Here is a 223,843-nt window from a genome sequence, read left to right as displayed (position 1 = left end):
CGGCCGCGCGGCGAGGAAGCCGTCGAGGACGAGGAGACCGGCAAGACCTCGATCGCGCCGATGTTCACCATCAACCGGCAGAGCCCGGTCGCCAAGGCGGCGCTGATCATCGTCGACGAATGCTCGATGGTGGACGAGGCGCTCGGCAGGGACCTGATGAGCTTCGGCACGCCGATCCTCGTGCTCGGCGATCCCGGCCAGCTGCCGCCGGTTTCGGGTGGCGGCTATTTCACCAATCAGGATCCCGACTACCTGCTGACGGATATCCACCGTCAGGCCCGCGACAATCCGATCATCAAGCTCGCCATGCAGGTGCGTGAAGGCAACGAGATCATGTATGGCGACTATGGCGCCGCGCAGGTGATCTCCAAGAACGAGGTCAATCAGGCGCTGGTCATGGATGCCGACCAGGTGCTCGTCGGCACCAACCGGACGCGGCGGCGCTATAACCAGCGGCTGCGCGAGCTGAAGGGCTTTTCGGCCGATTATCCGCAGACCGGCGACAAGCTCGTCTGCCTGCGCAACGACCCGGCCAAGGGGCTGCTCAACGGCTCGCTCTGGCAGGTGATGACGTCGTCGAAGGAGACGACGAAGCCGGGGATCAACCTGCTGATCCGCCCCGAAGACGACGACATGGATCGGGGTGCGGCGAAGATCAAGCTGTTGAAGCAAGCCTTCGAGGATGTCGAAGGTGAGATCCCCTGGAACACCCGCAAGCGCTATGACGAGTTCGACTACGGCTATGCGCTGACCGTCCACAAGGCGCAGGGTTCGCAGTGGAACAATGTCGTCCTGTTCGACGAAAGCTGGGCTTTCCGGGATACGCGCGAGCGCTGGCTCTACACGGCGATTACGCGCGCGGCGGAGACGCTGACGATCGTGCGGTGATGGGACAGGCGTGGCGGCGCCGTTCCTGTTGGGATTTCTCCGTCAGACCTGGACGATACCGAGCAGGACGGCCTTGGCGATCGCCTGGAAGCGGTTGTTTGCCCTGAACTTCAGGATGATCGCGGATTCGAGCGCCTTTGCCTCGTCATGGGTTAGATCCAATGCCCTGGCGATGCGTTGCGTCGAATAGCCCTCGGCCATCAGCGACAGGCAGCGGCGTTCCTTGTCCGAGAGACCGGCCGGATCGTCATTGTCGTTCAGCGGCGGCATGTCGCCCTGGGCGTCGAGATCGAGCAGGTCCCCAACCTGCTGGAGCTGGCGGTGCAGGGTGGACATCTCGGCCGTCAGCTCTCGCTTACGGACGCCGAGCGCCTCGCGGAACATCGCTTCGGCCTCGTCCTGCGAGCGGGCGCGGCGCAGTTCGTCCATCAGGTCCTGAATGACGGCGATCGGCATGCCGGTTTCGCGGCAGACGTTGATGACGGCCATGCGCATCACGTCGTCCTGGCCGTAGACGCGCATCAGGCCGATGCGGTTGGCCGAGAGCAGGCCCTTTTCCTCGTAGAAATGTAAGGTCCTGTGGGTGACACCGAATGCATTCGCCATGTCGGCGATCGGCACCGGTCCATCAGGGAGATCCGGCGGCAGCGCGGCAGAAGGCAGGAACCGGTACTTGGACCGGGCCTCCGAAGCGTTGCCGGCGGCAGCAAACATGCGTTTGGAACCGTCTGGCATGAACCCTCCTAGGGCATACTGTTGCACCTCATGCGGTTGCCAGTTGCTTCGACGGCGCTGTGGAGTGGGGTTTTCCTCGAGGCGTTCTTGTCGTTGGGTAAGGAAGCAGTACGCGGCGTACTAAACTCGAACCATATTCTTCACGTTATGCGTGAACGGTCTTTTTTGTAAGTGCTAAAAATAATCGTTTTTAAATAGGATAGCAATGAGGGCCGGAATGCCCGGAATGCCGAGAAAAGATAGCCGGATGCCGTTTGCGGGAGCGAAAAGATTTCTTCCAGCTGAACGGGAAATACTCAAAGCGGTACTGAAGACATCACGCAGCGTGAAGCATCACAGATTTGCATGCGGTCATCTGCGAATCTCGTTGGCCTTGAGGGCGCCATTGGCATAAAAGCGGAGCACGCCCCGACACCGAATGGATCATCGCCATGCCGACAACGCTTTCCGTGAACCTCAACGCCATCGCCATGCTGCGCAATCGCCGCGATTTGCCGTGGCCGAGCGTCGAAGCGCTGGGGCGGATCGCGCTGAAGGCGGGAGCGAGCGGGCTGACGGTGCATCCGCGCCCGGACCAGCGCCATATTCGCTTTTCCGACCTGCCGGTGATCCGCAACCTGATCGATGACGAGTTTCCGGAAGCCGAGTTCAATATCGAGGGCTATCCGACCGAAGATTTCCTGGAGCTCTGCCGCAGCGCGGCGCCGGAGCAGGTGACGCTGGTTCCCGATGATCCGACGCAGGCGACATCCGACCATGGCTGGAATTTCCGCAAGGACGAGGCCCTGCTCACGGACGTGATTGCCAAGCTGAAGAAGATGGGCACGCGCGTTTCGCTGTTTGCCGATGGCGACGGCGATGTCGAGGCGGTGAAGATCGCCAAGGCGGTCGGAGCCGATCGCATCGAGCTTTATACCGGCCCATACGGCGGCTGCTACGATGCGCCGGAGCGTGTCGGGCCGATCCTCGAGGGGCTTGGAAAGACGGCGGATGCGGCGCTGGCGATCGGTCTCGGCGTCAATGCCGGCCACGACCTGACGGTCGCCAATCTGCCGCCGCTGGTGAAGCGCATTCCGAAGCTCGCCGAAGTCTCGATCGGCCATGGGCTGACAGCGGATGCGCTGGAATATGGCATGGCGGAAACCGTCCGCCGCTTCTGCCGCGCCTGCGGCCAGAAGATTTAATTTGAAAAGCCCGCCGCGGTGGTGCGCGACGGGCTCTCCTGCAGCACTCTTTTCACCTGCACTCAGGCGGTGAGCGCTGCCTTGCGGTCTTCGATGAACTTGCGGAGCGTCTGCGGCTCCTTGCCGGTTAGCGTCGTGAAATCGCCGCTGAGGCTGTCGAAATTGCCGGCGCGGATATTGGCGTCTGCCGATACCAGCATGTCGACGACGAAGGACGGCAGACCGGCGCCGGTCATGCCGGCGGAAAGCTGCTCGTCGGTGACATCGATCACTTCAAGCGGGCGGCCGGTGATGGCGGTGACGGCAGAGGCGACATCGGCGATCGAGTAGGACGTCGATCCCGTCAGCGTGTAGGTCTTGTTCTCGGGCTTGCCGACGAGAGCAGCGGCGATGGCGAGGGCGCAGTCTTCACGGGTGATGTAGGGCACCTTGCCCCCCTTGGTCGCCGTGTACCACTTGCCGCCTTCGAGATTATGCGGCAGCGACATCATGAAATTGTCGAAGTACCAGGCGTCACGCAGGATGGTGTAGGGCAGGCCACTTGCCTTGATGGCATTCTCGGTGCCGAGATGGTCTGGCGCGAAGGTGACCAGCGATTTGTCTGGCGAGGGCATCGAGGTATAGGCAACGTGCTTGACGCCGGCCTTTGCAGCGGCATTGACGGCGGCGGTGTGCTGCTTCAGGCGCTGGCCGGGAACGGCGAGCGCATCGGTGCTGATGATGAGAACGGTACCGGCGCCCTCGAAGGCGGAGACGAGACCGGCGGCATCGTCGAAATCGGCCTTGCGGGTGGCGACGCCCCTGGCGGCGAGCTCAGCGAGCTTCGACGGATCACGGGTTGCGGCGATGATCCTGCTGGCCGGAACCTTGTAGGTTTCGAGCAGGTGGTGGACAACGCGCTGGCCGAGCTGGCCGGCCGCGCCGGTGACGAGAATGGTATCGCTCATGGTCTTCTTCTTGGTGGTCTCGAAAAGAGAGTAACTCTAAAATAGGAATTGACCGCGTTCTGTAAAGAAGGCAGTTTTGGCGCCATACGTTACCAAAAGGGAACCACCCCATGAGCGGCGCGGTCGTCAACCTGAAGAGCAAAGCGGCATCCGGCATTCGCCGCGAGATCGATTTCGGCGAGCTGAATTTCGATAACTGTCCGGTCAGGGACATGATGCAGCAGATCGGCGGGAAGTGGTCGACGCTGATGATCGAGGCTTTGTCGGCGCGGCCTTATCGCTTCGGCGAGCTGCGGCGGAAGATCCCGGATATCTCGCAGCGCATGCTGACGCAGACGCTGCGCGACCTGCAGCGGGACGGCTATATCGAGCGCGAGGTTTTCCCGACCAAGCCGCCGAGCGTCGAGTACCGCATCACCGATCTCGGGCGCTCGCTCTATGCAACGATGGCGCCGCTGTTGAACTGGGCGGAAGCGAACCATGATGCGGTTCGTGCCGCCCGTCTCCGCTTCGATGCCGCGGAAGGCTGAGACGCGGCTTACTTGCCGCGTCCCTCGGTGAGGAAGAGCAGGAAGGCGAAAGCCGGGAAGCAGAAGCCGATCCAGGCCGTCATCGTCCAGCCGCCCGTTGCATAGGCCCAGCCGCCGAGGGCCGAACCGATCGCGCCACCCGCAAAGAAAGTTGCCATGAACAGGCCGTTGAGGCGGCTGCGGTGCTCGGCGCTGATCGCATAGATCGCACGCTGGCTGCAGACGAGATTGGTGGTGACACCGAAATCGAGCAGGATTGCCGAGGCCGTCAGCAGGCCGATCGCCAGCGTCGAACCATCCGTTGCGAAATGGCTGACCAGGAACGAGCCCATGCCGAGCAGCATGGCGAGCGTCGAGGCAGCCTTGGTCATGCCGCGGTCGGCGAGACGGCCGGCAATCGGCGAGGCGATCGCACCGGCGGCACCGGCGAGCGCAAAGACGGCGATGCCATTCTGCGTGAAGCCGAAGGCGGGGCTGGCAAGCAGCAGCGGCGTCGTCGTCCAGAACAGGCTGAAGGCGCCGAACATGCCGGCCTGGTAGAGGGCGCGGCGCTGCAGGACCCGCGAGGTGAGCGCGAGGTGACCCATCGAGGCGAGCAGGGCGCCGTAGCTGAGCTTCGTATGCGGCTTGCGGACCGGCAGGGTGGCGCGCAGGACGAGGACGAGCAGCACCATGATGACGGCGGTGACGTAATAGACCATGTGCCAGGACGAGGCCTCGGCGACGAAGCTGGCGAAGGGCCGTGCCAGCATGATGCCGCAGAGCAGGCCGCTCATGACATTTCCGACGACGCGGCCGCGGCTTTCATCCGGCGCCATGTGGGCGGCGAAGGGCACGACGACCTGAACGGCGACCGAGGAAAGCCCGATACAGAGCGAGGCGAGCAGGAAGAGCGAGGGCGTGGAGGCGAATGAGGCGCCGACGAGGGCGACGGCGGAGGCGGCGATCAGCACCAATACGAGGCGGCGGTTTTCCAGGAGGTCGCCGAGCGGAACGAGCAGCAGAAGGCCGAGACCGTAGCCGATCTGGGTGAGCGTGACGATCAGGCCGGTGGCGGCCGGGGTGAAGCCGAGATCGGCGCTGATCGGGCCGGCCAGCGGCTGGCCATAATAGAGGTTGGCGGCGACGAGGCCGCAGGTGGCTGCGAACAGAAATGTCATCAGCGACGAGATTGCCGGGGAGGCGGCCGTCTCGTCCGTTGCCGAGGAAATGCTCATAAGAACTCCAATATGCGGATCTGGGGGAGGATCGGTATAAAAGTCGGTTCAGGCCACCCGTTTCGGGAGGGTGGCGTCAGGTCAGTAATTTCATCGCGGTTTCGGCCACGGCATTCATTTCGGCGGCGGTGCTGCCGGTCTTGCCGACGATGCGCATGCCGTTCATCACACAGAGCAGGCTGATCGCCGCTGCGGCCGGATCGACGGACGGCGAAACGGAGCCGTCGGCCTGTCCGATGATGATGAGATCAAGGATGAATTCCTCGTTCGACGTATAGGCATCCTCGATGCGCTTGGCAGCTTCGGCGTCGAAGGTCGAGATTTCGTTGGCGCTGCCGACGACGAGACAGCCGCGGCGGCCGGATTCGCCATGCGAGGAGACGGCGTAGAGGCCGAGCAGGGCCCTGAGCTTGTCGCGTCCGGTCTCGGCGCCCACCATGCTTTCGCTTATCTTGCCGCGGCGGATGGCGCGGTAGCGGTCGAAGGCAGCGAGAAAGACGCCGCGCTTGTCCTTGAAGGCTTTGTAGACGCTGCCGGAGGTCAGCCCCATGGCCTCGGTCAGTTCGCTGATCGAGGTGGCATGGTAGCCGCGTTCGGAAAACACCAGAAGCGCCTTGTCGAGGGCGGCATCCATATCGAATTCGCGCGGGCGGCCGCGGCTGCGGCTTACGTCTTCGGGGGCGAGCGTCGTCATGGCTCACTCAATTAGGAAATGATCGTTTCCAAATCAAGCGAAATTTTTGCGACGCACAGGCGTCAGAGGACCAATCGATTGGCCCTAGAGGTCGAGGACCCAGGTCTGGCCGTTCTCCTCCGGGCCGAACATGCGATGTCTTTCCTCGGAGACAAGCCTGAAGCCGGCCTTCACATAGATGGCGCGAGCCGGGTGGAGGACATCGTTGGTCCAGAGCGAAATCTGCCGGTAATCCTTTGCTTTCGCGAAGCGGATGCATTCGTTGACCAGCGTCTTGCCGAGCCCGAGGCCGCGGGCGGCCTTGTCGACATAGAGCAGCCGCAGCTTGGCGATGCCATCGCCGCCATTGGTGATCAGGATCGAGCCGATGTTGATGCCGTTGCGCTCGGCGATCCAGCAATATTCCATGGCCGGATCGAAATGCGCCAGGAACTTGCCGGCGACCTCGGCGACGAGGCCTTCGAAGCGCATGTCCCAGCCATATTCCTCGGTATAGGCCTTGGCCTGGCTCTGGACGATCCAGCCGATATCGCCGGGGCGGTGAGCGCGGATGATCGGGGCGGGAGACTTGGCCTTGGGGTCGAGCAGCGAGCGGATCGTCTGCATCGCGCTAACGACGCTCTGCGGCTCGCCATCTGCCAGTGTCTCGAAACGCTCGGCGAGCTGAGCGTTGGAGCGGCGGCCGAACTCTTCGAACTGCTGCTGTCCCTTGCCGGTGACGTGGATGATCTGGCTGCGCTTGTCGTTGTCGTCGGCCTTGGTCTCGACCAGGTCTTCGGCGCGGAAGCGCTTGAGGATGCGGCTGAGATAGGCGGGGTCGAGCTGCAGATCAGAGGCGAGTGTGGTGGCGCTGATGCCCTTGTGCGAGCCGATCTCGAACAGTACCCGCGCATCGGTCAGCGTGAAGGGCGTATCGAGATAGGCCTTGTTCAGGACGCCGAGGAAGTTGGTGTAGAAGCGGTTGAAGTCGCGGGCGGCTTCGATGAGGGCGGAATCGGTCATGGGCAAAATCTCCTGTCGAAGATTTTGTCCATTATTTGTTTGACTGAGTCAACTAAATGCTCAGGCGGCTTTCTGCTTGCGCTCGTCGCCGATGGAAAAGCCAACGGCGGCCTCAGCGTGGATCGCCGTGGTATCGAAGCCGGGCAGGGGCAGATTGTCGGGATCGAGGATCAGGCAGATCTCGGTGCAGCCGAGAATGATGCTGTCGGCGCCCTTGGCCTTCTCGCGCTCGATGATCTGCATCAGCTTCTGGCGCGAGCTGTCCAGCACCTTGCCGGCACAGAGCTCGTTGAAGATGATGTCGTGAACGACGGTACGGTCTTCGGCTTCGGGAACGACGATATCGACGCCGAGGTTCTTCATGCGGTCGGCATAGAAGCCATGCTCCATCGTGTAACGCGTGGCGAGCAGCAGCGGGCGCTTGCGGCCGGCTGCCTTCAGCGAGGCTGCCGTTTCGTCGATGATGTGGATCAGCGGTACGGAGATGCGGGCTGCGACCTTCTCGGCAATCAGATGCATGGTGTTGGTGCAGATGAGGATGCACTCGGCGCCGGCGATCTGCAGTTTCAGGGCCACGTCGCCGAGGCGGCGGGCGGCGCCATCCCAGTCGCCGGCCTTCTGCATGGCGACGATGTCTTCGAAGTTGACGGAATGCATCAGCAGTTCGGCCGAGGACAGGCCGCCGCAGCGCTCGCGCACCATCTCGTTGATCATCCGGTAATAGACTGCAGAGCTCTCGAAGCTCATGCCGCCGATCAGGCCGATTGTGCGCATTTCCGTTCTCCCATGTCATGTATTCGATGTGCAAATCATGCCGCACACCGCGCGCCGAATGTTTGCATTGTTTTAGCGGCAATGCGACATGGCGCTTCCATTTTGTGGAGAAATGACAGATCGTGCAAAAATTGAGCGCATGATGGAGGTGAGGCAATGCTTGATGATCGCGACCGCAGGATTCTCGACCTGCTGCAGGCGGATGCCGGGATATCCGTGAGCGAGCTCGCCGAGCGGGTCTCGCTTTCGGTGTCGGCCTGTTCGCGGCGCATCCAGCGGCTGGAGGAGAGCGGCTATATTGCGCGGCGGATCGTCGTGCTCGACCGGGAGAAGATGGGGGTTCCGACCACTGTCTTCGCGCTGATCAAGACCGCGCATCATTCCGACGAATGGATCGAGAGCTTTCGCAAGGCGATCAGCAGCGTGCCGGAGATCGTCGAGGCGCACCGTCTGACGGGCAATCACGATTATATCCTGAAGATCGTGCTGCCGCGGGTCGAGCATTACGACGTGATCTACAAGCAGATCGTCCGCAAGATCGAGCTCTTCGATGTTTCGGCCTCGATCTCGATGGAGATCCTGAAGAGTGGCACGGCGATCCCTGTCGGATATGCCGGATAGCTGCAGGGGAGCTATTCGCAAACGTTCATTGAAACTGCCCTGGAAGTGACGACATTAGCGTCGGCTGAATGACGCTAAAGGGGGTTGTCATGAGCGAACATCGCGTCGTCGTTGTCGGCGGCGGTTTCGGCGGGCTGCAGCTCGTCAATGATCTCAAGGGTGCCGGCGCGGCAATCACGCTCGTCGACCGGCGCAACCATCATCTTTTCCAGCCTCTGCTTTATCAGGTCGCCACGACCATCCTGTCGACCTCCGAGATCGCCTGGCCGATCCGTCATCTCTACGGCAATCGTCCGGATGTGACGACGCTGCTCGGCGAAGTCACCGGCGTCGACAGCGCGGCCAAGACCGTCAGCTTACGCAACGGAATGACCTTGCCTTACGATACGCTGGTGCTGGCGACGGGGGCGACGCATGCCTATTTCGGTCGCGACGAGTGGGAGCCCGTGGCGCCGGGCCTGAAGACGCTCGAGGATGCGACGACGATCCGCCGGCGCCTGCTGCTGGCCTTCGAGCGCGCCGAGACCGAGACCGATCCCGCCATCCGCGAGGCGCTGCTGACCTTTGCGATCGTCGGTGCCGGACCGACAGGCGTCGAGCTTGCCGGCATCATCGCCGAGCTGGCGCACAAGACGCTGCCGGGCGAATTCCGCAATATCGATACGCGCAAGACCCGCGTCGTGCTGATCGAGGCCGGGCCGCGCGTGCTGCCGGCCTTTGCCGAGGAGCTCTCGGCCTATGCGCAGCGCGAGCTCGAGAAGCTCGGCGTCGAGGTGCACCTGCGCGAGCCGGTGACCAATTGCAGCGCCGACGGCGTGTCGATCGGCGAGAAGTTCATCGCGAGCCGGACGATCGTCTGGGCTGCCGGTGTCGAAGCCTCCGCGGCCGCGAAGTGGCTGGGCGTTGCCGCCGACCGAGCAGGGCGCGCGGTGGTCGAGAAGGATTTGACGGCGCCGGGTCTGCCTGACGCCTTCGTCATCGGCGATACCGCGCAGGTAATCCAGGCGGATGGCAAGCCGGTTCCCGGCATCGCGCCGGCGGCTAAGCAGCAGGGTTCCTATGTGGCGAAGGTCATTCGCGCCAGGATCGCCGGGAGGCAGGCGCCCGCAGCCTTCCGCTACCGGCATCAGGGCAGCCTTGCGACGATCGGCCAGAGTGCGGCGATCATGGATTTCGGCAGGATCAAGCTGAAGGGCTGGCTCGCCTGGTGGGTCTGGGGCATCGCCCACATCTATTTCCTGATCGGCACCCGCTCACGCTTCGCCGTCGCCTGGAGCTGGCTGTGGATCTATCTGAGCGGCCAGCACAGCGCGCGGCTGATCACGCAGAAGGAGACGATGCGGGAGGAGAATTAACGGCGCTCTATAAAGGAAAACTGGTGCCCGGGGCCCCCTCATCCGGCCCTTCAGGCCACCTTCTCCCCGATGGGGAGAAGGGAAGCAGCGGCAGCCCCTTGCGCCAACTCTCCCTCTCCCCAGCGGGGAGAGGGCAGGGTCAGGGGGCTCCGGGCGCGACGGGTTGGTGGCGCACGGACTTGGTGGGGCGGCGCTGAGCGCCACCCCTTATTCAATGCATCAGGCTGCCAGCGAGGCGATGTCGATGACGAAGCGGTAGCGGACGTCGCTCTTGAGGACGCGTTCGTAGGCTTCGTTGACCTGCTGGATGTTGATCTTCTCGATCTCGGAGACGATGTTGTGCTCGCCGCAGAAATCCAGCATTTCCTGGGTTTCCTTGATCGAGCCGATCATCGAGCCGGAGATGCTCTTGCGGCCGGGGATCAGCGAGAAAGCGTGAACCGGGATCGGGTTCTCGGGAGCGCCGACGACGACCATAGAGCCGTTGACCTTGAGCAGGCCGAGATAGGCGTTCCAGTCGATTTCGGCGCTGACCGTGCAGATGATCAGGTCGAAGGTACCGGCGAGCTTGGTGAAGGTCTCGGCATCGTTCGTCGCGTAGTATTCCTTGGCGCCGAGCTTCAGGCCGTCTTCCTTCTTCGACAGCGACTGCGAGAGGACGGTGATGTCAGCGCCCATGGCGGCGCCGATCTTCACGCCCATATGGCCGAGGCCACCCATGCCGACGATCGCTACCTTCTTGCCGGGGCCGGCATTCCAGTGCTTGAGCGGCGAGTAGAGGGTGATGCCGGCGCAGAGCAGCGGCGCGGAGGCGTCGAGCGGCAGGTTTTCCGGGATCGACAGGACATAGCCTTCCTTGACGACGATCGAGTCGGAATAGCCACCCTGGGTCGCCGTCTTGCCGTCGGCTTCGACGCTGTTGTAGGTGCCGACGAGGCCGGGCATATACTGCTCGTTGTCGACATCGCGGCTGGCGCAGCCGACGCAGCTGTCGACGAAGCAGCCGACGCCGACGTGGTCGCCGACCTTGAACTTGGTGACGTTGGCGCCGACGGCGGTGACGATACCGGCGATCTCATGGCCAGGCACGATCGGATAGACGGCGTTCTTCCACTCGTTGCGGACGGTATGAATGTCCGAATGGCAGATGCCGGCATACTTGATGTCGATGACGACGTCGTCGGCATTCGGTTCACGGCGTTCGAAGGTGAACGGCGTCAACGGCTTGGATGCGTCGGTAGCGGCATAGCCTCTTGCGATTGGCATGGGGTAGTTCCTTCTTTTCAGGAGGGTGGAAGGGATGGCGGACTATGCCCCGGCTCTCGTCACAAGCGGTATAGCGATCCTGCAAGCTTCTTGTACGATCCTGCAAATCTCCTTGCGCCCAAACGCCATCCGATCCATGATCTGGCCAAGCGCCTGTGGCGTAACATCAAGAAAACAAATGGTAATGTTATGACGTTACATATTGGCCCCTTCGATGAAATGACATCGATCATTGCCCGTTACGCCAGGAAAGACGGGGATTCCGAGACGGCGATCGAGAACCTGCATGTGTTCAAGGGCAGCTGTCCGACGCGGCTGCAGCACATGGCCTACAAGCCCGGATTCTCCCTGGTCCTGCAGGGAAGCAAGCGGCTGATGGTCGGTTCCGACGTGCATGTCTATGGCGCCGGGCAATATGTGCTGACCTCGCTCGACCTGCCGGTTGCCTCGCATGTGACGCAGGCGACAGCCGATATTCCCTATCTCTGCTTCACGCTGTTCATCGACAGCGAAAAGCTCAGCGATCTCCTGTCGAAGACAAGGATCCAGCGCGTGCCGCCATCGCCTGACGATGCCCGCGGTCTGGTGGTCAAGACGGCGCCGCCGGAGCTGCTCGATGCCTCGGCCCGGCTGCTGCGCTTGCTCGATAATCCGCAGGACATTCCGGCGATGGCGCCGCTGATCGAGCAGGAGATCTCCTATCGCCTGCTGAGCGGCCCCGATGGTCCGCGGCTGCTCGACATGACGCTTGCCGAAAGCCAGAGCCACAAGGTTGCCCGGGCCGTCGCCTGGCTGCGCACCAATTTCGTCCAGCCGCTGCGCATCGAGGACCTGGCCGACCACGTCAGCATGAGCGCGTCGTCGCTGCATCACCACTTCAAGGCGGTCACGGCGATGACGCCGATGCAATATCAGAAGCAGTTGCGTCTGCATGAGGCGCGCCGGCTGCTGCTGACTGAGCATGTCGATGTCGCGACGGCGGGATATCGCGTCGGCTATCAGAGCCCGTCGCAATTCAGCCGCGAATATAGCCGTCTCTACGGTCTGCCGCCGCTGAAGGACATCGAGGCGATGCGCGGGCAGATGGCCGCCGAGTAGCGCTTTTCTTTTGATGCGTCGCAGCAACGAATTTCGCTTGACGGCGAAAAGCACCTCGTTCATAACACGCCGCGAACCGTACCGTACGGTACGTATTGGGGAGTGCTTATCGTGTCTGCCGAAACCTTGGAGCCCAGCGAATTTTCGCCGCGTCAGAACGCCGTTCTGGAGCAGGCGTTGCAGCTTCTCGTCGATGGCGGAGAAAAAGCGCTTACCACCTCGGGCGTGGCGCGCGCCGCCAATTGCTCTAAGGAAAGCCTCTACAAATGGTTTGGCGATCGCGACGGCCTGCTGTCGGCGATGATCGCCTATCAGGCCAGCAAGGTGCGCACCTTCGAGCGCAACGGCGAGCGCCTGACCTCGGCCAGCCTGCACGACCACGTCGTCATCTTTGCCCGCGATCTCCTGGAAGTTCTCGCCGGCGACGTGTCGCTGGCGCTGAACCGGCTGGCGATCGGCCAGTCCCATCGCGACGGCTCCAAGCTCGGCAAGCTGCTGCTCGAACGCGGCCGCCGCCAGATCGACCGCCGCGCCATGGCGCTGATCGATGCCGGCAAGCGGGCAGGGCTATTACGCTTTCATGATGCCGACGAGGCATATCACACGCTTTACGGCCTTGTTGTCTCCGACCTGCATGTGCGCATGCTGCTCGGCGAACCGGGCCTCAAGGATACGGGCCGTCAGGCGGAGAAGGCGGTCACCGCTTTCCTGCGCCTTTACGGCACGGAGAAGGTTCTTGCGGAGATGCCGGCACTCGCCTGATCTCCGCGTCTATCAAACGATGCGACAAGCAAAAGGGAAGGAACTCTACAATGCGCGTCTATTACGATCGTGATGCCGATCTCAACCTGATCAAGTCCAAGAAGGTCGCCATCATCGGCTACGGTTCGCAGGGCCGCGCCCACGCGCTGAACCTGAAGGACAGCGGTGCACAGAACGTCGTCATCGGCCTCAAGGCCGGTTCGCCGACGATCAAGAAGGCCGAAGCCGATGGCTTCAAGGTCATGACCGTTGCCGAAGCTGCCGGCTGGGCCGACCTGATGATGATGGCCACCCCGGACGAACTGCAGGCCGACATCTACAAGGCCGACATCGCCGCCAACATCCGTGACGGCGCTGCGATCGCTTTCGCACACGGCCTCAACATCCACTTCGGCCTCATCGAGCCGAAGGCTTCCGTCGATATCGTCATGATCGCGCCGAAGGGCCCGGGCCACACGGTTCGCGGCGAATACCAGAAGGGCGGCGGCGTTCCCTGCCTCGTTGCCGTTCACCAGAACGCTTCGGGCAACGCTCTTGAACTCGCTCTCTCCTACGCCTGCGGCGTCGGCGGCGGCCGTTCGGGTATCATCGAAACCAATTTCCGCGAAGAGTGCGAAACCGACCTCTTCGGCGAACAGGTCGTTCTCTGCGGCGGTCTCGTCGAGCTCATCCGCGCTGGTTTCGAAACCCTGACCGAAGCCGGCTACGCTCCGGAGATGGCCTATTTCGAGTGCCTGCACGAAGTGAAGCTGATCGTCGACCTGATCTATGAAGGCGGTATCGCCAACATGAACTACTCGATCTCGAACACGGCTGAGTGGGGCGAATACGTCACCGGCCCGCGCATCATCACGGCTGAAACCAAGGCTGAAATGAAGCGCGTCCTGCACGACATCCAGACCGGCAAGTTCACGTCCGACTGGATGCAGGAATACCGTGCCGGCGGCTCGCGCTTCAAGGGCATCCGCCGCATGAACGACAGCCACCAGATCGAAGAAGTCGGCGCCAAGCTTCGCGGCATGATGCCGTGGATCGGCAAGAACAAGCTGGTCGACAAGTCGGTCAACTAATCGCTTCTGCGACTGATATTGCGAGAGGCCGGGGCGAAAGCTCCGGCCTTTTTCATTTCCGGACGGTGAGGAAGAGCCAGCGGGTCGGCTTGCCGTCGTAGCCGCCGCCATCGGCTTCCGATAGTGCGATGTCGCGCCAGCCGCCTGCGGTCAGGCACTGCGAGAGCCAATCGGGCGAGGGGTAGTTGTAATAGCGGCCGAAGCCGTCATGTCCCTCGGCTTCTCCGGCCTTGAAGCTGGCATGCAAGGGAGCGCCCGGTTTGAGGGCGCCGTGGATGCGGGAGAAAACGTCGAAAAGTTCCCCGCGGGGAACATGCAGCAGGCTGGCTTCCGCCCAGACGCCGTCGAATTCGCCGATGGCCTGCAGATCCTGAAACCGCATGACGGTCACCGGCCGGCCGATCAGTTTTTCCGCCTGCCTGGCGAGCTCTGCCGATCCATCCGTCGGCGTCACGTCGAAACCCTTTCCCAGCATATAGGCGCTGTCCTGCCCGCCGCCGCAGCCGAGTTCGAGGATTTTTGCGCCCGCCGGGAGTGCGGCGAGGAAGGCATCGAGGCGCTTGGTTGGCAGGCGTCGCTCGCGGGAGGCGTAGGTTTCGGCATTGCCGTCGTAGAAGGCTGAGGTTTCGTCGTTGGACATGCTTGGGGACCTCTCCAATAGCAAGAAACCGGGCGAGGAGCCCGGTTTCGAAGGTGGTTTCGTCCGTTGCGGCTAACGCAAGGTCAGGCCGGAATGAGGCGGGTCCAGCCGCGCTCGTCGTTGGTGGTGCCCTTCTGCAGGCCGACGAGCTGCTGGCGCAGTTCTGATGTCAGCTTGCCGGTCTGGCCGTCGCCGACCAGGAACTCGCCGCCGGCATGGCGCACGAGGCCAATGCCTGCGAGAACGGCGGCCGTGCCGCAGGCGAAGGCTTCCACGAGCTTGCCGCTCTTGGCATCAGCCTGCCATTCGTCGAAGGAATAGGGACGCTGTTCGACGCGCAGGCCCTTTTCCTCGGCAAGCACGATGACCGAAGCGCGGGTGATGCCCGGCAGGATCGTGCCACCGAGCGGCGGGGTGACGACCGTACCATCGTTCATCACGAAGAAGACGTTCATGCCGCCGAGTTCTTCGACCCAGCGGTGTTCGGCTGCATCGAGGAAGACGACCTGGTCGCATTCCTTCTTTGCGGCTTCGGCCTGGGCCACGAGGCTGGCCGCATAGTTGCCGCCGCACTTCGCTGCACCGGTGCCGCCGGCGGCCGCGCGGGTATATTCCGTCTCGACCCAGAGCGACACAGCCTTGGCGCCGCCCTTGAAGTAGGCGCCAACAGGCGAGGCGATGATGCAGAAGATATATTCCTGCGCCGGACGAACGCCGAGGAAAGCTTCGTTGGCGAACATGAACGGGCGGAGGTAGAGGCTGGCATCGCCCGAGGGGATCCAGTTCTTGTCGACGCGGACGAGCTCTTCGACGGCCTTCAGGAAAAGATCTTCAGGCACGGCGGGCATTGCCATGCGGGCCGCCGACTGGGCGAAGCGGCGGGCGTTTTCTTCCGGACGGAAGAGAAGGACGCGGCCGTCATCAGCCTTGTAGGCCTTCATGCCCTCGAAGATTTCCTGGGCGTAGTGCAGGACGGCGCTGGCGGGGTCGAGTTCCAGCGGGCGGCGCGGCGTCACCTTCGCGTCGTGCCAGCCCTTGTCGGCGGTCCATTTCGCCAGGACCATGTGATCCGTAAAGACCTTGCCGAAGCCGGGGGTCTCAAGCGCCTTGACGCGGTCGGCGTCGGAGACGGGAGACTTGTGGAATTCGATTGTGATTTCAGGAGAGGGCGACGTCGCGGTCATTGCTGGCACCTTGGTAGTCCATTGAATAATGCGCGGCACACTACTGCTGCCGTACCCGCTTTGGAAAGGTCTGTTTCAGCGAGTTTCGGCATTTCGTCAGCGAATGATGACTGGGTGCGGCGAATGTTCGAGGCAATTCGGTCCGGTTTTCTCATCAGTGCCGCTTTCCGCGACCAATTCGCCCAAACTTGTCACCGCGACAAGAAAATAGGTCAGCATTGTTGACATAATTTCTGTGCCGTGGTGATCTGCCAGCATCATAAAAAGAGACTGAGGAAACCCCGATGCTGAACTGGGATGAAATGTTTGCGACGCGCTCGTCACGCATGCGCGCCTCCGAAATCAGAGAACTGCTGAAACTGCTCGATCAGCCCGATATCATCTCCTTTGCCGGCGGCATTCCGGATCCGGCGCTGTTTCCGGACAAGGAGTTCAAGGCAGCCTATGCCGGGATTTTCGATGGCGGCGCGGTCAACTCGGCGCTGCAATATTCGGTCAGCGAAGGCTACAAGCCGCTGCGCGAATGGCTGGTGAAGCAGATGGCCGGTCTCGGTATTGCCTGCGAGGCCGAAAACGTCTTCATCGTCTCCGGTTCGCAGCAGGGCCTCGATTATCTCGGCAAGCTCTTCCTGTCGCCGAAGGATACGGCACTGGTGACGTGGCCGACCTATCTCGGCGCGCTGCAGGCCTTCAACGCCTATGAGCCTTCCTACGACCAGCTGACGCCAAACGGCAACCGCACGCCCGAGAGCTACAAGGCGGCAGCCGCGCAGAACGGCGGCAAGGTGAAGTTCGCCTATCTCTCCGCCGACTTCTCCAACCCGACCGGCGAGACTGTCGACCGCGAAGGCCGCGAGAAGGTTCTGGCGCTGGCCGAAGATCTCGATATTGCCGTCATCGAGGACGCGGCCTATCAGAATCTCCGCTACGACGGAGAGGCGATTCCGCCGATCCTGTCGCTCGAGATCGCCAAAAAGGGCCATATCAACGATACTCGCACGATCTATTGCGGCAGCTTCTCGAAGACGCTGGCGCCGGGCCTTCGCGTCGGCTTCATCGTCGCCAACGCGCCCGTTATCCGCAAGCTGGTGCTGATGAAACAGGCGGCCGACCTGCATTCCTCGACGATCAACCAGATCGCCATCGCCGAGGTGGCCGAGCGCGGTTTCGATGCGCAGGTCGCCAAGATCAAGGCCGCCTACGGCCATCGCCGCGATGCGATGCTGGCAGCACTCGCCAGGCACATGCCTGATGGTGTCAGCTGGACGAAACCGGAAGGCGGCATGTTCATCTGGATCACGCTGCCGGAGGGCATGGATGGCGCGGCGCTGCTCGCCAAGTCAATCGAGACCACGCGGGTCGCCTTCGTTCCCGGCAAGGCCTTCTTCGCCGACGGCTCGGGCGCCAACACCATCCGCCTCAGCTTCTCCTGCGCCAACGATCAGATGATCGAGGAGGGCATTGGCCGTCTCGGCAAGCTGGTCGCCGGTGAGATCGGCGCGCTTTAGGGCGGATAGTCGGCGTGATTGGTGCGACGCGAGCTCCTGTCGGATACCCGGTTGCATCGACTCGCCTCGCGTTGCATCTTCCCGCCGCTTCGGAAGGTTGAGGAACGACGATGAGCGGGATCAAGGTCAGGATGGCAACTCTGTCTGATGCCGAGGAGCTGGCGAGGCTGATGGCCGAACTGGGTTATCCGACAACCTCCGACAGAATGACCGCCCGACTTGAGCGGCTGAGTGGCCGTGAGGACCACGCTATATTTGTCGCCGATGAAGACGGTGCGGTTGCCGGAATGATTGGCTTGTCCGTCTCTCCGACGCTCTACCGAGACGATCTTGATGGTGCCATCGTCGCGCTGGTCGTTTCCTCGAACTTCAGGGGAAGAGGCATTGCCGGATTGTTGGTCGCTCATGGCGAGCGCTGGCTCTATGACCGCGGCGCCCGCCTCGCGACGGTGAAACCCAACTCCCGCCGAGAAGACGCGCACCGCCTCTACAAGCGTTGCGGGTATGAACATACCGGGTTGAGATTTACGAAGGTTCTTGAAAGGCTCGGCGGATAGCGGTTCTCCGATGCCAAATCGGCGCCTGAAAGGCGCCGATCATTCTCTGATTTTTACTGGTTCAGGTGCGGGGCGATCAGTTCGAGATCGGCCTCGCTCAGCCGGTCGCTCGCCGTGTTGCGCTGGTGCCAGTAGGGATAGAGCAGCGGCGGGACGCTGACGTCGTCGAGGCGCTTGCGCTCTTCGGCTGTCAGCTTCAGGTCGGCTGCTGCAAGATTGTCCTTGAACTGCGCTTCCGTGCGGCCGCCGATGATGACCGAGGTCACCGTCCTGCGGCCGATCAGCCAGGCGAGCGCCACCTGGGCGGCCGAGACGCCGCGGCTTTCGGCGATCGAGACCAGCGTATCGACGATATTCCACAGACGGTTCTCGTCGCGGATCGGCGGCTCGGGCCAGCCGGCGAACTGGCGGGTGCCCTCAGGCGTCGCCTGGTTGCGGCGGTGCTTGCCGGAGAGCAGGCCGGCGGCCAGCGGGCTCCAGACGAGGACGCCGAGGCCCTGGTCGATCGACACCGGCAGCAGTTCGTATTCGGCATCGCGGGCTTCCAGCGTGTAGTGGATCTGCTGGCTGACGAAGCGCTGGTAGTTATGCTCTCTGGAGACGCCGAGCGCCTTCATGATGTGCCAGCCGGAGAAGTTGGAGCAGCCGATATAGCGGACCTTGCCCTGGCGCACGAGCGTATCGAGTGCCTCCATGGTTTCCTCGACCGGTGTCTGCCCGTCCCATTCATGCAGCTGGTAGAGGTCGATGACATCGGTCTTCATGCGGCGAAGGCTGGCTTCGCAGGCTTCGATCAGGTGCTGGCGTGAGGAGCCGACATCGTTCGGGCCGTCACCCATGCGGAAGCGGGCCTTGGTGGCGAGCATGACGCCGTTCTTGCGCTTGCCACCGAGCACTTCGCCGATGATCTCCTCGGAGGCGCCGGCCGAATAGACGTCGGCGGTATCGATCAGGTTGACGCCGGCATCGAGGCAGAGATCGACGAGGCGGCTGGCTTCGGCCACATCCTGGCTGCCGGTCGCCTTCGCCCAGCCGACGCCGCCGAAGGTCATGGTGCCCATGGTCACGGTTGAAATCTTCAGGCCGGAACGGCCAAGCAGACGATATTCCATTATCCTCTCTCCCAAATTTGAACGGAAACGCGCAATCTGCCGCAAACAAATAGCGGCTCGGCGTCATGGTCAAGCGCAGATGGCCATCTTCGACGCGGCATCTTTAGCCGACTGTCACAATCATGTTATTCGGCCTGTCTATGGAACGGCTAACTTTCACGCTCAGGGATATCACCATGAAGAAGAAGCTCTCCGCTCTCGCTGCGCTGATCGCGGCCGGTCTCGTCTCCGTTTCCGCCCATGCCGGCAATCTGGTGCTCTATACGAGCCAGCCGAACGAAGACGCACAGGCGACCGTCGACGGCTTCATGGCCGCCAACCCCGATATCAAGGTCGACTGGGTGCGCGACGGCACGCCGAAGATCATGGCCAAGCTGCAGGCCGAGATCGAGGCCGGCAATCCGGTTGCCGACGTTCTGCTGATCGCTGATACCGTGACGCTCGAGCGTCTGAAGGAAGCCGGCAAGCTGATGGCCTACAAGTCGCCGGAAGCCGCCAACTACGATGCGGCGCTCTATGACGCCGACGGCTACTACTATTCGACCAAGCTGATCACCACCGGCATCATGTACAACACCTCGGCCTCGATGAAGCCGACGAGCTGGAAGGACCTGACGAAGCCGGAAGCCAAGGGCCTCGTCACGATGCCGAGCCCGCTGACCTCGGGTGCGGCGCTGATCCATGCGCAGACGCTGGCCGGCGTTTCCGGTCTCGGCTGGGATTACTACAAGGCGCTTGCCGATAACGGAGCGACCGCCGCCGGCGGCAATGGCGCCATCCTGAAGGCCGTCGCCTCGGGCGAAAAGGCTTACGGCATGGTCGTCGACTACATGCCGATCCGCGAGAAGGCCAAGGGCGCGCCGGTCGAGTTCGTCTTCCCGGAAGAAGGCGTTTCGGCCGTGACCGAGCCGGTCGGCATCCTCGCCAGCGCCAAGAATGCCGATGCGGCGAAGAAGTTCGTCGACTACGTTCTCTCGGAAAAAGGCCAGGAAGGCTTCCTGAAACTCGGCTATATTCCGGCCCGCAACGGCATGAAGCTGCCGGAAGGCTTTCCGGCGCGCGACAGCATCAAGGTGCTGCCGATCAATGCCGCCGAGGCGCTGAAGAATACGGATCAGGATCTGAAGACCTTCTCGGGTATCTACGGGTCGAATTGATCGAAACCGGATAGTCGATGCAGGGTTACGTTCGTCCGGGAAACAGCCAGCCAGCCTGGCTGTTTCCCTTTATCATTCTGGTGGTGCTTGTTCTGAGCGTCCTGCCGCTGGCGCGGCTGGCGGTGGCGGGGATCGCTGCGCTGTCGAATGGCGGGGCAGGGGCGGTGCTCGGCGACCCGGCGCTCTGGTCGGCGACCTATTATACGCTGCTGACGGCGGTGTTCGGCACCATCATCTCGCTCGTCATCGGCTGCGCTTTCGCCTTTCTGCTGACGCTGACGGATATTCGCGGCAAGGGGCTGATCAGCTTCCTGTTCGTGCTGCCGATGATGATCCCGCCGCAGGTCACGGCGCTTGCCTGGGTGCAGATGTCCGGGCCATCGAGCCCGCTTCTGAAGGCGCTGCATATCGCCCCGCCGCTCGGCACGCCGCAGCCGCTCTATTCGGTCGGCGGCATCGCGCTGCTCTACGGCGTCCAGCATGCGCCGCTCGTCTATCTCGCGCTGCGGGCCGGGTTGATGAGCCTGCCGCGCGACGGCGTCGAGGCGGCCCGGCTTTCCGGCGCCTCCAGCCTGCGGGTGTTTCGCGATATCATCCTGCCGCTGTCACTGCCCGGTGTCATCGCGGGTGCGGCGATCTCCTTCGTCTCCTGCACCGGCAATTTCGGCATTCCTGCGATCCTCGGCATTCCGGCTTCGATCTATACGCTGCCGACGCTGATCTTCTCGAAATTCTCGGCCTTCACCAGCCGCACCTTCGGGGACGTGGCGCTGCTCTCGGCGATCATCGCGCTGATCTCGGTCGCGGGTCTCGCCATCCAGGAGCGGGCGCTTCGCGGGCGGGATTACCGGGTGCTGGGTCTCTCCGGGGCGACCGCCGCATTCGAGCTCGGCGGCTGGCGTCATGTCTTCACGCCGCTGCTTTGGATCGTGCTGTTCTTCATGCTGGCGGCGCCGTTCTTCGCGCTGGTCGCGGGCGCGCTGGTTCCGGCTTACGGCGTGCCGCTGACCTTCAAGACCATGTCCTTTCACGCCTTCTCGGAAATCCTGTTCCGCCAGGCGATCACCCGCACTGCGTTCGTCAATTCGCTGTCGCTGGCGGCGGGTGCTGCTCTGTGTCTCCTGGTGGTGACCGTGCTTGCCGCCTATGCGCTCAGCAGGCGGCGGGATCTTCTGGCGCGGCTGGTTTCGAGTGCGATCGAGATACCCTATTCGCTGCCGGGCATCGTCATTGCCGTGTCCTTCATTCTGGTCTTTGCGGCGCCGCTGCCGGTTGTCAACGTCACGCTTTACGGCACGGTCTGGATCATTCTCGTTGCCTATCTCTCGAGCTTCTTCGCCGTCAGCCTGAAGCCCGTCGTCAGCGCCTTTCATCAGCTCGATCCGGCGCTGGAAGAGGCCGCGCGTCTTGCCGGAGCCGGCTTCTTTCGGCGGCTTGCCGATATCATCGTGCCGCTGATTGCGCCTGCTGCCGGCGCCTCCGTCATCCTCGTCTTCCTCATTGCCTGCAACGAGCTGACGATCTCTGCGCTGCTCTGGTCGGCGGGAACGCAGACGCTGGGTGTCGCGATCTATAATCTCGACGACAGCGGCAGTTCGGATCTTGCTTCGGCGCTCTCCGTGCTGGTCGTGCTGATGGTCGTTTTCATGATGCTACTTCTGGAACTGATGGCAAAGCGGCTGCCCAAGGGAGTGGTGCCGTGGCGAAACTGACGCTCAATCAGGTCAGCAAGGACTTCGGCACCGGGCGTGCGGCCGTCAGTGGCCTTTCGCTCGATGTTCGGGACGGCGGCTTTCTGGCGCTGCTCGGTCCCTCCGGCTGCGGCAAGACGACGGTTCTCAGGATGATCGCCGGGTTCGAAACGCCGACGGATGGTTCGATCCATCTCGGCGAGCGGCTGCTTGCCGATGCCTCGCAATCGCTGCCGCCGGAGCGGCGCAACATGGCGATGGTCTTCCAGTCCTATGCGCTCTGGCCGCATATGAGCGTTGCCGACAATGCCGGATATCCGCTGAAGGTGCGCGGCGTGAAGGGCGAGGCCTATCGCAGCAAGGTGCGCGAGGCGCTGGCGACGGTGCGGCTCAGCGACTATGCGGACCGGCGCCCCGCCGATCTTTCCGGCGGCCAGAGGCAGCGCGTGGCGCTGGCCCGCTGCCTGGTGACATCGCCCGATGTCGTGCTGCTCGACGAGCCGCTCGCCAATCTCGACCGGCACCTGAAGCAGGAGATGGAAGAGACGTTCCGCGAGTTCCACCAGCGCTCCGGCGCGACGATGATCTATGTGACGCACGACCAGAGCGAGGCGATGGCGCTGGCGACCGACGTTGCCGTGATGTCGGAAGGGCGACTGCTGCAGGTGGCGGCGCCTGCCGAGATCTATGCGCGGCCGGAGGGACGGATGGTCGGTGGGTTGATCGGCCGTGGTGCTATCTTGCGTCTTGCGTCACCGCTTGGTGATAAGCGTGTGCTTGATTGGGACGTGATGCGTACGGCGCTGGAGGCTACCGGTACGGGCGGTGACATGAGCGATATCCTCGTGCGGCCCGAGGATGTGGTGATCGGCGGCGAGGGCATCCCCGCTCTCGTCGACAGCGTGCTCTATGAGGGCGAGCGCTATGCGGTGAAGCTGTTGCTTGCCGATGGCCAAGTTCTCCGCGCCTTCAGCCGCGAGCGGGTTTCGGCGGGCGATAACGTGATGGCGGCGGTGCGTTCGGCCTGGCGGCTCTGATCGGGCTTCGGCCTTCACGAATGCAATTTTCGTCTGTACCAATGGCGAAGCAGCATGCAAACGGGAATGCCTGATGTCGCTTCGCCTCGCTACCTTCAATGTCGAAAATCTGATGACGCGTTTCGACTTTACCGGCTTTCGCAACCAGCTGCGCCAGGACCGGGTCATCCAGCTCTTCGAGGTGCGCAACGAGGGCGTCTACCAGCAGCTGGAGCAGGCGCGCGTGATCGCGGCGACCGACGATACCCGCCAGATGACGGCCTTGGCGATCGCTGATGCCGATGCGGATATCCTCTGCCTGCAGGAAATCGACAACATGGCGGCGCTGCAGGCCTTCGAATACGGCTATCTGTTCCGCATGGTCGGCAATGGCTACCGGCAGAAATATCTGGTCGAGGGCAATGACAGCCGCGGCATCGACGTTGCCGTGCTGATGCGCGAGGAGACGCGCGACGGACGCAAGATCGAGCTTCGCGACATCAAGAGCCATGCGATGCTGACCTATCGCGATCTCGACCTGTTCGACGAGACGCTGGGCCAGAATGCCCATATCGACGACAAGATCTTCAAGCGCGACTGCCTAGAGCTCGATCTCCTGATCGGCGGCGTGCCCTTCACGCTCTATGTCGTGCATTTCAAATCGATGGGCAGTCCGCGCGACGGGCTGGACGGGCGGCAGGCGACCATGCCGGTGCGCCGCGCCGAGGCGCGCGCCGTGCGCCGGATCATCGAGAACCGCTTCGGCGCCGGGCAGACGGCCACGAAGAATTTCGCCATCTGCGGCGACATGAACGACTACCAGGAACGCGTCGATGTGATCGGCACGCGCCGCACCGGCTATCGGTTCGAGCACAAGAACGAGGCCGAGAGCGCACTCGACGTTTTCAGCCATGACGGTTTTGCCGAGAATGTCATGCGCCGCCGCGACGAAATGGATCGCTGGACGCTCTACCACGCCCGCGGGCCTCAGGAGCAGTGGCTCTGCCAGCTCGATTATATCTGGCTGTCTCCGGCGCTAGCCAGCGTCAATGCCGGGCGCCAGCCCGAAATCATCCGCCACGGCCAGCCTTTCCGCACCGTCTTTCCGCCGGGCCAGGAAGTCGAGCGCTATCCGCGCACCGGCTGGGACAGGCCAAAGGCGTCCGACCATTGCCCTGTAGTCATGACACTGGATTTGAAATGAACTCGATATTTTCAGAGGAATTTGCCGGCTGGCCGCCGGAGCAGACCGTATTTCCCGTTGCCAAGATCGACCTTCGCGTTCTCGACGGCGAGCATCCCTACCGGATATCCAGGCGCGACGAGATCGCCGCCAACTGGGAGGCCGAGGTGAAGGCCAATCCGGCGCTTTTCGACGGGCGCATGGTGTTTCAGCACCGGCTGGCATTCGGCGAGGATGGGATCAGGGGGCAGGGATACGTGATCCCGTTCTCGACCTTCATGTACTGGCGGCGCCAACAGGACCGGACGGGCGGCATGCACCTGTTCGCCTATCCTGTCATCGAAACCTCCGACAACGCGCTGGTGGCGATCCGCATGGGCGCGCATACCGCCAATCCCGGCCAGGTCTATTTCGCTGCCGGTTCGCTGGAGCCCGAGGATATCGCATCCGGCGTCTGTGACCTCGAATTCAACATGCGCCGCGAGGTGCTGGAGGAGACCGGTCTCGATCTCGCCCATTCGACGCCGGGCGACAGCTACTATGCCAGCCGCTTCCGCCGCACCGTCACCGTCATGCGGCTGTATCGTTTCGATCTGACTGCGGACGAGATCGTCGAGCGGATCGCGGCGCATATGTTGGTGGCCGAAGACAAGGAAATCGCCGGTGCGGTGGCGATCCGATCCGCCGATCATTCCGCCTATCCGTATAACGTCGCCATGCTGCCGGTCATCGATTGGTATTTTGGTAATCCAGACAAAACCTAAAACCTTGCACTCGTTTCGCCGGTCGGGCAGGTTGGCGGTTCGATGACCGATTCAAGGAGGCCGATGTGGCGCGCAGCTACAGCGTCTACGATGTGTTCACCGACCGCAAGCTCGCCGGCAATCCGCTGGCCGTCATCTTCGACGGCGAGGACCTGAGCGACGAGGCGATGCAATCGATCGCCCGCGAAACCAATCTGTCCGAGACCGTCTTCGTCCAGAAGTCGGCCAATCCCGCCTATAGCGCCAGGATCCGCATCTTCACGCCGGGCCGTGAACTGCCTTTTGCCGGTCATCCGACCGTGGGTACCGCGATCGCGCTCGCCGAGCGCACGCATGGCAGCGATGCGACGCTCGATCTCGTCTGCGTGCTGGAAGAAAATGTCGGGCCGGTGCGCTGTGCGGTGCGGCTGCGCGAGGGCGTCGCGAGTTTTGCCGAATTCGATCTGCCGCGCAAATCGCAGCAGATCGCCATGCCGCTCGAAAAGCTCGGTATCGCCAACGCGCTGTCGCTGAAGGTGACGGAGGTGGGATTCGAGAATCACGTTCCGTCGATCTGGAGCGCCGGCGTGCCGTTCCTGCTGGTGCCGATCCATGACGTCGGTGCGGCCCAGCGCATGGAGTTCGATCCGCAGCTTTGGGAAAAGACGGTGCCCTTCGTCGATGGCGCGCTGGCTTCGGCCTATATCTACTGCCGCGGCGGGGTGAACCATTCGGCGAAGTTCCACGCGCGGATGTTTGCGAGCGGAATGGGGATCGTCGAGGACCCGGCGACCGGTTCTGCGGCGGCTGCACTCTCCGGAGCGATTCACCATTTCGACCGTCTGCCTGATGGTCATCACCCGATCACCATCGAACAGGGTGTGGAAATGGGCCGGCCCTCGATTATCCACCTTCACATGGATGTCGAGGCTGGAGCGATCTCAAACGCCCGGATTGGCGGCCAGGCAGTGCGTTTGGCCACGGGTTCGCTCGACCTTTGATTTCATTGCATTTCAGCCATGCAGAAAAAAATCGAAGAATTTTTCGAGGGGCGCTAGACAAGGTCGAATATCCTGTTTATACGCCCCCTCACACCGCGCCGAGAGGCACGGGACACCGAGCGGAAACGCAAGGGAATGGGTGATTAGCTCAGTTGGTAGAGCAGCTGACTCTTAATCAGCGGGTCGTAGGTTCGAGCCCTACATCACCCACCATCTTCTCCTTGAAAAGATTGAAGATAAAGCACCGCAGCGCCCCACCAGGGGCGCTGCGCTTTTGCGTTTTGGAAAGCCGCTAACGCGGGAATTTGTTGTAGAAAGATTCCGGATCGTAGACGCAGGCGTAGTCGAGAACGCACTGCTTTCCGGTGGCGTCCCTGAGGCTCGTGGTCGCCCATTTGTCGCCCAGCCGGCACTGCGATGGCGGGTGGCGGAAACTGCGGCCGCCGATGCCGATCCGGACGAAGACGGCCGGGTTCTGGCGGATGATTTTCGCGAGTTCGCTGCAGGTGTGATCGCGAGCCTTGACCTCGATGGCATCCAGGGCGAAGGCGGCCGACGGCAAAAGCACTGCGGCGGCGAGTGCGGCGATGACGATCTTCATATGCGGATTCCCTCTCATGCGCGGCGGCAGGAATTGTCTCTGGCCTCCATCATCAGATGGTTGCGTTTTCCGGCCAGACAAGCCCGTCAGCGCGCGATCGCGGTGCGTCTGATGTAGCGGGCGCAGAGAGCCAGCAGGATGACGCTGAAGGCGCAGAATACGCTTCCGCCCGCCGCCTTGTATCCGAGCACGCCAGCGACGCCGCCAAGCAGGAAAAACAGCACTGTCGCAGCATGCAATGTCAGGCGGCGGACGATCTGCGGGCGTTCCGGTGCGGCCTTGCCGCCGATCAGCAGCGCGAGACCGACGCCGATATCGGTGGCGATGCCGGAAACATGGGTGGTGCGCACGCGGCTGCCGGAGATGCGCGTCGAGGCGGCGTTCTGGATGCCCATGGTGAAGCTGAGGAGCCCGGCGATGGTGATGCCGTTCGCGGCCGGTCCGGCGCTGCCGGCATAAAGCCCGACGGCGAGCAATAGCGCTGCTTCGGAGAGCAGTGTCAGGGCGTAGATGTTGGCAAGCCGCCGCTGCTTGCCGATCTCGATGAACAGCGAGGCGCTGAAAGCGCCGAGCACGAACATCACGACAATCATCAGGAAGGCGAGGGCAGCGCTGAATTCGCGGATCGACATGTGATCGGAGATCATCGAGACATTACCGGTCATGTTGGCGGAGAAATAGCCGAAGGCGAGGAAGCCCGCGCTGTTGACGCCGCCCGCCACAAAGGCGAGCACGGCCGCGAGAAGGAGATCGATCTTAGATGTGCGGCTATCGCCTTCGTGGACCAGCATATCGGGGAAGCTCGCTGAAACGCCTTGAGAGCCCTCAGTCAGCCGTGAGTCTGCGATCGGCGCAAGCCGTGAAAATCATGGGTGTTATGCGAACATCCGCGGATCGGCGCGGGCGGCGTCTTCCTGGCGATATTCCCAGCCATCAGGGGTGATGCGGCGCCAGGTGGGCCGTCCATCGCTCGTATAGCTGCCGTCGATCGACTTGCGGGGCGGGAAGGGCGCGGCACACTGGTGCCAGATATAGCTGTTCGGCGGTGGTGGATTCAAAAACCTGGTCAATCGCTTCAACATGGCGAACCCCGAGGGTGGTGAGGCCCGCCGCGTTAGGGGTGAGGCGGGCCTTTGAACAGGAGGACATACGCAAAACTGACGCCTCGTCATGGTTGTAGCATTGATGCCGGAAAATCCAGCGTGACACGGGCGTGACATTGGCATTTGCGCGGTTACGTTGAATAAATCGTAGCGAAGCTGCGGCCGCTATTGATTTCGGCACAGTTGGTAACATCTTCATCCCATTGCCAGTTTCGACACAGGGGATATCAATGCCGAAGTCCGCCCTCGCTTTTGTCTGCCTTTCCGCTCTTCTTTTGTCTTCCTGCGGGAATACCGCCTGGGGCCTGAAGAAGGACGGCCAGGACGCGAGCCATGCCATGGACAATGCCACGCATCGTGTTCTCTCGGCCGGTGCCAAGAAGTAGCGCCGCCCGGCCTGCAGGCGGCGCCCTTCGGGCTGCCGCCTAGCGCATCGGCTGCGGCGTCGGCGCGCTGATCGTGCTCTTTGAAGAGAACAGCACGAAGGCAAACAGCAGCACGCCCACAAAGACGATCAGCGAGGAGACGGCGACGAGCGGTTCCATCGCCATATTGCCTTCGAGCATCATGTAGAGCGACGGCACCATGATCACGACGCCGGCCGTATATATGTAATATTGGATCATCGCGATCCGGCGCTCGGCCTTGGCCGGGTTCAGCGCGTAATAGACGCCGAACAGCGCCATGCTGACCCATCCCAAGAGATTACAGTGCGCATGTGCACCGATCACCGTATGATCTTCCGATATCGCCATCTTCAGCCCGATGCCGATGCCGATGATGAAGAAGATGACCGCGGTTTTGAAGTAAAGTTCAGCTAGACGTGGCATGATATTTCCCCTCCGTTCGTCTGCAATCAAGACTAGCACTTGTTGCGATCCGGGAAAATGCATGCTTTTCTATGAGGAGCTGCTGACGTTTCTTTCGATAGAAAGAAACCCCGCCGGGGGCGGGGCAGCTGGGGAAGTGAGAGTAAAGCGATCTCCATCGCACGATATGAACTAGGGCGGCACGCTTTGCCGGCTACCCCTCATGAGCAGAAATTCCGTGTCCGGGTATGGTTAATTTTTTAACTATATCGGCAGTAGGGTGGAACGGAAGCGAGCTGCTTGCCGTTGTGGCAGCGAACTGGAGGAAACGATGATCTTCAAAATCTTTGCTGCCAAACCCGAAGTCGAAACCGCCGACACCGGCACCTTTGCGGATGGGCATTTCGAAACCCAGCGCATCGACGTCAGCAGCCGGCGTGATGGCCGTTACCGTTCCTCGCATGAGCGTGACTATGGTCCGGGACGCAAGATTGCCGAGGTTCCGCTCGGTCTCGCCTGATCGTCAGGCGGTCTTTTCCGTCAGTGCCCGGAAGGCGAATTTCCGGTTGCACTCACATCTGATGATATAGGTCTCCTGAAAATTGGAGGCCTTTTCCTCGAAGAAGCCGCGCGGCATCTCGTCTATTAGAAATGCCGGATGCTTGCGCGTCGGGTGATCGTCTTCCGAGACTTCTGCGATACCGGTATTGCCGCATTGCGGGCAGGTGAGCTTCTTCGAAAAGCGGTCGCGTGCGGCCATTTCATTTCCTTCCAGATTCACCCGGTCATACAGGCGAACGGCTTTCCAGGAAAGCCGCTCAGGGTGCTGGCGTCTCGATATGCTGTGGTTTCGGCGTCGATCCCGTCGTTGCGGGATCGGGTCCGGGCGATATGGCGACCGTGCCTGCAATGATGACCGCGACGATGGCGCCGGCGATCCCGAAGGTCCAGATCAGCCAGCTGCGGCGCTCCTGCTCGTAGATACGCTGTTCCTCCTCGGCGGGAGAAATATAGGGTTGCCGGCCCTCGGCCCTGTTTTTATCAGCCATGAAAACTCCGTGCTTTTAGGGGGAACAGGCCGATGCCCGGATTGTTCCCGCCACGGAGCTTCAAAACCGGCTCAGTCGGTGGCGACCGTCGTGACCGCAGGCGCCTGGTTGTCGGAGGAGACGACGGCCGTCGGCAGCGGCGTCCCGCGCTTGCGCTCGCGCACCAGAGTCAGCAGGCCGGAGCAGATGATCAGCGCGATGCCGCCTGCCATCGGCAGGTCGATCGTGTCGTCGAAGATCAGGTAGCCGAAGGCGATCGCCCAGATCATCTGGCTATATTGCGGCGGGGCCACGAGATTGGCCGGAGCGAGGCGGGCGGCGGTCATCAGCAGCACGTTGCCGATCGCGCCGAGAATGCCGTAGCTCGCAATGAAGAACCATTCGCGTGCCGTCGGGATGGCGATGTTGGAGACCATCAGCAGGCCGCTGACGATCAGCGTGCCCAGGAGGCCGGCGCCATAGAGCGACAGGCGCTTTTCCGCCGGACCCATGGCGCGCAGGATGACGATCGAAATCGCGGCGCTGATGCCGCCGATCGCGGCTGCCAGATGGCCGACGGAGAGTTCGCGAAAGCCCGGGCGCAGCACGATCAGCACGCCGATGAAGCCGACGATGACGGCCGTCCAGCGCTGCCAGCGGACATCCTCCTTCAGGAAGATCACCGAGAGGATAGTGACGAAAGAGGGGAGCAGGAACAGCAGGCAGAAGGCTTCCGCCATCGGCAGCTTGGTGAAGGTGATGATCGAGGCGATGGCGCCGATCGCGCCGCAGGCAAAGCGCAGCATCCATAGAGTGCGGTTCGAGGTCTTCACCAGATCCGTCCAGCTGTCGTCCTTGCCCTTGATGAAGGGGAGGACGACGATGCCGAAAGCGCAGCCGAGAAAGGCAATCTGATAGGCGGGGATCGCACCGTGGAGGATCTTGATCGACGCGTCGCTGAAGGCAAAGACGGCATAGGCCGCAAACGCGACGAGGACGCCGCGAAGCGGCGAGGCAGAGGAGGGCATGACATAGAATCGCGTGAGAGGGATCGCAGCCTTCCATACGCGGGAAATACCGCCCCAGGCAGGGGCGGCGGCGAATAGCTGCCATGCCGTTTCGGCGGTGCTGTCTTGCCGTCAGCGTGCCTCGCTGCGCAGCTGGGCGCCATATTCGCGGTAGATGCTCAGGCAGTCGGTGTAGCTCAGCGTGCCATTGTCGCCATAGACGATATGGACGCTCGAGGCGTCGGTTGCGGCTTGCTCGACGACGAAGAGAATGGCGTCGCCGAGCGATTTGCCCGTGATCGGCAGGTCGCTGCCATCTTCCTTGGTCATTCCTTCGACGGTGGCTGCAATCTTGCGATGGCTGAAAACGGCGCGTCGGTCTTCCGGCGTCATGAAAATGTCCTCAATCGAAAAGGGGGCGATTTGCCCTTACGATCGATGAAACGCCCGGCGGGGCATTTTGTGCCAAAGAGAGTGAACCGATCACGCAAGATTTGACCTTTCCGAAGCCGGATAAGGGGCGTATGCACGGTCATCCCCTTTTTGCCGGCCGGTCCGCCCCGGGCCATCCGCCGCCGGCGCCACGGAATCGCAATCGCATTGGCTTCTCGATGACCCCGGCTGACATGACAGACAAGATCGACGACGCGGCAAGCGCCCGCCAGGCGAAGATCGTCGCGCTGGTGGTTGCCGTTTCCTTCTTCATGCAGATCCTCGACGGCACGATCGTCGCCACGTCGCTGCCGCAGATGGCGGCAAGCTTCGGGGTGCAGCCGGTGTCTATGAGCATCGGCATCACCGTCTACATGCTGACCGGCTCCGCCTTCATTCCGCTGTCTGGATGGCTCGGCGACCGCTTCGGCGCCCGGCGTATCTTCCTGATTTCGATCGCCGTCTTTACCGGCGCCTCGCTGCTTTGCGGCCTTTCCGGCAGCCTGACGCAGTTCATCATCGCCCGCGCCATCCAGGGCGCAGGCAGCGCGCTGATGACGCCGGTCGGGCGGATCATCGTGCTGAAGAACGCGCGGAAATCCGAACTGGTCCAGGCGATCGCGCTGATCACCTGGCCGGCGCTGACGGCACCCGTCGTCGGCCCTGTGCTCGGCGGGTTCATCACCACCTATGCGAGCTGGCACTGGAACTTCCTGATCAACATTCCGATCGGCCTGATTGGTCTGTTCCTGGTGATGCGCTTCGTGCCGGAGCAGAAGGAAGAGGAAACAGGCAGGCTCGATATCCTCGGCTTCATCCTCAGCGCGCTCGGGTTGACGCTGCTGCTGACGGCGCTGGAGATTTCGGTCAAATGGCATGGCGGGATGCTGCCCGTCGCCGCGATGTTCGCCGGCGGCGTGCTGTTTTCCTACCTCGCGACGCGCCACTTCTTCGTTGCGCAAAACCCGCTGCTCGATCTCTCGGCCTTCAAGGTGCAGACCTTCGCGCTCTCGACGCTCTATGCCGGAACAGCCTGCCGCGTGGCGATCAATGCGACGCCGTTTCTGCTGCCGCTGCTCTTCCAGCTCGGGTTCGGGATGAGCTCGATTGCGGCGGGCGCCTACCTGCTCGTCTACTTCCTCGGCAATCTCGGGATGAAGACGGTGACGACGCCGCTGCTGGCGATCTTCGGCTTCCGCAACGTGCTGGTGTTCAACGGCCTGATCGCGGCGGGCTCGATCATCGTCTGCGGCTTTTTCACCGAGAGCACGCCGCAGGTGCTGATCTATGCCATGCTGTTCATCGCCGGTCTGTCGCGCTCGATGGAATTCACGGCGCTCAATACGCTGGCCTTTGCCGATATCAATTCGGCGCAGCGCAGCTCCGCCTCGACGCTGTCGAGCATGCTGCAGCAGGTATCGCTGCTGCTGGGTGTTGCTGTCGCAGCGGCTGCGCTCAACATTTCGGCTGCCTTCCGCGCAGCGCCCCAGCCGGAGCTTTCGGATTTTCGCTGGGCGTTTCTGACCGTCGGGCTGATCGGCATCGTGTCCTGCCTGCGGTTTGCCAAGCTTCCGCCGGAGGCGGGTGCCGAGGTTTCGAAGCACCGGCGATACTCAAAAAAAGTCTGATTGCGATGGAACCATTTGGACTTACCGGCGTTTATCGCGCGGGTTAGTGCGTCCTCTTGTGTCTTTTCATTCTTAATCGCGCCTTGGCGGATACTACCGCAAGGTGAAGGTACATTGCAGATGGTGTCGTTTGAAATTCGACGGTCGATATATTTCCGGGGACGGGGCGGATTTGCTGCTGTTTACGCACGATGACCGATACAATACGACAATCCAGAGCAGACGATTCGGCCGCCAGGCAGCCACGTTGCTGCGAGGCAGAGTCCGGAGGCGGAATGGGTGACGACACGGTCGATGCGGGCAAGACGATCCGCATCCTCTACATCGATGACGACGATGCGCTCGCAATGCTGATGCGTCGCAATCTGTCCCGGCGGGGTTTTACCGTCGAATGGGCGGAAGACGGCGCGACGGGGCTGAAGCGTGTTGCCGAAGGCGGCATCGATGCGGTCATCCTCGATCACTTCCTCAAGGCCGAAACCGGGCTCGACATCCTGCCGAAGCTGATGGAACTGCCGGATCATCCGCCCGTCATCTACGCCACCGCGTCCGGTGATACGAGCGTTGCCGTCGCCGCCCTGAAGGCGGGGGCTGACGATTACGTTTTGAAGGGCATCTCGCACGACTATTTCGATCTTCTGGCCGCCGCCCTCGAACAGGGGCTGGAGCGGGCACGCTTCCGCCGCGAGACAGCGCAGGCGCAGGAAGTGATCCGCCAGCAGCGTGACCATGCCGAAATGCTGCTCGCCGAAGTCAATCATCGCATTGCCAACAGCCTCGGCCTCGTCGGCGCGCTGATCCGCATGCAGTCGTCGATGACGACGGACCAGGTGGCGATCGACGCATTGCAGGAAACGCAGATGCGCATCAATGCGATCGCCAGCGTGCACCGCCGCCTCTATACCAATCGCCAGGTCGGCACCGTGCAGATCGACGAATATCTCGGCAGCCTGCTGACCGAGCTCGAGGCGTCGATGCGCGACGACAAGCGGCCGCACCGGGTGGTGCTGGCGGCAAAGCCGGTCAATCTGGCGACCGACAAGGTCATCACGCTCGGCCTTATCGTCAGCGAGCTCGTCACCAATGCCTTCAAATACGCCTATGGCGACGGCATCGAGGGCGAGGTTCGCGTCATCATCGACCAGACCGACGATCTCCTGCGCGTCATTGTCGAGGATGATGGTGCCGGTTTCGATCATGCCGGTCCGGCAAAGGGCACGGGCCTCGGCACGAAAATCCTGACCGCGATGGCCGCTAGCCTGAAATCCGAGCTCGGCTACGACAGGGAACATCGCGGCACGCGGGCAACGCTTGTCTTCTCGATCGGCTGAGCGGCTGACGAAGCGCCGGGGAGGGACGCTTGGCTAAAATCTGTACGCCTGACGAGGTGCTGCGCTTCTGGCTGGAAGAATGTGGCCGTGACATGTGGTTCCGGTCGTCGCTGGCGCTGGACGAGCAGATCATGGCGCGGTTTCGCGACACGCATCTGACGCTTGCCGGCGGCGGCGTCGAGACGTGGCGGGCGACGCCCGAGCAGCGTCTGGCCGCGATCATCGTCCTCGACCAGTTTCCCCGCAATATCTACCGCGCCACGCCGCTTGCCTTCGCGACCGATCCGCTGGCGCTGCGGGAGGCGAAGCTCGCGATCGAGGCGGGGGCGGACAAGGCGATTGCGGCGGCGCATCGCTGCTTTTTCTACATGCCATTCGAGCATTCAGAAGTGCTCGCCGAGCAGGATCGCTCGGTGGCGCTGTTCGAAGAGCTGGGTGATGCCGAATATGCCGATTACGCGCGGCGTCACCGCGAGGTGATCGTCAAATACGGACGCTTTCCGCATCGCAATGCGATCGTCGGGCGCAGTTCGAGCGAGGCGGAGCTCGCCTATCTCGCGCAGCCCGGCTCCGGCTTCTGACCGGGCATTTTCACATCCGCCTTTCTGTCGCCTTTCTTTGCGATAAGAAGCGGCCTCATTGATTGATAGAATCCTGCGGGGATATTTTGCGGCCCATTCATTTCCTGCTCCGAAGCCTCGTTCTGGTGATGCTGACGATTGCGACGCTGGCACAATCCGCCGGTGTGCCGATGGCGCAGGTCGCCCAGCCGGCCGCACCGGCACCCGCCGCGCAACCGGCGCCAGCACCGGCAGCCCCGCCTGCAGCCGCTCCTGCCCCAGCCGCCGCGGCTCCCGCAGCCGCTGCGCCGCAGGCTGACGCTCCGCTTGCCAATAGCGGGCTCGAACAGGCTCTGAAGGATATCGAGGGCGCCAAGAAGAAGCTTGCCGCCTATCAGGAAAGCGCCAAGACCAATGCCGGCGATGACGACGCGCTGGTGACGCTTGCCGGTCAGGTGGACGAACTCGGCCGCGGTGTGATCGCGACATCCGTCGGTCTTCGCCCGCGTTTCGATCAGATCAAGAACCGCCTGGCCGAGATCGGCGAGCCGCCGAAGGACGGGCAGCCGCCGGAAGCCGAGATCGTGACCAACGAGCGCAATGCGCTGACGGCCGAGCGGTCACAGATCAACGCGGTGACCGGCGATGCCGAGAACCTCTCGATGGCGATCAACAAGCTGACCAATCAGGTCGCCGAGACCCGCCGCCGGCTGTTTGCCGCAACGCTGCTGCGCCGGACCGACGTTTCGATGTCGGTGCTCGACGATGCCGGGAGTTCGTTCCTGGTCGAAGTCGGGAAGTTCAATGACGCGCTGACAAGCTGGCTGGTCTTCGTCTGGAAGTTCAAGAGCCTGCCGATGTTTACGGCGCTGTTCCTGTCGCTGGCGACCGCGCTCATCCTGCTTTCCGGCGGCTACCGGATTTTCGGCCGGTATCTGAGGCGCGACGACAGCATCGAGCAGCCGAGCTATATCAGCCGCCTGTCGATCGCCTTCTGGGCGACCGTCATCCGCACCTCGTCGCTCGTCGTGCTGCTCGTCACCTCCTATTTCTTCCTCGATAGTTTCAATGTGCTGCGGCCCGACATCGCGCCTGTCGTTGCCGCGCTGTTTGCGGCGATCGGGCTTATCTATTTCGTGCGGCGCTTCACCAATGCCGTCTTTGCGCCGGGTGAGCCGCACTGGCGCCTGGTGCGCCTCTCCAATCGCGGGGCGCAGTCGATCGGCGCCTGCCTGCTGGCAATGGCGATCGTCAATGCGCTCGATTATTTCTTCGGCAGCATCGGCGAGGCGATGGGATCGCCGCTGGTTCTGACGGTAGTCCGCAGCCTGATTGCGTCGATGATTATCGGCCTGATCCTGATTGCCGCCTCCTTCGGCCGCCCGATGCTGGCCCGCAGCGGCGATCCGGATGCGCCCGGCCGCCGCTGGCCGCGCGGCATGGCGATCATCCTTAGGGTGCTCGGTGCCGGCCTGATCATCACGGCGCTGACGGGCTATGTCGGTCTGGCGCGTTTCGTCGCCACGCAGCTGATCATCACCGGCGCCATCGTCGTCACCACCTATATCGGTCTCTTGTCTGGCAAGGCGATCTCGAAGACCGAGACCTTTGGTGAGACTTTCATCGGCCGCTTCCTGATGCAGCGTTTCAAGCTTGGTCCTGTTGCAGTCGACCAGGCGGGGCTTGCCGTTGGTCTGGCGATCTATGCCGTGGCGCTTATGACCGGCATTCCGCTGGTGCTGCTGCTCTGGGGCTTCCACATCCAGGATCTGCAGCAGATCGCCTACCGGCTGTTCACCGAGGTTCGTCTCGGCGGCATCAGCATCTCGCTGGTCGGCATCTTCACCGGCATTCTGCTCTTTGCCGGCGGCTATCTCGTCACGCGCTGGATCCAGCGCTGGCTCGACGGCAATGTCATGGCGCGCAGCCATGTCGATCTCGGCGTGCGCAACTCGGTCAAGACAGGTATCGGCTATCTCGGCGTCGGCGTTGCCGCCATCATCGGTGTTTCGGCAGCTGGTATCGACCTGTCGAGCTTCGCGCTCGTCGCCTCGGCCCTGTCGGTCGGTATCGGTTTTGGCCTGCAGAATATCGTTTCGAATTTCGTCTCCGGTCTGATCCTGCTGGTCGAGCGTCCCTTCAAGGTCGGCGACCACGTTGTATCGGGAACGGCCGAAGGTATCGTCACCCGCATCTCGGTGCGCGCGACCGAGATCGAGACCTTCCGCAAGCAGTCGATCATCGTGCCGAACTCGGAGCTGATCAACGCTGCCGTCGGCAACTGGACGCATCGCAACAAGGTCGGCCGTTCGGAAATTCCGGTCTCCGTCAGCTACGATGCCGATCCGCAGAAGGTGATGGATATCCTGCTCGAGCTCGTAAACGCCGTGCCGCAGGTGCTGCGCAATCCCGAGCCGCATGTCGAGTTCCTGCGCTTCGGCACCTATTCGCTGGATTTCGAACTGCGCTTCATGCTGGCCGATATGGGCGACGGCTTGAAGGTACGCAACGGGCTGCGCATAGCCATCCTTCGCCGCTTCCGCGAGGAGGGGATCGAGATCCCGCTGCCGCAGAGCGACATCACCTATCATCGCGACAATGCGACGCCGCCGCTCATCCAGGCGAAGGACGAGCCGGAAGAAAATCCTAAGGATAACGAGACAAAGGAAGAAGGCGGCCAGGTACGCCAGTTGCGCGGCAAGACAGCCGATGGCAAGCTCAAGGGCTAGGGGTCTTATTCAGCGGCCGTTCACGGGCGGCCGGCTATAAGGTTCGGGTAATCGGGTTTTCGCTGCTGGGGGCAGCAGCGCCGATATGCTCCTGGGGAGGGCGCGTCAACGCGCCGTTACGAATGGCAAGACTTGCCGCCGGACTGCTTCTTTCCCTCTTCGCCGCCTGGGGCGCATCAGCGGCGACCATCACCAATACGGACCCAGCCGCGGTCGTCCTCGTCATCACCGAGGGCGGCAACAAGGTGGAGATCGTCGTCGATAGCGGCGCTTCCGAAAACCTCTGCGCATCCGGCTGTTTCATGACGACGCCTGACGGCGATCGCATCGGCCTCGATGGCGGCGAGACGATCGAGATCGTCAAGGGTTCGGCAGTCATCAAGTAAAGCGCTTGCGCCCGGAACGGGGTTGTAGCCGCTGACGGCCTGCTCAGCTCTTGCGGGCGCTTGCGCATAATCTTTTAAGCATAAGCAAAAGAAGGTATCGGGCGGGCGCTGCAAGAACTTCCGGGCGGTTTTCCGGGGCGTTCGATTAATAATTATTCAAATGAATTGATATATCTGTCCCATCGAGGGGCACATTTTCATTCAAAGGTTTGCTATGTCGTTTTTAGGTATTTCGGGAATGCAATATTCCGGCGAAATGTTTGCGGGTGCGCGTATTATTCTTGCCGAGGATTCCAACGTCTTCACGTCGATGGTCAGCAAGCGGCTGAAGGAGCTGTTCGACATCACGGTCGAAGTATGCCGTGACTTCGAGGAGCTGCAGCTCGCCTACGACAAGTCGTCCGATCCGATCACGCTGGCGATCTCCAACATCAACCTGCCGGGCGCCGAAAAGGGCGAGGCACTGGAATATCTGGTCGATCTCAGCATTCCGACCATCGTCTTCACCGGCACGTTCAACGAGACCCTGCGTGACGAGCTGATGGCCAAGGACATCGTCGACTATATCCTCAAGGACAATGTCTTCGCCGTCGATCTCCTGTCGGAATCGATCTGCCGTTTCCTCACCAACAAGCGCCATCACGTGCTGATCGTCGACGACAGCGCGACGGCCCGTGCACTGCTCTCCAGCCGTCTGAAGCGCTATAATTTCCGCGTCAGCGTGGCCGAAAGCGGCGCCAAGGCGCTCGAGATCCTCAAGGCCAATCGTGACATCGGCCTGATGGTCACCGATTACAACATGCCCGATATCGACGGCTTCGAGCTGACACGCCGGATCCGCGCCAATATCGGCTCGCATGAACTGCGCATCATCGGCGTTTCCTCGTCTTCGAACCGGCTGCTTTCTGCCCGCTTCCTGAAGGCCGGCGGGAACGATTTCATGCTGCGCCCGTTCATCGACGAGGAGTTCTATTGCCGCGTCAATCAGAACCTCGATACTTTGCTGCAGATCAAGACGATGAAGCGAGAGCGAGCGGTTGCATAGTTCGACGATCTTCCATGACGGATTGTGGAGGGCCCCCGGATGAACGAGGGCCCTGCTTCCGTTGTTAAGAGAAGTCGAATTTTTGCAATTTCAGGTTATTTTAGAGCCCGCTTGGCTCTTCACCCAATTGGGTGTGTCCGCTATCGTCCGAGCCGTTGTGGAAAGAGTCGATTCGACTCTCTCTTGCAGCACGGGGAGTAGGGGACTGAATGGCTTTCCAGGCGGATTTCAATCGGGACAGTTCCGCGCCGCGTTTCGGCGGCCATAAGATACTGCTGGTTGAAGATTCCCGCATGTTTTCCGCGGTTTTGTGCCATCGCTTCCAGACGGAGCTCGGCCTGAACGTCAAAGCCTGTCCTTCGCTCAAGGCGCTGCAGGAGGCGCTGGCCCAGGATTCTCACGGCTACACAATGGCCGTTGTCGATCTCAATCTGCCGGATGCGCCCTATGGCGAGGCGCTGGACTGCGCGATCGAGCGCAAGATTCCGGCAATCGTCTTTACCGCGACATTCGACCTCGAGACGCGCAACCGGATCATGGAGCGCAATGTCATCGACTATGTGCTCAAGGACAATGAATTCGCGCTCGACAATCTGGTATCGACCGTCCGCCGGGCGATCACCAATCGCAAGACGCGGGTGCTTGTCGTCGATGACGTCGCATCGGCGCGTCAAGTGCTGGTCGATCTCCTGACGGCGCAGCAATATATGGTGGTCGAAGCCAATTCCGGCCTCGAAGCGTTGGCAGCGCTGGAGGCATACAGCGATATCGAGCTGGTGGTGACTGATCATCACATGCCCGACATGAGTGGCTATGAGCTGACGCGGCGCATCCGTCACCGTTTCGGCTCCGACAAGATCCGGGTGATCGGTGTGTCCTCGTCCAACGACAGGATGCTCTCGGCGAGCTTCCTGAAGGCCGGGGCGAGCGATTTCGTCTACCGACCCTTCGTGGCCGAGGAGCTGCAGTGCCGTATCGCGAACAATGTCGAGACGCTGACGCAGATGAAGCAGCTGCGCGCTGCTGCCGCCTGCGATTATCTGACAGGTCTCTATAACCGGCGCTATTTCTACGATTACGGCCCGAAGGTCGTGAACGAATGTCTGCGCCAGAAGTCGGCGAGCTCGGTCGCCATTCTCGACATCGACCATTTCAAGCGGCTGAACGACACCTATGGTCACGAGATCGGCGACAAGGTGCTGATCGCGGTGGCCGCGCGGCTGGCGACGATCTTCGAGGGCAGCGACAATCTTCTGTCGCGCCTCGGCGGCGAGGAATTCGCCATCCTCTTCCCGATGATGGATTCGCAGGCTGCGACGAAGCTCTGCGACGAGGTGCGCTCGGATCTGTCGCGTCTGAAGGTTTCGGCCGACGACGAGGAGCTGTCGGTGACGGTCTCCATCGGCGTTGCCGAAATTGCCGGCTATGAGACCTTCGAAAACTATCTGAATGCTGCCGACCAGTTCCTCTACATGGCCAAGCACAAGGGCCGGAACATGGTCTATTCGGACGCCCGCATGACGGAAGAAGCGGCGCAATAGGCGCCGCTCCGAATGTCCAATCCCGCTATTTTCAGGCTGCCAGCGCCTGGCGCGCCGTTGCCATGGTCATCTTGCGTTCGGCACGCTCCTGCTGGGGCGAGCGGTTGTAGAGTTCGCGATAACACTTGGAGAAGTGCGAGGCGGAGACGAAGCCACAGGCGACGGCCACTTCGACGACAGGCATCGACGACTGCACCAGGAGATGGCGGGCGCGGTCGAGGCGGATTTCGAGATAGTAGCGGGCAGGCGAACGGCCCATTTCCTGGCGGAACAGGCGCTCTATCTGGCGGCGCGACAGGCCGGCGCCATCGGCGATCTCCAGCAGCGACAGCGGCTCGGCGAGATTGCCTTCCATCAACTCGATGATGGAGAGAACCTTGGCGTTCTGGACGCCGAGGCGGGCGCGCAACGGCAGGCGCTGGCGGTCATGCGGGCTGCGGACGCGGTCGGTCAGGTGCTGCTCGCAGATGCGGTTGACGAGACTCTCGCCGAAATCCTGGCCGACGAGGTTCAGCATCATGTCGAGCGAGGCGGTGCCGCCGGCGCAGGTATAGAGATTGCTGTCCACTTCATAGAGGTCGGCATAGACCTCGGCCTGCGGGAAGGCTTCGGAGAAGCCCGGCAGGTTTTCCCAGTGGATCGCGCAACGCTTGCCATTCAGGAGCCCTGCCTGAGCAAGCAGATGCGCGCCCGTACAGAGACTGCCGACGGCGACGCCGCGGTTATAGCTTTCGCGCAGCCAGGCGTTGACGGACTTGTTGTTGAAGTCCTCGACATCGATGCCGGAACAGACGAGCACCATGCTCGGGCGGTTCTCGCCGCCGAGATGACGGCGCTCTTCGGCGAGCGAGGAGTTCGCCTCAACGCCGATGCCGCAGGAAGAATAGACCTTGTTGCCGTCAACCGAGGTGAGGCGCCAGGTGTAAGCCTGATAGCCGAGCATACGGTTGGCGATGCGCAGCGTGTCGATCGCCGCCGAGAACGGCAGCATGGTGAACTGGGGAACCATGAAGAAGACGAGAGAGCGCTTCTTGGTCAGCATCTTGTTCATTGAGCAAAATCCATGCTGGAGGGCGATGCATATTGGTTGCCTGAAATGCGTCGCCTAGATGTTCCAAAAGCGACATTCGCATGGAAATATGCGGCTAGTAAGAGCAATTTTGCGACATTGTCGGAAAGGGCTTCCGTCAATTGCCCAAAGCGAGGGTCAAAAGTCGCTCGGTGAAACTGCTTTCAAATATATGCTTCTGAAATTCAAGATTAAATTTTGCCGCCCGGAAACGATGAGGGCGGCGCTGCCAGTGGCAGGACGCCGCCCTCACGCTGGGAGGTATGTCGCATTCATTACATAACCTTGCGTTCGTCCGCGGCTTCTGCCGACGGGTAACCCACGTCCTTGCGGATGTCGAACGGCATGGATTCGATTTCACGCGCTGCCTGCCACTGCTGCCAGGAGTGCGAAACCTTCTGAAGAAGGCTGCCTACGTCGAAATGCAGGCCGGATGAGCTCTTGGTCTCGCGATAGGTGATGGTGGTCATTGTCCTCGTCCTTTGTTCGTCAGGCGTGTTGCGCCTGTTCCACATATTAGATCTTGCTATCCATCAATCAAACGAATTGATTTTATGGATACCATCAGTTTTGTTGAAGCTCTTCGTCATCAGCTCACGCTCGGCTGCGGCGGCTGCGTAAGGATCGACATCGGCGATCAGGTGATGGGGCAGGGCCGTCATCTGGCGCATCGTGTTGTTCCAGGCGGTGCGCTGGATCTGCCGCGAGCGGAGCGCGAAGAAGGCGTCAATTGCGGTCTGTACAGTGTCAGTCATCATGGCCTCCTGTGTTCGTGTTTCAGCCATGAGTAAAATATAAGGTTCGATTGACTTTCAAACAAACGAAATGATATGGTGTTTAAATTCAGAAAAATTGAAAGATGCGCCGATGACGATGCCCTTTCGCAGGCCTATCCCGCTTCTCGATAACGACGTTCTGCGCACCTTCGTGGCAATCGCGGAAACCGGCAATTTTTCGACTGCGGCCGAAGCGGTGTTCAGGACGCCGTCGGCCGTTTCCATGCAGATCAAGAAGCTCGAGGAACAGCTCGGCGCGACACTGTTCATGCGCGACGCGCGCTCGGTGACGCTGACGCAGCATGGCGAGCTGCTCTTGACCTACGCGCGCAACATCCTGGCGCTCTCCAATGAAGCCGTGTCGCGATTCATCATGCCGGAGCTCAGCGGCGTCGTCCGTCTCGGCGCACCTGAAGATATCGGCGAGCGGCTGCTGCCGAGCATTCTGAAGAGTTTTGCGGAGAGCTATCCCGGCATCATGGTCGATGTGACGATCGACATGAGCATCGGCTTGAAGAAGCGGATGGAAGAGCAGCGCCTCGATCTGGCGCTCGTCAATTTCGCGACCAGGCCTTTCCCGACCGGCGGTGAGATCGTCTATCGCGAAAAGCTCGTCTGGGCCGGCGCCAAGTGCGGCACGGCGCATCGCAAGGAGCCGCTGCCGATCTCGATATGGGAAGAGGGCTGCATCTGGCGCCAGGAAGCGTTGGCGCAGCTCGAGCGCAACAAGCGGCCCTATCGCGTCGCCTATCTCAGCGGTCACACGATGGCGCAGCGCGCTGCCGTGGTGTCCGATCTGGCGATCGCGCCGCTGCCGCGCTCCTATGTCAGCGAAGACATGGTGATCCTCGGCGCTCAGGAAGGTTTGCCGGAACTCGGCTCCTTCGAAATCCGGCTGCTGACGGCATCGCAGCTTTCCGGTCCGATGCAGGCGGTTGCCGACAGCATCCGTCATGCCTTTGCAGAAAAAGCCAAGGCTGCTGCCGCCTAAGCCATTATTGGCGTGAACCTTTTTGGCCTTGGCGCGTTAATCGCCCGGAGCGGCGCCCGCCGCTTCGGAGAGGTCATATTTGCAAAGGATTTCCAAAATGACGACGACAGCCAAAATCGGTGCTGCCTTCCTGCTTCTGCTCGCCCTGTCTTCCTGCGGCAACACGATCCGCGGCATGGGCCGCGATACGGCCAACGCCGTCAACGCCACGCAGGATGCCGGCCGCTCGGTTGACCGCGCGGCGCGCCATTAACGATCAGATCTTGGCTGCCGGATAAGCCTTTTCGAGGCCGCCGGAGCGGGAGAGACCATTGCGGAAGGCCTGATAGGCCGGATGCTGGCTCGACTTGGCGGCCTCCATCAGCCGGATCTGAAGACGGGCAGGTGCAGCCGTGCCGATCCATGTGCCCGTCGTCTCAAGCTTCAGCGAATTCAGGAAGCGGCTCTCTGCGGAGAGATCGAGATAGCGGTGCAGGCCGTCGACCAGATTGTCGTCCTGCGCGACGTTTTCCATCAGCAGTTCGATATAGGACTTGTCGGCGTCACTGGCGCCGGCAAACTTCTGGGCAACGGTTTCGCGATCGGGGAAGGAAGCGGCTGGGGTCATCGGGTACCTCAAGAAAATCGTTTTGGCGCGCAACAGAGGCGCGGTCGTTATCGGTTCTTCCTTTTGCCCGCTCTGGCCTTCGCGAAGCTTGCAGCGATTTAGAGCGCGCGCTTGACCCGTGCGGCGATCTCTTCGGGAACCCAGGTGGTCCAGAGTTCCGGATAGTTCTCCAGGAAGTAGACGGCGGCGTTCCGGCTGCTTTCGCTGTTCTCGTCCTGCCAGGCGAGGACGTCGTTGATCGTGCCGTTATCCCAGCTGCGCTTGCGCAGGTAGTCCATTGCCGGGCCGGCGCGATCGGCAAAGGCCTTCGTGGTGACGGTGACGCCCTGCGAGGTCGGGTATGCATTGCGTCGCGGGCGGGCGCAGCCGGAGACCGCCGTGCAGGTGTTCCACTCCATCTCGCTATAGGGAACGCCCATGCCGAGGCGGATCATGTCGTATTTTCCGATGAGAGCGGTCGGTGCCCAGTAGTAGCCGAGCCAGCCGCGCTTGCGCTCGAAGGCATCGGCGATCGAGGCGTCCAGGTCTTTCGGCGTATCGGCGCTGATCAGGTTGAAGCCCTTGGCTTCGGCATAGTAGGCCTTGAACAGGTTCTGCGTGGTGATCTTGCAGCTCCAACCCGTCGGGCAGTTGAAGACCGCGCCTTTTGCGGGGTCGTTCTCATCGGGGAACAGATCGGGCCTTGCCAGCGCATCCTCGATCGTCCTGATCGAGGGATTGGCATCGGCAACGAATTTCGGGATCCACCAGCCCTCGACCGCGCCATCGGCGAGGATTTCGGCGCCCTCGACCAGCCGCCCGGCGGCGATCGCCTTGGAGAGCTCGATCTCGACGCCCTTGACCCAAAGCTCGGGCGCGACGTCGGGCGTGCCCTTGCCATCCATGGATGCGAAAGTCGGCATGGTAGCGCCGGGGACGATCTCGACGCTGCAGCCGTAGCCGGCCTCCAGGATGATCTTGTCGAAATTGGCAGCGATCGCAGCCGACCCCCACTTCATCTCGGCGATCGTCACCGCGCCGCAACCTGCCGCTACGGCAGCTGAAGCGCAGGCCCAGGCCATGGCTGACAGGAACAGCATTCTCAATGCGGCCTTCATCTGCGCTTCCTTTGTTCCACTTGTGATTTTTTATTTTGCCGATGGTAATGCCGAAAAGGTTGAGATCAACTTTCTCAGGTTGAATTTTTCTGGGCTAAATCTTTGATTTGTATCGGCTAATATTACGGGTTCGGGCGGCTTTCCGTTAGGTGAGTGCAGGAGTGCGTTTCGCGTCGCGGCCAATAAAAGTTCAAAAAAGGTCGAAATTCATCTTTGCTTAAGAGCTCAATAACTCTCCGGTAAGAATGTCGCGCTATCAGTGTAACCACGGCGGGGGACAAACCGCCGGTTCTCCGGATCAGGTTCTGCGTCCCGGAGAGCACGAGTTTCGCCGTGTATGGGCGATACGCCAGAGTTTTACGGCAAACCGCGCGGCTCCCGGCTGGCGCGGTTTTCGCGTTTTGGGACCTGCCGTTGACCGCGCGCGGCAACGCGTTGTAGGCGTCATCCATGACCAGAGCCATCATGCTTCAGGGAACAGGATCGGATGTCGGCAAGACGGTGCTCGTCGCCGGGCTCTGCCGGCTGGCGGCCAATCGCGGGCTGGCCGTTCGCCCCTTCAAGCCGCAGAACATGTCGAACAATGCTGCCGTCGCCGATGACGGCGGCGAGATCGGCCGGGCGCAGTGGCTGCAGTCGCTCGCCGCACGCACGCCGTCCTCCGTTCACATGAACCCGATCCTGCTGAAGCCGCAATCGGAGAATGGCAGCCAGATCGTCGTGCAGGGCAAGGTCTGGGGGCAGGCGAAAGGGCGCGACTACCAGCGTTTGAAACCGCAACTGCTCGAGTATGTTCTCTCCAGCTTCGCGACGGTTTCCGGGGGCGCCGATCTCGTCATCGTCGAGGGCGCGGGATCTCCGGCAGAGATCAATCTGCGGCCGGGCGATATCGCCAATATGGGCTTTGCCACGCGGGCGGGCGTGCCGGTCGTGCTGGTCGGCGATATCGACCGCGGCGGCGTCATCGCCTCGCTGGTCGGAACGCATGCGATCCTCGATGAGCGGGATCGCGGCATGATCTCCGGCTATATCATCAACAAGTTCCGCGGCGACGTCTCGCTCTTCGATGACGGCATTGCTGCGATAGGGCGCTATACGGGCTGGCCGTGCTTCGGCGTGGTACCTTGGCTGAAGGCGGCTGGTGGCCTTCCGGCCGAAGATTCCGTCGTTCTCGAAAAGCTGGCGCGCGGGAAGTCGGCGGCGCTGAAGGTCGCCGTACCCGTGCTGCCGCGGATTGCCAATTTCGATGATCTCGATCCGCTCCGCGCGGAAGAGGATGTCGAGCTTGTCTTCGTCAAGGCCGGCGACCGTCTTCCTGATGATGCCGCTCTCGTCGTTCTGCCGGGCTCGAAGTCGACGATCAGCGATCTCGCGGATTTCCGCGCAGCCGGCTGGGACCGCGATCTCGCGGCCCATATGCGGCGTGGCGGGCGGGTGATCGGCATTTGCGGCGGCTACCAGATGCTTGGGCGGAAGGTTCACGATCCGCTCGGCATCGAAGGCAGTGCAGCCGAAACGGAAGGCCTTGACCTTCTCGACGTCGAGACGGTAATGGCGCCGGAAAAGGTCGTGCGCAACAGCCGTGCTGTCTCCGCCGAATATGGCACGCCGCTTTCCGGCTATCAGATCCATCTGGGCGTGACGGAAGGCGCGGATTGCGACCGCCCGTCCGCCCAAATCGACGGCTTGCCTGACGGTGCGATCTCCACCGATGGCCGGGTGATGGGCACCTATCTGCACGGGCTGTTTTCGAGCGACTCCTACCGCGCGCGACTGCTCGAAAGCTTCGGTCTCGCAGGCGAACGGAAGAGCTATGCCGAAAGCGTCGACAGGGCGCTGGATGACGTGGCGGACGAGCTGGAGCGCCATCTCGACCGCGACTGGCTGCAGCGGCTGCTGGGCTAGATTTCGCCAGAAACCTCGCGGCGGCGGCGGTCCAGTTCTTCCGTATAACGGCGCAGCGTATGGCTTTCGCTGAGCTGGCCGACGACCTTTCGCTCGATCAGATTGTTGAGCACGGCAAGCGCTTCGCTCTCGGTCTTGTCGAAGATCGCCGCGGCCTGCTTGGCGTTCATCTGCGGCTGCAGGAAGTCGTTCTTGTAGCGGATGAAGCTCTCCAGGCCCTTGCCCTCGTCATCCGTATCGATCGGATTGGAATGGATTTCGGGGACGAGCACGAGGCCGGCATATTTGCCGGTATCATCAACGAGGATGACGCGCTGCGTCGAACCGGCCGGGAAGGTCTTCTTGAACTCCTCGACGGAGGTTGCGACATTGGCGGTCTTGACGTCGGCGCGCATCAGCTTGCCGACCGTCAGGTTGCGGATCCAGCCGACATCATGGGCGCTGCGGATGCTTTCACCACGCAGATGGAAGCGCCATGTGGCGAAGGAGTAGCCGAAGGTGGTGCGCACGACGAGCGAGGAGGTGATGACGGCGGCGAGCACCAGGGCGGTGATCGGGAAGTCGCCGGTGATCTCGAGCGCCAGAAAGGTCATCGTCAACGGTCCGCCGATGATGGCGACAGCGAGCGAACTCATGCCGACGACGGCATAGACCTCCGGTGTCAGTGACGCGTGTGCGAAGAACGGCGCCGAATAGGCGAAGAGCTTGCCGAGCAGGGCGCCCATGAACAGCGAGGCAAAGAACAGGCCGCCTCTGAAGCCGGAGCCGATCGATACGGCGGAGGCGAAGGATTTCAACAGCAGAATGCCGATCAGCGCCGGGATCGCAACCTGGTGCGACAGGTTGAGATGCAGGGCGCCATGGCCTGCCGAGAGCACTTGCGGCGAAATCATCGCCAGCAGGCCGACGACGATGCCGCCGAGCGCCGGGCGGGCATAGGTCGGCACCGAGCTCTTTCGCGCCAGTTCCTCGATGAAGGAGACGCCCTGCATGATCAGGATGCCGGCCCCCGCGCAGCAGCCGCCGAGCAGGATCGCCGGAACATAGTCGGCCGGAACGACGCTGCCAAATTGGCCGACATCGATGGTAAAGTCGCTGCCGGCAAGCAGGCGGGCGATCAGTGTCGAGAGCAGGGCGGAAACGACGACGGGGGTCAGCGAGACGATCGTATAGGTGCCGATGATCAGCTCGAAAGCGTAGAAGGCGCCCGTCAGCGGCGCGTTGAAGGCGGCGGCGATGGCGCCGGCCGCGCCGCAGCCGACCAGCACGCGCAGATCGGCGCGGCGCAGCTGCAGCTTCAGGCCGAGCTTGGAGGCAAGACCGGCCGCAAGCTGCGTATAGCCGGCCTCGAGGCCGACCGAGGCGCCGAAGCCGTTGGAGATCAGGTTCTGGATCGCGACGATCACGCTATCGGTCAGCGACAGGCGGCCGCCATGCAGCGCATTGGCCTCGATCGGGTCGACCATCGGCTTCTTGCGCGTTCTGCTGAGGATGAACAGCAGCAGGCCGAGAAGCAGGCCGCCGCAGATCGGCGCCAAGAGCAGGAGCAGCTTGTTGTCGATTTCCGACGAGCTCAGGCGGTCGACATCGCTGATGCCAAAGATCAGGCTGTGCATTTCGCGCGAGATCAGGCTCATGCCGGTCACCGCGCAACCGGCGATGATGCCGACAGCGCCGCCCGCGAAAACCATGCCCATTTCATTCTGGCGCGCCAGCGCGCGCAGCCGCGCCATATCGAATTTGAGATGGCGCCGCGCCAGGCGGCCGATGTCGGTTTTCGTGAGCATGGTGAGAGAACTAGGCGATGGAATGCAGGATCAAGGAAGCACGCTTTTTGCGCCGCATGATTTCGCGAGCAATTGCAGCAAAAGAGAGGCGGCCGCAAGCGAAATTTCGACTTAAGTCAATGAATTTAATAGACTATCTGTTTGGTAGACTCAGTCGGGTTAAGCGCGGGCTGTTTGGATCGTCCTGGCATCGATTGACTTCGTATGGCCGCACGCCTAACGATGCTTTCAATTACGGATGGTTCCGGGGCGGCGGTTGCTGCCCGGGATGAAAAGGGAATGTGACGGGGCGGACCCAAACCGGGCGCCTTCATCACAGCCGACCCCGCGACTGTAGAGCGGTCAGGGTCTTCCATCCGGTGCACCGGCACCACTGCCTGATCGCTGCATTCCGCAGCAGGGCAATGGCTGACGGACACCGGAAAAGCCACTGGAAATGCATCGTGATCAGCCGGGGCAGGACGCCTCTAACTCTACGAATCGTCCGCCTTTTCACGAGAATGCAGCCGGGAAGGCGAGGAAGATCCGCTGGCACGATCAGGGATGGCCTTTCGGCCGTCCCTGTCGGGGCCGACAACCGCGAGCCAGGAGACCTGCCATCTGTGCCGGGCGAAGAGCCCTTGGGCATTCCCGCCCGCTGCCAGCACGGAGGTTGTCATGGCTGAAACGAGAATTTTTATGCCGCGACGTGCGGTGCCTCAGAGGGTTTCCCTCAATCCTGTGGCCCTAGGGCCGCGCCCACGGGGTGTCACAGGAATCCAGCCACGGCGCGTCTGCGCGGTAAATAAAACAAGCCACGGAAAAGAGTCTTCTGTGCCCAAGGACTTGGGTACGCTGGATTCCTGTGACAAGCACAGGAATGAGGGAGGCGTATGGGATAGCCGCGCAGAGACGGCGGCCTTCGCATGAGCAATGTGACTTTCATCCTCGGCGGCGCCCGGTCCGGCAAATCCCGCTTCGCTGAAAATCTCATCACCGATACTGGTCTCGAACGTCACTATGTGGCGACGGGGCGGGCATGGGACGAGGAGATGCGGGCGCGGATCGACCAGCATCGGGCCGATCGCGGGCCGTTGTGGCAGACGCATGAGGAGCCGCTGCAGCTTGCCGAACGCCTTGCGGCAGTCGACGGCGAGGGGCGGGCGATCCTGGTCGATTGCCTGACGCTGTGGGTCACCAATCTGATGATGGACGAGCGCGATATCGCCGCCGAGAGTGCCGCGCTCGCGGCCTGGCTGCCGAAGGCGAAGGCGCGGCTTGTTCTTGTTTCCAATGAAGTCGGCCTCGGGATCGTTCCCGAAAACCGGATGGCGCGGGATTTTCGCGACCATGCCGGGCGGCTGCACCAGATGATCGCGGCCTCGTCCGCGGACGTGTATTTTATCGCGGCAGGTCTGCCGCTGAGGATGAAGGGTTGAACGAATGAACCAGCAGAAGATCCCCGCAACCGTGATCACCGGCTTCCTCGGGGCCGGCAAGACGACGATGATCCGCAACCTGCTTTCCAATACCGGGGGCAAGAAGATCGCGCTAATCATCAACGAATTCGGCGATCTCGGCGTCGATGGCGATGTGCTGAAGGGCTGCGGCGCTGAAAACTGCACCGAGGACGACATCATCGAGCTTACCAACGGCTGCATCTGCTGCACCGTCGCCGACGATTTCATTCCGACGATGACCAAGCTCCTGGAGCGCGACCAGCGCCCCGACCATATCGTCATCGAGACCTCGGGTCTGGCGCTGCCGCAGCCGCTGGTCGCCGCCTTCAACTGGCCGGATATCCGCAGCGAAGTCACCGTCGATGGCGTCATCACCGTTGTCGATAGCGCCGCCGTCGCTGCCGGGCGTTTTGCCGATGACCACGATGCCGTCGAGGCGCGCCGCGTCGAAGACGAATCCCTCGATCACGAAAGCCCGATCGAGGAACTGTTCGAGGATCAGCTGACCTGCGCCGATCTGATCGTTCTCAACAAGACCGATCTGCTCGATGCCGCTGGTATTATCCGCGTCCGCGACGAAGTGGCGTCGCGTATTTCACGCAAACCTGCGCTGATCGAGGCAAAGAACGGCGATGTCCCGGCAAGCGTTCTGCTCGGCCTCGGCATCGGCACGGAAGAGGATGTCGCCAACCGCAAGTCCCATCACGAGCTGGAGCACGAAGACGGCACGCCGCATGACCACGACGAGTTCGACAGCTTCGTCGTCGAGCTCGGCACGCTTGCCGATGCCGCCGGTTTCATCGAGAAGCTGAAGGGCGTGATCGCACAGCATGACGTGCTGCGCCTGAAGGGCTTTGCCGATGTCGCCGGCAAGCCGATGCGCCTGCAGATCCAGGCTGTCGGCAGCCGCATCGACCAGTATTTCGACCGTGCCTGGGCACCGGGCGAAACCCGCGGCACGCGCCTCGTCGTCATCGGCCTGCACGATATGGACGAAGCTGCCGTGCGCAAGGCGATCGAGGCGCTGGTCTGATCCATGCATCTACTCCTCGCCCAGAAAGGAACGATCAGCGACGGTGACGAGGCGATCGATCTCGGCCAGTCACCCGGCGACATCCTGTTCCTTTCTGCGGCGGACACGGAGCTTGCGGCAATCGCCGCCGCTCACGGGCAGGGTGGCGGCAATCCGCTGACGCTGCGCGTCGCCAGCCTGATGAGCCTGAAACACCCGATGTCCGTCGATGCCTATGTCGAGCGGACGGCGCGGCATGCGAAACTGATCGTCGTCAGGGCGCTCGGGGGAGCGAGCTATTTTCACTATGCTCTGGAGGCACTGCATGCCTGCGCGGCCCGCAATGGCGCGCGGATTGCGGTGCTGCCCGGGGATTCCAAGCCGGATGCCGGGCTGACGCCATTTTCCAATGTCGATCTCGATGATCTCAATGCGCTCTGGTCCTATCTGATCGAGGGTGGCGACGAGAATTCGCGACGGTTTCTGGATTATGCGGCGGCGATGGTTGCCGGCGGCGAGAAGCCGGGTGCGGCTGCTCCGTTGATGAAGGCGGGGATCTGGTGGCCGGGGCGGGGTGTTGTCGGGGTTGAGGAGTGGCGGGCATTGTCGGCGGAGACGCTGGGGGTCGCGATACCCCCCTCTGCCTTGCCAGGCATCTCCCCCACAAGGGGGGAGATTGGCTGGGCGGACCCGCTCGTCTCAACCTCGCTTGTCTGGGAGGAAGCGTCCCGCGAGTCGATCTCCCCCCTTGTGGGGGAGATGTCCGGCAGGACAGAGGGGGGCAACCCACTCTCGACCGATGCCCCCATCGCCGCCATCAGCTTCTATCGAGCGCTCGTCCAGAGCGGCGAAACCAAGCCGATCGAAGCGATGATCGAGGCGCTGGCAGCGGAAGGCCTGCGGCCGCTGCCGGTCTTCGCCTATAGCCTCAAAGACCCTGTTTCCACCGGCATCCTCGAAAGCGTCTTTGCAGCCGCCGCACCCGATATCGTCGTAAACACGACAGGCTTTGCCGTCTCCGCCCCCGGCGCCGACCGCCAACCCACCATCCTCGAAGCCAGCGGCGCCGTCGTGCTGCAGGCGATCTTTTCGGCCTCCTCGAAGGAGGCATGGAGTGGCTCCTCGCAGGGACTTTCCGCGCGCGATCTCGGCATGAATGTCGCGTTGCCCGAAGTCGATGGCCGGGTGCTGTCGCGTGCCGTCTCGTTCAAGGCGGCGGCGCGATACGATGCCAATGTCGAGGCCAATATCGTCGGCAGCGAGCCGGATGCAGGGCGGATGCGCTATACGGCCAGACTTGCTGTCCATTGGGCGAGGCTGCGGCGGAAGACCGTGGCGGAGCGGCGGGTGGCGCTTGTGATGGCCAACTATCCGAACCGCGACGGGCGGCTCGGCAATGGGGTCGGGCTCGACACGCCAGCCGGGACCGTCGAGGTCCTGAAGGCGTTGCGCCAGGCGGGTTATGGCGTCGGTGCCTACCCGGCCGATGGCGATGCGCTGATGCGGCATCTGATGGACGGGCCGACCAATTCCGGGCGCGATGGGCGCGTGATCCGCGAGCGGCTTTCATCGAGTCGATACAATGCTTTCTTCGAGAGTCTTCCGAAAAAGATTCAAGATGAGGTGACGGCGCGATGGGGCGGTCCGGAGGCCGATCCCTATTTCGTCGATGGCGGTTTTGCCCTGCCATTTTCGCGGCTTGGCAATGTGCTCATCGGTATCCAGCCGGCGCGCGGCTATAATATCGATCCGAAGGAAAGCTACCATTCTCCGGATCTAGTGCCGCCGCATGGCTATCTCGCCTTCTACGCTTTCCTGCGCCAGGAATTCGGCGCCGATGCCGTCATCCATATGGGCAAGCACGGCAATCTCGAATGGCTGCCGGGCAAGGCGCTGGCGCTGTCGGAGGAATGCTATCCCGAAGCGATCCTCGGGCCGCTGCCGCATCTCTATCCGTTCATCGTCAACGACCCCGGCGAGGGCACGCAGGCCAAGCGCCGCACCGCCGCCGTCATCATCGACCATCTGACGCCGCCGCTGACGCGGGCCGAGAGCTATGGTCCGCTGAAGGATCTGGAGGCGCTGGTCGATGAATATTACGAGGCCTCCGGCGGCGATCCGCGCCGTATCCGGCTGCTGTCGAAGCAGATCCTCGACCTCGTCGCCGATATCGGTCTCGACAGCGATGCCGGGATTGCCAAGGGTGAGGCGGAGGACGAGGCGCTGAAGAAGCTCGACGCCTATCTCTGTGATCTCAAGGAAATGCAGATCCGTGATGGGCTGCATGTTTTCGGCGTGTCGCCTGAGGGGCGGTTGCTGACCGACCTGACGGTGGCGCTGGCGCGGGTGCCGCGCGGGCTGGGTGAGGGTGGCGATCAGAGTTTGCAGCGGGCGATTGCGGGGGATTTGGGGTTGGGTGTTGTGGAGGCGGCGGTACCCCCCTCTGTCCTGCCGGACATCTCCCCCACAAGGGGGGAGATCGACTCGTGGCATGCATCTCCCCAAGCAATGAAGGTTGAGGCGAGCGGGTCCGCCCAGCCAATCTCCCCCCTTGTGGGGGAGATGCCTGGCAAGGCAGAGGGGGGTATCACGCCCGCAACGCCATTCGATCCCCTCGACTGCAACATGGCCGCCCCCTGGACCGGCCCCAGACCCGCGATCCTCGCCGACATCCTCGACACCCCTTGGCGCAGCAATGGCGACACCGTCGAGCGCATCGAGCTGCTCGCCGCTAAACTCGTCTCCGGCGAAACACAATGCCCACCGTCCTGGCCGCAAACCCGGCAGGTGCTCACCACCATCGAATCCCACCTTAAACCTTCGATTCTCGCCTGCGGCCACGCCGAAATCTCGGCGCTTCTCACCGGTCTCGACGGCCGCTTCGTCCCTCCCGGCCCCTCCGGCGCCCCGACACGCGGGCGTCCCGACGTTCTCCCGACGGGGCGGAATTTCTATTCGGTGGATAGCCGTGCCGTCCCAACGCCGGCCGCCTATGAGCTCGGCAAGAAATCCGCCGAGCTTCTGGTGCGCCGCTATGTACAGGATCATGGCGAGTGGCCGGTGTCCTTCGGGCTGACGGCCTGGGGCACGTCGAATATGCGCACCGGCGGGGACGATATCGCCCAGGCGCTGGCGCTGATCGGCGTCAAGCCGGTCTGGGATATGACCTCACGCCGGGTCACCGGCTACGAGATTATCCAGCCCGCCATGCTGCGCCGTCCGCGGGTGGATGTGACGCTGCGCATATCGGGTTTCTTCCGCGATGCGTTTCCGGAGCAGATTGCGCTGTTCGACAAGGCTGTCCGGGCGGTCGGCGCTCTCGATGAGGACGCTGATGACAATCCGATCGCGGCGCGCATGCGCGGCGAAGCCATGCGGCTTGCGGCGTCCGGCCTGGACCAAGTGTCGGCGATGAAGCGGGCCGGCTATCGCGTCTTCGGTTCGAAACCTGGCGCTTACGGAGCCGGGCTGCAGGCGCTGATCGACGAGAAGGGCTGGGAGCGGCGCGCTGATCTGGCCGAGGCCTATCTGGTCTGGGGCAGCTATGCCTATGGCGCGGCCGAGGAAGGCCGGGCCGAGCGCGGCATCTTCGAGGAGCGGCTGCGGTCGATCCAGGCCGTGGTGCAGAACCAGGACAACCGCGAGCACGACCTGCTCGACAGCGACGATTACTACCAGTTCGAAGGCGGGATGGCCGCGGCGGCCGAGCATGTCGGCGGCGTCAGGCCGTCGATCTATCACAACGATCATTCGCGGCCGGAAAAGCCGGTCATCCGCTCGCTCGAGGAGGAGATCGGCCGCGTCGTGCGCGGGCGTGTCGTCAATCCGAAATGGATCGATGGCGTCATGCGCCACGGCTACAAGGGCGCCTTCGAGATCGCGGCGACTGTCGATTATCTCTTTGCCTTTGCGGCCACGACCGGTGCCGTCGGCAATCATCATTTCGAGGCGGTCTATCAGGCCTTCGTCGCCGATCCCAAGGTGCGCGATTTCATGGCCGAGAAGAACCCGGCCGCGCTTGAAGAGATGAAGGAACGGCTGATGGAGGCGATCGACAGGCGCCTCTGGACGCCGCGCAGCAATTCGGCGCGCTTTGATCTGGCGCCCCATATCCATACTGAAACAGCATAAGACTGGACATGACGATGAGCGAAGAGACTGTAGAAACCGGTGAGAAGGACGATGCCCGCCATAACGAAAAGATGGCGAAGAAGAAGGCGGCCCGTGACAAGATCATGGCCACCAAGACCGATGAGAAGGGCCTGATCATCGTCCACACCGGCAAGGGCAAGGGCAAGTCGTCCTCGGCCTTCGGCATGATCTTCCGCCATATCGCCCACGGCAAGCCGTCGGCCGTCGTGCAGTTCATCAAGGGGGCGATGTGGACCGGCGAGCGCGATCTGATCGAGAAGCATTTCTCCGATATCTGCCAGTTCCACACGATGGGCGAGGGCTTTACCTGGGAGACGCAGGACCGCGCCCGTGATGTCGCGGCCGCAACGGCTGCCTGGGAGAAGGCGAAGGAGCTGATCCGGGACGAGCGCAATTCGATGGTGCTGCTCGACGAGATTAATATCGCGCTGCGCTACGACTATCTCGACGTGAACGAAGTGGTCGCATTCCTGCGGGATGAAAAGCCCTATATGACTCACGTCGTGCTGACCGGCCGAAATGCCAAGGACGAGCTGATCGAGCTTGCCGATCTCGTGACCGAGATGGAGCTGATCAAGCATCCGTTCCGCTCCGGCATCAGGGGGCAGCCCGGCGTGGAGTTCTGATGACGCAAAGCTGGCTATTCTGGGCGGTGCTTTCGGCGGCTTTTGCGGCGCTGACGGCGATTTTCGCGAAGATCGGGGTGGCCGGCGTCAATTCGGATCTGGCGACGCTGATCCGCACCGTCGTCATCATCCTGATCATCACGGCGATCGTCGCCGCCACCGGCCAGTGGCAGCCGATCTCCAGCATTTCGGGCAAGACGTGGCTGTTCCTGGCGCTTTCGGGCGCGGCAACAGGCGCGTCGTGGCTCGCCTATTTCCGGGCGCTGAAGCTTGGCGATGCGGCCCGCGTCGCGCCGATCGACAAGCTCTCCATCGTTCTCGTCGCCGTGTTCGGCGTCGTCTTTCTCGGCGAGAAGCTCGGGCTGGTGAACTGGCTGGGCGTGGCGATGATTGCCGGTGGCGCGCTGCTGCTGGCGCTGTTCTAATCTTTGATTCCTCTGAGAAGCGCGGCTGTTTCCTCGTCGGCGGGGAAGAAGGATTCTATCGCCAGTTCCGAGAGCGTGACGTCGACGGGCGTGCCGAACACCGTCGTCGTCGAGATCAGCGACAGCGTTCCCGCGGCGGTGCGCAGTTTCAGCGGAACGGCAATTCCCGCATAGTCGTGTTTGACCTCATCGGCGGGATCGCCGCCGGGCGAGAGCTGTTGCAACTCCTTGAGCAATCCGGCGAGAATTGGGTCGGCAGTCATGTCGATCTGCTGGCGAAGCCGCTCCAGCAGATGGGCGCGCCATTCCGCGAGATTGACGATATCGGGCGCCAGTCCCTCCGGATGCAGGCTGAGACGGAGCACGTTGACCGGGCCTTCGAGCAGGCTTTTGTCCCTGATATTGCGCAGAAGGGGGGTGGTCGGGGCGTTGGCTGATATCAGCGTCCAGTGCCGGTCGATGGCGAGCGCCGGGAATGGCTCATGGGCCTTCAGCACCATGTCGATGGCCTGCCGGGCAGGCTTGAGGGCCGGATCGTCGAGGGAGCGTTCGGCAAAGAGCGGGGCGTATCCGGCTGAGAGCAGCATCGGGTTGCGGTCGCGAAGCGGCACGCCGAGCCGTTCTGCCAGATGCAGCAGCATGTCGCGGCTCGGCGTCGAGCGCCCGCTCTCGATGAAACTCAGGTGTCTCTGCGAAATCTCGGCTTCGAGCGCGAGATCGAGCTGGCTCATGCGGCGAAGCTTGCGCCATTCGCGGAGGTGGTCACCAAGAGAGCGGGCTGACGGGATCATTATGCGGCTTCCGGAACGAGATCGAGGAACCCGTGTACGGCCTTCATGCGCCCGCCTTCAAGCAGGGCAAAGTCGGTTCCCTTGATAACGGCCTCGCCTCCATCGGGACCGAGACCCCAGGAGAAGCGCAGGTTGTCGCCATGGCCGTCGGCGGCGCCAATCAGATTGAAGCGGAAACCCGGAAAGCGGGTCTGGACGGCTTCGACCAGCGCGTTGATCTGCTCATGGCCTTCGCCGCGCATCAGCGGGTCGATATAGACGGCGTTCTCGGTCCAGTTTTCGGCGATCAGCGCCTTGCGGCGGCCGGCATCTTCCTCGTTCCAGATGGCGATGTAGCGTTCGGCCTTGTTGGTCGCGTCGGTCATTCTCTGTCTCCTTGTGATCGCCCGGTTCGTTCAGGCAGGGCGATCATTGGCAAAGGGTGGCCGCTCATCAATTACGCGAGAGGTAATCATGCTCGCGGCTTGGTGATTTGACAGTGCGGGTCGCGGCCAGAAGATTTCCCTCAGGATTTCGAGAAGGAGGATGTCATGGGTTTTCCATCAGTGATGCGTAGCGCCGGTATCGCGATCATCGTTTCCGTTGCTGGCCTCTCTGCGGCGCATGCGGCGACCATTGTCGACGAGTGGAAGAAGATCAAGGCGCCGGCGGCACCCAAGCTCGGCGAGGTGACGGTCGATCCCTCGACGACGGCGCTGCTGCTTCTCGATTTCAACGGGGCGCAGAACCCGGAGAAGGGGCCGTGCAACACCAAGGTCAAGCCGCGCTGCATCGCTGAGCTGCCGCATGTGGCGAAGCTGATGAAAGAAGCGCGCGATAGCGGGACGCCCGTGGTCTACAGCATCACCTCCAACGCGGCGCCGGAAGATATCGCGACGGTGCTGGCGCCCAAGGATGGCGATCCGATCGTGAAGTCCGGCGCCAACAAGTTCATCAATACCGACTTGGAGAAGATCCTCGCCGACCGGCATATCAAGACGGTGATCGTCACGGGGACGGCCTCGGAGGGCGCTGTGCTGAACACGGCTGCCTATGCGGCGCTGAAGGGCATGGATGTGGTGCTGCCCGTCGATGGCATGTCGTCCACCGATCCCTATGCCGAGCAGTATGTCACCTGGCATTTCGCCAATGCGCCCGGTGTTTCCGCCAAGACGAAGCTGACGAAGATCGATGCGATCAAGTTCGGCAAGGCGGGCTAGGAAAAGACCCTAGACGCCGAGCCAGACGCGGAGCGGATTGGCCGGATCGGCGATCAGCTTGACCGCGAAGGCGATGCAGACGACGACGAGCAGCGGTTTGATCAGCCTGGCGCCGGTGCGCATCGCAAGCCGCGAGCCGACCTGCGCGCCGATGAATTGGCAGACGCCCATCATCAGGCCGACGGTCCAGAGCGTCGCGCCGAAAGAGGCGAAGACGATCAGCGCGCCGACATTCGAGCCGAGGTTCAGAAGCTTCGTATGGGCCGTCGCCTTCAGCATGCCGAAACCGGCAAGCGTGACGAAGGAGAGCATCAGGAAGGATCCGGTGCCGGGGCCGAAGACGCCATCGTAAAAGCCGATCAGCGGCACGAAGGTCATGCCGAAGAGATAGGGCGTGATGCGGCGGTGGGTGTCGAGGTCGTTCAGGTTCGGCTTGAAGGCGAAGTAGAGCGCGATCGCCACCAGCAGTACCGGCATGATGGCGCGCAGGACGTCGCCTGGGACGATCGTTGCCAGCGCGGCGCCGAGTGCGCCGCCCATCAGCGCCATCATCGCCATCGGCAGCTGTTCGCGCAGGTTGACGTGGCCCTTGCGCGAATAGGCGAGCGTCGCGGACGCGGCGCCGAACATCGACTGCACCTTGTTGGTCCCGAGCGTTTGCAGCGGCGGAATGCCGGCGATCAGCATGGCGGGAACGGTGATCAGGCCGCCGCCGCCGGCGATGGAATCGACGAAACCGGCACAGAAGGCAGCGAGGCAGAGAAGGGCGAGAAGATGGGGGGCAATATCGGACAAGGAAGGACTCTGAATGCAGGCGTGATGGAAATCGGCGCCATGTTGCATTTCCGGCCCCGGGCTGCAATGGCTGCTGGGACACAGTTTTCTCCTTTCGGATTCCGCAGATGACCGGCTCCAGCACAGACAGGGCAAGGCTCTACGTTCTCGGCCTCGGCTGCGAGCGGGGAGCGGATGCTGCCGAGATTTCGGCGCTGGCGCGGCAGGCGCTGGAGGCTGCGGCGATCGGTGCGGATGATGTCGCGGCCATCGCTTCGATCGACAGCCGCAGGGAGGAGCGGGCGATCCGCGCTGTGGCCGAAGAGCTCGGCGTTGCCGTCTCCTTCTTCACCGCTGCGCGGCTGGAAGAAGAGACGCCGCGGATCAAGAATCCCTCAGCCATCGTCTTTGCCCGTGTCGGCTGCCATGGCGTCGCGGAATCGGCTGCGCTTGCTGCGGCGGGGGCGGAAGCGGAGCTCGTGGTGCCCAAGATCAAATCGGCGCATGCGACGGCGGCTGTCGCGCGCATGCTGTTGCAGAAAGAATAGCGGGCGTTATGGTGGCGGCCACCTCGCGGAGCGCCCCAGGGGATCCGCGACGAGAATGAGAAGGAATATTTCATGCATAAGGTCATTTATGACACGGACCCGGGCGTCGATGATGCCATGGCGCTCCTCTTCCTGCACCGCCATCCGGAAATTGATCTGATCGGCATCACCACGATCTTCGGCAATGCCTCGATCGAGACGACGACGCGCAATGCGCTGTTCCTGAAGCGCGAATGGAATATCGCGGCTCCGGTGGCCAAGGGCGCCAACGTCACCTTCGATCCGTCGCGCAAGGAAATCGGCTGGCCGACCTTCGTGCATGGCGATGACGGTCTCGGCAATATCGGTGTCCCCGCCACCATCGACCTTCCCACCGATCCGCGCCCGGCGCACCGCTTCATCATCGAGACCGTGCGCGCCAATCCGGGCGAGGTGACGCTGGTTGCCGTCGGCCGCATGACCAACCTGGCGCTGGCGCTGAAGGAAGATCCTGAGATCGCCAAGCTGGTGAAGCAGGTCGTCATCATGGGCGGCAATTTCTATGTGCCGGGCAACGTCTCGCCGGTCGCCGAAGCTAATATTCATGGCGACCCCGAAGCTGCCGATGCCGTGATGACGGCGCCGTGGAAGGTTGCGATCATCGGTCTCGACGTCACCGCGATCACGACGATGAGCCGCAGCTATCTGAAGGCGGCTGCCGACAAGGGCGATGCGGCGGTGAAGCTGCTGAACGACCTGTCGCAGTTCTATATCGACTTCTACAAGCACGCCGTCGAAGACGGCATGATGGTCCATGACAGCTGCGCGGCTGTTTATGTCGTGGCGCCGGAGCTGTTCACCACTGTTACGGGCGCCGTGCGCGTCGTCTGCGGCGGCATTGCCGATGGCCAGACGATCGTCAAGCCGGACGGGCGCCGCTTCCCGCCGGGCGATTGGGACAACCTGCCGAGCCAGACCGTCTGCACCGGCATCAAGTCGGAAGAGGTCATCGATCTCATCCGCGACACGCTTCTCCGGGCCTGACGCGCCAAGAGGGCCGGGCGTTTTGCGTCCGGCCCCGTTTTGTCGAGTCCAATCAAAATCATCCGGCCGTCTGCTCAGATTTTGAGTCGGCTTCTTCGTAAATTGAGTCGGCTGCCGGACGGCAATCGGCGATTGCCATGACGCCGTTGCCGTTGACCTCGCGGAATGGCGGGCATAGACCACCTCTATGATCGAGAATGCGTTCGCCCATCTGCCGGCACTGGAGCCGGGAACCGTCTGGCTCGTCGGTGCGGGGCCTGGCGATCCCGGGCTGTTGACGCTGCTGGCCGCCAAGGGGCTTGCTGAGGCCGATGTCGTCGTTCACGACGCGCTGGTCAACGAGGAATGCCTGAAACTGGCAAGGCCGGATGCTGTCCTCGAATATGCCGGAAAGCGCGGCGGCAAGCCGTCGGCCAAGCAGCGCGATATTTCGCTGCGGCTGGTCGAACTGGCGCGCTCCGGCAAGCGGGTGTTGCGTCTGAAGGGGGGCGACCCCTTCGTCTTCGGTCGCGGCGGCGAGGAGGCGCTGACGCTCGTCGAGCACAATGTTCCGTTCCGCATCGTTCCCGGTATTACCGCGGGGATCGGCGGGCTTGCCTATGCCGGCATTCCGGTGACGCACCGGGATATCAATCATGCCGTGACGTTCCTCACAGGACATGATTCTTCGGGGATCGTGCCGGATGCTATCAATTGGGATGCTATCGGGCGGGGCTCGCCTGTGATCGTCATGTATATGGCGATGAAGCATATCGCGCAGATCAGTTCGTCGCTGATGGCGGCCGGGCGCAAGGCCGACGAACCCGTCGCCTTCGTCTGCAATGCCGCCACCAGCGGGCAGCAGGTGCTGGAAACCACGCTTGGCGAAGCCACCGCCGCCGTCGAGGCCTCGGGACTGGAGCCGCCGGCGATCGTCGTCGTCGGTGAGGTGGTGCGGTTGCGTTCTTCGCTCGACTGGCTCGGCGCGCTCGGCGGACGCCGTCTTAAGCCCGATCCCTTCCGGCAGAGTGGAAAGGAGACGGCATGAGCGGCCTCCTGATCGCGGCACCGTCCTCCGGCTCGGGCAAAACGACGATCACGCTCGGGCTTCTGCGCGCGCTGCGCAACCGCGGCGTGGCGGTGGCGCCCGGCAAGGCGGGGCCCGATTATATCGATCCGGCCTTTCATGCGGCCGCGAGCGGGGCGCCCTGTCTCAACTTCGATCCCTGGGCGATGCGCCGTGAGCTGATTTCGGCCAATGCGGCGATCCACCGCCAGGGTGACCGCATTCTCGTCATTGAGGCGATGATGGGGCTCTTCGATGGGGCCGCCGACGGCAAGGGTACCGCGGCCGATCTTGCGGCGATGCTCGGGCTCTCCGTCGTACTCGTCGTCGATGCCTCGCGCATGTCCCAGTCGGTCGCGCCGCTGGTCAGCGGCTTTGCGAGCTTCCGCGCCGATGTGCGGATCGCCGGCGTGATCCTCAACAAGGTCGGCAGCGAGCGTCATGAGATGATGCTGCGCACGGCGCTCGACGCGATCCGCATGCCTGTGGTCGCCGTCATCCGCAGCGACAAGACGCTGGCGCTGCCGGAGCGGCATCTCGGGCTGGTGCAGGCCGGTGAGCATGCCAGCCTCGAAGCCTTTATCGATCATGCCGCCCAAGCCGTCTCGGACGAGTGCAATTTCGAATTCCTGCTGCGCATCGCCCGTCAGGGGCTGAACATCGCCTCGACCGCCAACATCAGGCGTCTGCCGCCCCTCGGCAAGAAGATAGCGGTGGCCCGCGATATCGCCTTTGCGTTTTGCTACGAGCATATGCTGCTCGGCTGGCGCCGCCGCGGGGCGGAGATCTCCTTCTTCTCGCCGCTCGCCGACGAGGCGCCCGCTGTTGATGCCGATGCGATCTATCTGCCGGGCGGTTATCCCGAACTGCATGCCGGAGAGATCGCGTCTGCCGCGAATTTCCGGCGCGGGATGCTGGATGCCGCGAAGAGCGGGACACGGATTTACGGCGAGTGCGGTGGATACATGACGCTGGGCGAGGGGCTTGTCGATGCTGAAGGTGTCAGGCACGAAATGCTCGGCCTGCTGCCGCTGGTGACGAGCTATGAAAAGCGCAGCCGCCATCTCGGCTATCGCCGCGTCCGGCCTGTCGATAGCGCCTTCTTCGAAGCGTCGATGACCGGGCATGAGTTTCACTATTCGACCGTCGTCTCGGAAGGCGATGCCGACCGGCTGTTTTCGGTGACCGACGCGCTCGGGACCGATCTCGGTCAGGCCGGGTTGCGGCGCGGGCAGGTGGCCGGGTCCTACATGCATATGATCGATCTCTCCGGGGAAACGGCATGAGCGGTCCGATCGTGCATGGCGGCGGGATCACCGCTGCCGCTGCCGAATTCGGCGGCAGGCCGGAGGACTGGCTCGACTTGTCTACGGGTATCAATCCCTGTCCGGTGAAGTTGCCCGAAATACCGCAGTCCGCATGGCACCGGCTGCCCGACCGGCATTTGCTGAATTCCGCCGTCGAAGCGGCGCGCGACTATTATCGCAGCGGGCCGCTCTCGCCGTTGCCGGTGCCCGGCACGCAGTCGGTCATCCAACTGCTGCCGCGCCTCGTTGTGCCGGGAAGCCGCGTGGCGGTGGTATCGCCCACCTACGGTGAATACGAGAAGGCCTTTCGCAGCGCCGGATGCGAGGTGTATACCGTTTCCAGCCTTGATGAGATTGGTGACGGCACGATGCTGGCGGTCGCGGTCAATCCGAACAATCCGACCGCCAGGCTGCATGATCGCGAAAGCCTGATCCGGCTGCATGAGACGCTGAAGGCGAGGGGTGGTTACCTGGTTGTCGATGAGGCCTTCGGCGACATCGCGCGCGGCGAAAGTCTTGTGCCATCGGCGGCCGAGCTCTCCAACCTGATCATCTTCCGGTCTTTCGGGAAGTTCTTCGGCCTTGCCGGTCTGAGGCTCGGCTTCGTCATCGCTCAAGACAGCCTGCGGGCGAAGTTCGAGGATTGGCTTGGTCCTTGGGCGGTCTCCGGTCCGGCTCTGTCGATCGCTAGTGCATTGCTGCGGAGCGACCCCGCGCCGATCGCGGCCGGGATTGCCGAGCGGAATGCGGGGCTTGTCGTGGTGCTCGAGGCTGCAGGTTTGGCGGTCACCGGTAACGCAGCCTTGTTCACGCTTGTCGAAGACAAACGCGCCGGCGATCTCTATAGGCATCTTTGCCGGCATCACATTCTGGTTCGCAGGTTCGACTACGCGCCTCATTGGCTGCGCTTCGGCCTCGGGCCAGACCGATCTGCGGACCGCAGGCTGGCGGCCGCACTGGAAAGCTTTGACGCATGACGATCGACGAACATCTGCTCGTACTTCTCCTGGCCCTGCTTCTCGATCGGATCGCCGGCGATCCCGAGTGGCTCTGGTCGCGGGTGCCGCATCCGGTCGTGTTGTTCGGCAAGGCGATTTCCTATTTCGACCGCACCTATAATGGCGAGACGCTGACGCGGCCGGAGCGGCGGCTGAACGGAACGGCGTCGATTGCCGGCCTGCTGTTCGGCAGTGCGATCGCCGGATTGGTGCTGCACTGGTTCTTCAATCTCTTCGGCGTCATCGGCATCGTTCTGGAAGTGATCTGCGTCGCGGTCTTCCTGGCGCAGAAGAGCCTTGCCGATCACGTCTCCGATGTTGCGGACGCGCTTCGCTCGGAAGGGATTGCCGGTGGGCGCCGCGCCGTGTCGCGCATCGTTGGCCGCGACCCGGAGACGCTGGACGAGCCGGGTGTCTGCCGTGCGGCGATCGAGAGCTTAGCCGAAAATTTCTCCGACGGCGTCGTTGCGCCGGCGCTCTGGTATGCCGTTCTCGGCCTGCCGGGCCTCTTCATCTACAAGATGCTGAATACGGCGGACTCGATGATCGGTCACAAATCCGACCGCTATATCGACTTCGGCTGGGCTTCGGCGCGGCTCGACGATATCGCCAACTGGCCGGCCGCGCGGCTTTCGATCCTGCTGATCGCTGCCGGTGCCTGGCTGCGCCGCGGCGCCCATGCCTGCAAGGAAGCCGTCCAAGTGGCGATCCGCGATGGCGGGCTGCACCGTTCGCCGAATTCCGGGCGGCCGGAGGCGGCGATGGCAGGCGCGCTCGATGTGCAGCTCGCCGGCCCGCGCGTCTATTCCGGCATCGTCGTCAGCGAGCCGATGATCAACGGCGCCGGACGCGACACGGCGACGATCCGCGACGTCGAGGATGGCGTTCTGGTGTTCAACGGCAGCTGCATGATCCTGGCGATCACTGTCTTCCTGGCCTTCCTGTTCTTCCTCTGACGGCGTTACCTGCCGTCTCAAAGTACAGTTTCTTGTAATGCTGCGTTATCTTTCCGATTACCAAGCGCCTTAAATCAAAATAATCAGTATCTTTATAAGCTTCTTCTCACCGGCCCGGATCGACAGCGTCCTGCCGAAGAGGGGAAGTCATGAAGACGTTTATGGCGGCTGCTGCCGCGTGCCTTTTACTGCAGTTTACTCCTGCAACCGCGAGTGCCGCCAATCTCGTTGCCAAGGTCAGCCTGGGATCGCAGACGATGACGGTGACGGAGAACGGTTTCGTCAAATATCGCTGGAAAGTATCGACTGCGCGGCGCGGCTATGTGACGCCCACGGGGTCGTGGAGCGCCAAGTGGCTGTCGCTCAATCACCGCTCGCGCAAATACGACAATGCGCCGATGCCCTATGCCGTGTTCTTCAACGGCGGCTATGCCGTTCATGCGACATTTGACCTCAAGCGGCTGGGCCGCCCGGCCTCGCATGGCTGCGTGCGGCTGCATCCTGACAATGCGGCGCAGTTCTTCTCCATGGCAAAGCAGGCGGGGCTTTCCAATACCCGCGTCGTCATCACGCAATAGCTGTTGCAGCGATCATCTGCTATCGAGGCCCGGGAAGGTGTTTCCGGGCCTTGCGCGCATTGCTGTTTCGGCAACAGTTGCCATGCAAATTTGAAACGTGCTTGAGCGAAAGCATTGGCTTTTGAAATGGATTTGCCTATGAGGGGGATAAATTCGTTGTTCAAAGAGGTAAGCGCGTGACCGCTACATTCGATAAAGTTGCCGACATCATTGCAGAAACCAGCGAGATCGACCGCGAGACGATTACGCCGGAGAGCCATACGATCGACGACCTCGGTATCGACAGCCTCGATTTCCTCGACATCGTCTTCGCGATCGACAAGGAATTCGGCATCAAGATTCCGCTCGAAAAGTGGACCCAGGAAGTGAACGAAGGCAAGGTTTCCACCGAAGAATACTTCGTGCTGAAGAACCTCTGTGCAAAGATCGACGAGCTGCGCGCCGCCAAGGCTTGAAGCAACACCGCCGTCTTTTTTATCCGCCCTGCCTCTGCAAACCGTAGCGGCCGGGCGGTTTTGTTCCTAACTAGGCGTAACCGGCGCGGCTTTTCGCGACGGGCCGGAGGATCCGATGCTGCTGGAATATTTCCAGATGATTGACCGCATCGAAGCGGTCGACCTTCAGAAGGGCGTGCTCAAGGCGCGTTCCGTGGTGCCTGCAAAGAGCCCCGTCTTCGAAGGTCATTTTCCTGGTATGCCGCTCGTTCCGGGCGTGCTTCTCATCGAAACCATGGCGCAGGCCTCGGGCATGCTGGTGCTGGCCGCGACCGATTTCGCCGCCATGCCGTTCCTGATGTCCGTCGACGGCGCCAAGATGCGCACCTTTGTCGAGCCCGAAGCGGTGCTCGACATCGAGGCGTTCCTGGAGCATGACGGGTCCGGATTTGCCGTCACCAAGGCAAAGATTACCAGCGGCGGCAAGAAGGTCTGCGATGCGCAATTGAAGTTGCGCACCATGCCTTTCAGCGAAGTTCCGCTCGGCGATATCGTGAAGAAACGTGCTGGCGAAGTCGGCCTGATGGACGCGATCGCAGCGCAGGGAGTGAAGGAATGAGCAAGGCTCAGAATGATGTCGTCATCACCGGCGTCGGTATCCTGACCTGTCAGGGCGTCGGCAAGGACGCGCATGTCGCGTTGCTGACCGGCAATGGCGCGCCGCCCGTCATCGTCGAGACGGAAAAGTTCAAGCCCTATCCGGTGCATCCGCTGCCGGAGATCGACTGGTCGCAACAGATCGCCAAGCGTGGCGACCAGCGCCAGATGGAAAACTGGCAGCGCATCGGCGTTTTCACCGCGGGCCTGGCGCTCGACGATGCCGGTTTCAAGGATGATGCGGAAGCTTGCGGCACGATGGACATGATCGTCGCGGCCGGCGGCGGCGAGCGCGACATCAATGTCGATACGCTGATCGTCGACGAGGGCATGAAGCGCAACGACCGCGAGCTGCTGTTGAACGAGAAGCTGACGACCGAACTGCGCCCGACGCTGTTCCTGGCGCAGCTGTCGAACCTGATGGCCGGCAATATCTCGATCGTCCACAAGGTCACCGGTTCGTCGCGTACCTTCATGGGCGAGGAGGCCTCCGGCATTTCCGCCGTCGAGACGGCCTTCTGGCGTATCAAGTCCGGCGAATCCACGCATGCGCTCGTCGGCGGCGGCTTTGCTGCCGAGCGCGAGGACATGCTGCTTTTGACCGAAGCGATCGGCGCCAATGCGCAGGGCGAATGGGCACCGCTCTGGTCGCGTGAAGACGGCGCCGGCGGTGGTCTGATCTTCGGATCGGGCGGCGCTTTCCTGGTGCTCGAATCCCGCAAGCATGCGGAAGCGCGCGGCGCGCATATCTATGCGACCATCGATTCCATCGAAGGCGACCGCGGCAATCGCGCTGCCGGCAATTTCGAGAAGCGTCTCGAGCGTCTGCTGGAGCCGGCCTCGAAGCTTCCTGCCGAGGGCACCGTGGTGTTCTCCGGCGCGACCGGCATGCATGAGATCACGGCCCGCGAAAAGGCCGTTCTCGAGAACAAGCTGCCCAGTGCTGCCATTCGCGGCTATTCCGGTGTTTCCGGTGTCACGCTCGAAGCCCAGTTCGGTCTCGGTCTGGCTTTCGCGGCTCTGGCCATCGGCGCCAAGGCCAAGGTGCCGGCATTCGATGCGGCGCATGAAAAGCCGATGAATGCGGCCGCGAAGGCTGCCGTTGTCACCACGGTCGGTCATCAGCGCGGCGAGGGCGTCGCCGTTCTTTCCGCGGAAGCGTGAGGAGTTTTCACATGACAGAAGCTGCTTACAAGGATCACCTCGGCCGCCCGATCGTTGCCGTCACCGGCATGGGCATCATCACCTCGCTGGGGCAGGGCCTGAAGGATAACTGGTCGGCGCTGACTTCAGGCACGTCTGGTATCCACAACATCACCCGTTTCCCGACCGAGGGGCTTTCGACCCGGATCGCCGGCACCGTTGATTTCATCGATATCCCGGTGCCGAACGCCGTCGAGCGCTCTTTTGCTTTCGCGCGTGAGACGACGATCGAGGCTCTGGCCGACGCCGACATTTCCGGCGATTTCAACGGCCCGCTGTTCCTCGCTGCGCCGCCGATCGAGCCGGAATGGAGCGCCCGCTTCGAGCTTGCCGACCGTGCCCCGCCGTCCGATCATCCGGGCGACGCCTACGAGCGCTTCCTGGCGGCGATGCGCCAGCGCACCGATGCGTCCTTCCATGAGGCGGCCCTTTTCGGCGCGATCTCCGAGCGCCTTGCCGACCGTTTCGGCACGCGCGGCCTGCCGGTGACGCTGTCGACGGCCTGTGCCTCTGGCGCCACCGCGATCCAGCTCGGCATCGAAGCGATCCGCCAGGGCCGCACCGACCGCGCGCTTGCTGTCGCGACCGACGGCTCGCTCAGCGCCGAAGCGCTGATCCGTTTCTCGCTGCTTTCGGCTCTCTCGACCCAGAACGATCCGCCGACCAAGGCTTCCAAGCCGTTCAGCAAGGACCGCGACGGCTTCGTCATCGCCGAAGGTGCCGCGACGCTCGTGCTGGAATCGCTGGAATCGGCGATCGCCCGCGGCGCCAAGATTCTCGGCATCATGAAGGGTGCCGGCGAGAAGGCTGACAGCTTCCATCGCACCCGTTCGTCGCCTGACGGCGGCCCGGCGATCGCAACGATCCGCGCGGCTCTCGCCGATGCCGGTCTCGACGAAAGCGCGATCGGCTACATCAACGCCCATGGCACGTCGACGCCCGAGAACGACAAGATGGAATACGGCTCGATGCTTGCCGTCTTCGGCGAACGCATGGCCTCGATCCCGCTGTCGTCCAACAAGTCGATGATCGGCCATACGCTGACGGCTGCCGGCGCAGTCGAGGCCGTCTTCTCGTTCCAGACGATGCTGACGGGCACGCTGCCGCCGACCATCAACTACAACAACCCGGATCCGGCGATCGTTCTCGATGTCGTGCCGAACAAGAAGCGCGATCAGCAGGTTTCGGCCGTGCTGTCGAACTCCTTCGGTTTCGGCGGACAGAACGCCAGCCTTGTCATGGCGCTCGAACCGGCTTAATCGGTTCCGACAAAATTCAGAGATAAGAACGCCTGAAAGGCGAGAGGTTTTGCCATGCGCGCATTGCAATTGATCGACGACCGCAAACTGGAAACCGTGGACCTTCCGGAACCGGAGGCTCCCGGTGCCGGTGAGGTAACGCTGCGCGTGAAAGCCGTGGCTCTCAACCATATCGACGTCTGGGGCTGGCGCGGCATGGCCTTCGCCAAGCGCAAGATGCCGCTGGTCATCGGTGCGGAAGCGTCTGGTGTGGTCGAAACGATCGGCCCAGGTGTTGCCAATGTGCTGCCGGGTCAGCTGGTATCGATCTATGGCGCGCGCACCTGCGGCCTCTGCCGCCCGTGCCGCGAAGGCCGTGACAACCTCTGCGAACATGTCTCCGGCGTTCATGGCTTCCATCTCGATGGCTTCGCTCAGGAGAAGGTCAACCTTCCGGCCCGTCTGCTGGTCCCGGCTCCTCCCGGTGTCGATGCTGTCGGTGCTGCGCTGGCGCCTGTGACCTTCGGTACCGTCGAGCACATGCTGTTCGACAATGCCAAGCTTGAACCGGGCGAGACGATCCTCGTCCATGCCGGCGGTTCCGGCATTGGTACGGCGGCCATCCAGCTTGCCAAGAAGATCGGCTGCACCGTGATCACCACCGTCGGTTCCGACGACAAGATCGAGAAGGCCAAGGCGCTCGGCGCCGATCACGTCATCAACTACCGCACCGACCGCTTCGAAGGCGTCGTGCGCAAGCTCACCAAGAAGAAGGGCGTCGACGTCGTCTTCGAACATGTCGGCAAGGACACCTGGGCTGGCTCGATGCTCTGCATGAAGCGCGGCGGCCGTCTCGTCACCTGCGGCTCGACCTCCGGCGTCTCCACTGACATGAACCTGATGATGCTGTTCCAGCAACAGCTGAAGCTGCTCGGCTCCTTTGGCTGCCGCATGGAGAACATGGCCGACGCCATGCAGAAGATGGGTCGCGGTCTCGTCCATCCCGTCATCGATACGGAAGTCGGTTTCGACGATATCGACCGGGCGCTGGAGCGCATGGAATCGCGCCAGATCTTCGGCAAGATCATCCTGAAGATGGACTGATCTTGTGAAGCTTTTCATCACCCGGATCGTTCTGAAGCTCGAGCATTTCCGCCAGTGGCTGATCGCCCAGCTAATGTTCGGGTTTCTGAACTTCCTGAAGATATTTCCGGCTGACGGCGCGATCCGCTTCGCCGACTGGCTGGTGCGCAAGATCGGCCCGCGCATGCCGCGCCACAAGCTGATGCTCGTCAATCTGCGCAACGCCTTTCCGGAAAAGAGCGATGCCGAGATCGAAGAGATTGCGCTCGGCAGTTGGGGCAATATGGGTCGGCTGGCGGCCGAGTACGTCTTCCTCGACCGGCTGTTCGACTTCGATCCGGAGCGCAGCGAGCCGGTCCGCATCGAGGTGTCGGGGATCCCGCTGTTCCTCGATCTACGCGACAATCCGCGCCCGTTCATCGTCTTTACCGGTCATACAGGCAATTTCGAGCTGCTGCCGGTCGCAGGGGCGGCCTTCGGTCTGCACGTGACCGTGCTGTTCCGTCCGCCGAACAACCCCTACGTGGCGCAGAAGGTCTTCGATTTCCGCAGCGCGCGCATGGGCAAGCTGGTGCCGTCGCATGCCGGCTCCTCCTTCACGCTGGCGCGCCAGCTTGAGGCAGGGCAGGGCGTTGGCGTCCTCGTCGACCAGAAGTTCCGGAAGGGCTTGAAGACCAAGTTTTTCAACCTCGACGTCACCACCAATCCGCTGGTGCCGAAGCTCGTGCGCCAGTTCGATTGCGAGGTCTATCCGGCCCGCTGCATCCGCTTGCCAGGTAATCGCTACCGTCTGGAGATCGAGCCGAAGTTCGAAATCCCGCGCGACTCAAAGGGCAATCTCGACCTGACGGCCATGGCGCAGATGCTGAACGACAAGGTCGAATCCTGGGTCCGGCAGTATCCGGAGCAGTGGCTCTGGTACCACGACAGGTGGAAAATCAAAGGAAAAGTGCTCAACTAGCGCTTTTTACCCCTAAAATTCATATGTAAAAATATGACTGCCGTTTTCGTTGAACGTGAACGGTGTTCATGTTAATGCTCGCTACCAAGGCGAGTAACCGGTAGGCACAGATCGAGAATCGACGGGCTGGCGGCGAAAACTGACATATGCTGGTTTCCCCTATGTATCAGGGGATTGGGGGGCATATTGCTGGAACTGCTGCAGGCATTCTCATCCCGTTGTGCGCAGATCGATGCCGCGATCCGCGCTGGCGACGATCGTCGAGTCTCAACTCTTGATAGCAGCGTCGACGATCTCATCGACGCGATAGTTAAGTATCAAGCTACGAATGTACTCCAGATCTACATGCAACTTCAGTTCGTGGTCTATCTGCTGGAGCAGAATGCCGACGACTGCGCAACGGTGACCAATCACGCGGCGACACTGTCGCATCTTCTTGATCGCTATTTCGGCAATCCGGTGAAACGCCGCCTGCCGCAGGCGGCCGAGCGCATGCCGGAGCCGGAGGGCTACCTGCCCAATATGGACAACGGCAATTTCCTGAATTCGGCGATCCTCGAGACGCTGCCGGATCGTGTCGCGGTGCTGACGCGCGACTACCGCTATCTCTATTCGAACCCGGCGAACTGCGCCTATCTCGGCCGTAAGCCGATCGACATGATCGGCCGCCATGTCGCCGAGTTCATCGGGCCGGACCGATTTGCCGAGACCAAGGCGAATTTCGACGCCTGCTTTGCCGGCGAGCGGCGCGAGTATAACTACCAGCGCGCTTCGGCCGAAGGCATGAAGCTGATCCGCTGCCGGATGTCGCCGCTGCGGGACAGTGGCGGGCGGGTGATCGGCGCGCTGGTGATGATGGAGAATGTCAGCGCGCCTGAGGCGGTGAAGGCTTGAAGCCTCGCGTCAATCGTTGAGGCCCTTGCCGGCGAGGATCTGCGGCATCGCCTTCTCGATCCTGGATTCCCGGGTCTTGGCCTGTTTCGGCTGGGCGAAGTGCAGGAGATAGGCGCGCTGCCGGCCGGGTGTCAGCGCTTCGAACGCCGTCTTCAGCGAAGGCGTGCTGTCGATTTTTGCCTGAAACTCCTCCGGTACGGCAAATTCATCCGTGCCCTTGAAATCTATCTTGGCGCCGGAGCGTTCGATCTCGGCGGCCTCGGCGACATAGGCTTTCAGCACATTCTCCATGCCTGAAATCTCGTCGGCATTGGTGAAGCGGATCTGCCGGGCGGCCTGGACGTTCTTGGTCTGCTGGATCAGCACGCGAGCCGTATCGGTCATAAGTGCGCCCTTGAAGAACAGCAGGGCGCAATAGTCCTTGAAGCCGTGAATCAGTACGATATTGGCGCCATTGAGCGTATAGCAGGGCTCGCCCCATTTCAGGTCTTCGCTCAGCCCGGTATCGAGGAGGATGCGGCGCAGGCGCGTGAATTCCTCCTGCCAGCTGTCCCGGCGGCTGAAATAGGCGTCGACCTTGGGGTTCGTCACTGTTTGAGGCATGCTTAATCCTTGCTCCAGACCGCAAGCTCGTAGCCGTCGGGGTCGCCGAAATGAAAGCGGCGGCCGCCGGGGAAGGCGGTGATCGGCTTGACGATCTTGCCGCCGGCGCGCTCGACAGCTGTGAGCGATGCTTCGAGATCGTCCGCATAGAGAATGACCAACGGGCCACCCGGCTGCGGCTTGCCCATCGTCGTGAAGCCGCCGGTCAGGCGGCCATCGCCGAATTCGCAATATTCCGTCCCGTAGTCGGTGAAGCTCCAGCCGAAAGCGGCGCCGTAGAATGCCTTGGAGGCGGCGATATCGGCAACGTTGAACTCGATATAGTCGATACGCAGGGTCGTCGGATTTCCAGCCATCTATTTCTCCATCAATGCCTTGAGCGCGTGCAGGTCTTTCTCGACATGGGCAGCGTCGGCGGCAAATTGCGCGTCGGTCATGCCGGGCTGCTTCAATAGCGTGAACATGACCTCGCAGCCATCGCCGTTCGGGACGATGCGCAGCGCATTGTAGACGCGAAGGCCGCTCTCGATGGTCATGGTATGATCAATGATGCCGAAGGGATTTTCCGGCACGAAACTGACCCTGACAGTGCCGAGGACGCCGCGGGCGACCCAATCGTCGCCATCCCGGTCGAGGCCGGTTGCCAGGCCAGATGCCCAAAGCGGCATGTTCTCGGGCTTTCCGGCAAAGTGGTAGACGTCCTGCCAGTCGCGGTCGATCGAGCAATGGACGATCTTCGCGGTCATCGTCGTCATCATGTCCTCCCATGGGCGCAAGGCGCGGCCCCGCATCTCCTCAGATGGGGCCGTCGCGCCATCGATCAATATCGCGCCAGCGCTCTCACGTCGATTCCGGAGAACCATTTAGGCCGCTTCCCGTCTTGCCGTTTCGGGCTGGGAGTGCCACAACACCGGTCGAATTTGACTCATCGGAGGATTGTCGTGGAAAAGGCAGAAATCGGACTGATCGGCCTTGCCGTCATGGGTTCCAACCTGGCGCTGAACATTGCCGAAAAGGGCAACAAGATTGCGGTTTTCAACCGCACGCCGGAGAAAACGGATGAATTCTACGAGAGCGCCGGTGATCTGAAGAAGCAGATCATTCCGTGCAAGACGATCGAGGAATTCGTCGAGGCGATCCGCCCGCCGCGCCCGATCATCATCATGATCAAGGCCGGCGAGCCGGTCGATCAGCAGATGGAACTTCTGCGTCCGTACCTCTCCAAGGGCGACATCATGATCGACGCGGGCAATGCCAATTTCCGCGACACGATCGCCCGTTTCGACCGCCTCAAGGATACCGACCTGACCTTCATCGGCATGGGCGTTTCCGGCGGTGAAGAAGGTGCGCGTCACGGCCCGTCGATCATGGTCGGCGGCACGGAAGACAGCTGGAAGCGCGTCGAGAAGGTGCTGACCTCGATTGCTGCCAAGTACAAGGGCGACCCCTGCGTGGCCTGGCTCGGCAATGACGGCGCCGGCCACTTCGTCAAGACGATCCACAACGGCATCGAATATGCCGACATGCAGATGATCGCTGAAATCTACGGCATCTTCCGCGATGGTCTCGGCAAGAACTCGCAGGAGATCAGCAAGATCTTCGGTCAGTGGAACAAGGGCCGCCTGAACTCCTACCTGATCGAGATCTCCGAGAAGGTGCTTGCCGCCACCGACCCGATCTCCAAGGGCTCGATGGTCGACATGATCCTCGACAAGGCCGGCCAGAAGGGCACCGGCAAGTGGTCGGCGATCGAAGCGCAGAACATGGGCATCCCGGCGACCGCCATCGAAGCCGCCGTTGCTGCCCGCTCGATCTCCTCGATGAAGGATCAGCGCGAAGCTGCCGAGAAGATCTTCGGCAAGCCGGACTACAAGTTCCCGATCGCCTACGGTCCCGAGCTCGATAAGGATCTGGAACTGGCGCTGTTCGCCGCCAAGATCGGCGCCTATGCGCAGGGCTTCGCCGTCATGGCGGAAGCATCCCGCGAGTTCAAATGGTCGCTGCCGATGCCGACGATCGCCAAGATCTGGCGCGACGGCTGCATCATCCGCTCGCAGTTCCTCGATGAGATCACCTCGGCCTTCACCAAGGCGCCCGACGCGGCCAATCTGATTGTCACGCCCGCGTTCTCGGAAATGGTCAAGGAATCGATCCCGGCGCTCCGCCGCGTCGTCACCGCCGCCCTGCAGGCCGGCCTGCCGGTTCCGGCGCTGACCTCGGCGCTGACTTACTTCGACGCCTACCGCCAGGGCCGCGGCACTGCCAACCTGATCCAGGCGCAGCGCGACTTCTTCGGCGCCCACGGCTTCGATCGCCTGGATGGCAAGGACTTCCACCACGGCCCATGGGGCAGCGGTGCTGCGACCTTCTGAGGTCTGTCTATCTGGAGTGAGAAAAGCCCGGTTTTGACCGGGCTTTTTTATTGTCCGGAACACCGATTTTCTTGGCAATCTTCGAATGAAAGTACGTTTGCCGATGCAACTTTGCGTCTTTATTGCAACGCTAAATTCAAATATTGATATTTACGACCGTAAGGTGAATTTTTATAAAATTCTGCTCGCAGGATATGTATAGATACCCGTCACAATCTATCGATTCGTATAAACTTTCAGCATTGACGACACTTACTTTATTTCAGGCGATTGCGGCATGAGTTCCCTCAGAGGATCCAGATGCCATGCGGGGGAAAATGCATTTACGTGCAGAGTGCGTCGCGGACGCCAGAGAAGCAATCTCCGATATGCTTCAAACCAATCGCGCATATGCTTCACCGCCGCATAATCCTCCGGTTTCCTCCTCTGCTTCAATCGTGTCACAGGCCGTTCTTACCGTTTTCATGGCGCTGCTTGGCGTGTTGAAGCGCGATGCCGGCAGAGCCATGCGGCTTTTCAGTTCCGAGGCCTTGCGTTCGGCGGGGCCAGGAAACGCGCCACTGCTCGCCCGCAACCGGCTGTTGCTCGTTCCAGCGCTTCTGCTTGCGTTCCTATCCGTGACATCGACGCAGGCGCTTGCCGAGTCAAATGCATGTCAGGCGATCAATGCCGACTGGACCAACGTACATCTTCCTTGGATCGAAGAGACAGACTGGGGTGTTCAGGACAAAAGCTATCCGGCGTCCGATTTTCTGCCTACAGATCAGGTGTCATTCTCAATCTCAGATGGCGCACCTGGCGCGGACAGTTATTTTTTTGCATACGACAGCGATGTTGTGAATGGGTACCTTGAGTATTTTTCCGGCGCGTTCAGCATTGGAGGGACTTCCACAACTGTCTCCGGTACGGATTTGGCGAGTGGCGGCCTACGTATGGTTTATGCCAATGGCCAGAATGCCGATCTTACGGTTTCCGTACATTGCGTCTCCGCACCCGTAGCTCCCACAATCACCACGGCGCCTGTAGCGGCCATTGTCAACGCCGGAGGGACTGCGACCTTCAGCGTCGTCGCGTCCGATGCGACAAGCTACCAATGGCAAGTGAATACCGGTGGTGGTGGCTACGCCAATATCATCAACGGCGCGCCATATTCCGGCGCCACCACGGCGACGCTGACCATTACCGGCGCGACGGCTGGCATGGACGGGTATCAGTATAGGGTCATTGCATCGGGTGGTGCGTTGCCGGACGCCACCTCGGCCGGAGTTTCCCTGACGATCAATTCGCCGCCGGTGGCGACCTCCTTTGCGGTGGCGATCGTTCCCTACGGCTCCAGTGCTGCCAATATCGCCCTCAACACTCACGTTACCAACAGTCCGACCAGCTATGCCGTAGGCTCGGCCACGACTGCTCAAGGCGGCAGCGTAAGCGTTGACCCCGGCACGGGTGCAGTAACCTATACGGCGCCGACCGGCTTCAGTGGCACAGACAGTTTCACCTTCACCGCAAGCAACAGTGCTGGCCCGTCCTCTCCGGCTACGGTCACAGTTCCCGTGGGCAATCCGACCATCACCGTGACGCCGACGACTTTGACTGCCGGTACCGGCAGCGCCGCCTATAGCCAGACGCTGACGGCAAGCGCCGGGCGGGCGCCCTATACTTTCTCGACCACGCTTGCGAGCGGCGCACTGCCCGCGGGCATCTCACTTGGCAGCAATGGCACAATATCCGGTACGCCGACGGCAAGCGGGAACTTTACCTTTACGGTGACAGGCACCGACAGCAGTTTAGGCACCGGTCCTTTCACCTTCACCAGCTCGACGATCTCGCTGAACATCGCGGCGCCGACGATCTCGATCGGGCCGACGACCTTACCGGCGCCGGCCTTCGGCACGGCCTATGCTCAGACCCTTACCGCGAGCGGTGGAAATGGCTCCTATACGTTCGGTATAAGCGCCGGCAGCTTACCGGCCGGGATGATTTTGTCCGCCAGTGGAGCCCTGTCGGGCACCCCGACAGCCGCCGGCGGCTTCAGTTTCACGGCCGAGGCGACTGACGGCAACGGTTTCACAGGCAGCCAGACATACAGCGGGACTGTGAATGCGGTCGTTCCCGGCATTCCAACGATCGGTTCGGCCACTGCGGCCGACGGCGAGGCAACGGTGTCATTCAGCGCTCCGGCAAGCAATGGCGGCGCGGTGATCACCAACTACACGGTGACGTCGAGCCCCGGCGGCTTGACGGCGACGGGATCGGCAAGCCCGATCACCGTCAGTGGTCTGATCAACGGAACGGCCTACACCTTCACGGTGACGGCAAACAACAGCACCGGCGCCGGCACGGCGTCTGCAGCCTCCAACTCCGTCACCCCGGCGCCATCCTTGGCTGCCCCGATTGCCAACGCAGTTTCAGCGACGGTCGCGGCGAATTCATCGGCCAATCCAGTCACATTAAATATCACGGGCGGCACGGCAGCAACCGTTGCGATTGCAGTTGTTCCATCGCACGGCACGGCGACGGCTTCAGGTGCGGCCATCACCTACATACCGACTGCCGGCTATTCGGGCACCGACAGCTTCACCTACACGGCGACCAATGCCACCGGCACATCGTCACCGGCGACGGTGATCATCACGGTTACTGCGCCGACTTTCACTTTCGCGCCGGCTCCCGGTGCGTTGATAGCAGGCACAGCCGGAACCGCTTATAGCGAGACAATCGCTGCTTCGGGTGGCGGCGTTCCCTATACCTATGCGGTTACCACCGGCTCGTTACCTTCGGGTCTGTCGCTTGCCACCGATGGCACGATCTCCGGCACGCCGATTGCAGACGGAAATTTCAGTTTCACCATTACCGCAACCGATACAAACGGCGCGACGGGCACGGCATCCTACTCACTTGTCATCGGCGCCCAGGCTCCCTTCGCCAATGGGGTTTCGGCGACGGTAGCAGCGAATTCATCGGCCAATCCGATTACGCTCGATGTCACCGGCGGCGCGCCTGCATCGGTTGCGGTCGCCTCGGCGGCTGGCCACGGCACAGCGACGGCGTCCGGCACGGCGATCACCTATACGCCTGTTGCGGGCTATTCGGGCGCCGACAGCTTTACCTATACGGCGACCAATCCCGCAGGCACATCATCACCGGCGACCGTGACCATCACGGTCACTGCGCCGACTTTCACTTTCGCGCCGGCTGCCGGTGCGTTGGCAACAGGCACAGCTGGAACCGCTTATAGCGAGACAATCGCTGCCTCGGGTGGCGGTGTTCCCTATACCTATGCGGTCACCACCGGATCGTTACCTTCGGGTCTGTCGCTTGCAACCGATGGCACGATCTCCGGCACGCCGACGGCAGACGGAAATTTCAGCTTTACCATCACTGCAACGGATACAAACGGCGCAACGGGTACGGCATCCTATTCGCTGCAGGTGGACGTAGCCGGTAGCGCGACCTTCGTCTTCACACCCGCCGCCGGAGCGCTGAGCGAGGCGATGGCCGGTGAGGACTACAGTCAGGCGATCAGTGCCGCAGGCGGGACCGCGCCGCTGATCTACAGCGTTTCGTCAGGAACCCTTCCGCAAGGAATGGTGCTGAATATCTCGACGGGCGAGCTTTCCGGTCCCTTGGACGCGAGTACTGAAGGAGACTATGGCTTCAGCATTCAAGTGCGGGACAACAACGGCGCGACCGGCACTGCAGCCTACACCCTGAAGGTTAAGGCGCAGGATATTACAGTGACCGACAAGGTTGTAAACGTGCCGGCTGGTTCGTCGCCGTCTGACGTTTATCTCAACCGCGGGGCAACGGGGGGGCCGTTCACGTCCGCTGCCGTTACCTTTGTCGAACCCGCCAATGCCGGCAGCTCGGCGATCATTCAGGGGCAGCTGGCGCAATCGGGACCGGTTATGCCCGTCGGGTGGTACCTTCAGTTCACACCAAACCCTGCATATTCGGGCCAGGTTCGAGTGGGCTTCCGGCTTACCAGCGCGCTCGGTGTTTCGAATACCGGCACCGTGACGTATAATCTGAACGTCGCTGCGGGCCAGGTCGCGGAGGATATCGACCATCTAGTTCACGACTTTGTGCGAAGCCGCCAGAACATGATTTCCTCGACCGTCAAGGTGCCGGGCCTTCTTGAGCGCCGCCAGATGCAGCAGGAAAGCAATCCTGTGACCGCGCGCCTGATGCCGTCCGAGAACGGACTGACCGTCGGCTTTTCCACCAGCCTCGCGCAGATGGAAGCGGCAGGCCACACGCCGGTGGGTGGGAAGAGTGCCGATCTTTCGCCTTTCAACATCTGGATCGACGGCGCATTTCTGGCGCACAGGGATGGCGACACCGATGACGGAAAGTGGGGCAGCTTCGCGATGATCAACTTGGGAGCGGATTACCTGCTCTCCGACAAGGCACTGCTCGGCTTCTCCCTGCATTACGACCGTATGACCGATCCGACGGATGCCGATGCGGAACTGAGTGGAAACGGCTGGCTGGCGGGTCCTTACGCCTCCTTTGAAATCGGCAAGGACGTGTTCTGGAATGCCAGCCTGCTCTACGGCGGATCGTCCAACGACATCGATACGTATTTTTGGGACGGCACGTTCGATACGACCCGCTGGATGGCCGATACCTCGATCGAGGGGCAGTGGGCAATCGATGGCGACACCATCCTGACGCCAAAGCTGCGGGCAGTCTACTTCTCCGAAAGGGTCGAGGATTACGCCGTCAGCAACGGGGCCGGCGATACCATCGTGATCGATGGCTTTGACGCAGAACAATTCCGTCTCAGCCTCGGAGCGGAGATTGCCCGGTCGTTTACAGTAGAAAGCGGTTCGGTGCTGACGCCGAAGCTCGGCCTGACGACCGGATTCTCCGGTCTGGATGGATCGGGCGCATTCGGATCGCTCACCGCAGGGCTGTCCATCCAGACGGTCGATCAGTGGATGATCGATGTCAGCCTGCTCCTGAATGTGGAGGGAGACGGTGAGGCGTCGGCCGGTACCAGGGTGGGGGCGGCAAAACGGTTCTAGAACCGGGTCTTGCCGTTCAGTCTGGCGGCCATGCCGCCAGGCTGCCGATCTGTTCAGCTTCGCCCATCCGCCCAGACCGGCTTGCTGACGCTCTGCAGCAGCTCCGGTTCGATGCCGTCGATGCGGGCGATGACGGCTTTGGCCATTTCGCGGCCGGCGTGGCGGACGTCTTCGTAGGCGGTGATGATTTCCGGGCGAATCCAGTTGAGGATCGGGGCGGATTCCTTCGAGACCATATCGACATCTTTGCCGAGGCGCTTGCCGGCAGCCTCGATGCCGGCGTTGACGGCAATGGCGGCGCTGCCAGCGGAACAGACGATGCCATCGGGAGCATTCGGCGAGCGCATCATCGCCTCAATGGTATTCCTGATCTCGTCGAGCGGGGCATCGATGTTGACGCGCAGCGGCACTTCCTCGGCGCCGTAGTCATGCAGGCCGGTCTGGAAGCCGATGCGGGTATGGGCGTAGTAGGTGAGCTTGCTCGGTGGCTGGAGCAGGGCGATATGCCTGCGTCCGCGATCGACGAGGCGCTGCACCGCCTGGTGGGCGAACGCCTCGTTGTCGAAGTCGTGATAGGGATGCACCAGCCCGGCATCGGTACGGCCGTGGGTGGCGAAGGGGATGTTCTGCTCGGCAAGCAGCCGCACGCGCGGATCGTCAGGCTCGATGCGCGAGATGATGACGCCGTCGGCCGATCCCGTGTCGAGGATATAGCGGACCGGCATCATCGGGTCCTTGCTGTGCGAATGCGGGGTGACGACGATATGGTAGGGCGTACCCGTCAGTACTTCGGAAATGCCGAACACCATCTGGCTCGAAAAGCCCATGATCTCTTCGTCGATCGACAGGACGAGGGCGATGACATTGGTCTTGCCGGTGCGCAGGCGCACGCCGGCACGGTTCGGCTGGTAGCCCAGCTGGCGCGCCACCATGCGCACCCGCTCCTTGGTTTCGGCGCCGATATCCGGCGCGTCCTTCAAGGCGCGTGAAACGGTGGTAATGCCGAGACCGGTCATGAAAGCGATCGTCTTGAGCGTCGGACGCTCACGTTGGACGGCCGCCGCCGTTCCCCCGAAATTTCCCTTGCTTTCCATAGGCCTAAGGTACCCTCACGCGAATTGCGTCTGCTTATAGATGCTTTTTCGAGACGCCGTAAGCGCCGCGGCATCCAAAAGCGTCTCCTCCCTGAGAAATAAAATCTGTAACGATACAGTAGAAAAGTCGAGCACTTTTTGATGTTTGCGCCGCAGCAATAGACGCATAGGTTGAATCGTCTAAAATCGCACAGTTTTTTTGCGCCTGCGAAGCGTGTTTCGTTGGAATTTTCGACATTTTGTGAGAATTGCGTTGTTAAAACAGTGTTTTATCTGGTGAAGTGCGTTGCGGCATTGACCGCGCAGAATTGCGCCATACCTGTCCGATTTGTGAATTATGGACAGGCATTGGTAGCAAAGGAGCGGCTGAAAGAAAATTTTACGAGCAGGCTGTTGCGCCAAAAAATCGATTGCACTAAGTTTTTCCGGCAACGTTTCAGTGAGGGAGGAGAACTCATGAATATCCGTTCGTTCGCGGCAATGCTCGCCGCTTCCGTCATCATTCCGCTTGGCGCAGCCCAGGCAACCGATCTCGAAGTCACCCATTGGTGGACCTCGGGCGGTGAAGCTGCTGCCGTCGCCGAGCTCGCCAAGGCATTCGACGCCACCGGCAACAAGTGGGTCGACGGCGCTATTGCCGGTTCCGGCGGTACCGCGCGTCCGATCATGATCAGCCGCATCACCGGCGGCGACCCGATGGGCGCCACGCAGTTCAACCATGGACGCCAGGCTGAAGAACTCGTCCAGGCAGGCCTGATGCGCGACCTGACCGATGTCGCCACCGCAGAGCACTGGAAGGACATCATCCGTCCGTCGAGCCTGCTCGATTCCTGCACGATCGACGGCAAGATCTACTGCGCTCCCGTCAACATCCACTCCTGGCAGTGGCTGTGGCTCTCCAACGCTGCCTTCAAGAAGGCTGGCGTCGAAGTGCCGAAGAACTGGGATGAATTCGTCGCTGCCGCTCCGGCTCTCGAAAAGGCCGGCATCGTGCCGCTCGCCGTCGGCGGTCAGCCGTGGCAGGCTACCGGCGCGTTCGACGTGCTGATGGTCGCAATCGCCGGCAAGGATACCTTCTACAAGGTGTTCAAGGACAAGGACGCAGAAGCTGCTGCCGGTCCCGAAGTCGCGAAGGTCTTCAAGGCTGCCGACGATGCCCGCCGTATGTCGAAGGGCACGAACGTTCAGGATTGGAACCAGGCAACCAACATGGTCATCACCGGCAAGGCCGGCGGTCAGATCATGGGTGACTGGGCGCAGGGCGAGTTCGCGCTTGCCGGCCAGAAGGCCGGAACCGACTACACCTGCCTTCCGGGCCTCGGCGTCAACGAAATCATCTCCACCGGTGGCGATGCTTTCTACTTCCCGCTACTGAAGGACGCAGAAAAGTCGAAGGCGCAGGACGTTCTCGCCAAGACGCTTCTCGACCCCAAGACCCAGGTTGCCTTCAACCTGAAGAAGGGCTCGCTGCCGGTTCGTGGCGACGTCGACCTGGCCGCTGCCAACGACTGCATGAAGAAGGGTCTGGAAATCCTCAAGAAGGGTAACGTGATCGAAGGTACCGACCAGCTGCTCTCGGCCGACAGCCAGAAGCAGAAGGAAGACCTGTTCTCGGAATTCTTCGCGAACCCGTCGATGACGCCGGAAGACGCCCAGAAGCGCTTCGCTGAAATCATCTCTTCCGCCGACTGATCGTTTTCCGATCGCTGAGGCGATCCGGCTCCCGCGTGGGGCCGGATCGTTCCGGAATGCGGGGTCCGATCCCGCGTCCGGCTCCATCCCGGCAGCGCCATGCGTCTGTGCGGAATGGTGAGGGGAGGCGACGAAAACAAGGAGGGCAGCCGCGCAAGCGGTGCCGCTCTGGATCACAAGACGCAATTGCGATTCAGGAGGAGTCACAATGACGGGTCAAGCGCAAGCAGGCCGGCCAAACCAACTATTGCGCAATCTCAATTCGAAGATTGCTTCCATCCCGATGATCCTTACCGCCCTGGTCATCTTTCTCGGCGGTACGCTCTGGACGGTGTTCTATTCCTTTACCAATTCGAAGCTCCTGCCTCGGTTGAGCTTCGTCGGTTTCGACCAGTACAAGCGCCTCTGGGCTGCACCGCGCTGGATCGTTTCGATCGAAAACCTTGCCCTCTACGGCATCCTGTCGCTGATCTTCAGCCTGGTGATCGGCTTCGTGCTGGCCGCGCTGATGGATCAGAAGATCCGGTTCGAGAACACGTTCCGTACGATCTTCCTTTATCCTTTCGCTCTGTCCTTCATCGTCACCGGTCTCGTGTGGCAATGGGTGCTCAATCCGGAATTCGGCGTTCAGTCGGTGATCCGGTCGCTCGGATGGACGAGCTTCACTTTCGACCCGCTCTATACGCCGAGCATCGTCATTTACGGCGTCCTGATCGCCGCTCTCTGGCAGGGGACCGGGCTCGTCATGTGCCTGATGCTTGCCGGTCTGCGCGGCATCGATGAGGACATCTGGAAGGCGGCGCGTGTCGACGGCATTCCGATGTGGAAGACCTATCTCTTCATCGTCATCCCGATGATGCGCCCGGTTTTCATCACCACGCTGGTCATCATCGCCAGCGGTATCGTCAAGGTCTACGACCTCGTCGTGGCGCAGACTTCAGGCGGTCCGGGCATCTCGTCCGAAGTGCCTGCCAAGTATGTCTATGACTACATGTTCCAGGCGCAGAACCTCGGACAGGGCTTCGCGGCCTCGACGATGATGCTGATCACCGTCGCCATCATCATCATTCCCTGGGCTTATCTGGAATTCGGCGGAGGGCGCAAGCGTGGCTAATACCGGAACCCTCAACACCACCGCGGCCGGCATCGACGCCGTCGCCTCCAAGCTTGGTTCAGGCCCGAGCGGCCCGCGGCCGAAGCCTGTTCTTTCGGCGCGCAACATCATGCTCTACGGCACGCTGTTCGTCGCCGCCGCCTATTACCTGCTGCCGCTCTACGTGATGGTCGTGACCTCGCTGAAGGGCATGCCTGAAATCCGTATGGGCAATATCTTCTCGCCGCCGATGGAAATCACCTTCGAGCCGTGGGTGAAGGCCTGGGCGACGGCCTGCACCGGCCTCAATTGCGATGGCCTGTCGCGCGGCTTCTGGAACTCGGTGCGCATCACCGTGCCCTCGGTCGTCGTGTCGATCGCGATCGCTTCGGTGAATGGCTATGCGCTTGCCAACTGGCGCTTCAAGGGCTCGGAGTTCTTCTTCGCGGTCCTCGTCGTCGGCGCGTTCATTCCCTACCAGGTGATGATCTATCCGATCGTTATCGTGCTGCGTGAAATCGGCATTTACGGGACGTTGACCGGCCTGATCATCGTGCATTCGATCTTCGGCATGCCGATCCTGACGCTGTTGTTCCGTAACTACTTCGCCTCGCTTCCCGAAGAACTCTTCAAGGCGGCGCGTATCGACGGTGCAGGATTCTGGCAGATCTTCTTCCGGATCATGCTGCCGATGTCGCTGCCGATCTTCGTTGTCGCAATGATCCTGCAGGTCACGGGTATCTGGAACGACTTCCTGTTCGGCGTCGTCTTCACCCGCCCGGATACCTATCCGATGACCGTGCAGCTCAACAACATCGTCAATTCGGTGCAGGGCGTGAAGGAATATAACGTCAACATGGCCGCGACGATCCTCACCGGTCTCGTGCCGCTTATCGTCTACTTCGTGTCCGGACGTCTCTTCGTCCGCGGTATCGCCGCTGGCGCAGTGAAAGGTTGATCATGAACACAAGCGTTTCCATCAAAGATCTGTCGCTGAATTTCGGTGCGGTCAGCGTTCTCAAGGACCTGAACCTCGAAATCAACGACGGCGAGTTCCTGGTCCTGCTCGGTTCGTCCGGCTGCGGCAAGTCCACGCTCCTGAACTGCATTGCTGGTCTTCTCGATGCATCGGCGGGGCAGATCTTCATCAAGGGCAAGAACGTCACCTGGGAAGAGCCCAAGGACCGCGGCATCGGCATGGTGTTCCAGTCCTACGCGCTTTATCCGCAGATGACGGTCGAGAAGAACCTGTCCTTCGGCCTGCAGGTCGCCAAGGTTCCTCAGGCGGAGATCGACAAGCGCGTCGCCCGGGCTGCCGAGATCCTGCAAATCCAGCCGCTCCTGAAGCGCAAGCCGGCCGAGCTTTCGGGCGGTCAGCGCCAGCGTGTCGCCATCGGCCGCGCCCTGGTGCGCGATGTCGACGTCTTCCTCTTCGACGAGCCGCTGTCAAACCTCGACGCCAAGCTGCGCTCGGAGCTGCGCGTCGAGATCAAGCGCCTGCACCAGTCGCTGAAGAACACGATGATCTACGTCACCCATGACCAGATCGAGGCGCTGACACTGGCCGATCGTATCGCCATCATGAAGAGCGGCATCATCCAGCAGCTGGCCGATCCGACGACGATCTACAACAAGCCGCGCAATCTCTTCGTCGCCGGCTTCATCGGCTCGCCGTCGATGAATTTCCTGCGCGGCGAACTGGCAACTGCGAACGGCAAGCCTGCCTTTGTGGCAAACGGCGTGACCTTCTCGCTGGAGGGATACCAGGCTTCCGAGCCGCTGCAGCCCGGCCGAAAGGTGGTGCTCGGCGTCCGTCCCGAGCATATCAAGGTCAACGAGGAGCTCGGTGCCGAAGTTCATGAAGCGACGGTCGACGTCGAGGAGCCGATGGGCGCCGACAATCTGCTCTGGCTGAAACATGCCGGACATACGATGTCGGTACGCATCAACGGCGCGCGCCGCTTCAGCCCCGGCACGCCGGTCAAGCTCGGCTTCGACACCTCGCTCGCGTCGGTCTTCGATGCCGAGACCGAGGACCGGATCTGACAAACGCAATAGGGGCGGGGCGTAAGCTCCGCCTTATCCTCAATAGCGGCCGAAAGGCCGTCCAAGTTTGGCCGCGGACCGGTATCGGTCTTCCCAGGGCGGCCTGATCGGAAACATACCATGACGTCCTTGCCGAAGAACGGTTCCCCCATCGACCTCTCGGGCAGCTGGCACCTTGCCTCCGCCGATGGCGAGGTCAAAACCACGATCGATATTCCAGGCGACGTGCACACCGCGCTGCATGCCGCCAATCTCATTCCGGACCCGTATTTCGGCCGGAACGAAGAGAAGATCCAGTGGGTCGCCGAGCAGGAATGGACGATCGAGCGCAGCTTCAAGCTCAAGGAAGCCGAGGGCGACTGGTATCTCGATATCGACTATCTCGACACGGTTGCCTCGGTCTATGTGAACGGCTTCCTGGCGCTTTCGGCCGATAATGCCTTCCGCCGTTACCGTCCTGACGTGACGTCGATGCTGAAGGCCGGCGACAACACGGTGCGCATCGTCTTCAAGTCGAGCATCGCTGAAGGTGCCGACCGGCAGGGTAGGCAGCCTTTCTACATTCCTTATTCGACCGGCAACTCGCCGATCCCGAACGGTAATATGCTGCGCAAGCCGCAGTGCCATTTCGGCTGGGACTGGAATATCGCGCTGGCGCCGCTCGGTCTCTACGGCACGGTCGCGCTGAAGAAGCTGGAAACGGCCCGCATCGAACATGTGACCACGCGCCAGACGCATAATCTCGACGGCAGCGTCGAGCTGCAGGTGACCGCTACGCTCTATTCGAAGGACCCGGGCATCGTGCCTGTGCATTTCGAGCTCGACGGCGAGCGGGTGCGCCTCGATGTCGGCGTCAATGGCGGCGAGACCGTCATCAATCAGTTCTTCCAGATCGACAAGCCGAAGCTCTGGTGGCCGTCGGGCAGCGGCGAGCAGGCGCTCTACACGCTGAAGGTCGAGCTTCCCGCCGATAGCGTCACCAAGCAGATCGGTCTCAGGACCGTCGAGCTGATCACCACGCCGGATGCCGCCGGCAGCCGGTTTGCGTTCAAGGTCAACGGCCGTGAGATCTTCTGCCGCGGCGCCAACTGGATCCCGGCCGACGCGCTCTATTCGCTCTCGTCGCCGGAGAAGACCGAGGACCTGCTGCAGTCGGCGAAGGCCGCCAACATGAACATGATCCGCGTCTGGGGCGGCGGGTTCTACGAGCAGGATTATTTCTACGATCTCTGCGACCGGCTGGGCCTGATGGTCTGGCAGGACTTTATGTTCGCCTGCAACCTCTATCCCTCGACCGATGACTTCCTCGATAGCGTTGCGCTCGAGGTGGACTATCAGGTCAAGCGGCTCTCCTCGCATCCGTCGATCGCCATCTGGTGCGGCGACAACGAGCTGGTCGGGGCGCTCACCTGGTTCGAGGAGTCGCGCAAGGACCGCGACCGCTATCTCGTCTCCTACGACCGCCTGAACCGGGTGATCGAACTGGCGATGAAGAAGGCGGCGCCCGGCGCCATCTGGTGGCCGTCGAGCCCGGCTTCCGGCTATCTCGATTTCGGCGATGCCTGGCATGCCGATGGTTCCGGCGACATGCATTACTGGTCGGTCTGGCACGAGAACAAGTCGTTCGACAATTACCGCACGGTGCGGCCGCGCTTCTGCTCGGAGTTCGGGTTCCAGTCCTATACATCGTTGCCCGTCATCAAGACCTATGCCGATGCCAAGGACATGAACGTCGCGTCGCCGGTGATGGAGCTGCACCAGAAGAATGCCGGCGGCAACGAGCGGATTGCCGGCACGATGTTCCGCTATTTCCGCTTCCCGAAGGATTTCCCGAATTTCGTCTATCTCAGCCAGATCCAGCAGGGCCTGGCGATCAAGACGGCGGTGGAATACTGGCGGTCGCTGAAGCCGCATTGCATGGGCACGATCTACTGGCAGCTCAACGACACCTGGCCGGTGGCCTCGTGGTCGAGCCTCGATTACGGCGGCCGCTGGAAGGCGATGCATTATCTCGTCAAGCGCTTCTTCCAGCCGGTCGCGGTCGCCGCAATCCCCAATGACGACGGCAAGGCGATCCGTTTCTCGCTGGTCAACGATACGCTGGACGAGGTGAGTGTCGATCTCTTGATCTCGATCCTGACGATGAAGGGCGAGCGCAAGCATCTCAGGGATGTGCAGGCGATCTGCACGCCGGATGCGGCGGTCACGGCTGCCTCGATCGACCTGTCCGACGTTCCAGACGGGACGCTGCTTGCCTGGCGCTTCACCGCGTCGAACGGCATGGGCGGCGAGGGGCATTATGTCCACGGCACCTACAAGGCGCTGGAGCTCGAACCCGCCGGCTTGCAGGTCACGCACGAATATATCGAGGAGGACGGTTCGGTCTGCCTCAATGTCACCGCGAAGGGACTGGCGCTCTTCGTGATGATCGAGACGGACGAGGACGGAAAATATTCCGACAACGCCTTCGATCTGGCGGCCGGCGAGACCCGCCGCATCACCTTCACCCCGGCAAATCCGCTCGAGAAGGGCAAGCTGCCGGACTTCCGTTTCTATGATCTGCATTCCTGCCAATCGGCAGAATGATTTGAAAGATGGGCACGAGGCCCGAGGAGGATACTATGACGAAACTCAGCTTCCAGCTTTACAGCGCGCGCAACTTCCAGCCCTATTCGGCGATCTTCGAAAAGCTCGGCAAGGCCGGCTACCAGGAAGTCGAAGGCTTCGGCGGCATCTATGCCGATCTCGACGATGCGGGCCTGAAGAGCCTGCGTGCCGAACTCGACAAGAACGGTCTGACGATGGCGACCGGCCATTTCAGCCCCGATTTTCTCGACGGCGAAGTCAAGAAGTCGCTCAACATCGCAAAGACGCTCGGCATGGATTCGATCTATGCGCCGCATCTGGCGGCTGAACAGCGCCCGACAGATGGTGCCGGCTGGCTGGCATTCGGCAAGCGCCTGCATGAGATGGCCAAGCCCTTCAAGGATGCAGGTTACGAGTTCGGCTGGCATAACCACGACTTCGAATTCGTCAAGCTTGCCGACGGCTCGCTGCCGATCGAACGCATCTTCGAAGGCGCGCCGGACATTTCCTGGGAAGCCGATATCGCCTGGGTCGTCCGTGGCGGTGCTGATCCCTTCGCCTGGATCGAAAAGCTCGGCTCGCGGATCACGGCGGTTCACGTCAAGGACATCGCGCCTGCAGGCGAGAGCAAGAACGAAGACGGCTGGGCCGATGTCGGTCACGGCACGCTGCCCTGGGCAAAGCTGATCGCGGCGCTGAAGGGCACCAAGGCCAAGCATTTCGTCGTCGAGCATGACAATCCGGCTGATATCGACCGCCTGATCACCCGTTCGATCGCATCCTACAAGACCTATTGAGGCTTATCATGACCAAGGAACTTGGCGTTGGCATCATCGGATGCGGCAACATCTCCACCACCTATTTCTCGCTGTCGCCGCTGTTCAAGGGCCTGAAGGTCCTTGCCTGCGCCGACATCAACATGCAGGCCGCCGAAGCCCGCGCCGCCGAATACGGCGTCAAGGCCCAGACGATCGAGGAGCTGCTTAAGAACGACGAGATCGACGTCGTCGTCAACCTGACGATCCCCGACGCGCATTTCCCGGTCTCGAAGTCGATCCTCGAGGCCGGCAAGCATGTGTATTCGGAAAAGCCGCTGGTCCTGACGCTTGAGCAGGGCGAAGAGCTTCGCCGCATCGCCAAGGCGAAGAACCTGTCGGTCGGTTGCGCACCGGATACCTTCCTCGGCGGCGCGCATCAGCTTGCCCGCAAATATATCGATGAAGGTGGCGTCGGCCGCATCACGTCGGGTGCCTGCTATGTCATGAGCCCAGGTATGGAGATGTGGCATCCGAACCCGGACTTCTTCTTCCTGCCCGGCGGCGGCCCGATCCTCGATCTCGGCCCTTACTACATCGCCAACCTGATCAACCTGATCGGCCCGGTGAAGCGCGTCGGCGCCATGACCTCGATGGCATCGGAAACCCGCACGATCACCAGCGCGCCGCGCAACGGCGAAGTGATCCCGGTGAAGACGCCGACGACGATCCAGGCAATCCTCGAGTTCGTCAGCGGCGCAACGGTGACGCTGACGGCAAGCTGGGACGTCTGGTCTCACCGCCATGCCAATATGGAGCTCTACGGCACCGAAGGCTCGATCTATGTGCCGGATCCGAACTTCTTTGGCGGCGTCGTCGAGGCGAGCGGCAAGGACAAGGACATCAAGCCGGTCGAGGGCTGGGATCATCCCTTCGGCATCTTCAACCAGGAGAGCCCACAGGGACCGCGCGCCAACTACCGCACGGCCGGTCTCGCCGACATGGCGATGGCGATCATTGAGGGGCGTGATGCGCGCTGCTCGCTCGACCGCACGCTGCACGGTGTCGACGTCATGACCTCGATCCTGAAGTCGGGCGAAGAGGGACGCTTCATCGAGCTGACGACGACCTGCACGCAGCCGGCCGCTCTCGGCATCGAAGAGGCGCAGGCGCTGCTTCGGTAATCGCCCGCTCTTGAAGTGAGGCTTCAAACGACTATTGTCCCGCGCGGGCAAACTGCCCGCGCGATTTTCTTAAAGGAATAGAACCATGAGCTGGCAACCGGCTTCCGACCGTTATTCGAAGATGAAATACAACCGCACGGGCCGTTCCGGCCTGAAGCTGCCTGCCGTCTCTCTCGGCCTTTGGCACAATTTCGGCGGCGACACGCCGCATGACCGCAAGGTCGACATGTGCCGCACGGCCTTCGATCTCGGTATCACTCATTTCGACCTCGCCAACAATTACGGCCCGCCTCCCGGCAGCGCCGAGACCGCTTTCGGCGAGATCCTGCGCACCGATTTCGCAGGTCTGCGCGATGAGCTGATCATTTCGTCCAAGGCCGGTTACGACATGTGGCCGGGTCCTTACGGCGAGTGGGGCAGCCGCAAATATCTGATCGCGTCCTGCGACCAGAGCCTGAAGCGTATGGGGCTCGACTATGTCGATATCTTCTACTCGCACCGTTTCGATCCGGAGACTCCGCTGGAAGAGACCTGCGGCGCGCTCGATCATATCGTCCGTTCCGGCCGCGCGCTCTATGTCGGCATCTCGTCCTATAATTCGCAGCGCACCCGCGAAGCGGCCGCGATCCTGAAAGATCTCGGCACGCCATGCCTCATCCATCAGCCGAGCTATTCGATGCTCAACCGCTGGGTCGAGGACGACAAGCTGCTCGATACGCTCGATGAAACGGGCATGGGCTCGATCGTCTTCTCGCCGCTGGCGCAGGGCATGCTGACGACCAAGTATCTCGGTGGCATCCCGCAGGACAGCCGCGCGGCGCAGAACCACTTCCTGAAGAAGGACTTCATCCGTCCTTCGATCATCGACAACATCAAGAAGCTCAACGAGATCGCCGAGAAGCGCGGCCAGACGCTGGCGCAGATGGCGATCGCCTGGGTGCTGCGCGGCGGCCGCGTGACCTCGGCGCTGATCGGCGCCAGCCGCTCCTCGCAGATCGTCGATTGCGTCAAGGCGCTCGACAATCTCGAGTTCACCGCAGACGAGCTGAAGCAGATCGATGTCTATGCCAAGGAAGCGGATATCAATCTGTGGGCTAAGTCGGCTGAGCTGGAATAGGCTGGGTGATTGATGACGCCCGGGGGAGTTTGGCGGACAACGTTTCACCATGCTCCCTCATTCCTGTGCCCTTAGGGCTGCGCCCACGGGATGTCACAGGAATCCAGCCGGCCCAAGTCCTTGGGCCGGTAAGACTCTTCTCGCCGCGCGGACGCGCGGCGGCTGGATCTCTGTGACATCCCGTGGGCGTAGCCCTAAGAGCACAGAGATGAGGGGGAGACGGGTATTAATGCTCACAGCCCCGGCGAAATTGACGTACGTACCGCAAATTCTGGAGGAGCCGCCATGATCCGCAATCCCATTCTGCCCGGTTTCAATCCGGACCCGTCGATCTGCCGTGTCGGCGAGGACTATTACATCGCGACGTCGACCTTCGAGTGGTACCCGGGCGTGCAGATCCACCATTCGCGCGACCTGGTGAACTGGACGCTTGTGAAGCGTCCGCTGGAGCGCAAGTCGCAGCTCGACATGCGCGGCAATCCTGACAGCTGCGGCGTCTGGGCGCCCTGTCTTTCCTATGCGGATGGTTTGTTCTGGCTTGTCTATACCGACGTCAAGCGCTTCGACGGCAATTTCAAGGATGCGCATAATTACATCGTCACGTCGCCGACGATCGACGGCGAATGGTCCGAGCCCATCTATGTCAATTCGTCGGGCTTCGATCCGTCGCTGTTTCATGACGAGGACGGGCGCAAGTGGTTCGTCAACATGCAGTGGAACCACCGTACCGAGAGCTATGGCGGGGCGCCGAAATCACCGGCCTTCGACGGCATCCTGCTGCAGGAGTGGGACGCCGAGACGCGTTCGCTCGTCGGGCCGATCAAGAACATCTTTGCCGGCAGCCCACTGGGGCTCGTCGAGGGACCGCATATCTTCAGGAAGAACGGCTACTATTATCTGACGACAGCCGAAGGCGGCACCGGATACGACCATGCGGTGACCATGGCGCGTTCGCGCAGCATCGATGGTCCTTATGAGATGCATCCGAACATGCATCTGATCACCTCCAAGGACCAGCCGGGTGCGGTGCTGCAGCGGGCAGGGCATGGGCAATATGTCGAGACGCCGGATGGGCAGGTCTATCACACCCATCTCTGCGGCCGGCCGATGCCGCCGAAGCGGCGCTGCACGCTGGGGCGCGAGACGGCGCTGCAGAAATGCGTGTGGAAGGAAGACGGCTGGCTCTATCTCGAAAATGGCACCGTCGTGCCCGATGTCGAGGTGCCCGGCCTGAATGGTGCGACGCTTGCCGAAAAGCCGGTTCGCACCGAGTACAGTTTCGACGGTGGCAAGCTGCCCGCCGATTTCCAGTGGCTGCGCACGCCGGAGCCGCAGCGCATCTTCAATCTGACGGAGCGGCCCGGTCATCTCCGGCTGATTGCCCGCGAAAGCATCGGTTCCTGGTTCGAGCAGTCGCTGGTGGCGCGCCGCCAGGAACATCACAGCTTCCGCGCCGAGACGGCCGTCGAGTTCCAGCCGGATACCTACCAGCAGGTGGCGGGCCTGACGCATTACTATAACCGCCACAAGTTCCATGCCGTCGCAGTGACGCTGCATGAGAAGCTCGGGCGCTGCGTGACGGTGCTCTCCTGCGATGGCGATTATCCGAATGGGCGGCTGAGCTTCCCCGCAGGCAGCGGTGTGGCAGTGCCCGCAGAAGGCCGCGTCCAGCTGTCGATGGAAATCCGCGAGAACGGGCTGCAGTTCTTCTGGCAGACCGAGGGTATGGGCGCCTGGCAACCTGTAGGCCCCGAGCTCGATGCCGGCGTCGTTTCCGATGAGGGTGGGCGCGGCGAGCATGGCTCGTTTACCGGCGCCTTTGCCGGCGTCTTTGCCTTCGATACGTCGGGCAGGGCGAAGACGGCCGATTTCGACTGGTTCAATTACGAGGAGCTGTGAGGGAACAATGAACGATATCGACATCGTCCCGATCGCCGAGCAGCATATCGACGGCTTTCATCAAGCGCTCGATACCGTCGCCCGCGAGCGGCGCTACTTGACCTTCCTGGAGGCGCCGCCGCTCGAGAGCACGCGGGCCTTCGTACGGGATATGATTGCCAACGGCCATTCGCAATTCGTGGCGATCGCCGACGGCGCGGTGGCCGGCTGGTGCGATATCCGCCGCCACGCGCAGCCTATCCATGCCCATGGCGGTGCGCTCGGCATGGGCATCCTGCCGGCGTTTCGCGGCAGAGGGCTTGGCGAGCGGCTGATCAGGACGACGATTGAGGATGCCCAGTCGAAGGGGCTGGTACGCATCGAGCTCAACGTCCACGCCGATAACGCCCGCGCCATCCGGCTTTACGAGCGCGTCGGCTTCGTTCGGGAGGGGATCGGCAAGGACTTCGTCTGCATCGACGGGCGCTATCTCGACGTCATCTCAATGGCAATCGTGCGCCGCTGACGCTGCGAACGCTACATTAGATATCCGGCATAAGCCTTTGTCTGGATTACAGAAGTTTAATTAAAATTTCAGATTCGGTTCATCTTTATGGACGTAATTTCGGGGCGTGTTCAACACGAGGAAACCCCAATGAAAAAGTTCTTCGCCGCTCTTCTCTCCGCCTCCTTCCTGCTGTCGCCGATCGTTGCTTCGGAAGCTAGCGCCAACGATTATCGCCGCCCTGTGGTCGTCGAGAAGAACGTTCACAAGCAGGTCATCGTCAAGAAGTACCGCTGGACCAAGGGCCATCGCGTCACCGCCGCCGAGCGCCGCCGCATGGCTGACGTTCGCGATTACCGCCGCTACCGCCTGTCGGCTCCGCCGCGCGGCTATCACTGGGTAAAGGTCGACAACGACTTCCTGCTGGTCGGCGTCGCCACCGGCATCATCACCAGCATCATCGCCGGCCGCTAAGCGGTTGCGGGAATGAAACAGAAAGGGCGGCAGCGATGCCGCCCTTTTTCATTTGTCCTGACCGGCAGCCGGCTTGCGCGCGATGGCTGCCTTCAGAAATGCCGCCGCCAGCGCCTTGGCATTGGTTGGCTGCGGCTCGGGAATGCTGAGGCCGGGGATCGGCGGCAGCGGTTCGCATTCCTCGCAGATGCAACGGAAGGCCTTTGCTCTTTCGCTCATGCGGCGCGCAATGCCCAGCTGGCGAAGGGATCGGGAAGATCGCGCCATTTCTCGGGCGTGAAGTCCGCGGCATCGACGAGACATGCGTCCAGCCCGGCGCGAATCTCGGCCTCGTCCATCGGATCGGCGCCGATGAAGACGATTTCCTGGCGGCGATCGCCCCAGACAGGATCGAGATAGGGCGCAATGTTCTTTTCGAAACCGGGATCGCGCGGCCACTGCTCCTTCGGCACCGCCGTCCACCACAGACCCATCTTGCCGGTGCGGACGATGGCGCCGGCCTGGCTGATCTCGCCGACATAATGTGGGCGGGTTGCCAGCCAGAAGAAGCCTTTCGAGCGCACGACGCCCGGCCAGGGGCGATCGAGGAAGGCCTGCAGTTTTCCGGGATGAAAGGGACGCTTCTCGCGATAGACAAAGGAGCGGATGCCATACTCCTCGGTCTCCGGCACATGATCCCGGAAGCCGTGCAGCTCCTTGTACCAGAGCGGATGGGTCTCGGCCTTGTCGATATCGAAGCGGCCGGTGCCCAGGACGTCTGCGAGTTCGACGCGGCCGAAATCCGTCTCGATCAGCTTTGCATCCGGGTTCAGCCCGGCGATGATGATGCGGGCGGCATCGCGCTGCTCCGGCGTCGCCGTGCCGGTCTTGTTGAGGATGACGACATCGGCGAATTCGATCTGCTCGACCAGGAGATCGACGATCGTCCTGTTGTCGCCATCGCCGGCGGTCTCGCCGCGATCGGCGAGGAAATCGGTGGAAGCGTAGTCGGCCAGCAGATTGGCGGCATCGACGACCGTGACCATGGTGTCGAGCCGGGCGAGATCGGAAAGGCTCTCGCCGGCCTCATCGCGAAACTCGAATGTCGTCGCGACGGGCAGAGGCTCGGCAATACCTGTCGATTCGATCAGCAGGTAATCGAACCGGCCCTGTTCGGCGAGCTGGCGGACCTCGGTCAGCAGGTCGTCGCGAAGCGTGCAGCAGATGCAGCCGTTGGTCATCTCGACCAGCTGTTCCTCGGTGCGCGACAGGTTGGCGCCGCCGTCCCGCACCAGCGCAGCATCGATATTCACCTCGCTCATGTCGTTGACGATGACGGCGACGCGCATGCCCTGTCGATTGGAAAGGACGTGATTGAGCAGCGTCGTCTTGCCCGCGCCGAGGAAGCCGGACAGGACGGTGACCGGGAGCCTGTTATTCATGGATGTCTCCATATTAATGTTATACCATTACATATGTTGATCTGAAAAAAGGCGAGCGGAAGGGCTCGCCTCTCTCATCGGTGTTCGAAAGCTCAGCTCTCGCGGCTGAGGCAATCCTTCATGCTGGCCGCGATACCGCGCATCAGGGTGAAGTAGAGATCGGGACCGGCTTCAAGCGTGGCGGCCTCCGGATCGAGGACGCCCGACTTCGCCTTGGTGCCTTCGATGACGACATCGACGAGGCGCGGCTCGAATTGCGGCTCGGCGAAGACGCAGGTGGCGCCAAGTTCGGCGACCTTCTTGTGGATCTCCGAAACGCGCTCGGCGCCAGGGATGGTTTCCGGGCTGACGGTGATCGAGCCGGCGACCTTGATGCCGTAGCGGTGCTCGAAATACTGGTAGGCATCGTGGAAGACGATGAAGGGCTTGTCCTTCACCGGCGCGACGGTGGCGGCCAGTTCCTTGTCGAGGGCATCCAGCCTGTCATCAAGCGTCTTGGCATTGGCCTGGTAGGTCAGCGCGTTGGCCGGATCGGCGGCAACCAGCGTCGTGGTGATTTCGGCGGCCATCGCCTTGGCATTGGCAGGGTCGAGCCAGAGATGGGTATCGAATTCGCCGTGGTCATGATCATGCCCGTGATCGTCGTGACCGGCGGCTTCCGCATGGTCGTGGTCGTGCGCTTCGGCCTCGTCGCCATCGTCATGCGGCTCGAAGGCGCCGCCTTCGCGGAATTTCAGCTTGGTGAGGCCCGGCGCATCGTCGAGCTCGGCAATGCTGGCATCGGAGCCCAGCGATTCCAGCGGTTTCTGCAGAAAGGCCTCGAGGCCGGGACCGACCCAGAACACCACCTTGGCGTCCTGCAGCGTGCGCGCATTCGAGGGCTTCATGCTGTAAGTATGCGGGGAGGCCGCGCCATCGACGATCAGCTCCGGCGTGCCGACACCCTGCATGATCGAGGCGACCAGCGAATGGACAGGCTTGATCGAGGTGACGACGACAGGCGCATCGGCGGCCTGGGTTGCGCCCGCCAGAAGCAGGGCCGGAAGGGCGAGGGAGAGGCCGGCGGCCAGTTTCATGTGCACGCTCCGCTTGAATAGCGTTTGTTATGTTATTACATCAATTGCGTAATGCTATAACGTGTGCGATAGCATGACGCAACAGCACATCAGGAAAATTATGTTATCTCCCGCCAATACAGGGGCGAAGCCGCTGGTTTCCCTCAACAATGTCGGCATCAGGCGCAACGGTCGCTGGCTGGTCCGTGGCGTCGATTTTTCCGTGTCGCCGGGCGAGATCGTGACGCTGATCGGCCCGAACGGTTCCGGCAAATCGACGAGCGCCAAGGCGGCCATCGGCGTGTTGAAGCCGGATGAGGGGATGGTCGAGCGTCTGTCCGGCCTCAAGGTCGGCTATGTGCCGCAGAAGCTGGCCGTCGACTGGACGCTGCCGCTCACCGTGCGCCGGCTGATGACGCTGACGGGGCCGCTCGCCGACAAGGAAATGATGGCGGCGCTCGAGGCGGCCGGTATGGCGCATATGCTCAATGCCGAGGTGCAGCACCTCTCGGGCGGCGAATTCCAGCGCGCCTTGATGGCCCGCGCCATCGCCCGCAAGCCCGATCTGCTGGTGCTCGACGAGCCGGTGCAGGGCGTCGATTTCTCCGGCGAGATTGCCCTCTACGATCTGATCAAGCAGATCCGAAACAATACCGGCTGCGGCATCCTGCTGATCTCGCACGACCTGCATGTCGTCATGGCCGAGACCGATACCGTCATCTGCCTCAACGGCCATGTCTGCTGCCGCGGCACGCCGCAGGCCGTCAGCCAGAGCCCGGAATATGTGCGCCTGTTCGGCAGCCGCGCGGCGCAGACGCTCGCCGTCTACAGCCACCATCACGACCACACGCATTTGCCCGACGGCCGCGTCCAGCATGCCGATGGAACGGTGACCGATCACTGCCATCCCGAGGATGGTCATCACCACGACCATGATCACGCGCACGGTCATGACCATGACCACGACGGGCACGATCACCATCATCACCATGCGGGAGAGCGCCATGCTTGACGATTTCTTCGTCCGCGCGATCCTCGCCGGCGTCGGTCTGGCGCTGACCACCGGGCCGCTCGGCTGCTTCATCATCTGGCGGCGGATGGCCTATTTCGGCGATACGATCGCCCATTCGGCGCTGCTCGGCGTGGCGTTGTCGCTGCTCTTCCAGTTCAACCTGACGCTCGCCGTCTTCGGCGTCGCCGCGACTGTATCGATCCTGCTGCTTCTCCTGCAGAAGCGTCAGGCACTGTCGGCCGATGCGCTGCTCGGCATTCTCTCGCATGCGACGCTGGCGATCGGCCTCGTCATGGTCGCCTTCATGACCTGGGTGCGCATCGATCTCATCGCATTCCTGTTCGGCGATATTCTGGCGGTGTCGAAGAGCGATATCGCGGTCATCTGGGGCGGCGGCATCTTCGTCGTCGCGGCGATCGCCTGGCTCTGGCGGCCGCTGCTTGCCTCCACCGTCAATCCCGAGCTTGCCGAGGCCGAGGGCATGCAGCCCGAGAGGGCGCGGCTGTTTTTCATGCTGCTGATGGCGGTCGTTATCGCCATCGCCATGAAGATCGTCGGGATCATGCTGATCACCTCGCTGCTGATCATTCCGGCCGCGGCCGCCCGCCGCTTTTCGCCGACACCGGAGGTCATGGCCGTTCTGGCATCGCTGATCGGCGCCGTTGCCGTGGTCGGCGGGCTGTTCGGCTCGCTGACCTATGACACGCCCTCCGGCCCGTCGATCGTGGTGGCCGCACTCATCCTCTTCATTCTCAGCCTGCTGCCACGGCTGGGACGCAGACAAGCGCAAGGACAAGGCACATGAACACGCCGCAGCTGACCAAGAACCAGGCTCTTGTTTATGACGTCCTGGAAAAATCCGAAGGGCCGCTCAGCGCCTACACGATCCTCGACAAGCTCAGGGATCACGGCTTTCGGGCGCCGTTGCAGGTCTACCGGGCGCTCGACAAGCTGCTCGAATATGGCGTCGTCCACCGGCTCGAAAGCATCAACTCTTTCGTCGTCTGCGCCCATCCGGACGAGAACTGCCACAACCACGGCACCGTCGCCTTCGCCATCTGCGAAAGCTGCGGCCAGGTCATCGAGTTCCACGACCACGAGGTCGATCACCGTCTGATGGACCGGATGCGCGCCAAGAAGTTCAAGGCCGAGAAGACGACGATCGAGATCCGCGGCGTTTGCGAGAGCTGCGCCGCTTAGGCTTCGTCAAATGCAGGCCAGCAGCGATTACTGCTGCTTGGTCTTGCCGTCCTTGGCCTGCCGCCGGGCGAAGACGCGCATGATCAGCTGGAAGGCCACGACGATGGCAAACATGTAGAGCCAATGGCTCCAGTTGCTGTCCGCCGAGAAGGCGAAGTTCAGGCCTATGATGACGGCAAAGCTCAAAGCGAATGAAATGATGTAAACGGCCATCCGATCCTCCCCCAGACGATCCTAGTGTAGATATCGATGGGGTGCCTTTCAACCTGGAGGGGATTTCTGGCCGTAATCCCTTAGTCTAGTCGCCTGAGATCCCGCGCGAACCTTTGCCAGTTCGACACGTATTTCTCCGCCGAGCGCTTCAGCCCCTCGATCGCCTTTTCATCCAGCGTGCGGATGGCGCGGGCGGGGGAGCCTACGATCAGCGAGCCGTCCGGAAATTCCTTGCCCTCGGTGACCAGTGCGTTGGCGCCGACCAGGCAGTTGTTGCCGATCTTCGCGCCGTTCAGCACCGTCGCGCCCATGCCGATGAGTGAATTGTCGCCGATGGTGCAGCCGTGGACGATGGCGTGGTGGCCGATGGTGCAACCCTGGCCGATCGTCACGGGCGCGCCGGGATCGGTATGCAGCATCGCGCCTTCCTGGATATTGGTGTTGCGGCCGACGACGATCGGCTCGTTGTCGCCGCGCAGCACCGCGCCGAACCAGATACCGACGCCTTCACCGAGTTCGACATCGCCGATCACATGCGCATCCGGAGCGATCCAGTAAAGACCGCTTGCGGGAAGGCGTGGCGTCAATCCTCCGAGCGCATAGACCGGCATGGCAATTCCTCAGCTGACGGTGACGGTAAGGGTGGCGATGCCATCGATACCGCATGCGACGGTATCGCCCTTGATGACGGCGCCGACACCGGCGGGCGTGCCGGTCATGATCACATCACCGGGGGCCAGGATGAAGAGTTTCGAGAGCTCGGCGATGATCTCCGGTACCTTCCAGATCATCTGGTTGAGATCGCCCTCCTGGACGCGCTTGCCATTGTGATCGAGCCAGATGCGGCCGTTTGCGGGGTGGCCGAGCTCATCCGCGGGGACGATCGGCGAGACCGGTGCGGAGAATTCGAAGGCCTTCGCGACTTCCCACGGGCGGCCCATCTTCTTGGCGACGGCCTGCAGGTCGCGGCGGGTGAAATCGATGCCGATCGCGTAGCCATAGATGCAATCAAGCGCCTTCTCGACCGGAATGTTCTCGCCGCCTTCCTTCAGGAAGATCACGCATTCGGCTTCGTAATGCACATCTTCGGAGAGCGGCGGATAGGGAAAGGGCTTTCCGGCGGGCAGCAGATTGTCCGGGTTCTTCTGGAAGAAGAACGGCGGCTCGCGGCTCGGGTCATGCCCCATCTCGATCGCATGGTCGGCATAGTTGCGGCCAACGCAATAGACGCGGCGCACGGGGAAGAAATCGGCGCTGCCTTCGACGGGAAGCAGAACGGGCTGTGGGACGGGGATGACGGTCTGGAGATCGGCGGACATGGCATGCTCTTGCTGTTATCGGTGCGGCGATCTTAGACGGAAAAGGTGACGCAGGGAAAGGACGCTGGCGCGATTATCGGTCCTGTGCCGCGTCGTGGCGCATGACGGCGTAATAGCCCGAAAGTTCCGGGATCATCGCCGCCATCACGTCGAAGCGGGGATCGTCCTCGACCAGTTCGCCGGCATATTTCGCCTGCAGGAACAGCGCGTGGGCGGCGAGCGCATCGTCATTGGCCCGGTGCAGAATGGTGAAGACAGGGGCAGGGACCGTCTTGCCCTTGACGATGACGCGGTCGAGCTCGGCGATCGTGTATCTGCCGCTGACCAGGAATGCCGTGGTCTCGCCGAGCAGAAGCGCGACGCCATAATTCTTCGAGGCGCCCTCCAGCCGTGAGGCGAGGTTGACGCTGTCGCCGAGGCAGGAATAGTCGAAGCGGCGGGTGGAGCCCATATTGCCGACGACGCATTCGCCGGTATTGATGCCGACGCCCATCTTCAGCACATACAGCGGCGTACCAAAGGCCTTGGCTTCGGCTTCCAGCTCGCGATTGAGCTTGGTGATCTCCTCCTGCATCGCCAGCGATGCGGTGACGGCATGCATGGCATGATCGGGATCGTCGAGTGGGGCGTTCCAGAAGGCCATGATGCAGTCGCCCATATATTTGTCGATCGTGCCGCCATGGTTCATCACCACTTCGGACAGCGGCGTCAGCAGCCGGTTGATCAGCGTCGTCAGCTGCTCCGGATCGTCCTTCATCGTCTCGGCGATGGTCGTGAAGCCGCGCACATCCGAAAACAGCACCGAGAGCGTGCGCCGCTCGCCACCGAGCTTCAGCTGCGAGGGGTCTTCCGTCAGCCGCTTGACGAGTTCCGGCGAGATATATTGCGAGAAGGCGCGGGTGATCTGCTGCTTGTTGCGACGCTCCTCGGCGAAGTCGAAGGCGGCCTGGCCGAAGGCGACGGCGATATAGGCGATCGAGGGCCCAAGCGGCGAGACGAAGACATGGCCGAAGCGGATGCCGGCGAAGCTCGAAACAGCGAAGACACCGATCGCGGCAATCGCGGCTGCGAGTGTCAGCCAGCTGGTGGAGCGCCAGACCGTTGCCGCCGCGAGGATCGCCGCGACGAGGATCGCCAGTGCCACCAGCGGCAGCGCGCCCTTGGCGATATAGAAGCGATGGACGATATTGTCGTAGATCGTTGCCTGGATCTCGACGCCAGCCACCAGCTTGCCGGTGTGGACGGTATAGGGTGTCGCAAAGGTATCGGCGCCGCCCTTGTCGATCTCGGGCGCGTTCTGCAGGCTGAGGCCGACGAGCACAACGCGATTCCTGAAGAAATCAGGGGGCAGGAAAGTCGGCGGATCGAGCGCCTGATAATAGGAGACCGTCGGATAGCTGCGGGCCGGGCCGAAGGACTGGATCATTGCGCCCGCGGGCGGCATCGCGGCCGCCTTTCCCGCGGCGGCTGCCAGCATCACGGCAAAGCCGTCGCGATAGGCGGGAATGGTGCGGAAGGTGCCGTCGCCGCTAAGCTCGATCGAGGCGATGCCGGTTCTGGCACCGGCGGCCGTGAACTGCGGCATCGGCGTGGTGCGGATCAGCTGATCGGCCTGCGGCGCCTGGATCAGCGTTTCATCACCGGCGAGCACCAAATCGGGTGCGGAGGCTGCGGTGATTGCCGCGTCATTCTCGGGAGACGAGGGCTCGGCCATGATGATGTCGAGACCGATCGCCTTGGCGCCGGCGGCCCGCAGCGCCTTGATCAGGTCGGCATGCAGGCGGCGCGGCCAGGGCCATTGGGCGTTGATCTGCGCCAGCGCCGGTTCGTCGATCGCGACGATGACGGGCGCGTCCTCGGGCGGAAGGGGATCATCGACCGTCGAGAGATAGTCGAAGCTCCGGAGTTCGAGCAGCGACCAGGCCGGCAGCCGCGACAGAAACGAAATCGCCACCAGCGTCGCCAGCACCAGCACGGCAAGCCTGACCGGCCGGCTGCTGAACGGCCAGCCGGGAGCGCGGATGGACTGGCGGGGATTGGAGCGCATCAGAAGCGGATCTTCAGGCTGCCCTTGACCGCACGCCCCCAGCCCGGCACGCCGGGCGCAACCTCGAAATCCTCGTCGAGAAGGTTAAAGGCAGATGCTTCGAGGGCAAAACGCTTGTCGAGCGGCTCCCAGATCAGGTTGGCGTCGAGGGTCCAGTAGTCGTCAAGGCGATCTGTGCCGCCGAGGCCGCCGTCGCCCTGGCGTTCACCGATGTAGTTTGCCGCGACCGTCGCCTTGACGTTCGCTTCGTTGACCCAGGTGAGGGCGAGCTGACCGCTCTTCTCGGGAATGTAGGGCAGGGCATCACCGAAGCCGGCGCTGCTCGTATCTTCATTCTTGGAGTGGGAATAGGCGACAGTTGCGGAAACGCCGAAGCCGTAGGCGAGCGCAACGTTGGCTGTTGCGCTGACACGATCGATATTCGCCTTGCTGATGCTGAGCCCGCCGGGCAGATAGGGAATAAAGGGACCCGCTACCGGATAGGCCAGATCGAGGTCGCGAATTTCCTGATGTTGGTATTCAATGCTGGTGAACAGCCGATCGGTCCACTGCGCATCCCATTGGAGCGCGATCGTGTCCGTATAGCCGTCAATGCCGGAATAGGGTTGATTGGACTGAATACCGACGACACCGATCGGTGACAAGGTCGGCGAGCCCATGTCGTAGCTCTGGCGCATGAAGGCCGCTCGCAGCCATTGACCGTCGAGCGGCGCCCAGGCGACGCCGAAACGCGGCTCCAGTCTCGCGACATCCGTCGAGCCGCCGTCCATGACTGTGCCGAAAAGCGCGTATTCCGCCTTGAGGCTTGGGGTAATCTCGTGAAGCAGATCGACATAGACCCGACCGATGCCGATCCGCTCATCGACCGAAGTGAAAAATGGGTCGGTAGCTCTTACGTCGGCAAAGCCGCCCTCGATGCCGTAGCGCCAGGTCAGATCTTCGACGCCATACAGATGATTGATCGCTGCCACATAGTTGCGCTGCACGCTGTCGGCGATGCGCACTAACGGCGGAGCGACGAGCTCCTGTTCAACGTTTTGTTCGGCACTCGTGTAGAAGAATGCGGCATTGACAACATTGCGATAGCCGAATGTGTGGCTCCAGCCCAGACCGGCCGCCGTTGACTTCGTATCGATGTCGTCGCTCTCGGTGTAGCCCGCAGTGGGGAAGTCGATTGACTGATCCAGCCGGCTGTCGGAGTGATTGGCGTAAAGCACAAAGCGGTCGTCCGGATTGGGCGTGGCCGTCAGATATCCGTTGCCGGACAAATTACGAATGTTTCCGTCAAAGCTGCCTGGGCCGCCGAAAATTGCAGGACTGGTCAGGAACGGTGCATAATCGCCGCCATACGGCGTCTGCACCCACGTCAAATTCAGATACCCGCTCACCGGGAACGGCGCGTTGGCAAAACCCTGCAGTTCCGCTTCACCCGTCGGTTTCGTCTCGCCAGCCGAATTGATAAAGCCCGCGCCAAGCGAACCCTCCAGAAACGGGCGGCGCAGAAGATTTGCGGAGCGCGAGCGCCCCGACAGCATGTGCGGATCGAGCAGCAGACCCTGCAAGAGCGCCGAGAAGCTGTTCGAGTTCAGCTTGTAGAGATCGATCTCGTCGTCGAAGATTTCGGTATTGGCGAATGGACGGATATTGCCGCGGATCGACTGGTCGACATAGCCGCTGCCGGCGAAGGGGTCGAAGACCGCGTCGCCATAGTAGCGGCCCCAGGCGTTGAGGCCGCGCAGGCGGAAGGCGTTGTTCAGCGTCGAGCCGGCATCCTGATTGGCGCCGAGCGAGCCGTAGTGGCCGCCGCGGGCCTTGGAGCGGCGCAGGAATTCCTGGGCATTCTCAAGCGCGCCATCCGGATCGTAATCGTCGATCGCGACGGCGGTGCGGAATGACGAGATCACCGGATCATTCTTGTCCAGCCGGTCGGCATTATCCAGCGCCTGTTCCGAGAGGACGCGGTCGCCCTTTTCGTAGTGGCCGGCGGCGAGCATCAGCTGTGCCTGCGAATGTGCCGGATTGGCTGTCGAGGATGCCAGGAGATCGTCGATCGCCTTATCCATCTCGCCCATCTGCAGATAGTAGCGGCCGCGGGCGAGCAGTGCGATGTCGAAGGCCGGGTCGGCGGCGAGCGCGAGGTCGATTTCGCGCTTGGCTTCCTTCATCCGTGACTGATCGAGATAGAGAATTGCCAGATTGGCGTGGCCGATCGGATCGTCGGGATCGAGCTCGATCGCTTTCTTCAGCGCGGCTTCGGCTTCGCGCGAGGCGCCGCGGGCATCCTGCAGCAGACCGAGGTCGTTCCAGGCCATCGATGAACCGGGCGCCACTCCGATCGCCGCGTTCAAGTCGGCGAGGGCGCCTTCGAGATCGCCCTGATAATCTGCGCGCATGCGGGCGCGGGCCTGCAGGGCGTTCGGGTCCTGCGGGTCGATCGCCAGCGAGCGGGCGATTGCATCCTGCATCTGGACGCGGTCGTTGATCAGAAGCGCGAGCTGGGCGCGCAGCGCCGGAAGCGTCGAGTCATCAGGGTAGCGCGCTTCGGCTTGCTTCATCGTGGCGATCGCTGCCGGGATGTCTTCGAGGAAGCCGGCCGTATAGGCCTTCATCACCGCGGCGTAGGGGCCGGTGACGCTCGCCGGCGGCTTCTCGTTGCGGGAGGGATCGCGCAGCGACCGGGCGTAATAGCCGCCATAGGCTGCGATGCCGCGGCGTAGCGGATCGAGGGAGCGTTCGGCGCTGGCAAAGAGTTTGGCCGCATCGTCATAGCGCTTCTCGGCGCCAGCGATCAGCGCCTTGATGAGATCGGCGCGGGCGCGCTGGGAGGCGGAGAGGCGGGAGGCGCGGGCCTGCGCCAGGGATTCCAGCGCTTTACTGCGGCCATCGAGCGAGAGCTGCACTTCGGCAAGCGTCAGCCAGTCCTCGGCGTTGCGGGCGCGGGGCGCCTTGGCCTCGATGCGGCTGCGCTCGCTGCGCATCTTCTGCACCGGCAGCGGCGAGGCGGGCATGAAGGTGAAGCCGCTGCGCAGCGTCAGGTAGAAGAGCATCTGCTCGCGATCATCCGGCGTGACGATGACGAGCTTGCGCGGCGCCTGGCCGATTGTGGCGACGGCGCCTTCGCCCTCCGCCACCTGGACGCTGCCATAGTCGTTCTTCAGCTCGACCTGTCCCTCGAGCACGATCAGCGAGGTCTGGTCGCCCTTGACGGTCAGCGTCCAGTCCGTGCCGCGGATAGCGGCGGCCGCAGCCGGGGTCTCGACCGTCAGCCCCGTTCCGCCGCGCTGGGCGCGGGCCCACATGGTGCCGGATTGCAGGTTGAGGATCGTGTCGCCGTCGCGCGCCATCTTCTTGACCTGCAGCGCCGAATTGCGGCCGAGGCGAACCTGGGTGCGGTCGGCAAAGAGGATGGCGAGCTGGCCGGATGCATTGGTGCGCAGCACGTCGCCGCCGAGCAGATCCTGGTGCAGGTCGACATTCTGCCAGTTCGACAGATCGACGAAGCGGACTTCCTCGCCCATCTTGCGGTCGATGACGGAACCGGCTGCCGGTTCGGCGCGCAAAACAGGGTCGGCCGCTGCCGGCCGCGCAACAAAAGACGCCGCCACAGTCAACGCCATCACGGCGGACATGGAACTCGTAAATCTACCCCTCATAGAAAAGCGTTTGTCTTTGGTGCCGCCAAAAGTCAAGCAGAGTTCTACTTATGCTCTTGCTTTGGTTGTGAAGTGTAATATCAGGGAAACACTTTGCGGCGGAGGTAAGTGCGTGGCGGATTTCGAAAGTGCGACTGAACTGATGATGAGCGATCCTTCGACAGAGGATATCGGATCGGAATATTTCGACCATATCAAGAAGATAAACGACATCTTCTACGATCAGATCAAGATATCCGATCAGAAGGCGGCTTACATCTTCACCTTCATGCTTGCCTTTCTCGTCAGCTCCAGCGAGGTACGCGCGGTCTTTACATGGACGCGCTATGCGGACGGAAACCCGCAGCACATTCTGTTCTCCGGTTTGCTTGCAGCGGCGTCCGTCTTCTCGATCCTGTCGGCGATCCTGGTGGTGCTGCCGCGCCATCTCACCAAGTCCACCTCGCTGTTCTGGGGCACCTGGGGCGAGCACCGGCAGCTCTTCTGGGATGCGGCGGCGCGGCGCGACGAGCGCTATCTCTTCGCAGAATATCTCGACAATGCCGATATTCTCTCCACCATTGCGCGCGGCAAGTATCGCTGCGTCACACTCGCGTTTCGCGGATTGATGGTAACCGTCATCGCCTACGTGCTGCTTCTGATCGCCGGGTAACGACGGGTCCTTTTCCGGCACGGAATCCCGTTTTGAAACAGCAGTGGCTGTGGAGCGTTACCATTGGTCAAGTATCTGAATCTTTGGCATTTCCGGCCTTGCTCATGAGCATGCCACAATATTGCCGCTTGCTTTTTTTCCCGAATGCTGTCACGTCATGCAGTACTCGGGCATTAGCATGCCGGTGACTGGACAGATGTGGTAGCCCTCCCGCAAGGGTGGCAGAGCGGCTAGAAACCGCTTCGTAGACGTTCTTTCCCCGTACGTGACTTCTCCGACTGACCCTTCGCGCCCGGTTTCGGGACGAAAGCTAAAGCCGTCCGCTTCCTCTCGAGGGGGCGGATACTAAGACAAGACTAAGGGAAAAGGACTATCCCACATGGCCACCAAGGGCACCGTAAAATTCTTCAACCAGGACAAGGGTTTTGGTTTCATCACTCCGGAAGGCGGCGCTAAGGACGTATTCGTCCACATCTCCGCTCTCCAGGCTTCCGGCATCCAGTCGCTGCGCGAAGGCCAGCAGGTCACGTTCGACACCGAGCCGGATCGCATGGGCAAGGGCCCGAAGGCCGTCAACATCTCGGCTAACTAATTCGATTTCTGCCTTCCGGCAGGAATGAGAACGGCGCCCTCAGGGGCGCCGTTTTTCGTTTGGGCTGTTGGAAATCAGGCGCTGAGGGCTTCGGCCGGCGATGCCGAAAGATCGACAGCGGCGAAGGCGGCGGCGATGACGTCAGGGCCGGCGCCGGGCTTCGTCGCATCGGTCGAAAGGATCTGGCGGTAGCGGCGCGCGCCGGGCAGGCCGGTGAACAGGCCGACCATGTGGCGGGCGATATGCTGCAGGCGGCCGCCATTGTCGATATGGGCGGCGGCATAGGCCATCATCCGGTCGCGCAATGCGTCCCAATCCATCTCGCGCGCAGGGGTGCCATAGAAGCGCTGGTCGACATCGGCCAGGATCGCCGCATTCTGATAGGCGGCGCGGCCGAGCATGACGCCATCGACATGCTGCAGATGGCTTTCCGCCTCGTCCAGCGTCTGGATGCCGCCATTGATGCCGATGAAGACACCGGGCCAGCGTTCCTTCATGCGATAGACCATCGAATAGTCGAGCGGCGGGATCTCGCGGTTTTCCTTCGGGCTCAGGCCCTTCAGCCAGGCCTTGCGGGCGTGGATCCAGATCGCGTCGGCGCCGGCATCGAGCACGCGGGTGACGAGATCGGGCAGGGCGGCCTCCGGATCCTGCTCGTCGACGCCGATGCGGCACTTGACGGTGACAGGCACCGACGACACCGCCTTCATGGCGCGCACGCAGTCCGCCACCACCTCCGGCGTCAGCATCAGGCAGGCGCCGAACGTGCCGGATTGCACGCGGTCGGAGGGACAGCCGACATTGAGATTGATCTCGTCATAGCCATAGGGCGCGGCGATCCTGACGGCCTCGGCGAGCTTTGCCGGATCGGAGCCGCCAAGCTGCAGCGCGATCGGATGCTCGGCGGCATCGAAGGAGAGCAGGCGTTCGCGCGGCCCGTGAATGATCGCATCGGCGACGACCATCTCGGTATAGAGCAGGGCGTTGTGGCTGATCTGGCGGTGAAAATAGCGGCAATGACGGTCGGTCCAGTCGATCATCGGCGCGACGGCAAAGACCGGCTCATTTGAATAATGCGCCTTGCCTTCAGCCAAAGATGTCCCGCCGCCTTGCGCCGTCATGCCGTCTCGATCCTGTTTCGCTGCCGTCCCGCCACAATCTGGCCCATCAGAGATGGGAAGGCGGGGCGCGAAGCGCAACCGCCGGGAACGAGGGTGCTATACAGAACAAACGCCCCGAAAGCGAGCGGCAAAATCCGGGTGCGTCAGCTGCCTGCCGCCGCGCTTTCCCCATGAAAATGGCGGCGAGTTCACAATTTCGTCCCGACCGGCGGAATAATGTGGGCCGGCGCGGCCGGGGCTTGATGCATCCGGGGCAAGCGCGTAGGTCTTGAAGCAAGGATGCTGCAGGGCGTCACCGGCCGGAGACATGGCCGGGAATGGACGCGCTGCGGGAATGCGAAATGCGGAAGAGGTGGGCGGTTTGATCGATCCCTATGTGATGCTCGGAATTGACCGCGATGCCGGGGAGCAGGCGATCCGCAGCGCCTGGCGCAAGGCCGCCAAGACCTCGCATCCCGACGCCGGCGGCGATGCCGAGCATTTCGGCAAGCTGCAGGCCGCCTATGATCTCCTGAAAGACCCGGTGCGCCGCCGCGTCTATGACGATACCGGCTATGATCCGCAACTCGCCGACCCCAAGGATATCGAGGGCGTGCTGATGCTGGAAAAGCTCGTCAACGACATCATTCTCGACGAGCGCGAGCCCGGTAGTTTCGACCCCATCGCCGCCATCCGCCGCAAGCTCTCCGACGACATCGTCAAGAACCGCTTCCATATCCTGGAACTGGAGCGCCACCGCAACCGAGTGCGCCAGCATATCGACCGCCTGGGCCGCCGCCCCGAAACCGACGTCCTCGGCTCCATGCTGCGGGCGCGTAGCCAGTCGATCACCGACGCGATCAAGAAGGCGCAGGGGCAGATCGAGGCGATCGAGCATGCGTATCAGATGCTCGAAGGGTATAGTTATGAGCTGGAGGCGCTGGTGATGGTGGCGGAGCGGGAGAGCGAGGTTGAGGTGGTGAGGAGGGGGGAGGCTGCGGAGTGAGGGAGACGAAGTTAGTCTTTTGAGATTTCCACTATAGCAAAGTCGATACCGCTAGCGATACTGGCGACGGCTTTTAAACTGTCTGGGGCGTCAAAGGAAAACTTCAGTTGATTTCCTCCCATAATGGTTCCAGTCCCCCTCTCGTCTATCCGCGCAAAACTCTCAGCTTTGCCTCGCGCTTTAAAAAGCGCGTCGGCCAGATCTCGGCCGCGTGTGACTCTATTGGCGCCCTCACGCATCATTCTTTTGATTGAGCATGTGATTTCCGTGCCATTTGTCAAAATCTCAAGCTGTGCACCCGCTCCGGAGGTGTAGTGGCCAACTCTCTTCTTAGGGTCAAAGTTGATGTCAGCGCCTCCCGGCGATATTCTGGCCAATATCTCAATGATGCATGAGTCTAAATCTAGCGGATATCGCGCTTCAAAGATTCCAATAATTTTCGACAGATTTTCAATAAAGTCAGGCAGTTGTGGCCGTAATTCTTGAGATTCGCTGGTCGATTTTAATATTAGGTTCTCGAACAGGAATTTTGTTGACTTCCAATCTTTGTTAAAAACAGCGGCGCTAGCAGCCGTTACCCGATTTTTCCAATCGGTTCGCGATGAGGCATTTGCAAGCGGGATTTCACTAGATATCATGAAATATAGCAGCATTCCTACACCGTATACATCGACTAAAGCCGACCTATTACTATACCTTGATCTAGCATCAATCTGCTCTGGCGCTAGGAAGCCAAGCGCTTGCGATGCGTTCATGTAGAACTCTGAACCGGACGCACCTTTAAACCAAGACAGATCAAAATCAAGGATACGAAGATCCTCTTTCGTAATGCGCTCCCAATAGTCCCCTGTGAGCATTATGTTGCTCGGCCTAAGGTCTCTATGTAGTATTATGTGCTCATGGGAGTGGCATTCAAATATTATTTCGGAAATCCATAGGCATATATACAGTTTTTGTATGGCTGTTGATGCGTAATTGTCATTTATATATTTTTGAAGGTCAACGCCCTGGATGTATTCCGTGATAATGCTTGGCGGGAGCTCTGAGGCGTCTATCAAATGGACGATGCCTGAAATGTTGCTATTGCTAAGGAATCGCATTGAGTCGACGCCTCTGCGGAAGCTATTTAGCATAGCCTCATCGTCGCGAACTTCCATATGTGCGACTTTTATAGCTATGGACTCTTCATTTTGATTGAACGCTTGGTAGACTCTACCAAAATTGCCCCTGCCAAGCTCAGCTGTGATACGATTTCCAAGCCATCGATGGCCATCCTCATTGGGATTTACCCGTGTTGAAATGTGGATTGCGGTATCGTATTTGCGGCAGAAGTTGCGATATGCTTCGTAGTCGAAATTATCGCCTTTATAGAATTTTCGTGTTGCGGAAGCGAGATGTTGCCGAATGGTATCGTGATCGAGACTGACCATCTGATCAGGGGTTGGGATATCTTCTTGAGTTACAATGCGCGACACGACCGGCGGCAAAATATCTTCGTCTGATTTGTTTTTCTTTAAGGTTTTTACGAAATCAGAGAAGCCTGATTCCCAGCTTTTGTCTTTTCCGGTATAAATTATATTCAAAGGCAGTCTATGTGATAGGTTTTTGTCTTCTTCAGAGGGCTCTCTTTTAACGATAAAGTAGTCGCCGGTTATGAAGTCTATGTTTCGAAGATAGCTTAGTTGTCCGCTAACCGTGAAATCTTCTACTCCTACGCCATAAAATACGACGACGTTGTGAGTAAACATGCTTTTGAGAAATTCGATGTAACCTGGAAGACTTAGCAATTTATCGCGGTCTTCACGCGTCAGAATCCACGAGTGTGGCGTGTCAACATTCCCATGGAGGTCGACAATAAGTGGACGTCCATCTCCAAGTCCGACACGACTGTTGGGGGCATCAAGGCCAGACAAGTGATTTTGAAGTATTCCGGTCTTCTTCTTAACGTACGAAATATTTGCAAAATTATCGAGATTGAATGTCAGCAGCGCGTGCGGCTCAAGTTCCCAAATGTCGCGATAGAAGGTTGGGATGATGTCCGTGCTTGGTGTCAGAATGTTTCGGACTACCTGCTCATACTGCGCACCCATTAATTCCTTCAGACGGGACATTCGCTGCCAGTTATCCGGCATATACTTGATCTGAAGCGATATCTCGTCCGCAAGCTTTTGACCGATTGAGGTTGTTGCAACTTTGAGGTAATTTTCTTTTATTCTTTCAATCAGGTCGTCCCAAGTGGGCATTGCTGCTTCTTTGGACGCGCCTGCACCGCAGATTACGACAAGGCGCTTTGTCTTCTCACCATAAATCTTTGCAAGCTTTTGAAAACTCTGCTGCTCTAATATTTCGCTTGTCAATGGTCGCGGCCTTTCGAAGTGCAAGTTCTCGACCATGACGTATCTAATCACTGGTTGCAAGGATTCTTCGTGGGGTGCATCGGCGCACAGCTTATGCGATCACCGCCCCGGTCGCCCCGTCTTACCCTTCGTCCGGCTTTTCCGCTTCTGCTCGCCCGGATCTTCATAACTCCCGACGCCCGTCTTGCCGCGCACTAGCGGGCGCGGGTCGTGGTTCGAGACGGCCCGTTGGGCCTCCTCACCATGAGGAGTGCGCTCCGGCTGGCCCTCCATCAGCGGAGAGAAGCGTTTCGTGCTCTTCGAGGCATCCGGCTTTTCCGGGAGTTTGCCTGAGACGGGCTTTTCGGTGCGGCCGACGGTCATTTCGTCGAGGTCGTTGCGGCGGAAGAGGGACTTGCCTGCCGGTTCCTGGATGTCGCGGCCCATCTCGTCGAGATTGGGGCGGGAGAAGTAGGAGGGCTGAGCAAGATCGCCCCCCTCTGGCCTGCCGGCCATCTCCCCCACAGGTGGGGAGATCGACTCGCTGCGCCCGCTCGCTCCCTCGCCGCCACCCTCATGCTGAGGTGCGGAGGGCGAAGCCCGGAGCCTCGAAGCATCCTTCTTGCCGCCCTCAGACTGAGCGGCTGGCGCAGTAGACCGCAGCCTCGAAGCATCCCGCTTGCCGGCTTCCATCGACTTGGCTTCCTCGCGGGCCATCGGGTCGTCCATGACGGCGAGTTCGGCGGCCTTGAGGCGTTTGATTTCGTCGCGCAGTCGGGCGGCCTTTTCGAAGTCGAGGTCGGCAGCGGCGTCGCGCATGCTCTTTTCGAGCGCGTTGAGATGGGTCTGCAGGTTGTTGCCGACGAGGTTGCCGCCATCGGCGAAGCCCTTGCCGTTGACGCCTGAAATGTCGGCGCGGACGTGGTCGCGCTCGTAGACCGAGTCGAGGATGTCGGAGATGCGGGCCTTGACGCTTTCGGGCGTGATGCCGTGTTCGGTATTATAGGCCATCTGCTTTTCGCGGCGCCGCGCGGTCTCGTCCATGGCGCGCTGCATCGAGCCGGTGATGTTGTCGGCATAGAGGATGACCTTGCCGTCGACGTTACGCGCGGCGCGGCCGATGGTCTGCACCAGCGAGGTCTCGGAGCGCAGGAAACCTTCCTTGTCGGCATCGAGAATGGCGACGAAGCCGCATTCGGGAATGTCGAGGCCTTCGCGCAGCAGGTTGATGCCGACGAGGACGTCGAAGGCGCCGAGACGCAGATCGCGGATGATCTCGATGCGCTCCAGCGTGTCGATATCCGAGTGCATGTAGCGGACGCGCACGCCCTGTTCATGCAGGTATTCGGTCAGGTCCTCGGCCATGCGCTTGGTCAGCACGGTGCAGAGGGTGCGGTAGCCCCTGGCGGCGGTCTCGCGGATTTCGCCGAGCACGTCGTCCACCTGGCTGCGGGCGGAGCGGACTTCGACGGGCGGATCGATGAGGCCGGTCGGGCGGATGACCTGTTCGGCGAAGACCCCGCCGGATTGCTCCATTTCCCAACCGCCGGGGGTCGCCGACACGGCGATCGTATCCGGGCGCATCGCATCCCATTCCTCGAAGCGGAGCGGGCGGTTGTCCATGCAGGAGGGAAGGCGGAAGCCGTATTCGGCCAGCGTCGCCTTGCGCCTGAAGTCGCCCCGGTACATGCCGCCGATCTGCGGCACGGTGACATGGCTTTCGTCGATGAAGACGATGGCGTTGTCAGGGACATATTCGAACAGCGTCGGCGGCGGATCGCCGGGGTCGCGGCCGGTCAGATAGCGCGAATAGTTCTCGATGCCCTGGCAGGAGCCGGTGGCTTCCAGCATCTCGACATCGTAGCGGGTGCGCTGCTCCAGGCGCTGGGCCTCCAGCAGGCGGCCGGCCTTTTCGAGCTCGACGAGGCGCAGCTTCAGCTCTTCCTTGATCGACTTGATGGCGCCGTTGAGCGTCGGGCGCGGCGTCACATAGTGCGAGTTGGCGTAGATCTTCACCGATTTCAGGTCGCCGGTCTTGGCGCCCGTCAGCGGGTCGAATTCGGTGATGGCGTCGATCTCGTCGCCGAACATGCTTATGCGCCAGGCGGCATCTTCCAGGTGGGCGGGGAAGATTTCGATCGTGTCGCCGCGGACACGGAAGGAGCCGCGGGTGAAATCCATGTCGCGGCGCTTGTATTGCTGGGCGACGAGGTCGGCCAAGAGCTGACGTTGGTCCAGGCGATCGCCGACATTCATCTGGAAGGTCATCGCCGTATAGGTCTCGACTGAGCCGATACCGTAGATGCAGGAGACCGAGGCGACGATGATGCAGTCGTCGCGCTCCAGCAGCGAGCGTGTCGCCGAGTGGCGCATGCGGTCGATCTGCTCGTTGATCGAGCTTTCCTTCTCGATATAGGTGTCGGAACGCGGCACGTAGGCTTCCGGCTGGTAATAGTCGTAATAGGAAACGAAATATTCGACGGCGTTATCGGGGAAGAAGTTCTTGAATTCCGAATAGAGCTGGGCGGCCAGCGTCTTGTTCGGCGCCAGGATCAGCGCCGGGCGCTGGGTTTCCTCGATGACCTTCGCCATGGTGAAGGTCTTGCCGGAGCCGGTGACGCCGAGCAGCACCTGGCTGCGGTCGCCATTCTCCAGTCCTTCCACGAGATCGCGGATCGCCGTCGGCTGGTCGCCGGCCGGCTGGTATTCAGAATCCATTCGGATGGTGATGCCGCCCTCGGACTTGTCCGGGCGGGCCGGGCGGTGCGGCGTCCAGATCTTGCCGTTCTTGTGCAGCGGGTTGCCGCTCTCGATCAGCTTGGCGAGCGCATCGACCGTGGCGGTGACGGCGGTGCCGGCCGAGAGCGACGACGCTTCCTCGAGGCCGACATCGAGGCCGGAGACCGGATTGAGGCCGGCGGCGGCACGGGTCTTCGGATCGGTGGAGCCGCCGATCGAGACGCCACGCGCGGTCTTCGACACCGTCGCCTTCTTGTTGACGCTGACGGCCTCGCTGTGCTTGCGCGCCTCGTTCTCGACCTTCTTACGGTGCTTGCCCGCCTTGGAGGCGATTTCGCGTTGGCTTTCGACGCCCGCGGCCTCGGCATCACGCTCCAGCTGCTTCACCCAATCGGCGACGGACCCTTCGAGCGGGGCGCCTTCGAAAGACGACTGGGGAGCTTCCTCGAAGCCATTCGGGGCGGGAGATTTCTTCGGAGTTTTGGCCATGGCCGGAATATGGAGAGAGTCAGCGCGAAAGTGAAGAGGCAAAGAGTACAAAAGGGAAACGAATGAATCGTTCGGATTTCGCCAACAGTCGGGCCGAAACAGAAAACCGGCCGGGTTGCCCCGGCCGGTTCATCAGGCGCTGAGTAGGTCTCAGCCGTTCTTCTTGATGACGCCGTAGACGATGTTGCGGTTCTTGCCGAAGAAGACCTTGGATTCGTAATTCTGGCCGGCCGTCGCCTCGTGGATGATCTTCCACATGTCGGCTTCCGAGCGGAGCAGCAGCGCCCAGTTCATGAAGGTCTCAATGTAGCCATCGACGAGGATCGGGTAGGAGTAGTTGGCGAACAGGAATGTGCCGCCCGGCTTGACCATTTCCAGGCAACGCTGGGTCAGCTTGATGGCGACGCGATCGACAAGATAGTCGTAGAGGCCGGAGGCATAGACGAGGTCGAAGGTGCCGGGGTTGGAGCGGCGCATCAGCAGTTCGCGCACCGAGCCGTCGATCGCCTCGACCGCCGTGCCCTGGAAATCGCGGGCGATGGTGCCGATGCTCATCGGATCCTGGTCGAGAGCGACCCAGCGCTTCAGCGCCTTCTGCTTCATCGCTTCGGAATAGGCGGCTTCGCGCAGGTGGCCGGCGGCGACGCTGAGGACTTCCGTGCCCGGACCACGCTCGGCGGCGACTTCGTCGACCTGGCGGGCGAGGATGTCGCGGCGGTCCCAGTTGGCCTGCGAGGAGGGGGCGGTGCTGGTATATTCGAACAGCGCCTTGCCGAGCTCGGAGGATGCCGCGACCTTGTCCATCACGCTTTCATGGCGATAGATGAAGTCGAGCAGGGTGGCATCGCCGGAATAGCCGCGCGGCTTGTCCCACGACCACTTGGTCAAGGGATCCTCAAGGAAATAGCTGGTGACGGCGTGGTTCTGGATCAGCGGAACCAGTTCCTGCCAGACGCGCGGGTGAATGCGGGCGCGCATTTCATGCAGCGAGATCGTGACGCGATCGATGATCTTGGTCGGATCCTCGGATTTCACAAATCCCTGGCGGGCGAGTTCGAGCAGGAGGGCGACTTCACCCTTGCTGATCGCCAGATGTTCTTCGAAACGGTCGGTCTTCGGAGCTTCGAGCTCGTTGGCTATGGCTTTGGGCGTAATAAGGCTGTGGCCGTCGAAATCCATCTTGGGCTGGGTCACGCGAGACGTCCTCTAATCACTTCGGGTTAAATTGCCGGGTCACACCTGTATCATTCCGGGCGTTACCTTGAATTGTATATTAGCGAGAAACTTTTCATTAACCATTGAAATCCATAAACATGATTAACGGCGCCGGTTTGGCTGGAATTTAGCAAGCTTTAATGGAGCCCCTCTATTTTGGTGGGGTCGGATTGCCGGTATTGCCGTGTCTCGTCACCTGAAGGGGCTAAGCGAACCGCACGAATGCGTCGGTCAATTTCGTCTGGATCAACAGCGGAAATCTCCGGCGGAGATAGTACGGAGCGGTGGAAGAGTGCATGAAGCACGCGATTGCTTATGCGGCAGAGATTGATCTTGAACCCAAGTTGCTGCGGCCAACGCCGGGCGAACTGCGGGATCTCTATCGCATGGAAGGGGAGACTGAGCGAAAGACGGCGACACGGCAGGGGCTGTGGATCGCGGTTATCGTCTATATCCTGTTTTCCGCTACCGACCTGCTGCTGATCCCCGACGTCGCCACCTATACAATTCTCGCCCGCGTCACCGTCGGTACGCTGGCGCTGCTGATGCTGGAGGCCGAGGTCTATTTCGGCAAGAGCATCCAGTGGCTCGACCGGACCAGTGCCACGGCGCTGGTGCTCGGCTTTGCCGTCTGGTGCTTTCCGGCGGTGCGCACGGTGCATGCCGACAGCCTGTCCTATTACATGATCTTCGGCGCCATCTTCATGATGGGTGCCAACCAGTTCTTCAATTTCCGCTTCGGCCTGTCGGTGCTGGCCTCCAGCGCCGTGCTGACGACCTTCCTCGGCTCGCTGTTCTTCTTCTGGCCGACCAGCATCTACGCGATGGCCTTCGGCATGTTCTACGTGTCGTGCTTCGTCTTCACTTCCTATGTGAACTGGAAGCTCAATCACGAGCGCTACCACGTGTTTCTCAACGCGCTGGAAGCCCGGATGCAGCAGAAGGAAGCGACGGAGCGCGGCGAAGCGCTGCTGCGCATGTCGAACACCGACTACCTGACCGGCCTCGAAAACCGCCGCGCCGTCGACCAGCGTCTGCGTGATCACTGGAAGGAATGGCAGCGCAAGGGCGTCGGCTTTACCGCCATCCTCGTCGATGTCGACTTCTTCAAGAAATATAACGACGGCTATGGCCATCAGGAAGGCGACCGCTGCCTGATCCATGTTGCGCGCACCATCAAGGACGCGATCGAGGTCTATGGCGCATCGATCGGCCGTTACGGCGGCGAAGAATTCATCGTGCTGGCGCAATTTGCCGAGCGCGAGCGTGTTGCCGAGCTCGCCGAATGCATCCGGGCGACCGTCGAGCAGATGGGGCTGATCCACGAGGAGCGCCGCGACGGCACCTCGATCGTCACGGTTAGCATCGGCGCGGCCTATACGCGCGACCAGAGCGGCAAGCTTGAAAAGATCATCCATGAGGCCGACCGGGCGCTCTACAGTGCCAAGGCAAGCGGCCGCAACTGCGCGCGCCTGTTCGATCCGAACGATCCGTTCAGCAGCGACGAGAGCGAGAATATCGCCGCACTGCTGCGCATCGCGGTGGCGCAGGATCTGCTGTCGCTGGTCTATCAGCCGATCGAGGATATCCGCACCGGCGGCCGCGACGCTGTCGAGGCGCTGATGCGCCTGAAGACGCTGGACGGCAGCTCGATCCCGCCGAGCCTGTTCATTCCGATCGCCGAGCGCACCGGGATGATCCTCGAGCTCGGCCGCTGGGTCATTCAGACCGCTTGCCGCGACGTGCTGCTGCCGAACCTGGCGCAGATCGCCAGCGTCAACGTTTCGCCGATCCAGCTGCGCATGCCCGGCTTCGCCGCCAGCGTCGCCGCGATCCTCTACGAGACCGGCGTCTCCGGCAATCGCCTGGCCTTCGAGATCACCGAAGGGCAGGAGATGGAGATGCATGCCGACGTGCTGAAGTGCATCAGCGACCTGAAGACGCTCGGCATCCGCATCTGGCTCGACGATTTCGGCACCGGCTTTGCCGGCCTGTCCTGGCTGCGTCTGATCGACTTCGATACGGTCAAGATCGACCGCTCCTTCCTGCATGGCAGCGCCACGCCGCGCGGCAAGGCGATGCTCGAGGATATCGTCGGGCTGATCCGCAACCGGGGCCCGAAGATCCTCGTCGAGGGTATCGAGACCGCCGAGCAGCTGACCCTGCTGCGGCAACTGCGTATCGACTATGCCCAGGGCTATCATCTCGGCCGGCCGGCGCCGGTTCAGGCAATCGACTCCACCCCTTCCAAGCCGCCGCGGCCGACGCTTGTCGCCTCGCGTCCGGCAGGCCGCTGACGCCGCCTGCCAAAATGCCGCAGTCTGGCAGCGGAACAATGTCAGGATCGCTGACGTTCTGAAGTGTCACCTCCCGGTGGCACTTCCGCCCTTTTCAGGGCGCTCTCTCCGACGGCATCCGGAATTGCCCCGCCTCGCCGCCGCTTTCGGACGGAGGAACAGACATGTCCGCATTGGCAAGCCTGCGTGCGCTCTCCCCGCAGCAGCGTAATACCCTTGTTGCCAGCTATCTCGGCTGGACCCTTGATGCCTTCGATTTCTTCATTCTCGTCTTCGTTCTCAAACATATCGCCGAAGAATTTCACACGGATGTTCCGGCCGTCTCGGCAGCGATCTTCCTGACGCTTGCGATGCGCGCCGTCGGCGCGCTGATCTTCGGCCTTGCCGCCGACCGCTTCGGGCGGCGCGTGACGCTGATGGCCGACGTGCTGCTCTATTCGATCTTCGAGTTCCTGACGGGATTTTCGACCGGGTTGACGATGTTCCTGATCCTCCGGGCGCTCTATGGGATTGCCATGGGCGGTGAGTGGGGCGTTGGCGCCTCACTAGTCATGGAGACCGTGCCGGAGGAATCCCGCGGCATCGTCTCAGGCATCCTGCAGGCCGGTTATCCCTCCGGCTATCTGCTGGCCTCGATCGTCTTCTTCCTGCTGTTCCCGGTCATCGGCTGGCGTGGCATGTTCTTCGTCGGCGCGCTGCCGGCGCTACTGGTGCTCTATATCCGCCGCAATGTGGAGGAGAGCCCGGCGTTCATCGAGAGGCAGCGGAAGGGGCGCAGGCCGTTCCTGACGATCCTGCGCGAAAACATCCCGTTGTTCATCTGGTCGGTGCTCTTGATGACGGCTTTCAATTTCCTCAGTCACGGCACGCAGGATATCTATCCGACCTTCATGGAAACTCAGCGCGGCTACGACAGCTACACGACCGGCGCGATCGCCATCGTCTATAATATCGGCGCGATGTGTGGCGGGCTGTTTTTCGGGGCGCTGTCGCAGCGCATCGGCCGTAAGAAAGCGATCGTCATTGCCTCGCTGCTCGCGATCCCGGTGGCGCCGCTCTGGGTCTATGCGCCCGGTCCCGTGCTGCTCGCCATCGGCGCCTTCCTGATGCAGTTCTTCGTCCAGGGTGCCTGGGGCATTGTTCCCGTGCATCTCAACGAGCTGTCGCCGGACGAGGTGCGCGGCACATTCCCGGGCTTTGCCTATCAGCTCGGCAATCTGCTGGCCTCGGGCAATGCAACGATGCAGGCCGGTCTCGCCGCCCACTGGAACGGCGACTATGCGACGGCGCTGCTCGTCGTCGCGGCCGTGGTTGCGGCGGTCGTCGCCCTGTTGGCCGGCTTCGGCTACGAGAAGAAGAATGTGCGCTTCGGCACGGAGGAGGCCGAGGCGCCAAGCGGCGCGTATCGCGCCTGAGCGCGAGGGGCGGGTCACTCCGCCCGCCCTTCGCCCGTTTCCGGCTGTAGCTATTTCTTAACCAGAGTCTTCTAATGTTTGCTTTGCGGTGGTCAGGTATTGCGTTCCACTGCAGCTTGATCTGGCTGGCTCACATGATGGCCGGCATCATGAAGGCGATGAATTTCGCCGTTACGGCTCCCGACGCATCCTTGCTCACCAGCGGAAAAACAGATTCCCTCACCGTGCCGGATTGATTGCCGCCGAGCAGCGTAACCGTCGTCTCGCTCGCGGCGATGACGAAGCCGACATGACCGGGACCGCTTTCCCATTTGGGATCACTGAAGGGGGCATAGCGGCGGACTGCGATCGAGCCGGGTATGGGCTTGGGCAGGGAGATGAACTGCCCCTTCTTGTTCCAGAAGAAGGAGCGGGCGCCCGGATGATCCGTGCCCATGTGACCGCTGGTCACCAGGCAATAGTTGACGAAGGCGGCGCACCAGTCGACTTCATCGCCGCCATCAGCTTCGAACCACGCCGAACACACCTTGAAATAGTTGAGGATGCGCGGGTTTTCGCCGGGATCTGGCCATTGGCTGCGTTCGTGTGCGGGCAGGGCGGCCTCGCGGCGAGCGATGTCCATCCAGTCCTGCGTTGCCGATGCCGCCGATGATATGATGGCGCTGGTGGTGGTGGATCGCAGTGCTGCCGGCGCATTGGCACGGATCAGTCCTGGTTTCCATCCCTCGATCTCCTGGATCCTCCTGGCGACCTTGCGAAACTCGTCGACCTTGAGTGTTGAGAGCGGCGTATCAAGCGGGATGCCGGTGCGTTCTGCGAGCGCCGCGGCGTAGGCGGCCGAGTTGTTTTCGCTCGGCGGAGCATAACGAAACACGGCATCGCGGAGTGTCAGGTTGATGTATTTCGAGGTCTTTAGCAGCGCGATGATCGCCGCCGTGCCTGTCTGTTCGTCCGGGAATATGGCGAAGCTGCCGTCGTCGCCGATTGCTCCGGCATTCAGGGAGAAATCGCCTTTGCGGATATTGCCGGGATTGCAGTTGCGCCAGGAGCGCGAGCCACCCTCGCGGATTTCGTCGCGGCCTTCGGCGTCAGTATAGAGAACGGTTTTGTAGGCGATCGAGCGGGCGTGGACGAATGGCCCAGCCGCCCCTGGGGGAGGAAGGTCCGGAAGGTCCATATTGGCGACGGGAGCACTGACCGGGAGCGATGCGCTGATCTGTGCAAAGGTTGTCGCCTTCGCAGGCGTCGCAGCGGTGCTATAGCTAACGGAATATGTCCCGTCTTGTGCCTTGTCGATGGAGACGACTTTCAGCTTCGTCATCGATAGTACACTCAAGACTTCGTTGAGTTTGTCTTTGGGTATTCCGGTCATCGTTTCCATGCGCGACATCCTCCATTGGTTCGTGACTGCGCGTGTGAGCACGTGAATTGAGGGTATTTCGCACCCGCTAGGCAGGCTTTGCAGGTAATGCCTTTAGCGTTGTGAGCAGCTTGCGCCGGTTGGCCGCCTGACCGGCGTCGTAGATCAGAAAGGGAGCCGTAACGCGGGCGTTTGCGGCCGCTGCATTTACGGCGGCTAGGACGGCGGGATTCCCGGTATTCATGAATTCAATGATCGCTGCGGTCGTCTCGTCGGCGGCGTAGGCGTAGATTCGCTCCACCTTCTCATCTTCGCTAACGGCGAGGTTCTGCGCAGCCTGTTCATCGATCGTCGCCATGCCGGCAGTGATGGTGCCGGCGGCGGCATATTCGTTGACGTCGATCATCGCGAGCTCAAGCGGATAGCTCAGCGTGCTCTCGCTGAGTTTTGCGATGATTGCAGACCGCACGCGGTTGCGGTTTGCCTGCATCTGCTTCTGCAGAGCCTGGATCGTGCGATCGGCAAGGATGCTCTTGTCGTAGGCGGCCACGCCGCCCTTGATCGCAGTATCGACTGCGGCGAGCGTCGTTTTGGCAGCCTCGGAACCGGTGAGTGCGCCCGCCGTACTGAGCGAGATGCTGGTGACGGTCGCGCCGAAGGGCACGATCTGGCTCTCTTGCGTCAACCGGTTGACGAATTTTGCATATCTCAGGTCGATCGTGCCGATAGCGCCAAGGACGATCGAGTTGCGGAGCGACTGGCGCCGCCCGGGATCGGTGACGGTCTCGTATGTAGCAAGTCTCTGAGTGCTGAATGCGCTGGCGAAATAGCGGTCGCTGACAGCTTGGTACTCTGTCAAGTTCGGTGTACCGGCGACCGACGGCGTGCAGCCGGCAAGCGCCGGCAGCAGCGCAAGCGCCACCACAATCTTAAAAATTCTGCTCATGCCCCATCCCCTAAAACCGGGGATATCAAGTCACATCGCAGAGTGATTTGAAACGAATTGCATGCAACCTGTGATGGCGGAACTGGAGGCCGCGGTAGTGTTCACCGAGGTGCGTATCCGGATGCCCGCCGCTCCGGCACAATCTCCCGCCGCCCGTAGACAAACACCGCAATCGCGGCAAGCGCGGCAAGGCCATGCACCCAATAGGCAAGCCCGTATCCGCCTTCCTTGGTCAGCCATCCCGCAACGATATTGCTCAGCGAGGCGCCGATGCCCTGGACGGTCATGACGGCGGCGAGGCCGGCGTTGAAGCGGCCGGTGCCGGAGAGGATGCGTTCGGCGGCGAGCGGTGTCGCGATGCCGATCAGGCCGGCGCCGGCGCCATCGAGGAACTGGACCGGATAGATCGCCGCGAAGCTTTCGAAGCTGCCGGCGATGGCGCCGCGCAGCGGCAGGGCGCAGAGCGCGATGACGAAGATCGAGGCGAGGCCGAAGCGGCGGATCAGATAGGGAGCGGCGAGGGCCATGCCAATCATCGACAGCTGCGAGACGCCGGTGACGATCGCCGTCGTGCGGAAGGGCGTGCCGAGCTGGATCGAGAAATCCTGGGCGATCAGCCGGCTCATCGGCGCATTGCCGAAATGGAAGATCAGCAGCGTCACGGCAAGCAGGATGAGGCCGCGGGAGCCGGCGATGACGGAGTGGCCCGATGGACCCGGGCTGCCGTCGTCATGGGCAAGGCCACGGGCGACCTTGTTGTCGATGCGATGGGGATCGATCGCCAGCGTTGCGGCGATCGTGGCGAGCGCGGTGAGGATCATCAGGCCGATGATACCGTTAAGGCCGAAGAACGAGGAGGCGAGATAGACGCCTGCCAGCGAGACCACATTGCCGGCATGGTTCCAGAATTCGTTGCGCGCCACCTGATCCGGAAAGGCCGCTTCGCCGACGAGGCCGAGTGTCAGGCCCATCAGCGCCGGACCGATCACGGCGCCGACGATCGCCGTCATCGATTGACCGCCGAAGACCGAGGCGTTGCCGGGGCTGGCGAGCGTCCAGAGTGCGGCTGCCGTCACCAGGACCACCGGCACGATGATCAGCAGCCGCTTGTGCGGCGACGCATCGACGAGCGCGCCGAACAGCGGCGTGGCGATCAGCCCCAGAATGCCGCCGAGCGTGGCGACCACGCCGAGCGTCATCGGCGTCCATCCATGCGTCGCGAGGAAGCCGTCGAGAAACGGGCCTAATCCGTCGCGGGCGTCGGCGAGGAAGAAATTCAGGGTTGCGAGGGCTGCGAGCGAGCGGCAGGAGAGGCGGGATGGGTGCGAGGCGGTCACGGGGTTTCCTTCGGGACGATGCTTTGTCCTGAAGGTAGATCCGCTTTTGTGCGGGCCGCTTCCGGCGCTCGCCATGAACGGCGGACCCGATCGAAAGTTCCGCGGTTTTGCGGCGTGAGCGGCTATTGCGGTGAAAATCCGTTGTGCCGCCGGAGAGGCCTTGAAGAGCGTGGATTTCGGGATACATGGTGGCGCCAGCAGTCACGCCTTCCAAGGATTCTCCCATGCCGTTTTCGTTGAGCCCCGCCGCCGTCTGGCCGGTCATCATGCTCTTTGCCTCGAACATCTTCATGACCTTCGCCTGGTACGGGCATCTGAAGCACAAGAGCAGCGCCATCTTCCTGGCCATCATCGCCAGCTGGGGCATCGCCTTCTTCGAATATTGCCTGGCGGTTCCGGCCAACCGTATCGGCTCGGCGGTCTATACGACGGCGCAGCTGAAGACGATGCAGGAAGTGATCACGCTGATCGTCTTCGCAGGCTTCTCGATCTTCTGGCTCGGTGAGAACCTCACCTGGAACCACGCCATCGGCTTTGCGCTGATCGCGATTGGCGCATCTTTCATCTTCCGCGGCTGAGGAGTGGCCGCCTGCCTTAGGGCAAAAGCGACAGGCGGCCGGCCCTGCGATAGGGGTGGCTGATCCCAGGGCAGGCGGGTCCGTAGCGGATCGACCGGCGGCGCTCCATCAAATCGGCGCCGTCTTTTCAACGGTGCGTGGCCACTTGCCATTCTCCCTGCCTGCATGGAAACTGCACGGATAGGGGGAGTGGACCATGGCAGAGCGCGGCCGCGAGTTTGCAGATATCGCCTATACTGTCCTCGTCGTCGAAAAGAAGCCCGGGGTCGAGACCGTGGCCGCTGCCCTCGGCATGACCTATGCGGTGCTGCATTCGCGGCTGATAAACCGCACCTGCTTTTCCGCCGACGAGATCAATGCCCTGGTGCGGGCGGTGCCGGATGTGCGGCTCGTCAACTACCTACTGAAGGAGACGAGTTTCATTGCCGCCGACCGGCCGTCTCCCGAGACGGCTGATATAGACGGCGCGCCTGTCGACCTGCAGCGCAGCGCGACGCGCGTGGTGGTCAACGCGACGGGCATATTGGAGGTCGTCGATGCGGTGCTTGCCGGCGGCGGGATCGACCACCGGCGCGAGGCGCTGGTGCACCGGGAGATCGACGCAACCGAGCGGGCGCTCGCCACGTTGCGGCTCCGGCTCACCGGCGAGTGATCAGAGCGCCGTACTGGCGCGGCGCAGCTTGCAGAGCCATCCGTCGCCTTCGGCCTTGAGCGCCTCCATCTCCGCAGCAATATCTTCATGGCGCTGCTCCAAGAGCTGCTTGCGCGCAGCGGTGCTGCTTTTGCGGAGCTTGGATTCGATGGCGAGCAGCTGGAGCTTGTAGAGATTGAGGGTGCGCACGATGCGCATATATTCACGGAGCGGATCAGGATCAGGCATGGCAGGCTTTTGGGCACGTGGTTTCACATGCCAGCCCATATCGCGGCTCTGCCGCCCGCGACATCAAAACGGCCCCAGTTTTTCAACGGCTGATAGCATTGCTCTTAACGCGCGGTAACATGGAGTGACCGGCGGATGGGGAACGGGTGAGGGCGGCGCGCGTTGGATTTCCATGAACTGGAGATCAAAGATGCAGAAGAACAAGCCGCTCGTCGAAGTCGTCGTATCCACCAGCAAAGGCAAGGTGCCGCTCGGGATCATGAATACCGAACAGGCGCTGGCGCTGCCCGATGAGATCGACGCCAAGGTTTCGCATCCGGATCACAAGCCGGGCGAGACCGATGTCTATATCCCGCTCGAGGAGCTGGAGCGCCATCCGGTGGTGACCGCGACGGAGCGAAAATCCCAATAATTACAAATAGTCCATGTCCGTCCGCCGCCCGATTGCGGTCGCATTTGGCTGAGACCCTGTCACTATCCGGTGATGACGAGGTGATCGGTCATGAGCGTCTCCTTCCAGACAATCGCGGCAATCCGTTTCGGCTATGGCTTCAGGCCGGGCGAGGCGCAGCCCGAGGACAAGCAGGCCCTTCTGGCGCAACTCAAATCGGGGGTGGAGGCTACGCCGTCCTTTCCCGATGGTGGCGCAGAGGCCTGTCGCAAGCGTATTGGCGACCTGCAGGATCAGCTGAAGGAAATCCGCCAGGAGGCGGGGGATGACGACGAGCAGCGGCGCAACCGGCGCCGCCAGCTGCAGCGGCAGGTTCAGCGTGGATTTCAGCGCGATGCCAATCAGCGGCTGATGCAAGCGGTTCTGTCGCCCAACGGCTTTTACGAGCGCCTCGCGACCTTCTGGACCAACCATTTCTCGACCAGCGCCAACAAGAGCCTGCCGATGCGGCTGATCGTGCCGCTCTACGAGGCAGAGGCGATCCGCCCGAATATCGGCGGCCCGTTCCGCGATCTGCTGCGGGCGGCGACCGAGCATCCGGCAATGCTGATTTATCTCGACCAGGCGCAGTCGCAAGGGCCGGATTCGCCGGGCGGCATGCGCCAGAAGAAGGGGCTGAACGAGAATCTGGGCCGCGAGCTTCTGGAGTTGCACACGCTCGGCGCCGGCAGCGGTTATACGCAGGCCGATGTCCGCTCGGCGGCCATGGTTCTCACCGGGCTGACGATCGATCGCGACGATATGGATGTTGCGTTCCGTCCGCGGATTTCCGAGCCCGGCCAGCATACCGTCCTCGGCGTCAGCTATGGCGGCGACCGGCGCACTCGCAAGGACTATCTCGCGATGCTCGACGATCTCGCCGCGCATCCGAAGACGGCCGAGCATATCTGCCGCAAGCTCTGTATTCATTTCATCGCCGACCAGCCGGCGCCCGAGATGATCTCGGCGATGACCGATGTCTGGAAACGGACGGATGGGGATCTGACTGCCGTCTATGGCGCCATGCTCGATCATCCCGCCGCCTGGCGCGACGAGGGTGCCAAGGCGCGGCAGCCCTTCGATTTCGTGGTGGCGGGGCTGAGGGCGCTGAATGCCGGAAGCTTCATGGAGGCCAATCAGGACAATGACGATGATGCCGATGCGATGATGGCGGCACCCGCCAAGGATGCGGATAACGCCAACGGCATGAATGCCATGGCGCCGCCCGGTTCTGCCGATGAGGACAAGGTCAAGCGGCGCAAGGCGTTTCAGACGGCGCGGGCGCTCGGGCAGGGTGCGTTGCGGCGCATGGGCCAGCCAATTTGGCTGCCGCCGAGCCCGGCCGGTTTCGAGGAGACATTCGGCGCCTGGATCACTGCCAGCCAATTGGCCGAGCGGCTTGCCTGGGCGCGGCGCGCCTCGGCGCGGTTCGGAAAGGATCAGGATCCACGCGAGTTTCTGAAAGCCACGCTTGGCGATGCGGCGCGTGACCAGACGATCCGTGTCGTGTCGCAGGCGCCCAACAAGATCAGCGGCCTGACGCTGGTTCTCGCATCCCCCGAATTCAACCGCCGATAAGGAGCCTCGCGATGACAGAGATTGTGCTTTCGCGCCGCGGTTTTCTTGCCTCTGCCTGCTGCATTGCAGCAGCCCCCATCTTCACTCCCGTGGCCTTCGCGGCCATGCCCGGCGACAACAGATTCGTCACCATTGTCCTGCGTGGCGCCATGGACGGGCTTGATCTCGTGCAGCCCTATGGTGACGCCGGCTTTGCGGTGCTGCGCCCGACACTGGCGCTGACGCCGGACAAGGGGCTTCTCGATCTCGATGGTCACTTTGGCCTCAATCCGGCAGCGGCGGATCTGCTGCCGCTCTGGAAGTCGAAAGAGCTGGCCTTCGTTCATGCGGTGTCGACGCCCTACCGCGATCAGCGCAGCCATTTCGATGGCCAGGACATGCTGGAATCCGGCGGTGAGCATGTGGCCGAAGAAAAGACCGGCTGGCTCAACCGGGCGCTCGCTGTCATCCCGCGCTCGGATGCGCGCAAGGCGATCGACGTCAATACGTCGACGGAGCTCATCCTCTCCGGCCCAAACAATGTCGATGTCTGGGCGTCCGATTCCAATCTCGGCACCGCGAAGGACGAAATGCAGTTCCTGATGCGGCTCTATGCCGACGATCCGGCTTTCGCCAAGGCGATGGAGGAGGCGACCAGGGCAAACGGTGCGGCGATGATTGCCGAGCCGGAGGGAAAGCGTGGCGAAAAGATCACCGATGTCGCGGCACTCGCCGCAAATATGCTGAAAGGCGAATACCGGATCGCCAGTTTCTCTATCAACGGCTGGGACACGCATGGCGGCCAGATGGCGCAGTTCAAGCGGCCGGCGCAGGACCTGGCGCAGGCGATCAATACGCTGAAAGTGACGCTAGGCCCTGACGTCTGGTCGAAGACCGTCGTGCTGGCAATGACCGAATTCGGCCGTACCGTCCGCCAGAATGGCTCTGGAGGAACGGACCATGGCACCGGCGGCTGCGCGCTGCTTGCAGGCGGGGCGATCAACGGCGGACGCATCCTCGGCAAATGGCCGGGTATCGGCGATGCCCAGCTGCTCGAGGACCGCGACCTGATGCCGACGGCCGATGTTCGCGAGATCGCCGCTGCGATGCTCTACCGGCAGTTCGACGTCAGCCCTGACGACCTGACCGCGAAGATTTTCCCGGGACTGAGCTTCGACAAGTCATCGCAATTCTTGCGCGCCTGACTTCGATCCCGGATCTCACTCGGCGGGGACAGGCTTGGGTGCGCCGTTCTCGTCGAGCGCCACCATGATGAAGGTACCGGCGGTAACTTTTTCCATCTTGTTGTAGCGGGAGCGGTGGGCCCAGGCCTCGACGATCAAGGTGATCGAGGTGCGGCCGACGCGGTCGATGTCGGTGTAGACCGAGAGCGTGTCGCCGATCTTGACCGGCAGTTCGAAGGCCATTTCCTTGACGGCGGCGGTGACGACGCGGCCGCGGGCGCGTTCGGCGGCGCGGATGCCGCTTGCCAAGTCCATCTGCGCCATGACCCAGCCGCCGAAAATATCCCCCGCCGGATTGGCATCGCCGGGCATGGCGAGCGTGCGGAGGGTCAGTTCACCTTTCGGCTTCGGGCTGTCGTTCATTGTCAAGTCCTTGTCATTTCACGAAGCGTGAAGATGGCAGGCTTGACGGCTGGATGGCAAGGGCAATGACGCGGTTATGCAGGGATGGGCGGCGGCGATCTCTCAGAGACGGCCGAGCGTGAAGAACAGAGCTGCCCAGAAGAGAGCCGACAACTCGGCTGCCACCAGAAAACCGATCGCGCGTTCCGTCATGGAGCTTCTCCTCGTGGGTTAAAAAGGGGGCTCGCGACCCCAGACGCGAGCCCCAATCCTTTCGTGTCCGCCAAGACGCGTTAGGATGGCCAGCGAAATACTCAAAATGGGGGAGGCGCGGTATCATAAGATCTTGGGATAGGGATGCTGGAGCAGGGCTCGACGTGCCTCTCGTGCCTGGTCACAGATTATTATGCTTACCAGACCGCAAAAAAATCGCTGAGCTTAAATATAATAGAATTCATATGCTTGGCCGATGAGGTGCCGTTGCAAGAGGTTCCTTTCGTTACGTTATGTGACGCCGAACTAATAATGCTTCACCGGCCAGTAAGACATGCGCTGCAGAATTTGCGCCGATCATGACTGCGTGAATGCGAGGGGACTTCGTGCGCAATACAAAGATTTCGACCCGTCTCTACGGGCTTGTCGGGCTGACGTTGGCGATTTTCGTCGGCGTGATGGCTTTCTTCCTGAACTATTCCTACTCGGAGCTTGAGGCGGAGCGGAAAGCCGGGCTGGCGCAGATGGATGCGACGGCCATCAACATCATGAAGAAATACTACAAGATGGAGCAGGACGGTACGCTGACGCGCGAACAGGCGCAGACGGCGGTCAAGGACGTCATCGCCTCCATGCGCTATGGCGACAGCGGCTATTTCTGGATCAACGACATGCATCCCAACATGGTGATGCACCCGATCAAGCCGGAGCTCAACGGTACCGACCTCACGCAGAACAAGGATCCGAACGGCAAGTTCCTGTTCGTCGAGTTCGTCAATATGGTGAAGGCGCATGGCCAGGGCTTCGTCGATTACTACTGGCCGAAGCCGGGTGCCGAGCAGCCGGTTCTGAAATACTCGCATGTTGCAGGCTTCGAGCCTTGGGGCTGGGTTGTCGGTACCGGCGTCTATGGTGACGACCTTGCCGCACTTTACCGGCAGAACGCGCTGTGGGCGGCGCTGCTCTGCGGTCTGGGCGCGATCGTCACCCTGCTCATCGCCTATGCGATCGTCCGCAGCGTCACCGGTCCGGTGGCGCGGATCGGTGCTGCCATGCATGCGATTGCTACCGACGACTCCGCTGCCGCCGTGGTCGACAGCGAGCGCCGCGACGAAATTGGTCACATGGCGAAGGCTCTGCTTGTCCTGCGTGACTCGATGATCGAACGCAGTGAGATGCGTTCGCGCGAAGATTCCCGCCAGCGCGAGCTGGATGGCGAGCGCCGCAGCAGTGAGCAGCGGATGCGCAGCTCTGCCGAACGCCAGAACCACGCGATGATGACGCTCGGCCAGGGGCTGGAACGGCTTGCTGCCGGTGATCTCACCGTCACGGTCGGCGATCTCGGCGAGGAATATTCCAAGCTGCGCTCCGACTTCAACGCTGCTGCCGGTGCGCTTGCCAGCGTTATCCAGGCGATCTCGGAATCGAGCCATGTCGTCAATGACAGCGCCTCCGATATCAGCGAAGCGACCAGCAACCTGTCGAAGCGGACGGAGCAGCAGGCTGCTGCCCTGGAAGAGACGGCGGCGGCTCTCGATGAGATCACCGCAACCGTTCGCACCGCCTCCGAGCGGGCAACGGAAGCGCGTGAGATGGTGTCCGAGACGAAGACCAGTGCCGGCAAGTCCGGCGAAATCGTCCGCAACGCCGTGGCGGCAATGAGCCGGATCGAGGATTCCTCGAGCCGGATCGGTCAGATCATCGGCGTCATCGACGAAATCGCCTTCCAGACCAATCTTCTGGCGCTGAACGCCGGTGTCGAAGCGGCGCGTGCGGGTGAGGCGGGACGTGGTTTCGCCGTCGTTGCGCAGGAAGTGCGCGAGTTGGCGCAGCGCTCGGCGAATGCCGCGAAGGAAATCAAGACGCTGATCAGCAATTCGGCGGCCGAAGTCGAAACCGGCGTGTCGCTGGTTCGCTCGACCGGCGATGCGCTGGTCGAGATCGAGGCTCTGGTCAACAAGGTCAACGACCACGTGAATTCCATCGCGACGGCTGCCCGCGAACAAGCGACCGGGCTGCAGGAGATCAACACATCGGTCAACCACATGGACCAGATGACGCAGCAGAATGCCGCGATGGTGGAAGAGACCACGGCCGCCAGCCAGACGCTCGCCACCGAGAGCAACCAGCTGCGCACGCTGCTCTCCAACTTCCGCCTCGGCCAGGGCCAGGCGACGGCTCAGCGCTCCTATAACCGGGCGGCTTGAGAATATCAGGAGAAGGCGGGAAACCGCCTTCTCCGTCACGGGTAAGCTTTCCTTCACCAGTTTTATTTAAATTTGAGCGGAATTCTTCAGGTTGCAAGCAGGGCTGCGGGGCGATGGAGGGTATTGTGTCTGTCTCTCTTTTGCGGCGTATCGTGCTGACCACGCTGGTTTCCACGGCGCTCACGACCTGTTCCGTCAGTGACGGCCTCGTGCCGCCTGCAAGTGTCGATACCGGCACGAAAGTCAGCTCCATTTCTCCCCCCAGGCAGTCGGCCATGCGCATGGCGCCGATGGAAACGGCGCAGTCCTATCCGGCATCCGCGCCAGTCTCGCGCGCCGGCGGATCGGTCGATTATCTCGATACGCCGAACCTTGCAGGCGAGGGCCATGCTGCAGGCGATGCCACTCCGGCGTCCGGCCGCAGGCTGCCGATGATCGATAGTGACGAGGCGCTCGCCCAGCAGCAGGTGCCGCGCTCACAGAACGCAGCCGGCAACTGGGGCGGCACACAGCAGCTTTCGGTGCCCGACGGCGGCGTCAACATGGATTCGGAACTCGGCGCCGAACCGGTGGTCGGGCTGGCGCAGGAGCAGCAACAGCAGATCGCCGAGGGCGAGACCGCCGAGCCCGTCGTCGATGGCATCGGCACGGATGCGCCGACGCAGCGCAACGCCATGCCGCGACCCGCCGCACAGGCGCAGATGAGCCAGGCCCGCGTCTGGAACGACGGCAGCGCCGTTGTCGCGCCGCAGCGCGTTCCCGAAGAGGACGAGAGCCAGGAAGTGGCGATGCTGCGGCCCTCAAACCCGATGGTGAGCACGCCGGCAATGCCCGCCGATCCCGGCATGATGCCTGCCTCCGAGCGCGCCTGCCGCCAGGAGCTGAAGCGTCTCGGCGTGATCTATTCGGACAAGCCGGCGATCTCCAACGGTCCGGCCTGCCAGGTGCCGTATCCGATTTCGCTGCAGGGCCTTTCCGGCAATATCGGCGTGAAGCCGGCGGTGACGCTGAACTGCCAGGTGACGCTTGCCTTTGCCAAGTGGGTGAAGAACGAGCTCGCGCCCTCGGCGCGCTTCCGCTACTGGTCGGGCATCCAGACCATCGAGCCGCTCGGTGGCTATTCCTGCCGGCGCATGAACAACAGCCGCCAGAAATACAATCCGATGTCCGAGCATGCACATGGCAACGCGATCGATGTCGGCAAGTTCGTGCTGAAGAACGGCCACGAGATCGATATCCGCAAGAAGGGTCTTTTCTCCTTCCGGGAGGGGCGCCTGCTGAAGGCGGTGCGCAGCGACAGCTGCCGTTATTTCAATACCGTGCTTGGCCCGGGCAGCAATCCGGAGCACTGGAACCATTTCCATTTCGATCTCAGAGAGCGCAAGGGCGGCCGGGTCTATTGCAGCTAGGCTGACGGGTCTATTGCAGCTAGGCTGACGGCTTGGCCTCGACAGGGGAATCTGATCTGACGGGCTCTTCCTGAGAGGAGAGTCCGGATGGCCGAACGCAAGCGCCCGAATTTCATCATGCTCATTCTTGTCGTTGTCATTGCTGCCGCCGCCGTGTTCGGCGGGCGTTGGTATGCCTATGTCGCCTATGCGAGCGACCCGTTCGACGAAGTCGGCATCAGCCTCAACACGATGATGCCGGCGCCGATCCGCGACATCGGCTGCGGCATGCTGAAGAGCCGTTTCGAGGGCAAGACGCTGCCGCCCTTCGGCTGCGGCGTCAACGGACAGTGGTGAGCGGACAAAAAGAAAGCCGGCGAAACGCCGGCTCAGACTGACCGGCCTTCAGGGGAGATCGACCGGATATTCAAAGTGTTCGTGCTTACAGCGGCATTTCGATACAAATAGAGACAGCGGAAATAAGGGGCGTAACGAGCGCCCGATGACGGTTCCGCAAAGGGATGGGCGGCGGCGCGGGAACCGTTGCTTGCCTCTGAGGCGGTTATCCCCCGCAAAGATCACCGGTTGATGACAAAGGCGGTGGAAAGACGATTTCGATGAGCCGCTTTGCTTGGCGCCACTATGGGCTGCCCTTTGAATAGTGTGTTCACGGGCTGCGGGATGTCAAAGTGTCATAAAGGGACTATATAGCGGCACAATAAGAGGAAACGTCCAAAAAATCGCATGGCTCCCATCATTTCCATCCGCAATCTCACCAAGCACTACGCCAACGGCTTCGAGGCCCTGAAGGGCATCGATCTCGATGTGGAGAAGGGCGAGATCCTGGCACTACTCGGCCCGAACGGCGCCGGCAAGACGACGATGATCTCGATCGTCTGCGGCATCGTCAATCCGAGCGGCGGCGAAGTGCTCGTCGGCGGTCATGACGTCGTGAAGGATTTCCGCGCGACCCGCACCATGATCGGCCTGGTGCCGCAGGAGCTGACGACGGACCAGTTCGAAACGGTCTGGAACACCGTCAGCTTCTCGCGCGGGCTGCACGGCAAGAAGCCGAACCCGGCGCATATCGAGAAAGTGCTGCGCGACCTGTCTCTCTGGGACAAGAAGGACAACACGCTGCGCCAGCTTTCGGGCGGCATGAAGCGGCGCGTGCTGATCGCCAAGGCGCTGAGTCACGAGCCGGAAATCCTGTTCCTCGACGAGCCGACCGCCGGTGTCGACGTGACGCTGCGCAAGGACATGTGGCGCGTCGTCGAGCAGCTGCGCGAATCCGGCGTCACGATCATCCTGACGACCCATTATATCGAAGAGGCCGAGGAAATCGCTGATCGCGTCGGCGTCATCAATGGCGGCAAGCTGCTATTGGTCGAAGAGAAGGCGGCGCTGATGGCCAAGCTCGGCCGCAAGCAGCTGATCCTTGAGCTTGCCGAGCCGCTCGAAACATTGCCGCAGCATTTTGCCGGAAACGGCCTGTCGCTGGAGCAGGGCGGCACGCGGCTCGTCTATAATTTCGACCCGCATAACGAGCAGGAAAGCATCGCGGCACTCCTGACCCGGCTTTCGGCCGACAACATCCATTTCAAGGATCTCTCGACGCGGCAGAGCTCGCTCGAGGATATCTTCGTGGCACTCGTGGGAGGCGCCAAGTGAATATCGAAGCCATCAAGTCCATCTATTTCTTCGAGATGGCCCGCACGCGCCGCACGCTGCTGCAGAGCGTCGTCTCGCCGGTGATCTCTACCTCGCTCTATTTCATCGTCTTCGGCGCAGCCGTCGGGTCGCGGATCCAGACGGTGGAGGGCGTCTCCTACGGCGCTTTCATCACGCCCGGCCTGATCATGCTGACGCTGCTCGGCCAGTGCATCAGCAACGGCTCCTTCGGCATCTACTTTCCGAAATTCACCGGGACGATCTACGAAGTGCTGTCGGCGCCCGTGGCGATGACCGAGATCCTGCTCGGCTATGTCGGGGCTGCCGCCACCAAGGGATTGCTGATCGGGCTGATCATTCTGCTGACGGCCAACGCCTTCGTGGAGGTGCGCATCGAGCATCCCTTCATGATGATCCTGTTCTTCCTGCTGACTGCCATCACCTTCAGCTTGTTCGGCTTCATGATCGGCATCTGGGCCGGTAATTTCGAGCAGCTGAACCTGATCCCGATGCTGGTCGTGCCGCCGCTCACCTTCCTCGGCGGCAGCTTCTACTCGATCAACATGCTGCCGCCCTTCTGGCAGGCGGTCAGCCATTTCAATCCGGTGCTCTATCTCGTCAGCGGCTTTCGCTGGAGTTTCTACGGGATCGCCGACGTCAATCCGCTGATCAGCCTGTCGATGATCACGCTGTTCCTGGCGATCTGCCTTGGCACGCTTGGGTGGATGTTCAAGACTGGTTACCGGCTTCGCAACTGAGGTGCAATTGCACGCAGGTGTTGAATTCGTACATTGACACGTATCGCCGTGATGCAAATGTGCAATGCATGGCTGTGCAATAGCTGAAATCTCAAGGAAGATTTTACCTATGGTGGCGTGATTTCGCGTTTACGTGTGGAAATCTTGCCTTGTCACGCTTCCGTCACGCGACAACCTTATCGTTAGTGTGCTTAATTAGCTTTGCGAAGCGAGGGGATCGCTAGCGTCTCCTTCACTTCTGTCTTCGGACGGCGGTGAAGATTCTACCGCCACTAGAATACGGACGCCGAGAATGATCAGACTGCAAATTTTGTTCGCTGTCGCGTTCATGGTCGCGATGTGCTCGCTGGCCTTTGCCGTCAGCTACAACCATTCGAAGGTGAGCGACAGCCACACGGGAAGCACCGGCTTCCTCTGGCTTTCGGCCTCGAGCTGATGCTTGCCGCCTGCTAACGTGCATATCTCTCGAGGATCGCGCCACCGAAGGCCGGCAGCAATCCGAAGATCAGAAGCTGCAGCGTGCCTTCGATCACGACAAGCCAGTTCAGCAGGAAGGCTGCCGCAAGACCCGCGGCGCAGCCGATGATGAACCTGCCATATCCCCGCATGTCGCTGTCCTCACCGGCTGCCTGATATAGCCAACAAAACTCAGTTCTGCGTCGGGCGGATATTGCCGACGCCGATTTCGCCTTCGAGAACGCCACGCTGCAGATCGCTGCGGCCATGCTCGATCTCGATGACGCTGTAGAGCTTGTCGTTGCGGAAGGCGCTGGCATTGATCGTCGTGACATCCTCGGCGGGCGCGGAATCGATCTCCATGAAATCGAGCTCCCGGCTTGCCGCCACGATCCGCGCATCGCCTGCCGTGCGGGCCGCGACCATCACTTCGCCCTGTGACGGCGCGTTCTGCCAGTTGGTGTCGGTGGGGGCTGCTATCGGCACCAGCCGATAGACGTTCAGCTCCTCGTCGCCTGTTGCATGCCCGTGCTCTCGGGCGGCATCTTCCATCTGCGCCTGGCTTTCGACGGATTGTCCGAAATGGGTGCGGCTGACGCCATTGAAGGCATCCTTGCCGCCGGTTCTGACGGTATTCGACATGGTGATCTCCTATTCTTCGCGCTGGCAGCCGCTCACTTGGCGTTGATGGTCGGCAGAAAGAGCTCGACCTGCCTCCGGCTATCCGTGTCGAGCGTTTCGACGCGCGCGTTCCAGAAAGCAGCCGCCTCCGGGGTGTCGGCTTCCCAGCTGCGGGTGGACACGATGTTATCGTCCACCACCGCCCGGCGATGCCCGCCGAGACGCATATATTCGTCGGCAATGTCCTTGGTCCGGTTGTCCATGACGGCCTCCTTTCAAGGTTTGAACCCCGTTGGAGCGTGCAAGTTCCATGGATGTGCCGATAAAGGCGGGGCTCAATCCCGCAGGCGCAACTCGTCGGTCTGCATCTGCATCGAGCCCAGCGTCTCCAGGAAGCTCATGCCGAGGAGGCTCTGGTCGAGTTTGCCGTCTTCGGCGACGCTGGCGGCGACGCCGGTGCGGGTGATCGGGCCGATGGAGACGCGGTCGAGGGTGACGGGTGCGGCGCGGGTGCGGCCGTTAGCGGTCATCACGGTCATCGAGTATTCGAGGTTCTCGGGAATGATGCCGATGCGTTCGGCGTCGGCATGTGAGAGTGCCACCATGCTGGCGCCGGTATCGACCAGCATCTGGATGGTCTGGCCGTTGACGGCGACATCGGCTTCGAAATGGCCGTTCAGGAGCTTGTGGAGGATGACCTCGCTGCCGCCCTCGCTGGTGGTGACGACAACGGCGCGGCCGGGCACGAGGCCGGCGAGCAACCGGTTGCCGACGCCCTGCAGATCCTGCCGGTAGAGATAGACAGTGGCGAGCGCCAGGATGATGACCAGCCAGATCATCAGGTTGCGCATCGTTTCACCGATATTGCGCCGGCTTGCCCAGACGCCGGCGGACAGCATCAGCGCGATCGGCAGCAGATAGATCATGCGGCCGAAATCATCGGCTTCCATGCCCATGATCCGGTCATTGCCGTTGTTGAAGAGAAGGATTGCAAGACCGATGCCGATGATCAGCAGGAAGACCGTCAGCCGGGTCATGCAGAGTGCCTCGCGTTGGTATTTTGCCGGCTATCGTTCTGCGTGGCGCCATCGAAGATGCGGGCGGGGAGAACAGCCATCAGCCGGGCGCGCTCCGCATCGGAATAGCTCATCCAGCCGCCGATTTCCTGGATCGTGCGGCCGCAGCCCATGCAAAAGCCGGTTGCGGGGTCCATCGAGCATACGTTGATGCAGGGTGTTTGCATGAGCGATATATCGTTGTTTCACAAGGCCATGGCAAGGGCGCAGAAGGCGGCGATCTCGGAAATCTGTTCGGCGGCGCCGAGCGTATCGCCGGTGTGGCCATTCAGCTTGCGGCGGATGTAGAGGGTGAAGACGAGAACCGAAATGCCGGCCGCCAGCAGGCTGCAGACGAGCGGCAGCAGGCCCATGACCGGCCAGACGATCAGCGCTGCGAACAGGCAGCCTGAGACGACGGCGATATGCATGGCGCTTTCGCCGGGTTTGCCTGAAGATGCGGCGAGCCCGTCCGCCTTCGCCGGCGGCAGGCGGTGCCAATGCCAGACGAGGGCGGATCGCCCAAGGCAGGCGGCGACGGGGATCGCGAGTGCGGCTTCCATAGACGGGACTTCGCGGGCGATGGCGGCGAGTGCGGCGGCGCGGAGTGCCATGGAGAGGATGAGGGCGAGGGCACCGTAGCTGCCGATCCGGCTGTCCTTCATGATCAGAAGGGCGTGATCCCGATCGCGCCCGCCGCCGAGGCCGTCGGCGGTGTCCGCCAGTCCATCCTCGTGGAGCGCGCCGCTGATGATGGCGAGCACGGCGATTGCCACGAGCGCTGCCATCAGGCGGTCGGCGCGCAGGCCGAGCAGCAGCAGAAAGATTGCGGCGGGGACGACGCCGATCAGTAGGCCGGCCAGCGGGAAAGCGCGTGCGGTACGGCTGAGCTTGCCGTCATCGCCGGCGAAGACGAAGGCGGGCATGGGAATGCGGCTCAGGAACGCGACGGCGCGGGCGGTGTCGAGCGCATAGGCCTTGATGATCATGTCCCCCACTTCATGCATGGAAGCTGCGGCGCTTTTGGAGTTGTTCGCCTCTGCCGCTGGCTTTAAGAGAGTCGCGACGAAAGAAGCCGATTTGCTGCGAAAAGACAAGTTGGCCCCGGCAAGCCGGGAGAAAACAGAATACAAGGAAGTCCCTTCATGAGCGTTTCAGGTCTGCCGTTCGACGATTTCCGCGCGCTGCTGCGCGAGCTGCCGGGTCCGGATGCCCGGGCGCTGGTTGCGGCGCGCGAGCGCGACGCGCAACTGACAAAGCCGCCGGGGGCGCTTGGCCGCCTCGAGGAAATCGCCTTCTGGCTGGCCGCATGGACGGGCAGGGCGCCCGCCGTCAACCGGCCGCTGGTGGCGATCTTTGCCGGCAATCACGGCGTTGCGCGCCAGGGCGTCACCCCCTTCCCGCCGTCGGTGACGCAGCAGATGGTCGAGAATTTCGCGGCCGGTGGTGCGGCGATCAACCAGATCTGCGTGGCCTACGATCTCGGCCTCAAGGTCTTCGATCTGGCGCTCGATTACCCGACCGGTGACATCACCCAGGAAGCGGCGCTTTCCGAGCGTGACTGCGCCGCCACCATGGCCTTCGGCATGGAAGCGATTGCCGGTGGTACGGATCTGCTCTGCATCGGCGAGATGGGCATCGGCAACACGACGATCGCAGCGGCGATCAACTACGCGCTTTACGGCGGTTCGGCACGCGATTGGGTCGGCCCCGGCACTGGGTCGGAAGGCGAGATGTTGGAGCGCAAGGTGGCCGCCGTCGAGCGCGCCGTCGAGCTGCACCGCGACCACCTCAACGATCCGCTCGAGATCATGCGCCGCCTTGGCGGTCGTGAGATCGCCGCGATGGCCGGCGCGATCCTGGCCGCCCGCGTCGAGAAGATCCCCGTTCTGATCGATGGCTATGTGGCGACCGCCGCGGGTGCTATCCTGCAGGCCGCCAATCCGTCGGCGCTCGATCACTGCCTGATCGGCCATGTCTCCGGCGAGCCTGGCCATCTGCGCGCCATCGAGATGCTCGGCAAGACGCCGCTTCTGGCGCTCGGCATGCGTCTTGGCGAGGGTACGGGTGCGGCATTGGCCGCCGGTATCGTCAAGGCCGCGGCCGCCTGCCATTCCGGCATGGCGACCTTCGCGCAGGCCGGCGTCACCAACAAGCATTGAGCGGACGCGTCGCGTTCAGCTTTGTGACAGGTTAATGACAGACGCTTGCGGCGCGGACCGGGAAACGGTATTCGCATTTTCACTGATGGACGGCGGCAAGACGCCGTCCGCGACCGCAAGACGAGGACGCCTTGGAGAAACCTGCCGTTCGTAAGCTGACAGGCGTCAGCCATTTCTTCGCCGCTGCGAGCTATTCCTGGGCGGGATTCCAGCGCCTGATCAAGGAATCGGCTTTCCGGCAGGAGCTGCTGTTTGCCGCCGTGTCGCTGATCCTGCTGATATCGGTGGGAGCGACGCTTTCCGAGCTGGTCATCGCCGTCATCCTGTTTCTGGCGCTGTTTGCGGTCGAAGCGCTGAACACGGCGATCGAGGAAGTCATCGACCGCATCTCCCCCGAAATTTCGATGGTCGGCAAGCATGCCAAGGATCTCGGCTCCTTTGCCGTTCTCTGCATGCTCGGTGCCTGCGGGCTTTTCCTGCTGTTCACGATCGGCAAACACCTGATCGCGATCGTTTTCGCCTGACCTTAGGCGAAGCTCTTCCGCTTGCGTGAGACGGCATGTGCTTCCTCGACTGCGGGGAGGCTCTGCAAAACGCGCTTGCCCGGCAGGATGGCGATGACTTCGGTGCCTTCGCGCAGCTTGGATTTCAGCACGAACTGGCCGTCATGCTTGGCAAGGATCGCCTGGACGATCGGCAGGCCGAGGCCGGTGCCCTGTTCGGCGCTCTTGATGGCGATGGAGCCCTGGCCGAAGGCGGAAAGCACGATCGGGATTTCCTCTTCGGGAATGCCGGGGCCGTTGTCCTTGATCGAGATGTATTGGCCGCCGCCCGCCGTCCAGCCGACCTTGACGTGGATCTCGCCGCCCTGCGGCGTGAATTTCACGGCGTTGGAGAGCAGGTTCAGGACGACCTGGCGCATCGACTTCTCGTCTGCCCAGACCGAGGGAAGCTCGGGCTCGAACTGCTGGCTGATGGTGATGTTCTTGCCGCTGGCGCGCAGCTGCACCATGCCGATGCAGTCCTCGGAAATATCCAGCAGCGAAATCGCCTCTTCGGCGAGCTCATACTTGCCGGCCTCAATGCGCGAGAGGTCGAGGATCTCGTTGATGAGGTTCAGAAGATGCTGGCCGGAGCGATGGATGTCGCCGGTATATTCCTTGTAGGTCGGGTTGTTCAGCGGCCCCATGACCTCGGCCGACATCACTTCGGAGAAGCCGAGGATGGCATTCAGCGGCGTGCGCAGCTCATGCGACATGGAGGCGAGGAAGCGCGACTTGGCAAGGTTTGCCTCCTCGGCGCGGCGGCGCGCCTCGTCGGACATCGATTTTGCCACTTCCAGCTCGGCGATCAGGTCATCCTTCTCCGACTGGAAGGAGAGGATGCGCAGGTTCTGGCGGAATAGGCGGTCGCTGATATAGCCGAAGAAGATGACGGTCGTGGTGAAGAGCGCCGTGAGGCTGACTTCGAGCACGTCGCGGGAAATGCCGGCCTTGACGGCCAGCGCCAGCACGGCGGGGCTGAAGGTGATGAGCACCGACGGCGTCAGCATGAAATTCGACATTGCCGTGACCGACAGGGCAATGAGCAGCGTCGCACCCTTATAGAGGATGAAGCGGGAGGGCTCGCAGGTGGCGCAGCCCTGAAGCGCGAAGAAGGCCCAGCTGAGGCCGATCAGCAGTTGGCCGATCAACAGGGCGCGGCGCCACTTGCGGGCGGATTCCGCCGTCATTTCCTGCTTGCGGGCGCGGCGTACGAGATAGACGTTGGCGGCATAGGCGACCAGTGTCGCGACCGCCCAGAAGAAAATCTCGGTGTCGCCGGTGAAATAGATGCCGAGGGCGGAAATGATGATGACGAACAGCGGCATCAGGGCTGCGCCCTGGGTGAATGCCGTCATATACATGCGAAGGACGTCGCGATCGAAAGCGGCCGTCGAGGAATGGCCCGACTGCAAGCGCTCGCGTGTCTGCCGAACAGCCTTGGAGACAGGCTTGTTGCGGTGACTGCGGGACTTGTCGACGATAATCTTATCTGTCGATGTGCTTACGCCGTTACTCATCTGCACTTGATACTTGATCCGCGGGTGGTTCCACCGTAACCGGCAAATCTTAAGAAGGTGTTTGCCATTTCTCTCAACGGTTTGTTTTTGAAGGAGGCGGAAGCGTGACGCGCGGTTTGAGGACGATTCGCGACGGCGTGACCGCCTTTGCGATGCTGGCGCTGATCTGGCTGATCGCCGCCAAGCTCAACAGCGATGCGGAGACCGTGCATAGCGGCGCCTTCCATGCGGCCGATGGCGACAGCCTGGCGGTCGGCGGCGAACGGATGCGGCTGAAGGGCATCGATGCGCCGGAGTTGGTGCAGAACTGCGAGCGTGGCGGGAAGTCATGGGCCTGCGGGCGGGAGGCGCGCGATGCGCTGCAGCGGCTGGTCTCAAATGCCGGAACGCAATGCAGCGGCACCGAGCGCGATCAATATCAGCGGCTGCTGGTGATCTGCCGGAGCGGCACGCTTGATATCAATGGCGAGATGGTGAGAACGGGCTATGCCGTGTCCTATGGCGACTACCGCCGCGAGGAGGATGAGGCGAGGGGTTCGCGCTCGGGTCTGTGGGCCGGGACATTCGAGCGGCCGCGGGATTTTCGCGATGACGAGCGGCTGCATTCCGGCGGTGGCATCGTCAGGATGATCGGGCAGGCGGTCGGATGGAACTGACGCTCGAAGCCTTGCAGGAAGCGATTGCCGCCTGCCGCATCTGTCGGGATGCGCCACTCAATCCGGCAAAGCCCTTGCCACATGAGCCGCGTCCTGTCTTCATCCTGTCGCGCACGGCGCGGGTGCTGATTGCCGGGCAGGCGCCGGGTCTTCGCGTGCATGAGAGCGGCATTCCGTTCAACGACGCTTCGGGAGACCGACTGCGCGACTGGCTGCAGGTCGACCGCGAGACCTTCTACGATGCAAGCCGTCTGGCGATCGTGCCGATAGGCTTCTGTTTTCCGGGATATGACGAGAAGGGCAGCGATCTGCCGCCGCGCCGCGAATGCGCGCCGATCTGGCGGGAGAGGGCGATGGCGGTGATGCCGCAGATCGAACTGATCCTGACCGTCGGCCAATATGCGCAGAGCTGGCATATGGGCGCGGCGGCGAAGGGCAATATGACCGACACGGTCAAGGCATGGCGCGAGACGCTGTTTGCAAACCGCTCGCCCGCTGTCCTGCCGCTGCCGCATCCGAGCTGGCGCAACAGCGGCTGGCTGAAACGCAATCCGTGGTTCGAGGAAGAGCTGCTGCCGGTGCTCAGAAGCAGAATAAAACTGCTTATAAACTGAAACAAAATTCTTTTCGCGCGCCGGAATCGCGGTATACAGAGAATATAATTCGAAAGGGCTTTCGCATATGGACCGTCTCGACCGCAAGATACTGCGCCTGCTGCAAGAAGATTCGACCCTTGCGGTCGCCGATCTCGCCAAGAAGGTCGGCCTTTCGACAACTCCTTGCTGGCGCCGTATCCAGAAGATGGAAGAAGACGGTGTCATCAAGCGCCGCGTCGCCATTCTCGACCCCGAGAAGGTCAACACCAAGGTCACGGTTTTCGTCTCGATCCGCACGGCGACCCATTCGATCGAGTGGCTGAAGCGCTTCTCGGAAGTCGTCGTCGAATTCCCCGAAGTGGTCGAGTTCTACCGCATGAGCGGCGATGTCGATTATCTGCTGCGCGTCGTCGTTCCCGACATTGCCGCTTACGACGCCTTCTACAAGCGGATGATCGCCAAGATCGAAATCCGCGACGTCTCCTCGGCCTTCGCTATGGAGCAGATCAAGTATTCGACGCAGCTGCCGCTCGACTACATGCTGCTCGACAGCGCGAAGTCCAACGAAGACTGAGCTATTTCAGCCGGGCGATGATCGCATCGCCGGTCAGCTCGCGCACCGCATCCTTGCCGATCCATCTCGCCGTCTTGCCGGAACTCTCCGCAAGGCGGCGAGCGAGTTTCAGGGCAGGCGCATGGCACGCCTTGTTGCGCTTGCCGATGTTGCGCAGCGCCCAGTTGACGGCCTTGCGGACGAAGTTCCTCTCGTCGCCAGCGTGAGCCTCGATCAGCGTCAGCCAGACGAGAATTGTCTCGTCGGGATCCTTTTTGCGATGCACAGCCATAGCGGCGATCATTGCGAAGGCAGTGCGGCGCACGAATTCCCGCTCATCGGCGACAAAGCTTTCAATGAGAGCGTCCAGCCGTGCCTCGACGAAGAGGTCGGCGGCGGTATCGACGATTTCCCAGGAATGGAAGTCTTCGGCGAAGGCCTTGGCTTCATCCGCCGTCAGCCGTTTCGGCTCAGACGTCATCAAGGCCAGCAGCCGCGCTTCCCTGATGCCGCTTTGCCAGAGCGCCAGGGCGCGCGGATGATCCTTCCTGGCGAGCCTCGCGATGCTCCGCAGTTGCGGATTGGAAATGCCGAGTGCCTGGCCGGTGACGATCCCGAAGCGGGCCATGCCGGCAATGCCGCCTTCGGAGCGCAGCGTCTGCAGATGCGCGATTAGGTCTGCTGCGCTCGAGGACGGACCGATCATTTTTCCAGGCGGGCAAGGAGCGAGGACGTATCCCAGCGATTGCCGCCCATGGCCTGGACGTCGCCATAGAACTGGTCGACGAGGGCGGTGACGGGGAGCTTGGCGCCGTTGCGGCGGGCTTCGGTCAGGACGATGTCGAGGTCCTTGCGCATCCAGTCGATGGCGAAGCCGAAATCGTACTTGCCCTGGTTCATCGTCTTGTGGCGGTTCTCCATCTGCCAGGAACCGGCGGCGCCCTTGGAGATGACGTCGACGACCTTCTCGATGTCGAGGCCCGCGCGCTTGCCAAAGTGGATGCCTTCGGCGAGGCCCTGGACGAGACCGGCGATGCAGATCTGGTTGATCATCTTGGTGAGCTGGCCGGCACCGGCCGATCCCATCAGGCCGACCATGCGCGCATAGGCGTCGATCACCGGCTTTGCCTTTTCGAACACGGCTTCGTCGCCGCCGCACATGACGGTCAGCACGCCGTTTTCGGCACCCGCCTGACCGCCGGAAACCGGTGCGTCGATGAAGTCGCAGCCCTTGGCCTTGGCGGCTTCGTAGAGCTCGCGGGCGACTTCGGCGCTGGCCGTGGTGTTATCGATCAGGACGGCGCCCTTCTTCATGCCTTCGAGAACGCCGCCTTTGCCTGTTGTCACCGAGCGGAGATCGTCATCGTTGCCGACGCAGGTGAAGACGAAATCGGCGTCTGCGGCAGCCTCTGCCGGGGTCGGGGCGGATTTGCCGCCGAATTTCGCGACCCAATCGGCAGCCTTGGCGGCGGTGCGGTTGTAGACCGTGACCTCATGGCCGCCCTTCGTCTTCAAGTGGCCCGCCATCGGGAAACCCATGACGCCGAGACCGATAAAAGCGACTTTTGCCATATGCCAGATCCTTCTCCTGATGCTGCGGCATGATTAGCGGAAAGTGCGAAGGCTGGAAAGGCACCGCCGGCGGGCGGCGGTACGCCAACAAGGCAGCCTGAGAATAAAATTCTGCGGGAGCCCGGCAATCCGGTCAGGAAAATTTCCGCCGCGCCAAAACTCACAAATATAATTGTCGATCTAATTTATAGAGTTTCTCATTATCAGATCATCGCAACGCAACGGTGATGCGCTTCGTATCGCCGATAAAGGGGAAAGCCATGATCTCACGCCGTCAGACCCTTGGTCTCTTCGGGGCCGCAGTAGCTGCCGCCGTCCTGCCGTCCATCAAGCCCGCGCGGGCGGCTGCAGCCACCGAGTTCCGTATCGGATGGCAGAAGAACGGCGTGCTGGCGCTTGCCAAGCGGCGCGGCGCGCTGGAGGCGCGGCTTGCGGACAAGGGCATTTCCGTCAGCTGGTCGGAATTCACCTCCGGGCCGCCGCTGCTCGAAGCGCTCGGGGCAGGCGCTCTCGATTTCGGCGCGACCGGTGACGTGCCGCCACTCTTCGCGCAGGCTGCGGGTGGCCATCTCTATTATGTCGGAACCTATCGCGGCAGCCCGGCGGCGTCGGCGATCCTGGTGCACAAGGATTCGCCGATCCAGAAGCTTGAGGATCTGAAGGGCGTCAAGCTAGCCTTCAAGCGCGGCTCCAGTGCCCATAACGTTGCCGTCAAGGCGCTGCGCAAGGGCGGCTTGACTATCGATGACGTACAGGCGCTCGATCTGGCGCCGCCGGATGCTGCTGCCGCCTTCAAGACCGGCAGCATCGATGCCTGGTCGATCTGGGACCCCTATTTGGCGATCGCCCAAGCCGATCCGGATACCCGGGTGCTGACGACCGCCGAGGGCCTCGTCGATTCCTACAGCTTCTTCTTGGCCAATCAGGACTTCACCGACAACAACGGCCAGGTGGTCGTCGATGTGATCGACGAGCTCGCCAAGGTGGGCAAGTCGGCGCAGGGCAAGCTTGACGAGACGGTCAAGGAGCTTTCCGAGATCACCGGTGTTCCCGCCGATGTGACGCGCATCACCCTCAGCCGCCCGGGCGCCGATCTCGGTGCCGTGACGACGATCACCGACGATGCTGCCGCCTACCAGCAGGCTTTGGCCGACGAGTTCTACGCGCTTGGTATCGTGCCGAAGAAACTGACGACCGGCGATATCGTCTGGCGCCCGAAGGCCAGCTGAGCCGTATTTCACGAAAGGACAATTTGATGAGTTCCAAACCAATCGATTTTCTCTGGTTCATCCCGACCTCCGGCGACGGCGCCTATCTCGGCTCCTCCGACCAGACGCGCGCGCCTGAAATCGGCTACATGACGCAGATCGCCCAGGCAGCCGATCGCCTCGGCTTTTCCGGCGTGCTGCTGCCAACGGGCGTTGCCTGCGAAGAATCCTTCGTCACTGCGGCGGCACTTTCGCAACATACGGAGAAGCTGAAGTTCCTGGTGGCGATCCGTCCCGGCACGGCGTCTCCGGCCTATTATGCGCGTCTGGCGACAACTCTCGACCGCGTCTCGAACGGCCGCGTTCTCCTGAACATCGTCGTCGGCGGCAGCCCCGCCGAACTTGCAGGCGACGGCATCTTCCTGCCGCACGACGAGCGCTACGACCATGCCAACGAGTTCTTCGATGTCTGGGAAGAGCTGCTGGAGAAGGGCGTTGCCAGCATCGACGGCAAGCACATCAAGGCGACCAATGCACGCCTCGGCTTCCCGTCCTACCAGAACCCGCGCCCGCCGCTCTATTTCGGCGGCTCCTCCGATGCCGGCATCGACTTCGCCGTCGGCCGCGTTGACAAGTATCTGACCTGGGGTGAGCCTCCGGCACAGGTCGGGGAGAAGATCGAGCGCGTGCGCGCGGCTGCTGCCAAGAAGGGTCGCGAAGTCAGCTTCGGCATCCGCCTGCATTTCATCGTCCGCGAGACGGACGAGGAAGCATGGGCGGCCGCCGACCGGCTGATCTCGAAGCTCGACGATGCGACGATCGAGGAAGCGCAGCTTCGCTTTGCCAAGGAATCCGACTCCGTCGGCCAGGCGCGCATGGCCGCGCTTCATGGTGGCCGCCGCGACAAGCTGGAAGTGTCTCCGAACCTCTGGGCCGGTGTCGGCCTGGTACGCGCCGGCGCCGGTACGGCGCTGGTCGGTTCGCCGAAAACGGTCGCGGCGCGGCTGCGCGAATATCAGGAACTCGGCATCGAGACGGTGATCGGCTCCGGCTATCCGCATCTGGAAGAGGCCTATCGCGTTGCCGAATTGCTGTTTCCCGAGCTTGGTCTCGGCCAGCCGGAGCAGCGTCATGGTCTGCGCAACGATTTCGGAAACAAGCAGGTGTTCGGTGGCGGTAGCCATGGCGGCAACTTGAAAGTCGTTTCAGGGTCCTGATCCGCGGAAGCGAGGAGATGAGCATGTCGGTATTCGAAACGCCATTCACACGCGTTGCCTCGGGGCAAGCAAAGCGCAAGCGCCGGGCGTTGCCCCGGCTGCCTGACGGCTCTGCCCTGTTGCCTTATCTCCTGCCGGTGACAATCGTCATCTGCTGGCAGATCGCTTCGTCGGCCGGGTTCATTTCCTCGCGCATCATGCCGTCGCCGGCCGATGTCGCCGTCGCTTTCTGGTCGACGACGATCTCTGGCCAGCTGCCACATGACGTCTTGGTCAGTGCGGGGCGCGCCTTTGCGGGCCTGCTGGTCGGCGGCGCGATCGGCTTCCTGCTCGGCATTGCCAACGGCGTTTCGAAGGTCTCGGAGCAGCTGACCGATACGACACTGCAGATGCTGCGCACCATTCCGCATCTGGCGATGATCCCGCTGGTCATCCTGTGGTTCGGGATCGGCGAGGAATCGAAGCTGTTCCTCACCGCGCTCGGCGTGCTCTTTCCCGTCTATCTCAATACCTATCACGGCGTGCGCAACGTCGATCGCGATCTGATCGAGATGGGCCGCGTCTATGGCATGGGCAGCTGGACGCTGTTTCGCAAGGTGATCTTTCCGGGCGCGCTGCCGTCGATCTTCGTCGGGCTGCGTTATGCGCTGGGGATCATGTGGCTGACGCTGATCGTCTCGGAATCGATCGCCGCGTCCTCCGGCATCGGTCACATGGCTAACAATGCGCGAGAATTCATGATGACCGATGTCGTGGTGCTCGCACTGGTGATCTATGCCGTGCTCGGCAAGCTTGCCGATGTCGTCGCCCGGGCGCTGGAGCGGCGGGCGCTCACCTGGAACCCGATCTATCAGAAGTAGGAGCTGGCGATGAGCGTGATCACCCATGAACGTTTCCACGGCTCAATCGAGCCGGATTATGCGGCGCACGGCGAAAAGCCTGCGACACCGCCGGCCGGTGCGGCATCCATCACCCTGACCGGACTGGAGAAGAGCTTTGGCGGCAACCGTGTGCTGCGCGGTATCAATCTGCATATTCCGGCCGGTCAGTTCGTCGCCGTCATCGGCAAGAGCGGCTGCGGCAAGAGCACGCTGCTGCGGGTACTAATGGGTCTCGATCAGCCGACGGCGGGCAGCATCCGCTTCGAGACCGCGGATGGCACTGGCGAGCGGCCGAATGCGCGCATCGTCTTTCAGGAGCCGCGGCTCTTGCCCTGGCTCAGCGTGGCGGAGAATGTCGCCGTCGGTCTCGGAGACGGGATCGACAGGCGTCTGGCGCTTGCAGAGGCAGCGGCCGTGCTTTCCGAAGTGCAGCTGGCGGAGAAGGCGAGGGAGTGGCCGTCACGGCTCTCAGGCGGTCAGCGGCAGCGCGTGGCGCTGGCTCGTGCACTCGTCAGCAAGCCCGGCGTTCTCGCGCTTGACGAGCCGCTCGGCGCGCTCGATGCGCTGACGCGGATCAGCATGCAGGAATTGATCAACCGCGTCTGGCGCGAGCTGGGTTTCACGACGGTTCTCGTCACCCACGATGTCAGCGAAGCCGTGCATCTGGCGGACCGGGTGATCGTGCTGGAAGAAGGACGGATCGCGCTCGATCTCGACATTCCCCAGCCGCATCCGCGCCGGCATGGCAATCCGGAACTTGCCGAGCTCGAAGGCAGGCTGCTCGGCGCCATTCTCGGCACCGGGCGCTGAGCGTCTCAGTGGACGCCGCCGGCGTCTCGCTCGAGGAATGCCTCGAAACTGTCGAGGCCGAGCTCGGTGCCCTGGCGGCGCATCCCGTCGTCAGGATAGCCATCGAGGAAGACGACCTGCTCGGTGAAGAGCATGCGGGTGCCTGCCGCTGACGGCTCGAAGGTGACGGTGGCCAGCGACACGGAAATCCTGGTTTCGCCAAGCCGCATCTCATAGGCGTAGACGATCCTGATGTCCTCGACGACATCGAGATAGTGGGCGTCATAGGCATGCAGCAGGCCGTCGCCATCGGCGGTGTAATTGCGCTCGCTGCCGCCGGCGCGGAAGTCCAACCGGTATTCCAGCGTCGTCCAGTCGCCGTGGCAGGCAAACCATTTCTGCTTCGAGGCCGGATCGGCCCAGGCGCGGAAGGCGCGCTTCGGGTCGGCCTTAAGCTGCCTTTCGATGGTGAAGGTCGTGTGGGCGGCGGAGCCGGGGCTTGCTGGTGTCATGGTCAAGGTTTGGGTTCCTCTTCGGCAAGAAGCTGGTCGAGACGGTCGAAGGCGGAGTTCCAGACGGCCTTGCGCTCGCCGATCCATCGCTCGAGCTCGGCGAGCCGCTCCTGGCGCAGCTGATAGGTGCGCACACGGCCGGTCTTGGCGGATTGCACGAGGCCGCTCGTCTCAAGCACATTGAGATGTTTCATCACCGTCGGCAGCGCCATCGGGAAGGGGGCGGCAAGCTCCATCACCGAGGCGGGGCCAAGCCCGAGACGGTCGATCATACCGCGGCGGCTGCTATCCGACAGCGCGTGGAACATCCGGTCGAGTGAGATGGCATCGATCGTCATTCGGCAGGCATCGCCTTGCGGATCGCCTCAGGCAGCTGGTGCTTAAAGGGATAGAACTTGAAATAGGGCAGCGCTTCCCTGAGCACGCGGGCGAAGGAAGGGCGGTGCACGAGCCGCTCGTAATAGGCGGAAAGCTTCGGCCGTTCCGCGCCGAAGGGGACAAGCGTTTCGCTGTAGAACAAGGCGGGAGCCGCGGCGCAATCCGCCATGGTGAAGCTGTCGCCGGTGATCCAGAGGCTGTTTGCCAGCTGCCGCTCGATCATGTCGTAGGCCATGGCAAGCGTGGCGCGCGCCTCGCTCTCGCCCTGCGGATCCTTGACGCCGGCGGGACGCATCTTGTCGGCAACGATCCTCTGCATGGGCGTCTGGATATAGAGATCGAAGAAGCGGTCCCACAGGCGCACCTGCAGGGCGCGGTCCGCATCGAGCGGCAGCAGATGGGCTTCACCCGGATAATGCCGGTCGAGATATTCGATGATGATGCTGGTTTCCGGAATGGTGCTGTCACGCGCCTCATCCCGCAGGATCGGCATCTTGCCGACCGGCCAGTAGCGGAAGAGTTCGGCCCGCGAACCTTCATCCGAGAGATCGACCAGCCGGTCCTCGAACGGCGTGCCGTTCTCATAAAGCGCGATCAGAACCTTGTGGCAGAAGGAGGCGAGCGGATGTCCGTAAAGCACGAGCGGCATGGGGCATGGCCTTTCAGCTGTTGGAAACTTTGCTGAAAGGCTAAGTATCAGGGTGTGGCAGTTGTGGCAAGGGATAGTTTGCTGAATGGGTAACTATTGGGCTGGTTCGGGCTCGGGAGTTGGCGGACGTCGCGTCACGAACGATATGTCCATGCGTTTCGAGCGGTCGCCGAGATCATCGGACATTTCCTGCCAGATCCGGCGTAATCGCCTTACATGCAGATCATCTGTAATCCAACCCAGGAGGTGCTCCATGCAGCGCTTGGTCGTCAACGGATCGGCGGCAATCGTTTCGCACGCCCATGTGCAATATGCGTCGACTCCGACCGCCTCGATCTTGGGAGGCTCGGTCGCCGTCGGATAGCGGATGATAAGCGGTTGGACGCCACTGATCTCCCCGATCTTCCGCATCGTGCTCGTGGCTGCGAAAAGGATCCCGGCGTAAATTCTGTCAAACTCGTCCGGTCCTTCGACCATGATCGGCCTCCACCCATTGGAGGACCAAAAGTCGAGAGACCGCTCGAGGTCAAACACGGTTCGGACGTTCATCTGCTTCAGCAACAGGAATTTATCGAGACCAAGAATATTGCAAAGCTGCGCCTGACCCACCCAATCGATCGTCTGGTAAATGCCGTACGGAGATTCAACGTGCAGCATTATAGGATTGTAGGTAGCGAGATTCTGGACGTCGTAAATCCCGCATTCCTCCAAGCGGAATCTGGTGGGATAGTCGATGCCGTCTATCACATCGAGCGGCGTCATCCGCGTGACAGCGTTAAACCGGTCGTCGTCGATTTTAACCCAGGCGACCAGCGACTGGAGTTTCAGAAGAAGAAACTTCGTCGAACTCTGTGGCAACAGCCCCAGTAACGGTGCAAGCGCCATCCAAATCCACGGCACGTCGGTGCACTGACGAGTGTCGGGATCCGAGCCCTTGATCAGAGACTCCAGTGCGATGGTCGGATTTTCGAAGGCCTCGTATAGAAAAATGACGATAATGACCGAGGCGAATATCTCGACGGTCTGCCAGATGAACGTATGGGCAGACAGGTCGAACACTGCGAGGCTTCTGACAAACTGGCGCGTGGCGGCAATAAAGGCGCCTGCGAAAGCGAGCGAGCCTACGCTTTGCAACTGGCTGCGAACGCTTCCTTCAGGGCAGCAAGCTCCGCTGTCAAGGCCCGTAATGTTACACATGCGGTCGCCGGTGGCGCCAAGCACCTCGAAGCCGTTTAAGACAACATTGAACAGATTGACAAAGCCGAAATAGCACAAGACGACGAAGCCCGTCGATGCAATGAGAAGGCGATAGTCCCCCATGTTGCCGAAGAGCCGCGATCCCCGAATTCTTCTCTCGATCTCTTGGATCAATTCTGCGGAATTGGCACGCGACGTATTGGTGTACTCTGGATCGCCAAGATCGGAGAGGTATTTTGCGGTTACGAGTTCAAGTGACGGATTACTCGCCGCTTCCGGCTCGGACGACGAGGTCGATCGTTTGTTTCGCGTCGTAGGATAAGAAAGAATGAAATCGGCGATGAGACGCAGTCTGCGGACCCGAACTTCGTTCCGGCAGTAGATAAGCAGGATAGGAATGAACAAGGCAACGAGGAGTGCTGCCCAGCTGATCGGAACTACATGCGTCCAAAGCGCATCGAGGACGCCTAGAACCCCACTTTTCTCCCAGATCGCGTAGAGTTCGAGAAACATCGATTATCCCCCAATTCACGGGAGGATAATCAGCGTTTCAGTTTCCTGTCCACCAACGACCTGATCTCATAGGTTGTTTGATCGAACGTCAATCAACCCGCCAGCTTCGCGATCACCAGATGGCCGGGGCTCGGTTCGCCTTCCTGCATACGCACGTTGATGCCGGTCATTTCTACGAGCTCGAAGCCGGTCGCGGTCAGGCGTTCGCGGATGTAGCTTTCTGCGTGGAGGAAACGCTGGTGGGGGCCAACGGCGTAGGGGCGGGTGTCGGCCTGCGGCAGGGTTTCGGAGGAGAAGATGAACAGGCCGCCGGGCGTCAGGTTTTCGGCGGCGCCGAAGAACAGCGGCTCGAGGGCGCCGAGATAGGGCAGGACGTCGGTGGCGGTGATCAGGTCGAAGGCGTCTTCGTCGTTGTCGTCGAGGAAGTCCTCGACTTCGGCGACGAACAGCGTCTCGTAAACGTCCTTCTCATGGGCGATCTCGACCATGTTTTCGGAGATGTCGATGCCGGTCATGTCCTCGCAGAGATCGCGCAGCGTGCCGCCGGTGAGGCCGGTGCCGCAGCCGAGGTCGAGCATGCGCTTGAACGGCCCGAGCTTCAGCTCCTGCAGGCGCTGGCGCACCATCATCGGCACGTGATAGCCGAGCTGCTCGACGAGCACGTCCTCGAAGACCTCTGCATGCTGATCGAAGAGGGTTTCGACATAGGCGTCGGGGGCGCGCACCGGCGTCTCGCCGCGGCCCATCGAGGCGATGCGGACGGCGGCGCCGCCGTGATCCTCGGGGTCGATTGCCAGCACTTCCTCATAGGCCTTCACGGCCGCATCGACGTCGCCAGCCTTTTCCAGCGCAAGCGCGCGGTTATAGGCCTCGGCCAATGCCTCTTCGTCGATCTTCTTTGCCATGCCGGTCCACCTTTTCGTTGTCACGCAAGCCTCTAAGGCGGTGAGGCCGCTTTGGCAATGGCGGGCGTTGCCGACCGGCCTTTCAGTGGATGACGAATTCGCCGCGCAGCGCGCGCCATTCCGTTGCCGAGATCAGCTTGCGGTGGATGTAGCGGACGGAGTGCAGCGGGCCGTCGAGCTTTTCCTGCCAGAATTTCAGGAAGCCGCGCATTTCGGGGAAATCGGGAGCGAGGTCGTATTCCTGCCAGATGTAGGTCTGCAGGATCGCGGGATGATCCGGCATGCGATAGAGGATCTGCGCCGTCGTCAGTCCATAGCCCTGCAGCTGCTTTTCCATGTCCTTGTTCATGTGCATCTCGCTTTCGTTCCCATTGCCGCTTATTAGCGGCAGATAAAATGGAAACACGGCGCGGTTAACCGAAGCTTGACATGCAGCGGGCAAAAGAACCATTCATTTTTGTTTGATTTCAATAGCTTGGCAGCATCCCGCAGGGAGTGCTGCCAAACCGGTCAGCGCTGCAGGTGGCGCGTCAGACGGCGCTCGATCCAGTTCCAGAAATGGCGGAGCGCTTCAACCATCGTCAGGTAGAAGATCGCGGCCCAGAGATAGGTCTGGTAGTCGAAAGTGCGCGAGAAGGCGTAGCGGGTTTCGCCCATCAGGTCGAAGACGGTGATGATGGCGACGACGGCCGAGCCCTTGATCAGCAGGATGATCTCGTTGCCGTAGGGACGCAGCGCCACGATCAACGCCTGCGGCAGGATGATCTTGCGGAAGGCGACGGTCTTGGAAACGCCGAGCGAGTCCGCGGCCTCATGCTGTCCCTTCGGCACGCTCTCGATGGCGCCGCGCAGGATTTCGGCCTGATAGGCGGCGGTGTTGATGGTCATCGAGAACAGGCCGCAATACCAGGCGTCACGGAAGAACCACCAGAGGCCGACGGATTCCAGCTGCGGACGGAAACCGCCGAGGCCGTAATAGACGAGGAAGAGCTGCGCCAGAAGCGGCGTGCCGCGGAAGACGTAGACGTAGCAATAGGCAAAGCCGCTGAGGAACCTGTTCGTCGACATTCTGGCGAATGCCAGCGGCAGGGACAGGACGGCGCCGCAGATGACCGAGATCGTCACCAGGATGATCGTCGTCATCAGGCCGTGCAGATAGCGCGGTCCGTAACGCGTGAACTTTTCGGGATCCCAGCCGGCGACGACCATGTAGATCAGCGTTGCGGCAAGAGCGAGCCAGATCAGCACGAGAACCGAGCCGGTGACGCGCGCCGCCGAGAGAGGCTTGGCGATATGCTTCGGCGCCGGCTGCGGCGGGATAAGGGTTTCTGCAACGCTCACCGGCGGACCTCCGAGCGCTTGGCCCAGCGTTCGATATAGCTGAGGCCGTAGGAAGAAATGACAGCGAGCACCAGATAGATGATGCAGGCGAGCAGATAGAAGAAGAAGGCCTGCTTGGTGACGCGCACGGCGACGGCGGTCTGGCGCAGGATGTCGGCGAGGCCGATGATCGAGACGTAGGACGTATCCTTCAGGAGAATCATCCAGAGATTGGTGAGGCCGGGCAGGGCAATGCGCACCAGCTGCGGCAGGATGATGAGGCGGAGCGTGCGGCCGCGGTGAAAGCCGAGCGCGTCTCCGGCTTCGTACTGGCCCTTCGGAATGGCGCGAAATGCCGAGAGCAGCACTTCCGAACAATAGGCGGAGAAGACGACGGCAAGGGCGATCATGCCGGCCACGAAGGCGTTGATCTCGATCCGCTCGTCATAGCCAAAGGAGGCGAGCGCCGACTGGATGAGGATCTGCATGCCGTAATAGATGATAAACAGCGTCAGAAGCTCGGGCAGGCCGCGGAAGATCGTGGTGTAGATGCCGGCGGCGAGCCGCACCGACTTTTCTTCGGATTGCTGGCCGAGCGCCACGAGGAAGCCGATGATCAGGCCGACCGGCAAGGTCAGCAGCGCGACGGCGACGGTGGTTTTCAGGCCGACGGCGATTTCATCGCCCCAGCCGGTATCGCCGCAGGCGAGGATCGTCGACTGGCCGAACCAGGTGAAAAGACCGGCAGGTCCGCATAGCGGATCGAAAACATACCCTATCCAGGCCCAGAGCGAGCCCAGCGCGGAAAATAATCCGCCCATCCAACTTTCCCCTCACGGCTTATGCCGTTTTGATCTTTAGCATGTTGTCAGACAAAAATGGCGGAAGAGCAAGCCTTCCGCCATCATCTTTACAGGTCAGTTACAGTTTTTCTCAATCGCCGTAAACGTTGAAATCGAAGTACTTGTCCTGAATTTCCTTGTACTTGCCGTTGGCGCGGATCGCTGCGATCGCGGTGTTCAGCTTGTCCTTCAGCGGGTCGCCCTGGCGGACGGCGATACCGGCGCCAACGCCGTTGATTTCCTTATCGACCGGCAGGGTCGTGAGGATCTTGCAGCAAGCGCCGGCGTCCGACTTGACCCACTGCGAGAGAACGACGACGTCGTCGATAACGGCGTCGATACGGCCGTTCGAAACGTCGAGCTTGTACTCGTCGGCAGTCGGGTAGAGCTTCAGCTCGGTGTCGGCCAGGTGCTTTTCAGCGTAGTTGGCGTGGGTGGTCGACGTCTGGGCGCCGATCGTCTTGCCCTTCAGGCCGGCGACGTCGGTGATCGTCGAGTCCTTCGGCACGGCGATTGCCGGCGGCGTGTTGTAGTACTTGTTGGTGAAGTCGACGAGCTTCGAGCGCTCCGGCGTGATCGACATGGACGAAACGATCATGTCGAACTTCTTGGCCTGGAGAGCCGGAATGATGCCATCCCAGTCGTTGCTGACGAAGGAGCATTCAGCCTTCATCTCGGCGCAGAGTGCCTTGGCGATGTCGATGTCGAAGCCCTTGATTTCGCCGCTGGCATCGACGAATTCGAAGGGCGGGTAGGTCGAGTCGGTGCCGATCACATACTTTTCGCCATCGGCCATTGCCGAACCGGCGAAGAGGGACAACGCTGCAAGCGAAGCTGCGGCGAGGAGGTTGGAGATACGCATGAGGATCCTCTCTGTTGGTGACCGCTGCGTCTTTTTCTTATTCGGCAGCGGCCATAATGCGGCGGGCATCAGCACCGCCTTGGCGCGATAATCAAACCTTTTTTTTGCAAATTGCAACTGGAATCGCGCGCCATTGTTGCGTCGCAAACTATGACCAAGATGAACGGAGGCGGACCGGGACGTTCATAGCGGGTTAATCCCGGCGTTTCTAAAAAATGCATGGAACAAATCCGGGCCTCGGAAATTTCGGTCCCGACCCAACATGCGGGGTGTCAAAACTGAACACCCCCAATAGCCAATAGGAACGAGGAAACCCAATGGGCATGAAATCAAGATTGTTTGCCAGCGCTGCTTTTCCGCTGCTGTCGCTGACACTGGCCGTTACGCCGGTGCATGCGTCTGCACTCGGAGGAACGAGCGCGGCATCGTCGCCCCAGGTGGTCAGCGGTTCGTATGAGGTCGCGCAGGATGCACCGTCGGATGAAGAGATCCTGAAGAAGCGCCACAAGCAGCCGCAGGCCGAAGAGCAACAGCAGCAGGAAGCGCAGCCGCAGGCCGAGCAGCAGCAGGAACAGCCGCGCCGCAAGCAGCGCGAAGCTCAGCCGCAGGCAGAAGAGGCGGCTCCGCAGGCCGAGCAGGCTCAGCCTTCCGAAGAACAGCAGCCGCGCCGCAAGAAGCGCGAGGCAGCCCCCGAGCCGGAACAGGCCGCTCCGCAGGCGGAGCAGGCACAGCCGGCCGAAAACCAGGAACAGCCGCGCCGCAAGAAGCGCGAAGCCGCTCCTGAGCCGCAGCAGCAGGAGCAGCAGCAGGCAGCCCCGCAGGCCGAACCCGCCGAGCAGCCGGCCGAAAGGCCGCGCCGCAAGCGCGACCAGCAGCCTGCCCAGCAGGAAGCCGCTCCGGCGCAGAACGAGGCTCAGCCGCAGGGCGAGCAGGCCGCTCCTCAAGTGGAGCAGGCCAAGCCCCAGACCGAAGAGGCTCAGCCCGAGCAGCAGCGTCCGCGCAAGGGCGACAAAAAGCAGCAGCAGGCAACCGAAGGCGAACAACAGCAGGAACCTGCCGCCAAGCCCGGCCGCAAGAATGCCCAGCAGCAGGGTGAGCAGCCCACCGAAGGCAAGACGCCGGTTCCGTCGGAATCGCCGGCTCCCGATCAGGCGCCTGTCCCGGCCGAATCTCCGGCGCCGGCAAAGCCGCCGGTTCCGGCAGAGCCTGACCAGGCACAGAAGCCTGCGCCTGAAGGTCAGCAGCAGGGCGAGCAGCAGCTCAAGCCCGGCCTGCAGCCTGGCGCCAACACTGCCGAGCAGCCTGCAGCCAACGGCCAGCAGCCTGTTGTCGAGCAGGCGATCCCGGCACCTGAGAAGGTAACGCCGCAGGAGCTGGAGCGCCGCAAACAGATTGCCGCGGATCCGAGCAAGAGCACGGAAACCGTCGTCCTGCCGGTCGAAAACGGTGCAGCCGTGCTCGACAGCGACAAGGACGCAGACCGCTCCGGTGGCCGCGATGGCCGGCGCCAGCGCGACCGCCAGCGTGCAGCCGAGACGCAGCAGGAGATCTTCGTACCGAAGTCGGACGCCGATGCGCAGCGCGCAGCCGGTGGCGAAGCACGTCCGCCGGTCAAGATCGAGGCTGTCACGGCCGAGGAAGGCCGCCGGCTCGACCGCCGTCCGCAGTTCCAGCGTCCTGACGGTGCGCAGGTCGAAGGACGCGTCGGAGACGACAACCGCGTGCTGCTGCAGATCAACAACAATATCGTGGTGCGCAGCGACGACGATCGCCGCTTCATCCGCGACGGCGAACGGCCGATCTATGAGCAACTGCCGCGCGACCGTTATCGCGAAACGATCGACCGTCCGGATGGCTATCGCATCGTGACGATCCGCAACCGCTATGGCGACATCATCCAGCGTTCGCGTGTCGACAGCCGCGGCCGTGAGTATGTGCTCTACTACTCGCCGGAGCTCTACGATAATCCGGACCAGGATTACTTCGAGGATCCGGGTGCCGATCTGCCGCCGATGCGTCTGCAGATCCCGGTTCGCGACTACATCATCGACACCAGCAGCGATCCGGATCGTGACTATTACGACTTCCTGCGCGAGCCGCCGGTCGAGCCTGTCGAGCGCGTCTACTCGCTGAACGAGGTGAAGTATTCGGCCCGTATCCGCGACAAGGTACGCCGTATCGACCTCGATACGATCACCTTCGCTACCGGCAGTGCCGAGATCCCGATGAGCCAGGCGCGCAGCCTGCGCAAGGTCGCGGATGCCTTGAACGAGGTGCTGCAGAGGGATCCGAGCGAAACCTTCCTGATCGAAGGACATACCGATGCCGTCGGTTCCGACCAGAGCAACCTGGTTCTCTCCGACCAGCGCGCGGAATCGGTCGCCAACGTGCTCTCCGATGTCTACGGCATTCCGCCGGAAAACATGGCGACGCAGGGCTATGGCGAGCGCTACCTGAAGGTCAACACGGCTGGTCCGAACCAGGAAAACCGCCGCGTTACCATCCGCCGCGTCACGCCGCTCGTGCGTCCGGTCGCCTCCAACAACTGAGGCAGGCCGATCTGAGAACAAGAAAGCCGCCGGGCGACCGGCGGCTTTTCTATGCCGTGATGGCGGGAAGACCGAGTTTCGCCGCGATGAAATCGGCGATCGCCATCGTGTCGTCGAGATCGAAGACGGGCAGGGTACCCTCCGTGACCGGATGGTCGGCGGCGATGGCGCAGATATGCGGGTCGGTGGGCGCCAGCGGCTCGCGCTTGGCTGCCTCCAGGCGGCGGGCCTCGATCTTCGGGATCGGCTCGCGCTTGTAGCCCTCGATCAGCACGAGATCGCAGGGAGCGAGGCGGGAGAGGATGTCCTCGAAGGCAGGTTCGGGTTCGCCGCGCAGTTCGTGCATGATAGCAAAGCGGGTGCCGGAGACGATGGTCACCTCATGGGCGCCGGCCTGCCGGTGGCGGTAGCTGTCGGCGCCGACCTTGTCGATGTCGAAATCATGGTGCGCGTGCTTGATCGTCGAGATGCGATAGCCGCGGCGGGTGAATTCCTCGACGAGCCGGACGGCAAGGCCTGTCTTGCCCGAATTCTTCCAGCCGGCAATGCCGAAGAGGCGCGGCGTGCTCATGGCGAGAGCGCCCGCAGCCAGCGCTCGGCTTCGACGAGGTCGTCGGGCGTGTTGATGTTGAAGAAGGGGTCGAGAAGGGCGGCGCGTGTCGGATGCAGCGGAAACTGAACTTCCGCAACGTCATGCCGTAACAGGAAGTCGCGGACGCGGCGCTTTTCGTCGGTGGCGATCCAGGCTTCGAGGTCTGCCGCGAGCGCCACGGGCCAGAGGCCGAAGACCGGGTGGCTGCGGCCCTCGGAAGCAGCGATCGCGATCTTTTCCGGATGGTCGGCGGCGGCGATGAAGTCGGATACGAGCTCGGCCGGGAAGAAGGGGCTGTCGATCGAGACCGTCACGACATGGCTGACACCATCGAGCCTGGCGGCATAGGCCATCGCGGCGTGGATGCCCGCCATTGGCCCGGCCTTGCCGGGAATGATATCCGGGATGAAGGCGAGGCCGCATTGCGGCTCGCTGCCGGCATTGACGGCGACGGTGGAGACCTGCGGGGAAAGCCTTGCGATCGCGTGGTCGAGAAGCGGGCGGCCGCCGAGCATTGCCGCAGCCTTGTCCGTCCCCATGCGCGAGGAGCGGCCACCGGCCAGGATGACACCCGGGATTGCGGTATTTGCGAGTGAAAAATCTGCCATTGCTTATCTCAGACGGGGCTTCTCGGCTCGGATTCCTGGGCCAGGGGAGCGACGCGGCGCTTGGCCTCACGATAGAAGGTATAGAGGCCGGAAGCTATGACGATCGCCGCACCCGCCAGCGTCCAGGCGTCGGGGACTTCGGCGAAGAAGATGAAGCCGAGCAGGCCCGAGAAGATCAGGCTCGTATAGCGGAAGGGCGCGACGAAGGAGACTTCGCCGGTGCGCATGGCGGTGATGACGGACTGGTAGCCGATCAGCACGAGGACCGATGCCATCAGCAGGTGCGACAGCGCCGTCAGCGACGGCGTATGCCATCCGCCAAGCGCCGGCATCAGCAGGGCGCCGAAGAAGGCGACGGTGATGGCAGTGACCACGGTCACCATCAGCGAGGGGATTTCAGGATCGATCGAGCGGGTCGCGAGGTCGCGGCCGGCCGTCGTCAAGACGCTGGCGACGCAGAGGAGGGCGGCCGGGGTGAAGCCTTCCGGGCCGGGGCGGATGATGATCATCACGCCGATCAGGCCGACAAGGATCGCCGACCAGCGGCGCCAGCCGACCGGCTCGCGGAAGAACAGGGCCGCACCGAAGGTGACCACCAGCGGCAGCGACTGCAGGATCGCCGAGGCATTGGCGATCGGCATCATGCCGAGCGCGGTGATGTAGGTGACGGCAGCCAGCATCTCGCAGAGGACGCGCAGGATGATGATCGGCTTCAGGATGATCGTCCAGGAGCGGAGCGCGCCCATCTTGCGGGCAATCAGGTAGATCAGGATGCTGGTGAACAGGCCGCGGATGAACATGATCTCGCCAGCGTTCATATCGCCGATGACGGATTTCGAGAGCGCGTCGCTGGCCGAAAAACCGGCCATGGCCATGCTCATGTAGATTGCGCCCTGGGTATTGCGAGACCGCGGCATGCGAAGAGATTCCCGATAGTTCTGAGGCCCTTGTAGAAGGGAACCGGCGGGAATGAAATCGATTGCAAGCCACAGTCTGCATAAATCGATTGCGCAGCGCACAAATTAGCGGCAGCCATTTCAAACTGTTCGAGAACGAACAGATGGGCGTTGCCGGACGGATCTTTTGAACAAACGCGATCGCGTGGCGTTCACCACAGTAAGGAAGCTGCGCCGTGCGCGGCTGGTGAACCCGAAGGGAAATCCCTATGCCGACAGAAATTCCCAATCCCGCCGAAACGCCCCGCGGCCCGACACCGGCACCTGGTGTTCCCGATCGCGTGCAGGAAAAGCCGCCGCTGACGCCGGCTCAGGACCCTGCAGACAACAAGAACCCCAACGACCCGACACCGCCCGATCCGGCGCTATTGCCGATCGGCGATCCGGCCGGTGCGGCCTGACAGTTGATCTAATCGGAAACGAAAGTCACCCGCCGGTGACGCTCATATGCCGAGCCACGGCGGGTTTCTTGTGCGTGCGGTCGATGATGAAGTCGTGGCCCTTGGGCTTGCGGGTGATGGCTTCGTCGATTGCCGCATAGAGGAGGCCGTCGTCTTCGGTGGCACGCAAGGCCGAGCGGAGGTCTGCGGCGTCATTCTGGCCGAGGCACATGTAGAGCGTGCCGGTGCAGGTGAGGCGGACGCGGTTGCAGCTCTCGCAGAAATTATGCGTCATCGGGGTGATGAAGCCGAGGCGGCCGCCGGTCTCGGCGACTTCGACATAGCGCGCCGGGCCGCCGGTCTTGTAGCCGATATCCTCAAGCGTGAACTGCTTTTCGAGCGAGGCGCGAAGCTCCGAAAGGGGCAGATACTGATCGGTGCGGTCTTCATCGATCTCGCCCATCGGCATCGTCTCGATGACGGTCAGGTCCATGCCGCGGCCGTGGGCGAAGCGCAGCATGCCGGGAATCTCGTCCTCGTTGAAGCCTTTCAGTGCCACCGCATTCAGCTTGATATCCAGCCCCGCCTTCTGCGCGGCATCGATGCCTTCCATGACCTTTGAAAGCTCACCCCAGCGCGTCACCTTGCGGAACTTGTCGGGGTCGAGCGTATCAAGCGAGACGTTGATGCGGCGTACGCCGCAGTCATAGAGTTCTTCGGCATGGCGGGCGAGCTGCGAGCCGTTGGTGGTCAGCGTCAGCTCCTCAAGACCGGTGCCAACCTGGCGACCAAGCTCGCGGATCAGGAACATGATGTTCTTGCGCACCAGGGGTTCGCCGCCGGTCAGGCGGATCTTGCGCACGCCCTTGGCGATGAAGGCGGAACAGAGCCGGTTCAGCTCTTCCAGCGTCAACAGGTCCTTCTTCGGCAGGAAGGTCATGTTTTCGGCCATGCAATAGGTACAGCGGAAATCGCAGCGGTCAGTCACGGAGACGCGCAGATAGGAGACGGCCCGTCCGAACGGGTCGATCATCGGGCTTGCATCCGCCACGAGCGGTGCAGCGCTTCCTATCGTACCGACATTGCTGTTCACGAATACCTCCGCAGTCATGCTAATGTGGTCATATGTGACTGTGCCGTCAAGGTAAACGGCACAGATGCACGGCAAATTGAGCTTGCCAGAAAATGCGGCTTTGCCTACTCAACAAAGGCGAACGGAGAGCATCAATGAGCGACATCTGGCCCACCGAACTCAGGGTTTCCAAAGACCGGCAGCGGCTTGCCGTGACTTTCAACGACGGTCAGAGCTTCGATCTGTCTGCAGAAATGCTGCGCGTGCTCTCGCCTTCAGCAGAAGTGCAGGGGCATGGGCCGGGGCAGAAGGTTACCGTGCCAGGCAAGCGCAACGTCGCGATCATCTCGATGACGCCGACCGGAAACTATGCCGTGCGCATCGGCTTCGACGACATGCACGATACCGGCATCTTCACCTGGACCTATCTGCGGGAACTCGGCGAGCGGGGTGTTGAGCTGTTTGCCGATTACGAAAAGGAACTGGCCGAGAAGGGCATGAGCAGGGACGTCTCGGCGCAGCCGCGCTGATTGAACAACAGCCATAGGGGGCATTGATGGCAGGGACGGCAGTGAGAAACTGGCTGCGAGCAAAAGGCAGCCCGGGCGGCAGCAAGGTAACCTTCCTCGAGCTGTTCTTCGACCTTGTCTTCGTCTTCTCGATCTCGCAGCTTTCCCATGCGCTCGCCGCTCACTATTCGCTGCTCGGCGCGGCGGAAGCTGCGCTGATGACCTTCGCCGTCTGGTGGGTGTGGATATTTACCGCCTGGGTGACCAACTGGCTCGATCCCGAGAAGATGCCGGTTCGCGCCATGCTGATCGTACTGATGCTGCTCGGCCTGGTCCTGTCGTCCTCGATCCCCGAAGCCTTCGGCGGTAAGGGGCTGCTGTTTGCCGGCGCTTATGTTCTGATGCAGGTAGGCCGGTCGGTCTTCACCGCCTATGCCGTCCGCCATTCGAGCCATTCCAACTATCTCAACTTCACCCGCATCAGCATATGGCTCGCCGTAGCCGGTGTCTTCTGGATCGCCGGTGGTCTGCTGGAGCATGAGGCGCGGCTGATTGCCTGGGTGATTGCGCTGGCGATCGAATATGCCGGTCCGGCCTCGGGATTCTTTGTGCCGGGGCTCGGCAAGTCGTCGACCGCCGACTGGGACGTCTCGGGTGCCCATATGGCCGAGCGTTGTGCGCTGTTCATCATCATCTGCCTCGGGGAGGCGGTGCTGGTGTCCGGCCGGACCTTCTCGGAAATGCCGTTCTCGCCGATGACCGGGCTGGTGCTCGTCACCAGCTTCGCGTCGACGGTGGCGATGTGGTGGCTCTATTTCCGCTTTGGCCATGAGCGGGCCGCTCACCGCATCGAGCACGAGGCGAAGCCGGGCAGTATGGCGCGGCAGGCCTTCACCTACGCGCATATCCCGATCCTGGCCGGTATCATCGTCGATGCCGTTGCCGTCGAGTTCATCTTCTCGCATCCGCATGAGGTCGGCGATCTCGGCATTGCCGCTGTCATCCTCGGCGGATCCGGTCTGTTTCTGGCGGGCAATCTCTGGTTCAAGGGCGCCACCAGCGGCAAGGCGCCGCTCTCGCATCTCGCAGGCATCGTGCTTCTGATCCTGCTGACTTTCCTGGTGCCGGCTGTGGAGATCTATGTCTTGGGTATCCTGGCGGCGCTGGTTCTCGTCATCGTCGCGGCCTGGGAATACCGGTCGCTCGGTTCGGCGGCACCGGCACCGACGCTGCATTAGCGCCGGTCAGTCCTCGTCCTTCAGGTCATTCTGCAGGAGCGCGATGATGCGCTCCATCGAATCGGCCATCGCCATGCATTGCTCCAACGGCTCGTCCGTCAGCATGCGGTCGATGAGGCCGGTCTGGATCACCATGGCCTTTTCGGTCAGCACGCGGCCCTCGGCGGTCAGATAGAGCCGCAGTACGCGCTTGTCGCGCTCGTCGCCGCGGCGCTCGATCAGGCCGCGCTTTTCCATCTGCGGCAGCAGCATGCTCATGTTCGAGCGGCCGACCAGCAGCTTACGCGCCAGATCCTGCTGCGTCAGGCCTTCGAAACGGTAGAGATTGATCAGGATATCGAGATGCGGCGTCTTGATATCGAGTTCTGCAAGCGAGCGGCCGAGTGATTGCTGCATCAGCTGACAGGCGCGGGCGACGGCGATCCAGCTGCGAAAACGCGGATGATCCCAGGGTAGGGATTGATTTTTGTTCATCGTTGTACTTTATTGTTCAGTGTTGAACATTATCGGATTCCCACTATGGCAAAGTTTGCGCTTGGCGTCACCCGCCTCGGATTTACCGCGCTGCAGGCAATTTCATCCCGTCTTGCAGGCGAGGCGGCATTCCGCCTTTTCTGCAGGACGCCGCCTCAGCGCCCGCAGGGCGCCAAGGCGAAGGCGGCGCATGCGGCGGGTATGGACTGGCTGAAGGATGCCGAACGGATCGAACTGCCGCTTGCTGGCGGTAAGCGTGCGGCGGCCTTCCGGATCAACGGCGGCGCTCTCGGCAAGCGCAAGCGTTACCTCGTGACCCATGGCTGGGGATCCGGCATGGCCTACATGACCGATCTGATTGCGCATCTCGCGAAGGATGGGGCCGAGGTCATCGGCCTCGACTTCCCGGGACACGGTCTCTCCAGGGGGCGCTTCCTGCATATGGGGCTCGCCGTCGAGGCGATCGCGACTGCGCAGGAGCGCTTTGGCGCCTTCGACGCGGCGATCGGCCATTCCTTCGGCGGCGCGGCACTGATGGTCTCGGCAACCGGGATCCTGCCGCATGTGCGGCCGATCGAGGTCGAGAAGATCGTCACGATCGGTTCGCCGAGCGAGATGGCGTGGCTCTTCACCGATTTCGGCAGGATGATCGGGCTCGGCAAGGCGGCTCAGGCGGCGCTGGAAGGCAAGGTCGGCAGGATCACCGGGCGGCAGCTTGCGGATTTCGATGTCGCGAAACCGGCGGGACGGTTGAGAGCGCAGGTGCTGACGATCCATGCGGAAGATGACAAGGAAGTTGGAGCGCATCATGCACGGCGCTATCAGGCGGCCGGGGACGCGGTCCGGGTCTTCTGGGCCAACGGTTTCGGCCACCGGCGCATCATCGGCGCCAAGCCGGTGCTTGACGAGATCGAGGCTTTCCTCGGCGATCGGCAGAGCGAGGGCGTCGAGATTGTTTCCTTTGTCGAGCTTCCTGTCCGGCGCGCGTCATTGTAGCGTCATCTTAGGCGGCTAATTGCCGTCCGGTAGAGATGGCGGGACGATCATGAAAATCATCAGCACGGTGGAAGAGCTCAGCGAAATCTACGCCGGTGGCCTGTCGCAGGCTTCCGTCACGAAGGTGACCAAGGCGCTGACGCCGCTTTATCGCCAGATGATCGAGGCCTCGCCGTTCATGGCGCTCGCGACCGTCGGCCCCGAAGGGCTCGATTGCTCTCCGCGCGGTGACATCGGCGGCGTTGTCCGGATCATCGACGACAAGACGATCCATCTGCCCGACTGGCGCGGCAACAACCGCGTCGATTCCCTCTTGAATATCGTGCGCGATCCGCGGCTGGCGCTGATGTTCCTGGTGCCGGGATCGAATACGACGATGCGCATCAACGGGCATGGCGTGGTGTCCAACGACGAGAGCCTGCTTTCGAGCTTCGAGATGGACGGCAAGCATCCGCGCACCGTCGTCGTCATCACCATCGATGAGGTCTATTTCCAGTGTGCGCGGGCGCTGATGCGCTCGCAGCTGTGGAACCCGGAGAATTTCGTCGATCCGGCGAGCCTGCCGACGCCCGGCATGATGCTGAAGGTGGCGACGGAAGATTTCGACCACGAGACATACGACCGCGAATGGGCGGGACGTGCGGCGAAGACGATGTGGTAATGAGCGTCACCAGATGGTGACGCGTCAGGCCTTGTAGATCAGCCAGCTCTTGGTGAAGTCCTTCTGCATGCCATCCTCATAGACGACGCTGCAGTTGCGGCCGGCATGCTTGGCGCCGTAGAGGGCGATGTCGGTCTTGTAATAGAGCTCGCCCGCGTCCTCGGCGTGAGACGCCATGCAGACGCCCATCGACACCGTGACCGGGCCATAATTAACCCGCGTGCGGGAGTTCTTGAAGGGGGTTGCTTCCAGCGTCCGGCGGATGCGCTCGGACATGGCGACGACCTCTTCCTGGGTATTGCCGTCGATGATCAGCGCGAATTCTTCGCCGCCGGTGCGCGCGACGAAGACATCGCGGCGGACATTGGCGCGGATGACCGATGCAACGGTCGCCAGGATCTTATCGCCGACCGGATGGCCGTAGGTGTCGTTGATCTTCTTGAAGTTATCGATGTCGGCAAGCACCAGGGCAGTCACCGGCTTCAGCGCTGCATTGTCGAAAACGGCGGCGAGGCGGTCGTCGAAGGCGCGGCGGTTGGAAAGGCGGGTCAGCGAGTCGGTGTTGGCGATGCGCTTGTACTCGTCGAGCTCCTTGCGGACCTGGTCCATTTCCTGCGAGCGCTGGGCGACATTCTCGACGGTGCGTTCGCCGTGGGCCATCGTGTCGCCGGTTGCCTGGGTCAAGAGGTTGATGGCGTTTTCGAGGAGGTCGACGCTGGTCGTGTTCTTGGTGTTGATGCGGCGGTAGGTTTCGCCGAGCAGCTTGTTGTAGCTTTCGAGAGAGGTCTGCTCCTGGCGCAGAACCCTCAGCAGGCCCTCGAGTTCGGCGGCGATACGACTGTGGACATCATCGAAGACGCGCGCCGGGGAGTGGCAGAAATATTGTGCGCCGAGCTCATCCAGTTCTTCCTGCGTCGCCTGATTGCCGAGCGCTGCGAGGTCGCGGGTGAGGGCGGGATTGGAGCCGATATAGGCTTCGTAGAAGAGTTCGTAATTGCGCGGGATTGGCGCGACGCCCATCGAACGCATGGCAAAAGTAATCTGGCCTGCGACATCCGGGATCTGCGCTTTCTGCGCTGCAGCCGTATTCATCCGGCATACTCCTCAAGGAATTAGAAAAGCAATCTTCTATTGGCTAGCTTAAATTCGTTGGGAAACAATTAAGACGATATATACCAACGATTACATGTGATTATTCTGGTTGTATATTCCGGAAATACTATGGCATTGAAAATGCTGGAAAATCTGAGGAATATTCACACCCATGGGTGTCTTTCGCGTGACGGCGGTTGAAATTTTCCCGGAAAATCTCTGAAAAAATTTGCATAACCGTGTTCTTATTTCATTGACGGCGGCCATCGAAATGGCCGCGCTTCTGTGAACACGGTTCTGCCCAAAGCGTCAGCGATCAGCAGCCATCGGCTTCCGAAGGCGCTTCGGAAGCCGATGGCTGGCATTGTCTTAACCCAGATTGAGTTCCTGGAAGAAGTCGTTGCCCTTGTCGTCGATGACGATGAAGGCGGGGAAGTCTTCGACCTCGATCTTCCAGACGGCTTCCATGCCGAGCTCCGGATATTCGAGAACCTCGACCTTCTTGATGCAATCCTGCGCCAGGCGGGCGGCCGGGCCGCCGATCGAGCCGAGATAGAAGCCGTTGTGCTTCTTGCAGGCTTCGCGGACGGCGCGCGAGCGGTTGCCCTTGGCGAGCATCACCATCGAGCCGCCGAAGGACTGGAACTGATCGACGTAGGAGTCCATGCGGCCGGCGGTGGTCGGGCCGAAGGAGCCGGAGGCATAGCCTGCCGGGGTCTTTGCCGGGCCGGCATAATAGACAGGGTGGTTTTTCATGTAATCCGGCATGCCTTCGCCATTTTCCAGACGCTCGCGGATCTTCGAATGCGCGAGGTCGCGGGCAACGATGATCGTGCCGGTCAGCGACAGCCGGGTCTTGACCGGGTGCTTGGAAAGCTCGGCGAGGATATCGGCCATCGGCTGGTTCAGGTCGATGCGGACCATCGATTCCGACAGCTTGGATTCGTCGATCTCAGGCATGTATTTCGACGGATCGGTTTCGAGCTGCTCAACAAAGATGCCGTCGCGGGTGATCTTGCCCTTCGCCTGGCGGTCGGCGGAACAGGAGACCCCGAGGCCGATCGGCAGCGAGGCGCCGTGGCGGGGCAGGCGGATGACGCGAACGTCGTGGCAGAAATACTTGCCGCCGAACTGGGCGCCGACGCCCATCTGCTGCGTCAGTTTGTGGATTTCCTTTTCCATCTCGATGTCGCGGAAGGCATGGCCGCTTTCGGAGCCTTCGGTCGGCAGGTCGTCGAGATAGCGGGTGGAAGCAAGCTTCACCGTCTTGAGATTCATCTCGGCGGAAGTGCCGCCGATGACGATCGCAAGATGATAGGGGGGACAGGCTGCCGTACCGAGCGTGAGGATCTTCTCCTTAAGGAAGTCGATCATCCGGTCATGCGTCAGGAGCGACGGCGTGCCCTGGTAAAGGAAGGTCTTGTTGGCCGAGCCGCCGCCCTTGGCGACGAACAAGAAGTCGTAGCTGTCAGTGCCTTCCTCGTAGATGTCGATCTGGGCCGGGAGGTTGTTCTTGGTGTTCTTTTCCTCGAACATCTTGATCGGCGCCAGCTGCGAATAGCGCAGGTTCTTCTTCTCATAGGCATCAAGAACGCCCCTCGAGAGTGCGGCAGTGTCACCGCCTTCGGTCCAGACTCGGCGGCCCTTCTTGCCCATGATGATCGCCGTGCCGGTATCCTGGCACATCGGCAGCACTCCGCCGGCGGCGATATTGGCGTTCTTCAGGAGATCGTAGGCGACGAAGCGGTCGTTGTCGGTCGCCTCAGGGTCGTCGAGGATGGAAGCCAGCTGCTTCAGGTGGCCCGGGCGCAGCAGATGGTTGATATCGGCAAAGGCAGTCTCCGCCAGCAGCCGGATGCCCTCCGGCTCGACCGTCAGGATTTCCTGACCCTTGAAGCTGTCGACAGAGACATGGTCGCTGCTGATCTTGCGGTATTGCGTGGTGTCTTTGCCGAGCGGAAAGAGATCGTCAGCCATCGGAGACCTTTCAAATGGGCTAGTTTGGAAGCGATCTAAATCCGGGCGCATGGAAATGCAATGCGGTCCGGGCGCCCATCGGTTCGGCCGCGGCAAAAAGCCCGCCCGGCAGAGCCGGACGGGCCTCGATCCGAAGGAGTCAGATCAGATTAGAATGCACGCTGCAGCCGGAAGAAGCCCTGGACGTAGTCGACATCCTTGGCCGCTTCGTGCTCGCGGCTGATGTAGTTGACTGCGAACTTGGTGGAGAGGTTTTCAACGATCTGGTAGTCGAGAGTGACGCCAGCGCGCCATTCGTGACCGGAGTCGTAGTCGCCGGCAGAGTTCAGGTCGATATTGCCGATGTACTGAACACCGGGCGTGATCGTGAACTTGTCAGTTGCCTTGACGGCGTACTGCGTGGCGACAGACCATTCACCCTTTGTGAAGTAGGCGCTTCTGCCAGTAGAGTATATTGCGGCGAGGCCGAGCGTGCCCGGTCCGATCGCTGCCCCGATCTTGGCGCGAACAGCACCTTCTTCGGCGTCGACGTCATAACCAGCGAGCAGTTCGTAAGTGAAGCTGCCGGCCTTTCCGCCGATTGCGGCGTCGATGCCGATGTTGTTGCTACCCTTCTGCCATGCGAAACCTGTGATTTCTTCAGCGGCGATGCCGGCGTAGAAGTCGCTGGTTTCGTACTGGTAGCGGATCGTGTTGAAGCGGGTCGTGCCGGAGTTCGTCACGTCGAACTCGCTCGAGAAGTCGTTATCCCACCAGTTCAGCATCGTGCCGACGCGCAGGCCAGCGATGTCGATATAGGCCTGATCGATGATCATCGCGTTCTGTGCGCCGCCGAGGCTGGCGTCGTTATTGCCGCCAACGCCCGCGGGGCGGTAGTTGTACTGGTAAACGATAACGCCGGTGAGCGGACCGTATTCCGTGTCGCTCTTGGACGTAAACTGGAGCTGTGCGCGGGTGCGAACGTTCCAGTCTTCGCCGCCGTTGTTGTCAAAACCTTCGCCGAAGCCGTAGTTGACGTCGAAACGGACGTAACCGTTGATCTTGAGGCAGGTTTCGGTGCCCGGGATGTAGAAGTAGCCGGTGCCGTAAGCGTCGCAGACGCGAACGTATTCGACGGCTTCCGGTTCAGCGGCGACGATGGCGTCTGCGGCGTGAGCGCCGGAAACTGCTGCGAGAGCCGCAGCGGAGCCAAGGAGAAGGCTCTTGATGTTCATGGATAACCTCCAATTCAAAGTTTCGATTGGACCGGGATTTTTTGCCAACGGCATTCCCTCTCCCGGACCTTGTTTTTGAGAAGAAGGTGGCATGCCCCCGACTTCGAGGCGGTGGGTACAGGGCAAACCAAACGTCAAAATTACAAGTTTGTCACAAGGCGTTGTAAAGTATCGATGTTGCGTATTTATCACGCGTTCATATATATAAACGTCAACGTACAGTAATATACTTAACTATAGGTGATATATTATAAGTTTATAATGAATCCTTATGTTGAGTTTGTATTTCGTTATATATTGTTATACTGCACGAATATGCGAATCTTAATCTTATTTTTAAAGTTGGCGCGGTTTTATACATACGTCATGGTGTCGCGTTAGACACGCCGCCGGGCAAACCCAAGGCCCGTTTATGCCGGGAAAAACGGCGAAAGGCTCGCGAAGTGACCTCCGCGAGCCTTTCTTGTCTGGGCGTTCAGCCGTGTTGCTGCGTCAGCGAATCGCGCCTGCGCTTATTTCGGGCCGATCATCTGTTCGGGGCGGACGACGGCATCGTATTGCTCGGCGGTGACCAGGCCGCTGGCGAGAGCCTCTTCCTTTAGCGTCGTGCCGTTCTTGTGGGCGGTCTTGGCGATCTTGGCGGCGTTGTCGTAGCCGATGGTCGGGGCGAGTGCGGTCACCAGCATCAGCGAGCGTTCCAGTCCGGCCTTGATATTGTCTTCGCGGGCTTCGATGCCGACGACACAATTGTCGGTGAAGGAGACCGCGGCGTCACCGAGCAGCTGAACCGACTGCAGGAAATTATAGGCCATCATCGGATTGTAGACGTTGAGCTCAAAATGGCCCTGGCTGTCGGCGAAGGTCAGTGCCGCGTGATTGCCGAAGACGTGGATGCAGACCTGGGTCAGCGCTTCGCACTGGGTAGGATTGACCTTGCCCGGCATGATCGACGAACCCGGTTCGTTTTCCGGCAGCGCCAGTTCGCCGAGACCGGCGCGCGGGCCGGAACCGAGCAGGCGGATGTCGTTGGCGATCTTGAAGAGTGCGGCGGCAGCGGCGTTGATGGCGCCATGGCTGAAGACCATGCTGTCATGCGAGGCCAGCGCTTCGAACTTGTTCGGGGCGGTCACGAAGGGCAGGTGGGTGATTCCTGCAATCTCCTCGGCCACCTTTTCAGCGAAGCCAACCGGCGCATTGAGGCCGGTGCCGACGGCGGTGCCGCCCTGGGCGAGCTCGCAGAGGCCGGGAAGGGTCATCTCGATACGCTTGATCGCCGATCCTACCTGCGCCGCATAACCCGAAAATTCCTGGCCGAGCGTCAGCGGTGTGGCGTCCTGCGTATGAGTGCGGCCGATCTTGATGATATGATTGAACTCGACGACCTTCATGTCGAGCGCCGCATGAAGGTGCTTCAGCGAGGGCAGCAGATGGTGGGCGATCTGCTCGGCGCAGGCGATGTGCATTGCCGTAGGATAGGTATCGTTCGACGACTGACTCATATTGACGTGATCGTTCGGATGGACGGGCTTCTTCGAGCCCATCTCGCCGCCGAGCATTTCGATTGCCCGGTTGGAGATCACTTCATTGGCATTCATATTGGATTGCGTGCCCGAACCGGTCTGCCAGACGACGAGCGGAAAGTGGTCGTTGAGCTTGCCGTCGATAACTTCCTGCGCCGCATCGGTGATCGCCTTGCCGATCGCGGGGTCTAGCGGGCCGAGCTCGACATTGACGCGGGCGGCCGCCTGCTTGACGATGCCGAGCGCCCGGATGATCGACAGCGGCTGCTTTTCCCAGCCGATCTTGAAGTTTCCGAGCGAGCGCTGCGCCTGCGCGCCCCAGTAACGGTCGCTCGCCACTTCGATCGGGCCAAAGGTGTCTGTTTCGGTACGGGTCGCGCTCATGGCTGTCGCCTTCCTCTCGCTGACTTAAGGATGCGCGTCTTATATGCCTGCCAACGGCGCAAGAAAACTGGTTGCGGCGCTAAAACATGAAAGTGTTTTTCATGTTTTAGACCCTTCGTGACGTGGCATTTGGGACACGGCCGGAATTTTATACCAAACGGCGGCAAAAACGGCCTTTGGCGCCGGTGCGAAATTGAGTAAAAAATTAACTAATAATTTCATAATTTTGTGTGAACTGCCTGGCGTCGCTGCTTCGGGTTACGTCACGCAAAGTTGAGTCGTCCGGCGCTGGCGGCGCAGGCCGGATTCTGCCAATGAGCAGATAGCCAGGCGGTACGAATTTGAATGGGCTTTGCCCCGCCAAGACAGCATGACACTGGGACTGGAAAAAGCATGACATCGTTTTTCAAGGGTGCGGTCTCCGCACTGGCACTTTCCTGCGGCTTTGCGGCTCTCGCTGCACCCGCGCATGCCTATACGCTGATGGACATGATCCGTGGCGACCGGCAGCGCACCCAGAGCACGATCATCGATCCTTCCAATCCGGCGCAGATGCCGACGATGCAGCCGCCGGTCAACGCGCCGCTGCCGAAGGTGACCGCACCGACCTATTATACCTATAAGCCGGACCCGATGCGTCTGGTGAACACGGCGAAGTTTGCAGATCCGGTCGTAACCGGTGCCGTCGTCGATGCGTCCGCGACGTCGGGCGACCAGTCGGGCGTTCAGCGGCGCTATCTCGCCGATGCCAAGGTTCGCGCTGACGCCAATGTCGCGAAGTCGCTGGAAACCTATTACGGCGATACCAAGAACCCGCTTGTCTGGGTGACCGGCACCGAAGTCAACGATCGCGCCAAGGCAGCCATGGGCTTCCTGGCAAACGCCGGCACCGTCGGCCTCGACCCGGCCGATTATGCCGTCAATCTTCCGGTTGCCGATCCGGCCAATCCGGACCCGACGGTTCGCGATCACGCGCTGACGCAGTTCGAGCTCGAGCTCTCGTCGAAGGTTCTGGCCTATGTCCAGGACACGGTGCGCGGCCGCATCGATCCGAACAAGCTGTCCGGCTATCACGATTTCAAGCGCAAGGTCGTCAATCTCGATCCGGTGCTGAAGCTTGCCCGGATGAGCCCGGATGTCGGCGCCTATCTCGCCAGCCGCAGCCCGGATGGACGCGAGTTCGATATCCTGAAGAAGGAACTTGCCAAGCTGAAGGCTGAAGGCGGCGATCAGGAGCAGATCACTATCTCGCTCAGCGGTCTGCTGCGCCCGGGCGACAGCTCGCCTGAAGTTGCCAACATCGTCAAGGCCGTCGGAAAGCATGGTTCGGAAGCGCTGAAGACCCAGCATGCGGCGATGCTTGCCGCTTACACCGGTGCTCCCGAATATTCGCCCGACGTTGTGTCGCTGGTCGAGGACTTCCAGAAGGAGCATGGCCTGAAGCCTGACGGCGTCATCGGCCAGGCGACCGTCCGCGTCATGACCGGCGGCGACAGCAATACGGCAAAGATCAACAAGCTCGTCGTGGCCATGGAGCAGGCCCGCTGGCTGCCGGAAGATCTCGGCCCGCGCTACGTGATGATCAACCAGCCGGCCTTCATGGTCTATTACCACAACGACAACAAGGAACAGCTGTCGATGCGGGTGGTGGTCGGCCAGCCGTCGCACCAGACGTTCTTCTTCGAAGACCAGATCCAGACGGTCGAGTTCAACCCGTTCTGGGGCGTTCCGCAGTCGATCATCATCAACGAGATGCTGCCGAAGCTGCGCGCCGACCCGAACTATCTCGACCGCATGGGCTATGAAGTCGCCGTCAACGGCCGCGCCGTTCCGTCGTCCAGCGTCGACTGGTACCGCTCGACGTCCAATGTTTCGGTGCGCCAGCCACCGAGCGGTGACAATGCTCTCGGCGAACTGAAGATCCTGTTCCCGAACGTCCATGCGATCTACATGCACGACACGCCGCAGCGCAGCTTTTTCAAGCGTGACATGCGCGCGCTCAGCCACGGCTGCGTCCGTCTTGCCGATCCGCGTGCCATGGCTGCCGCCGTGCTGAACACGACGGTCGACGATGTCGCCAAGCAGATCGCCGGCGGCCAGAACAAGGCCGTGTCCGTGCCGCAGCGGATCCCGATCTACATCGCCTACTTCACGGCCTGGCCCAACAAGGACGGCAATGTTGAATATTTCAACGACGTCTACGATCGCGATACCTACACGATGAAGGCCTTCGACATCACCAGCAAGGCGCGCGGCGCTCAGATCTGAGCAGTCAGGCAATTATGAAAAAGGCGGCCGATGGCCGCCTTTTTTGTTTGCTGTGATTGCCGGCTCAGACAGCTTGCGCAGCCTTGTTGCTTGCCGCGTAATCGCGGATCAACGCGTTGGCGAAGTCGGGCGTCAGCTCATCGAAATGCTGGATGATCCGGGTGGGCTCCAGGCTTTCGATCGGCACATCCGAATAACCGAAGGGGACGCCGATCGAGGCGACAGCGGCGTTCTTGGCAACGGCGATGTCGTTGAAGCTGTCGCCGACCATGATGCTGCGCTCGGGCGTGCCGCCGGCCTTTTCGATCGTCCCGAGCAGGTGGCGGGCGTCGGGCTTGCGGACCGGGAAGGTATCGCCGCCGGTGATCGCTGCGAAATAATGCGTGAGGCCGAGCGCGTCGATCAGCGTGCGCGCCAGTGATTCCAGCTTGTTGGTGCAGACGGCGAGCGTGAAGCCGTTTGCCTTAAGATTGTCCATCGCGGCGATCAGGCCCGGATAGGGTTGGGTGTGGCCGGGCATGGTCGAGCTGTAATGCGCGATGAAGCGCTGCAGCAGCGGCCCGGACTCGTCTTCGGTCAGCGGATGGCCGTGCAGCTTGCAGGCGCGCTCGATCATCACCTTGGCGCCGTGGCCGACGAGATGGGTCAGGTCGTCGTAGCTGACCGGCGCAAGGCCGATCGAGGCAATCGTGTGGTTCAGGCTGTCAATGAGATCGGCATGCGTGTCGAGCAGCGTGCCGTCGAGATCGAATACGACAAGGGCGGGGATCAAAGTCTATTGCCTCTTCATGAAATGCTGATGGTCCGGAGTAGGGTAAGGAGGCCGGAAAAGCAACGCCAAGACTAGCTTTTGGCGGGTGGGCGCGGATGCTTCCGCTTTTCAGTTTGCTACGGTTATTTTGGCTTTCGTTTGGCAAACGAGCCGTGTAAACAGCACATCCAACGAAACAATCGGAGTAAGCGGCGCATGGATGCCCGCGAAATGAAGATCAAGGCCGCCGAGGTGGCGCTGACCCATGTGGAAAGCGGCATGCGCCTCGGAATCGGTACGGGGAGCACTGCGGAGGAATTCGTCCGGCTGCTGGCGGAAAAGGTCGCCGGCGGCTTCAAGGTCGAAGGCGTTCCGACATCCGAACGCACGGCGCGGCTCTGCGTCGAACTCGGCGTTCCCCTGAAATCGCTCGACGAACTGCCGGAGCTCGATCTGACGATCGATGGCGCCGATGAAGTCGATGGCGCGCTGCGGCTGATCAAGGGTGGCGGTGGTGCGCTGCTGCGCGAAAAGATCGTCGCTGCCGCGTCCGGGCGTATGGTCGTCATTGCTGACGAGAGCAAGCTGGTCGAGACGCTCGGCCGCTTCCCGCTGCCGATCGAAGTCAATCCTTTCGGCCTCGTTTCGACGCGCATGGCGATCGAAAAAGTGGCAAGCAAGCTCGGTCTGACGGGTGGTCTGTCGCTGCGCCGTTCCGGCGACGGCGATTTCATGACGGATGGCGGCCATCACATCATCGATGCATCATTTGGCCGTATTCCTGATGCAGAGGCGCTCTCGAGCGAGCTGAACTCGATACCCGGTGTCGTTGAGCACGGGCTTTTTCTCAATATGGCGGCACTTGCGATCATTGCTGGTCCTTCCGGTGCACGCACGCTGCAGGCGAACAGATAACAGGAGCACTGAAACTCATGAAGAAATTTGCAGGTCTTGGCCGTATCGCCGCTGCGACCGTTATTCTCTCCAGCTTCGCTTTCGGTACCGCCGTCAAGGCTCAGGAAGTTACGGACGAGCAGCTGAAGGCAGCGCGCGCGGCAATCGCTGCGATCGGCGCCACCGCTCAGTTCGACAACATCCTGCCGGGCCTCGCCGAACGCCTGAAGGCCGGTCTGATCCAGGATTCGCCGAACTACGAAGACCAGATCTCGCAGACGGTCGATGCGACGGCGCTTGCTCTGGCGCCGCGCCGCGCCGATCTCGAAAAGGAAGCCGCAACCAACTACGCCAAGGCCTTCACGGTTGAAGAGCTGAAGGCAATTGCCGATTTCTACAGCTCCGACGTCGGCAAGAAGCTGCTCAAGGACGGCCCGATCGCTTCGCGCGAAACCAACCGCGCCGCAGACATCTGGGCACAGGGCATTGCCCGCGACCTGCAGAAGAATGCCAGCGACGAGCTGAGCAAGGTCATCAAGGTCGAGCCGGTACAGCTCGATACGCCGGCTGCAGCACCGGCCGATGCCCCGGCCGCCCAGGCGCCTGCAAAGGCTCCGGCCAAGGCCCCTGCAAAGGCTCCGGCACCGGCCCTGAACCTGCAGACCCCGCAATAAGCATCTTCACAATCCGCATGATGAAAGCCCGGCTCGCGCCGGGCTTTTGTTTTGGCGGCGACCGATACTATATGCAGGGTCATTGTCCCTCCCGATTCCCAAACGGAGCATTCCCCCATGTCCTCATATGATTACGACCTCTTCGTCATTGGTGGCGGTTCGGGAGGCGTAAGAGGCGCGCGCGTCGCCGCCTCGCTCGGCAAGAAGGTGGCGATCGCCGAGGAATATCGCTACGGCGGCACCTGCGTCATCCGCGGCTGCGTGCCGAAGAAGCTGTTCGTCTATGCCTCGCAGTATCATGAGCATTTCGAGGACGCGGCCGGTTTTGGCTGGACCGTCGGCGAGAGCAGCTTCGACTGGAAGAAGCTGATCGCCGCCAAGGACGTCGAGATCGCCCGGCTTGAAGGTCTCTACAAGAAGGGCCTCTCGAATGCGAATGCCGAGATCCTCGAAACGCGCGCCGAACTGATCGATCGCCATACGGTGCGCCTGGTCAAGACCGGGCAGATGGTGACGGCGAAGACGATCGTGATTGCGACCGGTGGCCGCCCGAATGAACACAGGGCGCTTCCCGGGTACGAACTTTGCATCTCCTCCAACGAGGCCTTCCATCTCGACGAGCTGCCGAAGTCGATCGTCATTGCCGGCGGCGGCTATATCGCCGTCGAATTCGCCAATGTCTTCCATGGCCTCGGCGTCGAGACGACGCTGATCTATCGCGGCGCTGAAATCCTGTCGCGCTTCGACCACGACCTGCGCCGTGGTCTTCATGAGGCGATGGTGGCGAAGGGGATCCGCATTCTCTGCCATGACGTGATCGAGAAGGTCTCGAAGGGCGCCGATGGCCTTGTCGTCGAGACGAAGAACAACGGCACGCTGAATGCCGGCGTGGTGATGCTGGCGCTCGGCCGTGACCCGAATACCGAAGGTCTTGGCCTTGAGGCGGCCGGCGTGAAGACCGATGCGCGGGGCGCTGTTGTCGTCGACGAATATTCGCGCACCAGCGTCGATAACATCTACGCGCTCGGCGATGTCACCGACCGGGTACAGCTGACGCCGGTGGCGATCCACGAGGCGATGTGCTTCATCGAGACCGAATACAAGAACAACCCGACCAAGCCGGATCACGAGACGATCGCGACCGCCGTCTTCTCGCAGCCCGAAATCGGCACCGTCGGCCTGACGGAAGAGGCGGCGGCCAAGGCCTACAAGGAAATCGAAGTCTACCGCGCGCAGTTCCGGCCGCTGAAGGCGACGCTGTCAGGCCGCGGCGAGAAGATGCTGATGAAGCTGATCGTCGATGCAGCCAGCCGCAAGGTGATCGGGGCGCACATCCTCGGTCACGACGCCGGCGAGATGGCGCAGATCCTCGGTATCACGTTGAAGGCTGGATGCACCAAGGACGATTTCGACCGCACCATGGCGGTTCATCCGACTGCGGCGGAAGAGCTCGTCACCATGTATGCGCCGAGCTACCGCATCGTCGACGGCCAGAAGGTCTGACGGTCAGCTGGTGATCCGCGGCATGCGGATCACCTTCAGGAAGAGCGCGTTCATCGCCTGGGCGATACCATCGGTTGGCGTCACCTCGAAATAGAGGCCGGGCGAGGCGCATTCTGCCATCTTGGTCGGGATCTGGCTCTGGAAGGGCTTGATCCAGCTGTTGTACCAGCTGTTGTTCGGCAGCGGCAGGTAGGTGGTGTAGAGCACGGCGATCTTGATGCCCTTGTCCTTCAGCGGCTTGCAGAAGGAGGTGTCGATCGGCTCCTGGCAGCGGCCGCCCGTCGTCGCCTTTGTGCAGGTGCTTGGCTTGTAGCTGTCGCCGACGCCATCGGAGACGAAGAACAGGATCTTCTGCGGCTGGGTCTGCGTGTTGCCATCGCCCTGATCGCCGATGATCGTCTTCATCTGCGTCAGCGCATTGTCGAAGCTGGTCTGCTGGTCGTTGTTGTAGCCCTGGTAGGGGATCGACATCAGGTCGACCGCATTGGTGTAGTTCGCCACCTTGTCGAGATCGGTGATCGGGCTGGAGATCGTCGTCAGATTGGCGTCCTGGGCGCGCTGGCCGAACGTATAGACACCCATGGAAAACTGATTGTCGCTGACGCGCTGGGTCTTGGCGGTCTGGGTGAGCTGCTGCGTTGCCTGGCGCACGACGTCGATGCGCAGCGTCACGTTGTTCTTCTTGGCGAGATTGTAATAGCTGTTGGGGTCCTCGACGCCGGCATCGGAGACGACATGGCAGGCGAAGGCGCAGGTATCGGGCGTCTTCTTTTCCATCGTCGCGACGTCGGTCGGCGTGGCGCCGACGCCCATCGAGGGGGTGTTGTCGAGCAGGATGTAGAAATTCATGAAGGCGGCGGTCTGGAAGACCGCATTCGCCGTGCCGCTGATGTCGATGGTGTTGCGGCCAAAAATCTGCATGAAGGTCGTCGGGACTGAGGCGCTGAAGGTCACCTGCGAGTTCAGCTGGTTGGAGACCTTGTTGACCTGGATGTCGACATTGACATTGCTGGCCGTCAGTTCGCCCTGCATCTGCGACATGAAGATGCTGCGGGCATCCGTCTGGCCGACTGTGAGCGTGCCGTCGCCGCTCATGGTCATCGCCTGGGTTACGGCATTGGATTTCTGCGAGATGGCGCCGACGGCGGCGGCGTCTGCAGCGGCGTAGAGCTGCGTGCGCAGGCTCATCGCGTGGCCGTAGTCGATCGCCATGCCCGCCGAGCCAATCAGCGGCACCATGAGCAGCGCCGTCAACATCCCGAAATTGCCAGAGCGATCAGCGAGCAAACGGCGGGTAAACATGGGGCGCAGCATCCCTCTATAGGCGCGTTGAGGGCCGGCACCGCGCCGGGCCCTGGATATTGAGGGGCGTTGTAACAGGGAAAGCTAAATTGCTCGCAAAATGATGTGGTATAGTTTGTCTTAACGGCCGGGATTGAAGAGTGGCTGCGGCATTCCTTTATATGCTGCAAAACGTCGTTCTTTGCGCCTGAAACTGTCTGAAACGCCGCTAGGCAAGTCGGACCTAAAGGTTTATAAGCCGCCGTTATTCTCTAGGGACAAAGACGCCGGATGGTGTCCGGCGCAATAAAGGTGAGTAAGATGGCACAGACTTGGACCCCGAGCAGTTGGCGGCAAAAACCGATCCAGCAGGTTCCGGAATATCCGGACGCAGCCGCGTTGGCGGCAACGGAAGCCCAGCTTGCCACCTATCCGCCGCTGGTTTTTGCCGGTGAGGCCCGCCGCCTCAAGAAGCAGCTCGCAAGCGTTGCCAATGGCGATGCGTTCCTGCTGCAGGGCGGCGATTGCGCCGAGAGCTTCGCCGAACACGGCGCCGACAACATCCGCGACTTCTTCCGCGCCTTCCTGCAGATGGCCGTCGTGCTGACCTATGGCGCGCAGCTGCCTGTCGTTAAGGTAGGCCGTATCGCCGGTCAGTTCGCCAAGCCGCGTTCGTCGAACATCGAAACGATGAACGGCGTGTCGCTGCCGAGCTACCGCGGCGACGTCATCAACGGCATCGAATTCACCGAGGAAGCCCGCATTCCGAACCCGGAACGGCAGCTCGACGCCTACCGCCAGTCGGCGGCGACGCTGAACCTGCTGCGCGCCTTCGCGATGGGCGGTTACGCCAATCTCGAAAACGTTCACCAGTGGATGCTCGGCTTCATCAAGGATAGCCCTCAGGCAGACCGCTACCGCAAGCTCGCTGACCGCATTTCCGAAACCATGGACTTCATGAAGGCCATCGGTATCACCGCGGAAAACCAGCCGAGCCTGCGCGAAACGGATTTCTTCACCAGCCACGAAGCGCTGCTGCTTGGCTATGAAGAAGCGCTGACCCGCGTCGACTCCACCTCGGGCGACTGGTACGCGACCTCCGGCCACATGATCTGGATCGGCGACCGTACGCGTCAGCTTGACCATGCGCATGTCGAGTATTTCCGCGGCATCAAGAACCCGATCGGTCTGAAGTGCGGCCCGTCGCTGACGCCTGACAACCTGATCGAGCTGATCGATGCGCTGAACCCGGCCAACGAAGCCGGCCGTCTGACGCTGATCTGCCGTTTTGGCCACGACAAGGTTGCCGACAACCTGCCGAAGCTGATCCGCGCCGTCGAGAAGGAAGGCCGCAAGGTTGTCTGGTCCTGCGACCCGATGCACGGCAACACGATCACGCTCAACCACTACAAGACGCGTCCGTTCGAGCGGATCCTGTCGGAAGTCGAAAGCTTCTTCCAGATCCACCGCGCCGAAGGCACGCATCCGGGTGGCATCCATATCGAGATGACCGGCAAGGACGTCACCGAATGCACCGGCGGCGCCCGCGCCGTGACGGCAGATTCGCTGTCCGACCGCTACCACACGCATTGCGACCCGCGCCTCAATGCCGACCAGGCTCTCGAGCTGGCATTCCTGCTGGCAGAGCGCATGAAGGGCGGCCGCGACGAGAAGCGCATGGCAGCCAGCGCCTGATCTGCTGATATCGTGAATGATGAAAAGCCCGGCCTCGCGCCGGGCTTTTTTATTGCACCAGCACCGATTGCTGGCAGCGGGCGTCGGTGACGCGAATGTCGGCTTCGCCGATCTTGATGCCGAGCATCGACAGCGTGTTGTAGAGGAGCTCGTCGAGCGGCTTGGTCAGCCCGGTCAGCGTCTGCGATACCGCCGCTGTCACCGCCTTCGGCGTGCCGAGCGTCAGGGTCAGCAGCTGGACGTCGACTTCGGTATTGCCGAGCAGGCTCTGGACCGTCGAGGTCAGCGTATCCTTGGTCGAGATGTTCTTGATCGCCTTGGCAGCGATATCGGAGGGCTGGAAGGTCAGTTTGCTCTTGTCGAGATTGGTGACGTTGACGTCGGCGATGGCGCTCGCCTTCAGGAGACCGAGGACATCGAGAAGCGTTGCCTTGTTGACGCGCGGCTTGCTGCCGAAATTGGCGAAGGCGCTGGTATCGACATCGCCGAGGGCGATCTCGGCAACGCCCGGCACCGCCTCGACGCCGACATTGACGTTCTTCGCTCCGCCACCCAGGCATGAGATGCTCGAGAGCCTGGCTTCCGCATAGGCGACCTCGACATAGAGCGGGACGCGCAGTTTCATGCCGCCGATGATGCCGATACCGGGGACGCTGGTTTCGATCGCCAGGCGGATCTGCGGGGTGCGCACGGCCGATCCCGATGTGCCCACCGCATTTGCGGCATAGCCGACGGGCTTTTCGCCGACCGCAAGTGTGAGCTTGACGTTCAGCAGGCCGGGAATGGCGCTGTTGACGTTGGCGGCGACCTGCTTTTTCTGATTGGCCGCGAGCGCCGTTGCGGAGAGGAGCTCCATGACTGTTGCATCGACCTGCAGGTTCGATCCGCTGCCGATTGCCCGCTCGCCGGTACTGCCGAGATTGAGGATATCCTCGAGCTTCACCTTGATCTGCGACGTCCCGAGTGTCTTTTCCAGCGAGCTCAGCGTTTTGTCGACAGTAGCAGGCAGGCCCGGCGTCTTGCCGAGCGTGTTCAGTAGGCGCGGATAGGAGATGTCGGTGGCCAGGAGCTCGTCATAGGTGGCGGCGCTGGCATTGATGTTGGTCGCCAACAGATCGAGGAAGGAGAGCAGGTTGATATCCGTCGATGCGAGGCTCTCATAGTCGACGGCCTTCAGGCTGATGCTCGTACCGAGCAGGGCGCCGAGCAGCGCATTGAGAACGCCGTCGTTGATGCTGGCAAGGCGCGAGCCGACGGAAAAGGCGGCGACCTTGGCCGCCGATGCGGTGCCGGCGGCGCTGAGGGTCGGGGCGCTGGCGAAGATATTGGCGAAGGCGAGCTCGCCCTTCTGCGACACTGCAACTTTGACGGCATCGTATGGCTGCTTGCCGGCGACGAAGCGCTGATCGGGCGCAATGGCGAGATCGGCGAGGTAGGCGCCGGGCGCATAGCTGACGACAGCCTGGAATTGTGACAGGTCGGCGCCCTTCGGAAGCGTTCCTTTGCCGGTCAGGTAGCCGTTCTCGATCGTGACGGCGGCGTCGATGCCGTTGTGCTTGAAATTGGCGAGCAGTTGTTCTGGCGCATGGTTGATGTCGGAGGCCGCGGCAATGGCGCCGATATCGCTCAACTGCTGCAGGCGGCGCTGCTGCAGCGTCAGCATGCCGTAGTCGATACCCATGCCGAGGGAGTAGACGATCAGGGGCGCGCAGATGGCAGCGCTGATGGCGATGTTGCCGCGGGTATCACGGCAAAAGCGCAGGGCATTGAACGGCATTCAGATGCCTCCCATCCGGATGGTCGCGAAGCGCCGGATCATGTGTTCGGGGAGAGGGAAAGTGTAAAGATTCCAGATCGGTAGGTTGTTGGCATCATATTCCGTCGTCACCGTGAACTGGTTGACGTTGCTGGGATCGGTGGTGACGGTGATGTGGATCTTGTCTTTCTGGAGCAAGGGATGATTGAGCGTCGACGAGGTGATGAAATTATCGACAAGCGTTTCGCGCTCCTTCGCCGATAGGCCGGCGACAGCGGTGCGGGCCGCGTCTGCGGTGATCTGCTGAACGGAATGGGCGGCGGTCAAATAGATGGCGTAGGCGATGAGCGTCAGGATGACGAGGAGGAAGATGGGCGCGACAATCGCAAATTCGATGGCGGCGGCGCCTCTTTCATTCGACCGGAAACGGTTGAATACGATCATGTTGGACCTCATGTCAGCTCGGTTGAGCTTCGTCTTATATAAGGCCGCATCTCTTAATTTTAGATTAGCTAATGAACGTGATGCGTGTGTTTGAGCTTTGCGAGCCTGTCCCATTTCGGGAAACTCGCGACCGGCGGTCAGTATTCACCTGCAACTTTTGCTGGTTTGTGCGCGACGCTGTCCCGGCGTGGAGCGGGCGCAAGTCATCAATAATGCTGACCTTTTCCATCAAGAGATTGGATTTGACCGGGCGCGCGGCTGCAGCCAATTTCCCCTGCAGATGACGGCGGAGGATCGGATGATGGACAGGGAATATACGGGAGGCTGCGCCTGCGGTGCCGTCCGGTTTCGGAGCAGGAACAAGCCGGGCGCGGTCGTTGCCTGCCATTGCTCGCAGTGCCGGCGCCAGACTGGCCTCTACTTCACCTCAGCTGATGTGCCGCTCGACGGCCTGGTGATCGATGGCCGCGAGACCTTGCACTGGTATCAGTCGAGCGAGGCGGCCGAGCGCGGCTTCTGCCGCAATTGCGGTTCGGCGCTGTTCTGGCAGCGGATCGGCTCGGATGCCGTCTCGATTCTCGCCGGCGCCTTCGACAAGCCGAGCGATCTTGCCATCGGCTATCACATCTATTGCGCCGACAAGGGGGATTTCTACGAGATCAACGACGGCCTGCCGCAATATCCGGGCGCTGGCTAGATTTTCTTGGCTTCCAGGGCGGCGCTGAGGCGGGCGACATCCTCGCGAAGCGCCGTCAGTTCGGTCAGCACCCGCATATCGATCTTCTGGTGCAGCGACAGGACCTCAAGCTCCGACTTCAGATTGACCTCATAGTCCTTGGCGGCCTCGAAGCGGTCGCGTTCGGCCTGGCGGTTCTGCGACATCATGATGATCGGCGCCTGGATGGCGGCCAGCATCGAGAGGATCAGGTTGAGGAAGACAAAGGGGTAGGGGTCGAAGGCACCGGTGGCGAGGATGATGGTGTTGACGACCGTCCAGATGGCCAGGAAGGCGAGGAAAGCGATGATGAAGGACCAGGAGCCGCCGACGCGTGCAATGCCGTCGGCAACCCGCTGGCCGAAGGAGGATTCCGCCGAGAGTGCAGCGTTGACGTCGGTCGAGATGATTCTGCGCTCGTGAGCCTTCGCGAGGACGCGCTTCTCGATATCGCCGAGTTCGTCGGCGCTCTTGCCGAAATGCGTGTGGATGAAATTGGGAAGATTATACATGCCTGGCTCCGAAGCGTTATCGCGTCGGAGCCAGTATTCCCGCCGACCGGCGGAATGCAATGCAAATTAAAGTCTTAGGCTCAGTAGCTGGCTTCGTTGACCATCACGTGCTGCGGGAAGAAGCGGTCGAGCGTCTGCGCCTTGCCGAACATCACGTCATGCTGGAGATAGCGGTAGTCGCGCACCAGCGGGTCGAGCTTCTTGGGGTCGAGAACCCAATCCGGCGTGACTTCGTTCTTGCGCGTCGCCAGCTGGTAGCGATCGATAATGTCGTATTTCTTCTGAACTCGGCCGAGGAAGCCCGTGTAATAGGGATGCTCGAAGCCGGCGAATTTCAGCAGGTTATAGGAGATCAGCGACGGGCTGATGGTGCCGACATCCTGCTTCACACCCTTCTTGCTCGACCAGATGACCAGCGGTGTCTCGTGCTGCTGCTTCATGACGTCGAGCGGCGCCTTGCGGGTGGCCACCTGGTCCGGCATGTAGCCGGCGCTCATGTAGACATTGCCGAGCGGCGGCAGGTGGTCGCCCCAGAGCACGATGATCGTCTCGCGGTCGCGGTGCGAAGCCCAGTCCATCAGCATCTTCAGGCTGTCGTCGGCTTCCTTGACTCCCTGCGTATAGGTGGCGAGCGTGGCGCGGTCGGCTTCCGGGATATTGCCCTGGATGTCGATCGAGTTATGCGCGTAGCGATTGGCCTCGTAGGGGCCATGTCCCTGCAGGGTGACAGCGAAGAAGAAGAAGGGTTTGTCGAGGCCATCGCCCTCGCGCATGATCTCCTTCATCAGCGAGTCATCGGAGGCGAAGATGCCGCGCTTTTCCATCGGCGGAAGGGTTTCCTCGGTGCGGAATTCCTCGAAGCCGAAATCCTTGTAGACCTCGTTGCGGTTCCAGAACCAGCCGCTGAACGGATGCAGCGCGCGTGCCGCATAGCCTTCGCCGCGGAAGAAGGTGGCGAGCGAGGGAATGTCGCGGCGGATATACTGCTGATAGGGAATGCTGCCATAGGGCAGGAAGGCATTCGAGAAGCCAGTCAGCGCCTCGAACTCGACATTCGCGGTCATGCCGCCGAATTCCGGCGAGAAGACGTAGCCGGATTGCGAAGCGCGGATCGTCGGCATCGGGTCGGCGCTGAAATTGAGGTTCTTCAGCCGCGTCGGATCCCAGAAGGATTCGCTCATCAGCATGATGACATCGGGCTTCTCGCGCGGGCCGGCGAGATAGCCGTAATTGCGGGCGGGGATCGCATCCAGCGCTTCGGTATTCAGCCCGGCCGGAGCCGCGACGTCGGCCATCGGCACGTTGAAGATGAAGGCCAGGATGAAGCCGTTGCTGCGGTAGTTTTCCTTCTGGTCCCACATCATCGGCACGACCTGCAGGCGGTCGCGGATATAGGAATATTGCGAATAATCCATCAGCGATCCGAAGGCGGCGATAACGGGCAGGCCGAGGCAAAGGCGGCGCAGGCGCGCCTGGCCCGAGAGCTTCGGGAAGGTGCGCCAGGCATAGCGCCAGCCGAAGACGATGCCGGCACCGAGAAGCGCGATACCGATGACCAGGGCGACCGCCGTGAAGGGCCGGTCGCGGACCATCACCGGCAGAAGTTCCATGATCTGCCGGGCAAACAGGATATCCGACGGATAGAACGGGTCGGAGAGATAGTGCTGCTTCTGGTTCGAGATGAAAGCGGGGATCAACACCAGCGGCACGACGATCAACGCCGACTGGTGGCGGCGTCCGAAGGCAGCGTCGAGCGTCAGCATCAGGATGGTCAGCATAGCCACGGTGGTCATGCCCGGGCGGGCCGTCGAGGTCAGGAAATCGCCGACATCGGCAAGCGTGCTGCGGGCGATCCATTCGACGGCGATGACGCTGAGCAGCGCGATAGACAAGGTCAGCGCGACGCTGAGGACACCGCGGGCAGCCGGAGAGCGGACATTGGAGCCGAGACCAGTGGAAAGCAGCGCCATTCTTCTGGCCTGCGCGGACTTCATGACCGATGCGATCAAGGGCGGACTCCAATGTCATTCCCGCCGATTTCGCGGCGTCATAAAAACTTCATCGAACTGTCACATGCCCGCCATGAACGCTAGATGAACCACTAATGTTTCCTCGCTTTTCCCTGGGATTTGAATTTTCCGCGTATCAGACACCGCCGCTTTTCATGGCGGAGCACGTTGCGGGGCGAGGACGCGCGCGCTAAATAAATGACATGACACAGGAAAACGCTCCCTTGAACACGCTCCGTATCGCCGTCGCGCAGCTGAACCCTACTGTGGGCGATGTTGCAGGAAATCTTGCGAAAGCCCGCGAGGCACGCGCCGATGCCGCGCGCCAGGGTGCGGACCTTTTGCTGCTGACGGAGCTCTTCATTTCCGGCTATCCACCTGAAGATCTGGTGCTGAAACCGGCCTTCCTGAAGGCCTGCCAGAAGGCGGTCGATGATCTCGCTGCCGATACGGCCGATGGCGGCCCGGGCGTCATCGTCGGCTTCCCGCGACAGGGCGAGACCGGTCGGCACAATTCGGTTGCGGTCATCGATGGCGGCAAGATCCTGGTGCTGCGCGACAAGATCGACCTGCCGAATTACGGCGAGTTCGACGAGAAGCGCGTTTTCGACGAAGGCTCGATGCCGGGGCCGGTGAATTTCCGTGGCGTCAGGATCGGCGTGCCGATCTGCGAGGAGATCTGGAACGATCTCGGCGTCTGCGAGACGCTGGCCGAGAGCGGCGCCGAAATCCTGCTGGTGCCGAACGGCTCTCCCTATTATCGGGGCAAGGTGGACGTGCGCCATCAGGTGGCGCTGCGCCAGGTCATCGAGACCGGCCTGCCGCTGATCTTCGCAAACCAGCTCGGCGGCCAGGACGAACTGGTCTTCGATGGCGCCAGCTTCGCCTTCAACGGCGACAAGTCGCTGGCCTTCCAGATGAGCCAGTTCGAGCCGGCGCTTGCGGTCACGACCTGGAAGCGCGGCGAGAACGGCTGGCGCTGCAGCGAAGGGCCGATGTCGCATGTGCCGGAGAAGGAAGAGGCCGACTACCGCGCCTGCCTGCTCGGCTTCCGCGACTACGTCAACAAGAACGGCTTCAAGAATGTGGTGCTCGGCCTTTCGGGCGGTATCGACTCGGCGATCTGCGCGGCGATTGCCGTCGATGCGCTCGGCGAGGAGCGGGTGCGCACCGTCATGCTGCCCTACCGCTACACATCGGAGGATTCGCTGAAGGACGCCGCCGATTGCGCCAGGGCGCTCGGCTGCCGCTACGATATCGTCCCGATCGAGGAGCCGGTGAAGGGCTTCACCTCGGCGCTGTCGGATCTCTTCGAGGGCACCGACAGCGGCATCACCGAGGAGAACCTGCAGAGCCGCGCCCGCGGCGTGATCCTGATGGCGATCTCCAACAAGTTCGGCTCGATGGTCGTCACGACGGGCAACAAGTCGGAAATGTCGGTCGGCTACGCCACGCTCTACGGCGACATGAACGGCGGCTTCAATCCGATCAAGGACCTCTACAAGATGCAGGTCTATGCGATTTCGCGCTGGCGCAACGAACACGTGCCGCCGGATGCGCTGGGTCCGTCGGGCGTCGTCATCCCGCAGAATATCATCGACAAGGCACCGTCCGCCGAGCTTCGCCCGGACCAGAAGGACCAGGATTCGCTGCCGCCTTATCCAGTGCTCGACGACATTCTCGAATGCCTCGTCGAGAAGGAAATGGGCGTCGACGAGATCGTGGCGCGCGGTCATGACGTCGCGACCGTCCACCGCGTCGAGCATCTGCTCTACCTCGCCGAATACAAGCGCCGCCAGTCGGCGCCGGGCGTGAAGATCACCAAGAAGAATTTTGGGCGTGATCGCCGCTACCCGATTACCAACCGGTTTAGGGATCGCAGTTAGCGATCGTTAACCCGATCAACCGAAAGCTGCTGACTTCCGCATCTTCCCGCGTTTCTATCGTCAGAAATGCGGGAGGTCCTGATCGTGCGTGATACGAAAGTCGCCGTCTTCATCGATACCGAAAACCTGCCGGCGCGCTCGGCGGGCGAGATCATCGACATCGCCTCCGGCTACGGACGTCTGATCGAGCGGCGTGCCTATGGCGACTTCACGCGCGAGGCTGCGCAGCCGTGGATCGCTGCTGCCGGAAAGCATGCGCTCAGCCTGCAGACGGCGGTCAGCTCCCAGTCGGGGAAGAATGGCGCGGATATCCTGCTTGCCGTCGATGCGATGGAATATCTCGGAGCTTCGGCAATCGATCTTTTCTGCATCGCCAGCAGTGATCGTGACCTCGGCCATCTGGCGGCGCGTATCCGGATGCGCGGCAAGCAGGCGATCGGGCTTGGTGCGCCGAATGCTTCCAGGCTGCTGCGCGAGTCGTTCGACGATTTCTTCGAGCTGCGTCTCCTGGAGGCGCCCGCAAGTCTTCCGGCGCTGGCGAAGGTCGTGGCGCTGCAGCCATCGCCCAGCATCCGGCCCTATATCGCGCAGGCGCTGCAGACGGCGAAGCTGAGGGAGGAAGGCTGGCTCGATATCGCCGAGCTCGGCACCCTGCTGCGGCAGGTCTATCCGGACTTCAAAGCACAGCATTTCGGTGCTCCGAACCTCAGTTCGCTTTTGAAGCGATGCGACTTTATCGAGACACAGATGCATGGCACAAACCGCATGCAAATCAGGATGAAGCGGAACGGCGGATAGCCGGACCGCCGCACAATGTGGGAGGCATGCATGCGCAGTTCGGTCGAGATCTACAATATCCGTACGGCCAAGAGCCGGGTGGTTTTCCAGACGGAGCAGCTGATCGAGGCGCCGAACTTTTCGCCTGACGGGCGCTATCTGCTTCTGAACGGCGACGGTCTGCTCTACCGCTTGTCGCCGGATGGTGAGGGCGGGCTGAGGCAGGTCGACACCGGCTTTGCCGCGGCCTGCAACAACGATCACGGCATTTCGCCCGATGGCAGGCACTATGTGATTTCCGACAAGACGGAATATGGCAAATCCTGCATCTACACGCTTTCAGCAGAAGGCGGGGCGCCGAAGCAGGTGACGACCAATCTTCCGTCCTACTGGCACGGCTGGTCGCCCGACGGCAAGGAATTGGCCTATTGCGGTATCCGCGACGACGTCTTCGACATCTACACAATAGCGGTCGATGGCGGCGCAGAGCGGCGGCTGACGCATGGGGAGGGGCGCAATGACGGGCCGGACTATTCCTTCGACGGGCAGTGGATCTATTTCAATTCCAGCCGCACCGGGCTGATGCAGATCTGGCGCGTTCACCCCGATGGAACCGGGCTGGAGCAGGTGACCCACGACAATTACGGCAACTGGTTTGCGCATCCGGCACCTGCCAACGACAAGGTGCTGATCCTCTCCTACGATCCTGACGTCTTCGATCACCCGCGCGACCTGCATGTCAGGCTGCGGCTGATGGATATGGACGGCGGCAATTTGACCACGCTGTTCGAGCTTTTCGGCGGGCAGGGCACGATCAATGTTCCCTGCTGGTCACCGGATGGTGATGAGTTTGCCTATGTGCGCTATTTCCCGGCCACTTGAAGCGCGCCGGTAAAACGGGCAAGAGGTTCCCGTCAGGTGCCCGCCATCGACGGGAGAATCGGGAATCCGGTGAAAGACCGGAACGTGCCCAACGCTGTAAGGCTGACGCCTGCCGCATCATGCCACTGGTTAAAACCGGGAAGGCTGCGGCGGGCGGATGATGCCAAGTCAGAAGACCGGCCTGGCATCATAGACTGATCCCGCGCGGACGGCGGGTCGGTTGCGTTGTTGGGGATTTGACGATGCGACCCTTGAGCGGGGATGCGCTGCAGCGCGCATCCGCTTTTTCCGGTGACGAGCGCGATGCCGTCTACCGGGCGATCATGACCAGGCGCGATGTGCGCGACCAGTTCCTGCCGGATCCGGTACCCGAGGATGTGCAGATGCGGCTGCTTGCGGCCGCGCATCATGCGCCCTCTGTCGGCTTCATGCAGCCGTGGAATTTTATCGTCGTCGATGATGCGGCCGTGCGCCGGCGGGTATGGGAGGCGTTCGATCGCGCCAACCATGAGGCGGCCGGGATGTTCGATGGCGAGCGGCAGGCGACCTACCGGTCGCTGAAGCTCGAAGGCATCCTCAAGGCACCGCTCGGCCTCTGCATCACCTGCGATCCCTCGCGCAGCGGCGAGGTGGTGCTGGGGCGTACGCATAATCCGCGGATGGACAGCTATTCGACCGTTTGTGCCGTGCAGAACCTGTGGCTTGCTGCGCGGGCCGAAGGCGTCGGCGTCGGTTGGGTCAGCATCTTCCATGAAAGTGAGCTCAAGGAGATCCTCGGCGTGCCCGCGCATATCGAGATCGTGGCCTGGCTCTGCGTCGGCTATGTCGACGAGCTCTACCGGGAGCCGGAACTCGCCGTCAAAGGCTGGCGGCAGCGGCTGCCACTCGAGGAGCTGGTCTTCCGCGACGGCTGGGGCCGCCGCTAGGGCCGGTCGACGTTCAGTCTATGCCGGTTAGTTCTGCTGTTGCTGCTGCGGCTGCGGGCCTGATGTTGCCGGGTTCTTCAGATCGATGCTGCCCTGGTCGCCTGCGAGGAATTGCGGGCCGACCTGGCGGACCTTGCTATTTTGCGGCTCATAGGGCCGGTCCGGGATCTGTGGCTGCGGTGCAGCCGGCGTTTGAGATGCCGTGGCTGCAGGCTTGGTGGTGATCGTGGTGATCGAGCCCTTCGGCGGCGGTTCGCTTACGGTCTGGTTCTTTCGCATTTGCTCGTAATAGGCGGTCAGATTGCAGGTGCAGGACGACTTTTCGCCGGGAGCGCGGTTCTTGTAGGCGAAGGCGTTCGGCATCGCGCTGTAACGGGCGCCCGTTGCGGCCGAGATCATGTTGGCGGCGTCGGTGTTCGAAACATCCTGATAGAAGAGCTCGGTCTCGATGCCGGGGCACATTTTCGAGCAGGTCGAGGCATCGCGGCCGAAATCGATCGAGGTGGCGTTGGTGCTGATCGGGAAGAAGCCGCCGTCGCAGGTGCGCACGCACATGGTGCTGACATGCGACATCATCTCGCCGCGCGGCACGCCATATTGCGTGTTGCCTTCCTCGCCGTTGCCGAGCGGGATGAAGGTATCGCCGCGCATCGCCTGTTCTTCAGTGCTTGGTGCTGGCTCGTAGGCGCGTTGGTCAGGCTGATAGCCGGAATCGTCGTTGCAGCCGTTGTCGTCGAGGGCGGCCATCAGCTGGCGGCGTTCGTTGATATCGCTGCCGCCGGATTCGCGCAGCTGGTTGCGGCGGTCCTGGAGGTAGTGGATGTTGTCGATCATCCGCGCTTCGGATTCCTGCAGGTCGCTGCAGTAGCCGGCATTCTCGCCGCCGATGACGACCATGCTGTCGACGCTGCAGCCGTTGCTGCGCAGGTCGTTGCGCAGCTTGCGGAGCTCTAGGTTCTGCTCGGCTATCGCGCTCGCATATTGGCGGATTTCCGGGCCGTTGCCGATCACCTGCGGCAGGTCGGCAAGGCGGCCGCGCAGATCCTCGCAGATCGCACTCGTCTGCGCCGCCGCGGGCGCGGCAGCTGCAAGGAAAAGGGCAAGGGTCAGGCTTCGGCGTTTCACGGTATCATCCCGCAGCATAGTCAAACCGGAAGCGGCAGGGCATTTGCCGCATCCATTCTGTCTAGCTGCCTTCCGTTAACAAGCTAACGAAGGAATTCTAACGCATTTTTCCGATCGACCGCAAATTCACGCCGGCTGCTGTGCCTCGACGACGGCGAGAGCCGCCATGTTGACGACGCCGCGCGATGTGACCGACGGTGCCAGGATATGAGCCGGGAGCGCCGTGCCGAGCAGGATCGGGCCGACATGCAGGCCGTCGGTCATCGACTTAACGACGCCGAGCGTGATGTTGGCCGCATCGAGGTTCGGGAAGACCAGAAGATTGGCTTCGCCGTGCAGCGTCGTGGAGGGCATGACGCGCTTGCGGATCTCGTCGGCAATCGCGCTTTCGCCATGCATTTCGCCATCGACTTCGAGATCGGGCGCTGCATCGCGGATCAGCTGCAGGGCGCCGCGCATCTTCGTGGCGCTCTCGCTTTCGCGCGAGCCGAAGTTGGAATGCGAGACGAGGGCGGCGCGCGGCGTGATGCCGAAGCGCTTGATTTCCTCGGCGGCGAGAACCGCCGATTCCGCCACTTCTTCGGCGCTCGGATTGAACGTCACGTAGGTATCGGTGAAGAACGTCGCGCCGCGCTGCGAGATCAGCAGGCTGAGCGCCGAGAAGTCACGGACATCCTTGCGCTTGCCGATGATCTGGCGAACGTCGCGCAGATGCTTTTCGTAGCGTCCTTCAAGGCCGCAGATCAGCGCATCGGCTTCGCCGCGGCGAAGCGCCAGCGCACCGATGACGGTGGTGTTGGTACGCACGATGGTGCGCGCCGCTTCCGGAATGACGCCGCGGCGGCCGACCAGCGACAGATAGAGATCGACATATTCGCGGAAGCGCGGATCGTCTTCCGGGTTGATGACGGCGAAATCGGCGAGCGGACGGATACGCAGGCCGTAGCGCTGCAGGCGGGTCTCGATGACCTGCGGACGGCCGATCAGGATCGGTTCGGCAATGCCTTCTTCGATCAGCACCTGGGCGGCGCGCAGCACGCGCTCGTCTTCACCTTCAGAGAAGATGACCCGCTTTTTCTCGGCAGCCTTGGCGGCCGTGAAGATCGGCTTCATGACGAAGCCGGAGCGGAAGACGAAGCGGTTCAGCTGGTCGAGATAGGCGTCGAAATCGGTGATCGGACGGCGCGCCACGCCGCTTTCTGCCGCGGCCTTCGCGACTGCGGGCGCGATGCGCAGAATGAGGCGCGGGTCGAAGGGCGACGGGATCAGGTAGTTCGGCCCAAAGACCGGCGTCTCGCCGGAATAGGCGCGGGCGGCGACATCCGACGGCTCCTCGCGGGCGAGGCCGGCGATGGCGCGGACGGCTGCCATCTTCATGGCTTCGTTGATCTCCTCGGCGCCGCAATCCAGCGCGCCGCGGAAGATGAAGGGGAAGCAGAGAACGTTGTTGACCTGGTTCGGGAAGTCCGAACGTCCGGTGCAGATCATCGCATCCGGGCGGGCGGCGCGGGCGAGTTCCGGCATGATCTCCGGCGTCGGGTTGGCGAGCGCCATGATCAGCGGCTTTTCGGCCATCTGCTCAAGCAGTTCCGGCTTCAGGACGCCGGCAGCGGAGAGGCCGAGGAAGACATCGGCACCGCCGATGTTTTCGGCGAGCGTGCGGGTGTCGCTCTTCTGCGCATAGACGGCCTTCCACTGGTCCATCAAGACGTTGCGGTCCTGATAGACGAGGCCTTCGATGTCGTGGACCCAGATGTTCTCGCGCTTGGCGCCGAGCTCGACGAGCAGGTTGAGACAGGCGAGGGCGGCGGCACCTGCGCCTGACGTGACGATTTTGACGTTGCTGATCGACTTGCCGGCCAGTTCCAGGCCGTTCAGGATCGCGGCGGCGACAATGATCGCGGTGCCGTGCTGGTCGTCATGAAAGACAGGGATGCGCATCTTCGCGCGCAGCTGCTGCTCGATCTCGAAACATTCGGGCGCCTTGATGTCTTCGAGGTTAATGCCGCCGAAGGTCGGCTCCAACGAGGCGACGGTCGAGACCATCTGCTCGACGGTCGAGGCATCGACCTCGATATCGAAGACGTCGATATTGGCGAATTTCTTGAAGAGGACGGCCTTGCCTTCCATGACCGGCTTGGACGCCAGCGGGCCGATATTGCCGAGGCCGAGAACGGCGGTGCCGTTGGAGATGACGGCGACCAGGTTGGCGCGCGAGGTATAGTCGGCAGCGGTTTCCGGATCATCGCGGATTGCCAGGCAGGGGGCGGCGACGCCCGGCGAATAGGCGAGCGCCAGGTCGCGCTGGTTGCCGAGCGGCTTGGTTGCCTGAATTTCGAGCTTTCCGGGGCGGGGATAGCGGTGGAAGAACAGCGCCTGTTCGTCGAGAGTTCCGCCTGTCAGGTTCTTCTCCGTCTTGGATTTGTCCTGATTATCCATTGCCTTCTCCAATGCCGCAGTCATGTCGTTTGAAGACTTCTCCATACAACAATCGGCGTGGCTGGACAGTGAGAATTTGAGCTCAAAAGCGGAAAACTCTTATGCCCGCGCCATGCGTCAAACAACCGCGCTGTCATCTTCCTGAAACACGAGTCTGGTTTTGGAAGGCCAGATGAACGATGGGGCATGGGCAGGAAGCCTGTGAAGGATATTATGGATACGCGCCACTTCCGTACGCTCTTCATTTCCGATGTGCATCTTGGTTCGAAGGCTGCCAAGGCCGATTTTCTGATCGATTTTCTGCGTTACCACGAGGCCGATACGATCGTGCTCGTCGGCGATATCGTTGATGGCTGGCGGCTGAAGCGCAGCTGGTACTGGCCGCAGGTCTGCAACGACGTGGTCCAGAAGCTGCTGCGCCAGGCGCGCAAGGGCACCCGCGTCGTCTACATCCCCGGCAATCACGACGAGTTTCTGCGCGACTTCCCCGGCATGCATTTCGGCGGCATCGAAGTTGCCGAGCGGATGATGCATGAAGGCGCGGACGGCAAGAAATACCTGGTGCTGCACGGCGACGAATTCGACGTCGTCGTTCGCAACGCCCGCCTGCTCGCCTATCTCGGCGACTGGGCCTACGACATGGCGATCCGCATCAACATCGTGCTGGCCGCCATCCGCCGCCGCATGGGCATGCCCTACTGGTCGTTCTCGGCCTGGGCGAAGCTGCAGGTCAAGCATGCCGTCAACTTCATCGGCGAGTTCCAGCGCGTCGTCGCCGACGAGGCCCGCAAGTGCGGCGCCGATGGCGTCATCTGCGGCCACATCCACCATGCCGTCATCGAGGAGATGGACGGCGTGCGCTACATCAATACCGGCGACTGGGTCGAGAGCTGCACGGCGATTGCCGAGCATGAGGACGGCACGTTCGAGCTGATCACCTGGAATGCCATTGCCAGCACCGAGCCTGTCACGCTGAAGCTGACGCACCAGCCCGAGCGCGCTCCGCAAGCTGCCTGATTTTCAACCCGCCATATTGCAAGACCTTTAGCCGTTGCCTCCGGGCAACGGCCCTATTTATTTTTTAAAACGTTTCAAATGGGCTATTTCTCGCCATAGTCGCCCCTAGGTTGATGTGTTAGGCAACGCACAGTTTCCTGCAGGTCCACCATGATTCCCGCCCAGAATGCCTCTGTCGATGAGGGGGCTCCGCCGCGTTTCCGGCTGCTCAGCGCCCTGTCTTACTGCGCCCCGCTGATCGTCAACGGTGTCGCTCTTCCGTTCTTCCCCGTCTGGCTTGCGGTTCACAAATTCACCGATCACGAAATCGGCGTCATCCTTGCCGTGCCGATGGTGGTGCGCGTGCTCGTGGCGCCCATCGTTGCCATGTACGCCGACCGCATGGAGGAGCGCGCCGACGTTCTCCTGTGGTCGGGCGGGCTGTCGCTGCTGACGGCGATTGCGCTCTACTGGACGACGACATTCTGGCCGGTCCTGATCGTCTACAGCATCCAGGGCGCCACCTTCGCGCCCTATGTGCCGATCGTCGAATCGATCGTTATTTCCGGCGTGCGCCGCTGGGGCCTGGATTACGGCTCGATGCGCGTCTGGGGCTCGATCGCCTTCATCGTCTCGACGATGATCGGCGGCGAAATGATCGGTGTCTGGGGCGGCAACATGGTGCTGCCCGTGATGATTTTCGGCTTTGCGACGACGATGGCGATGGCGATCTATTGTCCGCGCATCGGCCCGACGCGGCGGCGCAACGTACCCGTCGATCTGCAGCAGGCGACCGGGAGTTCGCTCCGCCAGCCGCATCTTCTCGTGCTGCTCTGGGGTGTGGCGATCCAGCAGTCCAGCCACGCGCTGCTCTATGCCTTCGCCTCGATCTACTGGCACCAGCTCGGCTTTTCGGGGACGCAGGTCGGCATTCTCTGGAGTGCCGGCGTGGCATCCGAGGTGATGGTGTTCTTCATCTCCAAACACCTGAACCGCCGCTTCAATGCCTGGACGCTGATCCGCATCGGCTGCGCCATGTGCATCTGCCGCTGGGTGCTGTTTCCGATGCATTGGAGTTTCGCAGGCTTTTTCTTCCTGCAGTGCTTCCATTCCTGCACCTATGCCTTCGTCCATACCGGCGTGCAGCGGCGGATCGTTGCCTCGGTGCAGGCAACGCAGGAATCCTCGGCGCAGGGCGCCTATTTCTTCTATAACGGCATGTTCATGGGCCTGATGACGCTGGCGTCAGGCTATCTCTATGCCTGGCTCGGCCTTGCCAGCTACTACGTGATGGCGCTGGTCGCCGCGATCGGCATGACGCTGGTCTTCGTTGCCTATTACCTTCAGCCCCAGAGCTCTCCTTCCGGCGGGAAGACCAGGGAAGCTTCGTAACGCAGGCCGGGTTCCCGGTCTCTGGCGAGCAGGAGCGGGCCGTCGAGATCAACGAATTCGGCATCCTGCGCCAACAGCACGGCGGGCGCCATCGCCAGCGAGGTGCCGACCATGCAGCCGAGCATGATCTGGAAGCCCAGCCGTTGCGCCTCGCGCTTCATCGCCAGCGCCTCCGTCAGGCCACCGGTCTTGTCGAGCTTGATGTTGATCGCGTCGTAGCGGTCGCGCAGGCTGGCGAGATCGCCGGTGTGGTGAACGCTTTCGTCGGCGCAGACGATGACGGGGCGGTTGATCACGGCCAGCATCTCGTCCTTGCCTGCCGGCAGCGGCTGCTCGACGAGGGCGATGTTCATTTCGGCTGAGATTTTCAGGTGATGCTCGAGTGCCGCTTCCGGCCAGCCTTCGTTGGCGTCGAGGATGATCGCCGCATTGGGGGCTGCTGCACGCACGGCGCGGATGCGGCTTTCGTCATCGCCGGTGCCGACCTTGACCTTCAGCAGTGCGCGTCCGGCATGTTCGCCGGCCTGCGCCGCCATCACGTCGGGCTCGCCGAGCGATATCGTGTAGGCGGTGGTGAGCGCTTTTGGCGCCGTCACGTCGATGCGGGTTGCGACGCTGGTGCCCGAGAGTTTCGATTCGAGATCCCAAAGCGCACAATCCACGGCGTTGCGGGCGGCACCCGGGGCCATCGCCGAGAGCAGGTCTTCGCGCGAAATTCCTGATTCGATCAGCGGCCGGGCGGCTTCGATCTGTGCCTGGACACTTTCCATCGTCTCGCCGTAGCGGCGGTAGGGCACGCATTCGCCCCATCCTTGCCCGCCATTTTGGCGCAATGTCACCGAGATCACCTCGGCGGAGGTTTTTGCGCCCCGCGAGATGGTGAAGGTGCCCGCGATCGGGAATGAATTCATTTGGATTTCGAGGGACCGTGGCATATTTGCAATCCTGCAAGCATGGAAATTCTGTGGGTCTTGGGTATATTAACCCGCCGGGCGTGAGCGATGCTTCGCGAGTCGGCAATGTCGCCGCAAGCCCTGAAAGACACAAGCATTTTGAAGCCCGAGCCCAGCAAAGCCGCCTCACTCCACGTGGACGACCAAGCCAATGGCAACGGGCGGATGGTCCGTCTGGAAGGCAATTGGCGCAGCGCCAATATTCATACCGTCATCAAGGATTTCGACAAGCTGCCGCAGAACGACGGCGACCTGACGCTCGACCTTTCCGATGTCACCGATATCGATACGGCGGGTGTCTGGCTGCTGGTGCGCCTGAAGATGCAGGAGGAAGCGGCCGGGCGGCAGGTGCATTTCGAGGGCACCAATCAGCATATCGACGAGATGATCGAAGAATTCTCCCGCAAGCCGGAGAAGCAGGAGACCGAGACGCCGAAGCAGAAGCCGTTGCTGGAGCGTGTCTTCGCGCCCGTTGGCAAGATGACCTTCGATCTCTGGGATAATTTCTCCGCCGCCATGTACATCCTGGGCTCTGCCGTGCGCGGTGCGCAGATGAAGTTCGGCCGCGGTTCCGGTGTGTCGCCGGCGTCTATCGTCAACCAGATCGATCACATGGGCGTCCGCGCGACGCCGATCATCCTGCTGATGTCCTTCCTGATTGGCGCGATCATCGCGCAGCAGGGCGCGTTCCAGCTTCGCTATTTCGGCGCGGAAGTCTTCGTCGTCGACCTCGTCGGCATTCTGCAGCTTCGTGAAATCGGCGTGCTGCTGACCGCGATCATGATCGCCGGCCGTTCGGGCAGCGCGATCACCGCCGAAATCGGCTCGATGAAGATGCGCGAGGAAGTGGACGCGCTGAAGGTCATGGGTCTGAACCCGGTCGGCGTGCTGATCTTTCCGCGGCTGGTGGCGTTGACAGTGGCGCTGCCGCTTCTGACCGTGCTTGCCAATTTCGCTTCGCTGCTGGGCGCCGCAACCGTTGCCTGGGCCTATTCCGGCATCACCTTCGCGACCTTCCTGTCGCGCCTGCATGAGGCAGTGACGCTGTCGACCGTGCTTGCCGGCATGATCAAGGCACCGTTCATGGCTCTCGTCATCGGGATTGTCGCGGCCGTGGAAGGGCTTAAGGTCGGCGGTAGTGCCGAATCGCTCGGCCAGCACGTGACGGCCGCAGTCGTGAAGGCGATCTTCGTTGTCATCCTCATGGACGGCATGTTTGCCATCTTCTATGCGGCCATCAATTTCTAGGGTTTGAGCGTGAACGGTCAGGAAAACGAAACGAGTAGTGAGAAGGAGCGGGACATCGTGCTTTCGGCGCGCGACGTCACCGTCGGCTTCGGCTCGAAGATCGTGCTCGACAATCTCAATCTCGATATCTACCGCGGCGAGATCCTCGGTTTCGTCGGCGCGTCCGGTACCGGCAAATCGGTGCTGATGCGCACGATCCTGCGCCTGTTGCCGCGCCAGTCGGGCACCATCGAGATCCTCGGCCAGAATTTCGACGAGCTGAATGAGAGCGAGCGCAACTCGCTCGACATGCGCCTCGGCGTTCTGTTCCAGCAGGGTGCACTGTTTTCGTCGCTGACGGTGAAGGAAAACATCCAGGTGCCGATGCGCGAATATCTGGATCTGCCGAAATCGCTGATGGACGAGCTCGCACATCTGAAGATCAAGCTCGTCGGCCTCGCGGCCGATGCGGCCGACAAATATCCCTCGGAGCTTTCGGGCGGCATGATCAAGCGCGCCGCACTTGCTCGCGCTCTGGCGCTCGACCCGGATCTCGTCTTTCTGGACGAGCCGACATCGGGCCTCGACCCGATCGGCGCTGCCGAATTCGACGACCTCATTGCCAGGCTGCGCGATACGCTGGGCCTCACCGTCTACATGGTGACCCACGATCTCGACAGCCTGTTTTCCGTCTGTGACCGTATTGCCGTGCTCGGAAAGAAGCGGGTAATGGTGGAAGGGACGATCGACGACATGCTGGCCTACGACGATCCGTGGGTTCAGTCCTATTTCAAGGGCAAGCGCGCACGCTCGATCGTGCCGCAGGAAGAGACTGCCGGCGCCGGGCGCGCGGGCAGTCACGACAGCCGCGGGAAGTGACCGGAGACGATGGAAACCAAAGCGAACTACACGATTGTCGGCATCTTCACCGTTCTGGTGATCGCAGCGGCGTTCGGCTTCGTCTACTGGATGGCGGAATACGGCCGCAGCGGCCCGATGGCCGAGCTCGTCGTGCGCATTCCGGGATCGGCAAACGGCCTCAGCGTCGGTTCGCCGGTGCGCTTCAACGGTATCCAGGTCGGCTCGGTCAAGTCGCTGTCGATCGATGCCGACGATCCGCAATATTCGCTGGCCTTCACCGAAGTGCGCGTCGATGCGCCGATCTATCCCTCGACCAAGGCGATCCTTGAAATCCAGGGCCTGACGGGTGCTGCCTATATCGAAATGTCGGGCGGCAAGGTCGGCGAGGAGAACATCCTGCAGAAGTCGATCGACAGCGGCAAGCGCGCCGTCATCGTCGCCGATCAGTCGAGCGTGACGAACCTTCTGGCGACTGCCGACAAGATCCTCGACCGCGCCAATGATGCGGTCGGGCAGGTACAGGGCTTCGTGCAGGATGCGCGCGGACCGCTGACCAAGACGCTGCAGAACGCCGAGACCTTCTCGGACGCGCTCGCCAAGAATTCCGGCAATATCGACAGCTTCCTGCAGAGTGTCGGCCAGCTTTCCGAGACCGTCCGCAATGTCTCCGGTAAAGTGGATTCGACGCTTGCCGCCGTCGAGGCGCTGGTCAAGGCCGTCGATGCCAAGAAGATCGATACAATCCTCGCCAACGCGGAGAAGGTCAGCAAGGACGTTGCCGATGCATCCGGCGGCCTGAAGGGCGCGATCGACAAGTTCGACCAGACGGCAACGACCTTCAACGATGTCGGCAAGAAGGCGCAGGTGGCGCTCGATCGCGTCGATACGCTGATTGCGCAGATCGATCCGCAGAAGCTGAAGGGCACGGTCGACGATATCTCGCAGGCGACCAAGGATGCGCGCGTTGCCGTCGCATCGATCCGCGACGTTGCCAATACGGTTTCGTCGCATCAGAAGGACATCAACCAGACGATTCAGGACGTCTCGCAGATGGCGAACAAACTGAATTCGGCTTCGACGCGCGTCGACGGCATCCTGATCAAGCTCGATGCGCTGCTCGGCACCGACAATTCGCAGTCGCTGTTTGCCGAGGCGCGCGACACGCTGGAATCCTTCAAGAAGGTTGCCGACAACCTGAATGCCCGCATCGGGCCGATCGCCGACAATCTGCAGAAATTCTCGAGCGGTGGTCTGCGTGACGTGCAGTCGCTGGTCAACGATACGCGCAGCACGGTGCAGAACCTCAACGACGCGATCAGCAATTTCGACAAGAACCCGCAGCGCCTGATCTTCGGTGGCGATACGGTGAAGCAATATGACGGCCGGACACGCCGTTGATCTGGGGAAAGCAGGGGAAGCGTAATATGGCCGTATCGCATCTGTTGGCGCGCCGTTCATTGCTGGCGAGAGCAGCCTTCGCGCTGCCGCTGGTGGCGCTGACCCTTGCCGGCTGCGGCACGGGCGCCAAGAACGACACCTATGATCTCTCGGCTGCGATGGCCGATGGAGCTGGCCCGGCCGCCAAGCGCAGCCAGATTCTGGTGCCGGAGCCGACGGCGCTGCAGGCGCTGAACAGCGAACAGATCGTGGTGCGCGTTTCGCCTTCCGAAATCCAGTATCTGGCCCGCTCGCAGTGGAGCGACAAGCTGCCCCGCATGGTGCAGTCGAAGCTGGTCGAAGCCTATGAGAATTCCGGCAAGCTCGGCGGCGTCGGCAAGCCCGGGCAGGGTCTGGCGATCGACTATCAGGTCGTGACCGATATCCGCGCCTTCGAAATCGACAGCAGCAAGGGCAGCCAGGCCGTCGTCGAGATCTCCGCGAAGATCATCAACGACCGTAACGGCACGGTGCGTGCGCAGAAGGTATTCCGCGCCGCGGTTCCGGCTGGCGGCGGAGCGGCCGATGGCATGGTCAAGGCGCTCGACCGGTCCTTCTCCGCGGTCACGACGCAGATCGTCGACTGGACGCTGCAGTCCATCTGATACGGGATATCGGCGGAGAACGAGAAAAATCACCCGCCGGTGTCGGAACATGAAGTGCCGGGACGTCCTTTGCTAAACCGATAGCAAGGAGACAGAGAATGACCGGCCTCGTCCTGACCACCTTCGACTGGGTTCCCGATCTGCCGCGCGGCTATGTACGCGACATCCGCGTGCGCTGGGCGCTGGAGGAGGCGGGATTGCCCTATCGCGTCGCGGGCATACCCTTTGCCAAGCGTGACGCGCAGCATTTCGCGCACCAGCCGTTCGGTCAGGTGCCGTGGCTGACGGACGGCGAACTCTCGATCTTCGAAAGCGGCGCGATCCTGCTCCATCTCGGCAACAAGAGCGAGGCGCTGATGCCGGGCGACGACAAGGGCCGCAGCGAGGCGCTGGAGTGGCTGTTTGCGGCGCTGAACTCGGTCGAGGCGGCAAGCCTGCCCTGGACGATCATGATCTTCTCCGGGCAGGATGGCGATACACCGGCCTGGAAGAGCCTGGATTCCTTCCTGAAGGCGAGGCTGAAGCATATGGAGCCGGTGCTTGCAGCCCGCGAGTGGCTGGCCGGACGGTTCTCCGTCGCTGATATCCTGATGGCGGATGTGTTGCGCCTTGTCGATCGTTTCGATGGATTGTCAGCTTTTGCGGCCTGCCGTGCCTATGTGAAGCGGGCGACGGCAAGACCGGCCTTCGCGAAGGCCCATGCGGACCAGCTGGCGCATTTCGCGGCTGCCGATGTGAAGCAGCCGGCGTAGCGATCAGTTTGCGGGAATGGCGGCGGTGGCGGCCGACGGGTCGGCGGCAGCCGTTGCGGCGGCCGGAGCACTGTTCAGTGTGGCGTCCAGCATGGCGGCCATCTTGTCGTCGCGGATCGCCGCGGTCTTCTCGCCCATGACAACACCGACGACATGGCGGCCATCCTTGTTGACCGACGTCACGACGTTATAGCCGGACGCATCCGTATAGCCGGTCTTGATGCCGTCGGCGCCCTGATAGCGGTACATGACATTGTTGTGGCCGCGCAGCTTCATGCCGCGGAACTGGAAACCGCGCATGGAGAACATCTTGAACTCTTCCGGATAGTCGCGGATCAGCGATGCCCCGAGCGTCGCCATGTCACGCGCCGTCGTCACCTGCTCGGGATCGGGAAGACCCGACGGGTTCTTGAAGACGGTATTGGTCATACCGAGCTGATGGGCCTTTGCGGTCATCAGCTTGCCGAAGGCATCTTCGGAGCCGCCGAGCTGTTCGGCGATCGCGACAGCGGCGTCGTTGGCCGAGAGAACGATAATGCCCTCGACCGCTTCACGCACCGTGACCTTGCGGCCGGCGCCGACGGCGAGCTTGAAGGGCTCCTTGCTCTCGGCATTCTCGGACATGGTCAGCTTCTGATCCCAACTGAGACGGCCGGCATGCATGGCCTCAAATGCCAGATAGAGCGTCATCATCTTGGTCAGCGATGCCGGGTAGTTGAGATCGTCCTGATTGGCGCTCGCCAACACCTGACCCGTCTGTGCGTCCATCAGGAAGCTTGCCTGTCCGGCCAATGATGTGGAGGCCAGCCCGAGGAACAGGGAAGCGGAGAACGCTGCGGAGAGAAGCAGCGGCATGGTCTTTGGCATCGAATGTGATCTCTTCAAAACGGCGGCAGCACGCTGGCAACCTGCATGGGGTCGTGACGGAGTGACGTTGTCTGGCCCGCCGGGTTGAGCAAATCTACGGCATTATGACAAGCGTGTCTTGCTGATAAGCCCGGATTTACGGCGGCCGTTTGTCTCACTTTGCCGTGAGGCGCTTTCGATACCGCATTGCTGAAATGGAAAAGGGCCGCGAATGAAGCGGCCCTTTTCTTGTACTTAACTGCGATTTCGCTTCCGTTACGTCAGGCGGCCCGCGGCGTGGGCCAGCATGGTGTAGACCTTGCCGGTATCCGACGTCAGGTAGGACTGCGTGATCGTCCGGTCGCGGTCGCTGCGGGCAACGTCGGCGAGCAGCTTTTCGAAATCGGCGATGTAGCGATCGACGGCGGTGCGGAATTCCGGCTCGCGGTCATACTTGCGCTTGATCTCGTCGAAGGTCTGCTGGCCCTTCAGCGTGTAGAGGCGGCGCGTGAAGACGTCGCGCTCGCCGCGCTGGTAACGGCGCCAGAGATCGACCGAGGCATCGTGATCGATGGCGCGGGCGATATCGACGGAAAGCGAGTTCAGCGATTCCACCACATGGCGCGGGTTGCGGCTGTCGGCGGCGCGCTGCTGTGCCGGTGCGGCTGCTTCGGCGCGTGGTGCTGCCGGACGGGCCGGGGCCTCTTCGGCATCTTCGTCACGCGAGGCGCCGCGCAGCAGATCGCTGATCCAGCCGCCGGATTCCTGGCGGGCCGGTGTTGCGGCGGCGGGAGCCGGGGCGACCGGAGCGGCGCGTTGCGGCGCTGCAGCCTGAGGCGGAGCGATGGTGCCGCGAAGCGCGAAGCCATCCTCGATCTGCGGGCGGGGTGCCGGGGCCGGAGCGGGCTGCGGCGCCGGCTGGGCGGCCACGACGGGCGCCGCGACCGGAGCCGGTGCCGGCGGAGCCTGGCGGGGCGCGGCAGCCGGGGCAGGTTGTGCCGCACGCGGAGCCGGTTCGGAAACTTCGAACTGCTGAACCGAGCGGCCGACGATATGCGAGATATCCTGCAGCGCCTTGATCTGTTCGGCGACGGCGCGGCGCATGGCGGCAGCGCTTTCCTTGGCCTCCTCGGGAAGATCGAAGGCACCGCGCTTCAGTTCGCTGCGGGTCATGTCGAGTTCCTTGCGGATATCACCAGCCGAGCGGCGGATCTCTTCGGTGGCGCCAGAGAAGCGGGCGACCGCTTCCTCGACGGCTTCGCGGAGCGATTCACGCAGCTGCTGGGCAGCGCCGTCGGAGGCGCGGCCGGCTTCGCCGAGCATGCGTTCGACATCCGACAGCGACGCCGTCAGGCCACCGCGCAGGCGGTTGGCAAGTTCGCTCGAGCGGCGCTCGGCATTGCCGAAGGTGCCGTCGATCGTGGCGTTGGCTTCTTCGCCGGCCTTGACGATCGAGCTGCGCATGGCTTCGGCGGCTTCCTCGGCGCGCTTCTCGGTATCGGAGAGAACGCGGCCGATATCGGCAAACGACGTCTGCACGCTCTGGCGCAGATTGCCGCTGACCTGGTTGGACCGCTGTTCGGCACGCTCGAAGGCGCCTTCGACCATGCTGCCGAGCGAGCGCATCGTCTTTTCGATTTCTTCCGAGCGCTGCACGAGGCCGAGCGACAGGTTCTGCAGCGCGCCTTCGCGTTCTTCGAGCGTCGATACGAGGTTCGACTGGGCGGCGGCGAGCAGGCCGGAGGCCTGGGTCAGCACCTTCGAATGCTCGTCGAAGCGGCCGATGATCGAGCCGACCTGGGCGAGCGTCTGGCCGGAGATATCCGAGAGACGATCGACCTTGCCCTCGAGCAGGCGGGTCGAGGCGGAGACCATTTCGGCGGCCTTGGCGGCAGAGTCCGTGAAGCGCGAGGTCGTGTCGCCGAGGCGGCCGTCGACATCGGTCAGGTCCTGGGCGGCGCGGTTCATCATCAGCGCCATCGAGGCGCTGTTGTCGGAGAGGCGCTCGATCAGCGAGTTGACGTTGGCAAGCAGGCTGGTCTCGATGGCGTTGACGGCCGTCGAGGCGCTTTCCGTGCGGGCAGCGATTGCGTTGGCAAGCGCAGCGTTTTCGGCACGCAGGCGGTCGGCGCTCTGCTCGGCGGCGGCCGCGATGCGGGCCGCAGCTTCCTGGCCTGTTTCGGCGTAGCGCTCGATCATCGGGCGGGCGGTCTCGTCGATCAGGCGCGACAGTTCCGAAGAACGGCCGGCCAGCATCGAGTTGAGCTCGCGGGTGCGCTCGTCCAGCGTTGCGCGGATCGAGCTGCCGCGGGCTTCGAGAGCCTTGTCGATATCGGTCAGTGAAGCATCGAGTTCGCGGGCGCGGTCTTCGAGGCCGGTGCGGATTGCCGTGCCGCGTGCTTCGAGCGTGCGGTCGACGTCGGACATGGTGCTGGCGATCGTCTCGCTGGCGGTGGCGATCGTCGTGCGGATCGCGTCACCACGGGTCTCCAGCGACGACTGGGCGTCGGACAGAGCCTGCGAGATGGCGCTAACCTGGCCGCTGACCAGCGTTTCGGCTTCGGCGACCTTGTTGACGATGGCGTTGCCAGCTTCCGAGAAGGTCTGGGCGACGGCGGCAGCCTGACCGGCAAGGCGGTTCTGTGCCTCGGAGACGCGGCCGACGATCTGCTCGGAGCGCTCGTCCATCGAACGGGCGAATTCGCCGCTCTTGGCATCGAGCGTTTCGGTGAACTGCTGGCCGGTGCGGCCCATCAGGTCGGCGGTGCGCTGTGCTTCGGCGTCCATGCCCTGGGCTGCGTCGGCAACGGCATTGCGCAGCGTCGAGGCGAGACCAGCGGCCTTGCCTTCGATCGTCTGGTTGACGGCTTCGAGGCCCATGGTGAGTGCGCGGTCCATGGTGGAGAGGCGCTCGCCGAGACGCTCGCCGCCGCGATCCATGGTGTCGCCGAGATTGGAGGTGCGCTCGTCGATCGACGACGAGAGCGTAGCGGTGCGCTCATCGAGCGAGGACGTCAGGCGCGCCGTGCGGTCGTCGAGGGATGAGGAGAGGCGGGCGGTGCGGTCGTCGAGAGCGGAGGAGAGATGCGTGGTGCGCTCATCCAGTGCAGTGGTCAGGTTTGCGGAGCTCGCTTCGAGCGAAGCGTTCATCTGCGACGCGCGGACGTCGAGGCTGGCTGCGAGGCTGGAGGCCTGTGCATCGATCGAAGACGACAGGCTGCGGGCGCGCTCTTCGAGCGTCGAAGCCAGGCTCGCAGTGCGATCGTCGATTGCGCCGGTCAGCGTGTCGCTGGTGCTTTCGAGAACGGTGGTGACACGGAAGGCGGCGTCATCGCCGAGCTCGCGCAGCTGGTTGATGCTGTCGGAGAGCGTTTCGGAAAGGCGCGCGCCGGCTGCATCGACCTGCTCGGCAACGCCACCGACACCATCGCGGATGCGGTTTTCAAGCGTCGTCAGGCCGGCCTCGACGCGCGAGCCGGTTTCGGCGAAGCGCTCGGTCATGCCGCTGACGGAATGGTCGAGATGGGTCGAGAAGGTCTCGGCCGTGCGGGAGATTTCGGCTGCGGCGCCCTGGAAGCGTTCGGCGATCTGGCCGGCGCCTTCGCGGAGGCGCTCGTCGAGGGCGCGAGAGCTGTTGTCGATCGTCTGGCGCAGCGATGCCTCGTGATCTTCGAGCGACATTTCGAGCATGCTGGTGCTGGCGGCGACCGAAGCGCTGATCGTCGTTGCCTGTTCGGAGAGCGTGTCGCTGATCTGCGCATGGGCTTCACCGAGGGCCAGGCTGATGGCGTTGGTACGGTCTTCCAGTGTCGAGCGGATGCGGTCATGCGCCGAGGCGAGGCCGCCTTCGATGCGTTCCGCAGCGTCGCCCGTCAGGGTCTGGAAGCGTGCTGCTGCGTCGCCGGTTGCCGCTTCGATGCGGTCGGCGGCTTCGCCTGCGAGCGACTGCATGCGGGTCGCTGCGCCACCGGTGACGGCTTCGATGCGATCGGCCGCGGCGCCGGTCAGCGTCTGCAGACGGCTTGCGGCATCGCCGGTTACTGCCTCGATACGGTCTGCAGCTTCACCGGTCAGCGACTGGAAGCGGGCGGCGGCGTCGCCGGTCACTGCTTCGATGCGGTCGCTGTTGCTCGAGAGCGAGGAGTGCAGGGCGGCTGCATGTTCGTTTAGCGAGCGCTCCAGGCGATCCTGGCTGTCGATATAGGCGCTGCGGATTGCTTCCGACTTGTCGGCGAAGGCGCCGGCAACGCGGGCTTCGGCACCGGCAACGGTGTCGAGCATTGCATTGGCGCGGGCTTCCAGTGCGCTGTCGAAGCGGCTCTGGCTGTCGTCGAGCGAAATGGCGAGCGCCATGGTTTTCTCGTCGAGAGCGTCGGAGAGACGATCGTGATTGGCGGAGAGCGTATCGGACAGGCGGGCGTGGTTCGCCGAAAGCGCGTCGTTCAGCGCATTGGCGCGGTCGGACATAGTGCCTTCGAGGCGCTCCTGGGCGGCGTCGAGCGAGATGGCGAGCGCCATGGTGCGTTCGTCGAGTGCGTCGGCTACGCGGTCGTGGTGGCTCGATAGCGTGCTTGCGAGAGCATTGCTGCGCTCGGCCATGGCGCTGTCGATGCGCTCATGCGCGGAGTCGAGCGCCGTGGTGATCGCGGCGGCGCGCTCGGAAATGACGGTGTTGAGATCGTCGGCGCGGCCGAAGGCGGAGCTGATCTGATCGGCACCGGCGGACACGGCAGCCGTCAGTTCCGAGGTGGTCGTCAGCAGCGTGTCGCGGAATTCGGTCGAGCGGGCCGAGAGATTGTTATGCAGCTCGGACGTGCCGGCGGCGAGCGCCAGCGAGATTTCGCCGGTGGCGCTGTGCAGGGCCGAGGAGAGGTTTGCGGTATGCTCGGCAAGACCGGCCTGGAGACCGGATGTGCCGGCTGCCAGAGCCTGCGAGATCTCGCCCGTGGCGTTCTGCAGCGTGGTGGTGAACTCGCTGGTGCGGCCGGTGAGGTTGCCGTGGAAATCGGCCATGCCGGCGGCCAGCGCGTCGTTGACTTCGCTGGAAGCGGACTTGAGCGTCTGGTTGATCTCCTTGGTGCGGGCGGCGAGCGCCTCGGAAATTTCCTCGACCTTGCTGCCGAGCGAGCTTTCCAGCACTTCCTGGCCGGTGCCAAGTGCGGTTGCCAGCGCGAAGGACTGGTCGGTCATTGAGGCGCCCAGGCGCTCGATGCTGGAGTTCAGGATGCCGTCGATCGATTCCGAACCGCCTGCTAGCGTTTCGTTGATGCGGGCGAGGCTTTCCATGAGCTTGGTATCGAGCGAACCGGCGCGCTTGTCGAAGGCGGTCGCGAATTCGGCGACGCGCTCGTCGAAGGCCGTCGACATCTGCGCGACGGTGCTCTGCAGGCGCTCTTCGAAGAAGCCCGAACGCAGGTCGAGGTCCATGATCGCGTCGTCGGCGCTGGACTGCAGGCTCTGGCGGAAGCTCGCGCCACGTTCGTCGAGCGCGCTGTTGAGCTTGGCGAGAACGCCATCGAGCGAGCCGGTGATCTCGCGTTCGCTGCCGGTCAGCGTCTCGTTGATCTCGCGGGTACGGGCGATCAGGATTTCGTTCAGCTGGCGGGCGCGGTCGTTGAGGGCAGCGTTCAGCTTCTCGGCGCTGCTGTCCATGGTGGAGGCGCGCGTCTCGAACTGACTGAGCAGGTGCTCGCCGCGTTCGCTGAGGCTGGAAGTCAGCGTATCCAGGCGGGTGTCGAATTCATGCGCAAGCGCAAAACCGGAGGAGGTCAGCGTCTGCAGCAGCGAATCCGTCTTGGCAGCGAGCAACGTGCCAAGCGACTGGATGGCGGCTTCCGACTTTTCCGTCAGCGTCGCAGCGCGTGTGTCGATCATCGAGGCGAAGGCTTCGCCAGAGGTCGAGAGGCGGACGGCGATTTCTTCGGTCGCTAGCGACAGGTCTTCCTTCAGCTGGTCGTGAACACCGACGATCGAGCTGCGGATGCGCTCGGCGTGATTGACGATCGCTTCGCGTTCGGAGCCGAGCTCGTGCACGAGGCCGCGCACGCGCAGTTCGTTATCGGCATAGCTGCGCTCGAGCGCATTGACTTCGGAATGAACCAGCGTTTCCAGCTCGGAGGCGCGCGCAATGGTGCGCTCGATGCCTTCATTCATCGCCGAGACTTCACGGCGCACGGCCTGGCCGACCGTCATGATGCGTTCGGAGGCAATGGTTTCCGGCTCGGCAAGGCGCAGGGCGACCTCGGCCATAGAGCGGGCGGCGTTGCGCATGTCCTGCGCACGGGAAATCATGATGGCGAAAGCGTAGAAGAGCAGGACCGGCACGATGATGCCGATGATGCCGGCGATCACGCCGGGAAGCGCCACCAGATCGGCGATCGAACGGATCTGCCAGATCTGCGGCGAATAGAGCAGGGACATCAGGCCGATGCCGCCGACGATCCACAGGAGCGAGAAGAGCGTGGCGTTGCGGATGGCCGTGCGCGTCGAGCCGCCGTCGAGCGACTTCAGAAGCGTTGCCGGCGTATTGCGATTGGCGTCGTTGGCCGGCGCGAAGGCCGGGGCGCGGGGGGCGGGCTGTTCTGCAGTCTTTGCGCGGCCGCGGCGGCGCTGGCTGTCGTCCTGTTCCTGCTGATTACGCGCAGATGGGGTCTCAGACACATTGGCCTCCGGGGCGTCGGGCGTTTTGCCGCTGCGAGACGGCGCTTTCTGCTGGCTGAAGTCGATCTGGAGCGCCTCGTCCAATGCCTTGAACGCCTTGTCCTCGATCGACTCGTTGTACTTGTTGTTCGCCATTCCGTTACGCCTCGTTACATCTCAGCCGGTTCAGCCGCTGATCCGGGCATCGCCGCGCCCGGACGTCAACCTTTTGCTCTGACCTTACCATCCGAGACGACGGACGGATAAGCATGTCATTTCAGAGTGGATAGCCGCTTTTTCAAACGGACGGTATCAAAACATTACCATTATCCACTTGGCCCGCAAAGGCGCGTAGCACAAACCCACTGTACCAGTATCGTAGTGACACATCCGGGCTTCGGAGACAATTAACGAAGGCTTGCTAATCACCCGCCGTTAAAGGGTTGTTAACATGATTTAACGGCAGAGCCTGTTGAAAAACCAATAATTTAGCGATGTTTAACGGATATTAACCATAGCGGGAGAATCCCGCCCTCAATGTGCCGGAATTTAACGCGATCGCCACGCTCCAACCGCACTATTGAGTTCAACCGCGGGGATAAAGACGGGAGTTTGGCACATGGCAGCAGTCAGTATCGCGTTCGAAGCGCCGGATAATTCGAAGGGGCCGTGCCCCTCCAAGGTCCGTCCGATCGACCTGGTGCATCTTGCAAAGCAGACGATGGGCGACAAGGCCCTCGAAATCGAAGTGCTTCAGATGTTTGCGCGCCAGGCGCGCGCGTGTCTCGGAGAAATCGCCTCCGGCGAGGCGAAGAAGATCGTCGCAGCCGCCCATCGCCTCAAGGGCGCGGCAAGCGCAGTCGGCGCCTTCCGGGTCTCCGAGACGGCTGAAATGCTCGAATACAACGCCGGCGATGCGGCATCGATGGCCGCCGTCGGCGCCGCCGTCGTCGAGGCGGAAAATTTCATCCTGAAGCTCAGCCGCTAAGAGCAGAGCATCGGTCTACAAAGCTGGACCCGCTGCGCCATTCCGAAACAGCAAGTCTGTTCGCGTGAACAGCAAGTCTGTTTTAGGGCACAGCGGGTCTTTTTGTGACCAGCGGCATGACGCAATCAAGAAAGCCTGTCGCTTTTAAGTATGGGATGAAGAGCGCGAGACGGCCGATGTTGACTGGCTCGCAGATTTGTTGGAAGAAAAATTCTGATCCTCCCTCATTAAGTTACCGGAAATCAAAATGCCCAAACTGACCATTGTCGCCTTTGACGGCACGCGCTTTGACCTCGACGTCGATCAGGGTTCCACTGTCATGGAAAATGCCGTGCGCAATTCCGTCCCGGGCATCGAAGCCGAATGCGGCGGCGCCTGCGCCTGCGCGACCTGTCATGTCTATGTCGACGAAGAGTGGGTAGAGCGTGTCGGCCCGCCGGAAGCGATGGAAGAAGACATGCTCGACTTCGCCTTCGACGTCCGCCCGAATTCGCGTCTTTCCTGTCAGATCCGCATGAAGGCCGTGCTCGACGGCCTGACGGTTCACGTTCCGGAACGTCAGGCGTAATTGACGCCAAAAAAAGCCTCGCGCGCCGGATGACGAGCGAGGCGAGGCGGGCGCATAACCATCGGACGAGGGAGGACCGTCCGCGGCTTGGAACGCGCCAGGAGAACCCAGAGACAAAAGGTCAGGTCGTTCACGCCTGAACTTTCGAATGTGTTCATATTAGCGCGCCTCAGTTGAGTCGCCTATCGCAAATTTTTACCATTGAGAGGCTGGGGAGGGCGCAAGTTTCGCACAGGTTTCGTTGTGCAGCTAACGATCAAACATCGTCTTTCGCCTGGAAATGCGCTAGTTTTTGCCGCCTGATGCACCGATTCGGTTGTTCAACAAACGTAGCATCCGGTTTTGAAAGTTGACCGCCTCGACCTTGTCGAAACGCGCCTGAAGCCGGTCGTGCTCATCTATACCGCGAGCTGATACATCCGATACCAACTCCTGCATGGTCTCGCAGCTGCGCTGGGCGGGCAGGGCCAGGATCTGGCGCTCCATGACGCGGGCCTGATTGCGGGCGATTTCGGCGTGGCGCTCCTCGTGGCGCTTGATGTCGCTCGAGAGCGCATCCCAGATCATCGACAGTTCCTTCGATGCGCCCTTGCGGCTGCGCCAGCGCGGCAGGATGATCTGCGTATGCACAGTCACCTTGGCGCTGCCGACGCGGCAGCGGCCGTCATGCTGGACATAGGTCGCTTCGCCGCCGAAGCGGATCTTGGTGGCGCCGGGATGGCGGGCGGATGAGCCGTTGGCAGTCGGGCCGCGGGTGCTGAGCTGTTGATCGAGCTCGTCTGCGGTTTTGCCGCGGATATCGAAATAGGAATAGCTTTTCGTCGCGACCACGGCCGCCTGGGCGGAAGTGCAAAGGGCAATCGTCATGGAAAAAGCAAGGAAGAGACGCATATTACGCGATGCGGAAGGCATTCTAGACGACAACCCGTGTTGAAAGTTGGCGGAGCTTGGGGCATAGCCACCGCGAGCGCAATAGAGCGCGCCGGAATTTTTGTTTTCAATGGGATAAACGCTCATGGACGAGCTTCGGAGCAGTCGCTGGCGCCTCGCGCATGGCCGCGAATTGGAGCTCGGCGGCAAGAGCGTCATCATGGCGATCGTCAATGTGACGCCGGATTCCTTTTCCGACGGCGGACGCTATGACAGCACGGAAGCGGCGGTCGAACATGCGTTGGCGGCGATCGCCCATGGCGCCGAGATTATCGACATTGGCGGCGAGTCTACGCGGCCGGGTGCTGCGAAGGTCGATGCGGCGGAAGAGCAGCAGCGGGTGCTGCCTGTCATCGAGGCGCTTCGCGACAGGTCAGACGCGCTGATTTCCATCGATACCTACCGGGCCGAGACGGCGCGGCTTGCGCTCGAAGCGGGCGCTCATATCGTCAACGACGTCTTCGGGCTGCAGAAGGAGCCGGAGATCGCAGGCGTGATAGCCAGCGCAAAGGCTGGCGTCTGCATCATGCATACGGGGCGGGAGCGCGAGAAGCTTGCCGATATGATTGCGGATCAGGCGCTGTTCCTCGATCAGTCGCTCGGTCTTGCGCGGCAGGCGGGTATCGGCAACGAGCAGATCGTGCTCGATCCCGGCTTCGGCTTTGCCAAGGAGACGGCGGAAGAGAATTTCGAGCTGATGGCGCGGTTTGCCGAGCTTCAGCGTTTCGGGCTGCCGCTGCTGGCCGGAACCTCGCGCAAGCGGTTTATCGGCGCGGTCACCGGTCGCGATGCGGCTGACCGGGACGTCGCGACGGCGGCGAGCAGCGCGCTGCTGAGATTGGCGGGTGCTGCGGTTTTCCGCGTCCACAATGTCGCAATCAACAGGGATGCGCTGTGCGTTGCCGATGCTATGCTGGCGGCACGCCGTAATTACGAAGGACGCCGGGGCCAATGAGCACGAAATATACCATCCTGATGCAGAACTGTGCGTTCTTCGCCCGTCATGGCGTCCATGACGAGGAGGAGTTCCTCGGCCAGCGCTTCTTCGTCGACGCAGAGCTCGATGTGATCGCCGGCAAGGCGCTGGAAAGCGACTCGATCGAGGACACCGTCAATTACGGTATTGCCTTCACCGTTATCGAGGAAATCGTCGTCGGCAAGCGGCGCTATCTCATCGAGGCGCTGGCGCTCGATATCGCCAAGGGGCTCTGCGAGCGCTTCCATCAGATCACCCGCGCCAAGATCACGGTGCGCAAGCCGAGTGCGCCGGTTCCGGGCGTGCTGGATTTCGTTCAGGTGAGCGTCGAACATTTTGCCCAGTGATCATTTCAGACCGGCGACGCTCGGGCTCGGCGGCAATGTCGGCGATCCCGTCGCCTCGATGGCTGCTGCCTTGCAAGCGCTCGATGCGCGCGCCGATACGCGCGTGACGGAGGTCTCGCGGCTCTATCGCACGCCGCCATGGGGCAATACGGATCAGTCCTTCTTCTTCAACGCCTGCGCCGCTGTAGATACGCAGCTGACGCCCGAGGCGCTTCTCGATGTCTGCCTCGATATCGAGCGCGAAATGAAGCGCGAGCGGATCGAGCGCTGGGGGCCGCGCACGCTAGATATCGACGTGCTGACTTTCGACAATGTCGAGCAGGCGGCGCCGCGGCTGGAGCTGCCGCATCCGCGGATGACGGAGCGCGGTTTCGTGCTGATGCCGCTCGCGGATTTTGCCGCCGATCGCGTTGTTAAAGGCCGCAGCGTAGGGGAATGGCTGAAGGATACCGATGTGCTGGGCATCGAGATTGCCGATGCTTCCCGCGACTGGTGGACGAAGTCCTGAAACGCAAAGCGGCGGAAAATCCGCCGCCTGGTGTGTCTGCGTGATCAGTAGGGTTTACTGAACGGAACCGACCGTCATTTCGTCGAGCTGGCGGGTCAGCGTCAGGCCGATGACCGGGATCATCCGGTCTTCCACCTTGACCGAAACCGTGACGTTCATCGTCTTGTCGTCACGGATGCGGGCGATCATGGCGCCGTTGAGCTTGGAGCGGTTGAGGCCGACGACGACGGTATCGGGCGTGACCGTGCCCGAAATGACGTCCAGGCCCTTGCCGGCTGCGCCATCCAGGAACTGGCCCTTGTAGCTGTTGCCCGATTGCGTGATCGTCGCGGTCATCGGCTGCTTGAAGACGCCGACGCGGCAGGAGCCGTCGAGCTTGATGCCGGTACCGTCGGTGACCGACGAGCCGACGAGATTGCAGGTGAACTTCGTGCCCTTGTATTTGCCGGCGACGATTTCACCCGGGCCTCTCCAGGAGCCGGCGACCGACTCGAAGAAGGCTTTGTCGCGTGTTGCGGCGGTTGCTGCCGGCGTGATTTCGGCGACCGGCGACAGGGCCACGGCGGCGAGGCCGCAGACGATAAGAAGCTTGCGCGAATACATGGAATTTCCTTGGCACACCTACCCGTTACTGCCTCGGAGTTTTGCCGAATAATGGTTAATGGTTGGTTTCCGGCCTGCCGAAATGCACTGGAAAATCGGGATTTCCGGAGCTGTTCGCATGTTGATTTCATGCCGCTACAGGCATGAAAACTATGCGCTTCCAGGCTGCTTCCGTTACGTCAGGCTCACACGCTGAGAAAAACGCCTTGCACTTACTTGTGCTGGTCGCGACCGGTCATGGACGGCGTAAGATTGCCGATGAAGTCGCCGATTCCCGGGCGTTTGAGCGCGCGGAAGGCGAGCGGACGGCAAAGGTCCATCGCAGCGATTCCGATGCGCGCCGTCATCAGCCCGTTGATAACGCCTTCGCCGAGACGGGCCGAGAGTTTCGAGGCGAGGCCGTGGCCGAGCACCTGCTGGACGAGACTGTCGCCGACGGCGATCGAGCCTGTCACCGCGAGGTGAGCAAGAACGTCGCGCATCAGCCTGATCATGCCGAGCGTGCCGGGACGGCCGCCATAGAGCTCGGCCATGGCGCGGATCAGCCGGGAGGCCTCGTAGAGCACGTAGAGAAGATCGACGATAGCGCGCGGGCTGACGGCCGTGACGATCGAGACGCGCTTCGACGAATTGACGATCAGCGCCCGGGCCTGGCGGTCGAGCGGGCCGAGCAATTCGCGTTCGGCAAGGGCGATGAGATGCGGCGCGTCGATAATGTCGTTTTCGGAGGCCTTCAGCGTGGCGCGGCCCTTGGCGGTCTCGGGCTTGGCCGAGAGCATGGAGGCCAGCCGATTGACCAGCGTGCGCGCCTTGGCGGGCCTGGTTTCGAGGATTGCGGCTTCGGCCTCCGCCTTGATCGTCTGCACTGCCGTCAGCCGCATCATCCCGGCGGTCTCGCGAATGACGATGCCGATGACGGCGAGGATGCCGACGGCGAGCGCTGCAAGCGCGGCGTAGCCTAGCCAATCTGCACGGGAGAACAGGTCGCGGATCAGGCTATCGGTCCAGAGACCGAAGGCGAGCGACAGGAGGATGCCGAAGGCGCCGCCGGCGATCTTGGCGAAGGAGAGGCGGCGCTTGCGCGGCACGGCGACCGGAAGCGGGGCGCTGTCCTTCTCCGGATTGAGGAAGGGATCGTCCTCATCCGGCGTCAGGATGACATCGGCTTCGAATGCCGAGGGTTTGCGGCGCTCCGGCGGCAGAGATGTCTCTACCGGACGCGCATCGTCCTCATAGACGAAGGCGGCGGGGGCGCGGGTCTTGCGGCCGGGATCTTCTGGAGCGGACTTGCTCATGCGAGACGGTCTCCAAACAGGAACTGCATGGCGCGGTCGAGCCGGATATGCGGCACCGAGAGCTTGATACCTCCACCGGTCTCCTCGAGCTGCGGCGGGCGGAAGCGCACGACGTTCACGTCAGGCAATTGGATATCGCGGTCTCCCGATTCAATGGCGGCAAACAGGCTTTCGGGGTCGGTTGGGAGGTCACCCGGGAAGATCGCCGTCTTACGCAACCCGTCGAAACGCTCGCCGCCAATGGTTTCACCCTCGATCGGCGTACCGACGATGACCGGCAGATCGTGGCCGTCGCGCTTGACGGTCGCTTCGCGGGTGGCGCGGACCGAGGCGAGCGCCATGACGTCGATCCCGGCACCGGCCATGCCGATGCGGTGGATGGCGCGTTCGACGAGGCGGCGCGTCAGGGCATCCAGCCGGTCGTGGCTTTCATGATGCAGGTGATCGGCCTTGGTGGCGGCGACGAGCACGCGGTCGATGCGGCGGCCGAGCAGCGAGGAGAGCAGCGAATTGGTGCCGGGACGGAAGCAGGCGAGAACGTCGCTCAGCGCCCGTTCCAGATCCTGGACGGCTTCCGGGCCGCGATTGATCGCCTGCAGCGCATCGACGAGGACGATCTGGCGGTCGAGGCGGGCAAAATGCTCGCGGAAGAAGGGTTTGACGACGACGGACTTATAGGCCTCATAGCGGCGCTCCATCATTGCCCAGATCGAACCTTTTTCCGGCTTGCCATCGGCGGGCAGGTGCAGGGGTGCGAAGGTGAGGGCGGGTGAACCGTCGAGATCGCCGGGCAGCAGGAAACGGCCGGGTGGCAGGGTCGAGAGCGACCGCTCGTCGGCCTTGCAGGCCTTCAGGTAGGCGGCGAAGGAGGAGGCGAGATCGCGCGCCGTCATCTCGTCGGCTGCGGCGTGGATATCGGTCTGGTCGGTGAGTTCCAGCCAGGTGCGGGAGAGTTCGGCGCGGATGCCGGTGCGGGCCAATGCCAGCGTGTCCTCGCTGAAGGTGCGGAAGTCCTTGGCGAGCAGCGGCAAGTCGAGCAGCCATTCGCCGGGGTAGTCGACGATATCGATCGACAGGCGGCCGGGCGAGAACATCCGGCTCCAGCCGCTGGCGCTCTGATAGTCGATGGTGACACGCAATTCGGAGATGGCGCGGGTCGAATCCGGCCAGACGCGGTCCTTCACCAGCGCCCGGATGTGATCCTCGTATTGAAAACGCGGCACGCCGTCATCGGGCTGTTCCTCGAGACGCACCGCCGAGACGCGGCCGGATTGCACCGGCTCGAACAGCGGCAGGCGGCCGCCATGCAGCAGATTGTGGACCAGCGAGGAAATGAAGACGGTCTTGCCGGAACGGGAAAGGCCCGTCACGCCGAGGCGGATCGTCGGGTGAACCAGACCGCTGGCGCGGTCAGTCAGATTGTCGAAGGCGATGCGGGCATCGTCGGCGAAGGAGGTCAGGCTTGGCGGCAAGGCGGGTTCCCTGATGTCATTGCACACCCATATAGGATCGCTTGGCCGACGGAAAAAGGATGTGCGTCAGGCGACGATAAACTCGCGCAGTTTCCAGGCCGCCGCGGCGGCATCGAAATCGAGGACGGCAAGACCGCCGGCGGGAAAGCCATTGGGCAACGCACGCAGCAGGGCATCGTGGCCGATCAGCGTTTCGAGCGTCTGCTCGATCGTCGGATTATGGCCGACCAGCATGACGGCGGCTGCTGTCTGCGTGCGCAGGATTTCCAGATAGACATCAGGCGTCGTGTTGTAGAGCTCGTCGACATAGCGCAGGTCGACCGAGAGGCCCATGGCGCGATGGACGGCATCGGCCGTCTCGCGGCAGCGCCGCGCGGTCGAACTCAGGATGATGTCCGGCCGGTAACCCTTGTCGGCGGCGTGGTCGGCGACGATCTCGGCATCGCCATATCCCTTCTCGCTCAGGTCGCGGTCGAAATCGCCCTGACCGGGCTGCGGCCAGACGGCTTCAGCGTGCCGAAGCAGGTAGATTCGTGAAGGCGAAGGCAAGGTTGCGGCCATAGAAAAATCCACGTGCGAAGGAGCCTTTTCAGTAGCTGCCGGGTATTGCCGGCGTCAACCGGTGACGTGCCGGAGCGGTGCAAAAGCGCTGCACCAACACGGCTTGTTGAAGGCGGGGTGAAAAGGCGGAATCGGAATAATGATGAGAAAATAGACTGTTAGCTCAAAAATGTGACAGATTTAAAAATCTGTTTACATGTCGTATTTGGCTTGAATCGATATTAGCGCATGGGATATACACCCCGCCACATGAGATGTTCTTCAGGAGAATCGCGTTGAGTGAGAAGATCGATCTTAGCAATTACGTTCCCTCGGAAGACGAGGAGTTCATGAACGTAAACCAGCGAGCATATTTCCGGGCAAAGCTGGTCGCATGGAAAAACGACATCCTTAGAGAAGCGCGCGAGACCCTAGATCATCTCGCTGAAGAAAGCGCCAACCATCCCGACCTCGCGGACCGGGCATCTTCCGAAACAGACCGGGCCATCGAACTTCGCGCCCGCGACCGTCAGAGAAAACTGATCTCCAAGATCGACGCCGCGCTGCAGCGTATCGATGATGGCACCTACGGTTACTGCGAAGAAACCGGCGAGCCGATCGGCCTCAAGCGTCTCGACGCCCGCCCGATCGCCACGCTGTCGATCGAGGCACAGGAACGCCACGAGCGCCGCGAAAAAGTCTACCGCGACGAATAAGCGCCTCACGGCAGAGCAAAAAATAAAGGCACCGCTTTCCGGCGGTGCCTTTTTCGTTTCGGGCCTGTGTTTCAGAGCTATTTGTCGCGATTGACGCTCATTTCGCCGAAGATACGGGCCACTTCCTTCTGCAATTCGGCATCGGCGCCGGTGACCGGCGCCATCTCCGGATCGCGGCGCGGCAGGTTGGCCGGCTGCGGCGGGATAACCGGACGGACCGGCATGCTCTGCGCCGGCAGGATCGTCGGCACCGGCTGAACGACGCGTTCGGCGGTGAAGTTGGTGTTCATTTCCTCTTCGAGGATCCGCTGGAAATCACCCTTCGGCTGCTGCGGCGGCGCGCCGGCATCGGCGGTCACGACGGGCGTCCCCTCGGAAACGGTCGGCAGGCTCTGGGCGGCCGGTGTCGAAACCTGAGGCTCGATGCGGACCTGCTGCGGCAGCACACGGGCGCGGGCGGCGTCGAGAATATCGGCGGCGTTGCTTGCGGTTTCCGGGGCGGGTGCCATCTCGGCGCGTTCAGCCGGGCGGATCGAAATCGGCGGCTGGACGCGGGTTTCAGCGGCCTGAATGACCGGTGGCACGATGATTGCCGGGGCCGGGGCGGGCTCGGCGGCGGGAGCAGGCGTTGCTACCGGAGCGACGGCAACCGGTGCGATCGGCTGCGGGCGGCGCGGCTCGATCACCGGTGCGGGTGCCGGAACGTAAGGCTCGGGTTCGGCCTCTTCCTCTTCGAAGATTGCTACCGGCTCCGGCTTCTGTTCGGCTTTCGGCTCAATTTTCGGTTCCGGACGCGGCTCAGGCCTGGGGTCGGGAACGGCGCGCAGCTGCGGGCGCTCGGCAACCGGCTGCGGCCGGAACTCGGCGACGGGAGCGGCCGGTGCTACCGGGGCAGCAGGACGCGGCGCGGCAACAGGCTTCGGCTCTTCGGCGCTTTCCGGCAGGATCCGGCTTTCGATGACGACGTCGCTCGGGCCGCCGATCATGATCAGGTGCTCGACATTGTCGCGGCGCACCAGCACCAGGCGGCGGCGGGCATCGACGGCGGCGGCATCCAGCACCTGCAGGCGCGGCTGGCGGTTCTTGCCGCCACGCACGAAAGGCGACGGTGCGCGGGTGCGCATCAGCCAGAGGACGCCGACCAGCACGAGGAGAGCAAGGCCAACGCCGCCGGCAGCATAGAGGAAACGGCTGCCATAGTCGGTCATTACGCTGTCTAACATGATCTCTTACTCCTCTTTACGCAGGCCGCATCATGAAGGCTTTTCAGCTCCTTAGGCAATAGGGCGCGTGCTTGTCCAGTCACGCCCCTGCGAGAAGATTGCAACAAAGGCCCGATGGCATGCGAAACTGGCGCTGTTCCTTGTGAATTCAAGCGCTCTTGCGGCGCGGCACTGTTTTTGCAAGGCCTGCAAATTGCTAAGAAGGAACGAACGCCTGATTCCTGCTTTGTCTTCCGGATACAAAGCGAAATGCCGGATCGGCGCATGCGAGGACTAGATGACGACACCGCGTCAGGCCGACGACTACAATGCCCCGATCGTGGATCGCGGAGGACGTTCAGGTACGGCCATTCGCATCATCCTGCTGGCGCTGGTGCTGATCGCCGCCGCGGCCGCCTTTGTGGTATTCAAGAATTCGCTCGATAACGAGATGGTGCTCGGTGTCCTCGGCGTTCTCGCCATGGTCGGCATCTTCTTCCTGGTCTCCTCGGTCATCGGCTTCATCGAAGTCATGCCGCAGCGCCAGTCCGACAGTCTCGCCCGCTCGTTCCTCAACAGCCACCCTGACGGTTCGCTGATCACTGACGATAAGGGCCGGATCATCTATGCCAACGGCGCCTACGGAAAGCTGACGGGCGCCCGCAAGGCGACCGAGGTGCAGACGCTGGAAGCGCTTCTGTCGCGCCACCGCGAATCCAACGAAGCGCTTTACCGTCTTTCCAATGGGTTGCGAGAGGGACGCGAGGGGCAGGAAGAGTTCCGCCTGCTGCGCGCACTCGGACCCTCGCCGAACGGCTCCGGCGCCCATTGGTACCGGCTGAAGGCGCGGACGCTGAAGACCGAGGAAAGCGGCAGCAAGCCGCTGCATATCTGGCAGATCAGCGACATTACCTCCGAGCGCGACGACCAGGAGCGCTTCTTCAAGGAATTGCAGAACGCCATCGATTATCTCGACCACGCTCCGGCCGGATTCTTCTCCGCCGGGCGCAAGGGAGAAATCTTCTATCTCAATGCGACGCTTGCCGAGTGGCTGGGCCTCGACCTCACCAAGTTCATTCCGGGCTCGATGACGATCGGCGATCTGGTGGCGGGCGAGGGGCTGGCGCTGATCCAGTCGGTGCAGGCCGAACCGGGCCTGAAGAAGACCGATACGCTCGATCTCGACCTCAAGAAATCCAATGGCCAGAGCCTGCCGGTACAGATCGTCCACAGCGTCACGTCTATGCGCGACGGCGCACCGGGCGAGAGCCGGACGATCGTGCTGCGCCGCCAGGCCGGAACGGAAAGCGAGCAATCGGCATCTGCCGCGGCGATGCGCTTCACCCGCTTCTTCAACAATACGCCTATGGCGATCGCCTCGGTCGATGGCACCGGCCGCATCCTGCGCACCAATGCGCCGTTCCTGAAGCTGTTCTCCGGCATCGTCTCGCGCGACGACGTCGATAATGGCGCTCTGCTCGAAACCATCGTCCAGGAAAGCGACCGGGAGCGGTTGCAATCCGCGCTTGCTGCGGCGAAGGACCGGCAGGGCGATATCCCGCCGATCGATTCCCGCACGCCCAACGACGAGGCGCGCCATTTCCGCTTCTACGTCAACGCCGTCATCGACCAAAGCGACGAGGCGCCGGAAGAGGCTGCGATCGTCTATGCCGTCGAGGTGACCGAGCAGAAGGCGCTCGAGGCGCAGATGGCGCAGACGCAGAAGATGAATGCTGTCGGCACGCTGGCCGGCGGTATCGCCCACGATTTCAACAACGTGCTGACGGCGATCCTGCTCTCGTCCGACCATCTGTTGCTGCAGGCGCGCTCTTCGGATGCGAGCTTTGCGGATCTGATGGAAATCAAGCGCAACGCCAACCGCGCTGCCGTACTGGTGCGCCAGTTGCTCGCTTTCTCACGCAAGCAGACGATGCGCCCGAGCGTCTTGAACCTCACCGATGTCGTCGGCGACCTGCGCATGCTGGTCGATCGCCTGCTGTCGGGCACGCATGTAAAGCTCGACGTCGAATATGGCCGCGATCTCTGGCCGGTGAAAACCGACCTGTCGCAATTCGAGCAGGTCCTGATCAATCTATGCGTCAATGCCCGCGACGCCATGCCTGAAGGCGGCAAGCTGACGGTGCGCACGCGCAATGTGACGGCACAGGAAGTCGCTGCCTTCAACTATTCCTATATGCCGGCCGAGGACATGGTGCTGGTCGAGGTTGCCGATACCGGCACCGGGATCGCGCCCGAGATCATGGACAAGATCTTCGAGCCGTTCTTCACCACCAAGGAAGTCGGCAAGGGCACCGGTCTTGGCCTCGCCATGGTCTATGGCATCGTCAAGCAGTCGGGCGGCTATATCCAGCCGGAATCCGAAGTCGGCAAGGGAACGACCTTCCGGGTATTCCTGCCGCGCCATATCGTCGAGTCGGCGATTGCAGCGGAAGCCGAGGCTGTCGAGGCGGGCGAAACCAGCAATGTCGTGCCGATGCCGGTTGCCGCCCAGCCGGAGCAGCCGGAGGATCTGACCGGCAGTGCTGTGATCCTGCTCGTCGAGGACGAAGAAGCGGTGCGGCGCGGCGGCAAGCGAATGCTGGAGACGCGCGGCTATACCGTGCACGAGGCCGGATCCGGCATCGAAGCGCTCGATATCCTGGACGAGCTGGAAGGCAAGGTCGATATCGTCGTCTCCGACGTCGTCATGCCGGAAATGGATGGACCGAGCCTGCTGCGTGAGCTTCGCAAGAAATATCCGGATATGAAGTTCATCTTCGTGTCCGGCTATGCCGAGGATGCCTTCGCCCGCAACTTGCCGGAGGGCTCGAAGTTCGGCTTCCTGCCGAAACCGTTCTCGCTGAAGCAGCTGGCCGTCGTCGTCAAGGAAACGCTCGACCAGAACTGAACGGGAGGCGCTGCCGCCTCCCGCAAGACTTTTTTCTGATCAGGCTTCCAGCGCCACGGCGATCTCTGCCGCGAGACGCGCATTGTTTTCGACCAGCGCGATATTGGTCTTCAGGCTCTGGCCATCGGTCAGGTCGAAGATTGTGCTGAGTAGGTAGGGCGTGACGGCCTTGCCGGTGATCTCGTCACGCTCAGCGCTGTCGAGGGCGCGCTCGATATAGATTTCCATCTCCTCGCGCGGGATTTCGTCGGCTTCCGGAACCGGATTGGCGATCAGCATGCCGCCGTCGATGCCGAGCTGTTCGCGGGTCGCCTGGAAATTGGCGATCGCGGCCGGGCTGTTCAGCGTCAGCGGGCTCTTCAGGCCCGATGCACGCGACCAGAAAGCCGGGAATTCTTCGCTCTCGTAGGTGACAACAGGGACGCCCGAGGTTTCCAGCACTTCCAACGTCTTCGGAATATCGAGGATCGCCTTGGCGCCGGCGCAGACGACGATAACGCCGGTGC

212 protein-coding genes, 1 tRNA gene and 2 riboswitches (2 of these 215 only partly in view) are annotated in these 223,843 nt (G+C 62.0%); of the genes, 120 read left to right on the top strand and 93 right to left on the bottom strand.

Annotated elements, in window-relative coordinates:
* A protein-coding gene (locus tag ACQZ5H_RS07775) for an ATP-dependent DNA helicase (RefSeq protein WP_130278053.1) crosses the window boundary here: on the top strand, positions 1-888 show its 3' portion. The gene continues 240 nt to the left of window position 1, outside the view; 888 of the gene's 1,128 nt are visible here — the last part of the coding sequence; the start codon falls outside the window, past its left edge; the stop codon is at positions 886-888.
* Positions 889-930: 42 nt separating this feature from the next.
* Here ACQZ5H_RS07775 and ACQZ5H_RS07770 read toward each other — a convergent pair whose 3' ends face one another.
* Entirely contained in the window at positions 931-1,623 is a 693-nt protein-coding gene (locus ACQZ5H_RS07770) for a MerR family transcriptional regulator (protein ID WP_112715323.1), read from the bottom strand.
* A 431-nt stretch (positions 1,624-2,054) separates the two neighbouring features.
* Between ACQZ5H_RS07770 and ACQZ5H_RS07765 the strand changes: the two genes are divergently transcribed.
* Positions 2,055-2,807 (top strand): pyridoxine 5'-phosphate synthase, encoded by a 753-nt coding sequence (locus ACQZ5H_RS07765; RefSeq protein WP_449097236.1) that lies wholly within the window; start codon positions 2,055-2,057, stop codon positions 2,805-2,807.
* Between the two features lie 62 nt (positions 2,808-2,869).
* On the opposite strand, the gene ACQZ5H_RS07760 is transcribed toward ACQZ5H_RS07765, so the two are convergent.
* Positions 2,870-3,754: an SDR family oxidoreductase gene (locus tag ACQZ5H_RS07760; RefSeq protein ID WP_449097235.1), complete on the bottom strand. Its 885-nt coding sequence runs from the start codon at positions 3,752-3,754 to the stop codon at positions 2,870-2,872.
* Positions 3,755-3,864: 110 nt separating this feature from the next.
* Here ACQZ5H_RS07760 and ACQZ5H_RS07755 point away from each other — a divergent pair, with 110 nt between their 5' ends.
* Positions 3,865-4,284 (top strand): winged helix-turn-helix transcriptional regulator, encoded by a 420-nt coding sequence (locus ACQZ5H_RS07755; RefSeq protein ID WP_112715317.1) that lies wholly within the window; start codon positions 3,865-3,867, stop codon positions 4,282-4,284.
* Positions 4,285-4,292: 8 nt separating this feature from the next.
* Here ACQZ5H_RS07755 and ACQZ5H_RS07750 read toward each other — a convergent pair whose 3' ends face one another.
* From ACQZ5H_RS07750 to ACQZ5H_RS07735, 4 genes are all read right to left on the bottom strand, one after another.
* Complete coding sequence (locus ACQZ5H_RS07750) at positions 4,293-5,501, bottom strand: MFS transporter (protein WP_449097234.1); 1,209 nt, start codon at positions 5,499-5,501, stop codon at positions 4,293-4,295.
* Positions 5,502-5,577: 76 nt separating this feature from the next.
* Positions 5,578-6,195, bottom strand: coding sequence for a TetR/AcrR family transcriptional regulator (locus ACQZ5H_RS07745; protein ID WP_449097233.1), 618 nt, complete (start codon positions 6,193-6,195; stop codon positions 5,578-5,580).
* A gap of 84 nt (positions 6,196-6,279) precedes the next feature.
* Positions 6,280-7,197 carry a bifunctional helix-turn-helix transcriptional regulator/GNAT family N-acetyltransferase gene (locus ACQZ5H_RS07740; protein ID WP_449097232.1) on the bottom strand — a complete coding sequence of 306 codons (918 nt, stop codon included), beginning with the start codon at positions 7,195-7,197 and terminating at the stop codon, positions 6,280-6,282.
* A 60-nt stretch (positions 7,198-7,257) separates the two neighbouring features.
* Positions 7,258-7,971: an aspartate/glutamate racemase family protein gene (locus tag ACQZ5H_RS07735; RefSeq protein WP_449097231.1), complete on the bottom strand. Its 714-nt coding sequence runs from the start codon at positions 7,969-7,971 to the stop codon at positions 7,258-7,260.
* Between the two features lie 156 nt (positions 7,972-8,127).
* Here ACQZ5H_RS07735 and ACQZ5H_RS07730 point away from each other — a divergent pair, with 156 nt between their 5' ends.
* Together ACQZ5H_RS07730 and ACQZ5H_RS07725 are read left to right on the top strand one after the other, a co-directional pair.
* Positions 8,128-8,592 (top strand): Lrp/AsnC family transcriptional regulator, encoded by a 465-nt coding sequence (locus ACQZ5H_RS07730; RefSeq protein WP_112715307.1) that lies wholly within the window; start codon positions 8,128-8,130, stop codon positions 8,590-8,592.
* 89 nt (positions 8,593-8,681) lie between these two features.
* On the top strand, positions 8,682-9,947 hold the full coding sequence (locus ACQZ5H_RS07725) for an NAD(P)/FAD-dependent oxidoreductase (protein ID WP_449097230.1): 1,266 nt from the start codon (positions 8,682-8,684) through the stop codon (positions 9,945-9,947).
* A 219-nt stretch (positions 9,948-10,166) separates the two neighbouring features.
* Here ACQZ5H_RS07725 and ACQZ5H_RS07720 read toward each other — a convergent pair whose 3' ends face one another.
* Positions 10,167-11,213, bottom strand: coding sequence for an NAD(P)-dependent alcohol dehydrogenase (locus ACQZ5H_RS07720; RefSeq protein WP_112715305.1), 1,047 nt, complete (start codon positions 11,211-11,213; stop codon positions 10,167-10,169).
* 189 nt (positions 11,214-11,402) lie between these two features.
* Here ACQZ5H_RS07720 and ACQZ5H_RS07715 point away from each other — a divergent pair, with 189 nt between their 5' ends.
* The 3 genes from ACQZ5H_RS07715 to ilvC all read left to right on the top strand — a co-directional run bounded on the left by ACQZ5H_RS07715 (position 11,403) and on the right by ilvC (position 14,143).
* Positions 11,403-12,311 carry an AraC family transcriptional regulator N-terminal domain-containing protein gene (locus ACQZ5H_RS07715; protein ID WP_449097229.1) on the top strand — a complete coding sequence of 303 codons (909 nt, stop codon included), beginning with the start codon at positions 11,403-11,405 and terminating at the stop codon, positions 12,309-12,311.
* A 111-nt stretch (positions 12,312-12,422) separates the two neighbouring features.
* Positions 12,423-13,073, top strand: coding sequence for a TetR/AcrR family transcriptional regulator (locus ACQZ5H_RS07710; RefSeq protein ID WP_112715303.1), 651 nt, complete (start codon positions 12,423-12,425; stop codon positions 13,071-13,073).
* 50 nt (positions 13,074-13,123) lie between these two features.
* On the top strand, positions 13,124-14,143 hold the full coding sequence (ilvC, locus tag ACQZ5H_RS07705; protein ID WP_112387060.1) for a ketol-acid reductoisomerase: 1,020 nt from the start codon (positions 13,124-13,126) through the stop codon (positions 14,141-14,143).
* Positions 14,144-14,195: 52 nt separating this feature from the next.
* Here the strand turns inward: ilvC and ACQZ5H_RS07700 are convergent, their stop codons facing one another.
* Positions 14,196-14,783: a class I SAM-dependent methyltransferase gene (locus ACQZ5H_RS07700; RefSeq protein WP_449097228.1), complete on the bottom strand. Its 588-nt coding sequence runs from the start codon at positions 14,781-14,783 to the stop codon at positions 14,196-14,198.
* 83 nt (positions 14,784-14,866) lie between these two features.
* Positions 14,867-15,967: a branched-chain amino acid aminotransferase gene (locus ACQZ5H_RS07695; RefSeq protein WP_449097227.1), complete on the bottom strand. Its 1,101-nt coding sequence runs from the start codon at positions 15,965-15,967 to the stop codon at positions 14,867-14,869.
* Positions 15,968-16,251: 284 nt separating this feature from the next.
* Between ACQZ5H_RS07695 and ACQZ5H_RS07690 the strand changes: the two genes are divergently transcribed.
* Both ACQZ5H_RS07690 and ACQZ5H_RS07685 read left to right on the top strand, forming a co-directional pair.
* Positions 16,252-17,475, top strand: a complete 1,224-nt coding sequence (locus ACQZ5H_RS07690) for an aminotransferase-like domain-containing protein (RefSeq protein ID WP_449097226.1) — start codon at positions 16,252-16,254, stop codon at positions 17,473-17,475.
* A gap of 110 nt (positions 17,476-17,585) precedes the next feature.
* Positions 17,586-18,032, top strand: coding sequence for a GNAT family N-acetyltransferase (locus ACQZ5H_RS07685; RefSeq protein WP_449097225.1), 447 nt, complete (start codon positions 17,586-17,588; stop codon positions 18,030-18,032).
* 53 nt (positions 18,033-18,085) lie between these two features.
* Here the strand turns inward: ACQZ5H_RS07685 and ACQZ5H_RS07680 are convergent, their stop codons facing one another.
* Entirely contained in the window at positions 18,086-19,144 is a 1,059-nt protein-coding gene (locus ACQZ5H_RS07680; RefSeq protein ID WP_413709722.1) for an aldo/keto reductase, read from the bottom strand.
* 176 nt (positions 19,145-19,320) lie between these two features.
* Here ACQZ5H_RS07680 and ACQZ5H_RS07675 point away from each other — a divergent pair, with 176 nt between their 5' ends.
* The 7 genes from ACQZ5H_RS07675 to ACQZ5H_RS07645 all read left to right on the top strand — a co-directional run bounded on the left by ACQZ5H_RS07675 (position 19,321) and on the right by ACQZ5H_RS07645 (position 26,148).
* Positions 19,321-20,301 carry an ABC transporter substrate-binding protein gene (locus ACQZ5H_RS07675; RefSeq protein ID WP_112715291.1) on the top strand — a complete coding sequence of 327 codons (981 nt, stop codon included), beginning with the start codon at positions 19,321-19,323 and terminating at the stop codon, positions 20,299-20,301.
* A gap of 17 nt (positions 20,302-20,318) precedes the next feature.
* Complete coding sequence (locus ACQZ5H_RS07670; protein ID WP_449097224.1) at positions 20,319-22,013, top strand: ABC transporter permease; 1,695 nt, start codon at positions 20,319-20,321, stop codon at positions 22,011-22,013.
* A complete protein-coding gene (locus ACQZ5H_RS07665) occupies positions 22,001-23,029 on the top strand; it encodes an ABC transporter ATP-binding protein (RefSeq protein WP_449097223.1) in 1,029 nt (342 codons plus the stop codon). The genes ACQZ5H_RS07670 and ACQZ5H_RS07665 overlap by 13 nt, the downstream gene beginning before the upstream one ends.
* A gap of 73 nt (positions 23,030-23,102) precedes the next feature.
* The gene (locus ACQZ5H_RS07660) at positions 23,103-24,212 is read left to right on the top strand and encodes an endonuclease/exonuclease/phosphatase family protein (RefSeq protein WP_449097222.1); all 1,110 of its coding nucleotides are present in this window, start codon (positions 23,103-23,105) and stop codon (positions 24,210-24,212) included.
* Entirely contained in the window at positions 24,209-24,955 is a 747-nt protein-coding gene (locus ACQZ5H_RS07655) for an NUDIX hydrolase (RefSeq protein WP_449097221.1), read from the top strand. Before ACQZ5H_RS07660 ends, ACQZ5H_RS07655 begins: the two co-directional genes overlap by 4 nt.
* A gap of 65 nt (positions 24,956-25,020) precedes the next feature.
* Entirely contained in the window at positions 25,021-25,935 is a 915-nt protein-coding gene (locus ACQZ5H_RS07650; RefSeq protein ID WP_130278074.1) for a PhzF family phenazine biosynthesis protein, read from the top strand.
* Positions 25,936-26,072: 137 nt separating this feature from the next.
* Positions 26,073-26,148: transfer RNA gene (locus ACQZ5H_RS07645), tRNA-Lys, on the top strand.
* Between the two features lie 79 nt (positions 26,149-26,227).
* Here ACQZ5H_RS07645 and ACQZ5H_RS07640 read toward each other — a convergent pair.
* The 3 genes from ACQZ5H_RS07640 to ACQZ5H_RS07630 all read right to left on the bottom strand — a co-directional run bounded on the left by ACQZ5H_RS07640 (position 26,228) and on the right by ACQZ5H_RS07630 (position 27,606).
* A complete protein-coding gene (locus ACQZ5H_RS07640) occupies positions 26,228-26,536 on the bottom strand; it encodes a hypothetical protein (RefSeq protein WP_112715279.1) in 309 nt (102 codons plus the stop codon).
* 86 nt (positions 26,537-26,622) lie between these two features.
* Positions 26,623-27,327 (bottom strand): YoaK family protein, encoded by a 705-nt coding sequence (locus tag ACQZ5H_RS07635; protein WP_449097220.1) that lies wholly within the window; start codon positions 27,325-27,327, stop codon positions 26,623-26,625.
* 84 nt (positions 27,328-27,411) lie between these two features.
* A complete protein-coding gene (locus tag ACQZ5H_RS07630; protein ID WP_449097219.1) occupies positions 27,412-27,606 on the bottom strand; it encodes a hypothetical protein in 195 nt (64 codons plus the stop codon).
* A 263-nt stretch (positions 27,607-27,869) separates the two neighbouring features.
* Between ACQZ5H_RS07630 and ACQZ5H_RS07625 the strand changes: the two genes are divergently transcribed.
* Complete coding sequence (locus ACQZ5H_RS07625; protein ID WP_112715273.1) at positions 27,870-28,025, top strand: entericidin; 156 nt, start codon at positions 27,870-27,872, stop codon at positions 28,023-28,025.
* 39 nt (positions 28,026-28,064) lie between these two features.
* On the opposite strand, the gene ACQZ5H_RS07620 is transcribed toward ACQZ5H_RS07625, so the two are convergent.
* Positions 28,065-28,469: a hypothetical protein gene (locus ACQZ5H_RS07620; RefSeq protein WP_112715271.1), complete on the bottom strand. Its 405-nt coding sequence runs from the start codon at positions 28,467-28,469 to the stop codon at positions 28,065-28,067.
* A 310-nt stretch (positions 28,470-28,779) separates the two neighbouring features.
* Here ACQZ5H_RS07620 and ACQZ5H_RS07615 point away from each other — a divergent pair, with 310 nt between their 5' ends.
* Entirely contained in the window at positions 28,780-28,968 is a 189-nt protein-coding gene (locus ACQZ5H_RS07615; protein WP_112715269.1) for a hypothetical protein, read from the top strand.
* Positions 28,969-28,971: 3 nt separating this feature from the next.
* On the opposite strand, the gene ACQZ5H_RS07610 is transcribed toward ACQZ5H_RS07615, so the two are convergent.
* The 4 genes from ACQZ5H_RS07610 to ACQZ5H_RS07595 form a co-directional block, all read right to left on the bottom strand.
* Positions 28,972-29,208: a hypothetical protein gene (locus ACQZ5H_RS07610; protein ID WP_112715267.1), complete on the bottom strand. Its 237-nt coding sequence runs from the start codon at positions 29,206-29,208 to the stop codon at positions 28,972-28,974.
* Between the two features lie 58 nt (positions 29,209-29,266).
* The gene (locus ACQZ5H_RS07605; protein ID WP_449097218.1) at positions 29,267-29,497 is read right to left on the bottom strand and encodes a hypothetical protein; all 231 of its coding nucleotides are present in this window, start codon (positions 29,495-29,497) and stop codon (positions 29,267-29,269) included.
* A gap of 71 nt (positions 29,498-29,568) precedes the next feature.
* Positions 29,569-30,504, bottom strand: a complete 936-nt coding sequence (locus ACQZ5H_RS07600) for a DMT family transporter (RefSeq protein ID WP_130278078.1) — start codon at positions 30,502-30,504, stop codon at positions 29,569-29,571.
* A gap of 111 nt (positions 30,505-30,615) precedes the next feature.
* Positions 30,616-30,876: a hypothetical protein gene (locus tag ACQZ5H_RS07595; RefSeq protein ID WP_112715261.1), complete on the bottom strand. Its 261-nt coding sequence runs from the start codon at positions 30,874-30,876 to the stop codon at positions 30,616-30,618.
* A 218-nt stretch (positions 30,877-31,094) separates the two neighbouring features.
* Between ACQZ5H_RS07595 and ACQZ5H_RS07590 the strand changes: the two genes are divergently transcribed.
* The 7 genes from ACQZ5H_RS07590 (at position 31,095) to ACQZ5H_RS07560 (ending at position 40,135) form a co-directional block, all read left to right on the top strand.
* Positions 31,095-32,543, top strand: coding sequence for a DHA2 family efflux MFS transporter permease subunit (locus ACQZ5H_RS07590; RefSeq protein ID WP_449097217.1), 1,449 nt, complete (start codon positions 31,095-31,097; stop codon positions 32,541-32,543).
* A 275-nt stretch (positions 32,544-32,818) separates the two neighbouring features.
* On the top strand, positions 32,819-33,874 hold the full coding sequence (locus ACQZ5H_RS07585) for a sensor histidine kinase (protein ID WP_112715257.1): 1,056 nt from the start codon (positions 32,819-32,821) through the stop codon (positions 33,872-33,874).
* 29 nt (positions 33,875-33,903) lie between these two features.
* The gene (locus ACQZ5H_RS07580; RefSeq protein ID WP_112715255.1) at positions 33,904-34,455 is read left to right on the top strand and encodes a DUF924 family protein; all 552 of its coding nucleotides are present in this window, start codon (positions 33,904-33,906) and stop codon (positions 34,453-34,455) included.
* Between the two features lie 128 nt (positions 34,456-34,583).
* Positions 34,584-37,163 carry a mechanosensitive ion channel family protein gene (locus ACQZ5H_RS07575; RefSeq protein WP_207225132.1) on the top strand — a complete coding sequence of 860 codons (2,580 nt, stop codon included), beginning with the start codon at positions 34,584-34,586 and terminating at the stop codon, positions 37,161-37,163.
* 122 nt (positions 37,164-37,285) lie between these two features.
* Complete coding sequence (locus ACQZ5H_RS07570) at positions 37,286-37,549, top strand: hypothetical protein (protein WP_112715253.1); 264 nt, start codon at positions 37,286-37,288, stop codon at positions 37,547-37,549.
* Between the two features lie 214 nt (positions 37,550-37,763).
* The gene (locus tag ACQZ5H_RS07565; RefSeq protein WP_112715251.1) at positions 37,764-38,594 is read left to right on the top strand and encodes a response regulator; all 831 of its coding nucleotides are present in this window, start codon (positions 37,764-37,766) and stop codon (positions 38,592-38,594) included.
* A gap of 209 nt (positions 38,595-38,803) precedes the next feature.
* Positions 38,804-40,135 (top strand): diguanylate cyclase, encoded by a 1,332-nt coding sequence (locus tag ACQZ5H_RS07560; protein WP_449097216.1) that lies wholly within the window; start codon positions 38,804-38,806, stop codon positions 40,133-40,135.
* Between the two features lie 31 nt (positions 40,136-40,166).
* On the opposite strand, the gene ACQZ5H_RS07555 is transcribed toward ACQZ5H_RS07560, so the two are convergent.
* The 3 genes from ACQZ5H_RS07555 to ACQZ5H_RS07545 all read right to left on the bottom strand — a co-directional run bounded on the left by ACQZ5H_RS07555 (position 40,167) and on the right by ACQZ5H_RS07545 (position 41,959).
* The gene (locus tag ACQZ5H_RS07555; RefSeq protein WP_112715247.1) at positions 40,167-41,186 is read right to left on the bottom strand and encodes a GlxA family transcriptional regulator; all 1,020 of its coding nucleotides are present in this window, start codon (positions 41,184-41,186) and stop codon (positions 40,167-40,169) included.
* Between the two features lie 293 nt (positions 41,187-41,479).
* Positions 41,480-41,674, bottom strand: a complete 195-nt coding sequence (locus ACQZ5H_RS07550) for a hypothetical protein (protein ID WP_449097215.1) — start codon at positions 41,672-41,674, stop codon at positions 41,480-41,482.
* Positions 41,675-41,737: 63 nt separating this feature from the next.
* Positions 41,738-41,959: a hypothetical protein gene (locus tag ACQZ5H_RS07545; protein WP_148194699.1), complete on the bottom strand. Its 222-nt coding sequence runs from the start codon at positions 41,957-41,959 to the stop codon at positions 41,738-41,740.
* Positions 41,960-42,029: 70 nt separating this feature from the next.
* On the opposite strand from ACQZ5H_RS07545, the gene ACQZ5H_RS07540 reads away from it, so the two are divergent.
* Together ACQZ5H_RS07540 and ACQZ5H_RS07535 are read left to right on the top strand one after the other, a co-directional pair.
* Entirely contained in the window at positions 42,030-42,971 is a 942-nt protein-coding gene (locus ACQZ5H_RS07540; protein ID WP_199629106.1) for a LysR family transcriptional regulator, read from the top strand.
* 97 nt (positions 42,972-43,068) lie between these two features.
* Positions 43,069-43,224, top strand: coding sequence for an entericidin domain-containing protein (locus tag ACQZ5H_RS07535; RefSeq protein ID WP_112715239.1), 156 nt, complete (start codon positions 43,069-43,071; stop codon positions 43,222-43,224).
* 3 nt (positions 43,225-43,227) lie between these two features.
* On the opposite strand, the gene ACQZ5H_RS07530 is transcribed toward ACQZ5H_RS07535, so the two are convergent.
* Both ACQZ5H_RS07530 and ACQZ5H_RS07525 read right to left on the bottom strand, forming a co-directional pair.
* A complete protein-coding gene (locus tag ACQZ5H_RS07530; protein WP_112715237.1) occupies positions 43,228-43,578 on the bottom strand; it encodes a hypothetical protein in 351 nt (116 codons plus the stop codon).
* 98 nt (positions 43,579-43,676) lie between these two features.
* Entirely contained in the window at positions 43,677-44,675 is a 999-nt protein-coding gene (locus ACQZ5H_RS07525; protein ID WP_449097214.1) for a glycine betaine ABC transporter substrate-binding protein, read from the bottom strand.
* 450 nt (positions 44,676-45,125) lie between these two features.
* Here ACQZ5H_RS07525 and ACQZ5H_RS07520 point away from each other — a divergent pair, with 450 nt between their 5' ends.
* Positions 45,126-46,580 carry a cobyric acid synthase gene (locus ACQZ5H_RS07520; protein ID WP_449097213.1) on the top strand — a complete coding sequence of 485 codons (1,455 nt, stop codon included), beginning with the start codon at positions 45,126-45,128 and terminating at the stop codon, positions 46,578-46,580.
* Here the strand turns inward: ACQZ5H_RS07520 and ACQZ5H_RS07515 are convergent.
* Entirely contained in the window at positions 46,577-48,367 is a 1,791-nt protein-coding gene (locus ACQZ5H_RS07515) for a chloride channel protein (protein ID WP_199629103.1), read from the bottom strand. The two genes, ACQZ5H_RS07520 and ACQZ5H_RS07515, sit on opposite strands and share 4 nt — an antisense overlap.
* 222 nt (positions 48,368-48,589) lie before the next feature.
* A riboswitch (cobalamin riboswitch) is annotated at positions 48,590-48,982 on the top strand.
* A gap of 290 nt (positions 48,983-49,272) precedes the next feature.
* Here ACQZ5H_RS07515 and cobU point away from each other — a divergent pair.
* From cobU to ACQZ5H_RS07490, 5 genes are read left to right on the top strand one after another with little or no spacing between them, the layout of a single operon-like run.
* The gene (gene cobU / locus ACQZ5H_RS07510; protein WP_449097212.1) at positions 49,273-49,785 is read left to right on the top strand and encodes a bifunctional adenosylcobinamide kinase/adenosylcobinamide-phosphate guanylyltransferase; all 513 of its coding nucleotides are present in this window, start codon (positions 49,273-49,275) and stop codon (positions 49,783-49,785) included.
* Positions 49,786-49,789: 4 nt separating this feature from the next.
* Entirely contained in the window at positions 49,790-50,839 is a 1,050-nt protein-coding gene (gene cobW, locus ACQZ5H_RS07505; protein ID WP_449097211.1) for a cobalamin biosynthesis protein CobW, read from the top strand.
* A gap of 3 nt (positions 50,840-50,842) precedes the next feature.
* The gene (gene cobN, locus ACQZ5H_RS07500; protein WP_449097210.1) at positions 50,843-54,949 is read left to right on the top strand and encodes a cobaltochelatase subunit CobN; all 4,107 of its coding nucleotides are present in this window, start codon (positions 50,843-50,845) and stop codon (positions 54,947-54,949) included.
* Between the two features lie 14 nt (positions 54,950-54,963).
* Positions 54,964-55,596, top strand: coding sequence for a cob(I)yrinic acid a,c-diamide adenosyltransferase (gene cobO / locus ACQZ5H_RS07495; protein ID WP_449097209.1), 633 nt, complete (start codon positions 54,964-54,966; stop codon positions 55,594-55,596).
* Positions 55,596-56,021: an EamA family transporter gene (locus tag ACQZ5H_RS07490; RefSeq protein WP_130278092.1), complete on the top strand. Its 426-nt coding sequence runs from the start codon at positions 55,596-55,598 to the stop codon at positions 56,019-56,021. The genes cobO and ACQZ5H_RS07490 overlap by 1 nt, the downstream gene beginning before the upstream one ends.
* Here the strand turns inward: ACQZ5H_RS07490 and ACQZ5H_RS07485 are convergent.
* Together ACQZ5H_RS07485 and ACQZ5H_RS07480 are read right to left on the bottom strand one after the other, a co-directional pair.
* Entirely contained in the window at positions 56,018-56,812 is a 795-nt protein-coding gene (locus ACQZ5H_RS07485) for a helix-turn-helix domain-containing protein (RefSeq protein WP_449097208.1), read from the bottom strand. The two genes, ACQZ5H_RS07490 and ACQZ5H_RS07485, sit on opposite strands and share 4 nt — an antisense overlap.
* Complete coding sequence (locus ACQZ5H_RS07480) at positions 56,812-57,177, bottom strand: nuclear transport factor 2 family protein (RefSeq protein ID WP_449097207.1); 366 nt, start codon at positions 57,175-57,177, stop codon at positions 56,812-56,814. The genes ACQZ5H_RS07485 and ACQZ5H_RS07480 overlap by 1 nt, the downstream gene beginning before the upstream one ends.
* A 165-nt stretch (positions 57,178-57,342) precedes the next feature.
* Here ACQZ5H_RS07480 and ACQZ5H_RS07475 point away from each other — a divergent pair, with 165 nt between their 5' ends.
* Positions 57,343-58,011, top strand: coding sequence for a cysteine hydrolase family protein (locus tag ACQZ5H_RS07475; protein ID WP_449097206.1), 669 nt, complete (start codon positions 57,343-57,345; stop codon positions 58,009-58,011).
* 9 nt (positions 58,012-58,020) lie between these two features.
* On the opposite strand, the gene ACQZ5H_RS07470 is transcribed toward ACQZ5H_RS07475, so the two are convergent.
* A complete protein-coding gene (locus ACQZ5H_RS07470) occupies positions 58,021-58,806 on the bottom strand; it encodes a TSUP family transporter (protein ID WP_449097205.1) in 786 nt (261 codons plus the stop codon).
* Positions 58,807-58,913: 107 nt separating this feature from the next.
* Here ACQZ5H_RS07470 and ACQZ5H_RS07465 point away from each other — a divergent pair, with 107 nt between their 5' ends.
* From ACQZ5H_RS07465 to ACQZ5H_RS07400, 14 genes are all read left to right on the top strand, one after another.
* Complete coding sequence (locus tag ACQZ5H_RS07465; protein WP_449097204.1) at positions 58,914-59,333, top strand: cobalamin biosynthesis protein; 420 nt, start codon at positions 58,914-58,916, stop codon at positions 59,331-59,333.
* Positions 59,334-59,405: 72 nt separating this feature from the next.
* Positions 59,406-60,356, top strand: a complete 951-nt coding sequence (locus ACQZ5H_RS07460) for a nucleoside hydrolase (protein WP_449097203.1) — start codon at positions 59,406-59,408, stop codon at positions 60,354-60,356.
* 187 nt (positions 60,357-60,543) lie between these two features.
* Complete coding sequence (gene cobA / locus ACQZ5H_RS07455) at positions 60,544-61,383, top strand: uroporphyrinogen-III C-methyltransferase (protein WP_449097202.1); 840 nt, start codon at positions 60,544-60,546, stop codon at positions 61,381-61,383.
* Positions 61,380-62,687 (top strand): cobyrinate a,c-diamide synthase, encoded by a 1,308-nt coding sequence (locus tag ACQZ5H_RS07450; RefSeq protein ID WP_449097201.1) that lies wholly within the window; start codon positions 61,380-61,382, stop codon positions 62,685-62,687. The genes cobA and ACQZ5H_RS07450 overlap by 4 nt, the downstream gene beginning before the upstream one ends.
* A complete protein-coding gene (cobD, locus tag ACQZ5H_RS07445) occupies positions 62,684-63,685 on the top strand; it encodes a threonine-phosphate decarboxylase CobD (RefSeq protein WP_449097200.1) in 1,002 nt (333 codons plus the stop codon). Before ACQZ5H_RS07450 ends, cobD begins: the two co-directional genes overlap by 4 nt.
* Entirely contained in the window at positions 63,682-64,662 is a 981-nt protein-coding gene (gene cbiB / locus ACQZ5H_RS07440; RefSeq protein ID WP_112715203.1) for an adenosylcobinamide-phosphate synthase CbiB, read from the top strand. The genes cobD and cbiB overlap by 4 nt, the downstream gene beginning before the upstream one ends.
* 149 nt (positions 64,663-64,811) lie before the next feature.
* Entirely contained in the window at positions 64,812-65,240 is a 429-nt protein-coding gene (locus ACQZ5H_RS07435; RefSeq protein WP_203428668.1) for a L,D-transpeptidase, read from the top strand.
* A gap of 176 nt (positions 65,241-65,416) precedes the next feature.
* Positions 65,417-65,695, top strand: a complete 279-nt coding sequence (locus ACQZ5H_RS07430; RefSeq protein WP_027513277.1) for an acyl carrier protein — start codon at positions 65,417-65,419, stop codon at positions 65,693-65,695.
* 115 nt (positions 65,696-65,810) lie between these two features.
* The gene (locus ACQZ5H_RS07425; RefSeq protein ID WP_112715199.1) at positions 65,811-66,293 is read left to right on the top strand and encodes a 3-hydroxyacyl-ACP dehydratase FabZ family protein; all 483 of its coding nucleotides are present in this window, start codon (positions 65,811-65,813) and stop codon (positions 66,291-66,293) included.
* On the top strand, positions 66,290-67,495 hold the full coding sequence (locus ACQZ5H_RS07420) for a beta-ketoacyl-ACP synthase (protein WP_413709694.1): 1,206 nt from the start codon (positions 66,290-66,292) through the stop codon (positions 67,493-67,495). Before ACQZ5H_RS07425 ends, ACQZ5H_RS07420 begins: the two co-directional genes overlap by 4 nt.
* Positions 67,496-67,506: 11 nt before the next feature.
* On the top strand, positions 67,507-68,793 hold the full coding sequence (locus tag ACQZ5H_RS07415) for a beta-ketoacyl-ACP synthase (protein WP_112715195.1): 1,287 nt from the start codon (positions 67,507-67,509) through the stop codon (positions 68,791-68,793).
* A gap of 54 nt (positions 68,794-68,847) precedes the next feature.
* Entirely contained in the window at positions 68,848-69,876 is a 1,029-nt protein-coding gene (locus ACQZ5H_RS07410; RefSeq protein ID WP_112715193.1) for a zinc-binding dehydrogenase, read from the top strand.
* A gap of 4 nt (positions 69,877-69,880) precedes the next feature.
* Complete coding sequence (locus ACQZ5H_RS07405; RefSeq protein WP_449097199.1) at positions 69,881-70,816, top strand: lipid A biosynthesis lauroyl acyltransferase; 936 nt, start codon at positions 69,881-69,883, stop codon at positions 70,814-70,816.
* A gap of 186 nt (positions 70,817-71,002) precedes the next feature.
* Positions 71,003-71,710 carry a PAS domain-containing protein gene (locus ACQZ5H_RS07400; RefSeq protein WP_449097198.1) on the top strand — a complete coding sequence of 236 codons (708 nt, stop codon included), beginning with the start codon at positions 71,003-71,005 and terminating at the stop codon, positions 71,708-71,710.
* 9 nt (positions 71,711-71,719) lie between these two features.
* Here the strand turns inward: ACQZ5H_RS07400 and ACQZ5H_RS07395 are convergent, their stop codons facing one another.
* From ACQZ5H_RS07395 to ACQZ5H_RS07385, 3 genes are read right to left on the bottom strand one after another with little or no spacing between them, the layout of a single operon-like run.
* Positions 71,720-72,313 carry a YdeI/OmpD-associated family protein gene (locus ACQZ5H_RS07395; RefSeq protein ID WP_449097197.1) on the bottom strand — a complete coding sequence of 198 codons (594 nt, stop codon included), beginning with the start codon at positions 72,311-72,313 and terminating at the stop codon, positions 71,720-71,722.
* A 2-nt stretch (positions 72,314-72,315) separates the two neighbouring features.
* On the bottom strand, positions 72,316-72,669 hold the full coding sequence (locus tag ACQZ5H_RS07390; protein WP_449097196.1) for a VOC family protein: 354 nt from the start codon (positions 72,667-72,669) through the stop codon (positions 72,316-72,318).
* Entirely contained in the window at positions 72,670-73,068 is a 399-nt protein-coding gene (locus ACQZ5H_RS07385) for an SRPBCC family protein (RefSeq protein WP_449097195.1), read from the bottom strand.
* 186 nt (positions 73,069-73,254) lie between these two features.
* On the opposite strand from ACQZ5H_RS07385, the gene gndA reads away from it, so the two are divergent.
* Positions 73,255-74,685, top strand: coding sequence for an NADP-dependent phosphogluconate dehydrogenase (gene gndA, locus ACQZ5H_RS07380; protein ID WP_449097194.1), 1,431 nt, complete (start codon positions 73,255-73,257; stop codon positions 74,683-74,685).
* 305 nt (positions 74,686-74,990) lie between these two features.
* A complete protein-coding gene (locus ACQZ5H_RS07375; protein ID WP_449097193.1) occupies positions 74,991-79,715 on the top strand; it encodes a putative Ig domain-containing protein in 4,725 nt (1,574 codons plus the stop codon).
* A gap of 53 nt (positions 79,716-79,768) precedes the next feature.
* Here the strand turns inward: ACQZ5H_RS07375 and ACQZ5H_RS07370 are convergent, their stop codons facing one another.
* Positions 79,769-80,809 (bottom strand): LacI family transcriptional regulator, encoded by a 1,041-nt coding sequence (locus ACQZ5H_RS07370; protein ID WP_199629079.1) that lies wholly within the window; start codon positions 80,807-80,809, stop codon positions 79,769-79,771.
* A gap of 456 nt (positions 80,810-81,265) precedes the next feature.
* Here ACQZ5H_RS07370 and ACQZ5H_RS07365 point away from each other — a divergent pair, with 456 nt between their 5' ends.
* The 11 genes from ACQZ5H_RS07365 (at position 81,266) to ACQZ5H_RS07315 (ending at position 94,139) form a co-directional block, all read left to right on the top strand.
* Positions 81,266-82,501 carry an ABC transporter substrate-binding protein gene (locus ACQZ5H_RS07365; RefSeq protein ID WP_130278108.1) on the top strand — a complete coding sequence of 412 codons (1,236 nt, stop codon included), beginning with the start codon at positions 81,266-81,268 and terminating at the stop codon, positions 82,499-82,501.
* A gap of 208 nt (positions 82,502-82,709) precedes the next feature.
* Positions 82,710-83,615: a carbohydrate ABC transporter permease gene (locus tag ACQZ5H_RS07360; RefSeq protein WP_130278109.1), complete on the top strand. Its 906-nt coding sequence runs from the start codon at positions 82,710-82,712 to the stop codon at positions 83,613-83,615.
* Positions 83,608-84,552, top strand: coding sequence for a carbohydrate ABC transporter permease (locus ACQZ5H_RS07355; protein WP_130278110.1), 945 nt, complete (start codon positions 83,608-83,610; stop codon positions 84,550-84,552). The genes ACQZ5H_RS07360 and ACQZ5H_RS07355 overlap by 8 nt, the downstream gene beginning before the upstream one ends.
* A 2-nt stretch (positions 84,553-84,554) precedes the next feature.
* Complete coding sequence (locus tag ACQZ5H_RS07350) at positions 84,555-85,640, top strand: ABC transporter ATP-binding protein (RefSeq protein ID WP_130278111.1); 1,086 nt, start codon at positions 84,555-84,557, stop codon at positions 85,638-85,640.
* Between the two features lie 120 nt (positions 85,641-85,760).
* A complete protein-coding gene (locus tag ACQZ5H_RS07345; protein WP_449097192.1) occupies positions 85,761-88,226 on the top strand; it encodes a beta-mannosidase in 2,466 nt (821 codons plus the stop codon).
* A gap of 35 nt (positions 88,227-88,261) precedes the next feature.
* Complete coding sequence (locus tag ACQZ5H_RS07340) at positions 88,262-89,023, top strand: sugar phosphate isomerase/epimerase family protein (RefSeq protein ID WP_449097191.1); 762 nt, start codon at positions 88,262-88,264, stop codon at positions 89,021-89,023.
* 8 nt (positions 89,024-89,031) lie between these two features.
* On the top strand, positions 89,032-90,165 hold the full coding sequence (locus ACQZ5H_RS07335) for a Gfo/Idh/MocA family protein (protein WP_449097190.1): 1,134 nt from the start codon (positions 89,032-89,034) through the stop codon (positions 90,163-90,165).
* Positions 90,166-90,250: 85 nt separating this feature from the next.
* Entirely contained in the window at positions 90,251-91,282 is a 1,032-nt protein-coding gene (mgrA, locus tag ACQZ5H_RS07330) for an L-glyceraldehyde 3-phosphate reductase (protein WP_449097189.1), read from the top strand.
* Between the two features lie 285 nt (positions 91,283-91,567).
* Positions 91,568-93,181: a glycoside hydrolase family 43 protein gene (locus ACQZ5H_RS07325; protein WP_449097188.1), complete on the top strand. Its 1,614-nt coding sequence runs from the start codon at positions 91,568-91,570 to the stop codon at positions 93,179-93,181.
* A gap of 7 nt (positions 93,182-93,188) precedes the next feature.
* Positions 93,189-93,686 (top strand): GNAT family N-acetyltransferase, encoded by a 498-nt coding sequence (locus ACQZ5H_RS07320; RefSeq protein WP_203428681.1) that lies wholly within the window; start codon positions 93,189-93,191, stop codon positions 93,684-93,686.
* Between the two features lie 129 nt (positions 93,687-93,815).
* Positions 93,816-94,139, top strand: a complete 324-nt coding sequence (locus ACQZ5H_RS07315) for an RcnB family protein (RefSeq protein WP_112715159.1) — start codon at positions 93,816-93,818, stop codon at positions 94,137-94,139.
* 48 nt (positions 94,140-94,187) lie between these two features.
* On the opposite strand, the gene ACQZ5H_RS07310 is transcribed toward ACQZ5H_RS07315, so the two are convergent.
* From ACQZ5H_RS07310 to znuA, 3 genes are all read right to left on the bottom strand, one after another.
* Positions 94,188-94,358: a hypothetical protein gene (locus tag ACQZ5H_RS07310; protein WP_203428682.1), complete on the bottom strand. Its 171-nt coding sequence runs from the start codon at positions 94,356-94,358 to the stop codon at positions 94,188-94,190.
* The gene (gene zigA, locus ACQZ5H_RS07305; RefSeq protein ID WP_449097187.1) at positions 94,355-95,560 is read right to left on the bottom strand and encodes a zinc metallochaperone GTPase ZigA; all 1,206 of its coding nucleotides are present in this window, start codon (positions 95,558-95,560) and stop codon (positions 94,355-94,357) included. Before zigA ends, ACQZ5H_RS07310 begins: the two co-directional genes overlap by 4 nt.
* A 92-nt stretch (positions 95,561-95,652) precedes the next feature.
* Positions 95,653-96,636, bottom strand: a complete 984-nt coding sequence (gene znuA / locus ACQZ5H_RS07300; protein ID WP_130278119.1) for a zinc ABC transporter substrate-binding protein ZnuA — start codon at positions 96,634-96,636, stop codon at positions 95,653-95,655.
* 100 nt (positions 96,637-96,736) lie between these two features.
* Here znuA and ACQZ5H_RS07295 point away from each other — a divergent pair, with 100 nt between their 5' ends.
* The 3 genes from ACQZ5H_RS07295 to ACQZ5H_RS07285 are packed head-to-tail and all read left to right on the top strand — an operon-like array spanning position 96,737 to position 98,827.
* The gene (locus ACQZ5H_RS07295; RefSeq protein ID WP_449097186.1) at positions 96,737-97,627 is read left to right on the top strand and encodes an ATP-binding cassette domain-containing protein; all 891 of its coding nucleotides are present in this window, start codon (positions 96,737-96,739) and stop codon (positions 97,625-97,627) included.
* A complete protein-coding gene (gene znuB / locus ACQZ5H_RS07290; RefSeq protein ID WP_199629262.1) occupies positions 97,620-98,432 on the top strand; it encodes a zinc ABC transporter permease subunit ZnuB in 813 nt (270 codons plus the stop codon). The genes ACQZ5H_RS07295 and znuB overlap by 8 nt, the downstream gene beginning before the upstream one ends.
* Positions 98,429-98,827 (top strand): Fur family transcriptional regulator, encoded by a 399-nt coding sequence (locus tag ACQZ5H_RS07285; protein ID WP_112715151.1) that lies wholly within the window; start codon positions 98,429-98,431, stop codon positions 98,825-98,827. The genes znuB and ACQZ5H_RS07285 overlap by 4 nt, the downstream gene beginning before the upstream one ends.
* 27 nt (positions 98,828-98,854) lie before the next feature.
* Here the strand turns inward: ACQZ5H_RS07285 and ACQZ5H_RS07280 are convergent, their stop codons facing one another.
* The 5 genes from ACQZ5H_RS07280 to ACQZ5H_RS07260 all read right to left on the bottom strand — a co-directional run bounded on the left by ACQZ5H_RS07280 (position 98,855) and on the right by ACQZ5H_RS07260 (position 106,059).
* Positions 98,855-99,040: a hypothetical protein gene (locus tag ACQZ5H_RS07280; protein WP_449097185.1), complete on the bottom strand. Its 186-nt coding sequence runs from the start codon at positions 99,038-99,040 to the stop codon at positions 98,855-98,857.
* An 80-nt stretch (positions 99,041-99,120) separates the two neighbouring features.
* On the bottom strand, positions 99,121-99,651 hold the full coding sequence (locus tag ACQZ5H_RS07275; RefSeq protein WP_449097184.1) for a gamma carbonic anhydrase family protein: 531 nt from the start codon (positions 99,649-99,651) through the stop codon (positions 99,121-99,123).
* Positions 99,652-99,660: 9 nt separating this feature from the next.
* Positions 99,661-100,359 (bottom strand): fumarylacetoacetate hydrolase family protein, encoded by a 699-nt coding sequence (locus ACQZ5H_RS07270; RefSeq protein ID WP_449097183.1) that lies wholly within the window; start codon positions 100,357-100,359, stop codon positions 99,661-99,663.
* A gap of 73 nt (positions 100,360-100,432) precedes the next feature.
* Positions 100,433-102,406 carry a CHASE2 domain-containing protein gene (locus ACQZ5H_RS07265; RefSeq protein WP_449097182.1) on the bottom strand — a complete coding sequence of 658 codons (1,974 nt, stop codon included), beginning with the start codon at positions 102,404-102,406 and terminating at the stop codon, positions 100,433-100,435.
* Positions 102,406-106,059: a FecR domain-containing protein gene (locus ACQZ5H_RS07260; protein ID WP_449097181.1), complete on the bottom strand. Its 3,654-nt coding sequence runs from the start codon at positions 106,057-106,059 to the stop codon at positions 102,406-102,408. Before ACQZ5H_RS07260 ends, ACQZ5H_RS07265 begins: the two co-directional genes overlap by 1 nt.
* A gap of 112 nt (positions 106,060-106,171) precedes the next feature.
* Here ACQZ5H_RS07260 and ACQZ5H_RS07255 point away from each other — a divergent pair, with 112 nt between their 5' ends.
* On the top strand, positions 106,172-106,711 hold the full coding sequence (locus ACQZ5H_RS07255) for a Pycsar system effector family protein (RefSeq protein ID WP_449097180.1): 540 nt from the start codon (positions 106,172-106,174) through the stop codon (positions 106,709-106,711).
* A 379-nt stretch (positions 106,712-107,090) separates the two neighbouring features.
* On the top strand, positions 107,091-107,303 hold the full coding sequence (locus ACQZ5H_RS07250; protein ID WP_007533154.1) for a cold-shock protein: 213 nt from the start codon (positions 107,091-107,093) through the stop codon (positions 107,301-107,303).
* A 74-nt stretch (positions 107,304-107,377) separates the two neighbouring features.
* On the opposite strand, the gene dusA is transcribed toward ACQZ5H_RS07250, so the two are convergent.
* Positions 107,378-108,424 carry a tRNA dihydrouridine(20/20a) synthase DusA gene (dusA, locus tag ACQZ5H_RS07245; protein ID WP_449097179.1) on the bottom strand — a complete coding sequence of 349 codons (1,047 nt, stop codon included), beginning with the start codon at positions 108,422-108,424 and terminating at the stop codon, positions 107,378-107,380.
* A 334-nt stretch (positions 108,425-108,758) separates the two neighbouring features.
* On the opposite strand from dusA, the gene ACQZ5H_RS07240 reads away from it, so the two are divergent.
* Positions 108,759-109,409: a J domain-containing protein gene (locus ACQZ5H_RS07240; RefSeq protein WP_449097178.1), complete on the top strand. Its 651-nt coding sequence runs from the start codon at positions 108,759-108,761 to the stop codon at positions 109,407-109,409.
* Positions 109,410-109,420: 11 nt separating this feature from the next.
* Here ACQZ5H_RS07240 and ACQZ5H_RS07235 read toward each other — a convergent pair whose 3' ends face one another.
* The 3 genes from ACQZ5H_RS07235 to ACQZ5H_RS07225 form a co-directional block, all read right to left on the bottom strand.
* Positions 109,421-111,766, bottom strand: coding sequence for a protein kinase domain-containing protein (locus tag ACQZ5H_RS07235; RefSeq protein ID WP_449097177.1), 2,346 nt, complete (start codon positions 111,764-111,766; stop codon positions 109,421-109,423).
* Between the two features lie 99 nt (positions 111,767-111,865).
* A complete protein-coding gene (uvrB, locus tag ACQZ5H_RS07230) occupies positions 111,866-114,973 on the bottom strand; it encodes an excinuclease ABC subunit UvrB (protein WP_449097176.1) in 3,108 nt (1,035 codons plus the stop codon).
* Positions 114,974-115,123: 150 nt separating this feature from the next.
* The gene (locus ACQZ5H_RS07225) at positions 115,124-116,167 is read right to left on the bottom strand and encodes a class I SAM-dependent methyltransferase (protein WP_449097175.1); all 1,044 of its coding nucleotides are present in this window, start codon (positions 116,165-116,167) and stop codon (positions 115,124-115,126) included.
* Positions 116,168-116,484: 317 nt separating this feature from the next.
* Here ACQZ5H_RS07225 and ACQZ5H_RS07220 point away from each other — a divergent pair, with 317 nt between their 5' ends.
* Positions 116,485-118,485, top strand: a complete 2,001-nt coding sequence (locus tag ACQZ5H_RS07220; RefSeq protein ID WP_449097174.1) for a putative bifunctional diguanylate cyclase/phosphodiesterase — start codon at positions 116,485-116,487, stop codon at positions 118,483-118,485.
* A gap of 164 nt (positions 118,486-118,649) precedes the next feature.
* Positions 118,650-119,900 carry an MFS transporter gene (locus ACQZ5H_RS07215; RefSeq protein ID WP_130278132.1) on the top strand — a complete coding sequence of 417 codons (1,251 nt, stop codon included), beginning with the start codon at positions 118,650-118,652 and terminating at the stop codon, positions 119,898-119,900.
* Positions 119,901-120,030: 130 nt separating this feature from the next.
* On the opposite strand, the gene ACQZ5H_RS07210 is transcribed toward ACQZ5H_RS07215, so the two are convergent.
* The 3 genes from ACQZ5H_RS07210 to ACQZ5H_RS07200 form a co-directional block, all read right to left on the bottom strand.
* Complete coding sequence (locus tag ACQZ5H_RS07210; RefSeq protein ID WP_449097173.1) at positions 120,031-121,281, bottom strand: conjugal transfer protein; 1,251 nt, start codon at positions 121,279-121,281, stop codon at positions 120,031-120,033.
* A 67-nt stretch (positions 121,282-121,348) separates the two neighbouring features.
* On the bottom strand, positions 121,349-122,206 hold the full coding sequence (locus ACQZ5H_RS07205) for a hypothetical protein (protein ID WP_449097172.1): 858 nt from the start codon (positions 122,204-122,206) through the stop codon (positions 121,349-121,351).
* Between the two features lie 101 nt (positions 122,207-122,307).
* The gene (locus ACQZ5H_RS07200) at positions 122,308-123,543 is read right to left on the bottom strand and encodes an MFS transporter (RefSeq protein ID WP_449097171.1); all 1,236 of its coding nucleotides are present in this window, start codon (positions 123,541-123,543) and stop codon (positions 122,308-122,310) included.
* Positions 123,544-123,767: 224 nt separating this feature from the next.
* Here ACQZ5H_RS07200 and ACQZ5H_RS07195 point away from each other — a divergent pair, with 224 nt between their 5' ends.
* On the top strand, positions 123,768-124,121 hold the full coding sequence (locus tag ACQZ5H_RS07195) for a DMT family protein (protein WP_112716806.1): 354 nt from the start codon (positions 123,768-123,770) through the stop codon (positions 124,119-124,121).
* 196 nt (positions 124,122-124,317) lie between these two features.
* Positions 124,318-124,773 carry a phage regulatory CII family protein gene (locus ACQZ5H_RS07190; protein ID WP_449097170.1) on the top strand — a complete coding sequence of 152 codons (456 nt, stop codon included), beginning with the start codon at positions 124,318-124,320 and terminating at the stop codon, positions 124,771-124,773.
* Here ACQZ5H_RS07190 and ACQZ5H_RS07185 read toward each other — a convergent pair whose 3' ends face one another.
* A complete protein-coding gene (locus ACQZ5H_RS07185; RefSeq protein ID WP_112716802.1) occupies positions 124,774-125,001 on the bottom strand; it encodes a hypothetical protein in 228 nt (75 codons plus the stop codon). It lies immediately after the preceding gene.
* A gap of 190 nt (positions 125,002-125,191) precedes the next feature.
* Between ACQZ5H_RS07185 and ACQZ5H_RS07180 the strand changes: the two genes are divergently transcribed.
* The 3 genes from ACQZ5H_RS07180 (at position 125,192) to ACQZ5H_RS07170 (ending at position 128,193) form a co-directional block, all read left to right on the top strand.
* Positions 125,192-125,413, top strand: coding sequence for a hypothetical protein (locus ACQZ5H_RS07180; protein ID WP_112716800.1), 222 nt, complete (start codon positions 125,192-125,194; stop codon positions 125,411-125,413).
* A gap of 90 nt (positions 125,414-125,503) precedes the next feature.
* Positions 125,504-127,009 (top strand): DUF1800 domain-containing protein, encoded by a 1,506-nt coding sequence (locus tag ACQZ5H_RS07175; protein WP_449097169.1) that lies wholly within the window; start codon positions 125,504-125,506, stop codon positions 127,007-127,009.
* An 11-nt stretch (positions 127,010-127,020) separates the two neighbouring features.
* Positions 127,021-128,193, top strand: a complete 1,173-nt coding sequence (locus ACQZ5H_RS07170; protein WP_449097168.1) for a DUF1501 domain-containing protein — start codon at positions 127,021-127,023, stop codon at positions 128,191-128,193.
* A 15-nt stretch (positions 128,194-128,208) separates the two neighbouring features.
* Here ACQZ5H_RS07170 and ACQZ5H_RS07165 read toward each other — a convergent pair whose 3' ends face one another.
* Positions 128,209-128,595 (bottom strand): acyl-CoA thioesterase, encoded by a 387-nt coding sequence (locus tag ACQZ5H_RS07165; RefSeq protein WP_112716794.1) that lies wholly within the window; start codon positions 128,593-128,595, stop codon positions 128,209-128,211.
* Positions 128,596-129,173: 578 nt separating this feature from the next.
* On the opposite strand from ACQZ5H_RS07165, the gene ACQZ5H_RS07160 reads away from it, so the two are divergent.
* From ACQZ5H_RS07160 to ACQZ5H_RS07135, 6 genes are all read left to right on the top strand, one after another.
* Positions 129,174-130,994 carry a methyl-accepting chemotaxis protein gene (locus tag ACQZ5H_RS07160; RefSeq protein WP_449097167.1) on the top strand — a complete coding sequence of 607 codons (1,821 nt, stop codon included), beginning with the start codon at positions 129,174-129,176 and terminating at the stop codon, positions 130,992-130,994.
* Positions 130,995-131,119: 125 nt separating this feature from the next.
* Positions 131,120-132,403, top strand: coding sequence for an extensin-like domain-containing protein (locus ACQZ5H_RS07155; RefSeq protein ID WP_449097166.1), 1,284 nt, complete (start codon positions 131,120-131,122; stop codon positions 132,401-132,403).
* 87 nt (positions 132,404-132,490) lie between these two features.
* The gene (locus tag ACQZ5H_RS07150) at positions 132,491-132,739 is read left to right on the top strand and encodes a hypothetical protein (RefSeq protein ID WP_203428705.1); all 249 of its coding nucleotides are present in this window, start codon (positions 132,491-132,493) and stop codon (positions 132,737-132,739) included.
* 387 nt (positions 132,740-133,126) lie between these two features.
* Entirely contained in the window at positions 133,127-134,053 is a 927-nt protein-coding gene (locus ACQZ5H_RS07145; protein ID WP_449097165.1) for an ABC transporter ATP-binding protein, read from the top strand.
* On the top strand, positions 134,050-134,811 hold the full coding sequence (locus ACQZ5H_RS07140; RefSeq protein ID WP_112716691.1) for an ABC transporter permease: 762 nt from the start codon (positions 134,050-134,052) through the stop codon (positions 134,809-134,811). The genes ACQZ5H_RS07145 and ACQZ5H_RS07140 overlap by 4 nt, the downstream gene beginning before the upstream one ends.
* A 292-nt stretch (positions 134,812-135,103) precedes the next feature.
* Positions 135,104-135,247 (top strand): hypothetical protein, encoded by a 144-nt coding sequence (locus ACQZ5H_RS07135; RefSeq protein ID WP_162708682.1) that lies wholly within the window; start codon positions 135,104-135,106, stop codon positions 135,245-135,247.
* Between the two features lie 13 nt (positions 135,248-135,260).
* Here the strand turns inward: ACQZ5H_RS07135 and ACQZ5H_RS07130 are convergent, their stop codons facing one another.
* From ACQZ5H_RS07130 to ACQZ5H_RS07105, 6 genes are all read right to left on the bottom strand, one after another.
* Positions 135,261-135,419, bottom strand: a complete 159-nt coding sequence (locus ACQZ5H_RS07130; protein WP_165402593.1) for a hypothetical protein — start codon at positions 135,417-135,419, stop codon at positions 135,261-135,263.
* A gap of 40 nt (positions 135,420-135,459) precedes the next feature.
* Positions 135,460-135,909 carry a hypothetical protein gene (locus ACQZ5H_RS07125; RefSeq protein WP_449097164.1) on the bottom strand — a complete coding sequence of 150 codons (450 nt, stop codon included), beginning with the start codon at positions 135,907-135,909 and terminating at the stop codon, positions 135,460-135,462.
* A gap of 32 nt (positions 135,910-135,941) precedes the next feature.
* Positions 135,942-136,151, bottom strand: coding sequence for a hypothetical protein (locus ACQZ5H_RS07120; RefSeq protein WP_449097163.1), 210 nt, complete (start codon positions 136,149-136,151; stop codon positions 135,942-135,944).
* A gap of 72 nt (positions 136,152-136,223) precedes the next feature.
* On the bottom strand, positions 136,224-136,925 hold the full coding sequence (locus tag ACQZ5H_RS07115) for a TIGR02281 family clan AA aspartic protease (RefSeq protein ID WP_112716685.1): 702 nt from the start codon (positions 136,923-136,925) through the stop codon (positions 136,224-136,226).
* Positions 136,922-137,131, bottom strand: coding sequence for a DUF1289 domain-containing protein (locus ACQZ5H_RS07110; RefSeq protein WP_449097162.1), 210 nt, complete (start codon positions 137,129-137,131; stop codon positions 136,922-136,924). The genes ACQZ5H_RS07115 and ACQZ5H_RS07110 overlap by 4 nt, the downstream gene beginning before the upstream one ends.
* An 18-nt stretch (positions 137,132-137,149) precedes the next feature.
* The gene (locus ACQZ5H_RS07105) at positions 137,150-137,932 is read right to left on the bottom strand and encodes an adenosylcobinamide-GDP ribazoletransferase (protein ID WP_449097321.1); all 783 of its coding nucleotides are present in this window, start codon (positions 137,930-137,932) and stop codon (positions 137,150-137,152) included.
* A gap of 156 nt (positions 137,933-138,088) precedes the next feature.
* Here ACQZ5H_RS07105 and cobT point away from each other — a divergent pair, with 156 nt between their 5' ends.
* Together cobT and ACQZ5H_RS07095 are read left to right on the top strand one after the other, a co-directional pair.
* A complete protein-coding gene (gene cobT / locus ACQZ5H_RS07100; protein WP_449097161.1) occupies positions 138,089-139,105 on the top strand; it encodes a nicotinate-nucleotide--dimethylbenzimidazole phosphoribosyltransferase in 1,017 nt (338 codons plus the stop codon).
* A 131-nt stretch (positions 139,106-139,236) separates the two neighbouring features.
* Complete coding sequence (locus tag ACQZ5H_RS07095) at positions 139,237-139,629, top strand: diacylglycerol kinase (RefSeq protein WP_449097160.1); 393 nt, start codon at positions 139,237-139,239, stop codon at positions 139,627-139,629.
* Positions 139,630-139,631: 2 nt separating this feature from the next.
* On the opposite strand, the gene ACQZ5H_RS07090 is transcribed toward ACQZ5H_RS07095, so the two are convergent.
* Entirely contained in the window at positions 139,632-141,167 is a 1,536-nt protein-coding gene (locus tag ACQZ5H_RS07090) for a sensor histidine kinase (protein ID WP_112716675.1), read from the bottom strand.
* A gap of 104 nt (positions 141,168-141,271) precedes the next feature.
* Here ACQZ5H_RS07090 and ACQZ5H_RS07085 point away from each other — a divergent pair, with 104 nt between their 5' ends.
* The 3 genes from ACQZ5H_RS07085 to ACQZ5H_RS07075 all read left to right on the top strand — a co-directional run bounded on the left by ACQZ5H_RS07085 (position 141,272) and on the right by ACQZ5H_RS07075 (position 142,993).
* The gene (locus tag ACQZ5H_RS07085) at positions 141,272-141,823 is read left to right on the top strand and encodes a thermonuclease family protein (protein ID WP_449097159.1); all 552 of its coding nucleotides are present in this window, start codon (positions 141,272-141,274) and stop codon (positions 141,821-141,823) included.
* Positions 141,814-142,437: a uracil-DNA glycosylase family protein gene (locus ACQZ5H_RS07080; RefSeq protein WP_449097158.1), complete on the top strand. Its 624-nt coding sequence runs from the start codon at positions 141,814-141,816 to the stop codon at positions 142,435-142,437. Before ACQZ5H_RS07085 ends, ACQZ5H_RS07080 begins: the two co-directional genes overlap by 10 nt.
* 67 nt (positions 142,438-142,504) lie before the next feature.
* Entirely contained in the window at positions 142,505-142,993 is a 489-nt protein-coding gene (locus ACQZ5H_RS07075) for an Lrp/AsnC family transcriptional regulator (protein ID WP_112387170.1), read from the top strand.
* 1 nt (position 142,994) lies between these two features.
* Here ACQZ5H_RS07075 and ACQZ5H_RS07070 read toward each other — a convergent pair whose 3' ends face one another.
* Positions 142,995-143,678, bottom strand: coding sequence for a DNA alkylation repair protein (locus ACQZ5H_RS07070; protein WP_449097157.1), 684 nt, complete (start codon positions 143,676-143,678; stop codon positions 142,995-142,997).
* Positions 143,675-144,544: an NAD(P)-dependent oxidoreductase gene (locus tag ACQZ5H_RS07065; RefSeq protein WP_449097156.1), complete on the bottom strand. Its 870-nt coding sequence runs from the start codon at positions 144,542-144,544 to the stop codon at positions 143,675-143,677. Before ACQZ5H_RS07065 ends, ACQZ5H_RS07070 begins: the two co-directional genes overlap by 4 nt.
* 260 nt (positions 144,545-144,804) lie before the next feature.
* Between ACQZ5H_RS07065 and ACQZ5H_RS07060 the strand changes: the two genes are divergently transcribed.
* The 4 genes from ACQZ5H_RS07060 to ACQZ5H_RS07045 are packed head-to-tail and all read left to right on the top strand — an operon-like array spanning position 144,805 to position 148,660.
* The gene (locus ACQZ5H_RS07060; protein WP_449097155.1) at positions 144,805-145,773 is read left to right on the top strand and encodes an aliphatic sulfonate ABC transporter substrate-binding protein; all 969 of its coding nucleotides are present in this window, start codon (positions 144,805-144,807) and stop codon (positions 145,771-145,773) included.
* Between the two features lie 26 nt (positions 145,774-145,799).
* On the top strand, positions 145,800-146,969 hold the full coding sequence (gene ssuD / locus ACQZ5H_RS07055) for an FMNH2-dependent alkanesulfonate monooxygenase (protein ID WP_449097154.1): 1,170 nt from the start codon (positions 145,800-145,802) through the stop codon (positions 146,967-146,969).
* 23 nt (positions 146,970-146,992) lie between these two features.
* Positions 146,993-147,829 carry an ABC transporter permease subunit gene (locus ACQZ5H_RS07050; RefSeq protein ID WP_449097153.1) on the top strand — a complete coding sequence of 279 codons (837 nt, stop codon included), beginning with the start codon at positions 146,993-146,995 and terminating at the stop codon, positions 147,827-147,829.
* Between the two features lie 9 nt (positions 147,830-147,838).
* Positions 147,839-148,660 (top strand): ABC transporter ATP-binding protein, encoded by an 822-nt coding sequence (locus ACQZ5H_RS07045; RefSeq protein ID WP_449097152.1) that lies wholly within the window; start codon positions 147,839-147,841, stop codon positions 148,658-148,660.
* A gap of 5 nt (positions 148,661-148,665) precedes the next feature.
* Here ACQZ5H_RS07045 and ACQZ5H_RS07040 read toward each other — a convergent pair whose 3' ends face one another.
* The 9 genes from ACQZ5H_RS07040 to ACQZ5H_RS07000 all read right to left on the bottom strand — a co-directional run bounded on the left by ACQZ5H_RS07040 (position 148,666) and on the right by ACQZ5H_RS07000 (position 155,817).
* On the bottom strand, positions 148,666-149,151 hold the full coding sequence (locus ACQZ5H_RS07040; protein WP_449097320.1) for an SRPBCC family protein: 486 nt from the start codon (positions 149,149-149,151) through the stop codon (positions 148,666-148,668).
* Positions 149,152-149,153: 2 nt separating this feature from the next.
* On the bottom strand, positions 149,154-149,489 hold the full coding sequence (locus tag ACQZ5H_RS07035; protein ID WP_449097151.1) for an ArsR/SmtB family transcription factor: 336 nt from the start codon (positions 149,487-149,489) through the stop codon (positions 149,154-149,156).
* Positions 149,486-150,178 (bottom strand): glutathione S-transferase family protein, encoded by a 693-nt coding sequence (locus tag ACQZ5H_RS07030; protein ID WP_449097150.1) that lies wholly within the window; start codon positions 150,176-150,178, stop codon positions 149,486-149,488. The genes ACQZ5H_RS07035 and ACQZ5H_RS07030 overlap by 4 nt, the downstream gene beginning before the upstream one ends.
* Before the next feature lie 93 nt (positions 150,179-150,271).
* Complete coding sequence (locus tag ACQZ5H_RS07025) at positions 150,272-151,888, bottom strand: hypothetical protein (RefSeq protein WP_449097149.1); 1,617 nt, start codon at positions 151,886-151,888, stop codon at positions 150,272-150,274.
* 92 nt (positions 151,889-151,980) lie between these two features.
* Positions 151,981-152,793 carry a methyltransferase gene (locus ACQZ5H_RS07020; RefSeq protein WP_449097148.1) on the bottom strand — a complete coding sequence of 271 codons (813 nt, stop codon included), beginning with the start codon at positions 152,791-152,793 and terminating at the stop codon, positions 151,981-151,983.
* Between the two features lie 82 nt (positions 152,794-152,875).
* Entirely contained in the window at positions 152,876-153,142 is a 267-nt protein-coding gene (locus tag ACQZ5H_RS07015) for an usg protein (protein ID WP_112716649.1), read from the bottom strand.
* A gap of 161 nt (positions 153,143-153,303) precedes the next feature.
* Positions 153,304-154,134, bottom strand: coding sequence for an ABC transporter permease (locus ACQZ5H_RS07010; protein ID WP_130278160.1), 831 nt, complete (start codon positions 154,132-154,134; stop codon positions 153,304-153,306).
* Positions 154,131-154,934, bottom strand: a complete 804-nt coding sequence (locus ACQZ5H_RS07005) for an ABC transporter permease (RefSeq protein ID WP_112716645.1) — start codon at positions 154,932-154,934, stop codon at positions 154,131-154,133. Before ACQZ5H_RS07005 ends, ACQZ5H_RS07010 begins: the two co-directional genes overlap by 4 nt.
* A 112-nt stretch (positions 154,935-155,046) precedes the next feature.
* Entirely contained in the window at positions 155,047-155,817 is a 771-nt protein-coding gene (locus tag ACQZ5H_RS07000; RefSeq protein ID WP_130278161.1) for an ABC transporter substrate-binding protein, read from the bottom strand.
* 317 nt (positions 155,818-156,134) lie between these two features.
* Between ACQZ5H_RS07000 and ACQZ5H_RS06995 the strand changes: the two genes are divergently transcribed.
* Positions 156,135-158,366, top strand: a complete 2,232-nt coding sequence (locus ACQZ5H_RS06995) for an OmpA family protein (protein WP_449097147.1) — start codon at positions 156,135-156,137, stop codon at positions 158,364-158,366.
* A gap of 49 nt (positions 158,367-158,415) precedes the next feature.
* On the opposite strand, the gene mobB is transcribed toward ACQZ5H_RS06995, so the two are convergent.
* The 3 genes from mobB to ACQZ5H_RS06980 are packed head-to-tail and all read right to left on the bottom strand — an operon-like array spanning position 158,416 to position 160,483.
* On the bottom strand, positions 158,416-158,937 hold the full coding sequence (mobB, locus tag ACQZ5H_RS06990; protein ID WP_449097146.1) for a molybdopterin-guanine dinucleotide biosynthesis protein B: 522 nt from the start codon (positions 158,935-158,937) through the stop codon (positions 158,416-158,418).
* Positions 158,934-159,566 (bottom strand): molybdenum cofactor guanylyltransferase MobA, encoded by a 633-nt coding sequence (gene mobA, locus ACQZ5H_RS06985; protein ID WP_449097145.1) that lies wholly within the window; start codon positions 159,564-159,566, stop codon positions 158,934-158,936. The genes mobB and mobA overlap by 4 nt, the downstream gene beginning before the upstream one ends.
* Positions 159,567-159,574: 8 nt before the next feature.
* Entirely contained in the window at positions 159,575-160,483 is a 909-nt protein-coding gene (locus ACQZ5H_RS06980) for a DMT family transporter (RefSeq protein WP_130278165.1), read from the bottom strand.
* 248 nt (positions 160,484-160,731) lie between these two features.
* On the opposite strand from ACQZ5H_RS06980, the gene ACQZ5H_RS06975 reads away from it, so the two are divergent.
* Complete coding sequence (locus ACQZ5H_RS06975) at positions 160,732-160,923, top strand: hypothetical protein (protein ID WP_130278166.1); 192 nt, start codon at positions 160,732-160,734, stop codon at positions 160,921-160,923.
* Between the two features lie 25 nt (positions 160,924-160,948).
* Here the strand turns inward: ACQZ5H_RS06975 and moaA are convergent, their stop codons facing one another.
* A complete protein-coding gene (moaA, locus tag ACQZ5H_RS06970; RefSeq protein ID WP_449097144.1) occupies positions 160,949-161,995 on the bottom strand; it encodes a GTP 3',8-cyclase MoaA in 1,047 nt (348 codons plus the stop codon).
* Positions 161,996-162,129: 134 nt separating this feature from the next.
* Between moaA and ACQZ5H_RS06965 the strand changes: the two genes are divergently transcribed.
* Positions 162,130-162,504, top strand: coding sequence for a gamma-butyrobetaine hydroxylase family protein (locus ACQZ5H_RS06965; RefSeq protein ID WP_112716629.1), 375 nt, complete (start codon positions 162,130-162,132; stop codon positions 162,502-162,504).
* A gap of 26 nt (positions 162,505-162,530) precedes the next feature.
* Entirely contained in the window at positions 162,531-163,721 is a 1,191-nt protein-coding gene (locus tag ACQZ5H_RS06960; protein ID WP_449097143.1) for a low temperature requirement protein A, read from the top strand.
* Between the two features lie 6 nt (positions 163,722-163,727).
* On the opposite strand, the gene ACQZ5H_RS06955 is transcribed toward ACQZ5H_RS06960, so the two are convergent.
* Positions 163,728-164,195 (bottom strand): MarR family winged helix-turn-helix transcriptional regulator, encoded by a 468-nt coding sequence (locus ACQZ5H_RS06955; RefSeq protein ID WP_130278170.1) that lies wholly within the window; start codon positions 164,193-164,195, stop codon positions 163,728-163,730.
* A gap of 45 nt (positions 164,196-164,240) precedes the next feature.
* Here ACQZ5H_RS06955 and ACQZ5H_RS06950 point away from each other — a divergent pair, with 45 nt between their 5' ends.
* On the top strand, positions 164,241-165,191 hold the full coding sequence (locus ACQZ5H_RS06950; protein WP_449097142.1) for an alpha/beta hydrolase: 951 nt from the start codon (positions 164,241-164,243) through the stop codon (positions 165,189-165,191).
* A 49-nt stretch (positions 165,192-165,240) separates the two neighbouring features.
* Positions 165,241-165,852, top strand: coding sequence for a pyridoxamine 5'-phosphate oxidase family protein (locus tag ACQZ5H_RS06945; protein WP_449097141.1), 612 nt, complete (start codon positions 165,241-165,243; stop codon positions 165,850-165,852).
* A 24-nt stretch (positions 165,853-165,876) separates the two neighbouring features.
* Here the strand turns inward: ACQZ5H_RS06945 and ACQZ5H_RS06940 are convergent, their stop codons facing one another.
* The 4 genes from ACQZ5H_RS06940 to fumC all read right to left on the bottom strand — a co-directional run bounded on the left by ACQZ5H_RS06940 (position 165,877) and on the right by fumC (position 172,039).
* Positions 165,877-166,944, bottom strand: a complete 1,068-nt coding sequence (locus tag ACQZ5H_RS06940) for a GGDEF domain-containing protein (protein ID WP_449097140.1) — start codon at positions 166,942-166,944, stop codon at positions 165,877-165,879.
* A gap of 369 nt (positions 166,945-167,313) precedes the next feature.
* On the bottom strand, positions 167,314-168,921 hold the full coding sequence (locus ACQZ5H_RS06935) for a fumarate hydratase (protein WP_449097139.1): 1,608 nt from the start codon (positions 168,919-168,921) through the stop codon (positions 167,314-167,316).
* Positions 168,922-169,070: 149 nt separating this feature from the next.
* Positions 169,071-170,135, bottom strand: a complete 1,065-nt coding sequence (locus ACQZ5H_RS06930) for a porin (RefSeq protein WP_449097138.1) — start codon at positions 170,133-170,135, stop codon at positions 169,071-169,073.
* 512 nt (positions 170,136-170,647) lie between these two features.
* The gene (fumC, locus tag ACQZ5H_RS06925) at positions 170,648-172,039 is read right to left on the bottom strand and encodes a class II fumarate hydratase (RefSeq protein ID WP_449097137.1); all 1,392 of its coding nucleotides are present in this window, start codon (positions 172,037-172,039) and stop codon (positions 170,648-170,650) included.
* 393 nt (positions 172,040-172,432) lie between these two features.
* Between fumC and ACQZ5H_RS06920 the strand changes: the two genes are divergently transcribed.
* Positions 172,433-174,307, top strand: coding sequence for a L,D-transpeptidase family protein (locus ACQZ5H_RS06920; RefSeq protein WP_449097136.1), 1,875 nt, complete (start codon positions 172,433-172,435; stop codon positions 174,305-174,307).
* Between the two features lie 64 nt (positions 174,308-174,371).
* Here ACQZ5H_RS06920 and ACQZ5H_RS06915 read toward each other — a convergent pair whose 3' ends face one another.
* Positions 174,372-175,079 (bottom strand): HAD family hydrolase, encoded by a 708-nt coding sequence (locus ACQZ5H_RS06915; RefSeq protein ID WP_449097135.1) that lies wholly within the window; start codon positions 175,077-175,079, stop codon positions 174,372-174,374.
* A gap of 195 nt (positions 175,080-175,274) precedes the next feature.
* On the opposite strand from ACQZ5H_RS06915, the gene rpiA reads away from it, so the two are divergent.
* The 3 genes from rpiA (at position 175,275) to gor (ending at position 178,129) form a co-directional block, all read left to right on the top strand.
* Positions 175,275-175,973 (top strand): ribose-5-phosphate isomerase RpiA, encoded by a 699-nt coding sequence (gene rpiA / locus ACQZ5H_RS06910; protein WP_112716607.1) that lies wholly within the window; start codon positions 175,275-175,277, stop codon positions 175,971-175,973.
* A 17-nt stretch (positions 175,974-175,990) separates the two neighbouring features.
* Positions 175,991-176,626 carry a DUF2059 domain-containing protein gene (locus tag ACQZ5H_RS06905; protein WP_112716605.1) on the top strand — a complete coding sequence of 212 codons (636 nt, stop codon included), beginning with the start codon at positions 175,991-175,993 and terminating at the stop codon, positions 176,624-176,626.
* Positions 176,627-176,743: 117 nt separating this feature from the next.
* The gene (gor, locus tag ACQZ5H_RS06900; protein WP_449097134.1) at positions 176,744-178,129 is read left to right on the top strand and encodes a glutathione-disulfide reductase; all 1,386 of its coding nucleotides are present in this window, start codon (positions 176,744-176,746) and stop codon (positions 178,127-178,129) included.
* Between the two features lie 3 nt (positions 178,130-178,132).
* On the opposite strand, the gene ACQZ5H_RS06895 is transcribed toward gor, so the two are convergent.
* Entirely contained in the window at positions 178,133-179,431 is a 1,299-nt protein-coding gene (locus ACQZ5H_RS06895; protein WP_246777479.1) for a TadE/TadG family type IV pilus assembly protein, read from the bottom strand.
* Between the two features lie 300 nt (positions 179,432-179,731).
* On the opposite strand from ACQZ5H_RS06895, the gene ACQZ5H_RS06890 reads away from it, so the two are divergent.
* Entirely contained in the window at positions 179,732-181,105 is a 1,374-nt protein-coding gene (locus tag ACQZ5H_RS06890; RefSeq protein ID WP_112716599.1) for a class II 3-deoxy-7-phosphoheptulonate synthase, read from the top strand.
* A 49-nt stretch (positions 181,106-181,154) separates the two neighbouring features.
* Here the strand turns inward: ACQZ5H_RS06890 and ACQZ5H_RS06885 are convergent, their stop codons facing one another.
* Together ACQZ5H_RS06885 and ACQZ5H_RS06880 are read right to left on the bottom strand one after the other, a co-directional pair.
* Complete coding sequence (locus ACQZ5H_RS06885) at positions 181,155-182,882, bottom strand: pilus assembly protein TadG-related protein (protein WP_449097133.1); 1,728 nt, start codon at positions 182,880-182,882, stop codon at positions 181,155-181,157.
* Positions 182,883-183,305, bottom strand: coding sequence for a TadE/TadG family type IV pilus assembly protein (locus tag ACQZ5H_RS06880; protein WP_112716595.1), 423 nt, complete (start codon positions 183,303-183,305; stop codon positions 182,883-182,885).
* Positions 183,306-183,606: 301 nt separating this feature from the next.
* Here ACQZ5H_RS06880 and ACQZ5H_RS06875 point away from each other — a divergent pair, with 301 nt between their 5' ends.
* Positions 183,607-184,002 (top strand): GFA family protein, encoded by a 396-nt coding sequence (locus tag ACQZ5H_RS06875; protein ID WP_449097319.1) that lies wholly within the window; start codon positions 183,607-183,609, stop codon positions 184,000-184,002.
* Here the strand turns inward: ACQZ5H_RS06875 and ACQZ5H_RS06870 are convergent.
* Together ACQZ5H_RS06870 and ACQZ5H_RS06865 are read right to left on the bottom strand one after the other, a co-directional pair.
* Positions 183,999-184,532 (bottom strand): DUF1003 domain-containing protein, encoded by a 534-nt coding sequence (locus ACQZ5H_RS06870; protein WP_130278182.1) that lies wholly within the window; start codon positions 184,530-184,532, stop codon positions 183,999-184,001. The two genes, ACQZ5H_RS06875 and ACQZ5H_RS06870, sit on opposite strands and share 4 nt — an antisense overlap.
* A gap of 80 nt (positions 184,533-184,612) precedes the next feature.
* A complete protein-coding gene (locus tag ACQZ5H_RS06865) occupies positions 184,613-186,502 on the bottom strand; it encodes an LTA synthase family protein (RefSeq protein ID WP_449097132.1) in 1,890 nt (629 codons plus the stop codon).
* A 242-nt stretch (positions 186,503-186,744) separates the two neighbouring features.
* On the opposite strand from ACQZ5H_RS06865, the gene ACQZ5H_RS06860 reads away from it, so the two are divergent.
* The 4 genes from ACQZ5H_RS06860 (at position 186,745) to bluB (ending at position 191,012) form a co-directional block, all read left to right on the top strand.
* On the top strand, positions 186,745-188,427 hold the full coding sequence (locus ACQZ5H_RS06860; protein WP_413709623.1) for an NAD+ synthase: 1,683 nt from the start codon (positions 186,745-186,747) through the stop codon (positions 188,425-188,427).
* Positions 188,428-188,511: 84 nt separating this feature from the next.
* On the top strand, positions 188,512-189,225 hold the full coding sequence (locus ACQZ5H_RS06855) for an NYN domain-containing protein (protein WP_449097131.1): 714 nt from the start codon (positions 188,512-188,514) through the stop codon (positions 189,223-189,225).
* A gap of 30 nt (positions 189,226-189,255) precedes the next feature.
* On the top strand, positions 189,256-190,086 hold the full coding sequence (locus ACQZ5H_RS06850; RefSeq protein ID WP_449097130.1) for a TolB family protein: 831 nt from the start codon (positions 189,256-189,258) through the stop codon (positions 190,084-190,086).
* Positions 190,087-190,103: 17 nt separating this feature from the next.
* A riboswitch (cobalamin riboswitch) is annotated at positions 190,104-190,285 on the top strand.
* A gap of 43 nt (positions 190,286-190,328) precedes the next feature.
* Entirely contained in the window at positions 190,329-191,012 is a 684-nt protein-coding gene (gene bluB / locus ACQZ5H_RS06845) for a 5,6-dimethylbenzimidazole synthase (RefSeq protein WP_449097129.1), read from the top strand.
* Between the two features lie 27 nt (positions 191,013-191,039).
* Here bluB and ACQZ5H_RS06840 read toward each other — a convergent pair whose 3' ends face one another.
* On the bottom strand, positions 191,040-192,137 hold the full coding sequence (locus ACQZ5H_RS06840) for a DUF2865 domain-containing protein (RefSeq protein ID WP_449097128.1): 1,098 nt from the start codon (positions 192,135-192,137) through the stop codon (positions 191,040-191,042).
* Positions 192,138-192,263: 126 nt separating this feature from the next.
* Positions 192,264-194,576, bottom strand: a complete 2,313-nt coding sequence (locus ACQZ5H_RS06835) for an NADP-dependent malic enzyme (RefSeq protein WP_112716575.1) — start codon at positions 194,574-194,576, stop codon at positions 192,264-192,266.
* A 213-nt stretch (positions 194,577-194,789) separates the two neighbouring features.
* Between ACQZ5H_RS06835 and ACQZ5H_RS06830 the strand changes: the two genes are divergently transcribed.
* Together ACQZ5H_RS06830 and ACQZ5H_RS06825 are read left to right on the top strand one after the other, a co-directional pair.
* Entirely contained in the window at positions 194,790-195,593 is an 804-nt protein-coding gene (locus ACQZ5H_RS06830; protein ID WP_449097127.1) for a UDP-2,3-diacylglucosamine diphosphatase, read from the top strand.
* Positions 195,594-195,743: 150 nt separating this feature from the next.
* Complete coding sequence (locus ACQZ5H_RS06825) at positions 195,744-196,964, top strand: MFS transporter (protein WP_449097126.1); 1,221 nt, start codon at positions 195,744-195,746, stop codon at positions 196,962-196,964.
* Here ACQZ5H_RS06825 and dgcA read toward each other — a convergent pair.
* Positions 196,916-197,899 carry an N-acetyl-D-Glu racemase DgcA gene (gene dgcA, locus ACQZ5H_RS06820; RefSeq protein ID WP_449097125.1) on the bottom strand — a complete coding sequence of 328 codons (984 nt, stop codon included), beginning with the start codon at positions 197,897-197,899 and terminating at the stop codon, positions 196,916-196,918. The two genes, ACQZ5H_RS06825 and dgcA, sit on opposite strands and share 49 nt — an antisense overlap.
* A gap of 84 nt (positions 197,900-197,983) precedes the next feature.
* Here dgcA and ACQZ5H_RS06815 point away from each other — a divergent pair, with 84 nt between their 5' ends.
* The 5 genes from ACQZ5H_RS06815 to ACQZ5H_RS06795 all read left to right on the top strand — a co-directional run bounded on the left by ACQZ5H_RS06815 (position 197,984) and on the right by ACQZ5H_RS06795 (position 202,799).
* The gene (locus ACQZ5H_RS06815) at positions 197,984-199,165 is read left to right on the top strand and encodes an ABC transporter permease (RefSeq protein ID WP_199629524.1); all 1,182 of its coding nucleotides are present in this window, start codon (positions 197,984-197,986) and stop codon (positions 199,163-199,165) included.
* Positions 199,166-199,174: 9 nt separating this feature from the next.
* On the top strand, positions 199,175-200,023 hold the full coding sequence (locus ACQZ5H_RS06810; protein ID WP_449097124.1) for an ABC transporter ATP-binding protein: 849 nt from the start codon (positions 199,175-199,177) through the stop codon (positions 200,021-200,023).
* A 9-nt stretch (positions 200,024-200,032) separates the two neighbouring features.
* Entirely contained in the window at positions 200,033-201,403 is a 1,371-nt protein-coding gene (locus ACQZ5H_RS06805) for an MlaD family protein (RefSeq protein ID WP_112716565.1), read from the top strand.
* 26 nt (positions 201,404-201,429) lie between these two features.
* The gene (locus ACQZ5H_RS06800) at positions 201,430-202,047 is read left to right on the top strand and encodes an ABC-type transport auxiliary lipoprotein family protein (protein ID WP_199629526.1); all 618 of its coding nucleotides are present in this window, start codon (positions 201,430-201,432) and stop codon (positions 202,045-202,047) included.
* Between the two features lie 98 nt (positions 202,048-202,145).
* On the top strand, positions 202,146-202,799 hold the full coding sequence (locus ACQZ5H_RS06795; RefSeq protein WP_449097123.1) for a glutathione S-transferase family protein: 654 nt from the start codon (positions 202,146-202,148) through the stop codon (positions 202,797-202,799).
* Between the two features lie 3 nt (positions 202,800-202,802).
* On the opposite strand, the gene ACQZ5H_RS06790 is transcribed toward ACQZ5H_RS06795, so the two are convergent.
* The gene (locus tag ACQZ5H_RS06790; protein WP_449097122.1) at positions 202,803-203,666 is read right to left on the bottom strand and encodes a D-alanyl-D-alanine carboxypeptidase family protein; all 864 of its coding nucleotides are present in this window, start codon (positions 203,664-203,666) and stop codon (positions 202,803-202,805) included.
* A 255-nt stretch (positions 203,667-203,921) separates the two neighbouring features.
* Positions 203,922-210,440, bottom strand: coding sequence for an apolipoprotein A-IV repeat region-like domain-containing protein (locus ACQZ5H_RS06785; RefSeq protein ID WP_449097121.1), 6,519 nt, complete (start codon positions 210,438-210,440; stop codon positions 203,922-203,924).
* A gap of 463 nt (positions 210,441-210,903) precedes the next feature.
* Between ACQZ5H_RS06785 and ACQZ5H_RS06780 the strand changes: the two genes are divergently transcribed.
* Both ACQZ5H_RS06780 and ACQZ5H_RS06775 read left to right on the top strand, forming a co-directional pair.
* Positions 210,904-211,272 carry an Hpt domain-containing protein gene (locus ACQZ5H_RS06780; protein ID WP_449097120.1) on the top strand — a complete coding sequence of 123 codons (369 nt, stop codon included), beginning with the start codon at positions 210,904-210,906 and terminating at the stop codon, positions 211,270-211,272.
* Between the two features lie 247 nt (positions 211,273-211,519).
* Positions 211,520-211,840 carry a 2Fe-2S iron-sulfur cluster-binding protein gene (locus ACQZ5H_RS06775; protein WP_112716553.1) on the top strand — a complete coding sequence of 107 codons (321 nt, stop codon included), beginning with the start codon at positions 211,520-211,522 and terminating at the stop codon, positions 211,838-211,840.
* Between the two features lie 285 nt (positions 211,841-212,125).
* Here the strand turns inward: ACQZ5H_RS06775 and ACQZ5H_RS06770 are convergent, their stop codons facing one another.
* Entirely contained in the window at positions 212,126-212,752 is a 627-nt protein-coding gene (locus tag ACQZ5H_RS06770; protein WP_112716547.1) for a DUF922 domain-containing Zn-dependent protease, read from the bottom strand.
* 103 nt (positions 212,753-212,855) lie between these two features.
* Between ACQZ5H_RS06770 and folP the strand changes: the two genes are divergently transcribed.
* The 3 genes from folP to folK are packed head-to-tail and all read left to right on the top strand — an operon-like array spanning position 212,856 to position 214,601.
* Positions 212,856-213,725 (top strand): dihydropteroate synthase, encoded by an 870-nt coding sequence (folP, locus tag ACQZ5H_RS06765; protein ID WP_449097119.1) that lies wholly within the window; start codon positions 212,856-212,858, stop codon positions 213,723-213,725.
* Positions 213,722-214,093: a dihydroneopterin aldolase gene (gene folB, locus ACQZ5H_RS06760; RefSeq protein WP_130278201.1), complete on the top strand. Its 372-nt coding sequence runs from the start codon at positions 213,722-213,724 to the stop codon at positions 214,091-214,093. The genes folP and folB overlap by 4 nt, the downstream gene beginning before the upstream one ends.
* Positions 214,083-214,601, top strand: coding sequence for a 2-amino-4-hydroxy-6-hydroxymethyldihydropteridine diphosphokinase (gene folK, locus ACQZ5H_RS06755; RefSeq protein WP_449097118.1), 519 nt, complete (start codon positions 214,083-214,085; stop codon positions 214,599-214,601). Before folB ends, folK begins: the two co-directional genes overlap by 11 nt.
* A gap of 54 nt (positions 214,602-214,655) precedes the next feature.
* Here the strand turns inward: folK and ACQZ5H_RS06750 are convergent, their stop codons facing one another.
* The 4 genes from ACQZ5H_RS06750 to ACQZ5H_RS06735 all read right to left on the bottom strand — a co-directional run bounded on the left by ACQZ5H_RS06750 (position 214,656) and on the right by ACQZ5H_RS06735 (position 218,532).
* Positions 214,656-215,204: a hypothetical protein gene (locus ACQZ5H_RS06750; protein ID WP_112716539.1), complete on the bottom strand. Its 549-nt coding sequence runs from the start codon at positions 215,202-215,204 to the stop codon at positions 214,656-214,658.
* Between the two features lie 212 nt (positions 215,205-215,416).
* A complete protein-coding gene (locus ACQZ5H_RS06745; RefSeq protein ID WP_449097117.1) occupies positions 215,417-216,499 on the bottom strand; it encodes a YcjF family protein in 1,083 nt (360 codons plus the stop codon).
* Positions 216,496-217,971, bottom strand: a complete 1,476-nt coding sequence (locus ACQZ5H_RS06740; RefSeq protein WP_449097116.1) for a YcjX family protein — start codon at positions 217,969-217,971, stop codon at positions 216,496-216,498. Before ACQZ5H_RS06740 ends, ACQZ5H_RS06745 begins: the two co-directional genes overlap by 4 nt.
* 66 nt (positions 217,972-218,037) lie before the next feature.
* Positions 218,038-218,532, bottom strand: coding sequence for a SixA phosphatase family protein (locus tag ACQZ5H_RS06735; RefSeq protein ID WP_449097115.1), 495 nt, complete (start codon positions 218,530-218,532; stop codon positions 218,038-218,040).
* Positions 218,533-218,807: 275 nt separating this feature from the next.
* Between ACQZ5H_RS06735 and dksA the strand changes: the two genes are divergently transcribed.
* A complete protein-coding gene (gene dksA / locus ACQZ5H_RS06730; protein WP_112716531.1) occupies positions 218,808-219,227 on the top strand; it encodes an RNA polymerase-binding protein DksA in 420 nt (139 codons plus the stop codon).
* 77 nt (positions 219,228-219,304) lie between these two features.
* Here dksA and ACQZ5H_RS06725 read toward each other — a convergent pair whose 3' ends face one another.
* Entirely contained in the window at positions 219,305-220,450 is a 1,146-nt protein-coding gene (locus ACQZ5H_RS06725) for a flagellar biosynthetic protein FliO (RefSeq protein ID WP_449097114.1), read from the bottom strand.
* A 277-nt stretch (positions 220,451-220,727) separates the two neighbouring features.
* Between ACQZ5H_RS06725 and cckA the strand changes: the two genes are divergently transcribed.
* The gene (gene cckA, locus ACQZ5H_RS06720) at positions 220,728-223,337 is read left to right on the top strand and encodes a cell cycle histidine kinase CckA (protein WP_449097113.1); all 2,610 of its coding nucleotides are present in this window, start codon (positions 220,728-220,730) and stop codon (positions 223,335-223,337) included.
* Positions 223,338-223,376: 39 nt separating this feature from the next.
* On the opposite strand, the gene ACQZ5H_RS06715 is transcribed toward cckA, so the two are convergent.
* Positions 223,377-223,843 carry the 3' portion of a pseudouridine-5'-phosphate glycosidase gene (locus tag ACQZ5H_RS06715; protein ID WP_112716525.1) on the bottom strand. The gene runs 460 nt beyond the window's last position, so only the last 467 of its 927 coding nucleotides appear in the window; the start codon falls outside the window, past its right edge — the gene reads right to left on this strand; it ends in the stop codon at positions 223,377-223,379.

Source organism: Rhizobium sp. 21-4511-3d, assembly GCF_053522545.1.
Note: the sequence above shows the minus strand (reverse complement) of the source record. Positions and strands in the feature narration are given on the sequence as shown.

Excerpts from the sequence above, each read along its gene's own strand:
- ACQZ5H_RS07770 (WP_112715323.1), bottom strand. The coding sequence starts at position 1,623 with ATGCCAGACGGTTCCAAACGCATGTTTGCTGCCGCCGGCAACGCTTCG.
- ACQZ5H_RS07765 (WP_449097236.1), top strand. The coding sequence starts at position 2,055 with ATGCCGACAACGCTTTCCGTGAACCTCAACGCCATCGCCATGCTGCGC.
- ACQZ5H_RS07760 (WP_449097235.1), bottom strand. The coding sequence starts at position 3,754 with ATGAGCGATACCATTCTCGTCACCGGCGCGGCCGGCCAGCTCGGCCAG.
- ACQZ5H_RS07755 (WP_112715317.1), top strand. The coding sequence starts at position 3,865 with ATGAGCGGCGCGGTCGTCAACCTGAAGAGCAAAGCGGCATCCGGCATT.
- ACQZ5H_RS07750 (WP_449097234.1), bottom strand. The coding sequence starts at position 5,501 with ATGAGCATTTCCTCGGCAACGGACGAGACGGCCGCCTCCCCGGCAATC.
- ACQZ5H_RS07745 (WP_449097233.1), bottom strand. The coding sequence starts at position 6,195 with ATGACGACGCTCGCCCCCGAAGACGTAAGCCGCAGCCGCGGCCGCCCG.
- ACQZ5H_RS07740 (WP_449097232.1), bottom strand. The coding sequence starts at position 7,197 with ATGACCGATTCCGCCCTCATCGAAGCCGCCCGCGACTTCAACCGCTTC.
- ACQZ5H_RS07735 (WP_449097231.1), bottom strand. The coding sequence starts at position 7,971 with ATGCGCACAATCGGCCTGATCGGCGGCATGAGCTTCGAGAGCTCTGCA.
- ACQZ5H_RS07730 (WP_112715307.1), top strand. The coding sequence starts at position 8,128 with ATGCTTGATGATCGCGACCGCAGGATTCTCGACCTGCTGCAGGCGGAT.
- ACQZ5H_RS07725 (WP_449097230.1), top strand. The coding sequence starts at position 8,682 with ATGAGCGAACATCGCGTCGTCGTTGTCGGCGGCGGTTTCGGCGGGCTG.
- ACQZ5H_RS07720 (WP_112715305.1), bottom strand. The coding sequence starts at position 11,213 with ATGCCAATCGCAAGAGGCTATGCCGCTACCGACGCATCCAAGCCGTTG.
- ACQZ5H_RS07715 (WP_449097229.1), top strand. The coding sequence starts at position 11,403 with ATGACGTTACATATTGGCCCCTTCGATGAAATGACATCGATCATTGCC.
- ilvC (WP_112387060.1), top strand. The coding sequence starts at position 13,124 with ATGCGCGTCTATTACGATCGTGATGCCGATCTCAACCTGATCAAGTCC.
- ACQZ5H_RS07700 (WP_449097228.1), bottom strand. The coding sequence starts at position 14,783 with ATGTCCAACGACGAAACCTCAGCCTTCTACGACGGCAATGCCGAAACC.
- ACQZ5H_RS07695 (WP_449097227.1), bottom strand. The coding sequence starts at position 15,967 with ATGACCGCGACGTCGCCCTCTCCTGAAATCACAATCGAATTCCACAAG.
- ACQZ5H_RS07690 (WP_449097226.1), top strand. The coding sequence starts at position 16,252 with ATGCTGAACTGGGATGAAATGTTTGCGACGCGCTCGTCACGCATGCGC.
- ACQZ5H_RS07685 (WP_449097225.1), top strand. The coding sequence starts at position 17,586 with ATGAGCGGGATCAAGGTCAGGATGGCAACTCTGTCTGATGCCGAGGAG.
- ACQZ5H_RS07680 (WP_413709722.1), bottom strand. The coding sequence starts at position 19,144 with ATGGAATATCGTCTGCTTGGCCGTTCCGGCCTGAAGATTTCAACCGTG.
- ACQZ5H_RS07675 (WP_112715291.1), top strand. The coding sequence starts at position 19,321 with ATGAAGAAGAAGCTCTCCGCTCTCGCTGCGCTGATCGCGGCCGGTCTC.
- ACQZ5H_RS07670 (WP_449097224.1), top strand. The coding sequence starts at position 20,319 with ATGCAGGGTTACGTTCGTCCGGGAAACAGCCAGCCAGCCTGGCTGTTT.
- ACQZ5H_RS07660 (WP_449097222.1), top strand. The coding sequence starts at position 23,103 with ATGTCGCTTCGCCTCGCTACCTTCAATGTCGAAAATCTGATGACGCGT.
- ACQZ5H_RS07655 (WP_449097221.1), top strand. The coding sequence starts at position 24,209 with ATGAACTCGATATTTTCAGAGGAATTTGCCGGCTGGCCGCCGGAGCAG.
- ACQZ5H_RS07640 (WP_112715279.1), bottom strand. The coding sequence starts at position 26,536 with ATGAAGATCGTCATCGCCGCACTCGCCGCCGCAGTGCTTTTGCCGTCG.
- ACQZ5H_RS07635 (WP_449097220.1), bottom strand. The coding sequence starts at position 27,327 with ATGCTGGTCCACGAAGGCGATAGCCGCACATCTAAGATCGATCTCCTT.
- ACQZ5H_RS07625 (WP_112715273.1), top strand. The coding sequence starts at position 27,870 with ATGCCGAAGTCCGCCCTCGCTTTTGTCTGCCTTTCCGCTCTTCTTTTG.
- ACQZ5H_RS07620 (WP_112715271.1), bottom strand. The coding sequence starts at position 28,469 with ATGCCACGTCTAGCTGAACTTTACTTCAAAACCGCGGTCATCTTCTTC.
- ACQZ5H_RS07615 (WP_112715269.1), top strand. The coding sequence starts at position 28,780 with ATGATCTTCAAAATCTTTGCTGCCAAACCCGAAGTCGAAACCGCCGAC.
- ACQZ5H_RS07610 (WP_112715267.1), bottom strand. The coding sequence starts at position 29,208 with ATGGCCGCACGCGACCGCTTTTCGAAGAAGCTCACCTGCCCGCAATGC.
- ACQZ5H_RS07605 (WP_449097218.1), bottom strand. The coding sequence starts at position 29,497 with ATGGCTGATAAAAACAGGGCCGAGGGCCGGCAACCCTATATTTCTCCC.
- ACQZ5H_RS07600 (WP_130278078.1), bottom strand. The coding sequence starts at position 30,504 with ATGCCCTCCTCTGCCTCGCCGCTTCGCGGCGTCCTCGTCGCGTTTGCG.
- ACQZ5H_RS07595 (WP_112715261.1), bottom strand. The coding sequence starts at position 30,876 with ATGACGCCGGAAGACCGACGCGCCGTTTTCAGCCATCGCAAGATTGCA.
- ACQZ5H_RS07590 (WP_449097217.1), top strand. The coding sequence starts at position 31,095 with ATGACCCCGGCTGACATGACAGACAAGATCGACGACGCGGCAAGCGCC.
- ACQZ5H_RS07585 (WP_112715257.1), top strand. The coding sequence starts at position 32,819 with ATGGGTGACGACACGGTCGATGCGGGCAAGACGATCCGCATCCTCTAC.
- ACQZ5H_RS07575 (WP_207225132.1), top strand. The coding sequence starts at position 34,584 with ATGCTGACGATTGCGACGCTGGCACAATCCGCCGGTGTGCCGATGGCG.
- ACQZ5H_RS07570 (WP_112715253.1), top strand. The coding sequence starts at position 37,286 with ATGGCAAGACTTGCCGCCGGACTGCTTCTTTCCCTCTTCGCCGCCTGG.
- ACQZ5H_RS07565 (WP_112715251.1), top strand. The coding sequence starts at position 37,764 with ATGTCGTTTTTAGGTATTTCGGGAATGCAATATTCCGGCGAAATGTTT.
- ACQZ5H_RS07560 (WP_449097216.1), top strand. The coding sequence starts at position 38,804 with ATGGCTTTCCAGGCGGATTTCAATCGGGACAGTTCCGCGCCGCGTTTC.
- ACQZ5H_RS07555 (WP_112715247.1), bottom strand. The coding sequence starts at position 41,186 with ATGAACAAGATGCTGACCAAGAAGCGCTCTCTCGTCTTCTTCATGGTT.
- ACQZ5H_RS07550 (WP_449097215.1), bottom strand. The coding sequence starts at position 41,674 with ATGACCACCATCACCTATCGCGAGACCAAGAGCTCATCCGGCCTGCAT.
- ACQZ5H_RS07545 (WP_148194699.1), bottom strand. The coding sequence starts at position 41,959 with ATGACTGACACTGTACAGACCGCAATTGACGCCTTCTTCGCGCTCCGC.
- ACQZ5H_RS07540 (WP_199629106.1), top strand. The coding sequence starts at position 42,030 with ATGATATGGTGTTTAAATTCAGAAAAATTGAAAGATGCGCCGATGACG.
- ACQZ5H_RS07535 (WP_112715239.1), top strand. The coding sequence starts at position 43,069 with ATGACGACGACAGCCAAAATCGGTGCTGCCTTCCTGCTTCTGCTCGCC.
- ACQZ5H_RS07530 (WP_112715237.1), bottom strand. The coding sequence starts at position 43,578 with ATGACCCCAGCCGCTTCCTTCCCCGATCGCGAAACCGTTGCCCAGAAG.
- ACQZ5H_RS07525 (WP_449097214.1), bottom strand. The coding sequence starts at position 44,675 with ATGAAGGCCGCATTGAGAATGCTGTTCCTGTCAGCCATGGCCTGGGCC.
- ACQZ5H_RS07520 (WP_449097213.1), top strand. The coding sequence starts at position 45,126 with ATGACCAGAGCCATCATGCTTCAGGGAACAGGATCGGATGTCGGCAAG.
- ACQZ5H_RS07515 (WP_199629103.1), bottom strand. The coding sequence starts at position 48,367 with ATGCTCACGAAAACCGACATCGGCCGCCTGGCGCGGCGCCATCTCAAA.
- cobU (WP_449097212.1), top strand. The coding sequence starts at position 49,273 with ATGAGCAATGTGACTTTCATCCTCGGCGGCGCCCGGTCCGGCAAATCC.
- cobW (WP_449097211.1), top strand. The coding sequence starts at position 49,790 with ATGAACCAGCAGAAGATCCCCGCAACCGTGATCACCGGCTTCCTCGGG.
- cobN (WP_449097210.1), top strand. The coding sequence starts at position 50,843 with ATGCATCTACTCCTCGCCCAGAAAGGAACGATCAGCGACGGTGACGAG.
- cobO (WP_449097209.1), top strand. The coding sequence starts at position 54,964 with ATGAGCGAAGAGACTGTAGAAACCGGTGAGAAGGACGATGCCCGCCAT.
- ACQZ5H_RS07490 (WP_130278092.1), top strand. The coding sequence starts at position 55,596 with ATGACGCAAAGCTGGCTATTCTGGGCGGTGCTTTCGGCGGCTTTTGCG.
- ACQZ5H_RS07485 (WP_449097208.1), bottom strand. The coding sequence starts at position 56,812 with ATGATCCCGTCAGCCCGCTCTCTTGGTGACCACCTCCGCGAATGGCGC.
- ACQZ5H_RS07480 (WP_449097207.1), bottom strand. The coding sequence starts at position 57,177 with ATGACCGACGCGACCAACAAGGCCGAACGCTACATCGCCATCTGGAAC.
- ACQZ5H_RS07475 (WP_449097206.1), top strand. The coding sequence starts at position 57,343 with ATGGGTTTTCCATCAGTGATGCGTAGCGCCGGTATCGCGATCATCGTT.
- ACQZ5H_RS07465 (WP_449097204.1), top strand. The coding sequence starts at position 58,914 with ATGACCGGCTCCAGCACAGACAGGGCAAGGCTCTACGTTCTCGGCCTC.
- ACQZ5H_RS07460 (WP_449097203.1), top strand. The coding sequence starts at position 59,406 with ATGCATAAGGTCATTTATGACACGGACCCGGGCGTCGATGATGCCATG.
- cobA (WP_449097202.1), top strand. The coding sequence starts at position 60,544 with ATGATCGAGAATGCGTTCGCCCATCTGCCGGCACTGGAGCCGGGAACC.
- ACQZ5H_RS07450 (WP_449097201.1), top strand. The coding sequence starts at position 61,380 with ATGAGCGGCCTCCTGATCGCGGCACCGTCCTCCGGCTCGGGCAAAACG.
- cobD (WP_449097200.1), top strand. The coding sequence starts at position 62,684 with ATGAGCGGTCCGATCGTGCATGGCGGCGGGATCACCGCTGCCGCTGCC.
- cbiB (WP_112715203.1), top strand. The coding sequence starts at position 63,682 with ATGACGATCGACGAACATCTGCTCGTACTTCTCCTGGCCCTGCTTCTC.
- ACQZ5H_RS07435 (WP_203428668.1), top strand. The coding sequence starts at position 64,812 with ATGAAGACGTTTATGGCGGCTGCTGCCGCGTGCCTTTTACTGCAGTTT.
- ACQZ5H_RS07425 (WP_112715199.1), top strand. The coding sequence starts at position 65,811 with ATGCTGCTGGAATATTTCCAGATGATTGACCGCATCGAAGCGGTCGAC.
- ACQZ5H_RS07420 (WP_413709694.1), top strand. The coding sequence starts at position 66,290 with ATGAGCAAGGCTCAGAATGATGTCGTCATCACCGGCGTCGGTATCCTG.
- ACQZ5H_RS07415 (WP_112715195.1), top strand. The coding sequence starts at position 67,507 with ATGACAGAAGCTGCTTACAAGGATCACCTCGGCCGCCCGATCGTTGCC.
- ACQZ5H_RS07410 (WP_112715193.1), top strand. The coding sequence starts at position 68,848 with ATGCGCGCATTGCAATTGATCGACGACCGCAAACTGGAAACCGTGGAC.
- ACQZ5H_RS07395 (WP_449097197.1), bottom strand. The coding sequence starts at position 72,313 with ATGCCTCAAACAGTGACGAACCCCAAGGTCGACGCCTATTTCAGCCGC.
- ACQZ5H_RS07390 (WP_449097196.1), bottom strand. The coding sequence starts at position 72,669 with ATGGCTGGAAATCCGACGACCCTGCGTATCGACTATATCGAGTTCAAC.
- ACQZ5H_RS07385 (WP_449097195.1), bottom strand. The coding sequence starts at position 73,068 with ATGACGACGATGACCGCGAAGATCGTCCATTGCTCGATCGACCGCGAC.
- ACQZ5H_RS07375 (WP_449097193.1), top strand. The coding sequence starts at position 74,991 with ATGCGGGGGAAAATGCATTTACGTGCAGAGTGCGTCGCGGACGCCAGA.
- ACQZ5H_RS07370 (WP_199629079.1), bottom strand. The coding sequence starts at position 80,809 with ATGGAAAGCAAGGGAAATTTCGGGGGAACGGCGGCGGCCGTCCAACGT.
- ACQZ5H_RS07365 (WP_130278108.1), top strand. The coding sequence starts at position 81,266 with ATGAATATCCGTTCGTTCGCGGCAATGCTCGCCGCTTCCGTCATCATT.
- ACQZ5H_RS07360 (WP_130278109.1), top strand. The coding sequence starts at position 82,710 with ATGACGGGTCAAGCGCAAGCAGGCCGGCCAAACCAACTATTGCGCAAT.
- ACQZ5H_RS07350 (WP_130278111.1), top strand. The coding sequence starts at position 84,555 with ATGAACACAAGCGTTTCCATCAAAGATCTGTCGCTGAATTTCGGTGCG.
- ACQZ5H_RS07345 (WP_449097192.1), top strand. The coding sequence starts at position 85,761 with ATGACGTCCTTGCCGAAGAACGGTTCCCCCATCGACCTCTCGGGCAGC.
- ACQZ5H_RS07340 (WP_449097191.1), top strand. The coding sequence starts at position 88,262 with ATGACGAAACTCAGCTTCCAGCTTTACAGCGCGCGCAACTTCCAGCCC.
- ACQZ5H_RS07335 (WP_449097190.1), top strand. The coding sequence starts at position 89,032 with ATGACCAAGGAACTTGGCGTTGGCATCATCGGATGCGGCAACATCTCC.
- mgrA (WP_449097189.1), top strand. The coding sequence starts at position 90,251 with ATGAGCTGGCAACCGGCTTCCGACCGTTATTCGAAGATGAAATACAAC.
- ACQZ5H_RS07325 (WP_449097188.1), top strand. The coding sequence starts at position 91,568 with ATGATCCGCAATCCCATTCTGCCCGGTTTCAATCCGGACCCGTCGATC.
- ACQZ5H_RS07320 (WP_203428681.1), top strand. The coding sequence starts at position 93,189 with ATGAACGATATCGACATCGTCCCGATCGCCGAGCAGCATATCGACGGC.
- ACQZ5H_RS07315 (WP_112715159.1), top strand. The coding sequence starts at position 93,816 with ATGAAAAAGTTCTTCGCCGCTCTTCTCTCCGCCTCCTTCCTGCTGTCG.
- ACQZ5H_RS07310 (WP_203428682.1), bottom strand. The coding sequence starts at position 94,358 with ATGAGCGAAAGAGCAAAGGCCTTCCGTTGCATCTGCGAGGAATGCGAA.
- zigA (WP_449097187.1), bottom strand. The coding sequence starts at position 95,560 with ATGAATAACAGGCTCCCGGTCACCGTCCTGTCCGGCTTCCTCGGCGCG.
- znuA (WP_130278119.1), bottom strand. The coding sequence starts at position 96,636 with ATGAAACTGGCCGCCGGCCTCTCCCTCGCCCTTCCGGCCCTGCTTCTG.
- ACQZ5H_RS07295 (WP_449097186.1), top strand. The coding sequence starts at position 96,737 with ATGTTATCTCCCGCCAATACAGGGGCGAAGCCGCTGGTTTCCCTCAAC.
- znuB (WP_199629262.1), top strand. The coding sequence starts at position 97,620 with ATGCTTGACGATTTCTTCGTCCGCGCGATCCTCGCCGGCGTCGGTCTG.
- ACQZ5H_RS07285 (WP_112715151.1), top strand. The coding sequence starts at position 98,429 with ATGAACACGCCGCAGCTGACCAAGAACCAGGCTCTTGTTTATGACGTC.
- ACQZ5H_RS07280 (WP_449097185.1), bottom strand. The coding sequence starts at position 99,040 with ATGGCCGTTTACATCATTTCATTCGCTTTGAGCTTTGCCGTCATCATA.
- ACQZ5H_RS07275 (WP_449097184.1), bottom strand. The coding sequence starts at position 99,651 with ATGCCGGTCTATGCGCTCGGAGGATTGACGCCACGCCTTCCCGCAAGC.
- ACQZ5H_RS07270 (WP_449097183.1), bottom strand. The coding sequence starts at position 100,359 with ATGTCCGCCGATCTCCAGACCGTCATCCCCGTCCCACAGCCCGTTCTG.
- ACQZ5H_RS07265 (WP_449097182.1), bottom strand. The coding sequence starts at position 102,406 with ATGCGCTCCAATCCCCGCCAGTCCATCCGCGCTCCCGGCTGGCCGTTC.
- ACQZ5H_RS07260 (WP_449097181.1), bottom strand. The coding sequence starts at position 106,059 with ATGAGGGGTAGATTTACGAGTTCCATGTCCGCCGTGATGGCGTTGACT.
- ACQZ5H_RS07250 (WP_007533154.1), top strand. The coding sequence starts at position 107,091 with ATGGCCACCAAGGGCACCGTAAAATTCTTCAACCAGGACAAGGGTTTT.
- dusA (WP_449097179.1), bottom strand. The coding sequence starts at position 108,424 with ATGACGGCGCAAGGCGGCGGGACATCTTTGGCTGAAGGCAAGGCGCAT.
- ACQZ5H_RS07240 (WP_449097178.1), top strand. The coding sequence starts at position 108,759 with ATGCGAAATGCGGAAGAGGTGGGCGGTTTGATCGATCCCTATGTGATG.
- uvrB (WP_449097176.1), bottom strand. The coding sequence starts at position 114,973 with ATGGCCAAAACTCCGAAGAAATCTCCCGCCCCGAATGGCTTCGAGGAA.
- ACQZ5H_RS07220 (WP_449097174.1), top strand. The coding sequence starts at position 116,485 with ATGAAGCACGCGATTGCTTATGCGGCAGAGATTGATCTTGAACCCAAG.
- ACQZ5H_RS07215 (WP_130278132.1), top strand. The coding sequence starts at position 118,650 with ATGTCCGCATTGGCAAGCCTGCGTGCGCTCTCCCCGCAGCAGCGTAAT.
- ACQZ5H_RS07210 (WP_449097173.1), bottom strand. The coding sequence starts at position 121,281 with ATGGAAACGATGACCGGAATACCCAAAGACAAACTCAACGAAGTCTTG.
- ACQZ5H_RS07205 (WP_449097172.1), bottom strand. The coding sequence starts at position 122,206 with ATGAGCAGAATTTTTAAGATTGTGGTGGCGCTTGCGCTGCTGCCGGCG.
- ACQZ5H_RS07195 (WP_112716806.1), top strand. The coding sequence starts at position 123,768 with ATGCCGTTTTCGTTGAGCCCCGCCGCCGTCTGGCCGGTCATCATGCTC.
- ACQZ5H_RS07190 (WP_449097170.1), top strand. The coding sequence starts at position 124,318 with ATGGCAGAGCGCGGCCGCGAGTTTGCAGATATCGCCTATACTGTCCTC.
- ACQZ5H_RS07185 (WP_112716802.1), bottom strand. The coding sequence starts at position 125,001 with ATGCCTGATCCTGATCCGCTCCGTGAATATATGCGCATCGTGCGCACC.
- ACQZ5H_RS07180 (WP_112716800.1), top strand. The coding sequence starts at position 125,192 with ATGCAGAAGAACAAGCCGCTCGTCGAAGTCGTCGTATCCACCAGCAAA.
- ACQZ5H_RS07175 (WP_449097169.1), top strand. The coding sequence starts at position 125,504 with ATGAGCGTCTCCTTCCAGACAATCGCGGCAATCCGTTTCGGCTATGGC.
- ACQZ5H_RS07170 (WP_449097168.1), top strand. The coding sequence starts at position 127,021 with ATGACAGAGATTGTGCTTTCGCGCCGCGGTTTTCTTGCCTCTGCCTGC.
- ACQZ5H_RS07165 (WP_112716794.1), bottom strand. The coding sequence starts at position 128,595 with ATGAACGACAGCCCGAAGCCGAAAGGTGAACTGACCCTCCGCACGCTC.
- ACQZ5H_RS07150 (WP_203428705.1), top strand. The coding sequence starts at position 132,491 with ATGGCCGAACGCAAGCGCCCGAATTTCATCATGCTCATTCTTGTCGTT.
- ACQZ5H_RS07145 (WP_449097165.1), top strand. The coding sequence starts at position 133,127 with ATGGCTCCCATCATTTCCATCCGCAATCTCACCAAGCACTACGCCAAC.
- ACQZ5H_RS07135 (WP_162708682.1), top strand. The coding sequence starts at position 135,104 with ATGATCAGACTGCAAATTTTGTTCGCTGTCGCGTTCATGGTCGCGATG.
- ACQZ5H_RS07130 (WP_165402593.1), bottom strand. The coding sequence starts at position 135,419 with ATGCGGGGATATGGCAGGTTCATCATCGGCTGCGCCGCGGGTCTTGCG.
- ACQZ5H_RS07125 (WP_449097164.1), bottom strand. The coding sequence starts at position 135,909 with ATGTCGAATACCGTCAGAACCGGCGGCAAGGATGCCTTCAATGGCGTC.
- ACQZ5H_RS07120 (WP_449097163.1), bottom strand. The coding sequence starts at position 136,151 with ATGGACAACCGGACCAAGGACATTGCCGACGAATATATGCGTCTCGGC.
- ACQZ5H_RS07115 (WP_112716685.1), bottom strand. The coding sequence starts at position 136,925 with ATGACCCGGCTGACGGTCTTCCTGCTGATCATCGGCATCGGTCTTGCA.
- ACQZ5H_RS07110 (WP_449097162.1), bottom strand. The coding sequence starts at position 137,131 with ATGCAAACACCCTGCATCAACGTATGCTCGATGGACCCCGCAACCGGC.
- ACQZ5H_RS07105 (WP_449097321.1), bottom strand. The coding sequence starts at position 137,932 with ATGATCATCAAGGCCTATGCGCTCGACACCGCCCGCGCCGTCGCGTTC.
- cobT (WP_449097161.1), top strand. The coding sequence starts at position 138,089 with ATGAGCGTTTCAGGTCTGCCGTTCGACGATTTCCGCGCGCTGCTGCGC.
- ACQZ5H_RS07090 (WP_112716675.1), bottom strand. The coding sequence starts at position 141,167 with ATGAGTAACGGCGTAAGCACATCGACAGATAAGATTATCGTCGACAAG.
- ACQZ5H_RS07080 (WP_449097158.1), top strand. The coding sequence starts at position 141,814 with ATGGAACTGACGCTCGAAGCCTTGCAGGAAGCGATTGCCGCCTGCCGC.
- ACQZ5H_RS07075 (WP_112387170.1), top strand. The coding sequence starts at position 142,505 with ATGGACCGTCTCGACCGCAAGATACTGCGCCTGCTGCAAGAAGATTCG.
- ACQZ5H_RS07070 (WP_449097157.1), bottom strand. The coding sequence starts at position 143,678 with ATGATCGGTCCGTCCTCGAGCGCAGCAGACCTAATCGCGCATCTGCAG.
- ACQZ5H_RS07065 (WP_449097156.1), bottom strand. The coding sequence starts at position 144,544 with ATGGCAAAAGTCGCTTTTATCGGTCTCGGCGTCATGGGTTTCCCGATG.
- ACQZ5H_RS07060 (WP_449097155.1), top strand. The coding sequence starts at position 144,805 with ATGATCTCACGCCGTCAGACCCTTGGTCTCTTCGGGGCCGCAGTAGCT.
- ssuD (WP_449097154.1), top strand. The coding sequence starts at position 145,800 with ATGAGTTCCAAACCAATCGATTTTCTCTGGTTCATCCCGACCTCCGGC.
- ACQZ5H_RS07050 (WP_449097153.1), top strand. The coding sequence starts at position 146,993 with ATGTCGGTATTCGAAACGCCATTCACACGCGTTGCCTCGGGGCAAGCA.
- ACQZ5H_RS07045 (WP_449097152.1), top strand. The coding sequence starts at position 147,839 with ATGAGCGTGATCACCCATGAACGTTTCCACGGCTCAATCGAGCCGGAT.
- ACQZ5H_RS07040 (WP_449097320.1), bottom strand. The coding sequence starts at position 149,151 with ATGACACCAGCAAGCCCCGGCTCCGCCGCCCACACGACCTTCACCATC.
- ACQZ5H_RS07035 (WP_449097151.1), bottom strand. The coding sequence starts at position 149,489 with ATGACGATCGATGCCATCTCACTCGACCGGATGTTCCACGCGCTGTCG.
- ACQZ5H_RS07030 (WP_449097150.1), bottom strand. The coding sequence starts at position 150,178 with ATGCCGCTCGTGCTTTACGGACATCCGCTCGCCTCCTTCTGCCACAAG.
- ACQZ5H_RS07025 (WP_449097149.1), bottom strand. The coding sequence starts at position 151,888 with ATGTTTCTCGAACTCTACGCGATCTGGGAGAAAAGTGGGGTTCTAGGC.
- ACQZ5H_RS07020 (WP_449097148.1), bottom strand. The coding sequence starts at position 152,793 with ATGGCAAAGAAGATCGACGAAGAGGCATTGGCCGAGGCCTATAACCGC.
- ACQZ5H_RS07015 (WP_112716649.1), bottom strand. The coding sequence starts at position 153,142 with ATGAACAAGGACATGGAAAAGCAGCTGCAGGGCTATGGACTGACGACG.
- ACQZ5H_RS07005 (WP_112716645.1), bottom strand. The coding sequence starts at position 154,934 with ATGGGCGGATTATTTTCCGCGCTGGGCTCGCTCTGGGCCTGGATAGGG.
- ACQZ5H_RS07000 (WP_130278161.1), bottom strand. The coding sequence starts at position 155,817 with ATGCGTATCTCCAACCTCCTCGCCGCAGCTTCGCTTGCAGCGTTGTCC.
- ACQZ5H_RS06995 (WP_449097147.1), top strand. The coding sequence starts at position 156,135 with ATGGGCATGAAATCAAGATTGTTTGCCAGCGCTGCTTTTCCGCTGCTG.
- mobB (WP_449097146.1), bottom strand. The coding sequence starts at position 158,937 with ATGAGCACGCCGCGCCTCTTCGGCATTGCCGGCTGGAAGAATTCGGGC.
- mobA (WP_449097145.1), bottom strand. The coding sequence starts at position 159,566 with ATGGCAGATTTTTCACTCGCAAATACCGCAATCCCGGGTGTCATCCTG.
- ACQZ5H_RS06980 (WP_130278165.1), bottom strand. The coding sequence starts at position 160,483 with ATGCCGCGGTCTCGCAATACCCAGGGCGCAATCTACATGAGCATGGCC.
- ACQZ5H_RS06975 (WP_130278166.1), top strand. The coding sequence starts at position 160,732 with ATGCCGACAGAAATTCCCAATCCCGCCGAAACGCCCCGCGGCCCGACA.
- ACQZ5H_RS06965 (WP_112716629.1), top strand. The coding sequence starts at position 162,130 with ATGAGCGACATCTGGCCCACCGAACTCAGGGTTTCCAAAGACCGGCAG.
- ACQZ5H_RS06960 (WP_449097143.1), top strand. The coding sequence starts at position 162,531 with ATGGCAGGGACGGCAGTGAGAAACTGGCTGCGAGCAAAAGGCAGCCCG.
- ACQZ5H_RS06955 (WP_130278170.1), bottom strand. The coding sequence starts at position 164,195 with ATGAACAAAAATCAATCCCTACCCTGGGATCATCCGCGTTTTCGCAGC.
- ACQZ5H_RS06950 (WP_449097142.1), top strand. The coding sequence starts at position 164,241 with ATGGCAAAGTTTGCGCTTGGCGTCACCCGCCTCGGATTTACCGCGCTG.
- ACQZ5H_RS06945 (WP_449097141.1), top strand. The coding sequence starts at position 165,241 with ATGAAAATCATCAGCACGGTGGAAGAGCTCAGCGAAATCTACGCCGGT.
- ACQZ5H_RS06940 (WP_449097140.1), bottom strand. The coding sequence starts at position 166,944 with ATGAATACGGCTGCAGCGCAGAAAGCGCAGATCCCGGATGTCGCAGGC.
- ACQZ5H_RS06935 (WP_449097139.1), bottom strand. The coding sequence starts at position 168,921 with ATGGCTGACGATCTCTTTCCGCTCGGCAAAGACACCACGCAATACCGC.
- ACQZ5H_RS06930 (WP_449097138.1), bottom strand. The coding sequence starts at position 170,135 with ATGAACATCAAGAGCCTTCTCCTTGGCTCCGCTGCGGCTCTCGCAGCA.
- fumC (WP_449097137.1), bottom strand. The coding sequence starts at position 172,039 with ATGAGCGCGACCCGTACCGAAACAGACACCTTTGGCCCGATCGAAGTG.
- ACQZ5H_RS06920 (WP_449097136.1), top strand. The coding sequence starts at position 172,433 with ATGACATCGTTTTTCAAGGGTGCGGTCTCCGCACTGGCACTTTCCTGC.
- rpiA (WP_112716607.1), top strand. The coding sequence starts at position 175,275 with ATGGATGCCCGCGAAATGAAGATCAAGGCCGCCGAGGTGGCGCTGACC.
- ACQZ5H_RS06905 (WP_112716605.1), top strand. The coding sequence starts at position 175,991 with ATGAAGAAATTTGCAGGTCTTGGCCGTATCGCCGCTGCGACCGTTATT.
- gor (WP_449097134.1), top strand. The coding sequence starts at position 176,744 with ATGTCCTCATATGATTACGACCTCTTCGTCATTGGTGGCGGTTCGGGA.
- ACQZ5H_RS06895 (WP_246777479.1), bottom strand. The coding sequence starts at position 179,431 with ATGTTTACCCGCCGTTTGCTCGCTGATCGCTCTGGCAATTTCGGGATG.
- ACQZ5H_RS06890 (WP_112716599.1), top strand. The coding sequence starts at position 179,732 with ATGGCACAGACTTGGACCCCGAGCAGTTGGCGGCAAAAACCGATCCAG.
- ACQZ5H_RS06885 (WP_449097133.1), bottom strand. The coding sequence starts at position 182,882 with ATGCCGTTCAATGCCCTGCGCTTTTGCCGTGATACCCGCGGCAACATC.
- ACQZ5H_RS06880 (WP_112716595.1), bottom strand. The coding sequence starts at position 183,305 with ATGATCGTATTCAACCGTTTCCGGTCGAATGAAAGAGGCGCCGCCGCC.
- ACQZ5H_RS06875 (WP_449097319.1), top strand. The coding sequence starts at position 183,607 with ATGGACAGGGAATATACGGGAGGCTGCGCCTGCGGTGCCGTCCGGTTT.
- ACQZ5H_RS06870 (WP_130278182.1), bottom strand. The coding sequence starts at position 184,532 with ATGTATAATCTTCCCAATTTCATCCACACGCATTTCGGCAAGAGCGCC.
- ACQZ5H_RS06865 (WP_449097132.1), bottom strand. The coding sequence starts at position 186,502 with ATGGCGCTGCTTTCCACTGGTCTCGGCTCCAATGTCCGCTCTCCGGCT.
- ACQZ5H_RS06860 (WP_413709623.1), top strand. The coding sequence starts at position 186,745 with ATGACACAGGAAAACGCTCCCTTGAACACGCTCCGTATCGCCGTCGCG.
- ACQZ5H_RS06850 (WP_449097130.1), top strand. The coding sequence starts at position 189,256 with ATGCGCAGTTCGGTCGAGATCTACAATATCCGTACGGCCAAGAGCCGG.
- bluB (WP_449097129.1), top strand. The coding sequence starts at position 190,329 with ATGCGACCCTTGAGCGGGGATGCGCTGCAGCGCGCATCCGCTTTTTCC.
- ACQZ5H_RS06835 (WP_112716575.1), bottom strand. The coding sequence starts at position 194,576 with ATGGATAATCAGGACAAATCCAAGACGGAGAAGAACCTGACAGGCGGA.
- ACQZ5H_RS06830 (WP_449097127.1), top strand. The coding sequence starts at position 194,790 with ATGGATACGCGCCACTTCCGTACGCTCTTCATTTCCGATGTGCATCTT.
- ACQZ5H_RS06825 (WP_449097126.1), top strand. The coding sequence starts at position 195,744 with ATGATTCCCGCCCAGAATGCCTCTGTCGATGAGGGGGCTCCGCCGCGT.
- dgcA (WP_449097125.1), bottom strand. The coding sequence starts at position 197,899 with ATGCCACGGTCCCTCGAAATCCAAATGAATTCATTCCCGATCGCGGGC.
- ACQZ5H_RS06815 (WP_199629524.1), top strand. The coding sequence starts at position 197,984 with ATGTCGCCGCAAGCCCTGAAAGACACAAGCATTTTGAAGCCCGAGCCC.
- ACQZ5H_RS06805 (WP_112716565.1), top strand. The coding sequence starts at position 200,033 with ATGGAAACCAAAGCGAACTACACGATTGTCGGCATCTTCACCGTTCTG.
- ACQZ5H_RS06800 (WP_199629526.1), top strand. The coding sequence starts at position 201,430 with ATGGCCGTATCGCATCTGTTGGCGCGCCGTTCATTGCTGGCGAGAGCA.
- ACQZ5H_RS06795 (WP_449097123.1), top strand. The coding sequence starts at position 202,146 with ATGACCGGCCTCGTCCTGACCACCTTCGACTGGGTTCCCGATCTGCCG.
- ACQZ5H_RS06790 (WP_449097122.1), bottom strand. The coding sequence starts at position 203,666 with ATGCCAAAGACCATGCCGCTGCTTCTCTCCGCAGCGTTCTCCGCTTCC.
- ACQZ5H_RS06785 (WP_449097121.1), bottom strand. The coding sequence starts at position 210,440 with ATGGCGAACAACAAGTACAACGAGTCGATCGAGGACAAGGCGTTCAAG.
- ACQZ5H_RS06780 (WP_449097120.1), top strand. The coding sequence starts at position 210,904 with ATGGCAGCAGTCAGTATCGCGTTCGAAGCGCCGGATAATTCGAAGGGG.
- ACQZ5H_RS06775 (WP_112716553.1), top strand. The coding sequence starts at position 211,520 with ATGCCCAAACTGACCATTGTCGCCTTTGACGGCACGCGCTTTGACCTC.
- ACQZ5H_RS06770 (WP_112716547.1), bottom strand. The coding sequence starts at position 212,752 with ATGCCTTCCGCATCGCGTAATATGCGTCTCTTCCTTGCTTTTTCCATG.
- folP (WP_449097119.1), top strand. The coding sequence starts at position 212,856 with ATGGACGAGCTTCGGAGCAGTCGCTGGCGCCTCGCGCATGGCCGCGAA.
- folB (WP_130278201.1), top strand. The coding sequence starts at position 213,722 with ATGAGCACGAAATATACCATCCTGATGCAGAACTGTGCGTTCTTCGCC.
- ACQZ5H_RS06750 (WP_112716539.1), bottom strand. The coding sequence starts at position 215,204 with ATGTATTCGCGCAAGCTTCTTATCGTCTGCGGCCTCGCCGCCGTGGCC.
- ACQZ5H_RS06745 (WP_449097117.1), bottom strand. The coding sequence starts at position 216,499 with ATGAGCAAGTCCGCTCCAGAAGATCCCGGCCGCAAGACCCGCGCCCCC.
- ACQZ5H_RS06735 (WP_449097115.1), bottom strand. The coding sequence starts at position 218,532 with ATGGCCGCAACCTTGCCTTCGCCTTCACGAATCTACCTGCTTCGGCAC.
- ACQZ5H_RS06725 (WP_449097114.1), bottom strand. The coding sequence starts at position 220,450 with ATGTTAGACAGCGTAATGACCGACTATGGCAGCCGTTTCCTCTATGCT.
- cckA (WP_449097113.1), top strand. The coding sequence starts at position 220,728 with ATGACGACACCGCGTCAGGCCGACGACTACAATGCCCCGATCGTGGAT.